The 230,686-nt window shown below is 56.8% G+C and carries 171 protein-coding genes, 1 pseudogene and 1 riboswitch (1 of these 173 cut by a window edge); of the genes and pseudogenes, 76 read left to right on the top strand and 96 right to left on the bottom strand.

Features of this window, described 5'->3' with window-relative positions:
• Positions 1-230 precede the first annotated feature (230 nt).
• Positions 231-1,307, top strand: a complete 1,077-nt coding sequence (gene hppD / locus RHM56_RS12545) for a 4-hydroxyphenylpyruvate dioxygenase (protein ID WP_322241557.1) — start codon at positions 231-233, stop codon at positions 1,305-1,307.
• A gap of 126 nt (positions 1,308-1,433) precedes the next feature.
• On the opposite strand, the gene RHM56_RS12540 is transcribed toward hppD, so the two are convergent.
• From RHM56_RS12540 to RHM56_RS12525, 4 genes are all read right to left on the bottom strand, one after another.
• Positions 1,434-2,366, bottom strand: a complete 933-nt coding sequence (locus RHM56_RS12540; protein ID WP_322238760.1) for a transposase — start codon at positions 2,364-2,366, stop codon at positions 1,434-1,436.
• A gap of 312 nt (positions 2,367-2,678) precedes the next feature.
• On the bottom strand, positions 2,679-3,317 hold the full coding sequence (locus RHM56_RS12535) for a DUF1345 domain-containing protein (protein ID WP_322241555.1): 639 nt from the start codon (positions 3,315-3,317) through the stop codon (positions 2,679-2,681).
• A 56-nt stretch (positions 3,318-3,373) separates the two neighbouring features.
• Complete coding sequence (locus RHM56_RS12530; protein WP_322241552.1) at positions 3,374-6,475, bottom strand: efflux RND transporter permease subunit; 3,102 nt, start codon at positions 6,473-6,475, stop codon at positions 3,374-3,376.
• Positions 6,476-6,477: 2 nt separating this feature from the next.
• On the bottom strand, positions 6,478-7,683 hold the full coding sequence (locus tag RHM56_RS12525) for an efflux RND transporter periplasmic adaptor subunit (RefSeq protein WP_322241551.1): 1,206 nt from the start codon (positions 7,681-7,683) through the stop codon (positions 6,478-6,480).
• A 127-nt stretch (positions 7,684-7,810) separates the two neighbouring features.
• Here RHM56_RS12525 and RHM56_RS12520 point away from each other — a divergent pair, with 127 nt between their 5' ends.
• Together RHM56_RS12520 and RHM56_RS12515 are read left to right on the top strand one after the other, a co-directional pair.
• Complete coding sequence (locus RHM56_RS12520) at positions 7,811-8,512, top strand: response regulator transcription factor (protein WP_322241549.1); 702 nt, start codon at positions 7,811-7,813, stop codon at positions 8,510-8,512.
• A gap of 3 nt (positions 8,513-8,515) precedes the next feature.
• On the top strand, positions 8,516-9,811 hold the full coding sequence (locus tag RHM56_RS12515) for an ATP-binding protein (protein WP_322241547.1): 1,296 nt from the start codon (positions 8,516-8,518) through the stop codon (positions 9,809-9,811).
• 33 nt (positions 9,812-9,844) lie between these two features.
• Here RHM56_RS12515 and rarD (RHM56_RS12510) read toward each other — a convergent pair whose 3' ends face one another.
• Positions 9,845-10,726 (bottom strand): EamA family transporter RarD, encoded by an 882-nt coding sequence (gene rarD / locus RHM56_RS12510; protein ID WP_322241545.1) that lies wholly within the window; start codon positions 10,724-10,726, stop codon positions 9,845-9,847.
• A gap of 228 nt (positions 10,727-10,954) precedes the next feature.
• On the bottom strand, positions 10,955-11,839 hold the full coding sequence (gene rarD, locus RHM56_RS12505) for an EamA family transporter RarD (RefSeq protein ID WP_322241544.1): 885 nt from the start codon (positions 11,837-11,839) through the stop codon (positions 10,955-10,957).
• Positions 11,840-12,100: 261 nt separating this feature from the next.
• On the opposite strand from rarD (RHM56_RS12505), the gene RHM56_RS12500 reads away from it, so the two are divergent.
• The 3 genes from RHM56_RS12500 to pssA all read left to right on the top strand — a co-directional run bounded on the left by RHM56_RS12500 (position 12,101) and on the right by pssA (position 16,032).
• A complete protein-coding gene (locus RHM56_RS12500) occupies positions 12,101-13,198 on the top strand; it encodes a sugar diacid recognition domain-containing protein (protein ID WP_322241542.1) in 1,098 nt (365 codons plus the stop codon).
• 115 nt (positions 13,199-13,313) lie between these two features.
• A complete protein-coding gene (locus RHM56_RS12495) occupies positions 13,314-14,453 on the top strand; it encodes a glycerate kinase (RefSeq protein WP_322241541.1) in 1,140 nt (379 codons plus the stop codon).
• Positions 14,454-14,688: 235 nt separating this feature from the next.
• The gene (gene pssA / locus RHM56_RS12490; protein ID WP_322241540.1) at positions 14,689-16,032 is read left to right on the top strand and encodes a CDP-diacylglycerol--serine O-phosphatidyltransferase; all 1,344 of its coding nucleotides are present in this window, start codon (positions 14,689-14,691) and stop codon (positions 16,030-16,032) included.
• 62 nt (positions 16,033-16,094) lie between these two features.
• Here the strand turns inward: pssA and RHM56_RS12485 are convergent, their stop codons facing one another.
• The 3 genes from RHM56_RS12485 to RHM56_RS12475 form a co-directional block, all read right to left on the bottom strand.
• Complete coding sequence (locus RHM56_RS12485) at positions 16,095-17,627, bottom strand: ArnT family glycosyltransferase (RefSeq protein ID WP_322241539.1); 1,533 nt, start codon at positions 17,625-17,627, stop codon at positions 16,095-16,097.
• The gene (gene arnT, locus RHM56_RS12480) at positions 17,624-19,315 is read right to left on the bottom strand and encodes a lipid IV(A) 4-amino-4-deoxy-L-arabinosyltransferase (RefSeq protein ID WP_322241538.1); all 1,692 of its coding nucleotides are present in this window, start codon (positions 19,313-19,315) and stop codon (positions 17,624-17,626) included. The genes RHM56_RS12485 and arnT overlap by 4 nt, the downstream gene beginning before the upstream one ends.
• Positions 19,316-19,464: 149 nt before the next feature.
• A complete protein-coding gene (locus RHM56_RS12475; RefSeq protein ID WP_416194900.1) occupies positions 19,465-21,654 on the bottom strand; it encodes a TonB-dependent receptor in 2,190 nt (729 codons plus the stop codon).
• 429 nt (positions 21,655-22,083) lie between these two features.
• On the opposite strand from RHM56_RS12475, the gene RHM56_RS12470 reads away from it, so the two are divergent.
• Together RHM56_RS12470 and RHM56_RS12465 are read left to right on the top strand one after the other, a co-directional pair.
• Positions 22,084-22,689 (top strand): SCO family protein, encoded by a 606-nt coding sequence (locus RHM56_RS12470; RefSeq protein WP_322241536.1) that lies wholly within the window; start codon positions 22,084-22,086, stop codon positions 22,687-22,689.
• A 172-nt stretch (positions 22,690-22,861) separates the two neighbouring features.
• Positions 22,862-23,338 (top strand): copper chaperone PCu(A)C, encoded by a 477-nt coding sequence (locus RHM56_RS12465; protein WP_322241535.1) that lies wholly within the window; start codon positions 22,862-22,864, stop codon positions 23,336-23,338.
• Here RHM56_RS12465 and RHM56_RS12460 read toward each other — a convergent pair whose 3' ends face one another.
• The 5 genes from RHM56_RS12460 to RHM56_RS12440 form a co-directional block, all read right to left on the bottom strand.
• The gene (locus RHM56_RS12460) at positions 23,339-24,682 is read right to left on the bottom strand and encodes an OprD family porin (protein WP_322241534.1); all 1,344 of its coding nucleotides are present in this window, start codon (positions 24,680-24,682) and stop codon (positions 23,339-23,341) included.
• The gene (locus RHM56_RS12455) at positions 24,679-25,119 is read right to left on the bottom strand and encodes a pseudoazurin (protein ID WP_322241533.1); all 441 of its coding nucleotides are present in this window, start codon (positions 25,117-25,119) and stop codon (positions 24,679-24,681) included. The genes RHM56_RS12460 and RHM56_RS12455 overlap by 4 nt, the downstream gene beginning before the upstream one ends.
• Before the next feature lie 96 nt (positions 25,120-25,215).
• Positions 25,216-26,379 (bottom strand): DUF1624 domain-containing protein, encoded by a 1,164-nt coding sequence (locus RHM56_RS12450; protein WP_322241532.1) that lies wholly within the window; start codon positions 26,377-26,379, stop codon positions 25,216-25,218.
• Between the two features lie 182 nt (positions 26,380-26,561).
• Positions 26,562-27,860, bottom strand: a complete 1,299-nt coding sequence (locus tag RHM56_RS12445) for an MFS transporter (RefSeq protein WP_322241531.1) — start codon at positions 27,858-27,860, stop codon at positions 26,562-26,564.
• Between the two features lie 35 nt (positions 27,861-27,895).
• On the bottom strand, positions 27,896-28,669 hold the full coding sequence (locus tag RHM56_RS12440; protein WP_322241529.1) for an SDR family NAD(P)-dependent oxidoreductase: 774 nt from the start codon (positions 28,667-28,669) through the stop codon (positions 27,896-27,898).
• Between the two features lie 193 nt (positions 28,670-28,862).
• On the opposite strand from RHM56_RS12440, the gene RHM56_RS12435 reads away from it, so the two are divergent.
• Entirely contained in the window at positions 28,863-29,744 is an 882-nt protein-coding gene (locus RHM56_RS12435) for a LysR family transcriptional regulator (protein ID WP_322241528.1), read from the top strand.
• Between the two features lie 157 nt (positions 29,745-29,901).
• On the opposite strand, the gene RHM56_RS12430 is transcribed toward RHM56_RS12435, so the two are convergent.
• The 8 genes from RHM56_RS12430 to RHM56_RS12395 all read right to left on the bottom strand — a co-directional run bounded on the left by RHM56_RS12430 (position 29,902) and on the right by RHM56_RS12395 (position 40,429).
• Positions 29,902-30,657, bottom strand: a complete 756-nt coding sequence (locus tag RHM56_RS12430; protein ID WP_322241527.1) for an ABC transporter ATP-binding protein — start codon at positions 30,655-30,657, stop codon at positions 29,902-29,904.
• Positions 30,654-31,649 (bottom strand): iron ABC transporter permease, encoded by a 996-nt coding sequence (locus tag RHM56_RS12425; RefSeq protein WP_322241526.1) that lies wholly within the window; start codon positions 31,647-31,649, stop codon positions 30,654-30,656. The genes RHM56_RS12430 and RHM56_RS12425 overlap by 4 nt, the downstream gene beginning before the upstream one ends.
• Positions 31,646-32,545 (bottom strand): ABC transporter substrate-binding protein, encoded by a 900-nt coding sequence (locus RHM56_RS12420; protein ID WP_322241525.1) that lies wholly within the window; start codon positions 32,543-32,545, stop codon positions 31,646-31,648. The genes RHM56_RS12425 and RHM56_RS12420 overlap by 4 nt, the downstream gene beginning before the upstream one ends.
• Positions 32,546-32,550: 5 nt before the next feature.
• Positions 32,551-34,689, bottom strand: coding sequence for a TonB-dependent receptor (locus RHM56_RS12415; RefSeq protein ID WP_322241524.1), 2,139 nt, complete (start codon positions 34,687-34,689; stop codon positions 32,551-32,553).
• Positions 34,690-34,722: 33 nt separating this feature from the next.
• The gene (locus RHM56_RS12410; protein WP_322241523.1) at positions 34,723-35,499 is read right to left on the bottom strand and encodes a class I SAM-dependent methyltransferase; all 777 of its coding nucleotides are present in this window, start codon (positions 35,497-35,499) and stop codon (positions 34,723-34,725) included.
• 109 nt (positions 35,500-35,608) lie between these two features.
• Positions 35,609-35,812: riboswitch (cobalamin riboswitch) on the bottom strand.
• 219 nt (positions 35,813-36,031) lie between these two features.
• Complete coding sequence (locus RHM56_RS12405) at positions 36,032-38,161, bottom strand: FAD-dependent oxidoreductase (RefSeq protein ID WP_322241522.1); 2,130 nt, start codon at positions 38,159-38,161, stop codon at positions 36,032-36,034.
• Between the two features lie 91 nt (positions 38,162-38,252).
• Positions 38,253-39,080 carry an alpha/beta hydrolase gene (locus RHM56_RS12400; protein WP_322241521.1) on the bottom strand — a complete coding sequence of 276 codons (828 nt, stop codon included), beginning with the start codon at positions 39,078-39,080 and terminating at the stop codon, positions 38,253-38,255.
• 17 nt (positions 39,081-39,097) lie between these two features.
• Entirely contained in the window at positions 39,098-40,429 is a 1,332-nt protein-coding gene (locus RHM56_RS12395; protein WP_322241519.1) for an MFS transporter, read from the bottom strand.
• A 427-nt stretch (positions 40,430-40,856) separates the two neighbouring features.
• Here RHM56_RS12395 and RHM56_RS12390 point away from each other — a divergent pair, with 427 nt between their 5' ends.
• The 16 genes from RHM56_RS12390 to RHM56_RS12315 all read left to right on the top strand — a co-directional run bounded on the left by RHM56_RS12390 (position 40,857) and on the right by RHM56_RS12315 (position 60,486).
• The gene (locus RHM56_RS12390; RefSeq protein WP_322241518.1) at positions 40,857-42,191 is read left to right on the top strand and encodes a DUF4329 domain-containing protein; all 1,335 of its coding nucleotides are present in this window, start codon (positions 40,857-40,859) and stop codon (positions 42,189-42,191) included.
• Positions 42,192-42,423: 232 nt separating this feature from the next.
• Positions 42,424-43,158, top strand: coding sequence for a 3-oxoacyl-ACP reductase family protein (locus RHM56_RS12385; protein WP_322241517.1), 735 nt, complete (start codon positions 42,424-42,426; stop codon positions 43,156-43,158).
• A 29-nt stretch (positions 43,159-43,187) separates the two neighbouring features.
• Positions 43,188-43,958: an SDR family NAD(P)-dependent oxidoreductase gene (locus tag RHM56_RS12380; RefSeq protein WP_322241516.1), complete on the top strand. Its 771-nt coding sequence runs from the start codon at positions 43,188-43,190 to the stop codon at positions 43,956-43,958.
• A gap of 10 nt (positions 43,959-43,968) precedes the next feature.
• Positions 43,969-44,598, top strand: a complete 630-nt coding sequence (locus tag RHM56_RS12375) for a nuclear transport factor 2 family protein (RefSeq protein ID WP_322241515.1) — start codon at positions 43,969-43,971, stop codon at positions 44,596-44,598.
• Positions 44,599-44,607: 9 nt separating this feature from the next.
• Positions 44,608-45,681, top strand: coding sequence for an alkene reductase (locus RHM56_RS12370; RefSeq protein ID WP_322241514.1), 1,074 nt, complete (start codon positions 44,608-44,610; stop codon positions 45,679-45,681).
• Positions 45,678-47,540 carry a long-chain-acyl-CoA synthetase gene (locus tag RHM56_RS12365; RefSeq protein ID WP_322241513.1) on the top strand — a complete coding sequence of 621 codons (1,863 nt, stop codon included), beginning with the start codon at positions 45,678-45,680 and terminating at the stop codon, positions 47,538-47,540. Before RHM56_RS12370 ends, RHM56_RS12365 begins: the two co-directional genes overlap by 4 nt.
• Positions 47,533-48,618: an MBL fold metallo-hydrolase gene (locus tag RHM56_RS12360; RefSeq protein ID WP_322241512.1), complete on the top strand. Its 1,086-nt coding sequence runs from the start codon at positions 47,533-47,535 to the stop codon at positions 48,616-48,618. The genes RHM56_RS12365 and RHM56_RS12360 overlap by 8 nt, the downstream gene beginning before the upstream one ends.
• Positions 48,619-48,699: 81 nt before the next feature.
• Positions 48,700-50,361, top strand: coding sequence for a DUF1302 domain-containing protein (locus RHM56_RS12355; protein ID WP_322241511.1), 1,662 nt, complete (start codon positions 48,700-48,702; stop codon positions 50,359-50,361).
• A gap of 138 nt (positions 50,362-50,499) precedes the next feature.
• Entirely contained in the window at positions 50,500-51,711 is a 1,212-nt protein-coding gene (locus RHM56_RS12350; RefSeq protein ID WP_322241510.1) for a thiolase family protein, read from the top strand.
• A gap of 5 nt (positions 51,712-51,716) precedes the next feature.
• Complete coding sequence (locus RHM56_RS12345) at positions 51,717-52,652, top strand: OB-fold domain-containing protein (RefSeq protein ID WP_322241509.1); 936 nt, start codon at positions 51,717-51,719, stop codon at positions 52,650-52,652.
• Between the two features lie 186 nt (positions 52,653-52,838).
• Positions 52,839-53,729, top strand: a complete 891-nt coding sequence (locus tag RHM56_RS12340; RefSeq protein ID WP_322241508.1) for a VOC family protein — start codon at positions 52,839-52,841, stop codon at positions 53,727-53,729.
• 10 nt (positions 53,730-53,739) lie between these two features.
• Positions 53,740-54,615 (top strand): CoA transferase subunit A, encoded by an 876-nt coding sequence (locus tag RHM56_RS12335; RefSeq protein ID WP_322241507.1) that lies wholly within the window; start codon positions 53,740-53,742, stop codon positions 54,613-54,615.
• Positions 54,616-54,626: 11 nt separating this feature from the next.
• Positions 54,627-55,424, top strand: coding sequence for a ketoacid CoA transferase (locus RHM56_RS12330; protein ID WP_322241506.1), 798 nt, complete (start codon positions 54,627-54,629; stop codon positions 55,422-55,424).
• A 15-nt stretch (positions 55,425-55,439) separates the two neighbouring features.
• Positions 55,440-56,345 carry an enoyl-CoA hydratase gene (locus RHM56_RS12325; RefSeq protein ID WP_322241504.1) on the top strand — a complete coding sequence of 302 codons (906 nt, stop codon included), beginning with the start codon at positions 55,440-55,442 and terminating at the stop codon, positions 56,343-56,345.
• On the top strand, positions 56,342-57,448 hold the full coding sequence (locus RHM56_RS12320; RefSeq protein WP_322241503.1) for a nitronate monooxygenase: 1,107 nt from the start codon (positions 56,342-56,344) through the stop codon (positions 57,446-57,448). The genes RHM56_RS12325 and RHM56_RS12320 overlap by 4 nt, the downstream gene beginning before the upstream one ends.
• Positions 57,449-57,567: 119 nt before the next feature.
• Complete coding sequence (locus tag RHM56_RS12315; protein WP_322241502.1) at positions 57,568-60,486, top strand: RHS repeat-associated core domain-containing protein; 2,919 nt, start codon at positions 57,568-57,570, stop codon at positions 60,484-60,486.
• 86 nt (positions 60,487-60,572) lie between these two features.
• Here the strand turns inward: RHM56_RS12315 and RHM56_RS12310 are convergent, their stop codons facing one another.
• The 4 genes from RHM56_RS12310 to RHM56_RS12295 all read right to left on the bottom strand — a co-directional run bounded on the left by RHM56_RS12310 (position 60,573) and on the right by RHM56_RS12295 (position 63,702).
• Positions 60,573-61,340 carry an SDR family oxidoreductase gene (locus tag RHM56_RS12310; RefSeq protein ID WP_322241501.1) on the bottom strand — a complete coding sequence of 256 codons (768 nt, stop codon included), beginning with the start codon at positions 61,338-61,340 and terminating at the stop codon, positions 60,573-60,575.
• A 24-nt stretch (positions 61,341-61,364) separates the two neighbouring features.
• The gene (locus RHM56_RS12305; protein ID WP_322241500.1) at positions 61,365-62,432 is read right to left on the bottom strand and encodes a phosphotransferase family protein; all 1,068 of its coding nucleotides are present in this window, start codon (positions 62,430-62,432) and stop codon (positions 61,365-61,367) included.
• Between the two features lie 189 nt (positions 62,433-62,621).
• A complete protein-coding gene (locus RHM56_RS12300; RefSeq protein ID WP_019409572.1) occupies positions 62,622-62,936 on the bottom strand; it encodes an SCP2 sterol-binding domain-containing protein in 315 nt (104 codons plus the stop codon).
• A gap of 55 nt (positions 62,937-62,991) precedes the next feature.
• Positions 62,992-63,702 carry a histidine phosphatase family protein gene (locus RHM56_RS12295; protein ID WP_322241499.1) on the bottom strand — a complete coding sequence of 237 codons (711 nt, stop codon included), beginning with the start codon at positions 63,700-63,702 and terminating at the stop codon, positions 62,992-62,994.
• Between the two features lie 204 nt (positions 63,703-63,906).
• Between RHM56_RS12295 and sohB the strand changes: the two genes are divergently transcribed.
• On the top strand, positions 63,907-64,926 hold the full coding sequence (sohB, locus tag RHM56_RS12290) for a protease SohB (RefSeq protein ID WP_322241498.1): 1,020 nt from the start codon (positions 63,907-63,909) through the stop codon (positions 64,924-64,926).
• Between the two features lie 205 nt (positions 64,927-65,131).
• On the top strand, positions 65,132-70,243 hold the full coding sequence (locus RHM56_RS12285; protein ID WP_322241496.1) for a dermonecrotic toxin domain-containing protein: 5,112 nt from the start codon (positions 65,132-65,134) through the stop codon (positions 70,241-70,243).
• Positions 70,244-70,291: 48 nt separating this feature from the next.
• Here the strand turns inward: RHM56_RS12285 and RHM56_RS12280 are convergent, their stop codons facing one another.
• From RHM56_RS12280 to bcsE, 10 genes are all read right to left on the bottom strand, one after another.
• Positions 70,292-70,786, bottom strand: coding sequence for a DUF934 domain-containing protein (locus RHM56_RS12280; protein WP_322241495.1), 495 nt, complete (start codon positions 70,784-70,786; stop codon positions 70,292-70,294).
• Positions 70,770-72,428: a nitrite/sulfite reductase gene (locus tag RHM56_RS12275; protein ID WP_322241493.1), complete on the bottom strand. Its 1,659-nt coding sequence runs from the start codon at positions 72,426-72,428 to the stop codon at positions 70,770-70,772. The genes RHM56_RS12280 and RHM56_RS12275 overlap by 17 nt, the downstream gene beginning before the upstream one ends.
• A gap of 782 nt (positions 72,429-73,210) precedes the next feature.
• Positions 73,211-76,741 (bottom strand): cellulose synthase complex outer membrane protein BcsC, encoded by a 3,531-nt coding sequence (bcsC, locus tag RHM56_RS12270; protein WP_322241492.1) that lies wholly within the window; start codon positions 76,739-76,741, stop codon positions 73,211-73,213.
• A 41-nt stretch (positions 76,742-76,782) separates the two neighbouring features.
• Positions 76,783-79,104, bottom strand: coding sequence for a cellulose biosynthesis cyclic di-GMP-binding regulatory protein BcsB (gene bcsB, locus RHM56_RS12265; protein ID WP_322241490.1), 2,322 nt, complete (start codon positions 79,102-79,104; stop codon positions 76,783-76,785).
• Positions 79,101-81,704: a UDP-forming cellulose synthase catalytic subunit gene (gene bcsA, locus RHM56_RS12260; RefSeq protein WP_322241489.1), complete on the bottom strand. Its 2,604-nt coding sequence runs from the start codon at positions 81,702-81,704 to the stop codon at positions 79,101-79,103. The genes bcsB and bcsA overlap by 4 nt, the downstream gene beginning before the upstream one ends.
• A complete protein-coding gene (gene bcsQ / locus RHM56_RS12255) occupies positions 81,701-82,423 on the bottom strand; it encodes a cellulose biosynthesis protein BcsQ (RefSeq protein ID WP_322241488.1) in 723 nt (240 codons plus the stop codon). The genes bcsA and bcsQ overlap by 4 nt, the downstream gene beginning before the upstream one ends.
• Complete coding sequence (gene bcsR / locus RHM56_RS12250; protein ID WP_322241486.1) at positions 82,420-82,662, bottom strand: cellulose biosynthesis protein BcsR; 243 nt, start codon at positions 82,660-82,662, stop codon at positions 82,420-82,422. Before bcsR ends, bcsQ begins: the two co-directional genes overlap by 4 nt.
• The gene (gene bcsG / locus RHM56_RS12245; RefSeq protein WP_322241485.1) at positions 82,632-84,278 is read right to left on the bottom strand and encodes a cellulose biosynthesis protein BcsG; all 1,647 of its coding nucleotides are present in this window, start codon (positions 84,276-84,278) and stop codon (positions 82,632-82,634) included. The genes bcsR and bcsG overlap by 31 nt, the downstream gene beginning before the upstream one ends.
• A complete protein-coding gene (bcsF, locus tag RHM56_RS12240) occupies positions 84,265-84,465 on the bottom strand; it encodes a cellulose biosynthesis protein BcsF (protein WP_322241483.1) in 201 nt (66 codons plus the stop codon). Before bcsF ends, bcsG begins: the two co-directional genes overlap by 14 nt.
• A complete protein-coding gene (gene bcsE / locus RHM56_RS12235) occupies positions 84,462-86,006 on the bottom strand; it encodes a cellulose biosynthesis protein BcsE (RefSeq protein WP_322241481.1) in 1,545 nt (514 codons plus the stop codon). The genes bcsF and bcsE overlap by 4 nt, the downstream gene beginning before the upstream one ends.
• A gap of 568 nt (positions 86,007-86,574) precedes the next feature.
• Between bcsE and RHM56_RS12230 the strand changes: the two genes are divergently transcribed.
• From RHM56_RS12230 to RHM56_RS12220, 3 genes are all read left to right on the top strand, one after another.
• Positions 86,575-86,829, top strand: a complete 255-nt coding sequence (locus tag RHM56_RS12230; protein ID WP_322241480.1) for a YdcH family protein — start codon at positions 86,575-86,577, stop codon at positions 86,827-86,829.
• Positions 86,830-86,972: 143 nt separating this feature from the next.
• Positions 86,973-89,720 (top strand): RHS repeat-associated core domain-containing protein, encoded by a 2,748-nt coding sequence (locus tag RHM56_RS12225; RefSeq protein ID WP_322241479.1) that lies wholly within the window; start codon positions 86,973-86,975, stop codon positions 89,718-89,720.
• A gap of 71 nt (positions 89,721-89,791) precedes the next feature.
• Entirely contained in the window at positions 89,792-90,085 is a 294-nt protein-coding gene (locus RHM56_RS12220; RefSeq protein WP_322241478.1) for a putative quinol monooxygenase, read from the top strand.
• 55 nt (positions 90,086-90,140) lie between these two features.
• On the opposite strand, the gene RHM56_RS12215 is transcribed toward RHM56_RS12220, so the two are convergent.
• Entirely contained in the window at positions 90,141-91,913 is a 1,773-nt protein-coding gene (locus RHM56_RS12215) for an acyl-CoA dehydrogenase C-terminal domain-containing protein (protein WP_322241477.1), read from the bottom strand.
• A gap of 44 nt (positions 91,914-91,957) precedes the next feature.
• Complete coding sequence (locus RHM56_RS12210; RefSeq protein WP_322241476.1) at positions 91,958-93,580, bottom strand: acyl-CoA synthetase; 1,623 nt, start codon at positions 93,578-93,580, stop codon at positions 91,958-91,960.
• 178 nt (positions 93,581-93,758) lie between these two features.
• Here RHM56_RS12210 and RHM56_RS12205 point away from each other — a divergent pair, with 178 nt between their 5' ends.
• Together RHM56_RS12205 and RHM56_RS12200 are read left to right on the top strand one after the other, a co-directional pair.
• Positions 93,759-95,573 (top strand): PAS domain S-box protein, encoded by a 1,815-nt coding sequence (locus RHM56_RS12205; protein ID WP_322241475.1) that lies wholly within the window; start codon positions 93,759-93,761, stop codon positions 95,571-95,573.
• A 3-nt stretch (positions 95,574-95,576) separates the two neighbouring features.
• Entirely contained in the window at positions 95,577-96,212 is a 636-nt protein-coding gene (locus RHM56_RS12200; protein WP_322241474.1) for a response regulator transcription factor, read from the top strand.
• 46 nt (positions 96,213-96,258) lie between these two features.
• Here RHM56_RS12200 and RHM56_RS12195 read toward each other — a convergent pair whose 3' ends face one another.
• On the bottom strand, positions 96,259-97,881 hold the full coding sequence (locus RHM56_RS12195; RefSeq protein ID WP_322241473.1) for a Na/Pi cotransporter family protein: 1,623 nt from the start codon (positions 97,879-97,881) through the stop codon (positions 96,259-96,261).
• 92 nt (positions 97,882-97,973) lie between these two features.
• A complete protein-coding gene (gene mgtA, locus RHM56_RS12190) occupies positions 97,974-100,688 on the bottom strand; it encodes a magnesium-translocating P-type ATPase (protein ID WP_322241471.1) in 2,715 nt (904 codons plus the stop codon).
• Positions 100,689-101,723: 1,035 nt separating this feature from the next.
• On the opposite strand from mgtA, the gene RHM56_RS12185 reads away from it, so the two are divergent.
• From RHM56_RS12185 to RHM56_RS12175, 3 genes are all read left to right on the top strand, one after another.
• Positions 101,724-102,671 carry a site-specific integrase gene (locus RHM56_RS12185; protein WP_322241763.1) on the top strand — a complete coding sequence of 316 codons (948 nt, stop codon included), beginning with the start codon at positions 101,724-101,726 and terminating at the stop codon, positions 102,669-102,671.
• Between the two features lie 88 nt (positions 102,672-102,759).
• Positions 102,760-102,960, top strand: a complete 201-nt coding sequence (locus RHM56_RS12180) for a PLD nuclease N-terminal domain-containing protein (RefSeq protein ID WP_322241470.1) — start codon at positions 102,760-102,762, stop codon at positions 102,958-102,960.
• A gap of 331 nt (positions 102,961-103,291) precedes the next feature.
• Positions 103,292-104,848 carry a TerC family protein gene (locus tag RHM56_RS12175; RefSeq protein ID WP_322241469.1) on the top strand — a complete coding sequence of 519 codons (1,557 nt, stop codon included), beginning with the start codon at positions 103,292-103,294 and terminating at the stop codon, positions 104,846-104,848.
• 164 nt (positions 104,849-105,012) lie between these two features.
• Here RHM56_RS12175 and RHM56_RS12170 read toward each other — a convergent pair whose 3' ends face one another.
• The 3 genes from RHM56_RS12170 to RHM56_RS12160 all read right to left on the bottom strand — a co-directional run bounded on the left by RHM56_RS12170 (position 105,013) and on the right by RHM56_RS12160 (position 108,463).
• Positions 105,013-107,433 (bottom strand): glucose/quinate/shikimate family membrane-bound PQQ-dependent dehydrogenase, encoded by a 2,421-nt coding sequence (locus RHM56_RS12170; RefSeq protein WP_322241467.1) that lies wholly within the window; start codon positions 107,431-107,433, stop codon positions 105,013-105,015.
• Positions 107,434-107,874: 441 nt separating this feature from the next.
• Positions 107,875-108,216 (bottom strand): hypothetical protein, encoded by a 342-nt coding sequence (locus tag RHM56_RS12165; protein WP_322241466.1) that lies wholly within the window; start codon positions 108,214-108,216, stop codon positions 107,875-107,877.
• Positions 108,217-108,232: 16 nt separating this feature from the next.
• Positions 108,233-108,463 (bottom strand): AbrB/MazE/SpoVT family DNA-binding domain-containing protein, encoded by a 231-nt coding sequence (locus RHM56_RS12160; RefSeq protein ID WP_322241465.1) that lies wholly within the window; start codon positions 108,461-108,463, stop codon positions 108,233-108,235.
• A 369-nt stretch (positions 108,464-108,832) separates the two neighbouring features.
• On the opposite strand from RHM56_RS12160, the gene RHM56_RS12155 reads away from it, so the two are divergent.
• Complete coding sequence (locus tag RHM56_RS12155; protein WP_322241464.1) at positions 108,833-109,450, top strand: hypothetical protein; 618 nt, start codon at positions 108,833-108,835, stop codon at positions 109,448-109,450.
• Between the two features lie 159 nt (positions 109,451-109,609).
• Here RHM56_RS12155 and RHM56_RS12150 read toward each other — a convergent pair whose 3' ends face one another.
• Positions 109,610-110,236, bottom strand: coding sequence for an SDR family oxidoreductase (locus tag RHM56_RS12150; protein WP_322241463.1), 627 nt, complete (start codon positions 110,234-110,236; stop codon positions 109,610-109,612).
• Here RHM56_RS12150 and RHM56_RS12145 point away from each other — a divergent pair.
• A complete protein-coding gene (locus RHM56_RS12145) occupies positions 110,219-111,088 on the top strand; it encodes a LysR family transcriptional regulator (protein ID WP_322241462.1) in 870 nt (289 codons plus the stop codon). The genes RHM56_RS12150 and RHM56_RS12145 overlap by 18 nt on opposite strands.
• Before the next feature lie 586 nt (positions 111,089-111,674).
• Here RHM56_RS12145 and RHM56_RS12140 read toward each other — a convergent pair.
• Entirely contained in the window at positions 111,675-112,682 is a 1,008-nt protein-coding gene (locus tag RHM56_RS12140; protein ID WP_322241461.1) for a hypothetical protein, read from the bottom strand.
• Positions 112,683-113,605: 923 nt separating this feature from the next.
• Between RHM56_RS12140 and RHM56_RS12135 the strand changes: the two genes are divergently transcribed.
• From RHM56_RS12135 to RHM56_RS12110, 6 genes are all read left to right on the top strand, one after another.
• Positions 113,606-115,579, top strand: a complete 1,974-nt coding sequence (locus RHM56_RS12135; RefSeq protein ID WP_322241460.1) for an ABC-three component system protein — start codon at positions 113,606-113,608, stop codon at positions 115,577-115,579.
• Position 115,580: 1 nt separating this feature from the next.
• The gene (locus RHM56_RS12130) at positions 115,581-116,180 is read left to right on the top strand and encodes an ABC-three component system middle component 1 (protein WP_322241459.1); all 600 of its coding nucleotides are present in this window, start codon (positions 115,581-115,583) and stop codon (positions 116,178-116,180) included.
• On the top strand, positions 116,177-119,212 hold the full coding sequence (locus tag RHM56_RS12125) for an AAA family ATPase (RefSeq protein WP_322241457.1): 3,036 nt from the start codon (positions 116,177-116,179) through the stop codon (positions 119,210-119,212). The genes RHM56_RS12130 and RHM56_RS12125 overlap by 4 nt, the downstream gene beginning before the upstream one ends.
• 241 nt (positions 119,213-119,453) lie before the next feature.
• Positions 119,454-119,759, top strand: a complete 306-nt coding sequence (locus tag RHM56_RS12120) for a hypothetical protein (RefSeq protein ID WP_322241456.1) — start codon at positions 119,454-119,456, stop codon at positions 119,757-119,759.
• A gap of 224 nt (positions 119,760-119,983) precedes the next feature.
• Positions 119,984-120,487 carry a hypothetical protein gene (locus tag RHM56_RS12115; RefSeq protein WP_322241454.1) on the top strand — a complete coding sequence of 168 codons (504 nt, stop codon included), beginning with the start codon at positions 119,984-119,986 and terminating at the stop codon, positions 120,485-120,487.
• A 304-nt stretch (positions 120,488-120,791) separates the two neighbouring features.
• On the top strand, positions 120,792-121,484 hold the full coding sequence (locus RHM56_RS12110; RefSeq protein ID WP_322241453.1) for a GntR family transcriptional regulator: 693 nt from the start codon (positions 120,792-120,794) through the stop codon (positions 121,482-121,484).
• A 50-nt stretch (positions 121,485-121,534) separates the two neighbouring features.
• Here the strand turns inward: RHM56_RS12110 and RHM56_RS12105 are convergent, their stop codons facing one another.
• Positions 121,535-122,476, bottom strand: a complete 942-nt coding sequence (locus RHM56_RS12105) for a sugar kinase (RefSeq protein ID WP_322241452.1) — start codon at positions 122,474-122,476, stop codon at positions 121,535-121,537.
• 9 nt (positions 122,477-122,485) lie between these two features.
• On the bottom strand, positions 122,486-123,619 hold the full coding sequence (locus RHM56_RS12100) for a hypothetical protein (protein WP_322241451.1): 1,134 nt from the start codon (positions 123,617-123,619) through the stop codon (positions 122,486-122,488).
• A 192-nt stretch (positions 123,620-123,811) separates the two neighbouring features.
• Between RHM56_RS12100 and RHM56_RS12095 the strand changes: the two genes are divergently transcribed.
• The 3 genes from RHM56_RS12095 (at position 123,812) to RHM56_RS12085 (ending at position 127,307) form a co-directional block, all read left to right on the top strand.
• Entirely contained in the window at positions 123,812-125,020 is a 1,209-nt protein-coding gene (locus RHM56_RS12095) for a CaiB/BaiF CoA-transferase family protein (protein ID WP_322241450.1), read from the top strand.
• A complete protein-coding gene (locus tag RHM56_RS12090) occupies positions 125,020-125,814 on the top strand; it encodes an enoyl-CoA hydratase/isomerase family protein (protein WP_322241448.1) in 795 nt (264 codons plus the stop codon). The genes RHM56_RS12095 and RHM56_RS12090 overlap by 1 nt, the downstream gene beginning before the upstream one ends.
• A 101-nt stretch (positions 125,815-125,915) precedes the next feature.
• Positions 125,916-127,307 carry an MFS transporter gene (locus RHM56_RS12085; protein WP_322241447.1) on the top strand — a complete coding sequence of 464 codons (1,392 nt, stop codon included), beginning with the start codon at positions 125,916-125,918 and terminating at the stop codon, positions 127,305-127,307.
• A 171-nt stretch (positions 127,308-127,478) separates the two neighbouring features.
• On the opposite strand, the gene RHM56_RS12080 is transcribed toward RHM56_RS12085, so the two are convergent.
• Positions 127,479-128,114, bottom strand: a complete 636-nt coding sequence (locus RHM56_RS12080; RefSeq protein ID WP_322241446.1) for a 3'-5' exonuclease — start codon at positions 128,112-128,114, stop codon at positions 127,479-127,481.
• Positions 128,111-130,021 carry a UvrD-helicase domain-containing protein gene (locus RHM56_RS12075; RefSeq protein ID WP_322241445.1) on the bottom strand — a complete coding sequence of 637 codons (1,911 nt, stop codon included), beginning with the start codon at positions 130,019-130,021 and terminating at the stop codon, positions 128,111-128,113. Before RHM56_RS12075 ends, RHM56_RS12080 begins: the two co-directional genes overlap by 4 nt.
• A gap of 202 nt (positions 130,022-130,223) precedes the next feature.
• Between RHM56_RS12075 and RHM56_RS12070 the strand changes: the two genes are divergently transcribed.
• A complete protein-coding gene (locus tag RHM56_RS12070) occupies positions 130,224-131,504 on the top strand; it encodes a hypothetical protein (RefSeq protein ID WP_322241444.1) in 1,281 nt (426 codons plus the stop codon).
• A 232-nt stretch (positions 131,505-131,736) separates the two neighbouring features.
• Here RHM56_RS12070 and RHM56_RS12065 read toward each other — a convergent pair whose 3' ends face one another.
• From RHM56_RS12065 to RHM56_RS12050, 4 genes and pseudogenes are all read right to left on the bottom strand, one after another.
• Positions 131,737-132,048, bottom strand: coding sequence for a putative quinol monooxygenase (locus RHM56_RS12065; RefSeq protein WP_322241443.1), 312 nt, complete (start codon positions 132,046-132,048; stop codon positions 131,737-131,739).
• Between the two features lie 274 nt (positions 132,049-132,322).
• Positions 132,323-133,072, bottom strand: a pseudogene (locus RHM56_RS12060) (zinc-binding dehydrogenase); the annotation flags it as partial.
• 111 nt (positions 133,073-133,183) lie between these two features.
• Entirely contained in the window at positions 133,184-133,522 is a 339-nt protein-coding gene (locus RHM56_RS12055) for a hypothetical protein (protein ID WP_322241442.1), read from the bottom strand.
• A 213-nt stretch (positions 133,523-133,735) separates the two neighbouring features.
• A complete protein-coding gene (locus tag RHM56_RS12050; protein WP_322241441.1) occupies positions 133,736-134,815 on the bottom strand; it encodes a DNA-binding protein in 1,080 nt (359 codons plus the stop codon).
• Positions 134,816-135,011: 196 nt separating this feature from the next.
• Here RHM56_RS12050 and RHM56_RS12045 point away from each other — a divergent pair, with 196 nt between their 5' ends.
• The 12 genes from RHM56_RS12045 to avs3b all read left to right on the top strand — a co-directional run bounded on the left by RHM56_RS12045 (position 135,012) and on the right by avs3b (position 152,288).
• Positions 135,012-135,959, top strand: coding sequence for a tyrosine-type recombinase/integrase (locus RHM56_RS12045; RefSeq protein WP_322241439.1), 948 nt, complete (start codon positions 135,012-135,014; stop codon positions 135,957-135,959).
• A 103-nt stretch (positions 135,960-136,062) separates the two neighbouring features.
• Positions 136,063-136,293 carry a hypothetical protein gene (locus tag RHM56_RS12040; RefSeq protein ID WP_322241438.1) on the top strand — a complete coding sequence of 77 codons (231 nt, stop codon included), beginning with the start codon at positions 136,063-136,065 and terminating at the stop codon, positions 136,291-136,293.
• 259 nt (positions 136,294-136,552) lie between these two features.
• On the top strand, positions 136,553-136,885 hold the full coding sequence (locus tag RHM56_RS12035; RefSeq protein ID WP_322241436.1) for a hypothetical protein: 333 nt from the start codon (positions 136,553-136,555) through the stop codon (positions 136,883-136,885).
• Positions 136,854-139,445: an ATP-binding protein gene (locus RHM56_RS12030; RefSeq protein ID WP_322241435.1), complete on the top strand. Its 2,592-nt coding sequence runs from the start codon at positions 136,854-136,856 to the stop codon at positions 139,443-139,445. The genes RHM56_RS12035 and RHM56_RS12030 overlap by 32 nt, the downstream gene beginning before the upstream one ends.
• Positions 139,445-140,086: a condensin complex protein MksE gene (locus tag RHM56_RS12025; protein ID WP_322241434.1), complete on the top strand. Its 642-nt coding sequence runs from the start codon at positions 139,445-139,447 to the stop codon at positions 140,084-140,086. The genes RHM56_RS12030 and RHM56_RS12025 overlap by 1 nt, the downstream gene beginning before the upstream one ends.
• Positions 140,083-141,321, top strand: a complete 1,239-nt coding sequence (locus RHM56_RS12020) for a hypothetical protein (RefSeq protein ID WP_322241433.1) — start codon at positions 140,083-140,085, stop codon at positions 141,319-141,321. The genes RHM56_RS12025 and RHM56_RS12020 overlap by 4 nt, the downstream gene beginning before the upstream one ends.
• Entirely contained in the window at positions 141,309-142,160 is an 852-nt protein-coding gene (locus RHM56_RS12015) for a hypothetical protein (RefSeq protein ID WP_322241432.1), read from the top strand. The genes RHM56_RS12020 and RHM56_RS12015 overlap by 13 nt, the downstream gene beginning before the upstream one ends.
• A 143-nt stretch (positions 142,161-142,303) precedes the next feature.
• Positions 142,304-142,756 carry a hypothetical protein gene (locus RHM56_RS12010; protein ID WP_322241431.1) on the top strand — a complete coding sequence of 151 codons (453 nt, stop codon included), beginning with the start codon at positions 142,304-142,306 and terminating at the stop codon, positions 142,754-142,756.
• Between the two features lie 46 nt (positions 142,757-142,802).
• Positions 142,803-144,395 carry a hypothetical protein gene (locus RHM56_RS12005; RefSeq protein WP_322241430.1) on the top strand — a complete coding sequence of 531 codons (1,593 nt, stop codon included), beginning with the start codon at positions 142,803-142,805 and terminating at the stop codon, positions 144,393-144,395.
• 60 nt (positions 144,396-144,455) lie between these two features.
• The gene (locus tag RHM56_RS12000; RefSeq protein WP_322241429.1) at positions 144,456-145,211 is read left to right on the top strand and encodes a hypothetical protein; all 756 of its coding nucleotides are present in this window, start codon (positions 144,456-144,458) and stop codon (positions 145,209-145,211) included.
• Between the two features lie 92 nt (positions 145,212-145,303).
• The gene (gene avs3a / locus RHM56_RS11995) at positions 145,304-151,573 is read left to right on the top strand and encodes an AVAST type 3 anti-phage nuclease/ATPase Avs3a (RefSeq protein WP_322241428.1); all 6,270 of its coding nucleotides are present in this window, start codon (positions 145,304-145,306) and stop codon (positions 151,571-151,573) included.
• Complete coding sequence (gene avs3b, locus RHM56_RS11990; RefSeq protein ID WP_322241427.1) at positions 151,551-152,288, top strand: AVAST type 3 anti-phage proein Avs3b; 738 nt, start codon at positions 151,551-151,553, stop codon at positions 152,286-152,288. The genes avs3a and avs3b overlap by 23 nt, the downstream gene beginning before the upstream one ends.
• Before the next feature lie 181 nt (positions 152,289-152,469).
• Here avs3b and RHM56_RS11985 read toward each other — a convergent pair whose 3' ends face one another.
• From RHM56_RS11985 to tnpA, 4 genes are all read right to left on the bottom strand, one after another.
• On the bottom strand, positions 152,470-154,053 hold the full coding sequence (locus RHM56_RS11985; protein ID WP_322241426.1) for a caspase family protein: 1,584 nt from the start codon (positions 154,051-154,053) through the stop codon (positions 152,470-152,472).
• A 607-nt stretch (positions 154,054-154,660) separates the two neighbouring features.
• A complete protein-coding gene (gene tnpC, locus RHM56_RS11980) occupies positions 154,661-156,187 on the bottom strand; it encodes an IS66 family transposase (protein ID WP_322241425.1) in 1,527 nt (508 codons plus the stop codon).
• Positions 156,188-156,236: 49 nt separating this feature from the next.
• Positions 156,237-156,572 (bottom strand): IS66 family insertion sequence element accessory protein TnpB, encoded by a 336-nt coding sequence (gene tnpB / locus RHM56_RS11975; RefSeq protein WP_322241423.1) that lies wholly within the window; start codon positions 156,570-156,572, stop codon positions 156,237-156,239.
• Entirely contained in the window at positions 156,569-156,892 is a 324-nt protein-coding gene (tnpA, locus tag RHM56_RS11970) for an IS66-like element accessory protein TnpA (RefSeq protein WP_322241421.1), read from the bottom strand. Before tnpA ends, tnpB begins: the two co-directional genes overlap by 4 nt.
• A 451-nt stretch (positions 156,893-157,343) precedes the next feature.
• Here tnpA and RHM56_RS11965 point away from each other — a divergent pair, with 451 nt between their 5' ends.
• From RHM56_RS11965 to RHM56_RS11955, 3 genes are all read left to right on the top strand, one after another.
• Complete coding sequence (locus tag RHM56_RS11965; protein WP_322241420.1) at positions 157,344-158,138, top strand: Hachiman antiphage defense system protein HamA; 795 nt, start codon at positions 157,344-157,346, stop codon at positions 158,136-158,138.
• A 41-nt stretch (positions 158,139-158,179) separates the two neighbouring features.
• Positions 158,180-161,125, top strand: coding sequence for a DEAD/DEAH box helicase (locus RHM56_RS11960; RefSeq protein ID WP_322241418.1), 2,946 nt, complete (start codon positions 158,180-158,182; stop codon positions 161,123-161,125).
• Positions 161,126-161,246: 121 nt separating this feature from the next.
• Positions 161,247-162,617: a hypothetical protein gene (locus tag RHM56_RS11955; RefSeq protein WP_322241417.1), complete on the top strand. Its 1,371-nt coding sequence runs from the start codon at positions 161,247-161,249 to the stop codon at positions 162,615-162,617.
• A 278-nt stretch (positions 162,618-162,895) separates the two neighbouring features.
• Here the strand turns inward: RHM56_RS11955 and RHM56_RS11950 are convergent, their stop codons facing one another.
• Positions 162,896-164,272: a hypothetical protein gene (locus tag RHM56_RS11950; RefSeq protein WP_322241415.1), complete on the bottom strand. Its 1,377-nt coding sequence runs from the start codon at positions 164,270-164,272 to the stop codon at positions 162,896-162,898.
• A 256-nt stretch (positions 164,273-164,528) separates the two neighbouring features.
• Between RHM56_RS11950 and RHM56_RS11945 the strand changes: the two genes are divergently transcribed.
• On the top strand, positions 164,529-165,524 hold the full coding sequence (locus RHM56_RS11945; RefSeq protein WP_322241414.1) for an aldo/keto reductase: 996 nt from the start codon (positions 164,529-164,531) through the stop codon (positions 165,522-165,524).
• A 164-nt stretch (positions 165,525-165,688) separates the two neighbouring features.
• Here the strand turns inward: RHM56_RS11945 and RHM56_RS11940 are convergent, their stop codons facing one another.
• Complete coding sequence (locus RHM56_RS11940) at positions 165,689-166,165, bottom strand: hypothetical protein (protein WP_322241413.1); 477 nt, start codon at positions 166,163-166,165, stop codon at positions 165,689-165,691.
• Positions 166,166-166,782: 617 nt separating this feature from the next.
• Between RHM56_RS11940 and RHM56_RS11935 the strand changes: the two genes are divergently transcribed.
• Positions 166,783-168,321 carry an RNA-directed DNA polymerase gene (locus tag RHM56_RS11935; RefSeq protein ID WP_322241412.1) on the top strand — a complete coding sequence of 513 codons (1,539 nt, stop codon included), beginning with the start codon at positions 166,783-166,785 and terminating at the stop codon, positions 168,319-168,321.
• Between the two features lie 131 nt (positions 168,322-168,452).
• On the opposite strand, the gene RHM56_RS11930 is transcribed toward RHM56_RS11935, so the two are convergent.
• The 8 genes from RHM56_RS11930 to RHM56_RS11895 form a co-directional block, all read right to left on the bottom strand.
• Complete coding sequence (locus tag RHM56_RS11930) at positions 168,453-169,490, bottom strand: hypothetical protein (RefSeq protein WP_322241410.1); 1,038 nt, start codon at positions 169,488-169,490, stop codon at positions 168,453-168,455.
• Positions 169,491-169,766: 276 nt separating this feature from the next.
• The gene (locus RHM56_RS11925; RefSeq protein WP_322241409.1) at positions 169,767-171,131 is read right to left on the bottom strand and encodes an SEC-C metal-binding domain-containing protein; all 1,365 of its coding nucleotides are present in this window, start codon (positions 171,129-171,131) and stop codon (positions 169,767-169,769) included.
• Between the two features lie 384 nt (positions 171,132-171,515).
• Complete coding sequence (locus RHM56_RS11920; RefSeq protein WP_322241408.1) at positions 171,516-172,913, bottom strand: hypothetical protein; 1,398 nt, start codon at positions 172,911-172,913, stop codon at positions 171,516-171,518.
• A gap of 67 nt (positions 172,914-172,980) precedes the next feature.
• Positions 172,981-173,910, bottom strand: coding sequence for an OST-HTH/LOTUS domain-containing protein (locus RHM56_RS11915; protein WP_322241406.1), 930 nt, complete (start codon positions 173,908-173,910; stop codon positions 172,981-172,983).
• Positions 173,911-174,059: 149 nt separating this feature from the next.
• Positions 174,060-175,210 (bottom strand): IS3 family transposase gene (locus tag RHM56_RS11910; protein ID WP_322238188.1). Its coding sequence is split into 2 segments (ribosomal slippage): positions 174,060-174,967 and positions 174,967-175,210, totalling 1,152 coding nucleotides; the frame shifts between segments, so codons are not numbered across the junction.
• Between the two features lie 40 nt (positions 175,211-175,250).
• Positions 175,251-176,288, bottom strand: coding sequence for a hypothetical protein (locus RHM56_RS11905; protein ID WP_322241405.1), 1,038 nt, complete (start codon positions 176,286-176,288; stop codon positions 175,251-175,253).
• 72 nt (positions 176,289-176,360) lie between these two features.
• On the bottom strand, positions 176,361-177,011 hold the full coding sequence (locus tag RHM56_RS11900; protein ID WP_322241404.1) for a dTMP kinase: 651 nt from the start codon (positions 177,009-177,011) through the stop codon (positions 176,361-176,363).
• Between the two features lie 21 nt (positions 177,012-177,032).
• Complete coding sequence (locus RHM56_RS11895) at positions 177,033-177,806, bottom strand: ABC transporter ATP-binding protein (RefSeq protein WP_322241403.1); 774 nt, start codon at positions 177,804-177,806, stop codon at positions 177,033-177,035.
• Between the two features lie 280 nt (positions 177,807-178,086).
• Between RHM56_RS11895 and RHM56_RS11890 the strand changes: the two genes are divergently transcribed.
• The 4 genes from RHM56_RS11890 (at position 178,087) to RHM56_RS11875 (ending at position 183,055) form a co-directional block, all read left to right on the top strand.
• Positions 178,087-178,611 (top strand): RNA polymerase sigma factor, encoded by a 525-nt coding sequence (locus tag RHM56_RS11890; RefSeq protein WP_322241402.1) that lies wholly within the window; start codon positions 178,087-178,089, stop codon positions 178,609-178,611.
• Positions 178,608-179,447, top strand: a complete 840-nt coding sequence (locus tag RHM56_RS11885; RefSeq protein ID WP_322241401.1) for a FecR family protein — start codon at positions 178,608-178,610, stop codon at positions 179,445-179,447. The genes RHM56_RS11890 and RHM56_RS11885 overlap by 4 nt, the downstream gene beginning before the upstream one ends.
• Positions 179,448-179,524: 77 nt before the next feature.
• Entirely contained in the window at positions 179,525-181,870 is a 2,346-nt protein-coding gene (locus tag RHM56_RS11880; RefSeq protein ID WP_322241399.1) for a TonB-dependent siderophore receptor, read from the top strand.
• Between the two features lie 315 nt (positions 181,871-182,185).
• Positions 182,186-183,055, top strand: a complete 870-nt coding sequence (locus RHM56_RS11875; RefSeq protein WP_322241398.1) for an oxaloacetate decarboxylase — start codon at positions 182,186-182,188, stop codon at positions 183,053-183,055.
• Between the two features lie 85 nt (positions 183,056-183,140).
• Here the strand turns inward: RHM56_RS11875 and RHM56_RS11870 are convergent, their stop codons facing one another.
• Entirely contained in the window at positions 183,141-183,935 is a 795-nt protein-coding gene (locus RHM56_RS11870) for an SDR family oxidoreductase (protein WP_322241397.1), read from the bottom strand.
• A gap of 342 nt (positions 183,936-184,277) precedes the next feature.
• On the opposite strand from RHM56_RS11870, the gene RHM56_RS11865 reads away from it, so the two are divergent.
• Genes RHM56_RS11865 through RHM56_RS11850 form a run of 4 tightly spaced genes read left to right on the top strand, consistent with a single transcriptional unit; the run spans position 184,278 to position 188,490 of the window.
• Positions 184,278-185,300 carry a zinc-dependent alcohol dehydrogenase gene (locus RHM56_RS11865; protein ID WP_322241396.1) on the top strand — a complete coding sequence of 341 codons (1,023 nt, stop codon included), beginning with the start codon at positions 184,278-184,280 and terminating at the stop codon, positions 185,298-185,300.
• Positions 185,301-185,336: 36 nt separating this feature from the next.
• Positions 185,337-186,011, top strand: a complete 675-nt coding sequence (locus tag RHM56_RS11860; protein WP_322241395.1) for a dihydrofolate reductase family protein — start codon at positions 185,337-185,339, stop codon at positions 186,009-186,011.
• Positions 186,011-186,673 carry an HAD family phosphatase gene (locus RHM56_RS11855; RefSeq protein ID WP_322241394.1) on the top strand — a complete coding sequence of 221 codons (663 nt, stop codon included), beginning with the start codon at positions 186,011-186,013 and terminating at the stop codon, positions 186,671-186,673. Before RHM56_RS11860 ends, RHM56_RS11855 begins: the two co-directional genes overlap by 1 nt.
• Positions 186,646-188,490 carry an MFS transporter gene (locus tag RHM56_RS11850; RefSeq protein ID WP_322241393.1) on the top strand — a complete coding sequence of 615 codons (1,845 nt, stop codon included), beginning with the start codon at positions 186,646-186,648 and terminating at the stop codon, positions 188,488-188,490. The genes RHM56_RS11855 and RHM56_RS11850 overlap by 28 nt, the downstream gene beginning before the upstream one ends.
• Here the strand turns inward: RHM56_RS11850 and RHM56_RS11845 are convergent.
• The 10 genes from RHM56_RS11845 to RHM56_RS11800 all read right to left on the bottom strand — a co-directional run bounded on the left by RHM56_RS11845 (position 188,476) and on the right by RHM56_RS11800 (position 201,443).
• The gene (locus RHM56_RS11845; RefSeq protein ID WP_322241392.1) at positions 188,476-189,627 is read right to left on the bottom strand and encodes an MFS transporter; all 1,152 of its coding nucleotides are present in this window, start codon (positions 189,625-189,627) and stop codon (positions 188,476-188,478) included. The two genes, RHM56_RS11850 and RHM56_RS11845, sit on opposite strands and share 15 nt — an antisense overlap.
• Before the next feature lie 56 nt (positions 189,628-189,683).
• Positions 189,684-190,565 carry a sugar phosphate isomerase/epimerase family protein gene (locus RHM56_RS11840; protein ID WP_322241391.1) on the bottom strand — a complete coding sequence of 294 codons (882 nt, stop codon included), beginning with the start codon at positions 190,563-190,565 and terminating at the stop codon, positions 189,684-189,686.
• A 17-nt stretch (positions 190,566-190,582) separates the two neighbouring features.
• Positions 190,583-191,284, bottom strand: coding sequence for a hypothetical protein (locus RHM56_RS11835; protein ID WP_322241390.1), 702 nt, complete (start codon positions 191,282-191,284; stop codon positions 190,583-190,585).
• A 76-nt stretch (positions 191,285-191,360) separates the two neighbouring features.
• Positions 191,361-193,166, bottom strand: a complete 1,806-nt coding sequence (locus RHM56_RS11830) for a thiamine pyrophosphate-binding protein (protein ID WP_322241389.1) — start codon at positions 193,164-193,166, stop codon at positions 191,361-191,363.
• Between the two features lie 18 nt (positions 193,167-193,184).
• Positions 193,185-194,714 carry a GMC family oxidoreductase gene (locus RHM56_RS11825; protein WP_322241388.1) on the bottom strand — a complete coding sequence of 510 codons (1,530 nt, stop codon included), beginning with the start codon at positions 194,712-194,714 and terminating at the stop codon, positions 193,185-193,187.
• A 406-nt stretch (positions 194,715-195,120) separates the two neighbouring features.
• Positions 195,121-196,290, bottom strand: coding sequence for a Gfo/Idh/MocA family oxidoreductase (locus RHM56_RS11820; RefSeq protein ID WP_322241387.1), 1,170 nt, complete (start codon positions 196,288-196,290; stop codon positions 195,121-195,123).
• A gap of 27 nt (positions 196,291-196,317) precedes the next feature.
• Positions 196,318-197,577 (bottom strand): MFS transporter, encoded by a 1,260-nt coding sequence (locus RHM56_RS11815; RefSeq protein ID WP_322241386.1) that lies wholly within the window; start codon positions 197,575-197,577, stop codon positions 196,318-196,320.
• Positions 197,578-197,819: 242 nt separating this feature from the next.
• Positions 197,820-199,316, bottom strand: a complete 1,497-nt coding sequence (locus RHM56_RS11810; RefSeq protein ID WP_322241385.1) for a CoA-acylating methylmalonate-semialdehyde dehydrogenase — start codon at positions 199,314-199,316, stop codon at positions 197,820-197,822.
• 41 nt (positions 199,317-199,357) lie between these two features.
• Positions 199,358-200,518 carry an iron-containing alcohol dehydrogenase gene (locus RHM56_RS11805; RefSeq protein ID WP_322241384.1) on the bottom strand — a complete coding sequence of 387 codons (1,161 nt, stop codon included), beginning with the start codon at positions 200,516-200,518 and terminating at the stop codon, positions 199,358-199,360.
• A gap of 139 nt (positions 200,519-200,657) precedes the next feature.
• On the bottom strand, positions 200,658-201,443 hold the full coding sequence (locus RHM56_RS11800; protein WP_322241761.1) for an IclR family transcriptional regulator: 786 nt from the start codon (positions 201,441-201,443) through the stop codon (positions 200,658-200,660).
• A gap of 298 nt (positions 201,444-201,741) precedes the next feature.
• Between RHM56_RS11800 and RHM56_RS11795 the strand changes: the two genes are divergently transcribed.
• Positions 201,742-202,566, top strand: a complete 825-nt coding sequence (locus RHM56_RS11795) for a helix-turn-helix transcriptional regulator (RefSeq protein WP_322241383.1) — start codon at positions 201,742-201,744, stop codon at positions 202,564-202,566.
• Positions 202,567-202,599: 33 nt separating this feature from the next.
• On the opposite strand, the gene RHM56_RS11790 is transcribed toward RHM56_RS11795, so the two are convergent.
• The 4 genes from RHM56_RS11790 to RHM56_RS11775 form a co-directional block, all read right to left on the bottom strand.
• Positions 202,600-204,852 carry an ATP-dependent DNA helicase gene (locus RHM56_RS11790; RefSeq protein ID WP_322241382.1) on the bottom strand — a complete coding sequence of 751 codons (2,253 nt, stop codon included), beginning with the start codon at positions 204,850-204,852 and terminating at the stop codon, positions 202,600-202,602.
• Positions 204,849-206,498 carry a VRR-NUC domain-containing protein gene (locus RHM56_RS11785; protein ID WP_322241381.1) on the bottom strand — a complete coding sequence of 550 codons (1,650 nt, stop codon included), beginning with the start codon at positions 206,496-206,498 and terminating at the stop codon, positions 204,849-204,851. Before RHM56_RS11785 ends, RHM56_RS11790 begins: the two co-directional genes overlap by 4 nt.
• 141 nt (positions 206,499-206,639) lie before the next feature.
• Positions 206,640-208,079 carry a hypothetical protein gene (locus RHM56_RS11780; protein ID WP_322241380.1) on the bottom strand — a complete coding sequence of 480 codons (1,440 nt, stop codon included), beginning with the start codon at positions 208,077-208,079 and terminating at the stop codon, positions 206,640-206,642.
• A gap of 328 nt (positions 208,080-208,407) precedes the next feature.
• A complete protein-coding gene (locus tag RHM56_RS11775) occupies positions 208,408-209,430 on the bottom strand; it encodes a zinc-dependent alcohol dehydrogenase family protein (protein ID WP_322241379.1) in 1,023 nt (340 codons plus the stop codon).
• A 288-nt stretch (positions 209,431-209,718) separates the two neighbouring features.
• On the opposite strand from RHM56_RS11775, the gene RHM56_RS11770 reads away from it, so the two are divergent.
• The gene (locus RHM56_RS11770) at positions 209,719-210,633 is read left to right on the top strand and encodes a LysR family transcriptional regulator (RefSeq protein WP_322241378.1); all 915 of its coding nucleotides are present in this window, start codon (positions 209,719-209,721) and stop codon (positions 210,631-210,633) included.
• 278 nt (positions 210,634-210,911) lie between these two features.
• Entirely contained in the window at positions 210,912-212,435 is a 1,524-nt protein-coding gene (locus tag RHM56_RS11765; RefSeq protein ID WP_322241376.1) for a Fic family protein, read from the top strand.
• Positions 212,436-212,574: 139 nt separating this feature from the next.
• On the opposite strand, the gene RHM56_RS11760 is transcribed toward RHM56_RS11765, so the two are convergent.
• From RHM56_RS11760 to RHM56_RS11750, 3 genes are read right to left on the bottom strand one after another with little or no spacing between them, the layout of a single operon-like run.
• Positions 212,575-214,248 carry a N,N-dimethylformamidase beta subunit family domain-containing protein gene (locus tag RHM56_RS11760; RefSeq protein WP_322241375.1) on the bottom strand — a complete coding sequence of 558 codons (1,674 nt, stop codon included), beginning with the start codon at positions 214,246-214,248 and terminating at the stop codon, positions 212,575-212,577.
• A 14-nt stretch (positions 214,249-214,262) separates the two neighbouring features.
• Positions 214,263-215,594, bottom strand: a complete 1,332-nt coding sequence (locus tag RHM56_RS11755; RefSeq protein ID WP_322241373.1) for an MFS transporter — start codon at positions 215,592-215,594, stop codon at positions 214,263-214,265.
• 47 nt (positions 215,595-215,641) lie between these two features.
• Positions 215,642-216,892 carry an MFS transporter gene (locus RHM56_RS11750; protein WP_322241372.1) on the bottom strand — a complete coding sequence of 417 codons (1,251 nt, stop codon included), beginning with the start codon at positions 216,890-216,892 and terminating at the stop codon, positions 215,642-215,644.
• Between the two features lie 102 nt (positions 216,893-216,994).
• On the opposite strand from RHM56_RS11750, the gene RHM56_RS11745 reads away from it, so the two are divergent.
• Entirely contained in the window at positions 216,995-217,951 is a 957-nt protein-coding gene (locus RHM56_RS11745; RefSeq protein ID WP_322241371.1) for an AraC family transcriptional regulator, read from the top strand.
• Between the two features lie 234 nt (positions 217,952-218,185).
• On the opposite strand, the gene RHM56_RS11740 is transcribed toward RHM56_RS11745, so the two are convergent.
• The 11 genes from RHM56_RS11740 to RHM56_RS11690 all read right to left on the bottom strand — a co-directional run.
• On the bottom strand, positions 218,186-219,790 hold the full coding sequence (locus RHM56_RS11740) for a tannase/feruloyl esterase family alpha/beta hydrolase (RefSeq protein ID WP_322241370.1): 1,605 nt from the start codon (positions 219,788-219,790) through the stop codon (positions 218,186-218,188).
• Positions 219,791-219,903: 113 nt separating this feature from the next.
• On the bottom strand, positions 219,904-220,203 hold the full coding sequence (locus RHM56_RS11735) for a Dabb family protein (protein WP_322241369.1): 300 nt from the start codon (positions 220,201-220,203) through the stop codon (positions 219,904-219,906).
• Between the two features lie 36 nt (positions 220,204-220,239).
• On the bottom strand, positions 220,240-221,430 hold the full coding sequence (gene mmsB, locus RHM56_RS11730) for a multiple monosaccharide ABC transporter permease (protein WP_322241368.1): 1,191 nt from the start codon (positions 221,428-221,430) through the stop codon (positions 220,240-220,242).
• Positions 221,427-222,962 (bottom strand): multiple monosaccharide ABC transporter ATP-binding protein, encoded by a 1,536-nt coding sequence (gene mmsA, locus RHM56_RS11725; protein WP_322241367.1) that lies wholly within the window; start codon positions 222,960-222,962, stop codon positions 221,427-221,429. Before mmsA ends, mmsB begins: the two co-directional genes overlap by 4 nt.
• A gap of 53 nt (positions 222,963-223,015) precedes the next feature.
• Entirely contained in the window at positions 223,016-224,086 is a 1,071-nt protein-coding gene (chvE, locus tag RHM56_RS11720) for a multiple monosaccharide ABC transporter substrate-binding protein (RefSeq protein WP_322241366.1), read from the bottom strand.
• Between the two features lie 107 nt (positions 224,087-224,193).
• Positions 224,194-225,285 carry a Gfo/Idh/MocA family oxidoreductase gene (locus RHM56_RS11715; protein ID WP_322241365.1) on the bottom strand — a complete coding sequence of 364 codons (1,092 nt, stop codon included), beginning with the start codon at positions 225,283-225,285 and terminating at the stop codon, positions 224,194-224,196.
• 50 nt (positions 225,286-225,335) lie between these two features.
• The gene (gene iolG, locus RHM56_RS11710; RefSeq protein ID WP_322241363.1) at positions 225,336-226,331 is read right to left on the bottom strand and encodes an inositol 2-dehydrogenase; all 996 of its coding nucleotides are present in this window, start codon (positions 226,329-226,331) and stop codon (positions 225,336-225,338) included.
• Between the two features lie 69 nt (positions 226,332-226,400).
• The gene (locus RHM56_RS11705) at positions 226,401-227,273 is read right to left on the bottom strand and encodes a sugar phosphate isomerase/epimerase family protein (RefSeq protein WP_322241361.1); all 873 of its coding nucleotides are present in this window, start codon (positions 227,271-227,273) and stop codon (positions 226,401-226,403) included.
• A gap of 43 nt (positions 227,274-227,316) precedes the next feature.
• Complete coding sequence (locus RHM56_RS11700) at positions 227,317-228,213, bottom strand: intradiol ring-cleavage dioxygenase (RefSeq protein WP_322241359.1); 897 nt, start codon at positions 228,211-228,213, stop codon at positions 227,317-227,319.
• A 56-nt stretch (positions 228,214-228,269) separates the two neighbouring features.
• A complete protein-coding gene (locus RHM56_RS11695; protein ID WP_322241358.1) occupies positions 228,270-229,709 on the bottom strand; it encodes a sugar porter family MFS transporter in 1,440 nt (479 codons plus the stop codon).
• A gap of 167 nt (positions 229,710-229,876) precedes the next feature.
• Positions 229,877-230,686 carry the 3' portion of a carbohydrate porin gene (locus RHM56_RS11690; RefSeq protein ID WP_416194899.1) on the bottom strand. It continues 528 nt past the right edge of the window, so 810 of the gene's 1,338 nt are visible here — the last part of the coding sequence; the start codon falls outside the window, past its right edge; it ends in the stop codon at positions 229,877-229,879.

Below are 230,686 nucleotides of genomic sequence, written 5' to 3'. Positions count from 1 at the left end.
TTACGCCATGTAGAATCGGCTTACGCATACAAGAATAATGTCTTCTGCCAGCAGGAGTCCCTACCGCGTAAGAGATGGGTCGAAATGAAGATATTCGGGTTCCAACTGATCTACGGAGATTTCCTGGCGCGCAGTGTGCGCGGGATCTCTTGTGCGCCGCCTGCGTGCCTCAGCATTCTTAGCAAATAACCCACTGTTAATTCTAAAAATGACTCTGATGAGGCGCCAACATGGCCGATCTATACGAAAATCCAATGGGCCTGATGGGCTTTGAATTCATTGAATTCGCAGCCCCTGTTCCTAATACCCTCGAACCGATTTTTGAAATCATGGGCTTCACCAAGGTGGCGACCCATCGTTCTAAAGACGTGCACCTGTATCGTCAGGGCCAGATCAACCTGATCCTCAATAACGAACCGCACAGCGTAGCCTCTTATTTTGCCGCTGAGCACGGGCCGTCGGTATGCGGCATGGCGTTCCGCGTGCGCAATGCACAGAAAGCCTACTCGCGCGCACTGGAACTGGGCGCTCAACCCATCGAAATTCCGACCGGCCCGATGGAGTTGAACCTGCCTGCCATCAAAGGCATTGGCGGTGCGCCACTGTACTTGATTGACCGCTATGGCGAGGGCAGCTCGATTTACGACATCGACTTTGTGTTTATCGAAGGCGTTGATCGCAATCCTGTCGGCACAGGGCTAAAAATCATCGACCACCTGACGCACAACGTCTATCGCGGTCGTATGGCTTACTGGGCCAACTTCTACGAAAAACTGTTCAACTTCCGTGAAATTCGTTACTTCGACATTAAAGGTGAATACACCGGTCTCACGTCCAAAGCGATGACCGCACCCGATGGCATGATCCGCATCCCGTTGAACGAAGAGTCGTCCAAAGGCGCTGGCCAGATCGAAGAGTTCCTGATGAAGTTCAACGGTGAAGGCATCCAGCACGTGGCCTTCCTCACGGATGATTTGATCAAAACGTGGGACGCGCTGAAAAAAATCGGCATGCGCTTCATGACCGCTCCACCAGACACTTACTACGAAATGCTTGAAGGCCGTTTGCCAAACCATGGTGAGTCGGTTGAAGCGTTGCAGTCACGTGGCATTCTGCTGGATGGTTCTTCGGTCGAAGGTGACAAGCGTTTGCTGCTGCAAATTTTCTCTGAAAACCTGATGGGGCCGGTGTTCTTCGAGTTTATCCAGCGCAAGGGCGATGATGGTTTTGGCGAAGGCAACTTCAAGGCACTGTTCGAATCGATCGAGCGCGACCAGATCCGTCGTGGCGTGCTTGAAACTGAATAAATAGCACTCCATTAATGGTGGGAGCAACTGTCTTGGCGACTTTTATTGAGTCGCCCAACTCAGAGGCAGCAAAGCTCCCACAGTATCTAACCGTGCAGCTGTCTGAAGAAGGTATTGCCGTCCCGTTCAGACGACGTGTTCCTTCCATTCAGATCCATCACGGATCATCGCGTTTAGACGTATCAGCAAGACCCGCATACAGGCGATGAGCGCGACTTTGGCGCATTTGCCTTTCTCGCGCAGCGCCTTGTATCGGGCGCTGAACTCAGGCTGATACCGAATCACGGACCAACAACTCATATACAACGACCTGCGTACTGCGAACCTGCCGCCGCTGATATGACGCTTACCTTGGTGTCTACCACTGTCGTCGTTGTAAGGGGCGATGCCCGCCAACGCAGCAATCTGACGCCTGCCAACTTCGCCCAGCTCCGGTAGATAGGACATTAAACTAGCCGCTGTAATCAGCCCTATACCTTTCACTGAGCGCAAACGAGCGGTTTTTTCACTGTCCAGGCTTTCGGCGCACTCACTAATGAGTACTTCTATCGCTTTAATGGCCTTGCACAGGTAGTCGATATGACTTTGCAGCGCTGGTTTGACGACGTCGGATGAGGCCGTTTTGAGCCTGCGCTTATCGTCATCCATTTGCTGAACAAAGTGTTCCCGCTGCTGGACCAGCGCACGCAAGTTATCTTGCTCGGAACTTGTGATTCGGGCGCCAGGGGCTTTGATGACGGCTGCAAACTGCGCAAGAAAACGTGCATCTATCGGATCGGTTTTGGCTTGTTGCCCCATGGCCTTGGCAAAGCTTTTGGCACGGCACGGGTTGATCCGTATGACTTCAAGTCCTGCGGTCTGAAGCGCCTTCATCACATTGCGCTCATAACCGCCGGTAGCTTCAAGCAAAACGCGGCCGACTTGGTGAAGTAACAACCACCCAATCAACCCGGGGAAATCACTTTCGGCATTGGGGCAACTCACCCCGACCTCTAGCAGATTAACCCGAACTTCAAGGCTGTCTTTGGAAACATCAATCCCTGCAGGATAGGAAAACATGGCCAAACCCTCTTACACTCAAGATGAGAGCGCTCTGGTTTGGCCCGCGCTTGTAACTGTTCGAGGTGGGCTCGTTCAACTGTTCGGGCTCAATAACCAGAGTGGAGAGGTGAGTGGCAGCGTTGGCTCCCACACGTGCTTTAAGCACTCCAGGCATTCAGCTTGCCACTCACCGCTCTCATCCTCAGTCTAATCCCGACGTAAGACACAAGCTGGCTTGTCAGCGATGCAGGCGATACGGTTTTAACCGTTGACCGTGCAGATCCAATCGCTGGCAAGCCAGATTCCCACACGTTTTGACGGACACTACAGTCAAAACAATCCTGCCGCGATGTTGATCGAAAAACCCAATACCGCCGTATTGAACAAAAAACCCAACAGCGAGTGGCCAAGCACAGCTTTGCGCATTTCGCGGGTGGCGATACACACGTCGGACGTCTGTACCGCAACGCTCAGGGTGAAAGAGAAGTACATGAAGTCCCAGTAATCCGGGTTCAACTCACCTTCGGGGAAGCGCAATGCTGGCTCCGTTCCTTCGTTGTTATAAAACAGTCGCGCATAGTGCAGGCCGAAAATAACCCCAATCATCAGCCACGAGCCCACCACGGTCATCCCGGTGAAGGCGTAGTGAATCAGTTGATCGGCATGGCTGAGTTTGCTGTTGCCGGAGAGTTCCAGGGTGATGGCTGCCAGGCTGGCAACGGCAGCAATGCTCACTGTGAACAACACCATGCTGGCATTTTCGTCTTCGACTTCTGCCGTACGCTTAACGTCGGCAACCTTGGAACGCAGCATCAGCCACAGGGTCAGCAGCAAATACAGCCAGACGCCGGTGTTCCAGCCCAATAGAACCTTGGTGGTCAGTGTGGCGGCTGGAGCAAAGATGCCGACCGCTACCCCCAGTACGGTGGCAGCGGTCAAACGGGGATGGGTCCGTGCTAGGTGCGGCATTGGCAATACAATCCCTGTTACTGAGTGTTGCCGAACCTTAGCACGCGCAGCAGCACTTAGCCTTGACGTGGCTTGCTGCGAGTCAGCTTCATGACCACTACAAAAAACACCGGGACAAAGACCACCGCCAAGGTGGCAACGATCATGCCGCCGATGACGCCGGTGCCAATGGCTTGCTGGCTGGCTGAACTGGCCCCGGTCGCAATCGCCAGCGGCACCACACCCAGGATGAATGCCAGCGAGGTCATGACAATCGGGCGTAAGCGCAAGCGCGCCGCCTGTACGGTCGCGTCCACCAGATCATGGCCTTCGTCGTACAAGGTCTTGGCGAACTCGATGATCAAAATCGCGTTCTTGGCCGACAGGCCGATGATGGTGATCAAGCCCACTTTGAAGAACACGTCATTCGGCATGCCGCGCAACGTGACCGCCAATACTGCACCGAGAATGCCCAATGGCACGACCAGCAATACAGCGGTCGGGATCGACCAGCTTTCATACAGCGCCGCCAGGCACAAGAACACCACCAGTAACGACAGCCCGAGCAACATCGGCGCCAGCGTCCCGGAGAGTTTTTCCTGGAGCGATAACCCCGTCCACTCAAGACCCATGCCCGCGGGCAGTCGATCAACCAGGCGTTGCATTTCTAGCATCGCTTCGCCGGTACTGTGGCCGGGGGCTGCTTCACCATCAATGCTCACCGCCGGGTAACCGTTGTAACGCGATAACTGGGACGGACCCTGAATCCAGCGTGCCTGGACAAATGCCGACAGCGGGACCATTTTGCCCAGGTTGTTGCGCACATTGATCTTGAGCAGGTCTTCGACCTGACTGCGCTGGTCACCCTCAGCCTGAACCACAACTCGCTGCATGCGTCCCTGATTCGGGAAATCGTTGACGTAGGCCGAGCCCACGGCGGTCGACAGTACGTTACCAATGTCAGCAAACGAGATGCCGAGTGCATTCGCCCGCTTGCGGTCGACTTCCAGTTGTACCTGCGGACTCTCTGCCAAGGCGCTTTCACGCACATTAGCCAGCGCCGGGCTTTTCTCGGCCAGCGCCAACAACTCGGTGCGGGCTTGCATCAGCACGTCATAACCGACGCCGCCTCGGTCTTGCAAACGCAACTCAAAACCGCTGGAGGTGCCCAGACCGCTGACCGCAGGCGGCAAGATGGCGTACGCCACGGCATCTTTGAGTTCGCTGAAGGCACCGTTGGCCCGATCTGCGATGGCCGAGGCGGAATCCTTGACGCCACGCGTCGACCAGTCTTTGAAAGTGGTAAAGGCCAACGCCGCGTTTTGCCCGCTGCCCGAGAAGCTGAAACCCAGAATCATCGTGGTATTGCCCACGCCTGGCTCTGTCGCGTAGTGCGCCTCGATCTGCTCGGCCACTTTAATGGTGCGGTTCTGGCTGGCTCCCGGTGGCAACTGGATGTCCGTAATGATGAACCCCTGATCTTCGACCGGCAGAAAGGAGGAGGGCAGGCGCGCAAAACACACCACCAGCACCACCACTAACGCGCCGTACAGCAGCAGATAACGCCCGCTGCGCTTGATCAGATGCACCACCCAGTGCTCGTAGCCTTCGGACATGCGCTCAAACGTGCGGTTGAACCAGCCGAAAAAGCCGCCCTTGGCATGATGCTCGCCCTTGGCGATGGGTTTTAGCAAGGTCGCGCACAGCGCCGGGGTCAGCGACAGGGCCAAAAACGCCGAGAACAGAATCGAGGTGGCCATTGCCACCGAGAACTGCTGGTAGATCACCCCGACCGAACCCGGCATAAACGCCATGGGAATAAATACGGCAACCAGTACCAGAGTGATGCCGATGATGGCGCCGCTGATTTGGGTCATCGCCTTGCGCGTGGCCTCGCGGGGTGACAACCCTTCGCTGACCATGATCCGCTCGACGTTTTCAACCACCACAATCGCATCGTCCACCAGAATACCGATGGCCAGCACCATGCCGAACATGGTCAGCACGTTGATCGAGAACCCCATGACCAGCATGGTGGCAAACGTGCCAATCAGTGCAACCGGCACCACCAGCGTTGGAATCAGGGTGTAACGGATGTTCTGCAAGAACAGGAACATCACTGTAAACACCAGCACCATGGCTTCGACCAGGGTGTAGATCACCTTGGTGATCGAGACTTTGACGAAAGGCGTGGTGTCATAAGGAATCTTGTATTCAACGCCTTTCGGGAAGTAGCGACTCAGATCGTCCATCTTGGCGCGGATCAGATTGCCCGTGCTCAAGGCGTTCGCCTCGGGGGCCAGCTTCACGCTGAAAGCGCTGGAAGACTTGCCATTCAGCCGCGTGCCGTACTGGTATTCCTGGCTGCCGATTTCAACCCGCGCCACATCACTGATGCGCACCGCAGAGCCATCAGGATTCGCCCGCAACACAATATCGCCGAACTCTTGCGGGCTCGACAATTGGCCTTTGACCAATACCGTGGCGGTTATTTCCTGAGTCGAGCGACCTGGCAAATCGCCGATGCTGCCGGCAGATACCTGGGCGTTTTGACTGGCAATGGCTTGGTTGACGTCAGCAGGCGTGAGGTTGAAGGCAATCAGCTTTTGCGGGCTGATCCAGATTCGCATCGCGCGCTCAGAACCATACTGCTGGGCCTTGCCGACACCTTCGACGCGCTTGACCTCGTTCATGACGTTACGCGCCAGATAATCGCTGAGCGCAATTTCATCCAGCCCGCTGGTCTCATCGGCGGTGAGCGTCACCAGCATCAAAAAGCCCGAAGAAATCTTCTCGACCTGCAAGCCTTGTTGAATCACCGCCTGCGGCAGACGTGACTCCACTGCTTTAAGGCGGTTTTGCACGTTGACCTGTGCCAGCTCCGGATCGGTGCCGGGTTTGAAGGTCGCGGTAATGCTGGCACTGCCGAGGCTGCTCTGGGACTCAAAATACAGCAGGCCGTCGGTGCCATTGAGCTCTTGCTCAATCAGGCTGACCACGCTTTCGTCCAGGGTTTGTGCCGAGGCACCGGGGTACACCGCATACACTTCAACTTGCGGCGGCGCTACGTTCGGGTATTTGGCCACTGGCAACTGCGGGATTGCCAATGCCCCGGCCAGCACAATAAACAACGCCACGACCCATGCAAAGATCGGCCGATCGATAAAGAACTGCGGCATGCTCACTGATCCGTGGAGTGTGCGAGAGGAAGTTTGGGGTCATCAATTTGCACCTGTTCGCCGGGGCGAGCATGTTGCAAACCTTCGATCACAATGCGGTCGCCAGCCTTGAGGCCGTCGTTGACGATCCAGCGATCATTCAACACGCCGCCCAATTGCACAGGCTGCTGCTTGACCCGATTCTCGGTGTCAATCAGTAGCACTTGGGCGACACCGGCGCTGTCACGCACAATGGCGCGCTGTGGCACGCTGATCCCTTGTTTGTTGACCGCTTGTTCCAGGCGCACCCTGACAAAGCTGCCCGGCAACAGATCGTGGTCCGGATTGGCGAACTCGCTGCGCAGAATGATTTGCCCGGTGCTCGGGTCAACACTCAGGTCCGTGAACAACAGTTTGCCGGGCAGCGGGTAAGGGCTGCCGTTATCGCGGATCAAGGTGACGGCCGCCTGATTCTTGCCTACCTGTTGCAACTCGCCTGCGCGGAATGAATCACGCAAGTTGTCGAGGTCGCGGGTCGATTGCAGCAGATCAACCTGAATCGGGTCCAGTTGCTGAATGCGCGCCAACGGTGTGACTTCACCTTGGCCAACCAATGCGCCCTCAGTGACCAGTGCACGCCCGATACGCCCGGAAATCGGGGCGGTGACGGTGGCATAGCCCAAGTTTAGCTTGGCGCGCTGAACCGCAGCCTTGTTGGCGGCCACATCGGCTTGAGCCTGCTGGGTTTGCGCACGGGCGTTGTCGTAGTCCTGGCGGCTGACGGCGTTGCTGTCAACCAAGGCACTGTAGCGCTGGTCTTGCAGTTTTGCCTGCATTGCCAGTGCCTCGGATTTGCGCAACGCTGCCTGAGCACTGTCCAGTTCAGCCTTCAAGGGCGCCGGATCAATCACAAACAACACGTCGCCTTGTTTGACTTCGCTGCCTTCCTCGAAAGCGCGTTTCAATACCACGCCGGCGACTCGGGCGCTGACTTGAGCAACACGCGGAGCAACCACGCGGCCACTCAGTTCATTACTGATCGACAGGGTTTGCGGGACGATGACTTCAGTGCTGACCTTGACCAAAGGTGTCTTTTCTTCAGTGGCGGGGCTTTTGCCGCAGGCACTGAGGGCCAGAGCCAGTGCCGAAAGACATAGCGGGACGAAGAGCTTTTTCAACGTTCGTGCCTTCTTATAAATGCAGGATATGTCTGTAAAAGACCTTGGCATGCTAAGCGCAGCACGCAAAAGGCGTTGTGAAGCTGTGTAGGTGGTGTGTGAAAAAATGTGAAGGTTCTGCTCCTATCCCTTTGAGGTTGTATATCCTTCGGGCTTTCCCCGTTTGTAAGCATTTATTATGCCCACTATTCTGCTGGTCGAAGACGACGCCGCACTTTCGGAGCTGATCGCCAGCTACCTGGAGCGCAACGGCTATCAAGTCAGCGTGCTTGCACGCGGTGACCAAGTCCGTGACCTGGCGCGAAGAAACCCTCCGGACCTGGTTATTCTCGACCTGATGTTGCCGGGCCTTGATGGTTTGCAAGTCTGTCGCTTATTACGAGCCGACTCCGCGAGCCTGCCGATCCTGATGTTGACTGCGCGCGACGACAGCCATGATCAGGTGTTGGGGCTTGAGATGGGCGCCGATGATTATGTGACAAAACCTTGCGATCCCCGGGTACTGTTGGCGCGCGTACGCACTTTATTGCGGCGCAGCAGCCTGACAGAGCCGCAAGTGGCCAGCGACCGGATTTTGATGGGCAATTTGTGCATCGACCTGTCGGAGCGCACTGTGACATGGCGCGGTGACATCATCGAGCTCTCGAGCGGCGAATACAACCTCTTGGTGGTATTGGCCCGGCATGCCGGTGAAGTGCTGAGCCGGGACCAGATCCTGCAACGCCTGCGCGGCATTGAGTTTAACGGCACCGATCGCTCGGTAGACGTGGCCATCTCCAAGTTGCGGCGCAAGTTCGACGACGCCGCCGGTGAGGCACGCAAGATTAAAACCGTGTGGGGTAAGGGGTACTTGTTCAGCCGTTCGGAATGGGAATGCTGATTCGTGTTCAAAATCCTCATACGGTTGTATCTGGTAACGATTGTGACCTTTGCGGCAGCCATTTACCTGGTACCCGCACTCATCGTCACGGTGTTCCATGATCGCTTCATGAACTACAACGTCGACATGTCGCGTGGTATGCAAACCCTGCTGGTCAAACAATTTCACCAACTGCCTGCTGAACAGTGGCCTGCGCTAGCTCAGCAACTGGATGCACAATTCGATCCGCTGCGCGTCAACCTGTTACCGATTACCGACCCTCAGTTCACGGCCAAAGAGCAGCATCAGTTGCATCAGGGCCAGGGTGTTCTGCGCATTGGTGAGTGGGGCTGGCGTACGCGCGTGGTATCGCCACTGGATCAGCAACAAGCCATTGAGCTGGTGATGCCGCCTGACCCGTTCGACATGAACGTACTGTACTGGAGCATCAACGTACTGATCGGAGCCGCCTTGCTGGGAGGGTTGTTGCTGTGGCTGCGCCCGCACTGGCGCGACCTTGAGCAGCTTAAACGCACGGCAGCACGCATTGGTCAGGGCCAATTGAGTGAGCGCACACAGATTTCAGCGCGTTCCAACATTCATGGTCTGGCCAGCGCTTTTGACACCATGGCCCAAGACGTTGAAGACCTGCTCAACCAGCAGCGTGATTTGCTCAACGCGGTCTCACATGAGTTGCGTACCCCATTGACCCGGCTCGATTTTGGTCTGGCGCTGGTCTTGTGTGACGATCTGCCCGAGGTGAGTCGTGAGCGCTTGCACCTGCTGGTCGGGCACATACGCGAACTGGATGAATTGGTCCTGGAACTGTTGTCGTTCAGCCGCCTGCAAAACCCTGCGCTGGTGCCTGAGCGGGTCGAGGTGTCGCTGGCTGAGTTTATCGACAGCATTCTCGGCAGTTTTGACGAAGAGCTGGAAGCGCCTGAAATCGTTCTGGATGTACTGTTGCAGGGCGTCGAGGAGCGTTTTGCGCTGGACCCGCGCCTGACGGCTCGCGCCCTGCAAAACCTGGTGCGCAACGCCATGCGCTATTGCGACAGGCGGATTCAGATAGGGGTGAGTCTGGGTTCGCAAGGCTGCGAATTGTGGGTGGATGACGACGGCATCGGCATCCCCGAGCAGGAGCGCGAGCGCATTTTCGAGCCGTTTTATCGGCTGGATCGCAGCCGTGATCGGGCGACCGGAGGCTTCGGGTTGGGGCTGGCGATCAGTCGGCGCGCCCTGGAGGCCCAAGGCGGCACGTTAAGCGTTGAGCAATCACCCTTGGGTGGTGCCCGTTTCAGGCTGTGGTTGCCAGCGTGAAACCAAGAGGCGCGGGCAGATCCGCGCCTCACTTCAGATTGAGCGGCGCTGCCGGCTCACGTGTTTCAAACCTTCGATGACCAATACGCCCACCGCCAGCCAGATCGGGCCGTAGGTCAGCCACTGACCGTCTTCCAGGCTGTCACCCAGCAGCAACGCAACGGCCACCAACAGCACGGGTTCAACGTAGCTAAGCAGGCCAAACAAGCTGAACGGCAGCAGACGGCTGGCCAGAATGTAGGCAAAACCTGCGGCAGCACTGATGATTCCCATCAATGGCACCAGCGCGTACAAAGCTTCTCGCTGTGCGCCAAGGTCGACGTGCGGGCCTGCTAGCACGAACCACAAGGCAACCGGGACCATCAACAGCATGTCCAGCCACAGTCCGCCGAGGTTATCGATGCCGATCTTTTTGCGCAGCACGAAGTACATCGGGTAACCGATGGCTACGACCAGCGTGGTCCACGAAAAACCGCCGGTGCGATACAGCTCATTCGCCACGCCAATCACCGCCAGCGCAGTGGCTATCTTCTGCAAGTGCGACAGGTGCTCGCCGTAGACGATGCGCCCGGTGAGAATCATCGTCAGCGGCAACAGGAAATAGCCCAGCGATACATCCAGGCCATGCCCGTTCAAAGGCCCCCACATAAACATCCAGAGCTGTAGCCCTACCAGAAAGCTGGTAATCAACACGCACGGAATCAGTAGAGGTTTATCTCGTAAGCGATTGAAAATTATGGGAACCCATTTCCAGTCGCCAGAGAGGCAGATAAATAGAGTCATGAAGGGCAGCGAGATAAGTATTCGCCAGCCAAAGATTTCCTGGCCATCAAGGGGCCGAAGAAGAGAAGTGAAGTAGTACAGGACGCCGAACAAGCAGGAAGCCAAAATCGATAAAACAATGCCTTTAGACACAACAACCTCAATGGATCTACAACGTTACTCATTAGAGTGGGCACGTAGCTTGAGGTTGTTGGGGGTCGTTGGCAAATCTCTTTTAAACCAATTAGTTGGTGCAAACTCTTGTTAAAAACGGTGAAACTTTGAAACAACCAAGCAAATACTGGGCCAATGACGTTTTAAACGAGCGTTCGTGTTTCTGAAAAAAGTGATTAACGGTAGCCTTCGGCCAGCAACAAGGCGCTAAACCGACCGCCGTTGGCGGACCAGATGCTTGAAACCTTCAAATATCAGCACCATTACGGCCAGCCATATCGGCAGGTACGTGAGCCATTGACCGGCGCTGATGCTCTCGCCCAGCAACAGGGCAACAAACACCAGCAGTACCGGTTCGACATAGCTGAGCAGGCCGAACAGGCTAAAAGGCAGCATCCGGCTGGCGATGATGTAGCTGATCAAGGCCAGTGCGCTGATGCCGCCCAGTACCGGGATCAAGAAGTACAGCGCCGGACGCAGGCTGGCCACGTCGAAGCCGTGCTCACCGCTTTGCACAAACCACCACGCCACCGGGATCAACAGCAGCATGTCAAACCACAGGCCGCCGAGGTTGTCGGTGCCTGCGCGTTTGCGCAGCACGAAATACATCGGGTAGCCGATGGCAACCACCAGCGTGGTCCACGAGAAACCGCCCACGCGGTACACCTCATTGGCAACCCCAATGGCGGCCAGCGCAGCGGCGATTTTTTGCAGGTGTGACAGGTGCTCGCCAAACACCATGCGAGCGGTCAGAAGCATCGTCAGCGGCAGCAGGAAATAACCCAGCGAGACGTCCAGGCTGTGCCCATTGAGCGGCGCCCACAGGAACAACCAGAGTTGCACGCCAACCAAAGCGCTGGAAGCGACCACAACGGCCCACATTCGAGGTTGCTGACGCAGCCGGGAAATGATCACGGGAACACGCCGCCAATCGCCAGAAAAGCACATGAACAGCGTCATGCACGGAAGCGTCAGCAGCATGCGCCAGCCGAAGATCTCGGCGCCGCTCAAGGGCCAGAGCAGGGATGTGTAGTAATACATGACACCGAACAGGCTCGATGCCAGAACCGATAAAACAATACCTTTAGACACAACAGCCTCGTTGGAACGCACTTTATGATTTTTAGGAGTGTGTAGCTTGAGGCCTGAGGGTGTTGTAGGGCAAATCGCAGGTTATGCAACGACCTGCGGGAGCTATTTGATGTCGCACTTTATTATGATTTTTCACGATCCGAGGTTAACGTTGTTCGCTGCATGAGTCTCGGTCACCTAAGCGCGCTGCCTTTGTGCCACCCCAGCCGCTCGCTTAGCCATCGGTGTTCATGAACAAATGTTTCCAAGGATTGTCACCCTATGTTTGAACTGGATCATGAGTTGGCGCAGGACATCGTTGATCGGGCGATGGCCATTTTGCCTTACAACGTAAACGTCATGGACAGCCAGGGCCTGATTTTAGGCAGTGGCGAGCCCGAGCGTATCAATACGCGACACGAAGGCGCGCAACTGGTGCTGGCCAATGGTCGCGTCGTGGAAATCGACGCGCAAACCGCCAAGCACCTCAAGGGCGTGCAGCCCGGCATTAACCTCCCATTGCTGCTCGACCAGCGCCTGATCGGCGTGCTGGGCCTCACAGGCGAGCCCCAATTGCTGCGCACGTATGCCGAGCTGGTGCGCATGACCGCCGAAATGCTGGTGGGCCAGCGCCATCAGCAGGCGGAGCAACAATGGCGGCGTCAACGCTGTGATGACCTGGTGGCCTTGTTGCTCAGCGACACGGGCGATTCGCCGCGCCTTATCGACGAAGCCCGGCAGTTGGGGCTCAAGCCGCAGTTGTCGCGCATTCCGTACCTGTTTGAGCTCGACAAGGGCCACAGCGCTGAAGCGCTCAGCGCCTGGTTGCAGTCGCGCTACCCGGACAGTTGGTGCGTGACCCCGGCCACGGGCTCGTTGTTGTGGTGCCGCCCGGCCACGATTGTGTTGGATGATCTGCGCTTGCTTGAGAAGCTTGAGGGCCAAGGCTGGAACGTCGTGCGCGTGGCAGCAGGCGATCAAGCGGATGCGCTAAAAGCGTTGCGCCGTTGTTATCGACGGGTTGCAGACTTGCTGGCTTACGGTCGTGATGTGTTGCCACACATGCGCTTGCTGGCACTCCATCGTTATCGACTGCCCGTCATGCTGTGGCGTCATCGCAACGACGACGCTCTTGAAGAGCTTTTAGGTCCGCTGCACAAAGTGGTGGCCAAAGACAGCAATGGCCAGCTGATTGCCACCCTGCGCAGTTGGTGTGAGCACGACGGCCAAAGCCAACCCTGCGCCGATGCCTTGGGCATCCACCGCAACAGTCTGCGCTACCGCATGGAGCGCATCGCTGAATTAAGCGGCATTGATCCGCTGAGCCTCAATGGCATGCTGGCGTTGTATCTGGGTGTGCAACTGCTGCCTCAGAGCTAAACCCTGCGTCTTGTGAAAATGAACAACAAACCCCGTGATTGCTTGTGCACCAGACTGGCGTGTTTCCCCCCGGTTACTGGCAGCATGAAGGGCATAAGAACTGGAGATACGCCCCATGAAAATCGTGATTGCCCCTGACTCGTTCAAAGACAGCCTGAGCGCCGAAAAGGTCGCCGATGCCATTGCCGCCGGTTTGAGCGATGTGTTGCCTGATGCGCAACTGATCACGTGCCCCATGGCCGATGGCGGCGAAGGCACCGTAGACGCGATTGTGGCTGCGGGGAATGGCCAGTTGCGCCGACATAGCGTGCAAGGTCCATTGGGCGCTCCGGTCGAGGCTCATTGGGGCTGGTTGCCGGACAGTCGCACGGCCATTATTGAAATGGCCGAAGCCAGTGGTTTGCAGCTGGTTGCCCGCAGCGAGCGCGACGCGTGCATCAGCAGCACCTTCGGTACTGGCCAATTGATCAAGGCGGCACTCGATGCCGGGGCCCGGCGGATCATCCTGGCCATTGGCGGCAGCGCCACCAACGACGCGGGCGCCGGGGCTTTGCAGGCGTTGGGGCTGGGCTTGTTCGATGAGCAGGGCGCAAGCCTGGCACCGGGTGGACTGGCGCTGGCGAAGGTGGCGCGCATTGATCTGACAGGGCTTGACCCGCGCTTGACCGAAGTGCGCTTCGAAATAGCTGCCGACGTTAATAATCCGCTGTGTGGCGAACACGGCGCTTCGGCCATTTTCGGCCCGCAAAAAGGCGCCTCGCCCGAGCAGGTGCGTTTGCTCGATAACGCCTTGGGCCATTTTGCCGATCACTGCGCCAACATTTTACCCAGAGATGTGCGTGATGAGCCTGGTTCGGGCGCAGCCGGTGGGCTCGGGTTTGCCGCCAAAGCGTTTTTGGGGGCGCAATTTCGCGCAGGGGTTGAAGTGGTTGCGGAGCTGGTGGGCCTTGCTGAAGCCGTCAAAGGCGCCGATTTGGTGATTACCGGCGAAGGGCGCTTTGATGCACAAACCCTGCGCGGCAAAACCCCGTTTGGGGTCGCGCGTATCGCCCAGGCCCAAGGCGTACCGGTGGTGGTACTGGCGGGCACCTTGGGCGAGGGCTATCAAGCGTTATACGCGCACGGGATCAACGCCGCCTTCGCCTTGACCAACGGCCCGATGAGCCTCGAAGACGCCTGCACACAGGCAGCCCAACTGCTCACCGACCGTGCGCGCGACATTGCACGATTGCTGAGCCTTGCTCATAACGCGTAGCAGTTGCCGAGCGTGCGAGGCTACGTCCGATTGCGTAGCGATCGTAAATCCTGAGAACCAGATTTAACTGAAAAACCGCGTTAGCCCATTTGCGACGGCTGCGCCGCCGGACGTAGCCTCGCACGCTCGGCAACTGCTACGAGGTGGGGCGCGACAGTAAATGCTGGCGACTACAGCTTCAAAGCCCAATCGTGTAAGCTTCGCGGTCATTTGCATTCGACCCATAGCGAGCCCTATGCCGTTGCTCTTCAAACGCTCTTTGCTACCTAAGCTGCGCAGCTTCCCGCTGTCTGCCGATGCGTTCAGCACCTTGCCCAGCGCCGCCGAGTTTCGACGCTGCCTGCTGGAGCACATTGCCGGCGCTCGACAGCGCATCACGCTGGTGGCTTTGTACCTGCAACAGGACGAAGCCGGACAGGAAATTCTCGACGCCTTGCACGCCGCCAAAGCCGCACGGCCCGAGCTTGAAATTGCCGTCGTGGTTGATTGGCTGCGCGCCCAGCGCGGCTTGATCGGGGCGGGCAAGCAACCCGGCAATGCGGCCTGGTACCAAGCGCAAACCCAGGCCCACGCCACTGAGGTGCCGATTTATGGCGTGCCGGTGCAAACCCGCGAGCTGTTCGGGGTGCTGCACCTCAAGGGTTTTATTGTTGACGATTGCGTGATCTACAGCGGCGCCAGTCTGAATAATGTGTACCTGCACAAGTTCGACAAGTACCGCTTCGACCGTTATCACGTGCTGCACAACAAGCCACTGGCTGACTCGATGCAGCGTTTTATCCAGGAAGACCTGATCGAGACCAAGGCGGTGCATCGCCTTGATTTGCCTTCATTGCCGTCAACCCGCAGTTTGCGCAGTGCCATCGGTGACTTGCGCAGCCGCCTGAAAAAAGCCAGTTACGACACCTACTTAGGCACCACCGGACATTTTGGCTTATCGGTCAGCCCGCTGTTAGGCGTGGGTAAAAACAACCCGCTGAGCCGGGTGATTTGCGAACTGATCGCCAGCAGCCAGCAGCAACTGACCATTTGCACGCCGTACTTCAACCTGCCATTACCCGTAACCCGTGAAATCAATCGCGCACTGGAACGTGGGGTGAAGATTGACATCGTGGTCGGTGACAAGACCGCCAACGACTTCTACATCCCGCCGAGCGAACCATTTCGAGTGATCGCGGCGCTGCCGTATCTGTATGAGCTGAGCCTGCGCCGGTTTGCCAAAAGCCATCAGCGCATGATCGACAGCGGTTTGCTCAACCTGCACCTGTGGCGTGACGGCGACAACACCTACCATCTCAAAGGCATGTGGGTCGACGACCGTTACACGTTGCTCACCGGCAACAACCTCAATCCGCGGGCGTTCCGCCTGGATCTGGAAAACGGTTTGCTGATCGACGACCCGCGCCGCGAACTGCTGGAGCAGCGTGGCAAAGAGCTGGACACGATCTTCGCCCACACCCAACGCATCAACCACTTTAAAAACCTGGAAACCCTGAAGGATTACCCGCCAGCAGTGGCCAAGTTCTTGCGACGCGTGAGCAGGGTGCGAATCGAGCGGTTGTTGTACCGCATTCTTTGAATGCAGACTTGCGACGGCTTCGCCGCCGTTCGCAGCCTCGTACCTCGACAGCGGCTACAGGTTTAGTGCGGTTCCTCGGGGATATACCCCACGCTCGCGCCTTGACGGTTGTGCAACAGGCGGTCGCCGTTATCGGCCTGACTGATCACCACGTGATGATCCACGCTCAGGTAGCCCAGCGGTAACGGATCGCCCGTGCGGTACTGGGCGAAGATCAGCGTGCGTTGCGGGTTGAAGTGTTGGCCGCTGGTTTTATCCAGCCATGCCATCAGTTCTGCACTGCTGCCTTCACGCGGGAAGCCCTGATCCTGGCTGACGTAATAAAACGCTTGCCCCTGGTTCTGAACATACAGGGGCAATTTGTTATCAGCGTCGATCATGACCATGCGCCATTGCTCCCAAGGCGCTTGCTCACTGGCTTGGGCTTTGACGTTCTGGCCGAACTGGATCACGCCACCGCCGCCGTTGGACCATGGATAAAACACCCCAAGCACCAACAGCAGCAAGCCTGCACTCGTCCCGAAGCCAATCTTCCAACTCAGGCCGAGGTGTTTTTTGCGCTGTTGCAGCCGCCGAGACACCCACCAGGCCGCCAACAGTTGGGCAAAAGGTACGAGGGGCAGCACGTAGTAACTGCGTCGGCTGCCACTGGCGGTAAAGAACATAAACAACAGCGCCAGCCCCCAGACCAGCCACCGAGCATTCGGCTCGATGTGCCGCCAGTTGCGCACGGCTACCCACAGGCCGATGATCCACAGCGGCGCCCACGGCAGGGTGTAAACCGGCAGGTAGATCAGGTAGGTGTATATCGGCCCCATATGGTCAAAAGGCTGAAAGAAGCGCACCACGTTTTCACGCAATACCAGCCCCAATCCGCTTTCACCATAAGTGGGCGCGCCATACAGGTGCGAGAGCACAAACGGGAGCATATACACCATCAGGGCGATGGCCAGCGCCAGTACCAGCTTGATGTTCAGATGGCGCTTCCAGCGTTGTTCGCCGAGCACATGGGGCAACAGCACCAACCCTGGTAACACAAAGCCGATCAGCCCTTTGGTTAAAGAGGTCAAGGCCAGTAGCAGGAAGAACACGCAATAGCGGCTGAAGCGCGTGTCTTCCGGGCCTCGGAAATACCACCAGACCGCTGCGAGCAGGCCGCACAGGGTCAATATGTCCGCGGTGGCCACACGCCCCCAAAACACGAAGTAGAAGGTGGTGGCGAGCATCCAGCCCGCGATCACGCCAGTGCTTTTGCTGAACAGTCGCTCGCCGACCAGGTAGATCAGCCACACGCTCAGCCACGCCGCGATGACCGAAGGCAGGCGCAGTGACCAATGATTCAACTCACCGAACACGCCCGCCGTCGCGGTAATCAACCAATAGGACGGCAAGGGTTTGTCGTAATAGGCGCTCCCCATCAGATACGGGTCCAGGTAATCCCCCTTTTGCAGCATCTGCAGGGCGATGTTGGCCCAACGGGTTTCCGGCCCCCACAACTCCCGTGAACCGAGCCCCAGCAACAGCAGCAAGGCGGACACAGCCAGTAGAATCAGCAGCGACCGACGTGCTGAAACCCAATCTTTGAGATCCATCATTCAGACTTAGCCTGAGGGAAGATGAAAATGGCCAGGTTGCCGCGCTCATAGCGCTTGCCACCCTGAGGTAACCGTTCGACTTCGTGGACTTCCTGCGCTGAATTAACCCGCATCACCACGCCAACAGAACCGCGCGACTGCGCGTCTTTCAGCCACCCGCTGATGGTATCGACATCGACCTGGCGCTTAGCTGAATCGGGGTAACCGAGACCGTATTTGAGTTCGCCCACGGTGTCGTAAAGGGTGACTTCAGGACGACCCAATCGCCAGGAAAGTGCCGAGGCCGCGCCCAGGTCATTACTCAGCAGGGTGCTGGTCTGGCTCAATTCCTGGGTATGTTCGGCAATAAACTGGTCGGGCATTTTGCTGTTGACCACAGTGGCCGGCATCGCGGCAGGCAGCAAAGCCACCAACACACCCATGCCCAATGCCGGCGCGGCCCACAAGGTCAACGGGCGCATGGCTTGCAGAGCGTTGGTCAGCAGCCAGACCATCAGCACGATAAAGCCCAGAGACAGGCTGAACATCTCGGTGTTGGCGTAGACCGGGCGGGCGACTTGCAGGTAAACCAACCCTGCCAGCCCGGCCACGGCCAGCAGCGTATTCAACAGACCATTGACCCGTATGCAGCGGCCACGGGCCTGATTAACCCACGCAATCAACGCATGCCCCATCAACAGTGCCAAAGGCAGCAGGCACGGCAGGATGTAGGTCGGCAGCTTGCCCTTGCTCAGGCTGAACATGCCCAGTGGCAACAATAGCCAAAGCAGCAGGTAGCCGATGGCGGGCTGGCTTTTTTGCTTCCAGGCCTCAACCAGTGCCGAGGGCAGCAATGCCGCCCACGGCAGGCTGGCAGCGAGCAGTAACGGCAGGTAGAACCACCACGGCTGGGTGTGTTGCGCGTCACTCGCGCTAAAACGGCGAATGTGTTCGTTCCAGAAGAAAAACTGCCAGAAGTCAGGTTCTTGATGCTGGATAGCCAGCGCCCATGGTGCGCACACGGCAGCCGCGACCAGCACCGCCAGCGGGCCGTAGAGCAACAAGTCTTTAAAGCGTCGCTGCCACAGGGCATACGGCACGCCGATCAACACGGGCAGCAGCCAAGCCAGGAAGCCCTTGGTCAAGAACCCCATGCCGCAAGCCGCGCCCAAGACCACCCAGGCCGACAGCCGTGCCCGGCGATTTTTAGCGTCAAGGGCAAACCACAGGGCGACCAGGCTCAGGTTGACCCACAGCGTGAACTGCGGATCGAGGTTGGCGTAACCCGCCTCACCGGCCACCAGACCAAAACTCATGTACAGCAGGGCGCTCGCGAATGATTTGCGCGGATCATTCCACAGTCGGCTGGCAATCAGCCATGCCAGCCAGACGCTCAGCCCCGTGCTCAGTGCCGAAGCAATCCTTACCCCGAACAGATTGTCACCGAATACGGCTTGGCCGATGGCGATCATCCAGTAGCCCGCAATCGGCTTTTCGAAGTAGCGCAACCCCATAAAGTGCGGAGCAACCCAATTACCGCTCTGGAGCATTTCCTGACTGATCTGGGCGTAACGGGTTTCATCAGGGATCCACAGCCCGTGGGTCATTAATGGCATTAGATAAAACAGTACAAACGCCAAGAGCAGGCTGGGTATTGCCCAGCGCTCAAGACGGTTGGTCGGGATTTTTCGAGAGGCAACAGCCGCCATGCTTTCCACCTGCGAGCCCTTACTGGACGTGATTTAGGGGGGCACGGTAAAGGGCGGCGGGTAGAGGCGAGGTGAAGCTGATGTGAAAAAAATGCAGGCCTGATACGTCGCCGGACGTTGCCTCGCAACGCTCGGCAACTGCTACGAGGTTAGAAGTCGACTGTGGCGGATACCTTTAGCGAGCGTGGCTCACCCTGGCTCAGGTAGCCACCATTGGACGACGCCCAGTAGCCTGTGTTTGCGACGTTCTCTAGATTGGCCCGCAGGGTCACGGCGCGTTGTTCAACGTCGAAGCTGTAACGTGCGCCGAGGTCGAATCGGTTCCAGGCCGGGATGCTCAAGGTATTGCTCGGGTTAACGAACTGGCCGCCAGTGCGCAGCATCCGTGCATTAAGCGCTACGCCTTCCAGCCCTGGCACATCCCAATCCGCGCCCAGGTTGAACTGAAAGGTTGGTACGCCAGGCGCACGATTGCCGTCGTTGGCACCGCCTTTGGTGCCGCTGAGTTTGGTGTCCATCAGTGTGGCGCCGGCCAGTACGCGCAAGCCGTCCAGCGGCTCACCGAAGAGGTTGAGTTCAACCCCGCGATTGCGCTGCATGCCTTCGCGCACATAGGTATTTTGCGCGTTGACGTAGCCGTCGCTCGGCTGTTCGATGCGGTACACACCCAAACTGGCGCCAAAGGTGCCTTTGTCGTACTTGATCCCCGCTTCGATCTGCTTGGAGCGTGCCGGGGCGAAAGTTTGACCGGGGTTTGTAACCTCAGTGCCACCCGCCGTTGCCGGGGCTGTAGGACCTTTTGCCAGACCTTCAATGCGGTTGGCGTACAGCGAAATGTTGTCCCACGGTTTGAGCACAATGCCGTAGACCGGTGTGGTGATCGAGTCATCGTAGGTGGCCGTACGGTTGCCTGCATAGTTCCAGCCATCCACCTTCAAGGTTTGGCGACGCAGACCATAGGTCAACAGGACGCGGTCATCGACAAAACCCAACGTGTCGGAAATCGCCAGGCTGCGGTTGATGGTTTTGCCGACGATGCCGGGGTCATTGATATCGCCACCCACGAACGGGTAAACAGCAGGCTTGGCCACGTCAACGGGGTTGTACAGGTCATTGGCGAAACTGCCACTCAACTGATAGGCCGAGCGTTGTTCAGTCCAGATGCCGGTCAGGCCGAGGTTGATCTGATGGCTCACCGGGCCGGTCTGCAACGTGCCACGCAGCCCCGCCATCGCGCTGCGGTTGTCCTCATCGTGGGCGACAAACATGCTGGAGGCGGTGGTCGCACCCGCGGTGCTGCGCAGGGTAGGGGTGGAGTAATTGCCCACCTCACGGGTGTGTTTGGCCCCGGCGGCGGCATATAGGGTCCATTGATCTGTGAGGTCGTATTCGCCGCGCGCCATGCCGTAAGTGTCTTCCAGCTCGGTGAAGGTCCATTTCTGGCTGTAATTGGTGTCGGCATCCGGCGCATGGGGAATGTCGGTCAACGTTGCGGGGATATAGACCGTGTTGCGATTGCCGTTGATGCGCTGCTTTTGATAACCGAAATCGGTGGACACCCGCAGGCGATCTCCCCTGTAGTCCAGCCCCAGAGCAAACAGCTTGGTGCGCTGGTTTTCGTCGTCGATAGCGGTATCGCCTTCGCGCTGGGCGATGTTCATGCGAATGCCAAATTGATTGTTTTCGCCAAAGCGCTGGCCCAGGTCCAGGTGTTCGCCGATCCGTCCGCTGCTGGAAATATCGGTGGTGAAGCGCCGGGTCGGGGTGTCTTGTGCCCGTTTGGGTTGCAGGTTGATACCGCCACCCACACCGGAGCCGGTCGGGGTCACGCCGTTGATAAAGGCATTGGGCCCTTTGAAGACTTCAACCCGCTCAAGGCTGTCAGTGCTGATCACCTGACGGGGCAAGACGCCATACAAGCCGTTGTAGGAAATATCATCGCTGTTCAGTGGCAAGCCACGAATCACAAAGATCTGCGCCGCGTTGCCATAACCAAACGACTGACGCACGGACGAATCGTTAAGCAGCACATCACCGATGCTTTCGGCTTGCTGGTCTTCTATCAGTTGTGAGGTGTAACTCGACATCGTAAAGGGCACATCCATGATGTCTTGATTGCCCAGTACCCCCAACTCGCCACCACGTGCCACCTGACCACCGCTGTACACCGCTGGCAGCGTGCTGGAAGGCAGTTCGTCGGCAGAAATAGCGGTGCTGCCCAGAGTCAGTACCGATCCGGGGGCTTGCTCGGCAGCAGCGCTGCACAGTGATGTACCTAAAAGGCCAAGCAAGGCGGCAGCCAGTGAAGTTAAACGGAACGGGGCGAGGTCAGGCAGCATCAGGGTATCCGCATAGCGTGAGAGAAATATCAGCGTCCATGCAGATACAAAAGCAAATGATATAGATTCTCTCCTACAGCAAAAAGAGAAACTTCACGAAACCTTACTTAAATTGACTTCTTCCTGAGATTGCCAACCTCGATGCTCCGGGTTTTCGCGGTCAGGCCTGAGTCGATTTGTCGCAGGCTGTCCGTGTCGCCCGGTTTTACTGGCGTCGGGCGCAAAGGCGCACCACAACAGGGCGCAGTCGCTGTGCGAGGTGATCGCGACAGTGGTAAATTCGGCGCCCATGAAACGCGTTTACCCCACAGCAATCGTGTGCAAACGGGTAATGGCCGGTCCATTAGTCGAGCAGCGCGCACACCTGTCGCATACTGCGCAGGGCAAAGGTTTGGCTTTCAAGAGCCGGGCCGCTTAAAGGAACCTGACATGAATGCATTACTGACTCGCCGCCATGTGGTTGCCGGTCTTGGCTTGCTCAGTCTCGGCCTGTTGGCCGGTTGTGACCCGGGCAGTGGTTTGTCGTACAAGTACGGTAAAGACCTGAGCAATGAAATTCTGGGGCGCAAGTTCAAGCTTCGGGACGCCCAAGGCAACGAAATGATGCTCGGCAGCTTTCGCGGCATGATGCCGATGATCTTCTTCGGCTTTACCCAATGCCCGGCCGTGTGCCCCACCGCCTTGGCCCGCGCCGCGCAAATCAAGAAGATGATGGGCCCGGACGGTGATCGCCTGCAGGTGGTCTTTATTACGTTGGACCCGGAGCGTGACAAACCGGCGATGCTGGATGCGTACGTCAAAGCCTTCGACCCAAGCTTTATGGCGCTGTCCGGCACCCTTGAAGAAACCGCGGCCACGGCCAAGGAGTTCAAGGTGTTTTACGAAAAGATCCCGACCGGCTCGTCGTACACCTTGTCGCACACCGCCACCAGCTTTGTGTTTGACACCCGTGGCGTGCTGCGCCTGGGCCTGTCGCCTTCGCTGTCGGCCAAACAGTGCACCGAAGATCTGCTGACAGTGATGTCGGTCTGCTAGGGTCTGTACGAAATGTTTTCGAGCGAAGGTTAGGCAAGGCGAAAACAGGCGAGGAAGCGGAGTTTACGGGTTGTAAATGAGCATTCCGAGCCTGTTTTCAACGCCGCATAACCGAGCGTAGATACATTTCGAACAGAGCCTAATCAATGTTCCTTTTGAAAGAGCACGTGTCATGAAACCTGTGAATCGCTTGTTGTTGCTGTCGCTACTGGGCCTGAGCCTGCACGTTTCTGCGCAAACCAAAGTCGACGATGCTTGGGTTCGCGCCACCGTTGCAGGCCAGCCTACGACCGGTGCTTTCATGCACATCACGTCGAGCACCGACAGCAAGCTGGTCGAAGTCAAATCCAAGGTGGCCGAGACCGTGCAGATTCACGAATCGACGATGAAAAACGACGTGATGAGCATGCAAGCGGTGCCGTTTGTGGCGTTGCCTGCTGGCAAAACCGTGAACATTGAGCCCGAGGGGTATCACGTGATGCTGATTGACCTGGTGGCCCAGGTTAAAGACGGCGACACAGTGCCGCTGACCTTGATCGTTGAAGATGCCAAAGGCGTCAAAGAATCGATTGAAGTCAACGCCCAGGCCCGTGCGTTGAACAGCATGCCAATGGACATGAACATGCATGACCACGGCGCTGCGCACTGATTAAAATCGCCCGGTTAACGGGTATTCAATCGCCAGGCGGATCTGGTCTGTGTCCAGTTCGGCCTGCGCGGTGTTGCCGCGATGCACGTTATGACGCAGCGACATGATGGTGCCCTTGGCAGCACCGCTCTGCACCACATAGCGCGCCTCCAGATCGCGCTCCCAGTGTTTACCGCCTTCGCCATATCCCAGATAGGCGTAACCCCCGCTCGGATCCACATGACTGCCGTTGATATCACTGCCGCGCACATAAGCGGCACTGAGCACCAACCCCGGCAGGTTCCATGACGACAGGTCGAGATCGTAGCGGGCTTGCCACGATTGCTCGTTGGGCGCGTTGAAGTCAGACAATTGCACCGCGTTGGTGATGAAAATGGCGCCACGGGTCACGTAATCAAACGGCGTATCGCCGTGCACTTTCTGATAACCCAGGCTGAAGCTGTGCGGACCTTGAGCGTAGGTGCTCATCAGGCTCCAAGTGGTGTTGTCGATAGTGCCCGACAGCGCCCGGCCTTCATCGGTGGTGCGGTACAGGTTGAAGTTGAACGTCAGCGAGCGATGTTCATCAATCGGCTGGCTAAACAGAGCGCCCACATACTGCTGGTTCCAGGTGTCTTCGTAACGTGAGGTGTAAAGGCTCGCGCTGAGTTGCTTGCTCGGGGTATAGACCGCACCGGCCAGGTCGAAGGCATCGCCTTTGGGGCCGTTCGAGTAGTTCACCACAAAGCCTTGGTTGTGACTGCTGGCGTTGCGGTCGGTGCTTTCGGTGAAGTGCCCGCCCACCATTTTCAAGGCATTGAACTCGTTACTGGTGACAAACACCCCGGTGGCGGTCTCTGGCAGCAGACGACTGTCGGACGAGCTGAATACTGGGGTCTTGACCCGCTGTTCGCCATAGGAGAGCACGGTATTGGACAGCCGCAGCTTGATGGCCGCGCCACCCCGGCCATAGTTATCCTTGGGGTAGCCGTCGTTATCCAGTCCCAGCAAACGCGCTTTTCCTGCACGGCCGCCGCCACTGTCCAGCTTGACCCCAAGGTAAGCGTGCGCATCGACGCCCACACCGATCAATCCCTGGGTGAAACCGGATTGCAACGTGCCCATCAAGCCGTAGGCCCATTCTTCTGCATAACCGTTACGTTCGGTCTTGGGCTTGTAGGCATTGCGCGAGCCGCTGTTACTGGCGCCGTGCCGGTAGTCGCGATGGTCGTAGACCGTGCGGTTGATCACAGCCCACGTGCTGTCTTCGATAAAACCATTGGTCTGGGACTGGGCAGAGTCGGCCAGGGCCATGGGGCTGGCGAGGGCCATCAGGATGGCCGAGCGCGTGCGAACAATCGTCATTGTGCGGCCTGCTGTTTTTGCAGTGCGGCGTTCATTCGATCCAATGCGCGCTTGGGCAGTTTCGAGGGCAGTTGCGGTGCCTGAGCAGCGGGCTCACCGACCTGAATCAGCATCACCATGCCCATCCCCAGGTGCGGGGTGCATTGGATGCCGTACAGCCCTGGAATGGAGAAGTTCTGTTCGATTGGCTGATCGATCTTGCCTTGAAAGGCTTGCGCGCCCTCTGGCAACAGTTCTGGCAACGTCGCCGCATTGTGGCCACTGTGCGTTGGCACGAATTTGACCGTATCGCCGGGGGCTATTTGCAGGTAGTCCGGTTCAAACACCATGCCAGCGGTTGCCGTTCGAGTGAGCATCTTCACTTCATGAGTCTGGGCCAACGCGGATGAGCCGAGCAGGGCAATAACCAGCAAGAGGGTCAGGGATGAAATACGCATGTCTGGCTGTCCATAAAATCAAAAAAGCCGCCGCAGGCATGAGCTGCCTACAGCGTTAAGCGAGCAACAATGCACTCAAAGGAGCCAATGTCCGAATCAGAAGTATTTCAGCCATGAAATATCTCGGCGACGCGCCTTCAACGCAGCAAACCAGCGCACCGGCAGATAAAGCGCTGTTGCCAGCAAAATGGCCGAAAGCCACACCGCACCGATGCCGTCAAAACCGAAGTAGCTGCCCTGATTCAGGCCAAACAGGCCGACACACACCAGATAGAGCACTTTAAGGACGTACAAGTGCAGCAGGTAGAAGAACATCGGCGCCGCGCCAAATACCGCCAGGGTGCGAATCCAGCGGCGTTGCCCGGCGCGCTCAAAGCCCAGCAACAGCAACAGGCCAACACCCAGGGTCAAGGTCAAAAACAGCAGCGAAGGCGGGTACTTGGTGATGTTGAAAAAGCTCATCAAGGTTTGCGTCACGGTGCTGTAGCCACTCCATTGCGCCTCGCCATAACCATTGAGCAGGCGTAGCGCGACAAAACCGAGCAGGGCACCCGTCCCGGCCAGCAACAGATAACGCTGACGCAGGGCTGCCGAGGCGGATCGTGCAAACCATGGGCCGATGCAATAGCCCAGCGCGATGACCCCGATCCACGGCAGTACCGGGTAGGAAGTACGCAGGCGCAAGCTGTCCGAAAACTCGATCCAGCCACGATCATGCAAAATTGCCCACGGCACATGCAGCGCCGAACCGGCAGCGAAGTGCAGGCTGTCGAGCAGGTTATGCCCGGCGATGATCACGATGGCGAGCAACAAAAGCACAGGGCGTGGCAGCCAGACCAGCGCCGCAAGGGCAATCATGCTGACGCCGATGGCCCAGATCACTTGCAGGTAAATCACCGTGGGCGGGAACTGGAACGTCCAGGCAAAGTTCACCAACGTGAACTCCAGCACCACCAGAAACAGTCCGCGCTTGAACAGAAATGCCGAAACGTCGCGCGTGCCCTGATATTTTTCGCCGTACAGATACGCCGACAACCCCGTCAGCAACACAAACACCGGGGCACACAAATGAGCCAGCGTCCGGCTGAAAAACAGCGCGGGCTCGGTGGCATCAATACTCATCGGATCGGCCACTTGGCGATGCAAAAAGAACGTCTCGCGCACGTGGTCCAGCAGCATAAAAATAATCACCAAGCCCCGCAGGGCATCGATGGACAGCAGGCGTTGGCTTGGAGGAGGGGCTTGTTGAGCAGTCGGCATTGAGGATTCACACGCAAGGAGAGCTATAAGAAGTTGTTACCTTATAACGTCCAAACGAGGTTTTGTCATCCCTTTGAGAAAGATTCCCAATAAAGCAGGTCGCTCGATTGGCGGGTAAAGGGGCTGAGTGTGGTGCGGCGCCCGGTCATGACCAAGGCGCCGACTGCTTAACAGCGTCAGGGTTATCGACGCACCTTGACCCAGGCCATCAACAATGCGGAAGACAGCACGCCGACCGTCATGAAGATATAAGCCGCCCCCGGATTGCCCGTGAGGCCGATCAGGTAGCCGACGATCCACGAGCCAACAAAGGCGCCCAGCGCCCCGCACGCATTGATCAGGCCAATCGCGCCGCCGAATACGTTGGCCGGAAGGATCTCCGGGATCAGCGCAAAAAACGGTCCGTAAGGTGCATAAAGCGCCGCACCTGCGACGGTCAACAAGGCAAACGACAGCCAGAAGTGCTCAGAACCCAGCAGGTACGAGCAGAAGAAGGCCAGCGCGCCGAGTGCCAGCAACGGCCAGACGAAGTGTTTGCGCTGCTGCGACTTGTCCGAAGCCCACGACACTGCCAGCATCGCTGCCACGGCGGCCACATACGGCACGGCACTCAGCCAGCCGACAGTGACAATGTCGGCCGCTGCGGCCTGTTTGATGATGCTCGGCAACCACATGATGAAACCATACACGCCGATGCTCCACAGCGCGTGCACGCAGCACAGTTGAATCACTATCGGGCTGGTGAAGGCCTGACGGTAATTGCGCACCTGCTTCATGCCTTTCTGTTCTTCGGCGAGGGTCGCGGCCAACTGGGTCTTTTCCTGTTGGGTCAGCCAGTCAACCTGCTCAGGCTTGTCCCGCGCCATGCGCCACCAGACGAAGGCCCACAACACCGCAGGTGCACCTTCGATCACAAACATTTCACGCCAGCCCCAGGCCTGAATCAGATAACCCGAGACCACCGACATCCACAGCACGGTGACCGGGTTACCCAGCACCAGAAAGGTGTTGGCCCGCGAACGCTCTTTGCGGGTGAACCAGTTGCTGATAAAAATCAGCATCGCTGGCATCACGGCCGCTTCGACAATCCCCAGCGACACCCGAATGAACATCAGCATCGGGATATTGGTCACCAGCCCCGTGGCCATGGCGCAAAAGCCCCACAGGATCAGGCTCCAGAACACCAGTTTGCGCACGCTGTACTTCTGCGCGTAGATCGCCCCCGGTACCTGGAAGAAAAAGTACCCCAGAAAAAACAGGGCACCGATCAGCGAGGACATGCCTTTGGTGATGCCTAGGTCGTGCTCGATCCCGGCGGCACTGGCAAAGCCATAGTTGGCGCGGTCCAGATAGGCGAGGCTGTACGTGATAAAAATCAGCGGAATGAGGTACAGCCAGCGTTTGGGCGCAAAGCCTTTGGCCTTGACCTGCTGGCTGCCAACGTCCGTTAACGGCAGTGCATGTTCTTTGAGCGTGCTCATGGGGATCCCCCTGTTATTGTTGTTTTGTGCTTTTTTCAAACGACGCTGGTCAGGCCTCCATCCACGAACAGGGTTTGGCCATTGATGAAATCCGAAGCCGGGGAGGCGAGGAACACCGCAGCACCGCACAACTCTTCGACGCGGCCCCAACGACCGGCAGGTGTGCGCTTGCACAGCCATTCAGAAAATTCTTGGTTATCAACCAGTGCGCGGTTCATCTCGGTTGCAAAGTAGCCCGGCGCCAGGCCGTTGGCCTGAATCCCATGGCGAGCCCATTCGGCGCACATGCCTTTGGTCAGCATCTTCACGGCCCCTTTGGACGCGGCATACGGCGCGATAGTGGGGCGTGCCAGCTCGCTCTGGACCGAGCAGATATTGATGATTTTGCCCCGGCCACGGGCAATCATGTGCCGAGCTACCGCCTGGGAGACATGGAACACGCCGTCCAGATTGACCCGCATCAGATCGTGCCAGTCGTTGGCGTCGTAGTCCTCCAACGGCGCGCGGCGTTGAATGCCCGCGTTGTTAATCAAAATATCGATGGCCCCGGTATCCGCCTCAAAGGCATTGATTGCCGCGAAAAGCTGTTCACGGTCGGTAACATCAAACGCGGCGTACTCGGCCTTGATCCCGTCGTCGCGCAATTGGCTGGCAATGACACGGGCTTTTTCGATATTGCGATCGTTGATCACCACAATAGCGCCGGCAGCGCCCAGACCACGGGCCAACTCAAGCCCGATGCCTTTACCTGAACCGGTGATCAAGGCACGGCGGCCATCAAGCTGAAAGTTACTGATATTGAATGACATGCAGTTCTCCACAAACGGCCATTTATTATTTAGGCTGTGCTAGCTCGCATCTCTAACGGGATAGTCACGTTTTTACCTGGCCTTGAAGCTACTTCACCCTAGGCCACTGGCAGCGTCCAATCGTCATTGATGATCTTGTGATCAACTATTTTGATCACCCTGTTTTTATGTGTTTATAACGCGAGACAATCTATTGGAAATCAAACACTTAAGGTCGTTTGTGACATTGGCGGAAGAGCTGCACTTCGGTCGAGCCGCGCAACGCCTGTCCATTGTCCAGCCAGCCTTGAGTATGCAAATCAAGATGCTTGAAGAGGAGTTGGGCGTGCGCCTGTTCGAGCGCAATCGGCATTCGGTGATGCTCACGCAAATCGGTGCAGTCTTTTTGCCCGAAGCGCGGGCCACCTTGCATCAAGCCGCCCATGCAGCCGACGTTGCCAAAGCGAGCGGGCGTGGGGAAATAGGCCGCGTGCGCTTCGGCTTTGTCTCATCGGTGCTGCCTGAACTGCTGCCCACACTGATTCGCACGTTGCACGCGCGCTTTCCACGTATTGAGTTAGAGCTCAAGGACATGCCGGGCCCGGATCAGGCCAGCGCTTTGAAAAATGGTCAGCTCGACTTTGGCCTCATGCGTTTACCGGCAGTGATTCCCGGCATCCAGACCCGCGAAGTGCTGCAGGAGACCTTTGTGGTGGCGCTGCCCAGCGATCATCCTTTGGCGCTGTGTGACAGCGTGCCCGCGACAGCGCTGGTCCAAGTGCCGGTGTTTATCCTCGCCAGACGCTACGCCCCCGGTTTCTACGACGAACTGATGCAATCGCTGCGCAGCCACGGCGTGCAACTGCAAATCGGCTCGGAACTGGGAGAATTCACCACCATGCTGGCACTGGTTTCAGCCGGGCTTGGTATCGGTTTATTACCGGCCAACGCAGGCCGGGCATTGCCCGCCAATGTGGTCTCCAAACCGTTGGCGTTGGGCGACTACAGAGCTACCACCGGACTGGCATGGGTGGATCTGGACAGCGCGGTCAAACTCACGGTGTTCAACGTAATCTGCGACATTTTATCTGCGTAGCAGTTGCCGAGTTCCGCGAGGCTACGTCCGGCGGTGAAGCCGTCGTAAATAGGCCACCGCGGTCCTTCAATTTGATCAAGTTCTCAGGGTTTACGATCGCTTCGCAATCGGACGTAGCCTCGCGGAACTCGGCAACTGCTACGGGCCCTCCATACGTTCAGAGCACGGGAATCGGGTACAACCCGTGTGCGCTGTCGTGCCAGGCAAATTCCAGCTTGAAGGCCTGTTCCAGCCAGCCAGAATCACGCACCGTCTGTGGACTGCCGTGTCCCAGCAGTCGCCCCTCGGCTAAAACGGCGATCCGATCAGCAAAGCGCATGGCCAACCCGAGGTCATGCAGCACCAGCAATTGCGCGCAGTGCGTCAGGCGACTGCGCAGGTAACTCAACAAATTGAGTTGATGGGTAATATCCAGTGCTGCCGTGGGTTCATCGGCCAGCAAAATTGGCGAATCAGCGGCCAAGGCCCAGCCAATACCGGCTCTGGCGCGTTCACCCCCCGACAGCTGCGACAGGCGACGTTGCAGTAAATGGCCAATGTCCAGCGACTCAATCAGTGCTGTTGACAAGGGTTGACCAAGGCGGGCGGCATTGCGCCGGGCGCCGAGTTCGAGCAACTCCACCACCTGTAAATCCCATTGGCTGCGAAAGTCTTGCGGCAGGTAAGCCAAGGCTTGTGCGCGCTGCGCGGCTGGCCAGTGGTGGAAGGCGCGTTGTTGCAGTTGCACCTGCCCCGCACTTAACGCCTGCACCCCGGCCAAGGCGCGCAAGGCGCTGCTTTTACCCGAGCCATTGGGGCCGACCAAGACCAGCAGTTCGCCGGAGCCAAGGTCGAGGCTGAAGTCATGCAGCACGGGCTTGCCAGCGTGATGCACCGACAAGCCCTGAGCCTGTAACACGGGGTTGGTGTTCATGATGCAGGCCTCGCACGGGTGAGCAGCAGAAGAAAGAACGGTGCACCGAGCAATGCCGTCAGCAGCCCCAGCGGAATTTCAGCCGGCGGCAAAATGCTTCGCGCCAAGCCGTCGAGCAATGCCAGCAAGGCGCCGCTGGTGAGTGCACTGGCCACAATCAGACGTTTGTGTGTCGGCCCGATCAACCAGCGCACGGCATGCGGTGCAACCAACCCGACAAACCCCACCAGCCCGCCCCAAGACACGGCCAGCGCGGTAATCGCGGCGGCCAGCAACAGCGCCAGGTTGATAAAGCGTTGTGGCCTTAAACCCATGCTGTACGCCACATGATCGCCCAGCCCCAACAGGTCGAGACCATGGGCCATGCGCTGTGTACAGAGCAAGGCCAGCCCCGTCAACAACGCCAGTAACCCCAGCGCGAGGAAGTCAGGGGTATGAATGCCGCCCAGGGTCCAGCTCAACACCACCTGCAAGTTCACCGTTTCATCCGACAAGGCGAGCAGCAACAGGCTGCGCAATGCACCGAGCAACGCGGCCACCGCAATCCCGGCCAGCAGCAAGCCACTGGTGTCGTTGATCCGGGTGAGGCGGGTGATCAGCAGCACCAGCAAGGTTGCGCCCCACGCGCCAATAAATGCCAGCAGCGGCAAGCTGACAGCCATCGCCACGGGCAACGGCACCAGCAAGGCAATGGCGGCGCCCACCGCGGCACCTGGGGCGCTGCCCAACAAGTACGGCTCGGCCAGCGGGTTACGAAACACACCCTGGAAAATCACCCCGGCCAGGCCCAGGCATGCCCCCACACAAAAGGCCGCCAGCACTCTGGGCAAGCGCCAGGTCATCAGTAACTGGGCAAACGGCGTGTCATCGCCTCGCCACAATGCCCACCAGTCATTCCAATGCGCCAGTTCGGCACCCAGCCAAAGGCCGATAAAAATCGCGGGCAAAGGCATCAGGCACAGCAGGCGATAGCGTCTGTCGACGGCGCTCATGGCGGGGTCTCGGCAAGAGGGGGAAACAACTCAGGGTGCAACAGCGCTGCCAATTGCTCGACACCGTCAACCACCCGTGGCCCGGGGATCAGCAGCAACGCACTGGGGAGGCTGTCGATGCGGTCTGCGGCAACGGCAGGAATGCTTTGCCATCCGGGTCGTTGGGCCAGCCTGAGCGCCTGTAGGGCGGAGCCTGCCACGATAATACGTGCCGGATTAGCGTGAAAAACCGACTCACCGCCCACCTGACTTAAACGGCTGTCGGCGAACAGATTGACACCGCCTGCCAGACGCAAAATGTCGCTGGTGTAATTGTGCCCGCGCAGGGTCAGGTAACTGCCACGATCATTGCTGCCCGTCTCCAGATACACCGGCACTGGCGGCTGCCCAGCCAAACGCGCTTGCACGGCATCGAGCCGAACCTGCATCCGGCCGATCAATTGCTCGGCGCCTGCCTCATGGCCGGTGGCCAGCCCCAGTAGCCGGATATTGGCCAGTACCGACTCAAGATCGCGATGGTTGAGCACCAGCGTCGCAATACCAATGCGCTGCAACGGATCAACCAGGGTTGCTGCTTGCCTGGCAGGGGTCATGACCACCAGATCGGCGCGCAGGCGGGCGATGGCTTCAACCGAAAACCCCAGACGTCCGCCAACCTTGGCCCGTTCTGCAATGTCGGCGGGGTAGCGGGTAAAGGCCTCGACGCCGACGATGGCATCTGCGGCACCGATGGCCGCCAACATTTCTACGTTGCTGGCGAAAATCGCGACGATTCGCTGCGGCGCTCGCTCGATAGTCACTTCACGCCCAAGCGCATCGACCACGGTTCGCGGAAACCCGGTATCAGCCCTGACGTCCAGGCTGATCAGCAGGCACAGCCACACAAGCCAGCGCATCCGGCTCAGAACCGGTAGTTCGCGCCGAGGTACAACTCACGCCCCGGATTGCTGTTGCCCAGTCCACCATTGGACGCCCGTGGATCTGCCAGGGATGAATCATTGCCGGTGGCGATAAACAGCGTGCTGCGCTCAATATCGAACAGGTTATTGACCCCGCCAAACAGGCTCAGTTGTTCGCTCAGGTGGTAATTGCCGCGCAGGTTGAAGACCCAGAACGGCGATTTGCGGTACACGAAATTTGTGTCCGGGTTCAGCAGTTTTTCTTCGGTGCGGTAGTACACCGGCCCGCGCAGAATCCCATTCATACTGACATCCCAATCGCGCTCGCGGCCGTAGGTCAGGGCGATACTCGCCTGGTACTGATACATGCGCTGGATCTTGTCGCGGTACGGGCCGGTCAAGGTCGCCGCTGCCCCCTTGTCGTCCATGTCGAAGTTCCACACGGCGTTGGTGTTCAACCGCAGGATGCGTTCATCACCCAAGGCCAGGGCGCTGGCCAGGTCGTACTGCCATTGCGCTTCAAGACCCCGAATCACCGCGTCGCCATCACCGTTGACGTACTGGCTGATGCTCTGGGTCAGCGGTTGGGTGGTGATCCGGTCCTGAATCCGGTTCTGGAACAACGCCAGGTCGAAGAACTGGTTGTTGTTGGTCAGGGTAATCCCTGTTTCAAATTGCAGGCTGGTTTCCGGCTTGAGATTGGCGTTGCCCAGCGTCTGCGTGCCGCTGGTGGTGGTGAAGTCCGCCGCCAGTTCGCCTGCCAGTGGCGCGCGGAACCCGGTCGAAACCCCTGCGCGCAATTTCACGCCGTGCATGGCTTCGAAGGCTGCGCCAAGGCTGTAGGTGACTTTGTCGAAGTCGCGGGTTTTCTCGTCCAGCAGCGGCATGTAATCGGTCTTGACTGTGCTCGACTGGCCATAGCTGTAGCGCGATCCGGCGCGCAGGGTCAGGCGATCGTCCATCAAGCGCTGGATCACTTCGGCGTACAGCGCCGCGCTGAGGTCATCGGAGTTGATGTCGTAAGGTGCGGCCTGGCTGCTGGTCGAACCATTCACGGCAACACGGAAACGGTCGTTGCGCAGTTTGCTTTTTTCCAGGTCCACGCCGACCAGCAGGTCAGTGCTTGGGGTCAGCAGAAACTGCGGCGTCACTTTCAGGCCATACGCTTCAAGGCGCCGTTCGATATGGTCCTTGCTGAAGCCCGGGCTGCCATTCCCCTGGACTTCCGAACCCCAGTGCAAATCATCGACATCGCGAAAGGCATACACCTGCGAAGACCAGTTCAGCCACTCTGTGGGCTTGGCAGTCCAGTTGGCTTCCACGGACTGGTTATAGCGATTGTCGTAGTTGTTGTAGTCCCACTGTGAACCCCGGAAACCGGCGTCGTAGATGCCGTCAGAACGCACGGTCAAGTCGACCCGCTGATCATCGGACAGCTCGTAGTCCAAGGCCAACAGACCGCCCCGGCGTTTCCACGAGGTGTTTTTTTGCGTGCCGCTCGCGCTGTGATAGTCACTGCGACGGCCGTCATCCAGGCCGAAGTAGTAATCCAACGGTCCGGATGTGCCGCTCTGGTAAACGCTCCCCTGAGCCAAACCCCACGAACCGCCTTGCAAGGTGGCGCCACCGCCCTCGGTGTTACGGCCATTGCGGGTGATGATATTGATCACCCCGCCGATGGCCTGGCTGCCATAGATCACCGACGCTGGGCCACGGATCACTTCAATGCGCGCCACCTGCGCCGGTGACAGCTTGGAAATATTCGCTGTCCCGGCACGACGCCCGTTCACCAGCACCGTGACCTGGCTGCGGTAATCGCGGCCCTGACCATCGGTATTGCCGCCACGGATGTTGATCGAGGTCTGGCCCGGGGTCCATTCACTGAAAAAACCCACGGCGTTCTCGGCCAGCAAATCGGTCAGGTTGCGCGCTGATGAACGTTCGATCTGATCACTGTCGATGACCTGCACGGTGCTGGTCACATCTTTGAGCGACTCACCGGCGCGCGGAGCGCTGACCAGGGTTGAATCCATGTGCAGGATCGACGGGTTTTCAGCGGCGAAAGCCACCAGGCTGCTGCCCAACCACAACGGCAGGGCGCACAAGGAACTGGACAGGGGAAGGTTGCGCAGGTTGGGCATGGAGACGTCCGAAGGCATTTTTATAGGCATTGTTTACGACTGCCAGATCAGGCTGGCGGCGCGTTTCGGGGCACTGGCAAGCCAGCCTCCCGGCACCTTTTGCAGATGATCCTGCAAGTGGCGTTCAAGCAGCCCCTGTGCCGCGCCATCCAGGGCGCCGAGTTTTTCCATAAAGTGCATCAATGCGGCCTCCGGTGAGGCAAACAGCGTGCTGAATGCCCAATCGGTGAAGTGAATCTGGTCGGGTTGCCAGCGGTCCGCAAGTTCGGCCAAGGTCAGTTGGTAGCCGGGGGTCATGTCACTGCGGTGCAGTTGCGGCGGCAAGAAACCGGACAGGCAATAGGTGCGTGGACCTTCCTGAGCAGGCAGGTTCCAGATCAGCGTTTGCGTCGCCAGCGGGCGTACCTGCTGAAGAAATGCTTGAGCCTGGCCATCGTCAACCGGAATGTTGGCGCACAGCACAGTAGCGGCAGGTGCGAGCGCCAAGGCGCCAAGCTCTTGCCAGAGACCATCGTGCAGGCTCAGCCCGACACGCGGTGTTTGCGCAGCCAGTCGCTGGATACTGCCGCGCATGAAGGCGTTGGGCTCAACCACCGTCCATTGGCCACCGGGTGCCAGTAAATGGCGGCCGAGAATTCCCGAACCGGCGCCAATATCCAGCAGTTGCTGTTGCGGGCCTAACAGCTCCAGCAGGCGCCCGCCAACGCGTTCAACATAATTGGAGGCGGCCAAATGCTCGGCATAAAACGCAGCCTCGCGGTCCGGCCAGACAAAAGGTGCACATGAAAGCTGCTGCGTTGGAGGTGTCATGGGGAGCCGTCGGGTTGAGCCTGATCGGACACCCACGGGAGCTAACGCAGAAAAATGACGGGCAGGGGGGATTTTGCGCACGCCAAGGCCTGCATCCGCCCACCGCGGAGTGCCATATGTTGGATCAGGCCGGTCTCCGGGCTCACGAGGGTCATGAAACACTCGCCTTCCCATGCCGAAGCACAGTGGCTATATGAGTGTTTCGCTCGCATACCGTTGCGGGGGCAGCGCCGGATTGGCCCGAAAGGACGTACCGGCTTCCCGTTTCACCCCCAGCGCGATGGCTGAGGACACCTGAAACAGGGGCGCATCTGACCATTCGTCGTCAGATGCGTCAACCTTACGTGTAAAATTTTTCACATTTGGGTTAAGAGGGCAATGTTGTTCACATAAGTGAAAGCGGCCCCTGTAGGAGCGAGCTTGTATCGCGATCTTTTGATCTTTTTAAAAGCTCGCGAGACAAGCTCGCTCCTACAGTTAGTCGTGCGCATCTCTTAAGTGAACAGCATTTGGGGTTAGAAGGGGCTTTTTATCAGGCTTCGCGCCCGGCCTTGTGCCCAGCGCTGAGCGCGCCTTCGATGTAACCGATGCTGTGGCAGTCGCCAATGCTGCTGGCTGACAAGCCCGCCGCTGTCAGTTCATCCAGCAGCGCGGTATCCGGTTGCGCGCCAATGGCCAATACCACCGAGTCAGCCAGGCTGTCGCCCAGTGTCCCGTCAGCCAGTTGGTAGCGCACCCGATTGCCCTCAATGGCTGTCACGCTTGCTCCGGTAATCAACTCGCCCCCGTGCACGCGGATTTCATGCAGCACGCGCCAACGCCGGACGATGGCCAGCTCGCGGCCTAAATGTGTGCCACTTTCAAGCACACAGACCTGACGCCCGCGAGCGATCAGAAACTCTGCCAATTCCAGACCCACCAGACCGCCACCGATGATGGTCACGCGCTTGCCCAGCGGCATCCACACCCGTGACAACTTTTGCATGGCCTCACTGCTGTCGGTGATGCCCGCCAGGCTCCCGGCTTTCATCAGGGTGCGTTGGGTAAAGGACAATTTGCGCTTGGCAATTTCGTCAGCGCGATCACCGGTCATCAAGCGCCGCAGTTCATCGCCGCTCCACACGTGGTCCTGATCGGCACCGGGGATCGCCGGAGCCGCACGTTGCGCACCAACCGCGACCAGCACTTGATCGGCTCCCAGATCGCGCAGCAACGCCGGGCTGGCTTCGGTATTCAGGCGAATGTCGATGGCTGACTGCTGCACTTGCACCCGCAGGTTTTCCAGCAATCGGGCGTTTTCGGCGTAGGCCAGGCCAGCAAAAAACAACGTGCCTCCCAATCGGTCACTGCGCTCCAGCAAGGTCACACGATGCCCGCGCAAGGCCGCTACACGTGCGGCTTCCATGCCCGCAGGCCCGGCACCGATCACCGCGATGTGTTTGGGGGCAGCGGCCGGGCTGATGACGTATTCAAACTCATGCCCGGTCATGGGGTTGACCGCACACTTGACCCGCTCGTTAACAAAGATCTGGCTCACGCACACATAGCAGTAAATGCACGGACGAACAGTGTTTTCCTGATTGGCGAGCAGTTTGTTTGGCAGCTCAGGGTCAGCCAGCAGCTTGCGCGCCATGGCAATGTAGTCGCAGTCACCTCGCTTCAAGGCGGCTTCACCGGTCTCAGGTTCAATGCGCCCGACAGCAATCACCGGTACGTTTACGCTGCGTTTAAAGGCCGCCGTCCACTCCAGAAAACCATCGGGTTTATGCACCAGGGGGGCTTCGGTAAATACCACGCCACTGGTGATGCGCGCCGTGGCGGACACGCTGACAGCGTCCACACCGGCTGCTTCAGCCATGCGCGCTACGGCGATGGCGTCTTGCAGATTGATGCCGCCGGGGGTGTGCAGTTCTTCAGCATCCAGACGCAGCCATACGCCGAACTCACGACCCACTTTGGCCCGAACGGCGGCAATGATTTCCAGCAACAGTCGGGCGCGGTTTTCCAGTGAGCCGCCGTAGTGGTCGTCGCGCTGGTTGTAATAACCGGACAGGAAGCCCGCGATGATGTAGCCGTGTGCGGCATGTAGTTCCACACCATCGAAACCCGCACGTTGGGCGCGGTCAGCCGCGCAGGCGAACCAGTCGATCATTTGCGCAATGTCGGCGTTGTCCATCACCCGGATCGGCGAGCCTTCGGCCCGGCGTCTCATCGAGCTGATGAAGTTAGCCAGTTCTTCGGGGGTCAGGGCGGCCATCATGTCGTTTTGCAGCGCGGGCGGCACCGAGGGCACCCACAGTTGTCGACCTTCGGCCATGTCACGTACAGCGGTCTTGCCCGCGTGCTGCAACTGCATGGCGATTTTCGCGCCGTGCTGATGCACGCGTTCGGCCAGACGACTCAAGCCAGGGATAAAGTCATCGCTGGACACACCGACCTGAAAGGGTTCGGCGGTACCGGCCGGAAAAGCCACCGAACACACGCCCATGATCAGCAGCCCGGCACCGCCACGGGCGCGGGCTTCGTAATAGGCTTGGATGCGTTCGCCGCAGTGACCATCGGCTTCAGCAAAGTTGGAGCCCATGGGCGCCATGATGATCCGGTTGCGCAACTCGATTGAGCCGATGCGTCCGGGTGCCAGCAACTGAGGGAATGTTGTCATTGTTATTTCAGCCCGAGCGGGTTTGAGAGGAGGCGCTACACCATCTCGGTGAGCGCTGCCGCAGCCTGCGACAGCGCCCACGTGAGGGGTGTCAGCTTTTCAGAAACTCAAGGCACGCCTTGTTGAACAGCTCGCGGTGTTCAACCTGCACCCAATGGCCGCAGCGATTGAGCATGATGAAGCGCGCATCGGGCGCGTGCGTCAGTACCTTGAGCGCGCCGCTGGCTGGGTTGAAGTTATCGTCGGTGCCCCAGAACCCGAGGATCGGCACCTGGATTTCTTCAAGACGCTCGGTCATGTTCGGCACCATCATGGTGTTGAACAGGTTGCGCGGCTGATGCACGGCCACCGCCACTCGCTCGGCCAGCAGGCCGTCATCCAGCTGGGAGATGTCGAACAGTTGCAGGCTCATGATCCGGCGCATTTCTTCGATGCCCAGCGGGCCTTCATTGAACAACTCAACCATGCGCTGAATGCCGATCATCTTGAAGTAGGTCTCACGCTCTTCAACGCCACCCGGCGCCATCAAAATCAGCTTCTCCACACGCTCAGGCTCGGCCAGCGCCAGGCCCAGGGCAATTGCACCGCCCAGCGAGTTGCCGAGCAGGGTGGCACGCTTGACACCGACGGCCTTGAGAAACCCGGACATGGCGCTGACAAAGAAGTCGAGGTTGTACTGCACGTCTTCAGGTTTGTCGGAACGGCCAAAACCGGGCAAGTCCACCACCAGATTGCGAAAGCCAGCGGCGACAAATTGCGGGTAGTTGCCTTTGAAGTTGCTGTAGCCACTGGCACCCGGGCCGCTGCCGTGCAGCCACAGCACCACCGGACCGCTGCCTTCATCCAGAAAGTGCAGGCGCAGGCCGTTGTCCAGTGTCACAAAATGGCCGATAGGCAGTGGCAGGTCTTGTTCACTCATCACTTAATCTCCAAATATCAGGCAGTAACGGCTTTCGTCACGGGCGCCGGGGCAGGGGTCAGGTTGTTCAAATGGTTGCGGTAGCGCGGCAGTGCCATGGCCAGAAATACCGCGGCCAGCACCAGCAGCGAGATGCAGGAGGCCAAGGCATAGCGCAGGCCTTCGGCGCCCAGGCTGTGGGCGAAACCGTCACTGAGCATGCCGATCAATAGCGGGCCGACGCCCACGCCGAGCAAGGTCATGGACATCACGAAAATAGCCGTGGCCTGTGCCAGTCGGGTAGCCGGAAAAAGGTGCGAAATGGCACCCAGGCACGGTGTCGCCCACCAGGTACCAAAGAAGCTGAAGCCGACATAAAACAGGAAGGCGGTTGGCACGGGAGTGCTGCCAGCATTGAACGCGATGCCGGTTGGCCACAGAAAGTAAGCCAGGCCAAACGGAATGCTGATCAAGGTGCCGAGCAACGGCACGCCGATTTGCCAGCCTTTGTCACGACGCGCCAGACGGTCACACAAAATGCCGCAGGTGAGGGTGCCGAAGGTGGCACCGAGCCCGCCTGCCACACCGGCCAGCAATCCGGCGTCTTGCAGGCTCAGGCCGTGGGAGCGGATTAAAAAGCTCGGGCTCCAGGTGCCGATGGCATAACCGGCGATGGCTGCGGAACCGCCGGTGAGCACAAGCCACAGAAATGAAGGGGTCTGGAACAGTTCGCGCACGGTTACCGCCCAATGCACTTGCGCCACGTCACTGGATTTAACCAGCGCAGCGGGTTTGGACACGCGTACGGTGAACATCAACAGCAGGCCGAGGAAGATCCCCGGTGCGCCGATGACCAAAAACGCGAACCGCCAACCGTAATGCTGGCCGATCCAGCCGCCGAGCCCCAGGCCAAAGATCGCCCCCAGGCTTGAACCCAGCATCAGCACCGACAAGGCCGTGGAGCGGCGTTCTGGCGGATACAGATCAGAAACCATCGCCATGGACGGTGCCGTGCCGCCCGCTTCGCCAATGGCCACCCCGATACGCGCGATCACCAGCATCGTAAAACTGGCGGCAAGCCCGCAGAACATGGTCATCACACTCCAGGCGATGCAGCTTAATGCAATCACCGGCTTGCGCCCGATACGGTCGGAGAGGCGTCCCAGCGGGAAACCAAACACCGTATAGAACACGGCAAACGTCACCCCTGACAGCAGGCCAATACCGGTGTCGGAAATCCCGAATTCAGCCTTGACCGGCTCAATCAGAATCGCCATCAACAGGCGGTCGATGTAGTTGAAGACGTAGATGGCGACCAGTACGGCTAATGCGTAATGGGTTCGCCAGGTGGGGCGCACAGGTATGGACACGACGGGTTCTCCCGATTTTGTTCTAGTGAACGTGATACTCCATAGCTTGAGAGAGGGTGGCATCGTCCGTTTAGACCAGCCGGTCGTTTGTCGCGCCATCCCCCGTAGCCGTTGCCGAGTTCCGCGAGGCTACGTCCGATTGCGAAGCGATCGAAAACCCTGAGAGTCGGGTCTAAATGAACGACCGCGCAGGCCTGTACACGACGGCTTTGCGATGCCAGCCGCCATCTGAGAAGGAACGTGTCATTCAATCAGGACCAAAATTGTAGAGGCAGGCACTAACACTTAATGCGTATTTATGTAGTGCCCACGGACTCAGTATCTTGTTGAAAATCCGTGCTCCAGTTTTATTTGAGGAGTCCTGATATGGGCCATAAACCGAGATATTTTTTCACCACATTGCGTATGTGTCGTGTCGGGAGGTTCTATGAACAACAGAGCTGATCCATCCGAGGCGCAGGCGTTGTCGAGACCAAGCCCCGCGTTAAGTCCTGCCTTCATCACATCGGATGACGCTGCCGTCTATGCCCATGACCTTATCGGAAGCCGCCGGAACAAGGAGTACGGTGGATTTATCCTGAGTAAGGATCACCACTACTACGCGACACTACCTGTCTCCAGCGGGGGGAGCTTGTTTCGCCCCTCTGATGTTCTTGCGAGATCGCCAGAGGGTGACATGCTGCCACCCGAAGGTTATGTGATTGAGGGTTTGTATCACTCTCACACCGCGTTCAAGCGCACAACCCTGGTGGGGGATCCTGAGAGTGACCTGCAAGATAATTTCTTCTCATTGATGGACTTGCGCACTGCCATTACGTTTCGCCACAACTACGCACGCTTTTATTTATCTAACCCAGATAAAAGTCTGATTTGTTATGTTGCCAGCGGCTCACCCGCCGAGCAGGCTTTGGAACCTTTGTTGATGCTGGTTCATCCGGGCACACCGGATCATCTTGAACAATCTTTTGCACCCAGTATTTTTCTGCCTAGTCACTTACTGTCGATGGTCTACGGTGCCGGGGAGCTAACTATCATTCAGTCGGGAACATTCTGGGGCAGACGCGGCAGAATCGGATCCGGATGGCGAGAATGGCAAGCAGAAATTTTTCGGGAGGCCAGAGTGCCACCCATTTGCGGCCCGGTATTGTTGTCTGCCGATGACGCGGCATTGTTTGCACATAAAGAAATAGGGCAACGTCCTTATGTTCAGCAAGCGGGTTTTATTCTTAAACACTTACAAGCGGATTTGTATATTTGCACCAAGCCACAACCAACGGTTTACCTGACGTTCGATCGTCCCGATGTATTCCCCAGAAATAGTACTGGCCTGCCGCAGTTGCCTGAAGGGTATCGAATGTTTGCGGTGTATCACTCAGCCGATAGCCATCGCGCAGCTGCGCTGGGGGCACCGTTTAGAGTGTTGAAGGATTTCATGTCCCCAGACAACGTCTGGATAGACTATTTGATGATGCAAGCGTCTCCAGGCAGTCGCGCCTACTTTTCTGCGCCCGAAGGGGCATTGTTGTCGTATGTACGGTTTTCCTTGGACGCTGAAACTGAATTGATTGCCAGCGTGGCGCACCCCAACGAACTCACCAGCCAACTGGACAGGCAGTTGACTGCTGGTAGTTTGACTGCAACCGAGTTTGTTCGGCGTGTAGCAGCGGCATTTGTCCTTAACGTTGTGAAGACCGACGAAGTCTGGACTCAGACAGGTCGGGTTTCTGATGATTGGGGGCCTTTCGCACCTGTACCAACGTGAAAGGGGCACACCAACACGCGCGTCACGAGCCACACCATTTGGGTATGTCTACGCCACACACCCGATCCTGATCCATCTGCGCTCAGCCAACACTGAGCGCAGCCTTGTGAGCGCCGCTTAGTCTCATCGGACGATGTTCAGCTTTTTCCCGCAGTCAATGATTGCTTCCGTATACCGCCGTCAGCCGCCTTGTGCTGCGTTCGGGCGGCAATCAGGCAGACGGGAGAGCTCTATGAAGTTGCTGAATAAAGTGGCGTTTGTGACCGGTGCAGGCCAAGGCATGGGACGCGCCATCGTGCGTCACTTTGCCGAGCAGGGCGCGTGGGTGGTCGCGGCAGACATCAACCTGCAAGCAGCCCGCGAAACAGTTGAAGGCCTGGGCGACAAGTCGCTGGCCGTGACCTGTAACGTGGCCGACAGCGACTCGGTCGCCACGGCGATGGCAGCGGTACAAGCCCGTTTCGGGCGCTTCGACATTCTGGTCAACAACGCAGGCATCGGCTCCATCGACGCCTTTGCCGACACCCCGGATGCCCATTGGCAGCGGGTGATCGGGGTCAACCTGACAGGCCCGTTTTATTGCAGCCGCGAAGCCGTGAAGCTGATGCTCAAGGCCGCAACGCCTGGCGTGATTATCAACATCTCCAGCACCTCGGCCCTGACCGGCGAAGGCCCAAGCCATTACTGCGCAGCCAAGGCCGGAGTGATGGGGCTGACCCGCAGCATGGCCCGCGAACTGGCGGTTAATGGCATTCGCGTCAACACCCTCGTTCCCGGCCCGACCAACACCCCGATGATGGCCGACATCCCCGATGACTGGATGCAAAGCATGCTCAAGGCCATCCCGCTGGGTCGCATGGGTGAGGCCGATGAAATCGCCCGCGTCGCGGCCTTCTTGGCCAGTGATGACGCGGCGTTTATCACCGGGCAAAACCTCGCGGTCAATGGCGGCATGGCATTTATCTAATCGTTGGGCATTCGCTACGGGAGCACGTCATGGGGATTCGTTTACAAGGCAAAGTGGCCTTTATCAGCGGCGCCGGCTCGGGGATTGGCGCGGCCACAGCGCTGCGATTTGCCGAGGAGGGCGCACTGGTGGTGCTCTGCGGTCGACGCATTGAGCCGCTGGAAGCCGTCGCCGCGAAGATTCGTGATGCCGGCGGCCGCGCTGAGTGCGCGGTGGCAGATGTCAGCAACGAAGCGGCCTATGTCGGTGCGATCAGCGCGGCCGCAGAGCGCAACGGACGGCTGGATATTCTGGTCAATAACGCCATGGCCTACAGCTGGGGAGCGATTGATAGCACGTCGACCGCCGACTGGCATTCCAACTTCACGACCACCGTGGATGGCACCTTCTGGGGCACACGCACGGCCATGGGCCTGATGCGCGCTCAGGGCGGCTCGATCATCAATATCGCCTCTATTTGCGGGCTATTCGGCACGCCGTGGATGGCCGGATATTCCGCCGCCAAAGCGGCTGTCATCAACTTCAGCCGCGCGGCGGCCAGTGAAGGCGCGAGCCACAACATTCGCTGCAACGTGGTGATTCCGGGCGTGGTCGAGACCCCGGCCACAGCAGGCATGCTGACCGATGACAAGACCCGCACAAATACCGAAAAACTGATCCCGCTCAAACGCGTTGGCCAACCGCTGGAAGTGGCCAACGCCATCCTGTTTCTGGCCAGCGATGAAGCCTCGTACATCACCGGCGCCAGCTTGCCGGTCGATGGCGGGCGCAGCAGTGAGCTGTACACGGTTTTGGAATAAGGATCCTTTTATGGAACAGAACGCTTTGCTTGCCCGTCTTGATCGACTGGAGTCGATTGAAGAAATCCGTCAGTTGGCGGGCAAATACTCGCTGTCGCTGGACATGCGCGACCTCGATGCCCACGTCAATCTGTTTGCCGAAGACATTCGTGTCGGCCGCGAAAAAACCGGGCGAGCCCACCTCAAAGCCTGGGTCGATGACACCTTGCGCGACCAGTTCCACGGCACCTCGCACCATCTGGGTCAGCACCTGATCGAATTCACTGATCCGGACCATGCGGTGGGCGTGGTGTATTCCAAGAACGAGCACGAGACCGGCCCCGAGTGGGTGACCATGCAAATGCTCTATTGGGATGATTACGAGCGCATGCAGGGTCGCTGGTATTTCCGGCGCCGCCTGCCGTGCTACTGGTACGCCAGTGACCTCAACAAACCGCCGATCGGCACGCAAAAAATGCGTTGGCCGGGGCGCGAACCCTATGCCGGTACCTTTCACGACCTGTTCCCGTCCTGGACCGAATTCTGGGCCAAGCGCCCGGACAAGGACCAGTTGCCGCACGTGGCGGCAGCCGCCCCGGTTGAACACTTTCTGGCCACCCTGCGCCGCGGCGCCGGTGCGCCCAAGATCCGCGTGCGCTGAGGAGCCACTATGAGCATTTTGTTTGAACCCGTGCGCCTGGGTGAGCTGCAACTGGCCAATCGGATTGTCATGGCCCCGATGACCCGCAGCCGTGCCGATCAACACGGCGTACCCACCCCGCACATGGTCGAGTATTACCGCCAGCGTGCCTCGGCAGGTCTGATCGTCGCCGAAGGCACCGCGCCCTCCGCCAGCGGTCTGGGCTATTGCCGCACTCCGGCGATTTATAACGCCGAACAGATAGCTGCCTGGAAAACCGTGACCGAAGCGGTACACGCCGAGGGCGGGCTGATCGTGCTGCAACTGATGCACGTAGGCCGTGCGGCCAGCGTGTACAACAAACCGGCAGGCGCCGCGACTGTTGCCCCGTCGGCGCTGCGGGCATGCACCCAGCTGTACACCGATGCCGCAGGCATGGTCGATACCGACGAACCGCAAGCACTGTCGTTGCAAGACATTGCCTTGGTGATTGAGGACTATCGACAAGCCGCATTGAACGCCCGCGAAGCAGGCTTTGACGGGGTTGAGCTGCACTGCACCAGCGGCTATCTGCCGATGCAATTCATGGCATCGGGCAGCAACCTGCGCGACGACGCTTACGGTGGCAGCGTTGAAAACCGCGTGCGCTTCCCGGCGCACGTGCTGGCCGCCATGGCTGCCGCCATTGGTGCCGGGCGGGTTGGCCTGCGCCTGTGTCCGGGCAACCCGTTCAATGACATCAGCGACGCTGACCCGCTGGCCACCGCCGAGGCGTTGTGCCGGGCTGCCGAGCCACTGAACCTGGCCTACGTCCACATCATGCGCTCGCCTTTGGCCGAGCTGGACGCCTTCGCCCTGGCGCAGCGCCATTGCAGCAGCGGGCTGATTTTGAATGACGGCTTTGACGGCGCCAGTGCCGAGGCGGCGTTGCAAGCCGGGCAGGGCGACGCGGTGTCATTTGCGCGGCACTTTATTGCCAACCCGGACCTGGTCGAGCGCTTGCGCCACGGCCTGCCGCTGGACCGATTCGACCGTAAAACCCTGTACTCCCCAGGCCCTGAAGGCTACAGCGATTACCCGCTGTGCGAGGCGGTGAACGCATGAACGATATGTCGCAAATAACCCCCGATACGCTCGGCAAACAACAACCAGTGCCGCGTGAGCACACCCAGGCGCTGCTCAACCTGCGTTCGGTCGCCAGTGCACAGATCAAACCTGGCGATCTGTACACCTTGGCCGATCGGCTTGAAGCACAGGCGATGACGTATCCCGAGCGCAGCTTTTTGATCTATGGCGGTCAGTCTTTCAGTTACGCCCACGTCGATGCCCAGGCCAATCGCATGGCCCAGGTGTTTTACGACAAAGGCCTGCGCCCCGGCGATGTGTGTGCAATTGCCATGGAAAACCGACCGCAGTTTTTCTTCACTTGGTTTGGTCTGGTCAAACTCGGCGCCGTGGTGGCGTTCATCAATACCCAGGTCAGTGGCAAGCCGCTGACCCATGCGCTCGTTTCTACCGCCGCCAAGGCGATTGTGCTGGGCGAGGAGTGCCTGAGCAATGTGCTTGCCACTGAAGGCCTGCCGGATGTGCCGCTGTGGCTGATCGAAGACCCGGAAAATCGGTTTTCCGGAACGCTCCCGGCGAGCGTCGACCAGACCCTCGGCGCGCACATGGCCCGCGTACCGGACACCGCGTTCCCACGGGAAGTGCGGGCCGCAATTACTGCCGAAACCACCACGCTGCTGATCTTTACCTCGGGCACCACTGGCCTGCCAAAAGCGGCGCGCTACAGCCATATGCGCTGGATGTCGTCGGGGGATGTGATGGAAGTCACCTTGGGCGCCACCTGCGATGACGTGTTTTATTGCTGCCTGCCGCTGTACCACGGCGCGGCCGCTACCTCGGTAACGTCCACGGCCTTGCGCGTCGGCGCCAGTATTGTGGTGCGCCGCAAGTTCAGCGTGCGCGAGTTCTGGCCGGACATACGCCGCTATAACATCACGGCGTTTCAGTACATCGGCGAAATCTGCCGTTACCTGCTCAACCAGCCAGTGGTGGCCGGTGAGCGCGAGCACAGCTTGCGCTACATGCTCGGCGCGGGCCTGACGCCGGAATCGTGGCAGCGCTGGCTGGATCGTTTTGGCCCGGTGCGCGTGTTTGAGGGCTGGGGCTCTACAGAGTCCAATGCCAACCTGATCAACGTCGACAACTACATCGGCTCGTGTGGCCGGGTGCCGGACTGGAATCGGACCAACCTGCGACTGGTGCGTTACGACGTTGAAACGGACAGCCATCCGAGGGATGAAAACGGCTTCTATCAGCGCTGCGAGCCAGGCGAAGTGGGCGAAGCGATGGGTTTCATCATCAATCACCCGCAGATTGGCGGCGGGCGTTTTGAGGGTTACACCAGCGCCGAGGCCACGCAAAGCAAGATCCGCCGCAATGTCTTTGAACAGGGCGACGCCTATTGGAGTTCGGGCGATCTGCTGCGCTATGACGACGACGGCTACTTCTATTTTGTCGACCGAATTGGCGACACCTTTCGCTGGAAGAGTGAAAACGTCTCGACCCTGGAAGTGGCCGATACCCTGAGTGACCTGCCGGGGCTTGAACTGATCAACGTGTATGGCGTGCAAGTGCCGGAGCACGAAGGCCGGATCGGGATGGCAGCGGTGCTGATGCAGGCCGGGCAGGTGTTTGACCCGCAGGCCTTTTATGAACTGACCGAAGCGCGCTTGCCGCGTTACGCCGCACCGATGTTTGTGCGGGTGTCGGCGGCCGCCGACCTGACCAGCACCTTCAAACTGCGCAAGGTCGATTTGCAGCGTCAGGGTTACGCGCCGCAGTTGTTTGATGACCCGCTGTTTGTGCGCGATGAAAGCACCCGTACCTACCAGCCGTATTCCTTGCAGGTGCTGGCCCGTACCGGGCTGCCACCGTTTGCGAGCAATGGCCATGAGTGACCTCGACGCTCAAGGGCATGAATGGCGCGACGGCCTGCGTTACCCCTGGCCGCAAGCACCGGCCAACGGGCAGGTGCAAGAGGTGGCCGAGGGCGTGCTGTGGCTGCGCATGCCACTGCCGTTCGGGCTGGACCATATCAATCTGTATTTGCTGCGTCATGGCGACGGCTGGGTGGCGGTGGACACCGGCCTCAACAGCGATCAGTGCCGGGCGGTCTGGGAACAGGTCTTTGTCGACGTGTTCGCCGGTTTGCCGCTCAAAGCGGTGATTTGCACGCACTTTCACAGCGATCACGCTGGCGTCAGCGGGTGGCTGACGGAGCGCTTTCGTTGCCCGCTGCTGATGACCTTGGGCGAGTTTGACGCGCTGCACCACGGCCCGCCGATGGCGGCGACGCCGGACTGGGCGTTTCTCGATTTTTACCTGAAGGCCGGGTTCACTGCCGAGCGCGCAACCTCGCTGCTGCCACTGATTCAGGGCGAACACTTCAGGCCGCAGTCGCCTGCCGGGTTTGTCCGTTTGCGCCATGGCAGCGAACTGATCATTGGCGGTCGGCGCTGGCAGGTGGTGATGGGTAACGGTCACTCGCCGGAGCACGCGTGCCTGTACGCGGCGGATGACGGCTTGCTGATTTCGGGCGACCAGGTGTTGCCACGCATTACCTCAACCATTGCGGTGTACGTGACCGAACCCGCGGCGAATCCGCTGCACGACTGGCTGGACTCTATCGAACGGCTGCGGGTGATCCCCGACACCGTGCTGGTGCTGCCTGCCCATGAACGACCGTTCTTCAATTTGCACCTGCGCCTGGATCAACTGCGAGACCACCATCGTGCTCATTTGCAGCAGTTGCTCGATGCCTGCGCAGAGCCGCGCACGGCGCTGGAGATGATGGCGGTGCTGTTTAAAAAGCTGTCAGGGCGTTTTGACGAACTGATGGCCGTTGGCGAAACGTTGGCCCATGCCAACTACCTCATGGCCGAGGGGGCGCTCGTTCGTGAGGAGCAAGGAGGGCTGCACCGCTATCGGACAGCCCCGACAGGAGTCGCGAAGTTCAACCCGCTTGAGTTGATTTGAGTCGGGCTGCATGCGCCACACAACGCAATGACGCTTGAACCCATCGAGGCGGCCACCGGGTCGCACATCAGGAGAGGCAGAGTGATCAATAAAAACAACAATAAATGTCCTGCGCACACCTTCCAGGCCACGGGTCTGGCAGTCGCTGTGGCACTGGTATCCAGCCCGTTGTGGGCAGGCGATACCATCGAGTTCTCTGACGGCACCACCATTGACTGGTCGGTTACCACCAGTTACGGGATCGGCATGCGCCTGGGTAAACCCAGCGACCGGCTGATGGGCATCAACGTCGATGACCCGAATCGCAACTTTGACCAGCACAGCCTGACCACCAACCGGGTGGGCGCGCTGGGCGAGATGATCCTGCGCAAGGACAACTATGGCGCAGTGGTACGGGCCAGTACCTTCTACGACGACGTGTACCACCGCGGCAACGACAACGATTCGCCCTCGACCGTCAACAAATACGGGAGTAACGACGAATTCAGCAGCGACACGCGCTACTTCAGTGGTGGCCGTACCCGTTTGCTCGACGCTTACGTGTTTGGCGGCTGGCGTTTTGACAACGACACGATGCTCGACGTGAAAGCCGGTCGGCACATCGAGTCGTGGGGCGAAAGCCTGTACTACCCGGGCGTCAACGGCGTGCAAAACCCATCCGATGCAGTCAAAGCAGCGCAGCCGGGGGTTGAGGTCAAGGAAGTGCTGCTGCCGGTCGGGCAGTTCTCGGCGTCTTACCGGATCAACCCGCAAATCACCCTCGGCGGATATGTGCAGTACGAGTGGAAGGGGACCGAACTGCCGCCAGTGGGCAGTTACTTGTCGACGTCTGACGTGATTGGGCCGGGGCGTGAGTTCATTCTCGGCGCCAATGGCTCGAAGATTCTCTACCAAGGCACTGACGAGCCGCGCAACAGTGGCCAGTGGGGTGCGCAAATCCGCTTCCGTCCGATCACCGACATTGAGCTGTCGCTGTTCCATGTGGTGTACCACGACAAAAACCCGGCCACCGCGCTGGTTGGCTACACGCCGCTGTCTTTGGGTAACGGCCAGTACGCGTACACCACCAACGGCTACAAGGTTAAGTACTTTGAAGACATCAAACTGACGGGGATCAGTGCCACCACCAAACTGGGCGAATACCAGCTCGGGGGTGAGTGGTCGTACCGCGATGGTGCACCAGTGATGGTCAACACCGGCTTGGGCCCGGTGCCGACGCGTGGCAAGGGCCAGCAATTGCAGTTCTCGGCCATGCGCATTCTTGGCGACCGCCCATGGGCCAGTCAGACCACCCTGACCGGCGAGATTGTCACCGTCCGTGTGGACGATGTGGATGACGTCTCGGGCGCACCAAACTTGCTCGGGTTGCCCATCGCCCCGCCGTACGCGGGTGCGATTCAGCCGTCGAATGACTACACCTACAAAACCTCGACGGCCTGGAAAACCCGTTCAGCCAGCGCCTATACCGTGGGCGCCTCGTTCAGTTATCCGGGGGTGTTTACCGGCTGGGACCTTGAGGTTCCATTCACCTTTTCCAACGTGTTCAGCGGTGCGGCGCCGATGTCCGGGACCATTGCCGGGGTTGCCGGGGACCGCCGTCTGAGCGCGGGCACCACATTCAAGTACCTGAGCAACCTGGAGATGTCGTTCAAATACATCGCGTACCTGGGCTCGCCGGACCCGATCTACCGCCCGCTGGCAGATCGTGACTACGCCACGTTCTCGATGAAATACACCTTCTAGCCTTGCACAAACCACGTGGGAGCTGGCTTGCCAGCGATACAGGCGACGCGATGTGTCAGCAATCAGGCGCCAATGCCATCGCAGGCAAGCCAGCTCCCACAGGAGATTGGGTTCACATTTTTAGAGAGAGAAAACCACATGGGTCTTAAAGGTCACGCGGCCATTGTCGGCAGCGCACAGTACACACCTGAAAAATATGCCACGGCCCCCCGTATGTTCCATCTGGAACAGGTGGCAGACCTGGCCGCGCAGGCGTTGCGTGATGCAGGCCTGCAAGCGTCTGATCTCGACGGGCTGGTCATCAACGGTCCGCACTTTCATGAAGCCTCGGTATTCGTGCCCGCTATGGCGGCTGAATACCTGGGCTTGCGCCTTAACTTTGCCGAGGTCGTCGACCTTGGCGGTTGTACCTCGGTGGGAATGGTCTGGCGCGCTGCGGCGGCCATTGAGCTGGGCTTGTGCCAGGCCGTACTCTGCGTTTTGCCAGCGCGCATGGCGCCCATGGGGCCGGACGAAGACCCGAGCTGGATGGCCCGGGCCATGCGCTTTGGCGGTCACAGCACTGCGTTTGGCGCCCCCGAGGCCGAGTTCGACTTGCCCTACGGCCACATGGGCCAGAACACCGGTTACGCCATGATCGCTCAGCGTTACGCCGCGCAATTTGGCTACGACCCGCGGGCGCTGGCGAAAATCGCCGTCGATCAGCGCACCAATGCCCAGTACAACCCGCAAGCCATGTTCTATGGCCAGCCGTTGACCATCGAGCAAGTACTGGCCAGCAAAAAAGTGGCTGACCCGCTGCATGTCCTGGAAATCGTCATGCCGGTGGCCGGTGGCGCGGCACTGATTATCGCCTCCAAAGAAGTCGCCGCCCGTGCGCGCAAGCGTCCGTCCTACATCACCGGCTTTGGCGAGCACCTGGCCTTCAAATCACCGTCGTATGCTGCCGACATGGTGCACACGCCGATTGGTCCTGCGTCGCAACGGGCATTCAACATGGCCGGGCTCAAGCCCAGCGATGTGGATGCCGCACAGATCTACGACTGCTACACCATCACTGCCTTGCTGACCCTGGAAGACGCCGGTTTCTGTGGCAAGGGTGAAGGCATGAGCTTTGTGCGCGAGCACGACCTGACCTGGCGTGGCGACTTCCCGATGAACACCCACGGTGGCCAACTGAGCTTTGGTCAGGCGGGCGCGGCGGGCGGCATGTCACAAGTCATCGAAGCCGTGACCCAAATCGCCGGAGCCGCGGGTGAGCGACAGCTTTCGCGTTGCGACACGGTGTACGTCTCAGGCACCGGTGGGGTGATGAGTGAGCAGGGCGCGTTGATACTTCAGGGAGCATAAATCCAATGTCGAATAACAAACCAATGCCGGTCCCGACCGAGATTTCTGCACCGTTCTGGGAAGGCTTGAAAGCGGAACGCCTGCTGATTCAGCAATGCAACCAGTGCAGTGACTGGGTGTTTTACCCGCGTCGGCATTGCCCGCAGTGTTTTGCCCACGCGCTGACCTGGCGTGAAGTCAGCGGCGGGGCGAGTCTGTACAGCTTCACCGTGACGCGCATCCCGACCTTGCCGGACTTTGCCGATGAAATGCCGCAACTACTGGCGGTGATCGAACTGGATCAAGGGGTACGCATCAATAGCAACCTGGTGGGCCTTGACGAATCTGAAGTAAAAATTGGCATGCGCTTGCAGCCGGTCTTTGCCGAGGTCGATGCCAAGGGCACGCGCCTGCTGCGCTTTACCGGGCTGGACAAAGACCCTGCGCAGTTGAAAAAGCTAATGGTTGAGCAGCCACCCGTGATCGAAGCCGTGCCGGTGCGGCAGATTTCATTGGATGACGAGGCGGCCTTACAGTCGCTGGTGAGCGACACATTCAGCCCGTGGAGCAATCAAGTGGTGGTCGATCAGGCGTTGATTGACGCATTCGCTCACTTGTCGGGGGACGATTACTGGATTCACACCGACCCTGAGCGAGCGCGCAAGCAAAGCCCGTTTGGCGGCACCATTGCCCACGGCGCGCTGGTGCAGATTCTGCAATCGCGCATGCAGCTGCAACTGGGTTATGAAATCACCGGATTCAGCAACATGGTCAATTACGGTTCGGATCGATTGCGCTTCCCGGCGCCGGTACCGGCCGGGTCGACGATTCATGCGCGGGCACGGGTCAAGCGTGTGGAACGGGTCAAAAGCGGCACCCAACTGACCCTGGAGCTCAACACCCACGTACTGGGCAATGAGCGCCCGTCCGTGATCAATGAGCTGGTGATTTTGTATATGTAACTCACACCACGGACCTGTAGGAGCGAGCTTGCCTCGCGATCTTTTGATCTTTAAAAGATCGCGAGGCAGCTCGCTCCTACTGCTTTTTATTTAAGCTTCGCCCTTTAGTCTCAACGGACGATGAGTCCCGCCTCCTGACTTCCCATACTGCCCTCAGCCAATAAATACAGGCATTGAGGAGCAGGCATGATCGACATTCGTGGTTTGAGCTACTTCGTTGCAGAGTCCAGCGACCCGGTCCAGTGGCAGCGTTATGCCGAAGACGTACTCGGGATGATGGTCGCTACAGCCCCCTCTGGCGGGTTGTACGTGAAGATGGACGAGCGCCCGTTTCGCATGCTGGTGGTCCCCGGCGGCGAGTCGCGTTACCTGGCCTCCGGCTGGGAACTGGCCAACGAAAAGGCCTTTGATGCCGCTATCGAAACCCTCGATCAAGCCGATGTGAACTGGCACCTCGGCACCCCCGAGCAATGCGATCAGCGTGGAGTGCAAGCCCTGCTGCATGTCACTGATCCGTCGGGTAACCACCACGAGCTGAGCTGGGGCCATCGCTCCGATTGCCAGCCTTTCGTTTCGCCGCAGGGCGTGCCGGGTTTTGTCACCGGCGACATGGGCCTGGGCCACACCGTGCTGCCTGCGCCACATTTCGATGCCACCCTGGCGTTTGCCAAAGATGTACTGGGCTTTGAACTGTCGGACATCTTCAACTTCCGTCCGGACCCGTCAGCGCCACCGATTCGTATCCACTTTTTGCACTGCAAAAACAGCCGCCACCACAGCCTGGCACTGGCCGAATACCCGGTGCCGTCAGGCTGTGTGCACGTGATGGTCGAAGTCGAGTCGATGACCGAAGTCGGACGCGCCCACGACCGGCGCATCGCACACAACGTGCCGCTGTCCGCCACGCTGGGCCAGCATCTGAACGACCAGATGACCTCGTTCTACATGAAAACCCCTTCAGGTTTTGACCTGGAGTACGGCTACGGCGGCTTGCTGGTGGATTGGCAAGACCACAGCGCTTTTGAATTCACCCGAGTCAGTCTGTGGGGCCACGACTTCTCGGTCGGTCAGCAGTAAGGAGCACTTAATGAACAAGCAAATGACAACGGCGGACGTGGTCGGCCAATTGCGTGATGGCATGACCATCGGCTTCGGCGGCTGGGGGCCACGGCGCAAGCCAATGGCGATCGTGCGCGAGATCCTGCGCTCGGACGTCAAGGACCTGACGGTGGTTGCTTACGGCGGCCCGGAAGTCGGCATGCTGTGCGCCGCAGGCAAGGTCAAAAAGCTGGTGTTTGGCTTTGCGACCCTCGATGCCATCCCGCTCGAAGCCTATTTCCGCAAGGCCCGCGAGGCCGGTGAGCTGGAACTGATGGAACTGGACGAAGGGATGCTGCAATGGGGCCTGCGCGCCGCCGGTATGCGCCTGCCGTTTTTGCCGACCCGTTGCGGGTTGGCCACCGATGTCAGCCGTCTGAACCCGGCCATCAAAACCGTGCAGTCGCCGTATGACGACGGTGAAGTGTTGCTGGCCATGCCCGCGCTGAACCTTGATGTCGCGTTCTTGCACGTCAACGTGGCTGATCGTTTGGGCAACACGCTGGTGACAGGCCCCGATCCCTATTTCGATCATTTGTACGCCCGTGCCGCGCAGCAATGCTTTGTGTCGTGTGAGCGCATCGAAGATCGCCTGAGCCTGGATGCCGAACAAGCCCGCTTCAACACCTTTGAGCGTTACTTGGTCAGCGGTGTGGTGCATGCACCGTTTGGCGCCCACCCGACGTCGTGCCCATCCGACTACGGCTGGGACATGAGCCACCTCAAACGCTACAGCGCAAGCGCCGCTGAAGAAGGCGGCTGGCAAGGCTATATGGCCGAATTCGTAACCCCGGGCGAAAGCGCCTACGTGGCCAGTAATGGCGGTGCCGAACGGCTGGGCGCTCTGCCGCTGCCTGTGTTTTAAGGAGTATGAACATGACTGCTACGTGCGAATTTACCTTGGCTGAACTGTTGATCGTGGCCGCCTGCGAGGCCTGGCGCGATAACGGCGAAGTGGTTGCTTCAGGCCTGGGCGTGATCCCGCGCCTGGGTGCCAGCCTGGCCAAATTGAGCCACAGCCCTGAGCTGTTGATGACCGACAGCGAAGCGTTTTTGGTCGAAGAACCGATTCCGTTGGGCCCGCGCGGCGATTACGTGCCGCGCTATGCCGGTTATTTGTCATTCGAGCGGGTGTTTGAGTGCGTGTGGGGCGGTCGTCGTCACGCCATGATCGGCCCGACCCAGATTGACCGCTGGGGCCAGACCAACCTGTCGTGCATTGGTGATTATCAAAAGCCCAAAGTGGCGATGCTCGGGGTGCGTGGTTTGCCGGGTAACAGCATCAACCACATCAACTCGTTTTTTGTCCCGAACCACAACACCCGAGCGTTTGTTTCGGGCGAAGTGGACATGGTCTCGGGCGTGGGTTTCAAACCTGAGCGCTGGGAAGAGGGCATGCGCCGCGACCTGATGGACATTCGGCTGATCGTCACCGACCTGTGCGTGATGGACTTCGGCGGGCCGGATCGCGCGGTGCAGGTGCGTTCGCTGCACCCCGGCGTGAGCTTCGAAGAAGTGCAAGAAAAAACCGGCTTCCCGTTGCTCAAAGCCGCCGACCTCAAGCAAACCGTAGCCCCGACCCAGGAGCAACTGGCGGTGATCCGTCGCCTTGATCCGCATGATTATCGCGCCACTGCACTCAAGGGCAACCCGCCCGGCATTCGTCAAGCCTGAAGGCAAGGAACTCACATGAGCAGCGACAGCGAATTTGTGCAGCGGGTTGATGCCGCTGTGTATGAGACCGAAGAACCGGTGCTGTACACCGTGGCCGAGGGTATTGCCACCGTGACCATGAACCGGCCCACGGTGAACAACGCGCAGAACTCGCAGATGACCTATGCCCTGGACGACGCGTTGCGTCGCGCGGTGAATGACGATGCGGTCAAAGTCATCGTGCTGTGCGGCAACGGCAAGCACTTCTCGGCCGGGCATGACATTGGCACACCGGGGCGCGACATCAACAAGTCGTTCGACCGAGCGAGTCTGTGGTGGGATCACACCAACAAGCCGGGCGGTGAATACCTGTACGCCCGCGAGCAAGAAGTGTATCTGGGCATGTGTCGGCGTTGGCGCGAACTGCCCAAGCCGACCATTGCCATGGTGCAGGGCGCGTGCATTGCCGGTGGCTTGATGCTGGCCTGGGTCTGCGATTTGATCGTGGCCAGCGACGATGCGTTCTTTCAAGATCCGGTAGTGCGCATGGGCATTCCGGGGGTGGAATACTTTGCCCACCCTTACGAGCTGAACCCGCGAATCGCCAAGGAATTCCTGTTTACCGGCGACCGCATGAACGCCGAGCGGGCGTATCAAATGGGCATGGTCAATCGCCTGTTTGCGCGAGAGGAACTACAAGCCGGCACTTACGCACTGGCAGCGGCCATCGCCAAGCAGCCGCGCATGGGACTGGCGTTGACCAAGCAGGCAATCAATCACGTCGAGGATTTACAGGGCAAACGCAGTGCCATGGACGCGGTATTTGCCTGGCATCACTTTGCCCATAGCCATAACGAGTTGCTGTCCGACGATAAGCTCGGCGGCTACGACGCCAAGGCGATGATCGAGGCCAATAAAACGGCTGCGGGAGAACGCGGATGAGTGGCCATTTGCAAACCGCGCTGACCGATGCGCTGGGCTGCCGCTATCCCATCGTGCAAACCGCGATGGGTTGGGTGGCGGATGCCAATCTGGTGATTGCCAGCACCCGGGCGGGCGCTTTCGGCTTTCTGGCCGGGGCAACCATTGCTGCCGATCAGCTGGAAGCCGAGATTCTGCGGGTGATTGAAGCCACCGGTGGCAGCAACTTCGGGCTCAACTTCCATATGTTCCAGGAGAACGCCGCACAGTGCGTGGACCTGGCCATTGAGTACCGCCTGCGGGCCGTCAGTTATGGACGCGGCCCGGATCGCCAGACCATTGAGCGCTTCAAGAAGGCCGGGGTGCTGTGCATCCCGACCGTGGGCGCGGTCAAGCATGCGATCAAGGCGGTTGAGCTGGGCGCCGACATGATCACCGTGCAGGGCGGTGAGGGCGGTGGTCATACCGGTGGCGTGCCGAGCACGATTCTCTTGCCGCAAGTGCTGGATGCGGTGCAGGTGCCAGTGATAGCCGCTGGTGGTTATTCCACCGGACGCGGCCTGGCCGGGGCGCTGGCCACGGGCGCCGCCGGGATTGCCATGGGAACGCGGTTTCTGATGAGTCGGGAGTCGCCAACGCCGCTCGCCACCTTGAAACACTACGTCAAGGTCAGCGACCCACAGCAAATCCGGGTCACCACAGCGGTGGATGGCATGCGTCACCGCATGATCGAAAACCCCTTTATCAATCGCCTGGAAAAGGCCAGCGCCTTTGGGCGTCTGCGCATTGCCCTGGGCAGCGCCTGGCACTGGAAGCAGCACACCGGAATGAGCCTTGGGCATATGCTCAGCGTGTTTGCGCAATCGGTGAAGGAAGACCCCGGCGCCTTGTCACAAACCGTGATGGCGGCCAATCAGCCGGTGCTGTTGCAGCGCTCGATGGTCGATGGCGTCCCCGATGAAGGCATCTTGCCCAGCGGCCAAGTGGCAGCGGCCATTGGTGAGATCAAGAGCTGCCAGCAGTTGATCGATGAGATCGTGCAAGAGGCCGAGCGCTGTTTGCTTGCAGTGAGTGCACGCTACGGCGCCACGCGCTGCCAGACCGAGCCGGCAGCGAGCCTGTGAAAATGCTTTAAATGTTGTAACCACTCTTATCTGGATACAAAACGTGTCCTGTTAAATCCGTTGGCATGAAGCCTGGTCACTACACTTTTTAATCATTGTGCAGTTCAGGACACCACTTCATGCCTGCGTCATTACATCGCCACACGCCATCACTGATAGCACTCGATCCGCGCGGATCAACCGTGCGCAGTGTGGCTTATCACCGTCAATCCGCGCAGGACGTGCCCCAGGCCCGTATCAGTCGCCAGGTATTCGGCAGCCGCGGCGTGCTCCAGGAACACTGGGACCCGCGTTTGAGTGCATTGTACGAAACCGATGCGCGTGTGCGTCCCAATCAGCGCCTGCATTATTCGCTGTCGGGGCAATTGTTGTTGAGCGACAACATCGACCAAGGGCGTCGCCTGACGTGGTTGGGCGCTGCCGGGCAGGTCATCAACAGTTGGGATGCACGAGGGGCTTGCCAATCGTTTGAGTACGATCAATTACTGCGCGTCACCCGGATCTTTGAGCAAGCCAGCGATGACCCTGGCCGAACCCGGGTCGAGCAGTTGACCTACGCGGCAGCCTCGTCGCATGACGCTGCACGCAATGGTTGCGGTCGGCTGATCAACCATGAGGATCCGGCGGGCAACCTGTTGTTCGGCGCCTACGACGTACTCGGGCAACTCTCGAGTCAGACCCGGCGATTCAGCGACGAGGCATCAACCCATGCAGGGCACACCACCACATGGCGCTATCAGGCGCTGGGGCAGCTCACTGAGCAGACCGATGCTCAGGGCAACATTCAGCATTGGCGCTACGCACTGGACGGCTTGTTAGCGAGTGCCGGTGTCACGCTCAAAGGCCGCGCTTTCCAGGCATTGATCCAGCAGCGGGTGTACAGCGCCTCTGGCCAGGTGCAAAGCGAGCGGGCGGGCAATGGCGTGGTCAGCGAGCTTGAGTACAGCCCGTGGAATGAGCGCCTGCAACGTTTGCGCAGCCTTCGTTCAGGCAGCGCTGACGACGCCTTGCAAGACCTGACCTACACCTATGACCGGGTGGGCAATGTCGTGAGTATTCGTGATGCGGCGCAGCCTGTGCAGTGGCATGCCAACGCGCAGACCGAGGCGCGCGCTACCTATCGCTATGACAGCCTCTCCCAACTGATCGAAGCCACGGGCCGTGAAAGTGCGCAGCCATCGAGCGGACCGGGGTTGCCGCAGCCGCTGTTATTCGGCTCAACCCAGCCGCACCTGAGCCGTCAGTACCGCCAGCGCTATAGCTACGATGCGGCGGGCAACTTGCTGTCGCTGCAACACATGCCCGTCAATGCGACGGGGTATACCCGGCACATGACGGTGGCGCATCAGAGCAATCACAGCCTGCAACAGACCACCGAGCCAGAGTCTGGCCGTGGATTTGATCAAAACGGTAATCAGCAGGCTCTGGAACCGGGTCAGGCGCTGGTCTGGAACGCGCGTAATCAGTTGCAGCGTGTCACTCAAGTGGTGCGCCCGGATGGCATCAACGATGACGAAACGTATTGCTATGACAGCAACGGGCAGCGGGCCTTGAAAATCCGCCGCAGCAGCGCGAAAAGTCAGACTCATCACAGCGAAGTGCGCTACCTGCCTGGCCTAGAAGTCCGTCGAAACAGCGCCACCGGTGAGTGGCTCAATTGTGTGACGGTGGCCGGTGAACTGAACAGCGTGCGGATCTTGCAGTGGATACAAGGGCGCCCCGACTCGATTGATGACGCCCAGATTCGCTACAGTCTGGCGGACCATTTGGGCAGCAGCACCCTGGAACTGGATGCCAGCGCGCGGGTACTCAGCCAGGAAAGCTATTACCCCTATGGCGGCACCGCGTGGTGGGCGATGAAAAGCGCAATTGAAGCGGCCTATAAGGCCGTGCGTTATTCGGGCAAGGAACGCGATGCCAGCGGTCTGTATTACTACGGCTACCGCTACTACGCGCCTTGGTTATGCCGCTGGATCAGTGCCGACCCGGCAGGGGACATAGACGGTTTGAATCTGTACGCCATGGCGCACGGCAACCCGGTCAGCCAGGCTGACAGTCAAGGGCTGGCGGCGCCCGACAAGGTGTCACGGGTGGGCTGGTTCAGTGTTTTGCGCAATAGCCTGGGGCTGATGATCAACCGTGTCCGCCCTGTGTTTCAAGCGGCCAGTTCGGCAGGTATTCGCGATGCATTGAGCACCTATGCGAGCAATGCCGCTGGGGCGGCGGTTGACTACTTTCTGTTTGAAGGCCGCCAGCCGACCCGGGCATTGAACAATGCATTGCGCAACACCGTGGCAGTTCTTGATGCAGCCGTCGTGCTGTACATGAGCAGCGGTTTTGCGGGCAATTGGACGCGTTTGAGCCCGCTGGTTGGATTAGCCGCGATGTCAGCGGCGGAGCAAGGCTTTGCCGTACGTGCAGGCAGTGAAGCCGGTGATAGTGAGCAACAGTGGGACCCCGTGGCGCGAATGCGTTTATTCGGACATGTGCGAGCGTTCACCCGCGAGATTGCGCAGCAGGTAGTGCGCGGTCTGGGGACCAGTATCACGTGGGGGCAAACGCCTTTGGGCAACAGGCTTCCAAGGACACTGCTGGCGGCAGGAGCCTATAGCCTGGCGACCGTCCCGAACGCGATGTTTGAGCGCTCAATACCGGGGCCGCTGGCACCTAATGTTGGCCCGCTCATCGAAGCGTTTGATGCTGGCGCGGCGACGCTGATTCGTGCTGGGCACTCGGGGGCGGTGCATGAGCCGCACGTTGACGCGGTGCAACTGCCTCAGATTTCGAACACCGTGCATGGCGGGCTGAGTCGAATGTTCAATCAGGTGTGGGGATACTGGGCCGGTGTCGGCATTGAGTCGGTCGCAGCGCTCGTCACCGGCTCACCCAGTGCCGCCCAAAGCTCCCGGGCGAGGCTATGGGTCGGCGTGGCGCGGGGCGTCGCATCGGCATTGACCGAACTGCGTGGGCTGGTGGTACTGACGGTCAGACGTGGCCTTGTGAGTCTGCGCCGGGCGTGGACCTGGAACAGAACATAAGCGCTAAAACAGCCCCCTGAGTTGCCGGTGTACGGCCACTCAGGGGGGCGTCAGCGAGTGCGTCGTGCTGAGGGCTGGCGCAGTAATCAGGACAAAAAACCGCCATCCACATTCAGCGACACGCCAGTGGTGTAGCTGGAAGCATCGCTGGCCAAGTACAGCACCGCACCGGCCATTTCACTGGGCGCAGCCACGCGTTTAAGCGGAATCTGTTGCAGTGCGCCTTTGAGGATCGCGTCGTTCTTGACCAGCGCCGAGGCGAATTGGGTGTCGGTCAAGCCTGGTAGCAAGGCGTTGCAGCGAATGCCAAAAGGCGCGCACTCCTTGGCAAAGACTTTGGTCATGTTGATCACAGCGGCCTTGGTCATCGAGTACACGCCCTGGAACACCCCGGGCGAGACGCCGTTGATCGAGGCCACGTTGATGATGCTGCCGCCGCCGTGTTCTCGCATCAGCTTGCCGGCTTCGACCGACATGAAGAAATAACCACGAATATTCACATCAACGGTTTTCTGGAAAGCGCCGAGATCGGTGTCGAGCACGTTGCAGAACTGCGGGTTGGTCGCTGCGTTGTTCACCAGAATATCGAGGTGGCCGAACGTTTCACGAATACGGGCGAAGGCTTGAGTGATTTGCGCCATCTCGCCAATGTGGCAAGCCATGGCGGTGGCTTTGCCACCCTGCGCGATGATTGCGTCAGCAACTTGCTGGCAGCCTTCCAGCTTGCGGCTCGACACAATCACGTGGGCGCCTTGCTGGGCCAGCAGTTTGGCGATGGCCTCACCAATGCCGCGACTGGCACCGGAAACAAAGGCAATTTTGCCGTCAAGGTCGAACAGTTGGGTCTTGGACATGCTGATTCCTTGTTTATCGCGGGCTTAGAGGCTGGACTGGCGGATGACCTTGAGGCTCATCTGTTCAAGCAGCGCGTTCATGTGGACGAACGGTGCAAAACGTTTGTCCTGAGTCTGGCCGTGGTAGTAACGGTAGTAAATTTGCTGAACGATACCCGCCAGGCGGAACAATCCATAGGTGTAGTAGAAGTCGACATTATCGATCTCAATACCTGAACGTTTGGCGTAGTAATCAACAAATTCGCGGCGCGTGAGCATGCCGGGGGCATTGCTGGGTTGGCGCCGCATCAGTTGGACCGGTGCCGGGTCATCCGCTTCAATCCAGTAGGCGAGGGTATTGCCCAAATCCATCAGCGGATCGCCAAGGGTGGTCAGTTCCCAGTCCAGCACGCCGATGATCTGCATCGGGTTGTGCGGATCAAGAATCACGTTATCAAAGCGATAGTCGTTGTGAACAATGGCAGGTGTCGGGTGGTCGTCGGGCATTTTGGCATTAAGCCATTGCATGACCTCTTCCCAGCGCGGTGCGTCCGGGGTCAGGGCTTTTTCATAGCGCTCGCTCCAGCCCGAAATCTGGCGTTGCACATAACCTTCGGGCTTGCCCAGATCACCCAGCCCGCAAGCGTTGTAATCCACCTGATGCAACTCCACCAAGGTGTCGATAAAGCGCTGGCACACACTGCGGGTGTCATCAGTGCTTAATGCAAGTTCGGACGGCAGGTCAGAGCGCAGAATGATGCCCTTGAGCCGTTCCATCACATAGAACTCGGAGCCGATCAGTTGGCTGTCGGTGCAATGTGCGTAGGCTTTGGGGCAGTACGGGAAGGCATCCTTGAGTTGGTTGAGAATACGGAACTCGCGGCCCATGTCGTGCGCCGATTTGGCTTTCTGACCGAATGGCGGGCGGCGCAACACCAACTCAACGCCAGGGTATTCGATCAGATACGTCAGGTTCGAGGCGCCACCGGGAAATTGGCTGATTGCGGGCTGCCCCAACAGCCCCGGAATATGAGCCTTGAGGTAGGGATCAATCTGGCTGACGTCGAGTTCTTCGCCGGAACGGATGCGGGTAGATGAGTCGGTAAGCGTCATGTTTATCTCTTCTGCTTATTTTCGTGACCTGAAAACATTCGCTAATCTAATGCGCGGGCAAGGCAAGTGCAGCCTTAATAGGTGTGGGTGTTAGTGAATAATCAGTGGCTTTAATAGCCCGTGAGTGAAGCACAAGGCAAAAAAAACCGAAGCGCGATGGCTTCGGTTTTTTTGGGTGTTACGTGTGGCTTACGAAGGGAACAGCTCGCTCAGCTTCATGGCCAGCATCATGTCGCCTTCAGCGCGCAGTTTGCCGCCCATGAACGCTTGCATGCCATCGGTCTCGCCGCTGACGATGCCTTCCAGGGTTTCGCCGTCCATCACCAGGGTCACTTGAGCGTCCGGGTTCTCGCCTTCCAGCAGTTCGCAGGTACTGTCTTTAACAACGAGAGAGAAATTCTTGGTGTCATCAATGCGAAAACCGAATACCAGGTCCAGGCCGGCAGCAGCGGCCGGGTTGAATTTGGCTTTCATTGCTTGAACAGCATCAGCTACAGAAGTCATGGTTCGATCCTTTCAGGGTGGGTTACGGCGACCCGCAGGTCACGGTTGCCAGCGCTCATCGGTAAGTGATCAGCGACGGCGTCTTTAACAGTTGTAAATGCACATGACTGTTAAAGGAAGCCAGGGTGACCTCGCGGCCACGAAATTTGAGTTGGCTGAGCGAGGTATTAACAATTTGCCAGGTCAGCTTGAAGGCTTCGCTGGCAGGAATTTGGGTCAGCAGGTGGAGCAGGGCAGTGATGCTGCCGCCGGAAGTGAACACGGCAATGTTCTGTTGATGCCTGGCCAGGTCGAGGACACGGTTCAGGCCACCTTGCACACGCTCGACAAAGGCCAGCCAGCTTTCGATCTGTGGGGTGTCGTAAGTGCCGCTGAGCCAGCGCGCAACAATCAGATCAAAGATGCGCTGAAATTCTTCAGGCTGTTCAGCGGCATTTTTCAGCGTGTGCAGGGCGTGCGGCTCTTGCGCCAGGATGCCTGGCAGCAAAGCCTCCAGAACGCCGAAGGCATCGAACTCATTGAAGGCCGGGTCAATTTCCAGTGCTGGCGCGCTTAAACCCGCGGCACTGAATTGGGCGAGGGCATGCTGAGCGGTGTCTTGCTGACGGCGTAAATCACCCGACAGACAGCGATCGAAGCGCACGCCCAGGTCAACCAGATGCTGACCCGTGATTTGCGCCTGACGCACACCCAGAGGCGACAGAACGTCGTAGTCGTCTGCACCGAATGAGGCTTGTCCATGTCGAATCAAGTAAATGAAGCCCACGTCCGCTTCCCGGCACGTTGAAAGTCTGGCGAGGTTAGGAGGATGCCGGGAGCCTGTCAATAAAAAAACATACGCTTGTTTGAATTGTCTGCAAGCACCGTCAACAAGGTGTTTCACGGCTGGCAGCCCCTCAATCACGCCGGTATGCTGGGCAGCAATACGCGGTCCTGTCCCGAGGGCTGCATGCGTTTGTAAGGAGAGGCTGTGGAATTTCTTGCCGAGTACGCCAGTTTTTTGGCTAAAACCGTGACCTTGGTGGTCGCCATTCTGGTGGTTCTGGTAGCGCTCGCTGCGTTGCGCGGTAAAGGGCGTCGTCGCTCTGCCGGGCAGTTGCAAGTCAGCAAGATGAACGATTTCTATAAAGGTCTGCGTGACAAGCTTGAGCAATCATTGCTGTCCAAAGATCAGCTCAAGTCGTTGCGCAAGCAGCAGGCCAAGACGGATAAAAAGCTGAAAAAACAACCTGAAGAAAAACCTCGGGTGTTTGTGCTGGATTTTGACGGTGATATCAAGGCCTCGGCTACCGAAAGCTTGCGCCACGAAATTACCGCGTTGCTGACGCTGGCCACCCCGGCTGACGAAGTGGTGTTACGGCTAGAGAGTGGCGGGGGCATGGTGCACAGTTACGGCTTGGCTTCATCGCAATTGGCGCGCATCCGTCAGGCCGGCATTCCGCTGACCATTTGCATCGACAAAGTGGCTGCTAGCGGCGGCTACATGATGGCGTGCATCGGGCAGAAAATTATCAGCTCACCCTTCGCCATTTTGGGCTCGATCGGGGTGGTGGCACAGTTGCCCAACGTCAACCGCTTGCTCAAAAAACACGATATCGATTACGAAGTACTGACCGCCGGTGAATACAAGCGCACGCTGACCGTGTTTGGCGAAAACACTGAAAAAGGCCGTGAGAAGTTTCAGCAGGATCTGGACATCACCCATCAATTGTTCAAGAACTTTGTAGCGCAATACCGGCCGCAACTGGCGATTGATGATGTCGCCACCGGGGAAGTCTGGTTGGGCGTGGCGGCGGTTGAAAAACAATTGGTTGATGAGCTGAAAACCAGCGATGAATACCTGTCTGAGCGTGCGAAAGACACTCATCTTTATCACTTGCACTATGCGCAGCGTAAAAGTCTGCAAGAGCGTGTAGGGCTGGCAGCGAGCGTGTCGGCTGAGCACGTGGTTGATTCGGTATGGCGTCGTCTGACACAGCGCATTTTCTGATGAACCCAGCCTCTGGCGCGATAGCTGTCGTTCGCCAGAGGCCTTCAAGTTGATGTTTTATCGATCTGTTCTTAGTGCGGTATTTGTTTGTTTTTTAATGGCCTATATCTGTTGTTTGAGTAGGTTTTATCATCGGTTAATTGACTGAATCAATCTGAGTTATACGTATAAGCTAAGGCTTCGACGATTAATTCAAGGTTGATATATGAACTCTCCAGCAGGGTCGCCCGCAACGGGCGCAAGTACATCTTCCATAGAGGAAGCTGAAGAACTGGCCAATACCGTAGTAGTCAATCAGCATGAATTGCTGATTCCAGAATTATTGCCCTCATGGTTTAAAGAGGCACCTTCGTTTGTTCGTGAAGCACTGCGTGAAAGTATCAGACAGGGACACGTGACGCAGCAGGCTGTCGCGCAAGTGCTGGCGCAAGTAAAGTCAGTGGAGCAGTTTGCTGAGCCCTTGCTGAAAGCCGCATTGGCTGCACAAGGGTGGTGGGATATAAACCCTCGTACTCACGGCATTAAAGAAGTCCACTTGTTAAATAATCTGCTGATCTTTTTGAGCCAGCAACAGTTCAAATTGGCTGACACCCTGATCCAACTTTTGCTTCCCGACTTATTGGTACCCCAAAGTCTGGAAATCAATATTGTATCGAGCATTACTCATCAAAGCCTGCTTCAGGCCGCCATGCAAAACTTTGAGGCTGATCTGACTAAAGCAGATGGCTTTGCTCCCGGCACGCAGATTTATCAAGTGGAGGGCAGCTCTGCACGCGTGTCGGCAGCCTTTAAGCCAGAAGCTTTTGCCGCGATTTGCCGCAACCTGGATTTGGGACAACAGTACCAGACACACCTGAGTCAGATATTTGATCCCCCGGATGACCCATGGCCAACGGATGATCCCAGGTCTACACGCTATAAACTGAACACACTCTTCAGTCTGAATATGCAGCATGCGTTTTCGTCGGCGTTGCACCTTACGTATATGAAGGGGCATATAAGTCCGACGCACTATATGTTTATGGTTGACTTACTGTCTCTTTCGAAAGCTTCCGCTGCGCAAGCGCCCCCCAGGCATAGCACTTTAAAAATAATGGGCTTTGAAGTACCCGGCATTGTTCTGATGTGGCCGGATCAAAAAACCGTCGGACAGACACAACGCTGCCTGCTGTATTTGCCTCAGGCACCTGACCAGTCATTTCACTTGTTTCAAACGTTCAATGCCTTCAAGGAACAGTTACGAGAGTGGCTGAAGGAACCCGAATTCTCTCGTTATTTTGCAACGCTTCTGCCTTTGCGCCATCGTGCCGAATTCATGCGCAGAATTGACACTAAAAACGTAACGCTGGATTCACTGTTGATTCGACGTCCGCCGATTATCAATGAACCAGCGTTGTTTTTAGAAACCCAACACATTCCTCAGTCACAGCCACTGTTTGAAGTCGCCTGGCGGTTGACACTTGAGCAGATAAAAGATGATGCACGGGTATTAATTGTTCCCACGGGCGATGAAGACACTAAAAGCCGTGTGACGCGTTTGGCGTCCTATTTAAATTGGGGTGTCAGTTTGTTCGGTATCGCTCTGGGTTTTGTACCCATACTGGGGGACGTGTTATTGGCGGTCAGTGTGGTCCAACTGGGAAGCGAAGTGTACGAGGGCATAAAAGCATGGCGGCGGGGTGATCGCGTTCAGGCACTTGAATACATGTTTGATATCGCCCAGAACCTGACCTTGATCGCGGGGACGGCAGGTGCGGCCAAAGCGTTGAGGCCTTCACCGGTTGTGGATGAGTTGATGCCAGTGACTACCGTGCAAGGGCAAAAGCGCTTATGGGTGCCGGACTTGAGGCCCTATGAAATCAACGCATCACTTGCCAGCCTCAAGCCCGATGCTCAAGGGGTGTATACCTTCAGAGAGCGGTCATTCATCAAGCTGGAGGGCAAGATTTTTAGCATCAAGACCGATCCTGTCAGTGGGCAGGGCTATATCCAGCATCCTACTGACCCGCTGGCCTATACCCCAAAGTTGCAACATAACAGCCACGGCGCCTGGACCCACGAACTTGAAAAGCCTCAACTGTGGCGCCGCGAGCAATTGTTCCGGCGTTTGGGGCCTGATGCCGAGTTCCTCTCCGGCAACGCCATGGACGCTGTCTTGCAGGTGTCAAACACGACGGATGATGGGTTGCGCGCATTGTTCATGGATAACTTACCGCGGCCTCCGGCACTTGCGGACAGCATAAAGCGTGCAAACCTGTGCGAGCGGGTCGAGCGTTTTACTCTGCAGATGAAGCAAGGCATGAATAACGTGGCTGATAACGCAGACTTGCAACTGGCGCTTTTGACGGAGTTGCCAGGGTGGCCAGCCAATCAAGTGTTGCGTGTTTTGGATGTAAAAGGAGGAGTAGTTAAAGAATATGGCCGCGACCTTGCTCCCATACATCCACGGATGCAGATTACCGAGGTGCAGATCGAGAACGGGGATTTGCTCAAGACCACACTGGAATGCCTCTCTTCAGGTCAAAGAGCGGTATTGCTCGGAGAGGATTTAGTGGCGGCCGACCAACAGATTCAACGTCTGGCACGCAAACTTGGGGACCATGCCGAATCGGTCAAACAATCGCTGGTGACCCGCTTGTACAACGCCAGCGAGCCAGTCCCCCCCGAACTGAACACGCTCAACAGTCAGTTTTCCGGATTGCCGGTGACTGTCATGACGGAATTGATGAGTCATTTGACCCCCAATGAATTACTCGCTTTTAAAACAACCGATCGCCTGCCGCTGCATGTTTTGGAAGAGGCGCGAAGCTTTGTTCAGACCGTACGTTTGAATCGCGCGCTGGAAGGGCTTTATTTTGAAGGTTTAAGTAATGCGGATACTCAAACACTGGCATGGGAAACCGTGTCTCGTCTGCCTGGCTGGCCAGAGAACTTGAGTCTTGTCTTGCGTGACAAAACCACTGGCCAGGATTTGCAACGATTGGGTAATGCATCCGCCACAAACAGGATGGAAATATTCAAAAACGCCGACAACTACGAATTTTTCAGCACGGTCTCTGAAGACCTATACAGCAGCCCCCAACTCTTGAAATGCGTGGTGAAAGCGCTTACGCCGTCAGCGCGGACAGCCATGGGCCTGCCTGAGGCTAACGCCGAGCAGGCGCTTGCTCTCAAAGTTGCCAGCCTGGCCGCACACGAGCGCACCAACAGCGCTCAAAAGCTCGGGTTGCAGACGATCAAGCCCTGGTTGAAATCACCCATGCGTCTGGCTGATGGTCGTATTGGTTACACCTTGGGCGGACGTTCGGGGCATTTGCGCGATGAAAACAAATCACTGTTACTCAAAAACCTTGTGCTAGAGCTTTACCCCTTGATGACTGAGGTTCAGGCGGGGCAGTTTCTGTACCACTTGCGGCTCAGCCCGGCCTTGGCAACCCGAGCACTGGTAGCCCTTAAGGCGCAATTGCAGACACTGCGCTCTGACTTGGCGCAGTGGGAGGCTAACCCTGTTTGGAGCCAGCCCCGAACAGGGCCGCAGGTGCTGTTGTCCGCCGCTGAGAAGCGCGCAATCAGCCAGCGACTGATACTCGCCTGGAGACGGCAAACCCCGAGTATCAACATCGGTGACCACACAGGCTACGTATTGGATCTCAATAGCTGGTCTGTCGATAACTTGCCTGTGCTGTCTGCTGACTTCAGTCACATCAGCGCGCTGCGCCTGACTGACTCGCCGAGTGGTCAACTGCCTTTTCATTTTCTGCAACGGTTTCCCAATTTACGGGTGCTATCGCTCGAAAATAATCATTTGCCCGAATTGCCAGCCTCGTTAGCCTCCTTATCAAACCTCACAGATTTGAACCTGCAAGGTAATCAAGTGGTGCTGACGTCTGGCGCTGTAGAGCTGTTGTCAGGCTTGAGGAAGCTCAAGTCGCTGAACCTCACGGGTAATCCATTGGCGCGGCGAATTTCAGTGAGACAACTGCCGGATCTGGAGTACTTGCGACTGCGGCATACCCAGATCAGTGAGTGGCCAGAAGGAGTGGAAACCCTTACCCACTTACACACGCTTGATTTACGCGATAACGCAATTATTCATATACCCAGCGAAATATTGACGGCGGAAAGAGCGGCAATCAATCGCGTAACAAACCTGCATGACAACCCGTTGAATGCCGATTCGATTCGCCGTCTTGATATTTATCGGCGTGAACAGGGCATCAATTTAGGGGTTGAAGTGCAGCACATGCATGCGAGGTCGGCCAGGGGCATATTGCACTGGGCTCGCGAACCGACACTGGTGCAAACGCGTGTCTGGAATGATTTATCGAGCCTGAGGCAATCAAGATCGTTTTTCCGGGTGCTTGAGGATATGAGTGAGTCTGAACAGTTTTTCCGAACCCAGGACGATCTGACCGAGCGTGTCTGGGCCATGCTCACTGCCATCCATGAAAACAGCGAATTACGGCGCCTTACATTCGACATTGCAGCCAACCCGCGAACCTGCCGGGATGGGAGCGCGATGACGTTCGCCAGCCTGGAGTTGCAAGGGCACGTCTCCACCGCACTGCGCAAGCCCGTGACAGAAGAGGAACTCTTGAAGCTGTCGCGCGGGCTGTACCGACTGGAGTTGCTCGACAAACATGTCACTGAGGTGGTCAGTACCCGTCATGCCGCAATTATTGCTGAGCAACAAGCGCATATCGGGCAATTGCAGACGCTGATTGATGCCGTGAGCCCCGACTATGCGCCCAGCCCTTTGGTCGAGATGAGTCCTGAAGAGCAGCAGGGGGTCGCGTATCGATTGGGTACACCCGAGGCACTGAGGTTGGCGCCGTTATTGAGCCCGGAAGCCTTGCGTCGCCAGCTTGCCCGGCACGATCCGCTGGAGGTTCAAATGTACTACCACATCGAGCTGGCCAATCGTCTGGACTTGCCTGCGCGGCCAACCAGTATGCGTTTTGCGCAAATCGCCCAAGTAACGCCGGGAGAGGTAGAAGTCGCACGTGAATTTGTCATCAACCAAGAAACAGCTTCGGCTTTGAGCGCTTCAATAGAAACGAGAGATTTCTGGATCGCTTTTTTGGAGAAAAAATATTCGGAGGCGTTCAGGGTGTCAGATGAACCCTACCAGATGCGTCTGGATGTTCTGTTTTCAGGACGGGAAAGCGAATCCAGCGGCAACTATCTTGCAAGCCTGGAAGCGATTAAAGAGGAACGGAATCTGGCCCGCAAGGCACTGGTTGCCAGACTGACCGCCCAAGAACTGCAAGAACACCCATTGTCGGGGCCTTTAGCTTCGCCTGAGTCTCACGTTTAGAACTGATTGAAAGGTTCTGGATCAGATGACCCAGAACCTTTCTGCGGATCAACGACGCCGGAACAGCGGCATCGGTTCATCCGTCGACGACTGGTAAGTCACCGAAAAGTCTTTAAGGCCTTGCAGCGCTTCATACGGATCTTTGTCGGCGCGAATAGCAAACGCGTCGAACCCGCAGCGGTGCAGATAGAACAACTGGTCGCGCAATACATCACCAATCGCTCGCAATTCACCCTTGAAACCATAACGGTCACGCAGCAGACGGGCGTTGGAGTAGCTGCGTCCATCGGTGAAGGCGGGGAAGTTCAAGGCAATCACCTGGAAGTTCGCCACGTCTTGGCCAATTTCTTCGGCTTCTTCATCGCTGTCCAGCCACACACCCAAGCCGCCATCGCGGGCCTTGAGTGCATGAGCATGCTCGCGCCACAAAGCCAACGGAACGATCAGGTCGTCGCAGTTGGAAATACCATCGAAGCTCGCGTCTTTGGGCAGCAAGTGCCAGGTTTCGTCGATGACTTCGTTGTTCTTAATGATTCGCTGCATAGACGCGCTCCTTGAAAGGGTCGATGCCGATACGTTGATACGTGTCGATGAAACGCTCGTCTTCGTTGCGTTTTTCAACATACACGTCGATCAGCTTTTCAATCACATCCGGCATGTCTTCTTGCGCGAACGATGGGCCGAGGATCTTGCCCAGGCTGGCGTCACGGCTGGCGCTGCCGCCCAGGGAAACCTGGTAGAACTCGGCGCCTTTTTTGTCCACGCCCAAGATCCCGATGTGACCGACGTGGTGGTGACCACAGGCGTTCATGCAACCGGAGATGTTGAGATCCAGCTCGCCGATGTCGAACAGATAGTCCAGGTCTTCAAAGCGACGCTGGATCGACTCGGCAATCGGGATCGACTTGGCGTTGGCCAGCGAGCAGAAATCGCCGCCAGGGCAGCAGATCATGTCGGTCAGCAAACCAATGTTCGGCGTGGCGAAACCTTGCTCGCGCAACTCGCCCCACATGGCGAACAGTTGGTTCTCTTCAACATCGGCCAAGATGATGTTTTGCTCGTGAGAGGTGCGCAACTGGCCGAAGCTGTAACGGTCGGCCATATCGGCGATGCCGTCCCACTGCTTGTCGGTCACGTCGCCCGGCGCTACGCCAGTCGGCTTGAGCGACAGGGTAACGGCCACATAGCCCGGCTTTTTATGCGCCAGGGTATTGCGGCTCCGCCAGCGAGCAAAGCCTGGGTGCTGCGTGTCGAGTTCAGCCAGTTCAGCGCCGAAGTCTGGCAGGGCTTTGTAGTCCGGGTCCACGAAGTGCTTGGCAATACGCTGAACTTCAGCTTCGGTCAGGGTATTGGAGCCGCCGCGCAGGTGAACCATTTCGGATTCGACACGCTCAGCGAACACTTCAGGGGTCAGGGCTTTTACCAGGATCTTGATGCGGGCCTTGTACTTGTTGTCACGACGGCCATAGCGGTTATAAACCCGCAGGATGGCTTCGAGGTAACTCAACAAGTCCGGCCACGGCAGGAACTCATTAATGAATGCGCCAACCACCGGAGTACGGCCCAGGCCGCCACCGACCAGTACGCGGAAGCCCAACTCACCGGCTTCGTTGAACACTGGTTCCAGGCCAATGTCGTGCACTTCGATCGCTGCACGGTCAGACGCCGAGCCATTGATCGCAATCTTGAACTTGCGCGGCAGGTAGGCGAATTCCGGGTGGAAAGTCGTCCATTGACGAACGATCTCGCACCATGGGCGCGAGTCAATCAACTCGTCAGCCGCAACACCGGCAAACTGGTCAGTAGTGACGTTACGCAGGCAGTTACCGCTGGTCTGGATGGCGTGCATTTGCACGGTGGCCAGCTCTTCCAGAATGTCCGGAATGTCTTCCAGTGCCGGCCAGTTGAACTGCACGTTCTGGCGGGTACTGATATGGGCATAACCCTTGTCATAGTCGCGGGCAATCTTTGCCATCATTCGCGCTTGACGCGACGTCAACTGGCCATACGGCACAGCGACCCGCAGCATTGGGGCAAAACGTTGAACATAAAGGCCATTTTGCAGGCGCAGAGGGCGGAACTCTTCTTCGCTCAGCTCCCCTGCCAGATAGCGTCGGGTCTGATCTCGGAACTGCTTTACGCGGTCCTCGATGATCCGCTGATCGTACTCGTCATATACGTACATATAGGTCCTGTTCTCAGGCTGCTAACAGCTTATCTGCGCGCACGGCCGCGCACTCCCCACGGAGCGGTGGCACGATACCAGTTTGTAGTTATGCGCAAAAGTGATGTTTAAGCATATGCAAAGAACCAAAACAACTATAAGAGGTTGATTCTCAATCACTTACTTGTTGAAAGGGCATTGTTGGGCTTAACTCAAAGGCAGTTATCTAAGCATTCACCCATAAAACCGAAAAAAGGCGATGCGATGAATACTCCCGTCAAAGTGCGTAAAACTGCGAGCAAGGTCGATGCATGGGCCATTCTGTTTCTAATCATCCTGGTCGCGGCTGCCGCCGTGTTTTGGAGCAGCCATTCGTAAACGGATGAGCGCGATCGCAGCCTCGCTGCGCTCCTCAGCGACTACAAATTCTGTGTTCCCCGCGGACCCTGTTTTTGATCTGGCTTGTGATCTTGATCTACCCGCGACTTCGGGAGGCCGAGTGTAGGTTCTGCGTAGTGGGTCGACCGGCATGGATGCCGGGAGAGCCGTGTTGGGTTGTGGCTGTTTGGCAAAAGTGCCTCGCCGTAAGGGCGAAACCCGTAAAAGCCTCAACAAATCAAATGGATATGTACATGAAACCTTAGAGGCGCTGCCGCTGCGTCGCAGTGGCGCACCAGCCAGATCGCAGCCTCGCTGCGCTCCTCAGCGGCTACAAAGTCCGCGTTCCCACATCCGCAATCACAAAATGGTCGATACCATCGCGGGCAAGCCCGCTCCCACAGGGGCGCTGCGTCACTGAACGGCTACCTGAAATCCGCATAAGGAATCAACGGCTGTACCGGCAAAGGCAGATTGCCTTGCCAGGTATCAAAGGTGTAACGCAGGTAAAGCATGGCCCGGCTCGGGGCATAGCCTTCACTGTGCTGATATAGCAACCCACCGCCCAATACGAGGTTATCCGACAGCCTACGCTCAACCAGCCCTTGCAGGCGTATGCCAATCCCGTTACTGCTCCCACCCGAGGTTTGCCCCAGGGGTTCGGCCAGTTTGAAACCTTCCTCATCAACGACATTCAAAATCTTGTCGTTGAGCCCACTCAGCGGGTAAAGATCGTTGGATTGGGTCTTTGCAAACGACCAACCCACCGAGCTTTCCAGTGACACCGACCAGTTAGAGGTGCGCCACGCGTAGTTGAGCGGCACGCCGACCGAGAAGTATTGCTGCGGGCTGTAATACCCACCCTGACCCAGGGTGTACTCACTCAGGTCTTTGTCATAACTCCAGTACATCACCGTCAAACCGGTGCGCATGCGCTCATCGGCACGTTCGACCAGCCGATAGTAGTAACCGGCCATAGCGGTGTTTTTGTGGTTGTCTTCGACGTTTTTACCGCGCAACCAGTGTTGGCCAAAACTCGCCCATACGCCGTCAACTCCGCCCTCATCATGGCTCAGGCTCAAGGTCAGGCCGTTGGAGGTGACACCGCCCCACGTCACCCCGGTATTGGGGTCTGTCGCACCGGCATACGACAGGATCGAGTTGCTCATCGGGTGCCGCGAGCCGGTCAAGGTCCAGCCCACGGAGCCTATTTTGCTGCTGTACGCCACCCCCCCGAGCCAATTGGGCACTTTGAAGGTGTCAGGAGTGCGGCCGATGTCGACATTCCAGGTTTGGTTTTTCCAACCGGCCGCCAGGGTGGTGCCTCGGGCTGACTGTGAACGGTCATCACAGCCGGAAAAATTCGGCCCATCAGTGCCTTTGCGGTTGATTGCCACGGCGCAGGTGCCGTAGTTCTCGCGCACATAGCCGTCTTCGTCAGCGTCGAATTTGCCCGCATCCATGTCGATCTGCTCAGCCCGCACAAAACCGCTGCCATCGGCGATCGGTACGTCCAATTGCAGGATGGTGGTCCGGGTATCGGTATCGGAGGTGCCCGGCGAAGCATCGTCCGCCCGCCAGCCGTAGTCGGTGTACAGGTGCAGGGTCGGATTTTGCCGCTGATACAGTTCATCCACGTCGCTGCGCAGGCTGCGGGCCAACCATGGGTCGTCGTCTTTTTCACGGCTGGCCAGGGTCATGGCGCGATTGTCACGGGGGTTGGCCTGTGCCGGGGTCAGCAGTCCGGCGCTGGCCATGCCTTTGGCGTAGTTGTCCAACGCGGGTTGCGGCTGTTTGGCGGACATCAGGCGTGCCGCATCGCGGTACATCAGCGGGTCGACTTGCGGGCTTTTCAGCAGCTCGGCATACAGGGCCTGCGCTTTGTCAGGTTCGCCAACGGCGGCCCAGGCATTGGCCACTTGCCGTTGCTGCGCAGGCGTCAATGGCGTACCTGGTGCAGGTTTGAACGGTTCAAGCTGGCGCCGGGCAGCGTCCAGTTGCTGGCTGTCAATCAGGGTCTCGATTTGCCCCAGGCGTGCGTCGGTGTTGCCCGGGTCCTGGCGCAGTACCTGAGCATAGAGTTTTTGCGCTTGGGGGAAGTCCTTGCGCTCTTGCGCCCAGCCAGCGAGCGTCAGAAGGTCGTCGTTGTCAGGCTTTTGCATCAGCAAGGCAATCGCTTGCGCCTCTTGACCAGCTTTGCGCAGGCTGTCGGCGCGTGCCAGCAGCACGTTGCGTTGCAGGCGGGCATCCAGTTCACGCATCGAATCGGTCCACTGCGCTTTGGGCAGTTGTTCCAGCACGCTCAAGGCGCTGGCATCGCGGTCGGAGTTGGACAGGTAAAGCGCGTAGGCGTATAGCGCTTCAGGGTTTTTGCCCTGACGCTGCATCAACTGCTTGAAGCTGTCGTCGGCCGCGCCAGGTTGATTGATCGAGCGCTGAGCATTGGCCAGTCGATAGGTCAGCCACGGCTCATCAGGGGTCAGGTTGCGGATTTTGCTGAGCAGCGCGACCACGCGCGGCCAGTCTTGACGCTCGCTGGCCGCATCGGCCTGCCGGTTCAGTTCGTCCAGTTCCAGGCTTTGCCGAGCAGCGGCAAATTCTTTCTGCCGGGCAGGTGGCAAGCTATCCAGAAACTGCTTGGCCTTGTCCGGCGACTGCGCTGCGTACAGCCGCACCAGTCCGCGCACGGCACTGCCATTGCCGGGCTCCAGGCGTCGGGCCTGGAGCAATAAGGTTTCGGCCTGAACGGTGTCGTGCTGAGCCAGGGCCACGTCGGCCAGTCCGATCAGCGGGTCAGCATCCCGGGGTTTGGCCCGGCGTGCCTGTTGGTAGGCGTTGCGCGCGGCGTTGAAGTCGTTTCGCTGCAAAGCTTTCTCACCTTGAGTCAGCAGCATCCGATAGCGGCTGGCGTCCATAAGGTCTTGCCATTTGCTGATGTTGGAGGTGTCTTGCTCTTTGCTGCGCGCCGTGGTGAACGCGGCGTTGGCGGTGTCATACCGGCTTTGCCGAAACAAGGCCATGCCCAACGCGCCGTACAGGGTAGGGTCATCGGGGTACTGCTTGAGTGCCCGGCGCAACAGGCCTTCGGCGGCAGCCGGATTGCGCGACTGCTCAATCATCTGCTTGCCTTGAGCCCCCGCAACCCAGGCCGGGTCGCTGAGCAAGCGCTGCTGGTCCTGAAGTTTTTGAGTGGCGTCGGTCAGTACTGGGGAGCGTGGATAGCGCTGTAGATACGCTTGCCAGGCCAGCGTGGTGGAACGGTCGACCGGCAACGTGCTCAGGTACTCATATTCACGTTGTGCAGCGGCGCTGCTGGCAATGGGGTTGGTTGACAATTGGTGCAAGACCACCAGCGCCTCGGCTTCGCGTTTTTCGCGAAACAGCAAATCCGCCAAGGTTTGGCGCAGTCCGATATTGCCCGGGTACTGCACGTCCAGCGCTTTAAGTTGGTCAATCACCCGCGGACGTTGCCCGACAATGTTGCTGCGAATGCGCAGGTATTCCAAGGTGGTGGTGAAGTCCGGCGGGTCATTGCCGAACAGTTGCTCAAAGATCGCAGCGGCTTCCTCGGGGCGGCCAGCAGCGGCAAACAGGCGCGCCTGCTGCAATTGTTTCTGGCTTTGCGGGTCTTGCAGCTTCATCAGGTTTTGGGCCTGACGCAGCGCCGCCGAGTCAGGCGCCAACTGTTGCAGCCGGTCAAGGCGTTGTTTGGCCAATGCCGGGTTCTTGTCCAGCAAGGCCTGACGTACTGACGCCGCCAACGCTTGGGGGTTGTCGGGGGCAATCAGCCAGAGTCGCGCCAGCGAGTCACGCACCAGGTCTTCCTGATACAAGGCCTCGCCAATGCGTACTTGCTCCAGCAGCCACTGTTGCTGGTCTTGCACGTTGACCGGTTGCGCCATGGCTACAGTGGACAGGCCACCGAGCAAAAATGCCCATGTCATTAGTCTTTGCATGTGTTAACTCTTGTCGTTGTCCCACGCAGGCCATTCACCGGTCAGTCGTCCTTATGCAGGCGGCGGTTCGCGGCCCAGCTCAGGGCACGCCACAGCAGAAAGGCGCTCAGCAATACGCTGATAACGGCGAGCACGGCCAGCAACACTGGGTGCTCGGACAGCTGATACCACAGCAGCAGGTACCACGGCAGATTGCCGACGTAGTACTGATCACCGACCAGTTGGCTGTAAATGCCGCTGCTGCGAATCAACGCCACTGAACCCGCCACCGCGTCCATTTTTCCGCTGTCGCTGAGCGCATCGCGCAGCAGGCTGTAGTCGGCATCGTCATTGCCCAGTAACGCCACAATGCTGCGCTGCTCATGGGTCGGCGACTGCATGCCGACCATGGCCGCGATAGGGGCGTGGGCGGTGACTTGAATGCGGTTGGCTGGCTGGTTGCGCCCATCGATTGAAGGGCCACGGCGGTTGGTGGCGTCGAGGGTGCTGTTGCCGTAAGGCTGAACCAGCATGTCGTGCTGGCGTTGCAACAACAGGCTCAGGTCCGGGTTATCACGCATTTCGGGGGCCATTTCGCCCAGTAGCAGCAGGTCGACATCTTCCTTGGAGGCCGATTGCCAATCATCGCTCAAGCGCACGCCAAAGGCCGGATAGCCAGAACGGGCCGAAATACTCGCGATAGCTTCTAGCAAGGTGCTGATTTGCGTGGCGGTGCCTGTGCTCGGCACCACCACGATCGATTCCGACAGATCGGCCATACGGCTGAACGGGAAACCGCTGCGCGCAAATGCCTTGAGGTCCGGCATGCTGATGTAGTGGTGATACCCGGACAGGTCGATGGTGGAGTCTTCGTCGATGATCGCCTGGGTGTTGGCCGGCAGAATAGTCTGGCAACGATCACGCTGGGCGCTGCCCACGGTACTGGCGAAGTTGAAGTCGAAACGCAGGCGGTTGCGGTCGCCAATTTTCAGCGACGGCACAATCAGTTTGTCGTTGACGTTGGCCGAGTCATTGGACAACACCGACAACCGCAGCTCTTCAAAGCTGCTGGTGTCTTTGCGCAACAACGGCAGGCTGGTGATGAACTGATCATTGAGGCTGATGTTCAAGCGCGAATCATCATTGGCCGATGGCGCGGTGTACCGGTATTGGGTGCGCAGCGGAATCCCCTGGTTGCGCCACACAAACAGGTCTGGTGGCAGGTTCACGTCCAGCGTAATGGGGCGTGGCTGTAATCCGCTGACTTGCAGTTGTTGTGGGTAGGTAATCAGCTCGGCAAAACGCACCGGGCGATCAGTGCGCATCCAGGCCGGGGCGTCGTAAGGCTTGCGCGGCTGCAACGCCTGAACGTTGTCGATGGTGACGCGTGAGCCGCGCAACAAGTTACCACCCAAGGCCAGGGCCTTTGCCGCCGTGGTCAGGTCTTCTTCGTTGCGGCCCATCACCAGCAATACTTTGCTGTAGGGCGCGTCCGGGTGGTCAATTAACGCCACCACGGGTGCATCAACGGCCGGAAATTTCTCCCGATCACTCATGAACGCCGGGCGGTGGTCGTTGGTGGCAAACACCACCGAAGGCTGGGTGGCCTCTTTGCTTTGCACGCTGGGCAGTGCGTCAAACGCCACCGGGAATGTCGAGCCGCGCCAGTTGGCCTGGCTGCCGAAGTAGGAGGCCAAAATGGCGGCGGCGCGTTGTTCGCCCAGGGTCGGGTTGGCAGCAAACACGAACGGCAACTCCAGTTTGCCGCTGTTGCGCGGGTCAAAGAATGGCAGCGGGAAATACGCCAGGTCATTGGTCAGGCTCAACGCCTGCTCTTGCAGGGTGATGCTGCTGCCTCGGCTGATATTGACCCACAAGGTGTTGTTGGCCGGGTCTTCGCAGATGTCGGTGTAATGCCCGATGAACTCCAGGCGAATGCGGTTGAAGTCCGAGATCAGTCGCGGGTCGAGGGCCATTTTCTGACGGGTCTGACGCCCCAATTGCTCTTTTTCGATAGGCAGCACGCCCATCAGCACGTCATTCAAGTAGACCCGGATATGCGACAGCGTCGGGATCAGTGAAGGCGAGGGCGTGTAGTCCAGTTGCAGGCTGGCATCGCTGGCGATCCGGTCGCGGCGCAGGGTGAACTCCACTTGTTCGGCACTGTTGATGCCCAGCAGCAACGTGTCGGCCGGGCGCCCCAATTGTTCGAAGGTGCGGGTCACTGTCCAGCTCGGCAGCGGATCAGTGCTTTCCAGCGCCGGGGGTTTGGGCAGCGGCGCAGGCCCGACAGTCGGTAAAGGCAAAGGGGCAGCCATCAGCTCTGAAACAAAAGCTATTAGCGCGAGGCCGGTGAAGCATGTTTTTTTTAAGAATCGACTCATGATCTGCTCACTGGCCGGGAAATAAGGGGGGTGGATGCTTTGGGCATGCGCGGAAAGAAGCTGCCCAGCCACTGCAGCACTCGCACAAAGGGCCGTGCCAGATGGCGCAACCACGCAGGCAGGTATTCGTAAAGGCGGTAGTAGCCTTTGGCACCCAGGGCGAGGATTTCCCTGAGGCTCTGAATCGGCTTGTCGGCTTCAAATCCACTGTTGTGATCGAGCCAGGCATCTGCCCGGCCAAACGTGCACTGCACGAATTCGATCTTTTGCTCGGCCGGCAACTGGGCGAAGTTCAACCCCATAAACAAGTCATGGGAGCGCGTCAGACTGCCGGTAAACACAAACTCGCGGTTGCCGCGCTGAAGGATCAGCGACACCTGCGAGCCGATGGGTAGCGCAATCGGTTGGTTGAGCAACAAGCCGACACCACCATCGGAGTAGTCCACCAGTTCGCAGGGGTAGCGGTGGCCGTCGGCCAGTTTGATCGCGCCCGGCAAGCGGGTTTGCACACGGTGGGTATGCCGAACCTGGCGCACTTCAGCCGCTACGGCTACGGCAGCGCCAATGATCAGCAGGTTATAAATGACCCACAACACACTGACGATAATGGTGATGATTTCATCTGTCGGCCCAGTAAACAGCCGCCATACAGCAAACCCGAGGCCGAGCACATTGAGCACGGACAGCACCAGATACGGCTTGGCGGTCTGCCAGTCGAACTGGTTTTCTTCCATCATCCCGCCCTTGGCCGTCACGTTGAACTTGCCACGCGAGGGGCTGAACATGGCTACCGTGGTAGGCCGGGCGATGTACCAGGCCAGGACTGTTTCGTAGACCTCCCCCCAGAATGTCTGGCGATAAGCGCCTTGCATGCGCGAGTTGGTCAGGCTGGCATGAATCATGTGCGGCAATACGTAGAGCAGAATCATCAAGGCCGGGGCGTAGATGATGTAGGCGTGCAGCAACAGGAACGCCAAGGGAGCTGTCAGGAACACCAACCGCGGCAGCCCCACCAGAAAGTGCAGCATGGCGTTGGCGTAGCACACCCGCTGGAACACCGTCAGGCCTTTGCCCAGCAACGGGTTGTCAGTGCGGAATATCTGCACCATGCCCCGCGCCCAGCGAATGCGCTGGCCGATATGCGCTGAGAGGCTTTCGGTGGCCAGCCCGGCCGCTTGGGGAATGCGCAGATAGGCCGAGTTCCAACCGTTGCGGTGCAAACGCAAGGCGGTGTGGGCGTCTTCGGTGACGGTTTCGACAGCAAAGCCACCAATCGAATCAATCGCCGTGCGCCGCACGATGGCGCACGAGCCGCAGAAAAACGCCGCGTTCCACATGTCGTTGCCGTCCTGCACCAAGCCATAAAACAGCTCGCCTTCGTTGGGGCGATTGCGAAAGGTGCCGAGGTTGCGTTCAAACGGATCCGGCGACAGGAAGTGGTGCGGGGTTTGCACCAGCGCCAGTTTGGGATCGCGTAAAAACCAGCCCGTGGTCAATTGCAAAAAGGAGCGGGCGGGCATGTGGTCACAGTCAAAAATGGCCACCAGTTCACCGTCGATCTGGGTCAGCGCATGGTTGAGGTTGCCAGCCTTGGCGTGGCGGTTGTCGGTACGGGCGATGTAGTTGATGCCCACTTCCTCGGCAAACGTCTTGAAGCTGGCGCGGTTGCCGTCATCCAGCAAATGAATGCGCAGCTTGTCCTTGGGCCAGTCAATGCCCAGTGCGGCGTACACCGTGCCTCGGGTCACCGACAGCTCTTCGTTATAGGTGGGGATCAACAGATCGACCGTCGGCCACAGGTTTGGGTCAGGCGGCAGTTGCGCGGGCTTGCGGTTTAGCGGCCACGAGGTCTGCACATACCCCAAAATCAGGACCATCCAGGAATACGTCTCGGCCAGCAGCAAAATCAGGCCGCAGGCCAGATCCAGGTTGTCGCTCCAGTTCAGGGTCGAGGTGTAGCGCCACCATAAATAGCGGCACGAGATGATCACCGACAGCGCGATCAGCAACAGCGTCGGAAAACGCCCCGGCATTCGCCGCACCAGCATCGCAATGGCCCACAACAGCACCACAAACACCAGTTGCGCCAGGTAACCGAAGGGTTCGGTCACACAGATAAAAATCAGCACCGCTACCAGCGCCCCGATGGCGATATACAGCAGTTTGCGCATTGGCCAGTGCATGGCGGCCCACCAGCGCGAACCTTTGCGCACTTGCGGGCTGATCGCCGTTGGCAACTGTTCAAAAGCATCCGACAGCAGGTTCCAGGGCCGCTGCACAATACCGAGCACAGCCTTCAGGTAACCCTTGAGACGCCGCCGTGTACGTTGGCGCTGAGGCAGGGTTTGTGCAGCCGGACGCACCAGCAACAGCCACACGGTCTGGATCACGTAACGCAGCGGATCGCCAATGGTTGCGCGTTTGTCTGCCAGATGCGGGTACAGCTGTCGATGTTGTGCGCGCAATGCCTGCCACGCGGGTGATTCAAGGCGCAGAAAAATCCAGCCACAGGCCTGAATCAGCGCCAGGATGAAGGCGGTGAAGCGGGTGCAGTTTTGATCACGGCGCAAGCGCGCATAGGGAAACAGGCGGGCTCTCATTCAAGCCTCCCGCCACGCAACAGGCACCAACTGGCCAGGCTAATGAGGTCTTGGGCGATCAGGCTGCCGGGCGCATAGCGGCCAGCGGGCTCGCGCCTGGCTAAGGCTTCGGCCATGGCTTCGTCAGCGTGCAAATGGATCGGCAGCAAGGTCTGCGCATAGTGACGCTGCCAAAGCAGCAACAAATCGCGCTGTAACTGGCTGGCAGGATCATAACGATTGACCAGCAAACGCTGCGGGCTGTTGCGTCGAGGCTGTAACAGCACATGGCTCGCCGCGTCCAGGTTCAGCACGTTGAGCGCAATCTCACAGCGCGGGCTGGCAGCATGGCCCGGCAAGCGTTGCGGCAAGTCAAAGAGCACCCAATCAACACTGTCGGCCAGGCTGGCCTGATGCTTGGCCCACAATTGCGGGTGATCACGCAGCAAGATGTCGAGTTGCAACTGTTCGACATCGGCCAGGGTGCCGTAGGGCAGCACGTCCAGACCGGGTTCGATGTTCCAGGCGTGCTCATACCAAGGCGTTTGATCCACTGTCGCGCGGGCCCAGCCTTCGGCGGGCGCGTAATCAAGGTTGAAGTGCAGGCCAAGGGCGTTTTCCGGGCACATGTCGACCACCAGCACTTTTTGCCCCAGTGCACTCAGCGCAAAGCCCAGCGCGGCCAGCGTGGTGCTGGTGCCCACGCCGCCGCGAATGCCTTGAAGGCTCATGGCAATCATGGCGTGTCGTCCATGGTTTTTTGCAGCTCGGTAGGCTCAGGCAGGCGATTGCGCGCTTCAAGGTGTGCCAGCAATGGCCAGCGTTCAAGCGCCTGTAACAGCTCCATCTGCGCCGAGATGTCGACGTAGGCCAGTGTCGGTAAATCCATCATCGACTTAAGCCGTTCAATGTCATCGGCGCGCTCATTGCGCGACAGAATATCGGCGCTTACTTGAGTTGCTGTGGGTAGGGTAGCCATCCGCCGTTCTCCTTGATTCGCACATAGGGCTTGCCGTTGTAATCGAGCACGACGGTGCCTGAGTTCTCCGATACTTTTGCGGTTTGCGGCAGGTCAGTCAGCAAGGCCGACCAGTCCACCGCCTGACCATTGCTCAGCGCCGGGTCGGCATACAGGCGCGCAATGATTTCAGCGATGGCCAGGTAGCTGCTTGGCTGAGCAACATGCACCGGCGCCGTCTGGCCGTTGTCACCCATGTTGATCAGCTTGAGGCCCACAGGCACATGGGTGATGGCGTCACTGGGGATTTCACGCATGCCGGAAATCTGCATCCGGTCGCCATGTAATGCGGCGCCATGTTCAGGGACGATGGCGACCACCACCCGGCGCCCGCTTTTTTGCAGTTCCTTAAGGAACACATTCAGGTCGTCAAGCAGCACCTGAGCCCGGCTGCTGTAGTCCGCCGGTTGAGTACCTCCATCGGCTGTCACCTGTCGATTACCGTCATGCAGGCTGGTGGTGTTGTAGAACAGCGCCATGTTGGGCTGGTCTGTGGCCAGGCGGTGCTGCCACCATTTGCTCAGCACGTCGCGGTCACGCCAGATCGGTGATCCATCAAAGCCGACGTAGGTACGCGGTAAACCGGTCGGAATCACGCCCAGCGCAGGCGGCGGCAATTGCCCCTGATCGCGCACTTCTTGCAGAAAGCCATCGAACTCGCCGGTGTGGTTGAGCATCAACTCATCTGAGAAACCGAGCTTGCGCAAGTCGTCGAACAACAGGCACTGATCGGCTGGAGGCTTGTACAACTGAGCGTGTGAGGTTTGCCCGCAACTGGCGCGTAACAGGCGAATGGCGGCCGGACCGCTGTAGGCGGTGGCTGAGTTGAAGTTGTCAAAAATCACGTCCATCTGACTGAACAGTGTGTTGTTGCGCAAGCCCACCGTGTCGAGGTCGTCCCAGGCCAATGAACAAATGTTGATGACCAGCAAGTCAAACGGCGGGGGTTTAACGGTCGGCTCCTTGAACTCGACCTTACGTTGGGCTTCGGTCTGGTAGAACGTGTCCAGGTAGCGGTTAAGTGTTGCATCGTCCGGTTCACCCACGCTGTTGGCAGGTGTGGCGCTGCCGGGCTGGGTGCTGGCCATAGGCTGCACGGTTGCGGGAGGCAGCAACCACTGCAAGCTGCCCAGGCTCAGCCAAGCAAAGCCCGCCAGGGTCAGGGTGGTCAGGCGCAGCCAGGGACTGAGGAACACATAGCCCACCCCTAGCAGCAACAACATGGCCGTCACTTGCCAGTCGATGAAACGGCCCAGCAGTTCGACGATGTAATCAAATGAGAAATTCAGTACGCCGGGTTGTGCCAGCAAACGGCTGAAGGGCGGGAACCAGGTGTCCTGATACAGCAGCGCGACAGCCACCGGGATGGCCACCAAGGTACGGGCGCGGCGCAGCATCGGGTGAGCGATGGGGATGAGCAACACCAGTGCAAAGATCAGGTTGGGCAGTACCTGAAAATTCAGGTGGCCAGTCCAGGTCAATAAGAACTTGGCCAGGAAATACAGGTTCCACGCCCCCAGACCGCGCCAAGTACCGGGCATTCGCTGCGCGGGTTCAGCAGGTTTAGAGGGGTTCATCAGGCACCCTCATCGAAGGGCTGGCGGGCGCACGACGCCTGACACCGCGTGATTTCAGGAAACGGGGCGGCAGGTACTGTTCAAAATGCGCTTTGAGGTAGTGCCGAATACGCTGCGAGAACAGGGTCAGCAGCACGCTCACTGCGCAGGTCAAACCGATGAGTTGAACAAGCTCCATAAAGGTCATGGCTGTGGCTCGCTGACAGACAACGTGATGCGTTGCGGTTTTAACGGGGCGTGGCTGCCGGCAGCCGGTTGCGCCATGACCAGGGTTTCGACGGGAATACTCAGGTGCTCAGGCACTGATACCTCTTGCATAAAGGCCGCCTCATCCAGATCAGCCGGGCTGCTCAGCACTTGGCGCTGTAAAAACAGATCACGCCAGGGCAAGCGACAGATATTGCCCAGCGCGGGGTCCAGGCCATCGGCGCGGCAGGCAAACAGAAACAGGTACACGTCATCGTTGAACAAACAGGCGAAGTCGCCGTATCGACGCAGGCACATCTGATTCAAGAACAGCGCTGGCTTGAGCCCGGGCACCGGCTGGAACTTGACCAGTTGATGGGTCACTTCTCCCGAGCTGTCCTGATAAATGCGCTTTATCTCGGTGAAAAACTCATTCGGGCTCACCAGGCCACGGATACCTGGCGGGCGCTGGCGCTCAAGCAACGTGGCAAAGTCAGTGCCCTGGGCGTATTGCCAGTGCTGGCCCTGAACGCTTTCGATCATGCTCAAAAACCGCGAGAGCAAGGTGCCGTCCGGCACGATCAAGTTGACCCCGCACGCCAGCAGCAGGCGCTCGTCGCGATAACGCACCGCGGGTTCAAGTTCGCGAACCACTATCTTCAGCGCGGGGCCGCAGTGTTCGCGCAGGTCGTGCAGTTGCTGCGCGAGATCCAGTAACTGATGGCTGCTGTCGATGCCCACGATGACTGTCGCGGCGCTGGCGGAGGCTGCGTGTTCGAGCAACGCCTGGCGATCATTGAACAGGTACCAGTGTTTGGACAGCGGCGGGGTGCCTTCAAGCACTTCGCGTTCGGCGAGGTATACGTGCTGATCATCGGCCACGCGAGGCGGTGTCAGGGCAACGGGTTCGGGGATCAGGGCCAAGGCGTTGTCTGCTATCTGGAGCTTGAACTCCTGACCGGCGCTGACGCCCATGTCGTTATACCAAAAGTGCACGTGGTAACGAATTTCGCCGCTGTGCCGGTACAACTGGCTCAGGCCAGACAAGTGCTCATTGAGTTGCAAAAGCTGGGCATGTAGCCGCGTGGCCTCACCCTGGGTGATCACCAGCAAAGTGACTTGGCGGTCTCGCAGCCAAGAGCGCAGGTTTTCACACCAGCGCTGCAAGTGTTTTGCCGTGGTGGTGTCAGCCCAACTGCTGGCAGGGGCAACCAGTAAAATCTGACTGTTGGGGGGGATGCCTGAGCGGCTCAGATCCCGGGTCAGCGTGTTCAGCCCGCGCTCAACCACATTGGGCGCGAGTTCAAACAGCTTGAGTTTGTCAGGGCCGCGGTCCGGGGCAAGGTCACTGATAACGTGTTGCACGGAATCGGCGCAGACGATCAGCGAGGCGGGCACGGCAGGGGGGATGCACTCAAGAAACTGGCGAACCAGCCGTTTGGCATCCGTTGGCTGATCGACCGTAACCCAGTACAAGCCGCCAGTACGTAAAGCGATGTGTTGATCGAGTAATCCGTGGATACCCAGGCTGATGTAAAGCAATCGCTACGTCCCCCATCCTAGAGGTTCACGAACGAATGGCTGTGAGCGTGTTTACAGCCTTTCGTTCGCTGCTAGCAGGGCGATCATCTGTCGCCTCGAAGCTTTTATTTTTTTTATTGGCGTCAATCAAATGGTGATTGGTTTTACGCCGACGTGATCCTTGTGGCGAAATCCTGTGACACGGGCACACCCCTTGAAACTCCTCGGCTTCCAACGTTGCTCGCACGTTACAGGCGTGTTTCAAGCGGACATATTCCTACACAAAAGTGAGCATAGTCCATGATTTAAAACGCGAATCGTCAAAAAAACATCATCTTGTTGTTTTGAGTCATTAAATTGACTTTCTGAAAGTCGACTGCAAAAACCCGCACACACGCCAAGATGTGCGGGCTTGCAGGTGTAAACGCGATGAGACAGGTGAGGGGCTTTGCGACGAAAGCAGGCGGGCGACTTTCTCAGTGCCCGGTTGCGTGCTATTGCTTAAGGGGGTTCAGCAAGGATGGAACCTTTTTCGCAGACTCATCCTCAGAGTTTGCAGTCGTCACCGAAATATCTATGAGGTGCAGATATGCCCGTTAAACATGATTTGTATCAGGACTTGAATATCTCCAAAGACGCAGCCGCAAAGCTTGAGGGTCAAAACGGCCACTTTTTGGGGCTGGTCAATAAATACAAGGCCGCCGATGATGCCGTCGTTGAGGCTGAAGCCAAGAATGCGATTGGCGTATCGGACGATACATTGCTCGACCTCAAGGCCAAGCGGCTGAAAATCAAGGATCAAATCGCTGACTACGTGCAGGCCGAAAAAGGCCATAACGACTGACCGCAGCGTGAGTGATCCAAGTGCAAGGGTTCGCGGCACGTTATCTGGGTCACTCACTTATCGACACAACACATAAACACCGCACCTCGGGCTGATCCGGGCACTAGGATTTTTGATCCTTTGTGTCAATCAGGCCTTCCTTCATGTCTTCCTTGCACCCACACACGCCGTTATTGACCGCGCTCGACCCCAGAGGACTGAGTGTTCGTTCGGTGACTTACCATCGAATCCGCTGGCAGGACGAACCCCAGGCACGCTTTCATCGACATGTATTGAGCAGCAGCAGCTTTTTGCTCCAGCAATGGGACCCGCGTTTACATGCCTTGCACGAAACAGATGCCGATGTGCAGCCCAATACCGCCTATCGTTACAGCCTGAGCGGGCGAGTGGTGCACACCCGCAGTGTGGATGCCGGTTGGCAACGGCTATTGCTGGGCGGTAATGGCCAGATGCTAAGGGCATGGGATGGGCGAGGCTCACAGCAGCGTTATGAATATGATCATTTACTCAGGTCAACGGCGATGTTTGAACAAGCCGCCGATGAGCCCGGCGAACGCTGTGTTGAACGCTTGTATTACGCAGCGATGACGCCTGAGCACGCCAGGCTCAATGGCTGCGGCCGACTCATCCGTCATGACGACCCTTGCGGAACACTGTTCTTCGGGCATTACACGCTGCTGGGCGAGGTCGGGGCGCAGACCCGCAGATTTGTACAGCACCCTCAAGCCATTGACTGGGCAGAGCCGCAACACGTGCGCGACGCACAACTGGAGGCTGAGGGCTACACCAGCAAGTGGCATTACGATGCGCTTGGCGGGCTGCTGGAGCAGATCGATGCCAAGGGCAATCGTCAGCACTCTCAATACACCATTGGCGCAGAGCTACTGTCGGTTGCCCTGGTGTTTAAAAGCGGAAAACGCCATGGATTGCTGACACAACGCCGATACAACGCCAAAGGCCAGGTCGTGTTCGAACAACTGGGCAACGGTGTCGTGACGCAAGCCACCTACGCCCCGGCAACAGATCGTTTACAGCGGCTGACAACCCATCGCCCCGGGCACGCTGGCGCGCCTCTGCAAGACCTTGCCTATACCTATGACCGGGTCGGCAATGTCTTGAGTATCCACGACGCCGCGCAGCCGACAACGTGGGCAAACAACGCTCAGCTCGAAGCGACAAATACGTATGCCTACGACACGTTGTATCAACTCATTGAAGCCCGCGGACGAGAAAATGCGCATATGGGCCGGGCCGCTGCGGCGGCATTGGTGCTGTCGGGTGCCACAGATGGCAACGTGATGCGCAACTACACCCGGTTTTATCACTACGATGCTGGCGCCAATCTCACGCACATGCAGCATGTCCCTTCAAGTGGGCAAGGCTATACGCAACCTATGCAGGTGGCTGCGCAAAGCAATCAGAGCTTGCAGGCCGGTGTAGGTGCTGGCTTCGACCAGAATGGCAATCAACTTTCGCTCGTGCGTGGGCAAGTGATGAGCTGGAATGTGCGTAACCAGCTCACATCTGTCACCCAGGTGATGCGTGAGGAGGGTAACCACGACGTCGAGACCTATGGTTATGACGCTGCAGGGCAGCGGGTTATCAAGCGCCGTTTGAGCCAAGGTCAGCGCCTGACTCAAATCGATGAAGTGCGCTACTTGCCAGGGCTTGAGCTACACCGTCATCAGGCTGGCGACGAAGTCTTGCAGGTACTCAGTATTGCGCTCGGGCTCACACAGATCAGAGCGTTGAAGTGGGAGCAGGGCTTGCCGACGGGCATCGCCGATGAACAACTGCGTTTCGGCCTGTCAAACCATGTGGGCAGTACCACGCTGGAGCTTGACCAACAGGCAGAGCTGCTTAGCCAGGAGGGTTATTACCCGTATGGCGCGACAGCCTGGTGGTCGGCAAAAAGTGTCGTTCATGCTACGTACAAAACGCTGCGTTTTTCAGGCAAGGAACGTGACGCGACCGGGTTGTACTACTACGGATTCCGGTACTACGCGCCATGGCTCAGGCGCTGGATCAGCGCGGACAGAGCTGGCGATGTCGACGGCTTGAATCTGTATGCCATGGTTAAAAACAATCCCGTCCGGTTTCGCGACAGCGATGGCCGCGTGGTTGAAGAGTTTGAGGATTATTCAGCGAACAGCCCCAGTGCACGCGTTGCAGGATACCCGGCAACCGGATCAATGCTTGACCGAATGAGTGGGGATGACGAGGCGGCGAGGCGACAGCAGGCCGTTATGCAAGCACTCACGCATAACTTGTCTGGCGAACACACCATCCATTCGACGTACATCGCTCCCGGCATCCCCAACAGATTTCGATTCAAAAATGAATACTTGCCAGGGCGCTGGAAGTTCATGGAAAACTTCCGGGCCCCAGGCAGCTCTTTTTACGCAACCGACGTGACACGGCATCAATATGAGAGGGTTTCAAAAAAGAACCTGTTTTTCGGCGTCTTGCCCAAGCTGATCGTGCGCTGGGACGTGATCAATCCGCATGCATTACGGGCCACGGATCAGCTGCCAAGCGGCTCAGACGCCATGCGCGACAGTTTTTTGGCCAGTGAAGGGACCGGGCGCTCAACTCAACGGATACTCGACGCGTTCGGGCTGCGTGCGACCCGCGTTGAGCGAAGAGAAGTACGCGATCTCAGGATTGGTTTTGATATTGACGTGATCACGATTGCGGTCGAGCCATTGCCCGCAAGCCAGAGCTATGAACGTCTTTATCAGGAAGTCGAGCGAGACCAGCGCCGTGCGACTCGCCCCCTGTTATCGCGGGCCATGCACAGTGTTTTTCGAGCGTTCAATCGCGCTGTTTCAGCCGTAGCTCGCCGTCTTCAGGCGCAACGCGCGTGGCGAGCGAATGCTGCAACCCGCTGAATGTCAGGTAGTATCGCTGGCGCTGTGCGAGTGTGTATTGAGAACGCTGACCCCTTTTTCTGGAAGCCGATATGTCTACTACCATCAAGATTGTTGCAATCCTGCGTGCCAAACCCGGTCACGAACATACCGTCAAAGAGGCACTGCTGGCGTGCGTCACAGGCTCACGTGCTGAAGCAGGCTGCGAGTTCTACGATCTGCATCTGGATCGTGCCGACCCGCAGCGTTTTGTGTTTATCGAGGGCTGGAAGGACATGGCGGCCATTGACCACCACAAAACCACGCCGCACTACCTGGCGATGGGCAAGGCCGTTGGGGATCTGCTGGAGCACCGTGAAGTGCTGCTGCTTGATACATTGAGTTGAGTCCTGGGTGTGCGAGCGGCGGCCCTTTTACGGGCCGCCGTCTTTATCGACGGGCCTAAAAACCTGCCGCGTCCAGTTCAAACAAAGACTCACTGCCCGCCCGGATCGACTGTTCCAGGCTCAATGTGCGGGGCAGCAGGCGGCTGAAGTAGAACGTGGCCGTGGCCAGTTTTGCAGCATAAAACTCCGGGTCTGCCTGCAATGAACGCTGCGCCACATCAGCCATCCTTGCCCAGAGCCAGGCATACGCCACGTAGCCAAATAGCTGTAGGTATTCAACCGACGCCGCCCCGATTTCATTGGGGTTGATCTTGGCCCGTGCTTGTAGCCAGACACTAAGGTCTTCAAGTTTTTGTACTGCCTGCAGCAGTTCGCGGGCGTAAGGTTTGCCAGGCTGGCTGGCAAAATCGCGGATGTGCGCAGTAAACAGGCGCAGGGCCACGCCGCCATTGGCGATAACTTTTCGCCCCAGCAAATCCAGGGCCTGAATGCCGTTGGTGCCTTCGTAAATTTGCGCGATGCGTACATCGCGCACCAGTTGCTCTTGCCCCCATTCCCGAATGTAACCATGGCCACCGAACACTTGCTGGCCCAATACGCAGCTGTCGAGCCCGGTATCGGTAAAAAAGGCTTTGGCCACCGGCGTGAGCAAGGCCACCAGCGCGCTGGCGTCCTGCTGTTCTTGCGGGTCGGTCGAGAACTTGCTCAGGTCCAGTTGCTGGCCCACATAGCTGGCGAACGCGCGGCCTCCCTCGGTCATGGCTTTCATGCTCAGCAGCATGCGCCGCACATCGGGGTGAACGATGATCGGGTCGGCCATTTTTTCGGGCGCAACCGCGCCAGTCGGGGCCCGGCTTTGCAGGCGTTCGCGGGCGTAGGTGCGGGCATTCTGATAAGAAGTTTCGGCGCAACCGATGCCCTGAATTCCGATCGATAGCCGTTCGTAGTTCATCATGGTGAACATCGCCGCCAGGCCTTTATTGGCCTCACCGATCAGCCAGCCTTGGGCACCGTCGAAGTTGATCACGCAGGTGGCCGATGCCTTGATGCCCATTTTGTGTTCGATAGAGCCGCAACTCACGGCATTGGCTTGCCCCAGTGTGCCGTCGACATTGACCAGCACCTTGGGGACCAGAAACAGGGAGATGCCCCGTGGCCCGGCAGGCGCGTCCGGCAATTTGGCGAGTACCAGGTGGACGATATTCTCGGTCAGGTCCTGATCGCCGCCGGTAATGAACATCTTGCTGCCACTGATGTAAAAGCTGCCATCGGCGCGGGGTTCGGCGCGGGTGCGGATGAGCCCCAGATCAGTGCCGGAATGGGCTTCAGTCAGGCACATGGAACCGGCCCAGCGACCTTCATACATCGGCGGCAAGTAGGTGGTTTTTAATGCTTGGCTGGCGTGCGCATCAATCGCCAGGCAGGCGCCCGAGGTCAGTGCCGAGTACAGGGCGAAGCTTGAGTTGGCGGCGTAGAGCATTTCTTCAAATTGCACCGCGAGCATTTTCGGCATCCCCAGCCCGCCAAACGCCGGGTTGCCCGACAGACCGACCCAGCCGCCTTCGATGTAGGTGGCATAGGCGGCCTTGAAACCGCTTGGTGTACTGACCTTGCCGTCTTGCCACTTCGCACCTTCTTCATCACCGCTGCGATTGAGGGGCGCAATCAACTGCTGGGTGACCTTGGCAGCTTCTTCAAGAATCGCGTCAGCGGTGTCGGCATCAACGTGCTCGGCCAAGGCGGGCAGACGCGCCCAGAGTGCGGGGGCGTCAAATACTTCGTGCAGCACAAAGCGCATGTCACGCAGCGGTGCATTGAATTCTGGCATCACAAAACCTCGTGAACGTTTCTAAACACAGGAACGGGGATGGGTTACAGGGCTTTGGCCATGTCGCGCAGCACGTATTTCTGGACTTTGCCCGTGGAGGTCTTGGGCAATAAGGTGAACACCACGCTGCGTGGCACTTTGAATCCGGCCAGATGCTCGCGGCAAAACACGATGATGTCGACCTCGCGCACGTGCTGGTGATCGGCCTTGAGGGTGATGAAGGCGCACGGGGTTTCGCCCCATTTTTCATCCGGGCGAGCCACCACGGCCGCTTCCATCACCCCGGGATGGCGATACAGCACGCCTTCGACCTCAATGGTCGAGATGTTCTCGCCGCCGGAAATGATGATGTCTTTGAGGCGGTCACGGATTTCGACATAACCGTCCGGGTGGCACACAGCCAGATCACCGGTATGGAACCAGCCGCCTTCAAATGCCTCGGCAGTGGCGCTGGGGTTTTTCAGGTAGCCCTTCATCACGGTGTTGCCGCGCATGAAGATCTCACCCATGGTTTCACCGTCACGGGGCGTCGGCTGCATGGTTTTCGGGTCGGCCACCATGACGCCTTCCAGCGTGGGGTAGCGCACACCTTGACGGGATTTGATCTGAGCCCGCTCAGCGAGGGGGTGTTCGTCCCATTTGTCATGCCAGGCGCAGATAGTCACCGGGCCGTAGACTTCAGTCAGGCCATAGACGTGGGTCACGTTGATGCCCATTTCTTCGACTGCACCGATCACTTTGGCGGGCGGCGCGGCACCTGCAACCATGGCATTTACCGGATGGTCGATGGCGGCCTTGGCCGAGTCGGGCATGTTGACCAGTGCATTAAGCACAATCGGCGCGCCACACAAGTGAGTGACCTGGTGTTCACGGATCAGGTTGAGGATTTTTTGCGGGTCGACCCGTCGCAGAAATACATGCACGCCAGCCAGCGCGGTGATGATCCACGGGTAGCACCAGCCGTTGCAGTGGAACATCGGCAGGGTCCACAGATACACGGGATGGTTGCCGATGGCCCAGACCATCTGATTGCCCAGCGAGTTGAGATACGCCCCACGATGGTGGTACACCACGCCCTTGGGATTGCCGGTGGTGCCCGAGGTGTAGTTCAGGGCGATGGCTTGCCACTCATCCGTAGGCCATTGCCAGTCGTACTCGGGGTCACCTTCGGCCAGAAACGCTTCGTAATCCAGTGCACTGACTGGCTGGCCTTCGCCGTATTCCGGGTCATCAACGTCGATGATCAGCGGCGGATGGTCGAGCATGGCCACGGCGGCGTGAATCACGTCATGGAATTCGCGATCGGCAATCAGTACCTTGGCTTCGCCGTGAGCAAGCATGAAAGCAATGGCTTCGGCGTCCAGGCGCACGTTGAGCGCATTGAGGACAGCGCCAACCATCGGCACGCCAAAATGGACTTCCAGCATGGCCGGAATGTTGGGCAACATCACGGCCACAGTATCGTTTTTGCCAATTCCGCGTCCGGCCAGCGCGCAAGCCAAGCGCCGGCAACGGCTGTAGGTCTGCGCCCAGGTGCGGCGAATGGAGCCGTGGATCACGGCAGGGTAGTCGGGGTAGACGCTGGCGGTGCGCTCGATAAAGCTCAAAGGCGACAGGGCAATATGGTTGACAGCACGGGGCTCTAGGCCCTGCTCAAAAATCGACATGATGGTCATTCCGGTGGCTGATTGTTAGCTCTATGGCTGCCCGCTCTGCCGGTGGCGAACGGGTCAGTTTTATGTCCGGCCTGATTTATAGCCCAGTTTGCATTTGATATGGAAGTAATACCTAAGCAATATAGTAATTGTTCTATATCCAGCATGTTCCCCCACACATGGATGCCCAATGCCTGTTTCGCTGCTTACCTATGACCCGCAACCTTCGGTGGTGCTAGACGCCCAAGGCTTGCCCCTGGCGGCTAACCCGGCGTTGTTGCGGCTACTGGCAGGCAAACCGCTGAGCCATGTGCGCACATGGTTGCCGGGCAATCTGAATGAATTGATCAACGCGTGCCTGCATCAGGCGCGCGCGATTGAGCAGGTCGAAGCACACAGCCATGCACAGATCTGGCTCTGGACCCTGATTCCCGACCCGCAAAACCGCTGTGTTGTTGCCCGTGGGCGTGAAGCGAGCAGCGAACTGCTGGCGGAGCGTGAAGCCGCCAAGGCCCGGCGTCTGTATCGATTGATTACTGAAAACACCACCGATCTGATCTCGCGCCACACCCCCGACGGGCGCTTTCTGGATGCTTCCCCGGCGTCCTGGACCTTGCTCGGCTATTGGCCCGAACGTTTGCGGGGGCGTTTGGCACAGCGTCTATTTCATCCCCACCACTTGGCGCAAGTGTTGCGCCAGGCTCGCGATGCGCTGGAGCTCGATGGCTATCACACCATGACCTATCGCATTCGGCATCAGGCCGGGCATTACCTGTGGTTCGAAACGGCCAGTCGGGCAATCCGCGAAACCTACACCGGCGCGGTGGTTGAAGTGGTCAGCGTGTCACGCGACATTACTGCGCGGATTCAGGCCGAGGAAAACAAGCGGCGTCTGGCTGATGTGGTGGAAGCCAATCCAGACCCTGTGCTGTTTATTGATCCGGTGGGCAGCGTGTCATACCTCAATCCGGCGGCTCGTCGAATTCTCGGCTTGGAAAGTGGGAAAAGTCTTCTTTCACTCGCTGACTTTTTAAGCCCGCAAGACCTCGCGCAACTGAAATCGGTGGGCTGGCGCAATGCCGAACAACAGGGTTTGTGGAGCAGCGAAACCCGCTTGCAGCCGTTGAATGGCGAGCCATCTGTGCCCGTGTCACTGTTGTTGCTGGCCCATCGTTCGACCGCCGGTGAGCGGTTTTTCTCGCTGGTGGCCCGTGACATGCGCGAGCGTGAATTGCGAGAAGCCCAGCAACGTCATCATCAGGACGAAATGGCCCACACCGCGCGGCTGATAACCTTGGGAGAGCTGGCGTCCGGGATTGCCCACGAGATCAACCAGCCGCTGGCCGCCGTGGTCAATTATGCGAATGCCAGCCAGCGCTACCTGCAACACCTTGAGCACAATCCCGAGGCAATTGCCCGCGTGACGCAAGGGCTGGAACGGATCACCCTGCACGCCAACCATGCTTCGCAGGTGATCAAGCGTCTTCGAGGGTTTCTGCGCAAGGGACGCCGCACCTTGCAGGCGCTGGATGTGAGCGATGTGGTACGTCAGGCGGTCAGCTTGTGCGCCTGGGAAGCCCGCGAGCGGCAGGTGAACATTGAGCAGCAATTACCGGAAATACTGCCGTTGGTGTACGCCGATAGAGTGCTGCTGGAGCAGGTGTTGCTCAATCTGCTGCGCAATGCGATTGATGCCAACAGCGAGCAACAACCGGGGCAAGCCTCACGCATTACCTTGCAGGCGCAGGTAATGGCCAGTGGCTGGTTACACGTCAGTGTGCAGGATCAAGGGCCAGGGGTGACGGGCGAGCAATTCGAGCAACTGTTCACCCCGTTTTACACCAGCAAGGCCGAAGGGCTCGGGCTGGGTCTGTCGATGAGTCGCAGTATCATCGAAGGCTTTGGCGGCGAACTGAACGCCGAGCCACAGCCCGATGGGCTGCGGATGTGTTGCAGCCTGCCGTTGATGGCCGCGATCAAACAACAAGAAGAAGAGGGCAATTAACCCATGACAACCCCCGAGCAACAGGTGGTGTACGTGGTCGATGACGATCAGGGCATGCTTGATTCGACGGTCTGGTTATTGGAGTCGGTGGGCCTGAATGCGCTGCCATTCACCAGTGGCCAGGCTTTTTTAGACGCCTGTGACCCGCTGCGCAGCGCCTGCGTGCTGCTTGATGTGCGAATGCCCGCCATGGGCGGCCTGAATGTGCAACAAGCGCTGCAGGAGCGCGGGATCACAATGCCGGTTATTTTTGTCAGCGGGCACGCCGATGTTCCGATTGTGGTGCGTGCCTTCAAGGCGGGCGCCCATGACTTTATCGAAAAGCCTTACAACCAGCAGTTGCTGCTGGACAGTGTGCAACACGCCTTGAGCGGCGGTAATGCCCGACAATCTGCCAGCCAGGAACAGACCGAGCTTGAGACGCGCCTGCAAAGCCTCACACCGCGTGAGCGCGATGTGTTCTTGCCGCTGGTCAAGGGCTACACCACCCGCGAAATTTCCGAACAACTGGCGGTGAGCCCGAAAACCATCGACCTGTACCGTTCACGGGTCATGAAGCGCATGCAGGCTGAGCGTTTGCCGGATCTGGTGGGCATGGCGATTGCTGCCGGGCTGGTTGATCCGACCAGGTTGCGCTAGACCCACTCCTGCATCGCTGGCAAGCCAGCTCCCACAGGGTTCTGGCTTAATCCATGCGTTGCGCGCAACGCTCCAGCACCGGGTAGCCCAACGCGGCGATGTGGTGATGCACGCGGCGGTAGTCGCGCAGTACACGCTGGAAGATGTCGCCCGACTCGGCCCAGGTGGTTTTGTCGTTTTGCAGTTTCCGAAAGTGTTCTCGGCTGGCGCTGGCTTCGAGCTGGCGCACGATTTCTTTGTGGCTGACCAAGGCGTTGGCCGCTGTGATGTCTTCACGCAAGAAGGCCGTGATCGCCAGGTTGAGGCTGTCCAGCAACGCCAGGTGCAAGGCCTGGATGTGGCGCAGTTCAAACGCCGAGAAGTGTTCGCCACGACGCGCCCGGCGAATCGCCAGTTGCGCCAGGTTGCTGAGGATGTCGCCGGCATGTTCAAGGTTGATGACGAACATGAGGATTTCCTGAGCGCGATCAGCGTCATCGTCGCTCAAACCGTCCTGGCCTATGTCGGCCAGATAGGCGCGAATCGCTGCGCTCAGCAAGTCTACGGAATGGTCCAGCTGGCGAACTTTATCGAAGGTGCCTTGCTCAGGCTTTTCGAACAGTTGCAGCACGTGGTTGAGCATCAATGAAGCCATGTCTGCCAGACGCAAAGCTTCACGCACGGCGTTGGAAAGACCGATGTTGGCCACTTCCAGCCCGGCTTCATCCAGGTATTGCGGCATGCCCGGATCTGCTGGACGTTCTTGCTGGGGAAAGACGTGGGTGAGTGCGTTGGCCAGTGGTTCGATCAGGCCAATAAAGATGACGGCCAACACCAGGTTGAACGCGGTATGCAGGTACACCACCATGTGCGCCGGGCCAATGTCGGTCTGGCCCAGGTAGTTAGCCAGCCACGGCAGGCACGGCAGCAACAGCAGCGTGCCGAACAGGCGAATCAGCAGGTTGCCCACGGGCAGACGCCGCGCTACGGTCGATCCAGCACTCATCACTGACGGCAAAGCGCCGCCTACGTTAGCGCCGAGCATCAAGGCCATTGCCGTTACCGGGGTCATCATGCCGGCACCGGCCAGTGAGGCGATCAACAGCACCACGGCCACGCTGGAATGGCAAAGCCAGGTCAGCAGCACGGCGGCAACCACGGCAATGATCAGGTCACCGTCCAGACTCTGCATGACGGCACGAAAGACTGAGGTGGCCTCCATGTGGCCCAGGGTGGCACTGAGCAAGCTCAGGGCCGAGAGCATCAGGCCCAGGCCAATCAGCGCGCAGCCGATGCTTTCGTAGCGTGAGTCGTCGCGCAGGCGGAACACGATAAAGCCCGCCAGCAACATGATGGGCGTGGCCAGCGAGGTGTCAAAACTCAACAGTTGCACCACCAGCGTCGAGCCGATATTGGCCCCCAGCATCACGGCCAAGGCCGGTGCCAGACTCAGAGTGCCAGCAGCCGTAAATGAGGTGGCCATCAGGCTGACGGCGGTACTGCTTTGCAGCACGCCGGTGATACCGACTCCGGAGATCAGCGCCATCCAGCGATTATTCAGGTTGCGCCCCATCCAGTTGCGCAGTTGGGTACCGAAGCCGCGCAGCAGCGCGGTTGAAATCATGTGCGTGCCCCACAGCAGCAGTGCAATGGCACCGGCGAGGTTCAGCAAGAGAGTGGTTCCTGACATGAGGAATCTCCACAGAACAAACATTCATGTTTTACGAGACCGTAATACGGGGGCCTGACTGACGCGGGTTCGCGTCAGCCCGGTGTTTCAGATCAGAACCACTGTTTGAAGCGGCGGATGTAAAGGGTTTTCATCAGTTGTGCGACGCAGCAGTAACTGACGAGCGTGGCGACCAGCCAAGGGAAGTACGCCAGTGGCAGCGGCTCCAGCCCGACCAGAGTCCCCAGCGGCGAGAAGGGGACGTAGATACCCAGGACGATGACGACGAGGGTCATCATCATGACCGGCCAGGCCGCAGTGCTCTGAAAGAACGGGATTTTGCGCGTGCGCAGCATGTGCACCACCAAGGTTTGCGACAGCAGCCCTTCGATGAACCAGCCAGACTGAAACAAGGTCTGCATTTCGATGCTGTTGGCCGAGAACACGTACCACATCAGGGCAAAGGTGGTGATGTCGAAGATCGACGAGGTCGGCCCGATCCAGATCATGAAGCGGCCAATGTTTTTGGCGTCCCATTTACGCGGCTTTTGCAGGTACTCCTTGTCCATCTTGTCCCATGGCAATGCCAACTGGGAGATGTCGTACATCAGGTTTTGCAGCAGCAGGTGAATCGAGAGCATTGGCAGGAACGGGATAAAGGCGCTGGCCACCAGCACCGAGAACACGTTGCCGAAGTTGGAACTGGCGGTCATGTTCAGGTACTTCATGATGTTGCCGAAGGTTTCACGACCTTTGAGCACGCCTTCTTCGAGCACCATCAGGCTTTTTTCGAGCAGGATGATGTCTGCCGACTCCTTGGCAATGTCGGTGCCGCTGTCTACTGATATACCCACGTCGGCATCGCGCAAGGCTGGAGCATCGTTGATGCCGTCGCCGAGAAAACCCACCGTGTGGCCGTTGGCTTGCAGCGCCTTGAGCACGCGGGATTTTTGCAACGGGGTGAGCTTGGCGAAGACTGTGCGTTGCTCAACTTCTTGCCTCAGGGTCACATCGGCCATCAGCTCGATTTCTGGGCCCAGCAGCGGTGTCCCCGGATCCAGGCCTACCTGACGGCAGATCTTGCTGGTGACCACGGCGTTGTCGCCAGTCAGCACTTTGACGGCCACGCCAATAGTTTGCAGCGCTGCAATCGCGGGGCCTGCGGTTTCTTTGGGCGGATCAAGGAAGGTCAGGAAGCCACGGATTACCAAGTCCCGCTCATCGCGGGTGGTGTATTGCTTTTGCGATTGCACCTTGGGAATGTCGCGAGCGGCGACGACCAGCACACGGAAACCGTCTTCGTTGTACTCGGTCGCCCGTGCCAGCAATTGCTCGCGACGTGCCGAATCGAGTGCGACGCTGATGCCGTCTTCCATGACATGGGTCGAAATGCTCAGCATTTCTTCGACAGCGCCTTTGCACACCAGCAAATGATCGCCACGGCTGTCCTTGACCACGATTGACAGGCGGCGACGTACGAAGTCAAAAGGCAACTCATCGACTTTGTTATAGGCGAGCGGCAGTTTGAACTTGGGATCTTGCCGGGAGAACTGCACCACCGCCTGATCCATCAGGTTGCGAATGCCGCTTTGGTGATGGCTGTTGAGCCAAGCCAGGGACAGCACCGACTCATCACGCTGGCCGTCCGGGTCGACATGGTGTTCAAGGATAATCTGGTCTTGGGTCAGGGTGCCGGTCTTGTCGGTGCACAGCACGTCCATCGAGCCCAGGTTCTGGATCGCATTAAGACGCTTGACCACCACTTTGCGCTTGGCCATGGCCGTGGCGCCTTTGGCCAGGTTGGCACTGACAATCATGGGCAGCATTTCTGGGGTCAGGCCAACCGCCACCGCCAGTGCAAACAGGAAGGCATCGCCCCAATCGCCCTTGGAGAAGCCGTTAAGGAAAAACACGATCGGCACCATGACCAGCATGAAGCGGATCATCAGCCAACTGACGCTGTTAACCCCGCGATCAAACGCGGTTTGCGAGCGCGAGCCGACAATGGCCTTGGCCAACGAACCAAAGTAGGTGCGCGGGCCGGTGGCGACCACGACAGCACGGGCAGTGCCGCTGACCACGTTGGTGCCCATGAAGCAGATGTTGGGCAAGTCCAGCAGGTTGCTCTGGTCTGCGGCCGTTCCGTTAGCCGACTTTTGTGTCACGTCGCCCAAGGTGTCGTATTTCTCCACGGGCAACGCTTCGCCGGTGAGCACGGCCTGGCTGATAAACAGGTCTCGCGACTCAATCAGGCGTATGTCCGCGGGGATCATGTCACCGGCCGACAGTTGCACGATGTCTCCGGCGACCAGTTCGCGCATAGGGATTTCAAACAGCTTGGCCGGGTTACCGACGCGTTCGCGGCGCACAACCGTTGCCGTGGTGCGGACCATGGCTTTGAGGGCTTCAGCGGACTTGGCCGAGCGATGCTCCTGCCAAAAACGCAGCAGGCTGCTGAGGCCAACCATCACGCCGATGATGATGACCTTGGTCAGATCGGCTTCTTCGCCTTCTTGCTTCGGGAGCCAGTAGTCCGTGAAGAAACTGATAATGCCCAGGGTTAGCAGGACATAGATGAAGGGGTTGTGCAGGGCCAGCAGGAACTGCACGAGGGCATGAGGCGGCTTGTCATGCGCCACTTCGTTGTAGCCTTCATGTTCCAGGCGTTCGGCGGCATCCAGTACGGTCAGGCCATCGACGGTACCCCGGACATTGGCCAGCGTGGCCGATAGACCGTTTTGAGCTTCTCGGGCAGCACGCATCGACAATTTGCTGTTTTCGCCCGCGTTGTTCTTGTCTCGAACTTTGCTGTTTTTTACGGCGCTCATTATGAGTACTCCTGTCGCCAACTCTCGACCAAACATACCTTGGCTTGCCTTGTTCAAGACGAGCCAAGGTATGCCGAGCCGCAAACTTTGCGATCGGTTTATATAAGTATTTAAATGCGCTTTAAATCCCCGCGACTGCACACTTTTTATTGTGTACGCAGCGGGCAGCTACTGGCTTCGTCCATAGGGAACTCCAGTTAATAAACGGTGATTTATAGCCCGATAACCGTCAGTGCCAGACGCGTCTCTGAGGTTCCTGAGCGTCGTCCATGCCCCAGCGCTGCTCCAGTAGGCCTGTGGCAGGGCTGACGCGCCAATGCACCGAATGATGCGCAGGTTTTACGCTGGGAACGGGGGCAGAGAAGGGTGCAGGATTGGGGCGAGCAGCAGTGAGCTCACGCGACAATTTCACCCGCATGCTTGAGGTAAAGGCGCGAACGCCTGGTAGAACATAGGCTTTAAAGGTCATAACACACCTCGCGACCGGACGGATGCCGGGGAGGTCGTTACGTTGGAGCATCACGCTCTGGCGCAGTTGACCTCGCCCGGCAGGCGAGTCCCATCAATGTCTGGATTGGGCGCCCGGACCTCCGCTTTTACGGTGACCGGGCAGCGACTAGATACTGTGTCCATTAGCTTCTTTTGTGAGTTGATAAAGTGCCGACTGAGTCGGCCCATGCAATCTACTTAGGGGGGTATATCAAGTCAACGTTAAAACCCAGTAAGTGCAGGCGGTACAGCGAGCGTTCAGATACGCGTTAATGAACTTTAAGTTACCGCCAACAAGGCAGTTATATGGCATATAAAAGTTAATAGTTAAAAGCCAGCTAAGTTTCACTCTATGGGAGCTGGCTTGCCAGCGATGCAGGCAACTGAATTTGTCTTTAATTGCGCGTCGAGACTATCGCGGGCAAGCCCATTTCCACAAAGACCAAATCCAGTGTGAATTGAAAGGCTATAAGTGCGCATAAAGTCTATGGGTTTGGGTTATATTACGGCCTGTTTCAACCCGTATTGAGAGTGGTTGTGTCGATTATTGACCCCGCAGCAGTTCAGCTTCACGCGAATCAGTTAAATCAGGTTCAAGCGCCCGTCGCGCTTTACCTGCAACGCTTGGCGCCGTCCAGCCGTCAGACCATGCGCTATGTCTTGCAGGACGCAGCGGATCGTTTGGGCGTCGATGACGTCGCGATTGATGAATTCCCCTGGCACCAATTGCAGCCGGGGCATATCACCGCCTTGGTTGCGGCTTTGCGGGCAGATGGTTATGCGCCGAACACCTCGTCGCTGTACGTGAACGCCATTCGCGGGGTGATGAATCAAGCTTGGCAACAGAGTCTGATCACCCAGGATCAGTTACTGAAAATTCGAGCGGTGAAGGCTGGCGGCGGTTCGCGCCTGAGCAAGGGCCGTAATCTGCGCCGCACATTGATTCGCGAGTTGATGGATGTGTGTGAAGCAGACCCGCGCCCACAGGGGCTGAGGGATGCTGCGATCATTGCGATTCTGTATGGTTCGGGCATGCGCAAATCCGAATCGGTGAACATGGACCTGCGTCAGGTCAATGTGGCAGAGCGCAGCTTGCAAGTGATGGGCAAGGGCAACAAGGAGTTGATCAAGTTTGCCCCGGCCTGGGCCTTTGAGAAACTCGAAGCATGGCTGGCATTTCGGCGAGAAAACTTGCCGGAAGGTGTAAGCGATGATGACTTTCTATTCAACCGGATTCGCCGTGGTCACCACATCACGCGTGAGCGCATCACCAAGCATGCGATCTACTACATCGCCAAACAGCGCGGCAAACAGGTGGGTGTGGACATCATGCCGCATGACTTCCGGCGTTCATTTATTACCCGTGTGATCGAAGAATACGACGTGTCGATTGCGCAAAAACTGGCGCATCACGCGAACATCGCGACCACGGTCAGTTATGACATGCGCAATGACAATGAACGGCGCAATGCCACAGACCGTTTTTTACTGTGATCGGTGACAATCTCAGACTCATTTTGAAAAATTAATGAACCCTCGCGTCATCAGCCGACCTAAAGTTTTACAACTTGTGAGGTGATGTATGCAAATTCCTACGTTTTGGGCTGTTCTAGCCGTCATTCTTTTGCTGTTGGAGCTATGGACCATCCGCGGCGTGCTGAAAAGCAATGCACCTGTGAATAGCCGGTGCATGTGGGTGGCAGTGGTGATTTTTGTACCTCTGTTCGGCATGTTGGCGTGGCTGTTGGTCGGTGCCAAGCAGCACGCTCTCCCTAAAAACTAAGTGTTGGTTTTATTGGCCGTGGCTCGCAGATCGAGCCGGGCAGGGGGCAGGGGGTAGGGGGGCAGGTAAGATTTTGTAATAACTATCTACAGCGAGTGGATCGGGAGTCGCTGTAGGATTGCCTCCCGAATTTAACCAAGGTTTATATGAACACCCTCCTGGAGCCTCCCAGTCGCTCGTTATACCCCGCATCAGGCTTGCGCTCAGTCGCCACTCTTGAATCTACCCCGCATTCCCCACACTTATTGAAGCCCGGCATCACGTCGGTTGCTTTGCATGTCCGTGCGCGTCATTCGCTCACCCCGATTTATCGAGAGACTGAGTAACCCTTATGGAATGGATTGCAGATCCCACGGCCTGGCTTGGCCTGTTGACGTTGATCGTGCTGGAGCTGGTACTCGGCATCGACAACCTGGTGTTTATTGCCATTCTCGCGGACAAGTTGCCGCCCGAGCAGCGCGACCGTGCGCGAATTATTGGCCTGTCGCTGGCATTGCTGATGCGTCTGGGCTTGCTGGCCAGCATCTCGTGGATGGTCACGCTGACTGAGCCGTTGTTTGAAGTATTTGAAAAGTCCTTCTCTGGCCGCGACTTGATCATGCTGTTTGGTGGCCTGTTTCTGTTGTTCAAAGCGACCATGGAGTTGCATGAGCGACTTGAAGGGCATGTGGCTGAGCGTGCGTCGAATGCGGTCTACGCCATGTTCTGGCCCATCGTCGCGCAAATTGTGGTGCTCGATGCGGTGTTCTCGCTGGACGCGGTGATTACCGCAGTCGGCATGGTTGAGCATCTGTCGGTGATGATGATCGCGGTAGTGATCTCGATCGGCCTGATGATCATTGCCAGCAAGCCGCTGACCCGTTTCGTCAACAGCCACCCGACTGTGATCATGCTCTGTCTGGGCTTTTTGATGATGATCGGCTTTAGCCTGACCGCTGAAGGTTTGGGCTTCCACATCCCGAAAGGCTACTTGTATGCGGCGATTGGTTTCTCGATTCTGATCGAGCTGTTTAACCAGATTGCCCGTTCACGCCGTAAACGCAGCCTGCAAGGCATGCGTCCGATGCGCGAACGTACGGCCCATGCGGTGATGCGTCTGCTGGGTGGTCGCAAACTGAGCGAAGATGAAGTGGGCGAGGAGATCGCTGACATGCTCGAAGGTGGTGACGCAGAAGAAGTCTTCCATCGTCGTGAACGAATCATGATCAGGGGTGTGCTGCAATTGGCGGAGCGGCCGATCCGTACCGTGATGACCCCACGTGCCGAGATCGATCATATTGATCTGACAGACTCGCAGGAAAGTATCCGAACCACGTTAATGCACTCGTCCTACTCGCGATTACCGTTGATCAGGGCAGGGCGCATTGATGAACCGTTGGGCTTTGTGCACAAGAAGGAACTGCTGAAAGAACTGCTGGCGGGCCATCAACCTGACCTTGAGGCGATGGCTCGTAAAGCGATCAACCTGCTCGACAGCTTCACCATTCTTAATGCTCTGGAGCAGATGCGCAAAGAGTCGACCCACATTGCCTTTGTGATTAACGAGTTCGGCGACTTTATCGGCCTCTTGACCATGACTGACATTCTGGAGTCGATTGCCGGTGAACTGCCGGATGCGAGCGAGATCGAAGGCCCGAATATCATCGCGCAAGACAACGGTTACCTGGTCAGCGGCGCCTTGAACCTGAGCCAGATTCGTCAACACACGGGTTTTGCGGGTAAAGCAACGGATGACTATCAAACACTGGCCGGAATGGTCATGAGCTTGCTGGATCGCTTGCCAATGATAGGCGACACGCTTTCCTGGGAAGGTTGGACATTGACCGTGGTTGAGGTCGAAGAGCGGCGGGTGACGCGGGTGTTGTTGGCAAAGGCGTTAAATCTGTAGTCTCTGCCGTAGGCTGTGATAAGGGCCGAAGGACCTTCGCTTCTATTTAGAAAACAGGGCCGCTGCGCAGCCCATCGCAACCTGCGGCAGCGACTACAAAAACAGGATGTTCAGGACAAAAAAGACCCGCATAACAATGCGGGTCTTTTTTTTTCAGGGCTTACTTACTGGCTGTCAGGCAATGCGTAAGCAATCACGTAGTCGCCGCGATCTGCGGACTGGCGTGCGCCACCCGCAGTGATGACCACGTATTGCTTGCCGGTTTTAGGCGACACAAAGGTCATAGGGCCACCTTGACTGCCTACTGGCAAGCGGGCTTTCCAGGCTTCTTCACCATTGGCCGAGTTGTAGGCGCGCAGGTAGTAATCCTGAGTACCGGCAATAAACACCAGGCCGCCTTGAGTGGAGAGGGTGCCGCCCAGTGTCGGCATGCCGATAGGCAGTTGCAGCTTCATTTTGATGCCCAATGGACCGGTGTCTTGCACAGTGCCGACCGGAACCTGCCAGGCAATTTTCTGAGTCTTCATATCGATAGCTGTCAGGGTGCCGAAAGGCGGCGCCTGGCATGGAATGCCGGCCACGGACAGGAAGCGGTTTTTGTTCACAGCATACGGCGTGCCTTTAAGCGGCACAGCGCCCATACCGGTGTTCAGTGCTTCGCCACCCGAGGATGCCTTGGCGTCTTTTTGCTGTGGCACCATCTGGCTCCAAAGGCCCAGGCGCATGTCATTGACGAAGATGAAACCGTGCACCGGGTCAGTCGACAGGCTGCCCCAGTTCATGCCGCCGAGCGACCCAGGGAAGCTCAGCGAAACATCGGTACCGGGTGCGGTGTACAGACCGTCATAGCGCATTTTCTTGAACGCGATACGGCACAGCATCTGGTCAAACGGGGTAGCGCCCCACATGTCCGACTCAGTCAGCGTTTGAGCGCCAATCTGCGGCATACCCACCGATTTTGGCTGGGTCAGGGAGTAAGGTTCGTTCGGGATGTTGGAAGCTTTGACGGGAACCTCTTTCACTTCAGTCAGCGGTTGACCGGTGTGACGATCCAGTACAAAGATCTGACCGGCCTTGGTGCCAATCACCACGGCCGGCACTTTAGTCCCGTCGGCCTTGGCGAAGTCGATCAGGCTTGGCTGCATCGGCAGGTCAAAGTCCCACAAGTCGTTGTGGACGGTCTGATAAACCCACTTCTCATCACCGGTAGTGGCGTTCAAAGCCAATACCGAAGCGCCGTATTTGTGGTTCAACGCGGTACGTTCAACGCCGTAAATATCCGTGGACGAACTGCCCATCGGCAAGAACACAGTGTTCATCAGCGGGTCATAAGACATTGGCGCCCAACTGTTCGGCGTGCTGCGAACATAGCTCTGGCCGTCTGACGGTGCCTGTTTGTCTTGCGGATTACCTGGGTCAAACGCCCAGCGCATAGCACCTGTTACCACGTCGAAACCACGGATCACGCCGCCTGGCATGTCGGTCTGAACGTTGTCGGCCACACGCCCACCGACCACTACAGTGGTACCGGCCATCAACGGAGCGGACGATAGTTGGTAATAAGAATCGGGCACATCGCCCAAGCCTGCTTTGAGATCAACCTGGCCATGGGTGCCGAAGTCCTGGCAGAACTTGCCGGTGTCAGCGTCGACCGCAATCAGGCGGGCGTCGATGGTGTTGGTCAACAGACGACGCTGGCATGCAGCACCGGGGGTAACTGTTACAGCGGCGGCCGGGGTGCTGCCATCAGTCGGTGCAGCCACAGGCGCAGTGGCGTCGAAGTAGGCCAGGCCACGGCAACGCTGCCAGACCGCCGATTTAGCGTTGATTTCGTTCTTCCACAGCTCTTTACCTGTGTCGGCGTCCAGAGCAATGAGGTTGTTGTGCGGGGTGCAGATAAACACCTTGTCACCCACTTGCAGCGGGGTCATCTGGTCTTCTGCGCCGTTACCATCGCTGATCGCGACGTCACCGGTGTGGTAAGTCCAGGCCGGTACCAACTTGGAAACGTTGCTGCGGTTAATCTGATCCAGCGCAGCAAAGCGGCTACCACCTTCGTCGTTACCGTAGTGTTCCCAATTTTTCTGCGCCTTGGCCGGATCAACCTTGGTCAAGCCAGGACCGTCACCGGTTGGCGAAACTGAAGCGTGGGGCTGAAACATCCCCCAGAAACCAACAACGATGGCCAGAGCCAGCACCATACTCAACGCGTAGCCGCCATTACCACTCAAGCCATTGGCCTTGCGCAGCGTCGGGTACACCAACGCCACTACCAAGCTCAATACGGCCAGAGCAAACAAGCGGGACACCAGCGGCCAGAACACCAGCCCGGCATCAAACAGCGACCAGATAATGGACGCCACCATCACGGCAGCAAACACCCAGGCGCCCAGCACACGGTGTTTAAACAACAACACAGAGGCGATGAGCATGCCGATACCGGCAAGCAGGAAGTACAGACTGCCACCGAGTGTGGCGAGGTAACCGCCACCGGCGATAAAGAGCAAACCGAAGACCAGCACGCCCAAGGCGGCAACCCAAATGGGCCAACGGCTCGCAGAGACCGAAGGTTGAGACTTATTCATGGTGCATGACCCTATTGATGCATGAAAGTGGCGGGGAGATTTCAGGGTGACCAGCGTTAACACTAGCGCTGATTCCCGTAAACAGGACTCAAAGTGACAACGCGCTGTCCGTGATAGGGCAGCCACGAGCACGTTTTGAACCAAACGGTTAATTTTTGACACAATATCAAAAAAATCGCCCCTGCGACAAATTGTCAGTCTCTGCGAGCAAGAAACACTGTTGTGGGGAACGCAATAATCAGGAGGGGAAGTCAGGCAGCAGAGGGTCCGGGGAGCGTTATTTCCCAGCTATTGGCCTGGAAGCCAGCTTGGCTAGACACGCCAAGGGGCGAGCATTAGTGAGCTATTGTTTGTTTACTCAACTAAACAGACATTTAGTTGAGTTATAAGTTTTGGTTATTAGTCTGAATACCAAGAGGGCTAACTGCTTTTGTATGACAACTACCAGTTGCGCCTGGTGATCCTTGCTTCTATGGATGAAAAGTACTTTCCGGATTCGTTAACCGTGACTTTCCCGTCAATATTCAGGTTGGCCGTATTTTGCCAAACATCCCATACCGGCGTTTCTTGCCCCCATAGTTGGATAGTATTGCCACTGTGCGAGTCAGCTTTGATGAGGAATTTATCATCTGTGGCCTGGTAGCCAGCGTAAGTTCTGGCTGTCCCACCACCAAAATCATTGAGGCTTTGAGGTGCCGATTGAGCATCAACTTCCAGTGTGTAGGAGTCAAATTCTTGTGAATCACGTGCATTGGGATGAATGAATGTCAGGCTGTATTTCATGAGCGGCTCGTCAGGGTTATTGATCGATTCGGACGTCCAAGCTCGAGACTGGGCGCCCGAAGCTTGAAAGCGTCTCATGGTCGGTCGAAAGCTTGAAGCACTGAATAGTCAGCGTGTCACCAATGACAAGGCCCATTTCGCTTAGCAGCTCATCGGGCAACGGCACGATCATGTCGCCAGTGCCATCGGCAGCGTCTTGGCAGGTCACAGTCCAGCGTTGGTTTTCAGTACCTGGTACATGGTTCATGGTTTTGATCCCAAGATGGTCAGAGGTCGATAATGCCTGTCTGCCTGTTGAAAAGCAGCCTCCACTGGCCCTGACGTCCCAATACGAAGGTTCGCATAATGTATATTATGTTAAATCACGTATTAGACCAGTCATGTGCATGACTGGTGTCCAATGTCACTAACCCCCGTTCACGTTTGCACAAAAACCCGTTTCTCGAAAAATCAGCAATTTGAAAGCTCATCCTCATCCCCTGTCTCATGTTCGCTTCTCGCTGCTGTTTCACTAATCGCCGGTTAGCATCGCGTGTCACGATCAGACTGGCCGTACCTCAATCTCTCTGCTACACGTATACGTACCACCCAAAGATTCTAGCTTGCTGGTTCCACTATGACGCGGCCGTTCATCCCATTTCCGATTTTCCCATCGTACGACCATTGGCAGCCCAACCAAGTAAAACGGTTCCCGGTCAACGCTCACGTCTCAGCTCGCCTGAACGAAGTTGACGAGTCCTGCCTTCCGTTCATGAGCGCCTGGTACGCCGATCGGTACTTGAACTGGATTGCTCATAGTTGGAGTCCACAGACGCCACACCTCCAGTACTACAAGACCATCAACGGTCTGGAAAAGATGCTCAACTGGAGTTTCGCAAACAACCTCTCGTTGCTGGACTGGACGGACGCCGACTTCAAAGACTATGTGGCCTTTGTCCAAACCCCTCACAGTGACTGGGCCAGTCCTAGCATTCAGCCGCGGTTCCTGGTTAGCCCCGGCAAGGACTACCGTGATTACCCGATAAATCCGGAGTGGAAACTATTTCATACCGCTCGCACCGCGAACTCGAGCGACGGCATAGATAAGAATGTCTGGAAGCGTGAGATCCGGAGCGTCACGCAGTTTATGGATTTCTACTTGAAGGACGTGTCTGCCACTAGGCCAAATGCTGCCTTCTGGGATTATGGGCGTGGCTCTCCGAGCTCGGCTGTCGTAAACCAAGCCGCCCGCTAAGCGAGCGTCTCGGCCCTGCGGGCGTCCATCCTCACGCCTGCGCGCTCCGCTTGCTTGGACGCGCAGGGTGCTGGATCAACTGGGGGACTTCAAAAGGGGGCGCGGATACATCACTGCCCTCCCCCAATGCCTTGATTCCAGCTCAGCCATGCAAGTCACTCAGGCGGAGTAATTGGCTTCCGCCTCCCATGCACCGACGGGTTGGCTATGAAGCTTCCAGAAATGCTCCGCGACCGCGTCAGCCTCTTTAGAATAGGGTGCAACGTTCGCGGCAACGGTCACCGTCCCGATGTGGACGCCTTTAGCTTTTGCCGATTCAAACAAGCCTAACACCAGTGCTCGGATGCCCGCCTTACCGATGCTCAACGACAGAAAGTCAGGGCTTGGGTATAGCGCGAAACCGCCACCTGTATGAAGAATGGTGCCTGCGGCTCGCTTGGCCATTGCTGGCAAGATTACTTGAGTCGCCGCCAGCGCGCCGCCGATGTTCACTGCGAGGTCTGGCACGAAGGTATCGGTTGGCTGTGCTGCGATGTCTGACTTGCGTAGGTTAGCAGCGTTGTAATGCAGCACATCGATAGGGCCGTAATGCTCCTCAACCTCGGCAACTAGTTTCGCCACTGCGGCGGTATTGCTAGCGTCTACGACTAATGCTTCAACATCAAACCCTTCGGCCTTCAGGCCATCGGCTAACGCTTGGACGCGGCCTTCATTGCGGGCGGATAGGATCACCCGAAAGGTTTTAACCTTGAGGACTTGGTGACCTTCGTGGCGGTCGCCGAACATTCATCGTTCAGCGATGCGGCAAACGCCATAGGTCGAGACCCCACCATCGTGTCGCGACGCGTGAGCCGACTGGAGAAAAACCTTGGCGTGCGATTGCTCTCGCGTACGACGCGCAAAGTCGCATTGACTGAGGTTGGGTCACAATACTACCGACGTGTGCGTGGAGTGCTGGACGAATTGGATAATGCCGGCACCGAGGCCAGCAACCTGGCGACAACTCCACAAGGGCTGCTTCGGGTGTCTCTGCCCATTACATTCGGCAGGCAGTGGATAGCCCCCCTACTCCCTGCGTTTCTTTCCCAACACCCACAGATCCGAATCGATGCGGTCTTCAGTGACCGTTACGTGGATTTGGTGGCGGAGGGCTTTGATGTGGCAATCAGAGTCGGGCCACAGCGTGACAGTACGCTCACCGCTAAATACATCGCCCCTTTCAAAAGCGCGCTCTTCGCGTCGCCTGGCTACCTTGCAAATCACGGACTCCCGCAAACCCCGTCTGACCTTGTTGACCACTCCTGCCTGGGCTTCACAAGCCATAAGAGCTGGCCAGAGTGGGTACTGACAAAAGATGGGGAGCGTGCAGCCTTGAAGCCGTCCGGGCCGCTTATCACTGATAATTCTGAGGCGTTGTTGTTCGCGGCTACTCAGGGGCTTGGAATCATAATGAGCCCTGACTGGTTAGCCGGGCCGGACGTCAAGGCGGGTAACCTGGTCGAAGTTTTACCAGGATGGGAGGGATCGGGTACCGGAGGGGTTTACGCGATCATGCCGCCGGGCCGGCTTGTGCCGGCCAAAACGCGCATTTTTGTGGACGAGGTCAACACCCAGATCCGGGCTGCCTGGGCCTACTAGGGACGACCGGCGACAGCCCTTCAAGGGAGTATGGAGTGTTGCCATCAGATCATTGTTCTTGGCGTTCCGGGCTCGTCTTCACGACGACAAACTCTGAACCAAGATCATGATTCATTTTTTCAGCTCTATCATAGGGCGAGAGTTTGACCTTGATGCGGCTCTCACCCCGTATTACCACAAGATAGTCCGGGGCTGAAGGATCGAACTCAACCTGCACACACTCGCCTCTAGGTGGTATAAGTACACTGGAATAATACAGCCTGTTTTTTTGAACATTACTCCTTGCGCACGAACCCTGACCATACGGCTTTCTCTGTGAGTACACATTGAATTCGTCCTATTGATGTCGCTGCGCGAAAACACGGTACCAGCTAGCCATAGGGCTCACCCCGTTACGCCCACACGTTTTGTGGTGGCGCGTTATCTCGTCTCATGGTAGCGCTTTAACTCTAAAGTAATTAGTAGAGTAAGATCTTCCAACGTGTACACCGCGCTTGGCATACGTCGGCCAGGACTTGGTCGGATCATGGGTGCATATTCGTTGAGCCGGCGGAACATTCGTTCAGCCATGCCGCCTACATATCTCTTAGATTTGCTCAGCGATTTGTACGATGCCCAAGTTACCCACGAGTTCCTGAATCCGGGAGCTATCGAACTTGTGATCTACTTCGAGCACATATCGTCTCGAATTAGCATGCCGGATCATATCCAAAGATTTTGAAGTTCCAGCCTCGATGAGCGCTTCTTTTATAGCCTTCTCCATTACTTCGCTACAGTCATCAGAAACAGATATTGCGCTTGCGAGTACAGCGTTGCTATTGAGATCAAAAATCACGGCCACAATCGGGCGCTTCTGCGACCAATCTTTTGTGTCCACTACAAAAACGTCAGGCTTGAATGTCGTGAGGAGTGCCCCTTGCTTCGCGGTACTCTGGAAGTCTGATTGGAAGCCCTCGAATACCAAGCCTGCCCGCCCTGCTTTCCTGTACGTCAGAACGCCTTTAACTGCGCAAGGGGGGTGATCATGTCGAACCCAGCTGCCATTGCCGCAGATCGTCCAGCGAGCGCGATCAGACCATAGGGTTTCCTCCGATTCAGGGTCGATCGTTTGATCAAGCTCAGGGAATCCATCGCTCGTCCATTCAGCCTTACCCTCATCCACAAGGCGTTGCAGAATGACTTCCCTGGCATGACGTGCATAGAAATCCTGTACGCCCCGAAACACGCTTATCCTCGAGCCCTCGGTCAGTCCTGCCTTACAATCAAAAGGCACGGATGCCGAACTATCTTCCCGTAAGCCCGATCTGCGCCACTCATGCTCAATGCCATCCAAGCATGCCGTCAAATGGGGTTCGGCAGCACCCAGACACTGAACTGCTCGGGCGGCACCCAAATGCAGATTCAATACAAGCACCTGAGCATCCTTCAGATGGAGTGAGGTGTCTGTACTTCCCTCCTCCCTCAGCGACTCAAAAGACTCGTGGCCTAAGCAGCCAGCGACGACTTCCAGCAATTTGGGGTGCGGAACACTTACACCTTGTAGCGCCAAGAGCGTGGCTGCGTAATCGGTTGCATCATTGATTAATTCAGTCATGTTGTCTCCGTGCTTAATCTCAGGATCGCCTACGCCCCCTATTTAACTCCGCTAAAGCTAAAGACTATACGAGGGGGTATGGAGTATCGCTGCTGTGTTAAGTTTGAGGAGGAACGGAGGCAGGTTCAGGTCGGGATTGTTTTTGTTGTTTGGTGTGGATTTAGGAAGCATTACCCTGAGCTGTATAATGCAGCCGGTGATGCGGTCGACAATGTAGGTCAGGTGTGGCTGAACTATTAAGGGATTCTCAGTGTAGATTACCTCGACAGCAGAATCATGTGACCCATCTTGCTTATCCATGTATGTCTCCCTATTGCACTGGGTTTGATATAGCCTGGTGATGTATGGCTTTAGTAAGGTAAGTCATAAGCGTAGATCTAGGTTCTCATCTGTCAAGGGCGGATTCTGATGGGCGCAACAACTCAGCGGATACCAATGGCCAGCCGCCACTGGTTCCATCAATGATCGGAACAGCCATCTTCAATTCCGAACCGGATAAAACTTTATAAGTACACTTGGCGTACTATTATCGCACTTCTACAAAAGATGTCGGACAATCAGCTAGTTACGATTTTGTTGTTCGATACTGATTAAGTACACTAAGTGTACTAATCAAAGAGAAAAGTTACACGGACTCCGATTTTCCCCCGACGCGGCAATCCAAACCAGTTACCTCTCTGAAGCACCTGAGATTTGCCCGATGCTTTCCACCAAGCGCCCTCGCTGAACGTCAAAAAAGCGTATGCGAACGCTCCGACGGCGTAGGCCGACGTCAAGAGGGTAGAGATCGCGTTCCTCTGCTCGGGCCGCAATGCCATGAATCCCTGAATTGATGATGAACCCTTACACTTTGCCCGATGGTAGGATGTGGCACACTGCCAGCGGAGCTGGTCGGGACAATAATGAAGTGAAGGGATGTCGGTATGATCAGAAGGTTCCGGCTGGATCAAAAGTCTCATTATGAGAGGCTGGTGATTGCTCAGCGCCTGTCGGAAATGCTCACGAAGTTCCTGGATGGCCAGCTAGCTCCGCTGGCTATCGGTGCCGAGCAAGGCAGTATTGAGGAATGGGATGATGTGGTCATCTACCACAAAAAAGATGTGCTCGAGCATTTACAGGTCAAACGCCAGGCCAGTGATTTCTGTACGAAAGACCCTGACAAGGCGAAATTCCTAGCAAAACAAGCGAAGAACGTATCATCCAAAGGACAGGTGCAGCCGATACCAGGCCCCAACCCGCCTCCTTCGAATGTGCCTTTCAAAGCAAAAAAACCACCGCAGATAAACTCTGTCCTAGATTCAGCATTCGCGAGCCTTGCGAAGCATGCCGGCAAAGGGACTTTTGATACCTTGCCCGAACGTCAGTTTCAGTTGACCTTGGTAGGCGCCTCTCTGAAGGTGAAAGCCGACCTGACCGTCGACCATGTCGATGCGCTGTGCAAGCTGTGTCGCAAGGAAGGGCTGGATCTAACTGAGCTGGCCAACAGCACTGACGGGCCGACACAAAGGGCATACACGTGGCTCACCACCTGGTGTGGCTTTCAGGATTGGGCCCAGATCAGAGACACACTTCGCCGAGTCACCATAGTGTGCGTGGGTAATGACGCCTATCTTGAACAGCGCTGCGTCGCAGCACTAGCCAGGCATTTCACCGACCCACTGCGCGCCCTTCACCAACTGGTGATGTACATCACTTGGGAGACATCCCACGTTTCAACGCTTGGATGTCATGCAGTCCTGCGGGCGCTTCGGGCGGAGCTTCGCCCTGACATCGAAACATGGGCTCAGTATGAGCTGGCCGATACTGTCCTACCTGCCGGGCAATCTTGGTCATTAGCAGGCACCCACGACCTTGGTGCCTTGGTACCCAGGTCTGCCCAGGGCGTTGTTGAGCATATATGGAGCAACGCGCCGGGAATCCGAAAGCTGCGGATATATGCTCAATACAAGGCCCCCATCGGAGCAAATCTGACTCTCCCTGCAGCGTTGTTGCGAATGGCTTTGCATCTGCCCGCTGGTACTCACGGTTTGATGCGGGACGAGCCGGTATGGCGAGGCAGCGTTGGCCATGAGGTCGGGCACACGCTGGGTGTCGGTGAGAGCGATCTGAATCACCTTGCGTGGGTAGGTAACAGCGAGCGGCTCGCATGCTCGACCGATCATGTATTTACATCACGAAGCGACATCCACTCCGAGGCACAAGCACTCGCTGACGCCATGGACGAACTGGTCTGGCAGCGTGTCAGCCAAGGCATCTTTGAGAAGATCACGCTCATTTCCGATCCGGCCCTCGCCGACGCGATGGAAGCGATGTGGATCGAATGGTTGGCAGGCTTTGCTGCAAATCCAGGTAGCCGTCGAGAATTTCTGGAACAACTTCTGTACCCAGAAACTGAAGGGAAGAATGCTAAGCACGCGCTGCGGCTTGGCCCTCGCACCCATGACTTGCTGGTGGCTGCAATTCAGACACTTCTGCTCGTTGCAGTAGGAGTCGGCGGCACTGGTAACGAGTGGGGATACTTTCCACAGTGCGGCAAGGTATTGAGCATCGCCCTTCAATACTGGTCTGGCCCGGCCGGCCCCGCTCCTGAGGTTCGAGAGCTATCTGAGGGCCCTTTGATCGACGTCATTGGCCCATCACCCGCCCCGGTCGTCATCCTGGCCGGAGTTAGCTCCTCCCCCACAGAATTGTTGAATATCGGTATGGCTGACGACGCAGAGACCGCCACAAGCATGGCGGCCGAGCGGCGGCCGCACCTTCTCGTCACTCGTTCTGGTTTGCGTCAACACCTGCGCAACGGAACGCTGATAACGGTGCGGCAACACTTCAACAATCAATTGAAAGATCGCCTGCTCGCCCGCGAGTCTGCCATCAAGACGAATGTGAAAGGATTCTGACATGCTAACAATCGACGAGGTGGTCGCTGCCATCTTGAGCCGTGCCGAAGACCGCTACGAGGTCTATTTTCCTAACGCGGCAGAAGTGGCCGCGCCTTGGACTGACATCAACTCAATTGCGATACAGCTCAAACGGGTCAATCGGGAAGGTGCCGGGTGGCGAACTGTTTTGATCACCGCGTTCTCTTACGACGTGGCCAAAGTCCAGGGGGCTTTTCGTTGGGCGGCGGATGTTCGGGACAACCTGGCGGAACCGCAAACAGCTGACCTGTATATGTTCATGCTGATCGAGGGCGTCACGTCCGAAGATGCCGCACGCCTGGAAACCGATGACCGCTTTTGCCGGAAGGTGGTGGTCAGAGAGGGAGAAATTGCGGGCTCCTTCCTCGACCGTAGTTTTCTGGCGACCCTATCCCCCTCTGGTAGCTTGGAAAGCATTAGCGACCCACTGCTCGCGTCCATGGGCACGTTGGGCCTGACACATTCATGGGTGCTACCTCACCTCGAAGCGTGGCGGGAATTGTTGCTGTCGGGGCAATCTGGGAGTGATGTTGCGGATGCCTTGAAGGCTGTTGCGTTCGGCGAAGAGGACTCACAATGAAACAGTTGAAGTCCATCACCCTTTCCAACATCCGCAGGTTTAGCGCTGACACAACGATTGAGCTTAGCCAGGGCGCAACAATCTTGCTGGCCCCCAACGGCACCGGAAAGACGGCATTTTTCGAGGCCATTGAGCTCGGCCTCACCGGGAAGATCCTACGTCTGGGCGATAATCTTTTGCCCATCATCCGGGACACTCAGAGCACGGCTCGCGTGGGCCTGGATTTCGGTGATGTGCAAGCCGCTGTGGAGGTGAACAGTATTGGCGACGTTGAAAGAACGGGCGACCTAAGCCCGCTGTTTCCGGACACCAATCCTGACGACATTCCGTTTCTGCTGAGGCTCACTCACCTGCTGGATCAGCGTGAAGGAGAATGGCTGGTACAAGCAGACCCAAAGGTCGCGGGCTCCCAGTTGGCTCGCTTGCCAATCGGCAAGGATGGCACGCAGGTCAGCTCTGCCCTAGGCAGTATTCGCCGCGCGCTCACTGACAAACTGAAACAAGCCAAGAGCTCACTTGAAGTTCTTGAAACAGAGTTTAATGAATGGCAAAGCCTCGCCTTGGAGCGAGACCTTGCAGCTTCTCAGTCTCAAGGCGCGCTGCGCAGCAGAGAAAACATTGCTGAATCCATTTCAGACATTGCGCGCCAAGCGAATAGCTACGATCAACTGCCCGCAGGTCTACTTGTGCCTCCGCTGGGTCAAGATGGTTTGGAGACGGTGCATGATGCGCTGGAGCAATTGGTACAAACCAAACTGGATCGTCTTCGCGATCAGATCACGGCTTTAACTGAAGTTGATGGGCTCATCAGTCGGTTCGTTTCTGAGCAAGCACGTTCAGAGCAGCTCGGTAGCGATCTGGTTGTGGCAAAGCAGGCACTTTCACAGAGAGTACAAGATCGCACGGCGGTTGCTACTCGTCATGAGCAGTTTCAGCAGGAGTTGGTCACAGCACAAGATGAGCGTGATGCCATTGTTCAGCAATTGAACCGGCACGTGAATGAGAGCAAAGCCAAAGAAACCGTAGAGCAGCGCAAGCAAGTACTGGAAACTGCCGATAAGACTCTGGCCACTGCAGAGACTCTGGCCTCTACATTGCGCACTGAGCATGAAAGCAATCAACAGCTTGGCGTCCAGCATGATCTGATCAATAGGCAACGCGCTGCGTTGCTGCAGATTGATGCAGACCTCTTGGCTGCCCGTGAGCTTGTTGTTCGGTGGGAGCAAGCGATTGAGCACGTGGCGCAGGTCGCGGGTGCCATCAGTGATCAGGAGGTAGAGGAGGATCGCCTTCAAGAACAACTCCGCACCGCCGTTTCATCAAGAACAGCCGCTGAAACTGAGGAGCTGGCAGCAAGGAGTCAGCACGAGACTTTGACGTCGGCCGCCGACTCTATCCGGCAAGCCGTTGCGTCCATCGCCGCTCATTTGCCTGCCGATCGTGGCGACTGCCCGCTTTGTGGCGAAGAGCATGGGGCCGAAACTCTTCATAGGCGTGTCGCCAAGGCTTTGGAAGCAATTGATCCCAATGTCGTGGACGCCGAACGACGGGTCAAGAAATCTGCTGATGCGCTCCGTGAATGTACCGACGCGGTTGCTCTCGCCGAGGCCGAGCTGAAAGCTTGTAAAGGCAGAATCATTGAGCTGGAACACCAGCAAGCAGGTCTGCTGGCCGACATCGAGGATCTCAAATCCAGCGTTTTGCTCGGCGGAGATACGGTAAAGCTTGCCAAAGAATCGATTCGGCTTCGGGAAGATGCAAATGCTTCCGCCAAGCTCCTGCTCGACGAGAAACAGAGCAATCTTGCTCCTGCGCTCGAAGCTCATGTCATTGATAAGGCAAAAGATGCCTACGACTCAGCGGCTCGCGCATTGGACACGGCCCGGCAGGAGCGATCGGAGGCCAGTAGCAGGCTTGAGCAAGCAACTGCTGCTTTAGCGGCAATAACTGCTGACGCGCCCCCCGCTCAAACGTTGGAAGAGTTGTCATTGGCGCAAAACCAAAACACCAACCAGATTGTTGATCTCAGCGCCAAGGTGGCGGCCGAAAAGTTAGCGCTGGATCGGCATCAAGCACAACTCAGTGACCTGACAAGCAGCGTATCCGGGCTAGAAACTCAGCTCTCAGATACCCAGGCTCGCCTCGCTACCGTCCGAGCAGCCTGGCGCCTGCTATCGCTTGCAGGTGATCCCACTGCAGAAGTTGCGAGCGGTCATGAGGCCCGGCTGCAATCATCCGCCGCCGAGCTGGATCGTCACTCAGAAACGCTGCAAACGATCAAAATAGAGATCGGTGCATGGAGCAAGCTGGAACAGGCGCGTCTGACTCAAGGGCTTTTGGATCGTCGCCGCGGCGAGCTTTCAGAAGATGCGTTTACTGCGGATCTCCGTCAGCGAGTGGAAAATGAGCAGTTGGAGCACAAGCGGCTGTCGCAGCTATCTGATGCCATGGACACACTCAACCAGCACCTCTCGACCGAAATCGCTAATGTTCAAAAACACGTGCTTGCTGTCGTACCGCGGTGGCAGGCGCTTTTGAAGCGCGTGGTTAGGGAGCAGAGGTTTACCGGGACGAACCTCGATTTCCGCAGCCTCTACAGAAAAGAGCGAGCTGAAGTATCGGTGCAGGTTAATGGCGAACAGTTTCCGGTGCCAGTGATAGCGAGCGAAGCGCAGCTGACTGATTTACAGCTGACTTTCCTGCTATCGATGGCGTTGGATCATCAGTGGTCTTCCTGGCGCGGGCTGCTTTTAGACGACCCGACCCAGCACCATGACCTGGTGCATGCTGCATCTGTATTCGATGTGCTTCGTGATTACATCGTTGATCATGGTTTTCAGGTGGTGATTGCAACGCACGACGCTCTACAGGCGCGTTACTTTATGCGAAAGCTGCAGAACGACGGTATCGAAGCACGCATATGGTCACTCGCCCCTACGCCTGATGGGGTTACAGCGTTGGAAACCCCTTGGCCCGCGGCGAACCATTTCACGGTTATCGACCAGCCAAACCCAAGCTCCGAGAATGAGTAGTTCTTGGTGACGTAGCTGATCTGATCGTGCCAGGTTTTTGACCTGGCGCGATCGGATACTGCGTGCGCTGGCGGAAACATTCAGTTCGGCGTGAAATTCCCATGAGTGCGCTCTCAACTCAGCAGCGTTCTAGGAGCTTACGCTCGCTAGCCCCGCCCTGCCACATCACCCGCTTTGAAGCTTGCACTGCTTTTTGCTCCATAGGCATCATGGAATAAAACAACAATAAAGAGAAAGCCCCATGTCCCAGCCGATGGTCACACTTCTAATATTCCCAACGCCGGATTCTGGTCTTGCTGTGCAATTGAATCAGAAGCAGGACAGCCAGATGCTATCAGTTTTCCAGGCTGTAGGAATGTCCTATCAGGTGCTGGATGCGATGATCGAGCGTGATAATCGGCTTGCCGATTTCGCTAAAGAATACTTTGTGAAAAACTTGATTGCGGATGGATGGGAGAAATACATCGCGACTCAACTGGTAATGGAAAAATGCTGGCAGCGCCGCATCAATGACTGCCGAAGAAAAGACGTCTGCTGTTGCGATTGATTACGAAATCTACCAGAACTATTGGCCTAATCTAGATTTTATGGAGCCAGGTTTTGGCGCTGACGTATAGCGCAGGCATCGTGATACCAGATTCTAGTATGACTTCCCAATGACGCATCACAGTCCGATGCATTCGGGACTGAGAGGCAGCATTTCAATGCTTGTGTTGCCTATGCTCCATAGGCAATCTGTAGAACCAATAACAATAATAAGGATCGCACTTCATGTCTCAGGTAATATCCACCGCTCGCAGAACTAAATCACACCAAGGGGACTGTGAGGTCGCCAGCCCCATCGAAAAAAGGGAAAGTAGGCTTCTCAGTAAATTTCAGTCGCTTGGCTATCTCTTGTCTTGGGTAGATGACATGGCCAAGGATGAGTCTGACATCGGAGGATCAATCACTGCCCTGTTTTCCTTCGATGCTGAGGTCGCTGCATTAGGTTTTGACCGGTACGACCCGGTGCACATATTGACGGCTCCCAGCTGGAAGATACGTATGTACGCAGCCTGGTGTGTGCTCGGTGGCGTAGAACGCACCATTGCTGCGCAACTCGATTACACGGAGGTTCACAACTACTGGCCTAATGCTGATTTCTGTGACCCTGCGTGGGATGAGGAAGTGAGGCAGTGGGCGGCCACCGTCACGAGCTACGATGAGCCTTCTGAATTCAAAATCGGTGGGATAGCCGGATACCCTCCCCGACCGAAACTGGTATTCAAGGTCTGAGAAAGACCAGCGGCGGCTGATTCAGCCGCAACTGGCTACGGTTAGCAGCCCCCAGGCGCGACAGGCAATCCATCGTCCAGACTGCTCAGCCTATTCGTTAACAGCTCCCAAATGTGTATTGTAGATACCGTTGGGAAAGGCTCTTGATGCGGCGTGTGGGTGGGTGTGACAGCTTTCCGCCTACCCGTCATGATTGCTCAGCGGACAGTGCGGTCATGAGGCTCTGCATAGAAAAGGTTGCCATTGCGCTCGTCGACGTATGGTATTTTATAGGGGCTATGGTTCACCATCGGACACGTCTGTCATGCTGCAAAATGAAAGCATCAGCAATAAAATCTACGACATCCTGAAGCAGGACATAGTGACAAACCAGCTTGCCCCTGATGCAAGATTGGTGATCAGTTCTTTGAGCCAGAGATTCGGTATCTCAGCCATTCCAGTGAGGGAGGCCTTGTTCCGCCTTGCAGCGGAGAAGCTGATCGTCCTGGAGCATAACAAAGGGTTTAAAGTTGCGAGCAAACCCAATGTTGACGACATCCAGCAATGGCGGCAGGCTCGACTTTTGATTGAGCCCTGCATCGCTGAATCTGTCATTGCCAATATTACAGACGCTCAGATTGATGAGCTCAAGCAACTAAATCGTGAGATGCGCCAGCACGCCTACGGCCCCAAGTACGAGCAGTATAGTTTTTTCATCAACGCGAACTCGGACTTTCATAAGCTCATAGTAGGCTCGTGTGGCAACCGACTCGTTGTTGAAATGTATAACGCGCTCAATTATGGGCCCCAAGTAGGGCGACTCCATAATGAGCGGGGAGTGCCCGACATCACGTTGTTGTGTGATGAGCATGACATGATTATCTCAGCTATCGAAAACCGGAACGTGGAAGCTTATCGCTCCAGAACCACGGATCACATTACCCTAGGCTTTGATCGCCAGCTCGATTTGAGCCGTATCGGCTCACTGCCGGACACGCAAGCTGAACCTTCCAAATAAAGCAGCGAGCCGGTTTGCCCGGCTCACTGATCACATCAGCTTGAACCGGTTTATTGATCTTTCAGCAACCGCGGTGTGACCCCAATAGGAATTATCGCGCCCCTGTGCTGGATTACGGCGCTTGCCAGGCGATGGGCATTCTCAGCGCTCTCGACAATCGAAGCCCCTTGCATACGCGCTGCCAAGTAACCTGCGCTGAATGAATCTCCGGCTGCGGTAGTATCGACTACCTGTGAGTCGGCGAGCTTGATGCTATCTACCTCCGTGGCATCTCCATGATTAATCACGATGCACGACTGGCTACCTCTTTTGATAACGCATTCGCCGCGCCCTTCCCGACCGACCTGCGCGATTACATCCTCTACACCCTTGTAGCCCCAGAGAAGAATCTCGTCATCGAGTGTAAGGAACGTGATGTCTGCGATCCCCATAACCCGGGAGTGTGCAAGCCGAGCGTCCTCGATACAGCCCCATAGTCGAGGCCTGAAATTGTTATCGAAGTATATTTTTCCGCCTTTGCTTTGGCAGGCCTCGAGCGCGGTGAACAACGTGTCCCTGGAACTGGAATCGAGTATGGCGAGGCTGATACCGCTCAGGTAGATCGCATCAAATCCTGTAAGTGCGTTGCACGTCCTTTCCCCTTCGGCAGACGATACGCAGTGTCTTGCGGCCGAGATCTCTCGCCAGTAGTGAAACGTGCGCTCCCCCTTGTCATCAGTATCAATCCAGTACAACCCAGGAAGCCTGCCCGGCAAGCGCTGAACGAATGAGGTGTTAATGCCCTCCTTAGTCCATGCATTGATCATTTGATCGCTGAAGCGATCAACCCCAAGGGCGGTGATATAGAACACGTCAATGTTTGCTTCAACGGTCTGGCGCGCAAGGTAGACAGCAGTATTCAAGGTGTCACCGCCGAAGCCCTGCTTGAGGTTTTGCTGACCTGACACTTCAATCATGCATTCACCGATGACAGCAATTTTGCTGCGGTTCATAAGCGCCTCCTACCTCGTGCCGTGCTTTGCGGTGCCGCCCGGCGTGAAGGCGTTGTTGAGCTCCGCATAGATGTTGCGGATGTCACGCCGTCCGATGAGCCCCTCTCGAATCTTGGCTGAGGCGGCGTTCTGTTGATCGATATACCCCGCGTATTTAGGTCGTACAAAGGCACTGGATACGGTGCCGAATGTGTTCCGGAAGAAGCCGTGGGTCAGGACATTCGCCTCGGTATCTAGCCAGGCATTCGAGTTGGAAGGCTGTCCTCCAGACGTAACCACAAGGCTTCTCTGAACGGACTCGGACACATAGTCCATCAGGTGTGCAATGAGCTCGGGAGAGGGGTCACAGTTGGTCGATAACGCGATCCCCGTCCCACCCAGCACAGCCCCCCTTAGCTCGGGATCTCCGGCATGAGCTATATCAACAAAGCTCACACGCTGCGCGGCAACGGCGCTGGAGTAGTTCACATAGCCAAAAATCGCGGGGCACAGCGCGAAGGTTCTCTGCGACATCTCGTTCAAGAGCGCAATCGGATTCAGGTCAGTGAGCTGGCGATTCTGATGGCCGTATACCGTCTGCATGATGTTCAGCGCTTCTAAACCAGCGCCGGGCTCGACCACACTATCGGGAGCTGAAAATAGCTTTGCGCCCAGGGACAGGCAGATCGAGTAGAAGGTCAACAACGCATGGGGGCCGCCGAGGGACAGCGCTACGCTTCCCGGCGCCGAAGACGCCAGATGCATCACGTCATCCCACGTATCAGGAATCCTTGGCACCGCGTGTTCGACGACCGCACAAACCTGGGATGCTGCATCGATCGGAATTGCCCACGTTTTGCCTTTGTATTGGTAGCTGCTATAGGAGTTGCCGATCGTGCTGCCCTGCAGGAAAGCAAGCTCGCCAGGCGATAAGAAATTTTCCAGGGCTCGGATGCAGCCCTTCTCCACCGCTTCACCAATGCCTGGATTGTCTACAACGAGTAGGTCATAGCGAGCAGCGAGTTCGTCGATTGGGTGTGACTCAAAGCCCTCAAGCTTTTGCACCGACCACTCAATCGAAATTCGCTCGTCCTCTTTCGCCCACGCTTTGAGCGGGAGGGTTCCTCGGGGATGATCCCACGTCAGTCCTGTAATCACCTTCATTGCCAACCTCTTGTTTTTGTTGAATTCGCACAATGCCCCTGCCCGTTTCCAACGCCCGTACGATCAAAAAGGGCCGAAATAAGGGCTAGCTATGGCGGATTAAATATCATATATAATATCGAAAACCTAGCCCGGTAGCGTTCATCACTCGGGCTGGGGGGCACGATTTCAACCAAAAATAAGAGGTAAGGTATGTCGATTCTCAAGGGTTACCGCGTCTTGGATTGCTCCATCGCAATGGCCGGCCCATTTGCAGCACAGCGCTTGGGAGACATGGGTGCTGACGTCATCAAGGTCGAGCCAACCACCGGGGAATGGCAGCGTCATACCTCTGCAGGCGCGGCATACGGCAACGTCATCAACACTTCGTTTCTTTCGCTTAATCGCAACAAGCGCAGCTTGGCGGTCAACCTCAAGGACGAAGAGGGCAAAGCGCTTCTGTACAAGCTCGTGGCGACTGCCGACGTATTCCTTCAGAACTACCGCCCTGGCGTCGCTGAGCGTCTGGGGGTTGATTACGAGACGCTGAAGCGAATCAAACCAGACCTGGTGTACGTCTCGATGTCGGGGTTCGGTGAGACTGGCCCCTACGCCAAGCGCCCTGGTCAGGATCTGTTGCTGCAATCAATGAGCGGGGCAATGCGCAGTACCGGCATTGCAGGCACCCCTCCTCAACCTGCGGGCCAGTACCTGGTCGACGCGATCACGGCTTACACCGCTTTCGAGGGCGCGTTGGCCGCTTTGCTCCACCGCGAGCGCACAGGTGAAGGTCAACTCGTTCAGATCAACATGCTTGATGCGATCGTAGCCAATCAGATGCAGGAAATGACGGTCTACACCCAAGGTCTCAAGCCACAGCGTCGCAGCGAAGAGCCCCATGGCCATTGCTACATCCGTGCGCCTTACGGCGTGTTCCAGACGTCAGATAGTTTCATCACCCTGGTAACCCCTCACCTCCCCACATTGGGCCAAGTGCTTGGCGTCCCTGAGTTTGAGTCCATGGTTGATGAGGTCGACGGTCACACGCTTCCCCAGCGCGATTTCATTTTTCGGGTTACCCGGGAGAAGCTCCTGGAAAAGACGACCAGTGAATGGCGGCAGATCTTCGATGAGGTCGGCTTCTGGAACAGCGAGGTCTATGGCTACGAGGACGTAGTCAACGACCCGCAGATCGTGCATAACGAGACCTTCGTGGAATATGAGCATCCCTCCGAAGGGACAGTGAAAACCCCCGGATTCCCAATTAAGTTTTCAAAGACGCCGTGCGAGATCACGCGCCATACCCCATTTATCGGTCAGCATACCGATGAGATTTTGGCCGAGATTGGTTTCAGCCCGCTTGAGATCGCCTCGCTCAAAGAAACGGGCACGGTGGCAGCAACAACAGGGGAGAAGAAGTGATGTCTACCCTTCCCTTCGAGCTTGATCCGAATGTTTCCTTCGAGATTCAAGGCATGACCGCGGTTATCTGCCTTGCTCGTCCCGAAAAGCTGAATGCCATTACGCCCTCGATGTCCGTGACGATTAGCAACCTGGCCAAGTTTTGCTCAGAATCTCCTGAGATTCGTGTGGTGGTGCTGACCGCCTTGGGGCCGAAGGCGTTTTGCTGCGGCAGTGACATCAAGGAGCTCGATACCTACGAGTCGCCCTGGGCGCATCGAATGAAGCATGACCATTGTGATGCGATCGCAGAGATTACAAAGCCTACGATCTGTGCGATCAACGGGTATGCGATGGGTGGTGGACTTGAATTGGCGCTCTGCTGTGACATCCGTGCAGCAACGAAAAACGCCCTTTTTGGCGCTCCTGAAATCAAGCTCGGATGGGTGGGTGGTGGAGGAATGGCTGTTTACCTCAACAAGACCATTGGCGCCTCCAAAGCTTCGCGAATGCTCTTCACCGGTGACCCCGTCGACTCCGCAACGGGCCTGGCGTGGGGAATCGTGGATGAGCTCTTTGACACCCGGGATGAGATGCTTGCATCCGTCATAAAGCTCGCTGAAACCATCGGCTCCAGGCCGCCCATTGCGGCGCAGACAGCGAAGCTGAATATGCGGGCGGCTGTAAACATGCCCTTGGATCAGGCCGTGAAATACGAGCGCGATCTGCGCACGATCTGTTTTTACACGCAGGATGCGGCGGAAGGAAAGTTGGCGTTCAAGGAGAAGCGAACGCCCATGTTCAAGGGCCAATGACGCAGCGTCGTTTTAGGTTCCGAAGGTTGAATAAGAATAATAGTCGCCCCCACCTCGCGAAGCGCGGGGCGACAATACCGTAAATCGCAAGAGGAAATTCCATGACTGACATTCATAACAATACGGTCAGGCCTCAGAAACGATCCATGAAGGGTGTTGCAGCCGCGTCCCTGGTCGGGTCGGCCCTCGAATGGTTTGACTATTTTCTGTACGGCACCGCAGCAGCGTTGGTCTTTAGCGAGATCATGTTCCCCAAAGACAATCCCACCGTCGCGATGCTACTTGCCTTCTCCACGCTTGCTCTAGGCTTCCTGGTCAGACCTTTTGGGGCTGTATACTTCGGGCAGTTGGGCGACAAGATTGGCAGGAAAAAAGTGCTCGTGATAACCCTGGTGCTCATGGGGGTGGCGACTACGCTGATAGGTTTCGTACCTTCCTATGAGACTGCGGGTATCTGGGCACCGATCATGCTGGTCATCCTACGGCTTGTCCAAGGGTTTGGTGCTGGCGCGGAATTTGGAGGTGCCGCGATCCTGACGGCTGAAAACGCTCCTGTTAACCGCCGCGGGTTCTACTCATCGTTTCCCGGGGTTGGGGTGTACATCGGATTGCTGATGGCCGCGGCGACATTTGCAATCCTGACTCGGCTACCTAGGGAAGTTTTCCTGGATTGGGCGTGGCGCATCCCCTTCTTGTTCAGCTCAGTGCTCGTTCTCGTCGCGCTGGTGATCCGCCTGAAGCTCTCGGAGACTCATGCCTTTGAGGAGCTTGCGAAGGCAGCTGAAGTGAGCAAAAGCCCGCTTCGAGATTTGATCCGAACCGAGCGCAAAGGCTTGCTGATCGTGGCAGGATCCCAGGTCGCCCAGAGCGGCGTGAGCTACGTGTATCAGACCTTCGTGGTGGCCTACATAGTATCGACCCTGCACATGGCATCCACTGTCGGGCCAACGGCTGTAGCGGTCGCAGCAAGTGTCGCGATCTTCACCACTCCGCTCTTTGGAGCGCTGTCAGACGTGTTTGGGCGCCGGGCCATTTACATGTTCGGAGCAGGGTTCTCGGCGCTGTTCGCCTTCCCATTTTTCTGGCTCGTCAATACAGGTACCACGTGGGGTGTGATCGTTGCCATGACCCTTGGCATCGGTGTCGGGGTGGCTGCCATGCTCGGGGCGCAAGGAGCGTTTTTCTCCGAAGTGTTTCCTTCCAAGGTGCGCTTTAGCGGCCTGGCTTTGGGACGAGAAATCAGTGCTGCTCTGGCCGGCGGACTTGCTCCACTGACTGCGGTGAGTCTGTCAATGTGGGCGGGCGGAGCATCGTGGCCTGTATCTTGTCTTGCGATTGGTATGAGCCTGATAACCTTTATCGCCGTCTATTGCGCTCCGGAAACAAGCAAGCGCGACTTGGGAGAATTTCGATCCGCTGCTGACGAGGCGGCAGTGGAAAACGTCCACACGGCCCGCCGTGAAGTGCCCTCAGGTACTGCGGCTCAAAACTAAGCCTGGATAGAGCCCCATGAGACATTGCGATTCCAGCCTCTAAGCACGTAACTGGAGTCGCTACCGCCACCACCTGTCATGTAAGTGAGTTACGGGGGCGGGGCTCAACTGCCTTGATAGGGTGGCCGCGCCCTACCCCTAGCCGGTTTCCGAGTTGGTAACTGATGGTCGTCAGGAAAGTTTGATTGGCGTCCTAAGGTCTTCAAAAAATGGTTTCTTGAACTGCACCTCTGCTAGCGCGCTGACCAATCCACCCTTGGTGGGTTTGGCAGGCTCAACAAACCAATAGCAATGTTGTTTGGCGCGTGTGATGGCCACATAGGCCAAACGCAATGTCTCTTGACCTTGGGCCGTGTCGTAAGGCGCAGGGTCACCCGGATCACCCAGACTTGCTTGCTCATACGCCATGTTCCGATGAGGCGATGTGGACATCTGAGCACAGTCCCCGACGAGGAATACTGCGTCCGCCTCCAAACCCTTGGAGCCATGGTAGGTCAGCAGCTTGATGCTGCTCGCTCGCTTGAGCTTCTTCGCCCTTGCCAGAATCGACTTGAGCTTGATACGAACCTCCTTTTTGGTGTCATTTTTGCGGTACAACACCAGTACTGTCTGCCCCCTGTCGAAATGCTGCTCAACGAAGTCTGCAAGCACACTGTCATCTCGATCCAGAACCTGGACAGGAAAAGCAAGATCCTTGACCTTGGGATGTGCTGCAATTCCGTGCTTGTCTTTGTTGGTGGTGATCTTTTGCACCAGGCTTTCTGCAGCGTCGATCACCATTTGCTGGGAGCGGTAGTTTTCCTTCATGAGCACGTGAGTCGTGCTTGGTGATGGAAAGTAAGACTCGAATTCGTCAAAGAATTTTGGCGAGCTCCCCCCCAGCCATAGATGCTCTGCCAATCATCCCCCACCGCCATAAGGGATGCAGGGTAAACCGCGCTATCGGTGGTAACGCTGAGCCCCCTCACCCGTGCTTCACGGAACACCGCGCGCAGCCATGAGATGGTATTGGCGCCACAGTCCTGAAACTCGTCTACCAGAAGGTGCAGCATGGGCATGAAAACATCGTCGGGGAGCTGCTCGAGGTTGGCCGCCCCTCGCTCACCAAACATTTCGAACATTTTGTTGAAGGTGAAAATTGGTGGCGACTGGTTGGCCAAGTAGTCATTGAAGGCCGGCCAGAAAATGGCGAGCGCATGGAAGAAAAATGCATCTTTGTTGTTGGGCGCGAAGCTCATATTTTGTACGGCTTCGGTCACGTCGAGCCCGAGGTTTTCCAGGAATGAAGCAGCCGAATGGAACGCTACCATTACCGGAGCCTCACCTAGCTCACCCTCGATCTCATACTCAAATTTCGGGGACTTTCTGACGTACCCTCGAAGCACGTCAAGCGTCGCCAGTCCTTCAGCGTAGTTATCTAAAAACAAGATGCCCTTGTCGCAATAGACCTGAAACAAGGTTTTTTTCATAGTCGTAGCCCCCGTCAGCTTCATCGAGGGCATAGATTGCAAACACAGCTTTCGATCGTTGCTACCCACTCCAAGAATGACGTAGGCCTTGAGCTCCTCACAGTAGCCATTGGCGAAGAACGGCAACCCCTTCAGCGTTACTGAAAAAGGGCCGGCTTCGATCCCTTCTATCGGCCATGCTCCTTCTGCACGCCATAGGCGCTCTACAGCGTCGGTCAGCTCTTCATCACGTTTGGAACAATCAACTATGCGGCAGATGCGCCTTCTTGCCTCGGTGGAGTTAGCACTCAAGGGCAGTAGCTTAGCTGACGAGCGTACCAGTTCGGCTATGAGGCCCTGAAATGTCTCGTTGGTCTCATATACGTGTTGATACGCCGCATTCATCAGGTCTAGCTGTTCATTGGTGAGACGGATATCAAGTGCGTTTTCGACGTCTTCGCCCTCTTCGTCTTCGGCGTCGTTGAGCGAGAAAAACTCGAACGCTTTAACTTTCGCATGGGGTTGGCTCCAGCGTATGAAGTCGAGGATCCGAGAGTGGAACGTTCGCACGATTCGGCCTGTGACCTCCTCAGTCAGCGTGACGCCCCAAAGCGCGAAGACCTCAGCCAACTTGCGCCTGAAGTCTTTCCGGGATTCGCGGGTGAAGGTGACTACTGCGATTTTCTCTTTGGGAATGCCCAGGTACTTATGCAATACCAGAAGACGCAGCACCATCGTGGTGGATTTTCCACTGCCAGCCCCGGCCACGATGCAGGTTGAAGGATCCTTGGAGAAGATCATTTCCCACTGATCATCCGTAGGTTCCTGTCCTTTCAGGTGCTCGGCGACTTTATCTCTGACCTCCTGTTCAACCTCAGAGGTGATGCGGAATCGCCATTTCGCGAAGAGGTTGTGATCAACCTGGGGGCCTAGAGCTTGTACAGCGCGGCCTGGACGCAGCTCGATGATGCGCCTTCCAGCTTCAATACCTTCGGCCAACCCTAGCTGGTGGCCCACTAGCGCGCCGGCTTCTTGCCCTTGCTCGAGGCCCTTCTCAAGGCCGAGGGAATAACCGGAATGCTTGCCTTTCTTCCACCCATCCTCGTAGCCACGCCGGGAACCATGCTGCCACGAGTCCTTGTCATGGGCGCGCTGAGAGCGAAGGACAGCAGATGCCAATGCCGACAAAATACGGGCTCTAATTCCCTTCGGTAACAATATGTCACCCGCCCGTTCCTCTTCCCGTCCATGTTCTGCAGATCCCACACTACGCCCCTTCACATGATCGATATTCCGGCGAAGACCGAGGCGACCATTGCTGGCCACAACCGCTCTAAACCGGTGGTTGAGGGGATGGTAATCGCGGAAACAAAATTTTACGAACGCGGAGTCCTCAATCTGCTGAACAAAGTAGGTTTCGGTTAGAGTATCGGCCCTTCTCCTCTGCATTGGCTCATGGAATCGTCAAATGCCCGGCATCAAGCTCAACAACAGCGCCCTTGCGTATTATGAACATTTCACCCAGGTCATCACGCTGAAGAGAGCCGAAAGGCCCGACCTCGTTAATCTTGCGAATGCGGTCTTCAACCCTGATTGGAACGCTGGACTGTTGCTGGTCGATGGAGCCGAGAAAGTGCTTACTCCGCTGGCGCACGAGATGCGGCACTGGGTAGACATGAATTGCTCCATAAGAGGTCTGAAAACCCTACAGGACATCTTTCGGTTGATTGCAGATCCTAGCGAAACAAATACCGCCATCAAACCCTTGAAGCGGGACTTGACGCTGGATCACTTTATTGAGCCGTATGAGCACGCTGATCCTACGGTGCAGTACCCCTGGCAGGTGGGTTTCCACCTTAGCCAGCCAAGATTCCACGAGCCTATTGAGCACATCTCGCTATGTTTCTTTGATAGTCGGGATCTCCAGCGCAGGCGCGTGCTATTCAAATCGCCTGTTTACCTAGGCAGCATGCTCGAAACCTGCGCGACCTACCAGGAACAACGGGACGTCATGCCCCTCTTCCTAGACGAAAGATTGCCCAAGAACGCACGTCGCGACGCTGAACAGGCCGCTATGAGGTTTCTTCAGGATTCGACAGCCCCGGAGTACCATTCCATCATCCACGCGATCTCGATCGGTGCGAAGCAGCGCGAGGCCGCTCACGGAGTATCGCTCGCAGCTGGTCTCTGCACCCTGCTACTCAATATGCCGCCGCAGATGCTCAAAGAAAGTTGCCGGCGAGTCGAAGATGCTTTGAAGAACCGTAGGTACGGTGACGGGGCAGTTTTGGCTGCAGACCAAATGCGCGCGATGGCCGCAATCAGCCCCGAGGCTGCTTTGATTCATAATGCTGTGACAGAGCTTGCCCGCCGGTCGAAATCCGGTTCCTTACCCTACAGCGATGACTTGATATTTGACCTCGTACCGTTTTGGAGAAAGCGGCAGGCCGAGTTCTTCGAACGCAGCCATGAGCATTTTGTTGCCCAGATCAATGCCATCCACGGGCCGGAGTATTTCCGCACCTCCATCCCTGCATTGATCGAAAACAACAAATGGATCATGGAGCAAAAGACCTTGGCTGTGACGCTCAATCGACTGCCGAAACGTCCACCGATAGTGTTTGGTGATGACTTCGTCCTAGAGGGTGCGCCCGAATTTTGCGGAGTAGTCCCTCACTATCAAAATGCCGATTTCTCGCTGGCTGAATCAATGCTAACGATCCGCGAGCGTCCTGCAGACATTAGATAGATCTGCGCTAAATCCCGCCTCCGCAAGGTGCCTCAGACCCGGTAAGCGTTGATCTGGTATCGGGGATGTCGATTTTTGGGGAGGTGTGCAGGCCATAGCTCACAACTGTTGAGCAACGGCCTGCGTGAAGAGCTGGGTAGATCGAATAACTCCTCGTGCTAGTCCTAGGGAAGGCTAGGATCTTAGTTACCCTGTGAATAGTGGGAAGCAATCAAAATCCCAGTCTTCTGCATCAGATCCGATTCAGAAAGCGGATCGCTGGTGGCTCAGCCAGGAGTTCCTTGGCGGCCGCGCCGAACTCGACTGAATGCGGAAGCTCAAAGTGAGCATCGAAGTCAGCCTTGCTGGCCCAAACTTCATACAGAACGAACGTCGTAGCGTCAGCTACGTCTGTGTGCAGCACGTACTGAACGCAACCTGCTTCCGCTTGGCTCGCAGGCACCAGCTTACTGAACGCATGTTTCAAAGCCGCCTCGGAGCCTTCTTTGGTCTTTAGGGTCGCGACAACATGAACGAGTGTGTTGGTGGTTTCGGTAGCGCTCATAAAATATATCCCAAGTATGTGATAGTCGGTTGGATCGATATTTCTAGGTTGTTAACCAATTGCCCCGCTCCTCGTGGTGACCGCAAGGAGCGGGCAGCCGCTCGCAGCGCTCTTGAACACCGAAATGGCGTGAGCGTCAGATTCTGTTGTTCAGTCAGTAGCATTCGCAGATATGGCCTGAGTAGCCCACAGGCGGAGCACCGAAGCGGATTGTTACCGCGTCGCTTCAAGTTACCGCTCTGTGTGTACGTCGACAGGTTTACCTGCAAGGGGGTTAAGCGATGTCGATGACGATCTTGGTCAACGCTTTACCCGACTCCTGGAGTTCGTGAGCTGCTTGTGCATCAGCAAGCTTGAAGGTGTGGCTGTCGAGCAAAGGTTTGAACTGGCCCGCTTCAACCAGCTTGGTTGCCTCACGAAGAATGTCGCCGTGGTGGGCGCGCCCTTCCCCGCTCAACATGGGCAAAAGCACAAACACGCCAGAAAGCGTGACACACCGTAACGAACCTGAGGCCAAGGAATGGGTTCCGAACGCGGCGCAACTCACCACGTGACCGTATGGGCGTGTAGCTACGAGGGAATCATCGAGGCTCTTGCCGCCGACCGTGTCGTAAACGATGTCGAACCCCGCGCTCGCTGTGTGCTCGGCAACGTACTGATCGACGGAAGAGGTGTTGTAGTCAATGGCAGTTGCGCCATAGGACTCCACGATCGCAGCCTTACTTTTCGAAGCAGTAGCAAAAACTTTAGCGCCCCGGGCAACTGCGATCTGGACAGCCGCGTGACCCACACCACCCGCACCACCTTGCACCAGTACACTTTGCCCGGCGCTAACGTTGGCGCGGTCAACCAAGCCCTCCCATGCTGTCAGAAAGACCAGCGGGATGGCAGCGGCTTCGCGCATAGATACGTTTTTTGGTTTGATAGCCAGAAGGTTTACATCGACGGCAGAGTACTCAGCCAGCGAGCCTTGAAGACGTCTTGCATCGCCTACATCTCCAGCTATGTGGGCAGTGACCGAATAGATTAGCCTCGGATGAGATGTTTCGTGCCCTTCTCTAAACCGTGAAGCAATCAATGGAGATCGGCTCCGATCATCGGCTCAGTAAATTCGAAGTGGCCGCGGCAGATGGCATCATTTCGAGATGGACTCGACTGAGACGAGCTCCAGATATTTGTATTTTTTCTTCTTCGCCGCGGCCTTGGCCTCTTGCTCAGCGACCAGCTTGCTGAGGCTACTAGAGTCGTGCACAAACACATCAATATCGCCCTCGTACACCTTGGACACGTGTAAGGTCACCCGCAGCTTCGACGTATGGTAACCACTCGCTTTCTTCGCTTGAGGCGTCGGGTTTGCAGCTGGCTGGGATCTGGGTACCGCAGGCGCCGACGATGGCGCGGGAGGTGGCACGGAATCCGCAGTTGCTCCGAAGAGTGCTTTACGCATTTCCTCTTCACTTAATTCAATTGCCATAGATCTACCTTCAGGCGGTCAGAATTGCACAGTTGTGCCGGTATAACGGGTTTGCCTATTGAGCTGCAGGCATGCCGGCGAGGCTATCCGTATGGTTTCGAGGGAGCAGCATATCCAGAAGACCTGCGACGACCAATTGATTGATCCGTTCGTGCGCCCGCTGGAGTTGATGATTTTTATTGAGCGGACGTGGCGCAGTGCTAGGTACAGGTGTCATGACTGTCTCCCTTTTGGCTTTGAATGAGTTCCTTTTAGCGCCGGCGTATCCTGGGGCTCAGATGCCGGGTGCTCAATCTGAGGCGATGACTCTTTATCCAGTTCGGGCTGGATGTCCGCGTGTTGCTCATGTTGAATTTTTAGATCCTCTACAAGCTTAGCCAAGTCTGCCTCACGAGCGGCAGCCTGCGCCGCAGAGGTGCGGAGGGCTTTGAGCTCATCGTTCAACTCACTGGCGGTGCTTTTTTGAAGCTCTATGATCGCCCCTGCCCTAGCTTCCGCTAGCACCAGCGCCTGTACCTGGGCAGTAAGGGCCTGTATCTGATCGCCCTGGGAATTCAAGGTCTTCAACTGTTGGCGTGACTCTCCCAGTAGACGCTCGTTGTCGCGGTTGAGACGTGTGGACTCATCCTGTTTGACCGCTAGCGATTCCCGCAGCTTTCGCTGCTCGACCTGCGATTCATGAAGCTGGGATTCATGCCTACGTTGATCCTGTTCGCGCTGTTCCTTCACCGACTCCCGGTAGTGTTCAAGCGCCCCGCGCGCGTGAACGTGCTTTTCCTCAAGGGATTGGATCTGTTTATTCCTATCACCGACCTGGGCATCCAGATCACTACAGCGTTGGCTTAGCCCGGCATTACGTGTCAGCTCTGCCTGGAGAGAAGACTGCGTGGTTTGGAGGTCAGTAGTTTGAGCTTCAATGGCCGCTTGCTGGGCGTCTAACTGCCTCCGTGCAGAGGTCAGTTCCGACTGTAGATTGGCGATTTGAGACTCGAGCGCCACGCGCTGTAAATCGAAGGCTGATCGAGCCTGTTCTATCGGTTCATTACCCTCCTCCATCAACCGATCCAGAAGGCTTGCGACCATTGCGGATAGCTCTTCCCCCAGGCTGTCTCGCGAGGATGGCGAGCGTGGATCAAAGGATTTAATCTCCTTTAGGTATCGGGCAATCGTAGTTTTCGAGCCCGTATTACCCAGCTCCACACGTACGGCGTCAATGCTTGGATACGTGCCTTTGGACAGCAAGGCTTGCCTCGCTTTTTGTACTAAAGCCTTGTTTACACCGCCGCGGGCCATAAGACCTCCTACGATTTCGTGTCGTGATACATGTCATGTAATTACGTGTCACGTTACCATCAAATTCAAATGATTGAAATGGGCCTTCTACAAAGCCATAATAGTAAGTTATAGCTTCTTCACTGTCGAAATAGCTTTTAGCTGTCGCCGAAAGTGTGGAATGCTGGAATCACACAGATTTTGAAGGCAATGGACGATGGACAAGGCTGATCGGTACCTCAAGGCAGGCACTAGGGAGAACACCCGCAAGAGCTACCGGGCAGCGATCGAGCACTTCGAAGTGACCTGGGGCGGCTACCTGCCTACAACCGGGGACGGGATTGTTCGCTACTTGGCCGAGTACGCTGACACGCATGCGATCAGCACGCTCAAGCAGCGGTTGGCTGCGCTGGCGCAGTGGCACATCACGCAGGGATTCCCAGACCCAACCAAGACGCCCAATGTACGCCAGATGATCAAGGGCATCCGTGTCGTGCACCCTGCCCAGGTGAAGCAAGCCGCGCCGCTGCTACTGAAGCATCTTGAACAGGTAGTTAAGTGGCTGGAGACTGAAGCGGCGGCTGCACTTGATCGCGGTGATTACAAAACGCTAATGCGTCATCGCCGCTCGGTAGCGATGGTGTTGATCGGATTCTGGCGTGGGTTTCGCGGGGATGAGCTGGCCAGGCTCACGGTGCAGAACACAAAAGCCTATAGCGGTGAAGGCATTACTTTCTTTTTGGCTCACACCAAGGGTGACCGCCAGCACGAAGGGACAACCTTTCAGGCGCCGGCGCTAACGATGCTTTGTCCGGTCGAGGCCTATATCAATTGGATTACCGTTGCAGGCCTCGCGAAAGGCCCTGTCTTCCGCCGCCTGGATCGCTGGGGAAATTTGGGGGACAACGCCATCCAACCTCACAGCCTGATTCCGATGCTGCGTCGCATCTTCAAGGAAGCCGGGTTGCCTGAGGAGCTCTACAGCGCCCACTCGATGCGACGAGGCTTTGCTACCTGGGCGTCGTCCAATGGGTGGGACATAAAAGGTCTGATGAGCTATGTAGGCTGGAAAGACATGAAGTCAGCTCTGCGATACGTAGACTCAAATGTATCTTTCGGGGGGCTGGCAGTACGAGCAGACACGCTCGGAATTGATAAAACGTGATGTGTGCGCTGCCTCAGTCAGGTGTGGATATGAACCACGCCCATGCATAGCGGATCATCCTGCTTTGCCTGTAAACACAGTTCGACGCTGAGGACACCTACTGATGGACAAGCATGGAGGCTCGAAAATGCCAGAAACAGTCGTGCCGACGAAAGTGCCTCGTCGATTGCTATTTGCCATCCCCCCCTTCAAAATGACCGAGTTTGAGCGTTCAAGGACGACAAAGCCCAAGAATGTGAAAGGTTTAGGGTTAGCTTTGCTGCGCAACTGGTACCACGCAGAACTGAACGATGACACGCCGCGAGGCATTCCCTCGGCCGTCCTTGAGCTCTAACCCTCTCCGATCTCTCCGTCTATCCCTGGGCACAATGCCGTAAACGCTGCAACACCACTTTATGCCAAGTTCATGTGTGAAAAGATTTGTGGTCTTTAGCCGCTAACGATCATCACATTCACCCGGCAAGGTTCAGGAATACAGCCCCGGCGCAGTTGCATATGCAGCGCAGCCGCAGATCACCTACCTCGTTGCTAACACCAGAGGTCGGTGTGCAGCCGCAGCCAGGAGGGCTTTTTGCAGGCTATAGGGACATCGCATGCCAACTGATCAGCACACTCAAAGCCTGTTCCTTCTCCAGGACGAATCAGCATCGACCGATGAGCCGGACGTCGCAACACCAGGCGAACCTGACGAGCGTCTGCCTGAAGCGCTCTACAGACTGCTAAACATCCACCTTGTCGACTCATTATCCAAAGGCCGCGTCCAGACAATGGCCGTCGATGGTGGCGTGGCATTGACTGGACGCAATGGCCAAGGGAAAACATCGTTGCTTGCCCTGGCACTGATGTTTTCTGGCGTCGAGCCAACGGACGAGAAGCCGTGCTGCTCAACGGGAGTTGCTCATCGACGAGGCCCGGCGCATCGATGAGCAGTACAGGCTTGCTCTAGGTGCGGCTTCTGATATCCAGACCCAGTATGACGCGGCGATTAACGAGGAAGGTCGTCGGCACCAGATTTACCATGCGGCCGCCCTCACAAAGATTACCGAGCTCAACAGTGCACATCGGGTAGAACTCGATGCAGCTGCCGAGTGCGCGGATAAAGATAGACGTCTTTACGATTCGTCCTGCGAAGCTGAACGTAACCGCATTCAGGAACAGATTGATGTTTTGAGGGGCCAGGTTGGCCGGGATGAGGAGCGGGTTAACAATCCCCCAACAGATCCGTTGCTGGTCAATGCTATAGAACGGAAGCAGGACTCCCTGCAGCAGGCTGCAGCGGTGCTCCGAGCCGCGGAGAAAACCGTCAGCGCCAAAGACCAGGCTGTCGACAGGCTCCAGGCTGAATCAGCAACGCTCGACCTCCAGATTCAACTACATACCAAAGGCCTGTCGACCCAGTCTGACAAAATTCAAGGAATCCAGCGCTCTCACGCCCCCGATCCGGACAGCTTGCTGCACTTCCTCAGATCCACGCGCTCCGACTGGGGTGTGCACATTGCCAAGGTGATCAATCCCGAACTGCTTCACCGAACCGATTTGCACCCGCAGACAGTGGACACTAGTCAAAGCTTGTATGGGATCACACTCGAGTTGGATTTTGTCGCTCCAGTTGATGAAGCGGACGATACGTTGCTCCAGGAGATGCTAGCTGAAGCCATCGCTGAGCGAGAGGGGTTGCAAAGTCAGCTGGATTCGGCCGTTGCTCAGCAAAGAGCGTTGCGCGAGGCGATAAAAGCTGCAGTTACCGAGTTGACTCTTGCGCGTGCAGCCTTGGGTCGTGCCCAAAACGATCATGCTGCCCTAGATACGGAAATCCGTGACGTCCGCAAGGAGCTCCAGCGCAAGCGGGATGCTGCAGTCTCGGATGCTGTGACTGCACTCAGCGCAAGGCGAGCGCAGCTTGAGTCTGCAATAGGCGTGCAAAGGGAATTCAATGATCGCCATCAGCAAAGGCATATTGAATTGGCTAGCTTGGCTACCGCTAAGCGTGAGGCGATCGACAAACGCTTCGGGCTTTCTGCCGGGCAGATCAACACCGCGATCGCTGACCACGAAACCTCTACGCAAAACACGATCAATACCCTGAGAAAACAGCAGGATGCTGCTTTGTCCGAACGAGGGGCAGATGTCGAGATTTTGAATGGGCTGAATAATCACAGCCAGAAGCTCAGAGATGATCTGGAAGAAATTAATGGTTGGACTGACCTCCTTAATCAGTGGCACCACTGGCTGACTGTCGTCGAGCCAGAAATTCCGGCAATTCAGGAGAAACATGATCAGCAGCAGGCTTTACATGGGCAATTGACATTCCAGCTCAGTGCGGTTGAAGAGACGTGGACTCGCACGAAGCGGGAGGTCGAGAGGCAGATCAGCGAATGCAACACTGCTGCCTCTAGCTTCTACAAGGACTTCTTAGCCGTAGAGTCCACGTTGAGGGATCAGCTACCGGAATACACGCCGACCGACCGTCATGAAAAGTATGATGTGGCTTGGCAAGCGACCGCGCTGCGCACAGCGCTAGGGGCCTGTTTCCAGGAATTGCATGACGCGGACGGTGCCTTGCGAGCGAAGATCAAGGGAATGCGCCTGGCATTCTCTGCCATTGCACTCTCTCCGCCCGCCACCTATTTCAGCGACCGTTTGAGCAACCTCAAAGACGAGCTGCCGCGTGAAATCACTCCAAGCGATGTGCTTGGCGTTGTGGAAGATTGGTTCACCCACCAGCACGAGCAAAGCCGTCGGCTGCTGATCGCGGATGCTCGTACGATTTTTGGAGAGATCCAGGGGCTGCACCGAGAGCTTAAAAAGTTTAGCGATCGACTGGCACGCTTCAATACGGCGATGCAGAGTCATCTTTCCCGCAGCTCGAAGGTGTTCGACAGCCTGACTGACCTGCAGATATCGATCGTTTCAGCTGTCGAAGATTTAAATTACTGGTCAATCATCAAGAAAATCACCGACGACCGTGATCAGTGGATCAAGGATGGCGATCTTCCAGACGAATACGCTGTCGACCACCTGCGTGCCCTCCTCAACCTGTGGGACATCAAGAACGGTATCAATGCCAATTTCAAATCACTGGTTAGCATCCGCGGCGCTGTCAGGGAGAACGGAAACCTGAGGCAATTCCGCAACCGTGCCGAACTGGAAAATATCTCTTCCAATGGCTTGAGCTATTTGGTGATGATCATCCTGTTTCTTGGGTTCATCTCTAAGGTTCGAGGAAACGCGCCGGTGCAACTGACTTGGTGCGTAGATGAGCTCAGGGCTATCGACGCGCAAAACGTTGTGTCGCTGTGCAACTACCTTGGGGAAAATCAAATCACGCTATGTACCGCATTCCCTGACCCAGACGCAGAAACGCTCATACTGTTTGCCAACAAATACAAACTCGATTCAGAACGCCGGCTGGTGCATTGCGAGCTAGCCCTCGAGGGTGATCCTGAACTGGATGAACCTCTGGAAATCGAAGTGGAGGACGTCTAATGAGCCCTTTCGCCCGCATTGTGACCGACCTTCTCAAGGGCGGGTTCATCTGCCAAGTAACTGACTATGAAGGCTATCAATTCCTCAGCAGCCCGCAAGCGTCAGGTAGCCGTACTAACCAGGATGACGTTGATGACTACCTGCGCCGTATCAACATCCGACTGACGCAGACCCGCAGTGGCAGCGCCTTCTTCGCTGCAGCATCAGAGATTGACAGCGAAGGCAAAAAGATTGCGAGAAGGCGCTTTGGGGAGCTTAAGAACACGCTCCGGCCAATGGTTTCCTTCTTGGAAATGGTAATGCGGCTGGAAGGTGATGACGACGCAGTATCTCCTGGCCAAAAGCTCGACCTCAATCGCACCATGGCCAAAATTGCAGCGAACGCCGGCATCGGTGAGCAGTTGAGGCAAATCGCATCAGATACCAATATCTCGACCCGCGATGGTTCAGACAGAGAGCGCCTAAACAAGATCGTGAAGAGATTTCGCGACGATGGTTACCTGCAGTTGGTTAACCCGGAGTCAGAGATCTACGTGTTCACTGGTCGGATTGAGTGGTTGATGGAGGCTATCGAGTATCTGATGCTCCACGACCAGATCTCAGACGATGACAAGGAATTCGATAAGAGAACGGCCTCATGAGCACCCTGGTAGATGCAGTGGTCGGTCATTTGGAACTCTTGCACTCTCAGCGCAAGCTGATCGCACAGATGTACGTAAGTGGTCACGTTGTACGGGACGAACAAAATGCTAAAGCGCTGAGCCAGCTTCAGCAGATCCGTGCCATCCGTTTGAACGAAACACTCAAAGACTCCTATAGACTTTCTCCTACCGTGAGCCGGCTGCTCAACGAGGCGAGTTACCGATCTCGAAACTATGGGGTTTCTGCAGATTTTGGGAAACAGCTAAGTCGGCTGGATAAGCTACTGGAGGACTTTTCCGAAGCATATTTCGACGGTCGTGGGGAGGACGTCATGCTATTGCAGGACGAGATCGACCTCACCCTCTTCGAAATTTCCGAAGAGATGAAAGACTTCCTACTCCACGTCCGAGCCGCAGCCGAAAACAATTTTGGCAACGTGCGCACTTATCGGGAGAAAGAAAAACAGAATTTGCATTACCTGGAACAGCTCGAGCGAATAGTCGAGGCATTGTCGCAATTCGATGACGCTGCCTTGCTCGAAAGCCTTGGTTCAAGTGAGCGCGAGGCTTTGGAAGCCCTGTATCAAGGCTATATTCTGGACAGATTGTCGAGCTGGCGATCCACGACGGCGGATATTACCCGGGTGTTGAAGCTGTATCTTCATAAGCTTCGGGTGGTCGAGCCTCGAGCAAGGAGATTGCGAGCTTTGCAAATGTACCTGCTCCGACATCCTGAGTATGAGGTACGTGATCCTGATGAGTATCCGGAAATCCCGGATTGGGCCTATCAGTACGAGCCAATGAAGCTACGATTGGATCTCGACTTCGGCAGGCAAGAAATCAGGGACAGCCTGGCCGATGTTGCTAAAAACATCGACCGCTCAGTGGCTGTACCCACCAAAGAACGACGACCAGGAACGCCCGTCACGGAAGCGCCACCCAAGGCTGCATTGATCAAAGGCTCTCCCCTGGTGGTCGTGAGCCAACGCCTGCTCAACGAAGCCGCCCACAGCGCCGCCCCAATGTCTGCTGCTCGATATTTCGCCCTCGCTCCTGAGACCCAAGTCCTGGATCAGGAATCTTGCATGATGTGCTTTCTAGCCTTGCTTGATAAGCAGGTGAAGGCAAATGCGCAAATCGTACGACGCTTACAAATCGAGCTCGTCTCCATCAACGATGACGATAGGCTCAGTGGAAACGTCATTATTGCGGATGTCACCGTATGCAAGCGTTAGGAAGTCTGAAAAAACTGCTGGCTATCTACCAGTCGGAAAAAGAGCTTTTCAAACGTTCCCGTCAGTTGGACGGTTTGTGCGACGAGTACGGAATCGGTCAAGCAGTAGGAGCAATGTGGCAATTCACCCCGGCCGACAGACTACAAATCGCCGTGATCATTCAGAGCAACTGGAACGTCGACCCCACGATGTCACTCGACGGGTGGAACGAGCTTTCTCGCAACGAGGCGGTTCAGTTGGGTGGTGACGAGAAATTCACCAAAAAACGGCTAAGAGGTCAGCGGGTTGCCATTAAGTCCCTACCTGATCGACCTCTAATGCTTGGGAGCGCGCCTTACACCCTTCCGCCGGGGATCAATCTGGATGTTGATCGCCAGTGGGTTGTCGAGCGCTGCCAGCATGATGCAGTACTACTGATTGAAAATTGGGAGAACTTCGAACTGACCGATCGGACACCGATACTTAAATCAGTACCAGGCAATCCGCTTGTGGTTTTTCGTGGGGCGCCGGGCAGCTACAAGGTCGACAGTGCTTACCGCTTGCTTGACGATTTGGGTCTGCCAGTGATTGCGTTTACAGACTACGACCCTGAAGGGCTTGCGATCGCAGCCACGCTGCCATATTTCAGTCGGTACCTCGCTCCAGGGGCCGGATGCCTGGAGAAACTCTGCAGTAAGCTGAGCACCCAGCGCAGATACCGCGAGCAGATCGTTCAAAAGCGCTCGATGCTTGAGGCGCTCCATGATCCCGAGCTAGTGCGCGTATTCGAAATCATTAAAGCTGCGGGCAAAGCGTTACCTCAGGAAAGGCTAATCGGATTGGTGAATTGGCAAGATTAGGCCTCAAGATCACCTTCGCCGCAGGAAGCCTTTCGAACATCACCCCTGACATGTCTACATGCCGGACTTAGCGCCTCCTCAGTGCAGTGCCACGGAGGCCATGCAGACAGTTTCAAACATAGATCCCTGACTGACTCATTGAGATGACAGAACATTCCGATTCGGCCTCTTCAGAAAAGCTGAAAAGCAAAAAAACTGGAGGAGGTTCAGCCTTTGGTGGCGGTGCCAGTTTTCAATCCTCGCTGACAGCCATTGTCGCGGCTCGGCGACGGCTGACTGGTAAATCAACGGGTGACTTGAGTGCCGCCTTTCATGTCTTGCGATCCAGAAATGTGGAACCTTGCCCTGAGGTGATTGAGATCGCGCTGGGCCTCCTCTGCTCAGAATGTAAAAACACAAGCGCTTCAGCGGCCGAACTGTTGAGCTGCTGGCTGAATCAGGCCGTTGTGATTGATGCAGATAAGGTCGACAAGGCCATCGAGCACTGGGGCTGCTCCCAAACAGCCAAGTCTCTCAGGCGTCTCCACACCCCGCTTCACTCAATTATCGAATTGTCGGATAAAATTCGCGCTACCACCATGGCCGCCGAGAAATAGAGGGCGTCCTCCCAGGTGGTCACCGCATCGGTGGCTGGTCAATTCATTGCTAGATGGTTTGAGCGTCAACATTACTGAGGAACGTATGGGGGATATTGGTACTGGCGGTGAGCTTCACTTTATGTCGTTTTGCACAGATGGCGGGGTCACAGCGAACAAAAGCCAGACCGATAGGCATGGGTGGGATGTACTGATCGAGCTCGAGCAAGATGCAGCGTATTTCAGCCAGTCGACGCTTCATGAGCCAATCATCACCGGCACAGTGCAGGTCAAGTCAACTCGATCTAAGAAGCTGACGGTCGACGTCACTTTGTCCAACCTCAGGAAAATGGCGACGAGCCCGTTGCCTGCTTTCTATGTCCTTGTCGACTACTCGAGTGGCCCACTGCCTCATAGAGCCTTTATCCGCCATGTTGACGAGATGCTCATTGGGCAGATCTTAGAACGGGTCAATGCGCACATCGTTGCGGGTAACGGCAATCTTCTGCATAGAAAGAAACTACGTATCGATTTTGGCTCAGGCATGGAGATCAGTCTGGTAGAGCCGGCTTCATTCAAATCGGCCCTCGTGAAATTTGTAGGTCGTTCGCCATCACGGTATACCGAGCGCAAGCTGCGGTTTCTGCAAACCGTCGGCTACGACAGCCATAGCCAGACGATGACATTAGAGCTTACAGGCCTCGAGAATTTGGTTGCCCTGGCTGATGCGACGATGGGGGTGGGAGGGATTGTCGAGCTTGCGAAATTAGACTTCCATCCCAAACGCTTTGGCCTGGCCGACCCGTTGCACCTGCATAAGGGTTTGACGGGGACTCTGGAGGTGCATCCATCCGGGCCTGCGGCCGAAGGGACAGTGACGTTCCGCGACGGATCCAGTGGGGTGCGTGCAGAGATGCCAGCATCCTTGTACGTCAGTGCAATGCACAATTCGCTTCCCCCGCATTTAAGGAAAATTCGCGTCGACGCAGGAAACTTCGAGCTGCTCATGAGCGAAGATGGATCGAACACCAATTTTAAAGTGACGATTGATGATGACACACCCGTCGAGCTTGAACAGCTCTGCGCCCTCTTCCAGATCATTTGCATGCTTCATGACCCAAAGGCAGTTTCAGTTGAGCTCAAATTCAACGGAAAGCTCGCGGTAACGCCCCTAATAGCCGCGACGAGCCTCAGAGATTACAGCGGGCCACTGCGTCTTGCAGAAACCTTGCTTGAGCTGAAGGCACTCTTCAGAGATCGAGGAAGCCTGTGTGTTTCTCCGACTGACCTCGTAACACATCTCCAAGCGATCGGGGGCACCGCATCGTTTTTGCGCGGTGATATAGATGCTACCGTTACACTGAGTCTTTCAGGCATCTTGGAGCCGTTCGAAGCCGTGTGCTTGGTTCCACTGAGCCTCGTCATCGGAGGTAAAGCATACGTAGCTGTTGTCGCCGTTACGGGAGCGATGACCCCGACACGTGAGGGTAAATTTGCCTTGCGCTCCAAAATGGTGGAGTCGCTGTACAAGACAGTAATCCGTGAGGACGATTTGGATGAAGAGCGCATCCTGGCCGAGATAGAGCCTGTGCTCGACAGGTACACCAACAATCTGCCTGTTCTTAACCTCGTCCCCGCGATGCTCCGCTTTGGTTCATAGCCGATCATGTTATAGATTCCGAAGCTTCACGCGCCGGCATCATCACCTGGAGAAAATTACTTGAGCAGTGTGGCGTTGTTGGAGTGGAGTTACCTTCCGACCAACCTGATCGGCAGCGTGCAACAATTCGAAGCGCTAGGCGCCTCATTCGTTATTCAGAATGGGAGTGCGCGGGCTCAGATGGATGAGTCTACCTTTCGGTCGGTGCCAGATATAACGCAGAAGCTGCTGGCAGTGATCAAAGCACGAGTAGCACCTTTCGAGCATTTGGCATCAGCGTCTCTTGATTTTAGAGGTCAGCCTGCACTGACGATTACTCATGAAGATGGACGACCGACCGAGATTCATTTGGAAGCCCATGCCGGGATACGTATAGCCGACCATTTGCATTTCCAAGTCATCGACAAGAATGGGGTCGTGACCTTCGACTCAGAGCTTGACCAGCTCGCAAGTGCAAATGCAAACGCTGAGCTCCTCGCGAGGCATGCGGCGGATGATGTCCTCTCTCGTCTACTTCTCAGCCTTGCTCAGTCCAGAAAAGATCGAGACAACGAGTTCACGCACCTCTATGAAATTCTGGAAGCCCTAGCCACCCGGTTTGGGAGCAATCAGAACATTTGCGGGGCGCTTGGCATTAAGCTACCTCACGTCAGGGATTTCCATCGGATCTGCAACACCCCGTCAACCGTAAGCCGGCATCGCGGATTGGCAAAATCCCCCTTGGCGGAGCCTGATCCAGCACATTATTCATTCGCTCGATCCTTTGCTTGGGAACTTATTATGGCCTATGGGAATTGGCTGGATGGCCCGAGGTAGGCTGGTCTCACAAGACAAGGGCTCAAATTGTTTTCTTGCAGGGTTCCTCGTCCATAGCGTTATGCTTCGTATTGAATCAGGGAAGTGTCTAAATGTCCGAAAGCATGCTCGTACGTGCCAGCCGAGACGGCGATCAGTTTCACTACCTTTGGGCCGCGCGCCGTGCGCTGCAGCTTCTGAGGCCTCAATCTGGCCTAGTCGCGGTCACGATTGAAGGAGCCGCAACCAGCGAGTTTCCCGGCGCAGAGCAGGTTGAGGTCGGTGATCAACTCATCGATATCGCTGAATACTACGGCGACACTGATCTAGAACGCGCAACGCTGGTTCGCTACATGCAACTCAAGCACTCTACGCTACGGGTAGATGAGGTGTGGCAACCGAGCGGTCTGGAAAAGACAATCCATGGGTTTGCTGAACGGTATGCGGAGCTTCAACGAAGGCTGCCTGGCGTCCCTCTATGTGACACGCTTGAGTTTTGGTTCGTCACGAACCGCACTATCAGCGCCGAGTTTCTTGAGGCGATTGAGGATGCGGCTGCGCAAAGGAATGCTCGGCATCCGGGCAACTTAAGGAAGCTTGAAGCATTCACATCGCTAAGCGGTGACGGGCTAGCAGCATTTTGTAAAATGCTCCGATTGGACGGGTCGCACGATAATTACTGGACTCAAAGGAACATCCTTTTCCAAGATGTCAGTGGCTACTTACCAGATATGGATGTTGACGCCCCTATTCGTCTCAAGGAGCTGGTCAACCGTAAGGCGTTGTCTGAAAGCGCGGATAATCCATCTATCACCAAAATGGACATGCTCCGGGAGCTGCGCACGGATGAGGCTCAGCTGTTCCCAGCCCCATGCCTGATCAACAAACTCGACCAAGCGATCCCTCGCCAACATGAAGATGTGATCATCAGATCCATCATCGATGCAGTTGGTGTACCTGTGGTCGTACATGCTGATGCTGGTGTCGGCAAGTCAGTCTTCGCAGCAAATATTGGCAGTAACCTACCTGAAGGCTCGGTTAGCTTACTATACGATTGCTTCGGCAATGGTCAGTACCGCAGCGTAACAGGCTACCGTCACGGCCATCGGATAGCCTTGGTTCAACTCGCTAATGAGCTCTCTGCACTCGGTCTCTGTCACCTCCTGATTCCAACGGTAAATGCAGATCTTTCCTCCTACATGCGCGCTTTTATGCACCGTGTGAGACAGGCTGTGTCAATGCTCAGGGCAAAGAATGCAGACGCACTGCTTTGCATCATCGTAGACGCTGCGGATAACGCGCAGATGGCTGCTGAAGAAATTGGCGAGCCCCGATCGTTTGTTCGCGATCTATTACGCGAACCTCTACCTGAAGGTGTTCGACTAGTCGCCTTGTGCCGGCCTCACCGGGAGTCTCTGCTCGACCCTCCTCCCCATACACTGTCGCTTGGTCTAAGTGCATTTACTGTGGGTGAAACGGCTGCACATTTGCATCAGAAATTCCCGGATGCTTCCGAACACGATGTCGAAGAATTTCACCGGTTAAGCTCACACAACCCACGAGTCCAGGCACTGACGCTCTCTCGCGAGCTAACACTTCCAGAAATGCTACGCCTGCTTGGGCCGAATCCGACGACCGTGGACAGTGTCATTGATACGATTCTCGAAGCGTCCATCGCTAAGCTACGCGACACCGCCGGTACCCTCGAGCGAACCCAGATCGATTTGATTTGTGCCGGACTTGCATCTTTACGTCCGTTGGTACCGATAACTGTTCTAGCCGAAATATCAGGTGTGCAGCCCGCGTTGGTCAGGAGCTTTGCTCTCGATCTTGGCCGGCCGCTCATCGTCAATGGAAATACAATCCAATTTTTTGATGAGCCTGCAGAAACCTGGTTCCGTGAACGATTCCGGCCCGGCGCATCTCAGCTGAAGGAGTTCATTAATGATCTGGCTAAGCTGAGCTCAACCAGCACATATGTCGCGGGTGTAATGCCGCAGTTGATGCTTGAAGCTGGTCAATTCTCTGAGCTTGTAGATCTGGCACTGACGTCTAACGGACTTCCCGACTCTGGCCCGGTGGAGCGTCGTGACATCGAACTCCAGCGCCTCCAATTTGCGTTGAAGGCAAGTTTGCGTATCCAGCGGTATCCTGAGGCGGCCAAGCTAGCTCTGAAGGCTGGAGGCGAAAGTGCTGGCGATGAAAGACAACGCGCGCTCTTGCAGGAGAATACAGACCTTGTCTCTGCCTTTATGGAAAGTAACAGCGTGCAGGAGATTGTTTCGCGCCGTACCTTCGGATCCGGATGGGTTGGCTCTCATCACGTGTACGAGGCGGCAATTCTTTCCGGCTATGAGGAACTGAGGGGAGAAGCTCGTAGCCGCCTTCGTATGGCTGAGGAGTGGCTGACTAACTGGGCCAGACTATCCCCCGAAGCACGGAAAAGTGAGCCCGTGACGGACGAGGATCGAGCCATGATGGCAATTGCTCAACTCAATATCAACGGTGCAGACCAAGCCGCTTTGAACCTGCGGAGATGGAGCCCGCGCTCGATATCCTATACCGCAGGACGCGTTGTAGCGCAGCGTCTACTAGATCATGGACGATATCTACAGCTTGATGAGCTTGCGGTTGCGGCTGGTAATGATATGCCGCTAGTGCTCGCACTGGCGGAGGAAACCAGGAAGCAAAACCGTTTGCTATCCGTTGAGCCGACTGAGCGGATGTACAAGCTTTTGGCCCGTCAGCAGATCCGAGCTGATAACAGTGACTCGGATCGTGCACCTCCGTTGCAAGCGATCGTGGCACTGGTTGAGACTGCGTATTGCCACAAGATTTGCGATTCCCTTGAGGCTCGCGACCTACTAAAGCGTTATCTGCCACTGCAGCCGCCAACTCATCTCTCATCGCGCTTGGGCGACAGTCCGACTCCCTATCTACGCGCCTGTGCCTTACACGCAGCTCTATCGGAAAAGCCTCTAGAGTTGATCGAGGTGGCGTCGCCTGAGCTTAGAAAGGAGATGCAAGCTGTCAAATCTCACAGCAAATCGCAGGAGCTTCGGGAATTTGAAGCAGACATTGGCCCACTGCTTCTGTGGGTTAATTTATGGGCGCATTCGTTTACACACCCTGTAGACGAGTCACAGCTTAACGAGGCCATCGTCCAAGCCAAATCGACATCTGCCCAGTTGCAGGTCAATCGATATCGCGAATACCCGCATACAGCTAACGACATCGTGATCTTATGGTTAGACATCCTTCTCACCTCTGGCCTGGCTCGGCAGGAAACCATAGCCGAGCTGGTTGCCTGGACGACGACCCTAAGCCGTCCGCTGTTCACTCCGACCCTCAACCGACTCACGCGTCTATTCGCTACTGTTGCTGGCGCTGAAAACCTCGCATTTGAAATGGCTGAGAAGGCAGCGTCAATTCATCGTACTGAGCGTTCTGATGCACGACACCTGGTCGAAGGGCTTGTTGACGTTGCCCGCTCACTGCTCCCAATCAGTACTGTCGATGCCGAGGCTTATTTCAACGAGGCCGTCGAGGTCGCAAGCAAAATTGGTGACGAAAATTTCGCTCGCTGGGAGGCTCTGATTCAGCTGGCTGAACGCGCGGCAAATGGGGCGCGCCCGGCACCAGAAGTAGCTTACAACTTCTCTCGTTGCGCGGAAGTGACTAGAGATTACGTAGACAGAGATAAACATTTCGCGTGGAACGCCACGATAGAAGCTCTGACAGGCTTATGCCCCTCTTCTACATTGGCCATCGCGAGTCGTTGGCGTGACCGTAGGTTTGGGGATGAAAGCAGAATTTTGGAGGTTGCAACCCGCAGGCTCTTGGCTAATAAGCAAATTGAGCATTTGGACGCCCTCCCCCTGACTGTCTTTCGGGCGGATTGGGACGAAATCGCAATTCTCTCATCGGCACTTGAGGGGGGCGCTGATAGCCAGGTCAAGGAAATAGCTGTTGAGCGTGCTTATCGCTATATGACGCTGAAAACACAGACCGCAGCGAAATGGCAGGCGTTAGAGTCCATCTCCCAATCTCTGAGCGTGACACTCCCGGATTTAAGCCAGCGTCTCACCAGGGCAACCCAGGCTGAGGCATCTGGTGTCCACAGCCAGTCCAGCAGTGTTGCCACTCAAACGGAGCGTTCTCGGGATCAAAATGGATGGGACGCTGTATTTGTAGGTTGTGACCTATCGACAACAACCGGGATATCGGCCGCTCATCAAACATACAGAGCGGGTGAGCCGCCGTTTCACATGGAGGTTTTTTTCAGCGAATGCGTTCAACGCATCTCGGTCGGGCAGCAGCCGTCCTTCATTGAGGCCTTCGCGCATGTAGCGGAATTTCGATTGTGGGATTTACGCAGTTTCCTGGAAACGCTTCCAACCCAATGGACGGCGCGTCCGGCGATTCGCAACGCGCTGGTCAGGATGCTGAAGACTGTGTGCCGACGTCTCTGCATGGAAATCAGGCGTGACCGGTATTACCAGGTTATGCCGTTCGATCTCGCGTATCAGAAATCCGGTATCAGCGAGTTTGAGTTACTGGACGTGATCTTAAGCGCAATCGCTGAGTCGACCGAGCTCGCTGGTTCGGAACGCCTCTTCAGCCTCGTAGGCCTGCTCGCTCCCAAGCTATCCAATGACGAGGCATTGGACGCCTTATCCTACGGCCTCAAATTGTTTGACGCAGTTCTGGAGGAAAGCGATGGAGACGGGCCTTGGAATCAGCAACTGTTTCCACCCGCTTCAATTGAGGGGGCACTGGCTGGCTACATTTGGGCGGGACTGGCCTCGCCGGTAGCAGTCACGCGGTGGGAAGCCGCTCACGCGGTGGTTGGGGTTTGTGCGTTGAACCGACATCAGATCCTTAGCGAGCTGTTCGCTCATGCGGCCAGTGACACAAAGATGCCGTACGGAGACGCTCGATTCGAGTTCTACAGTCTTCATGCTCAACAGTGGTTGCTGGTAGCTGCTTCACGGGCTGCGCTGGAATACCCGGCTGCATTCATCCCGCATCTAGACTATTTACTGGTACAGGCTGATCCAAACCAGCAACACGTGCTAATTCGACTGTTTGCCGCCCGCTCAGTCATGGCTTTGATCGAGCACAAACTCGTCACTCTCCCCTCGGAACTTGAGCAGCAGTTGGTGAAGATATGCGCCGGCGAAAGCGCCAGCCATGGCGCTGCTCAGACGCAAAACTCCCTCTCGCAAAGCAATGCTTCCATTAATGACGATCGCAATTTCTCGGGGAGGGATTTTGATCAGTATTGGCTAGCGCCACTTGGTCGCTGCTTTGGCCTGAAACAATCTCAGGTGAGTCGCGAGACGCAGAAGAGTTTGCGCAGCGAATTAGGTTACACAGGCGCACATCGCTGGGATGCCGACCTTAGAAACAAAGCAGAGCTATACCGCTATGAGGATACAAATAGCCGTCACGGTACCTACCCGCGCGTGGATGACCTGAGTTTCTACCACTCCTATCACGCGATGATGATCACTGCCGGCCGTCTATTGTCGACACAGCCAGTGGTCGGAGGTCGTGATGAGTCGAATGAAAATAAGTTTGTAGAATGGCTTTCTCGACACGATATTGCACGCACAGATGGAAGATGGCTTGCCGATAGACGAGACCCGGAACCTGCTATCCGATATGACTGGCCGCAGCGGGATGAGGCTGATGCTTGGCTAAAATCCATATCAGCCCAGGACTTTGAGCGTGGCCTCTATCCAACCCTAGGGATGCTCACGATTTGGGGCCAGTGGTCTGGGGCCGACGTCAATCATTCGGAAGCAATCTCGGTGCATTCAGCACTGGTATCACCAAGCACATCAGCGTCTCTGCTGCGTGCGATTCAAACCGTTGAACACCCGCACGACTTTCGAATCCCCGGCGTCGACGACGAATTGGAGTTCGCCACTCCACCCTATGTGCTGAAAGGGTGGATACAGAGTCCGCACCATGAATCGGGGCTGGACAGAAGCGATCCTTGGGCCGGCAATGTTGGCTTTCCAGCTCCCGAACCGGCGGCGTATGTTGTTGAACTCATGAACATGTCGACTGACCTTGATCGCAGGATATGGTTGACGCCCTCATCCTCAGTGCCTGTCATGCGCTCTCAGACTTGGGGGTATTCCCCAGACGATGAAGGTTCTGATCAAGCACAAGGTGTTCGGCTAGAGGCGTCCATGTCCTATGTCATTGAATTTTTAACAGCAGTTGGCAAAGACTTGGTCGTAGAGGTTGAAGTCGAAAGAACTGCTCGCCACCAAAATTACCGAGATCCAGTCGCAGATGAACTCCAATACATCTTACCCAGCAACCGAATTTACATCTTCAGAAGTGATGGAACTGTCCGAACGCTCTAGGGCTAACTTGGCGCTCGGAAAAAAACTGGTGTCAGAGCAAGGACTTGAGGACTCTGTTGACACGCTAGGTCGCTGGATGGCCCACCACATTGCCGAGCTCATTCAAGAGGCCGAATCAGCCTGCGATGACCACCGCCCCACCAAAATGGCGAACGCGCGTGAAGCCGTATTAGCATTTTGGGCTCACCGGCACGCGCTACCATCGGGACGCAGCCCTTTTGCAGGGGTGGAGCCGATCCTTGAGGTTTTAGAAGGCCTAGATCCTGACGGGTCGAACTATCGATATTTCTCCCCATCCCATGCTCCGAGCGAGAGTGACAAAGAGTCGGAGGAAGTTTATGCCAACGTGGCAATGGCGAAGATCGTTGACCGGGCATCAAAAATAGTCATCGACTTTTATCTAGCCGAGGCGGCGCGAGGGGCTCTCGACACATCAAAGGAGTGGGTTCAGTTGGCGACCGAGGCGGGAGCGGACGACGGGCTGGATATCACTTTAATAAGAATGCTCACTGACAGAGAAGATTTGACCAATGGATCGAATCCCAATGGTGAGCGCCGGCGTCTGCTCAATGACCGAAAACTCAACATGGAGGCCTTGCTCGCTGGAGCTTCAGATGCTCTGGCCGGCATCAAAGCACAACTTGCAGAGTTGCCCGCTGATGTTCAAGACGCTCAAGATGACTCCGAAATCAGCCTGCCAACAGGCGGAGATTGACGTCAGCATCTGGCGACCTCAATCCTGTACTCGCGGTCAAAACCGACGCTGGACGCTAACGAATTACGTTAGAAAGCATAACGTCTGTAGCGCTAGCTGAGGCAAATCGCGTGCATTAAACGTAAGCGTCCAGCCAACACACCTTCCGAACTTTCGCATTACCCTGGATCAGCTCAACTGATCACCGTTTGGGAGCCGCTAGCATAGGGCTCGCTCGGTGGATGCCCAATTGGAACTGTCTAGCTGCATCCAAAATCTCTAGTGTTTCCGTCCCTGCGAATGCTATTTCCAGTCTTTGATTACATAGGTCGAATGTGAACTCGACGCCGTCCCGCGAGTAAGTTACGCGCTCAGAGCGGTCATCATCATCGACGTCTCCACCATGAAGCTCCTGGATGTCCTCAAGCTGATCTACCAAAGTGTCAAATGAGCTTTCCATTTTTTTAAACTCAATCACCAGGTATTCGAATTGATCATCAAAGACTTCTGCAATCGCCTCTCTTTTGGCTTCCCAGCCCGAGCGAAGCTCCAGTTGTCGGCATATCAGGTACTCAGCGGGATCGTCTGGGTTCTGACCGCTGCTGATGGAGTAGCGGAAAAACTCAGTGTCAATGTCACCGTTACCTACGTCGCTCCCCTTCTGAACTTCTTTACGGCGGGCCTTGAACGCGGAGAGTACAGCCTGATAAATGTCCTGTATCTCTTCGGCGATCTGATCAGCTAGTAGACGTCGACACCACTGATCTGCTGAGTCACTTAGTCTATCAGGCACCCTATTTTTCGAAGTGAATCCTTCCTGCGAACGAATTTTGCCCGTTTCGATCCCCTCTAGGAACTCGCTTTGATTTTTCAAGGCGATTCCCGCTAAAGCCGCATCTGCAGGCACGCTGACGGAAGGGACCTCCTGCACGTAACGAATTCGGAAGCTATTACTGCTAGACAAAATCGCCTGAGGCGTTTGGCTGCCTTTTATGTTCGTGTCCCGAGTGATGTATTGCGGAACTCTCCGACGCAGGTAGTCGCGTAAGCTGGTATCGGTCAGCCACCGATCACGCAGGGCTTCTGGGGCGCGGCCCTCGATCGCTTCTAAGAGGAAATGCGTCCAGATTCCATGCTTCAACGGTGTTGCAGGGTATGATTTTTCGCTGGGAGAACAAGACAGGAAGACGCCGCAGTACCAACCACTATCCAAAAAATCTTCCACTTCGCTGGCTTGTAAGTTGGAGATGACGTCGCGAGATTTCACTACACCAGCGAATTTTTCAGCGCACGCATCCACAAAAACGAGCGCCTTGCGGCATTGACTGTCCTCCAGATGTTCTAGAAGGTCGGCCTGCAGCTGTAGTGTTGTGTCTGCGATGTTCAATTGGTTGGTGTCGTATGCGCTGAGACGATTGCCCCCAGCGCCATGAAAGCCATGTCCAGCGTAGTAAAAGATAAACAGCTCGTCCTCATCTAGATTTCGTATCGTGTACTTCAGCTCATCTCGAAGCGCAGTGCAACTCGCCTCAGTATCTTTTAGAAGCACAACATTGAGCATGTCTTCTGGTAAATCCGCATAGATTCGACGTAAGGCTTTTTCGAAGGCCTCGCCATCGGCATGAGCATAATCCACGGACGCCAGCTTCTGTCCATCGCGGGCGTCGCGGTAGTTTTCCAACGCGACAATGATCGCCGTCACTCGTGTTGGGCTACCGCCCTCACTTGGGCTCGCCAAAGCATGCGCCTCGGCTTCCACTCCTTTGATCTTATTAATCTTGCTCATCCTTGCTCCATACAGGTCAAAAAAACAGGGTAAGCGGCTGCCCAACACACCTTTCAAATCCGATTGCAACAATGGCCTAGCCAGCATGCTCGCCGCAGTTCGGTCTATCAAGCGCTGCCGCCAAGCGCTGGTCACTTTGCCAAATGGCATCAGTAACAGCAAACGCCTCTGTCGCTTTAGCGGAGTTCATGGCTTGCTCTCTACTCAGCATCCTTCCAAGGAGGTCAGTACCGTGCCATCGAGAGTCAGAAGCATCTATTACTCGACAGCCTGGCCCGGTTTCACTCTGACGCCACTCCAGAGCAACACACTGTTTGAGCGAGGGTTCATTGCCCACTCCCCAGCCTCCCATGCTTATGGCCATGTCAACACCTAACTCGGGATGAGACGCTGTATACGTGCAAAGGTAAACTGCGTACGCACCGTCTTGGTCATTAACGAACCCGCGAAAGGTTCTGGTTTCATGACCACATCCGTCGCAATGCCCGATGATTTTCTCAGCGCCCGGCTCTACCTCTGAAGCATTATCCATGGGTATCCTTTCTTTGAATGTCATCTTGAATGCACACGGCCTGCCTCAACCGAAAAACAAGTTGCCTTGCGCACATTAAGCGCGCATCCACTGATGCGGCAACAGTTGGTCGATCTCACTGGCCTGCTGCGTTGGCAACCGCATCAGCACATCCTTGAGATAAGCATATGGATCATGCCCGTTCATGCGTACCGACTGGATGAGGCTCATGATTGCTGCCGCCCGTTTGCCGCCGCGCAGAGATCCGGCGAACAGCCAATTGGAACGCCCAAGCGCCCATGGCCTGATCGTGTTTTCGACCGGGTTATTGTCGATGGGCACAGCACCATCATCTAGGTAACGCGTCAGCGCTACCCAGCGTTTCAGGCTGTAATCTAAGGCCTTGGCCGTCGCCGAGCCTTCTGGTACAAGCTCACGCTGAGCCAGCATCCACTCATGCAACTTTCCTGCAATGGGCACCGCTATTTCCTGACGTAATCGCCTGCGGTCTTCATCGTTCATGTCTTTGGCTTGCCGCTCGATCTCGTACAGGCCGCCGATTGAGTGAAGTGCCTGTTCAGCCAGTTGGCTTTTGTTTGCCACATGCAGGTCAAAGAACTTGCGCCGGGCGTGTGCCATGCAGCCAATTTCGGTGGTGCCCAGCTCGAAGCTGGCCTTGTAACCCGCGAAGTCATCGCAGACCAGCTTGCCGTTCCATGTGCCAAGGAAGTTGCGTGCATGTTCGCCAGCACGGCTGGGGCTGAAGTCGTAGACCACGGCTTTCAGTGTCGAGAACGGCGTGGTGCAGTAAGCCCAGACATACGCTCGGTGCGTTTTCTTCTCGCCGGGCGCCAGCATCTGCACGGGCGTTTCATCGGAATGCACGACTCGCTGGGCGAGTACGACCTCCCGCAGTGCATCCACCAGCGGCTGGAGTTGCACGCCGGTTTGGCCCACCCACTGAGCCAGTGTTGAGCGTGGGATCGCCAGGCCTGCACGGCCAAAAATCTTTTCCTGCCGATACAGAGGCAGATGGTCGGCAAACTTGGCCACCATTACATGAGCCAATAGACCGGCAGTGGGGATGCCCTTGTCGATGACCTGGGCGGGCACCGACGCCTGGATCAGTGTTTCGCACTGACGGCAGGCCCACTTGCCACGTACATGCTGCTCAACGGTGAACACGCCCGGTGTGTAATCCAGCTTCTCGCTGACGTCTTCGCCGATGCGCTGAAGCTGGCAGCCGCAAGCGCACCAGGTGCTCTCTGGCTCGTGACGAATGACAGTACGAGGAAACTGCGGTGGCAGTGGCGTGCGTTTGGGCTTTTGGCGGGTTTCGTTTGACGCCGTAGCAGGACGAAGCGCGTTCAGTTCTGCCTCGATAGCTTCAAGGTCGGTGTTGAGCAAGTCATTCAGCAAGCTGCCTTGTGCCGGGCTGATCTGTTCGCTGCGCTTGGCGAACTTGTGGCGTTTGAGGATGGCGATTTCGTGAGAGAGCTGTTCGATGATTGTCTCGTCACGATGAATCTTTCGGCCCATGGAGTCGACCTTCGACAGCAACTGCGCCGCGAGTGCGCGCAGTTGGTCGGGTGTCATTTGCTCGAGATTGGGCGACGAAGTCATGCCGTGGATTTTACCAAAGCAACTCATCCGCCACAGCTGAAAGGCATGGCTAAATCACTGTAATGACGCCGTTCGCACCAACACGCTGCCATCGTAAACCGAGCACCAGCGCTTGCAGTTGTTCAGCGTCGAGTTCAACTTCCTGGCCGCGATGAGTGCCAGGCCAGTGAAACTTGCCTTGGTTCAAGCGCCTTGCGGCAAGCCAAATGCCCACGCCATCGTGCACCAGCACCTTCATCCGGTTGGCTCGGCGATTGGCGAACAGATAAGCGCAGTGCGGCTTCGCCGCACCGAACACCGCCACCACGCGGGACAGCGCAGTTTCGGTGCCAGCGCGCATGTCCATGGGCTCGGTGGCGAGCCAGATGGCGTCGATGCGTATCATTGCGAGAGGCTGCGAATGAAACGTGCGCAGCCTTCTGGGTCGCAGATCGGCCACTTCACAGTGAGTGTTTGTTGTCCGGAGGGAATATCGATGCGGGCTACAGCCTGTCGAACCGGTATCGCTGCGGCCTCAAGCTTCAACGGTATAAATGCAGGTAAGACAGACGCTTGTTGGTCGCGATAGATGGGAATCCACTTTCGAACCAGATTGGCGTTGATGCCGTGTCGCAGAGCTACGCTGGCAATTGATACGTCAGGGTTCAAGCATTCTTGGACAACCTGGGCCTTGAAGGGTTTGGGATAAGAAGTGCGCTGTCGCATGGTATTCCTTGAATTGAGGACGATGGTGTCCACGTATTTTTAGGTGGACACCATCGCCCTTAATCTGGGGATTCTGAAGGTGTGTTTGGCAGACGCTTACCATTAAACGACCAATCATCGCGTTTGCTGGCGGTGAGCGAAAATCCCTGCGATCCTGGCAGCTTTGCGCGGTCGCTGGATTTCCGGGCTTGTTACTGACCAACAAACGGCAATGCAGCTGGCCACCTTGTAACCGAGGCTTCTCTGCTAGATGTTACGGGAGGCCATTGACCATTTCGTCTGATGTTTTAGGTGGCTCTGATCCTCCCTCATACAGAGCAGCAAATAGTTCTCGAAACGCTGGGAGGTCACTGGTGATCTATAGATCCAGCATGGCAAGATGGCGGTCAGCTACCGCCGTTCAGTTCCGAGCACGCCATACCGGCATCAGCGGTAAATATGGATCGCAATCATGGATGATCTCCTGTTCGACTTTGGCAATGCCGTGCCTTGGTTTCCGCACAGCCAAGAAGATCCCTACGTTCTAGTTCGGATGAGTGCCGCGCATGTCGCGCTCCTGCAAGCGACGCTTGCCGAGCCATTGCGTCGTTGCTACATCACTGATGACCTACTCCACCGTTCCGCCGCGCGCACCGGACTGTCGCTTGCTGAAGTTCTCTCCAGCAAGCTTCCGGACGCAGGATCAACCATGGCTGGCGATTTTGGTGAGGTGCTAGGTTATTTCTATCAGTCAGCCAAGGAGCATCCGGCCGAAGCGATAGGCCCCAAGAAATGGCGGCTCAAACAGGATAGGACTAAACCGGCCCCCAAATCGGATGTCATCCATTTCCTGATGCCCGATCACCCCAATGCGAGCGCGAACGATGTCATCCTGTGCTCCGAGGTTAAGCTCAAATCCACTTCTGCTCTGTCAAATCCCATAGCCACCGCAATCAAGGACTGTGAAACGGATCGGGTAAGCCGGCTTGCCAAGACCTTGGTTTGGCTGCGCGAACGATCCATTACTGAAGATCTTGGTGATGTGAATATTCCGCTGTTGAACCGCTTTATAAATGCGGTTGACGCTCCATCTGCGACCAAGCGCTACCGCGCCGTTGCCGTCATCTGTGAAAGCTTGCTCACCGCAGAACTCGCGACTGCACCCACTACAGCAAGTGACGATTTCACCCTAGTCGTTATCTCCGTTCCAGACCTACACGCCACCTATAACGCCGCGTTCCAAGCTGCACGCGCTTCGGTGATTTGACTATGCGAGCGGCACTTCAAACGTGGATCAATAACGCAGACATGGCTCGTCATCTTGGTCATTTCTCGATAACACAGATGCCGATGGAGCTCGCACGCATCAGCAATCGGCTTGAGGATTACTACATATCTCTGGTTGGTGAACTTTTCGAGGCGGCTCGCGGAACAGACACTTCTAGCGCTGACTGGGCTCAGCTAGGAAATGCTTTCCTTCAGTTCTCAAAAGAATTGCCATCGGTGCAATTGGTACAGCTGGGAATCGCCCAAGACGAGGCAGCCCTGTTCGCAGCTGCAGCATTCTATTTCGGAGATTTCCCGGCTTCCGCCTGCCTCGCAATGCGCCAATCGGCCATCCCTGACTCGCCTCAGAGCTTGAGAGCTGCTTGCTACGACTTTTTGGCACGTCCACTGCAGCTGCGATCTGCGGCAGCACATGCACTGCAGGAACACTTAAGAACCGGTAATTTGGTGGCCCTTGCCAGTGATGTCGAGGCGGCCGTTCAGGTCGAAAAAGATGCTCTGCTGGAAGGGCCAGACGCTTGGGTTGCCGCTGCATTGCTCAGTAAACTCCTTACTCGATTCCATGCATCAAATGTCCGTGCGGTGTTACCCCAAGGCGCGAATCCATTCTGGACACCACTGGTCAACTCCTTCCTTGATCGCAAGCCATCGACTTGGGAGTTTTTCCCGTCGCAGATACAAGCCATCCAGGGTGGATTGCTCGAAAACAACCAAAGCTATGCTTTGCAGATGCCCACCGGCGCGGGCAAAACAACGCTGTGCGAAACCTTGCTTTACTGGCACCTCAACTTGAATCCGCAACATGTCGCAATCATGGTTGTGCCTTATCGCTCGCTGGCATCTGAGCTAAGAAGCTCACTTGTCCGCAGACTCAACGCAATGGGTTTACCGTCTCGCTGCGCTTATGGTGGCACCGTCCCTTCGCGGGACGAGATGCACGGGTTGGATCAAATACGCGCATTGGTCGCCACTCCCGAATCATTGTCCGGAGTTCTCAGCGCTGACCCATCGTTCGCCCAACGTGTATCGCTGGTGATCTGTGATGAAGGGCATCTTCTGGATAGCTCAGGTCGTGGCATTGGGCTCGAATTACTTCTCGCACGAATGAAAGCACGCGTCATCAATCCGATCCGCTTCGTGTTCATGTCAGCGATCGTTCCCAACATCGAAGAAATTAACGCGTGGCTGGGGGGGAACGAACAGACGGTTATCAGAAGCACCTATCGACCCGCGATTGCCGAATTTGCAGTGTTGCGCTCTCAGGGGGCAGGCGCGTCAAAATCAGTTCGTCTCGACATGCACCCTCATGAGCCCGATCAGCGCCAATATGGTATTTACGGTTTTCTGGATCGAAGCCATTTTCAGTACATAAACCCCGCCACAGGCCGGAACAAAACCTACACGTTCAACTCAGTTAAGACGCTTGCGATTGCAGCGGCCCGCAAGGTCTTAACGATGGGAACCACTGCGGTTTTTGCAGCGAATAAAAGAGGGAGTCAAGGGGCGATAGGATTAGCTGAGGAGCTAATCGCCCAGTTATCTTTTCCGCTTTCACTGCCCAATCCGATCGCTTTTGCAAACCTGGAAAAACTGGAAAGTCGAATCAATTATCTAGAGACTGAATTTGGCTCGTCTTGGATCGGGGCACGCTCTGTAAGAAATGGAGCAGTCCTTCACCATGGCGACATTCCCCAAGAGACCCGCGAGGTACTCGAGGAGTTGCTGCGCGAGCGCCATATCCACCTTGTTGTTTGCACAAGTACACTTGCTGAAGGTGTAAACCTACCTATCCGATCCTTGGTGCTGTATTCGGTGCAGCGGCGTCAAGGCAAGGGCAAGCCGGTAGATATGCTCGCAAGGGATATCAAAAACCTTGTAGGTCGCGCTGGACGCGCAGGTGCCAACACCAAAGGGCTGGTCATCTGCGCCAATGCAGACCAATGGGGCTTAGTTGAGCCCGTGGCGACAGCTGGCCCAGGCGAGACTCTGAGGGGCGCATTGCGCACACTGATCCGGAATCTGGAAAATCACTTATCAATCCACAATATTGTCCTTACCAATGAGTTCTTAGAGGCCAATGCCGTTATTCATCCTCTTGTGGACGGAGTGGATTCGACGCTGTTGGAGCTTATTGGGGAAGAGCTTGGGGACAACGATTTCGTCAGGCTGGCCACGGATCTGGCCTCACACACATTCGCGGCGCATCAGCAGCCACCCGGATCTGCCGGCACCTTGAGATCTGTGTTCGAACTCCGAGCTGTACGTCTGCTGTCTTTACGTGCGCAGGGCAAGCTCGCGTGGATCAAAGAGACGGGTACCAAGGTTCGGCTGCTCGCATCTGTAGAACAACTATTGCTTCCAGCCCTGGCGGATTGGTCAGCGCCAATGGATCCCTCCTCAGATGATCTTCGAACCACGATTCTTGAATGGGCATGGCAGGATCAAGAGCTGCAGAGTGATGTGAAGTCCGCGTTCCGGCTTGATGAAAATCAGCACCCCGTGACGGTAAAACCTAAGTTTTTTGAAATCGTGCGTCTGTGGATGGCGGGGGCATCGTTTTACGGAATCGCTGAATCAACGCAGTTGAAAGTCGATGACCTGTTGGCGGTTCACTCGCGCGCGACATCATATTCGCTGGAGAGCATCGTAGAACAAGGCATCACCCTCCTCTCTCGTATTTTGCTGGAGCGTGGAATCGTCATTCATGAAGGGGTGACGGCATTTACCGAACACCTTAAGTTTGGTGTGCCTTCCCGTGAGGGGAAGCTTTTCGCGACCGCGGGTGTAAGACACCGCAGAGCCTACGTCATGTTAGGTGATGTCCATAAGCGTGATGGCACCGTCGTTAATCCGTCAAACGCCAAAGCAACAGCCCTCAGAGCCATGAACGCTTTTCCAGAGCAGTGGCATGCCGTGTTGGGCGACCTGGTCTACAACAACACACTCGTCGACCTCGGCAATCTGTGAGCGTTTGGCCCTGATATGTGATGGACCATTTTTTGTAATTGCTAACGCTACTCGAGTCTGACGAGCTCAGGCCAAGAGCACAGCTATCAACCATCATCTCAATGGCAGGACATAGATATTTATGGACATTGGCTTCGTCGATTTGGACATCTTAGTAACCCAAATTCGCAATTCAGCTTCAAAACGGTACTTCCTAGATGCCGTAAAAGCCTACAAGGCCGGCGCACTTCGAGGGTCTCTCACCTCGTTATGGGTGGCACTTGCCTACGATCTGATAGCTAAATATCGCGAAATCAGTGCTGAAGGCGACGCAGCGGCTACCGAGTTCATCAGGCAATGGGATGCCGCGACGGTGGCAGACAATATCCCAAAGTTGCTCAGCCTAGAGGCTGAAATACTTGATCACGCCGCGGATACGACCCAGGTCATTGATGGGATTGCCAAGCGGCATCTGGGGCGTCTACGGCAAGATCGACACCTGTGCGCACATCCGGCGTTCTCGGCCGAGGCAGCGCTTTTTGAGCCATCACCAGAACTGGTTAGACTTCACCTGGTAAACGTCATTGATTGCGTTCTGTCTCGTGAGCCTCGCCAAGGCAAAGCGATTTACGAAATCTTCAGCCTGGATGTCCAGTCCGCAGGATTTCCGGCAGACCCAGACCGTGTCCACAACTACGTAGATCAGCGCTATTTGAAGCGAATCAAGATACAGAATGTGCAGAACTTCGGCACGGTATTAGCCAAATCACTATTGAAGGGCGTCCCACCAGAATGGGAGGCTCACCAGGCAAAGATTTGCCATTCCTTGATAGCCTTACGTGACCGAGCGCCTGATGCATGGCCTGATCTGTCTACGACGATTTCACGGTTGATTGATAACTCCGAGCCGCTGACTCGCCCGCGGTCAATAGCATTTCTAGCAGCGTTACCTGCTTTCTGGAATCAATTGCAGCCGGCCACACAAACCGCACTGCAAGAAACCGCGGCAAATTTTGATCCGGCCAATGCGCCTGATTTTCGAATATTGGCCGGCGTTTCAGTCCCCGCCTTTCGGCAGGCGCTGCTGGACGCAATCGAAAATATGGATGAAGACCAACTGGTGCTAGCGATCGCTATATCGCCAGTATCTGAACTATGGGTTCCGGCCGTCAAATCCTATGGAGAATCGGGTAGCTTTCGTGGGTCAGAAGGAAGGTTCAGAAGGCTGCTAGCTCCATTTTCTGGACACCTAAGTAGCGGGCAGCTCGATATGCTGCTGGATAAGCTCATGACCAACTCCCAATGCTGGGATGCTGGCGCGACACCCGGATTTTTGCTCGGTTTGCTCCGGGATGCAGGGGTTCGGAATCTTCCCACTGACGATGCGAAAAATCGCTTCTACCAGCAAGTTCGTCGTAGAAGGGCGGAAGCCCAGTATGTTGATGTTTTAGAGCTTTTCGCTACCCACGGGTGGGTGCGCCCTGCCCCAGAAAACGTAGATGAAGACGATTGAGGCAATTGGACTGATGAATCGACCGATATCGATCGGTTCAGCTCCTAAAGAGACGCCTACTTAGGGCAAGCGCTTTGATAGCAGAGTGGTCTTCGACCTCCTGCTGTCAAACATCGACACCTGCAATGTGCTCGTCCGGCAAAGTCATCTCTTCGACATTGGAGGTTAAGTACAAGGTAGGCACCAGTCAGGAACTTTCCCGGCGAGGCAATGCAAAAGAATAGCTAGCGTCAGCGCCAGACCGCAGCTCGGTGGCACGGTTACCCCCACCCTCCGTGTCATCCAAGCAGCGAGTAACGCCTGAATAGCGCGCGGTAGAAATCGATGAGCATCTTGTCGGCATCAGGCCGTCCGAGCTCCTCCGCACCAAAACGATAAACCTCGCAACCAACCAGTCTGAGTGCTCGATCCGCTGCCATCATTTCTGCATAGAGCTTTGGACTCGCCTTACCGTTGTCCGAATAGTGGTGCTGGCCATCGACCTCTATGACTATTCGCACGCCACCTGGAAGCAGGATGAGGAAATCCATCCGGCATCTGAGCAGCGCCTCTTTCCCGCGGTATTTAAGTGTCTGCGGATCCCAGTGAAACCAGACCTCAGGGACAAGCGCAGGCAAATTCGGGACATCTTTCTGAAAGGCACGGAAAAAACATGTGAACGCTAGGGCTTGCGGCGGTGAGTTTTCGGGCAAGCTAGCCTCTAGCCGGCGGTATAGCGCTACTTTAGCATCCTCTACGGCGAGCCCACGGGTGTGCGCATACCAAGCTTGCAGATCCCTCCAAAGAAGCCCCTCCGATCCGATAGGGCGATCGTACATGAGGACATCTTCTGCTCCTTGAACGATCTCGATGTCGTTGTCCAGCGCATTTCCTAAGCGCAAGTCTGGCTTTTTTCGGGAACCGAAAATAAGGTTTTTCGGGGAGGCCTGTGTTGCTCCACCGATAGCGACCAAAGTAGATGTGAGGTAGCCGTCCGCGCCATTGGACGTATAGAAATGAATGCCGCACGGCTTCAAGGCGGCGTCCACAGCTCCAATGAAAACCCGCTGCTGAGACTCATCGGGCCTGACCGTCGAGGAAGCAAGTGCCTCCACGAATCGACAGAATCGAGCATCAGTGCATTTGTATGCACCGAGCCTGTCGAAAAGGGCCACAGCGTCCCAGTCTGGGTTGTCGATGTAATGACGAATAATCTCGTCACGCAGGGTTGGCGTCTTGTTCGCGAAGTCTAGAAAAGGCCGGTCATCAATCTGCCAAAATGTACCCAGCACCTCCTCAAACCCTGCCCGATCCAAAGCCAAGTCAACTTGCTCGAGGCTTTTTGCCAGATCTCGTCGGTATCGCGCAGGGATGGTTGGGCTAGTCCCGTCATCCCACAACAGTTCTTGAAGGACGTCCCGTTCACGTTCGGGTAATCCAATGCTCTGCAAAACACGTTGCACGGCTTCGATCCGCTGATCGTCGGTGGCTTTTAACACCGCACCTGCTAAATGCTGGCGCTTGCTGGGACTGCCGGGGTTATCTGGCAGGCCCAGTTTGGCCAGCAGATCCGGGATCTTGGCATCACTCTGATCATCTTTCCTATCACCTAGGATAGCGGCGAAAGACGTGCGAAGGGTTGCGAGATTTTGCTGCGTCCGAGCCATAGTCAGCATTTCGAAAGATGTGGGATGAGGATGCTACCACTGGGGAGAAATGGTTGAGTATCGCCATTGAAAGGCCCACCTGAGCAGGCTATGGGCCCTCCTCCAAAACAGCTCTCGATCCATCCGCCGTGTTTGATCGATACGTGAACAGATATACCCTTGGGGCACCGAAGTGTTCGTGACAGTTACTATAGGGCACGTGAACTGCCACAACGCCTACCAGTGAGTAGGTCGAACCTAATCCAGATCAAGGGGAAGAGCGCTGATGAAGTACATCAAACTGGGCACAACTGGACTGGACGTTTCGAACCTGTGTCTCGGGTGTATGACTTTTGGCGATCCGGATGCTGGTACTCATCCATGGACGCTTGGAGAAGACCAGAGCCGGCCCATCATCAAGCACGCGGTTGAGCAAGGCATCAATTTCTTCGACACCGCCAACAGCTATTCCGCTGGCACCTCAGAGACCATTGTAGGCAAGCTTCTCAAAGAGTTTACCCGCCGGGACGAAGTCGTCATCGCAACGAAAGTCTTCTACCCAGCAAACATGTGGGAAGGCTCTACAAGGCCCAACGAGAAGGGGTTGTCCCGAAAAGCCATCATGGCCAATATCGACGCCAGCCTGACACGACTAGGGACAGATTACGTAGACCTTTACCAGATCCACCGATGGGATTACGACACTCCGATCGAGGAAACCATGGAGGCCCTGCACGACATCGTGAGGGCCGGTAAAGCTCGTTACATTGGCGCGTCATCCATGTACGCCTGGCAGTTCTCCAAAGCCCAACACACCGCTCAAGTGCACGGCTGGAGCAAGTTCGTGTCGATGCAAAACTTCGTCAATCTGCTCTACCGCGAAGAAGAGCGAGAGATGATTCCGCTGTGCCTTGATCAAGGGGTAGGCCTGATGCCTTGGAGCCCACTGGCGCGAGGCCGCCTTACGCGACCTCATGGTCAGCAAACCGAACGCACTAAAACCGACATTTCCGGCCAGTCATTCTTCCAAGCAACCGAGATTGAGGACGGTCGGGTTATCTCAGTTGTTGAGCAGATCGCTAAAGAGAGAGGCGTGCCCATGGCTCAGGTAGCGCTGGCCTGGGTGCTCGGGAAGAAAGGAGTATCGGCACCCATCGTTGGCGCGTCGAAGCCTGCGCAACTGGACGATGCCATTGCGGCACTCGATCTCGTGCTAAGCGAGGAAGAGATCGCCCGCTTGGAGCAGCCCTACGTCCCTCACGCAGTAACTGGGTTTTCCTGAGCACACTTGCCCCATTCATCACGGTCTTACCTACCCTGATGAATGGGCTCATTTGCACCACCAATCAGGCGAAGCTTGCAGGTTCAAGTGAGTTGATCCAGTGGATCGCAGCCCGCTTGGATAATCAGTTCGAATAACACCCATAGGAAGCCGCCCTTCGATCGTCAATCGGCTCCGGGTTTACCCTTCACGCGCTTTGATGAGATAAGCGCGTCGAAGGCTTCTTGAGTCGAATATCCCTCACGCAGTTTCCCCGCCAAAAACTCCGCATCCAGCCCTGCTGGGTCAAAAGCTTCGCGAGCATGCCTGACCAAGGCCAACCATAGTTCCCAAGGAAGGGCTGTTTGTTGAGCATTACGGCAGCGATAGCTCGGTCGCGTCGACAACGCCGGCTCACGCTCAACAAGCGTATCGCACAGGCGTCGTAGCACCTGGAACACTGAGTCGCTCATGCCGATAATGCTGGGATGAACCTGGACAGAGATTGCCTGAATCGTTGCTTCAGGGTTGAGAGCATGAAGCCCCGCCAAGCGAAGAACCTCAGCTTCAAACGCCTCAATACCGACAGAGCCGGCTAACCGCTCTACGACCTCAAGCTCCGCCAGATTTTGGCGCTCCAGTCCTATGACGTGCTTTTCCATAATCGACCTACGTCCTCGCAGCTGATTCATCATTCACCCCCCTGCCCGGTCGAACTCCTCCATCATCTCAGAGAATTCGGCGTCGGTCAGTGGTACCAGCGGCTCTATGTTGCCGGACATCATGTCCCTCTAAGTGACTGAACCTTTGAACGCTTACGGTCGAAAGACCTCATCGGCTACACCGTGATTCAGTCCATGGTGCATTTCCAAATCATGATTGTTTTGGCAACGCTGCTGATGAAGACATTCAGTTACGTCCCACCGGTCATTCCTGGGCACTAGCTGTGGTGTTGATGGGCCCTTGGCAACTCTTGGGGCCATCATCGAATACCGTAGCACCAAGCAAGTAACGTCGGCGTCAGACGGTCACGATGGCAGGTATCCATTCGCCAACTCAGTTTTGCTCCTGTTCTGTGGCCCGAAACTACGCTTGTGATTGAGACTACCGGCGGTGGGCAGATTGGATGTTTACACCAAGACTACGGGAATGTGGGCAAATCCAGCGCCTCGCATGGCTAGTTCGGTGATGCATTTGGCCGGATGGGTGACCAGTGACGAAATCCCGAATATGCTCGGCAGAAGGTCACCTCCTCCCAGCGAAGCTCAAGGTCAATAAAATGCTGCTCACGGAAGACGCGCTTGAATTCGCCCGCCGGCACATCGGTGCCTACTACGACACCGACTTCTTCCCGAAGCCCTTCGAGTTTCTGGCTGTCTGGCACTGTTGGGATGAGGTCAAAGCCTACCTGCTCGCAACGCCTCTGAAAGATGTTTTGAGCAGTCAGCCCCGCGTCTTGCCGTGGCACAAGGCCCGGGGAGGCTGCCGAGTCGTCCATCAACTTGAGCCACTCGACGCGTTGATCTACACCGCCCTGGTTTCCCTGGTGGCCGAAAAGGTCGAGCGGGCGCGCATGGGGCCGGAGGTGTCCTGCGCCTACCGTATCGAGGTCAGTTCCAACAGTTTCTTCTCTCGAGGTTCGGGCTTTGACACCTATCGTGAAAACTGTGAGCGGCTCGCCAGCCAACATAGCTATGTGCTGTCCACGGACATCAGCGATTTTTACAACCAGATTTACCTGCACCGCATCCGCAATGGACTGGAGGAAATCGGCGCCGGCCCTGCCCTGGCCAAGGAAATCGAGTCGTTCCTGATGCGGCTCAATATCAAGTCCTCCCAAGGTCTGCCTGTTGGCCCTGCGGCCTCGATCATCCTGGCAGAGGCGGCGTTGATAGACGTCGATCAGTTCATTGCACACAGGGGACTGGAGCATGTTCGTTACGTGGATGATTACCGGATATTCAGCGACGACGAGGCTGAGCTGAAGGCCATCCTGGAAGACCTGGTGGTGTACCTGCACCAGCAGCACAGGCTTGGCTTGGTCTCAGAAAAGACCAAGATTCAGGACTCAGCGACCTTTCTCCATGTGGAGCTGAGAAACGCCTACCAGCTGGAAAAGCTTGACCTGATGCGCAGCATTGAGGCCGGCAATCAGTACGGTGAGTACCATGACGAAGAGGCAGAACAAGATGAGGATGAGGGCGATGATCAGGATGACGACGATGGCTCCAGCCTTGGGGAACGCCTCTCTGAAGCCCTCATGCGTGCTAAAGAATCAGGTGCGATCGACCTGGGAGTGATGCGAGCCATCATCAGACGGGCGAAGAATGCCCGGGACTATACGATTGCCCCTCTCCTGACTGAAGATCTCGAGTTCTACCTGCCGGTGATCAATGACGTAGCGCTCTATTTCGATGTCTTATCCCCTGCTGATCATTTTGTGCTGGCGCCAGCTCTTACCCATGCCTGTCGTCAGGGCCATCTGGAGAGTCAAAGCGCGAAGGTTTGGATGGGCTGGTACCTTGCAAGGCATGTAAGGGCGAACACGCCAGTGTTGAAGCAGTACGTCCAACGGTGCGGCACCGCCATCGCAACTGCGGCCGAGCTTTCCAGAGGAAACCGTGCGTGGTCAAAGGAGGCAAAGCAGCGGGTATCGGGTACAGCTTCGTGGGATCGTCGGGCCCTGATTCTAGCGCTCAGAGGACTGTCTGACGATGAGCGCAAGGTGAGCCTGCAGTTGCTGAAGAACAGTGTGTCCTTGACCAAGCTGGATGGCTGGGTCTGCAAATGGGTTCAAGACGGCGCACCGGGGTTCTGAGATTCGGCAATGGCTTCGGCCTTGATGGTGATGTTCAACGCGACATCACCACAGGCACTGAGTCAAGGAACGGTTGATGGCAGGCGAGTCAGCTTGGCGTCAACCACGTCCTAGTCCGGATTACCAGGCCCTCAGGTTTCGGCTTGCACCGCTTCCTCATCTGACTCGAGCTTTCTGGGTTTACCCGGTTGGAAGAGGTAACGCCCTTTGGCCAGCAATACCTTACCCACGAAATGCGGTATTGCCAGGCTCTGCAGATCGCGCTCGGGGGCGTCACCCTCCATCCGGTACTGCACCAGATCGTTGTTGTAGAAATGCAGGGTTTTGGCGAAGGCCTGCGCCATCGAATCTGGTTTGGTCGAACGAGGATTTTTATACAACAGCGAAAATGACTCGCCAAACCACCAATGAGCGGTCAATTTGTCCTTCTTCTCCACTGCCTTATGGCGGTGGTACAGGTTGGTCAGGACGACCATGTCGACGTTGGAGTACTCATCCGCTGGGGCGTAGGATTGTTCGGTGAACAGCCCTTGGGAGCCGGTCAGATACCCCTCCCATTGCATGATGTCGAGCGGATCATCGCAGCCAACGACCAGTACGTTGTAATCACCCTCACGTGATGCATCCGGGAACTTGCCATGGGCGTCCATTAGATAGTCTTTCAGCTTATTGTCCATGTGCAGGCCCTTTATGAGCTGATTACCACCGCTCGCAAAGACTTCCTGCAACATGGTGGCCGCATCGCCATAGTCATCCATCCGTCCCACCGCTCGCATGATGAAGGCGCCGCTCTCGTCAATCTTCTGCTTTGCTGTGTAGTCGGCGCACTTCACTTCGACGTTGAACTTGTACCCTTGACTCTTGAAGGAGCAATCCACGTCCCGCGGCGGCATAACCTTGTCTTCGTACACAAACCCTTCTGGGAAGAAGCGTGCGTAGTGGGTGCAAACTGTGAGCTCAACCGCAGCCTGCAGATACTGCTTTTCGGAAGGTTCGGGATCTTCTAGCCGGAGTTTTTTTAGCACCATGGCTTCAAAATCCGACTTGCTAAGAAATGGCCCGATGCACCTCAAGGCCTCCACGACGCCTTGGCGATACTCGTTCGGCGGGATGTAGGGATTGCAGACCGTCACCGATAATGGCTCCCGAACCTCTGGTGTTTTTTGCATGTGTCGCGTGTCCTGAAATTGAGTGGTTCGTGTTGCCCAGCCCTTCCCCGGCTGGAGCTATGGGCAGATCGGTGTAATCAAGCTCGCGTGGTCATCATTTCGAAGCCATGCAGCTCTACCGAAGGGGGCCAGGGAGGGTGTTTGGCACGACCTACCTGGCGTTGGCCTTCGGAGCTATGAAAGCACATGACCACCGCGGGGGACTAACGTATGTAGCCTTAGTTTCAGTGGCAAAACACGGTGTAATAGCGGCAGCAACCCGGGGTGCGCCATAGCTCAAACGCCATGGCATTTTTTGTACTTTTTCCCCGACGAACATGGACACGGATCGTTACGACCAATATCCAACGACTTGTACTGTTCACGTTCCGCATTCAGATCCGCCAACATACTGAGCCCAATCATCTGGAAGTGCTTCTGGAAGCTGTCGTCGACCACCAAGTTGAGATACACACTTGCTCTCCTGATCCCCTGCTGCGCTGCGGCAGTCAGCAGTTGGCGCGCTCGTTTTTTATCCTGATCAAAGAGCTCCCCTTCGTTAAGCACCACCCCGAGCTGAAACTTACAGTCAGCATCGTCTCGCGATACACCCTGTTCAAGGATTGCCACAGCACGCTCAGGGGAATAGCAGGGAGACTGTTGTGTGCTGTAGAGAAAAAAGAGACCAAGGTAGGCTTTCGACTGCTCTGAGGTCGCGGCGAAGGTCAGCATTTCTTCAGCTTGGCCAAACTCCCCGATCTGCCGTAGATGGTCTCCGTAGTAGACACTCGCTTGTGGATGTTGACGCGTGGCGGCTTCTTTGAGCGCGTTCGTTGCGAGCCGCTCCATATTCGTGGCCGGCTCGGTGGTGTAGGCCAGACTCCCGAAGCGATAAAGGGCCTCTGTATCTGCACGCTGCATCCACAAGGTCTCAGAGCCACCGTGGATCTGAATGTACGCCATGGACAATACGTCCAAACGTGCACTGATCTCGCATGCGCACCGATACATTTCAACAGCCATGGTTTTGAGCGATGTCGCATGTTCTGCGCTGACTCGGGTGGAAACCAGACCACCACGGCCGCAAGCGCTTAGCCATTCAGCTTCGAGGACGAGCCCGGCTTGCATCTTTGCGTCAAAGGAATCCTCACTCGCAATGGCCTTGCCTATTACTTGCCCAGGTACGAGATCAGGTACCTCGGCAGGGACGATTGTCAGCTTGGGCGCGTTGCCGATCAGCAGCCCGTGAAATTCGTAGAGCGCCGACATGAAAAGCTCTCGAGCCTTTCTAGCTTGCTCAATGTCGCCTGTTTGCGATGAGGGTTGCTCATTCTCCTGCAGCGTTGTCAGCGCCTGAGGTGACGCATGCACGGCCTGGTTCCCCCACAAACGAACGCTGTGACAATCGCGTTTGGTGGCGTGGCTTATCAGCTGACATTCGTGAAGGTGGTTGATCCGCCAGCAAAGGTCTTGATTCCCGAAAGGCAGGTGTAGCTTGTCGCCCACCAGTGAAACCATTAGCTCAAGAAGCTCACGAAACGTGGTCAACGCGTAATCTGGGTAAAGCGTCAGAACTTCGAGCGCAGTGCGGTAGGTACCGCTGCTTTGCGCGGAAATCTTTGCCATCACTTCGAGGTCTGTGATGTGTTTGGTTACATCCATGTCAAACTCCTTGGCAGCACACGAGCAGCGCCAAGCTGCCAGTTAATCAGCAATCAACAGCGAGATCAGTGGAGAGATTCAAGCGAGTCAAAAGCACCATTCTCCTGTTGCCGGTGCGCGATTACGTAAACCCCATCCATCGTAATGACCAACTCGTACTCCTCAACCCAAGCTCTATCCTGAACAGGAGACGTACTGATCGCTACCCCGTCAGGTAGGCCTTGATCCTCACCGCAGAACAGCAAGCCGGTCACACCAATTCGCTGCTCCCTGGCGCACAGCAAATACCCTGTGATCCCCTCTGGGGATACAGCCGATCGCGCCCGCTCGATAGCCTTCGGTAATCTATAAATCCGCAAGTTGCCCACTGCGGCAGTCATCGGTTTATTGTCCATCACCACCGGCAAGCCGTACCCCCTTATCAAGCAGTTCAGCTAGCACCACTTCGCGCGATCGACCGGATTCTCCCCCCAGCCTGACCAGAGCTGCAGCAGCCTTAGCTGCAAGCCTTCTTGCTTGGACACGTTGGTTGGTCGAGATCTTCTCCAGACCTCCGCGGCCATGAATAAATGCGCTTCTGAGTTCAAACAGCTCTTCATAGACTTCTGCTGCACCTGGATCATCTAGGGCCGCAGCCAAGCGAAGCGCCACCCTTTCGGTAGGCCCCTTATCAACGTGGTTTCCACGCTCTCGGCGTCTGTAGTCCGCTTGGAGTCCAAGGGCTGCCTCCACGACGGTGAGGTGAGCCATGAACTCATCGATACCGTTCGCCAAAAATGCACGCACCAGGAAATGAATCACCGGTGTATCGAACAGGCTGGTGTCGGAGGCATATCTGAACTCCGACCAGTGCTCCTGGTTTCGACTCAACAATTGTTCACTCGCCTCATCTGTAAGCGTCAGCAACACAGGGCCCTCTGTTTCTTCGACCTCGCCCCATTCGTCGTGGCGAAACTTAGGCTCCCACGAGAGGGAGTCGGGGTTACGAGGCTCTGAGGGCGCAACAAACAAGTCATCATCGAGCTGGTAAATCCACGGAATCCGAAAGCCCCGCCAGTCCACCTCAGTCATGGATGACCAGTCCTCCCAAGGAGCCAAGAGCAGGAAGAACAAAGCATGCTCGACCGCCGGAGGGAAACGGCTTTCATGGGGATCGATCTCGCCTAGATCACGACTCATCATCATCGAAAAACCCGGGGTAGAGCGGGCCCCCACGCTCTCCGCTACCGGGACGTCCTCCTCCACCACCAGCCAGTTAAATTGTGAGAAGCGGCTTGAGTCGAATGAAAGGTTTGGGTAGTACCTGGTGAGCCGTGGCTTATCGAACAACTCATCCAATTGCGCAGCCGTGAAGTAACCGGTTCTCGCGGCACCAAAATTTAACGTCGGAATGTCTTCGGCCAGATCAAGAGGGCAAATGTATCTGCGCCGCGTGGTCGTTCGGGTGAAGGCCTCGTCCAGCAACGTGTAGGCCTGTTTCGGATTGATGGAGATGGTCTGAGAGCTACCTGAGGACAGACAAGGGAGTCCCAGCGATTTGAGCGCATGATCCAGCGCAAACGTAAGTCCAAACGTGACCCTGCCCTCTTGATACCTTGCGGCGCAGGCCTTTTGTAGCTCGTCGAATTCAGGAGCTTTCCAAAGCCCTCCCACTGGCGTTGTGCCTACGGCCCAGATGGCGTCCATAGCCTTGCTAACTCTAGCATCCACATCCATGTCCAAATCATTGTCCCCATCTGTGCCGGGCAGCGCCTCCGCGGCTTGGCTTACAAATTGACTCACGGGCAATTACGCATGGTTATGTCGCACCAGACCTCGGTCGCACATGAGAGTCAGTTGGGATCTTAACTCAATCGGGGATCCGCTTTGTCGTCCGCACTGCAGGCTCTGGCCCAAGACATTTCCTGCTTGGCACAACGACTTCGAGGGCCCCGCGATACCAGACGACTGCAGGCTCACGTCCCGCTCGGTCTATACGTGTCTCGAATTGCTTTGACTCGTGGAGGATCTGTCGCCAACTGCTATAGCCATACCGTTTCGGAGTTTGTTGCGGGTAGCAACTGGCGATCCAGCGAATGGCACAACCCAGGTGAGTCCAACCGCCCTCGGCAAACTTCGCCTCAGCCTCTTTCAAGCAGGCGTATATGCCGTGATCTGGGCCATCCACCGACCCATGGATTGAGCCGACATCGAATATCGCCTCAGCGGCTGGGCTTTGGAGCCACAAGGCCAAGGTCTCTTGAGCCTCATTCATGCCCTTGGCCCAGTCACGTAGGTTCAGGTAGTGCTGGTGAATGGTCTTATAGCTTTCCTCTAAGAACTCATCCGCTGTCGAGCAGCCATCCACTGACCAGAGATCGAACCGGTCGATAAAGTGATGAACCAGCTGATTGCGCAGACCTACCAGCTCCCGCAGGGCAACCTTCGTCATCTCATAGTTTTGAGATGGCATCTGAAGCTCGTGCCGATAGCTGAACCAGGTCTGGTCGTCTGTTTCGACTTGCGCTGACTGCGGTCGATCACCAACCACAGGCGAGGTCATATAGGTATCGGTCAGCATCCCCATCAGTGTGCCCAGGGTCTTCTGCTGAACAGCATTCGCCATCTTCTCTCGGATAGCTTCCAGTTGATCTATAGGGCCATTCAACTCGTGACGGGAGACCATGGCTTTCAGCAGCTTTTCGTACTGCTGCAATTGCAGGAGGCAGCGCCCAAGTTTGCGCTGCACCTTCCTTTGGAGACGGGGCAAAGCATCTGAAGGGGTAGCGGCGTCATCCATGAACAGCGACTCGGTTATTAGGAGTTGGGAACTGGTTCGGCGAGTCTGAATCATATTGGGGTGTTCATAAAGCTTGGAACAGCGTCATAGCGCATGCCCTTTCCAGCGATGGAGATCTCAATCCTTCCCGGTGAATCGCCCCGGATTATCTAGACACCCTGCAAGCTCATTGCGTAACGCTTTTCAAACTCTACCGGCGACAGCTGATTGTTGAAACCATGACGGCGTTTTGCGTTGTAGAACATCTCGATGTAATCGAACACATCACTACGAGCATCTTCCCGTGTGGTGTAGATTTTCCGCTTGATCCGTTCCCGTTTCAGAAGCTGAAAAAAGCTCTCGGCCACGGCATTGTCATGACAGTTGCCTCGGCGACTCATGCTGGCAACCAAATTGTTCGCTTTCAAAAAACTGCGCCAATCTGAACTGCTGTACTGGCTGCCCTGGTCGCTGTGAACCATCACCTCCTGCTTCGGTTTTCGCCTCCAAACCGCCATCAATAATGCATCAATGGCCAAATCACTGGTCATCTGCGACTTCATTGACCAGCCAACGATCTGACGAGAAAACAGATCCAGCACCACTGCCAAATACAGCCAGCCTTCATACGTGCGAATGTAGGTGATGTCGGTGACCCAAACCTTGTTGGGTTCTACGACATCGAACTGGCGCCTCAGCAAATTGGGTGCGGCGACAGCTGGTTTACCGCCGTACTTTCCAGGGCGACGTCGATACCCTGTCTGAGAGCGCAGCCCTTCAAGACGCATCAGCCTCGCCACACGATGGCGACCACAGTCTTCACCGACCTCGCGCAGATCGTCATGGATTTTGCGATAGCCATAAACGCCGCCGCTCTCCAGCCAGGAATGCTTGATCAAACCCAGCAGTCGCTGGTCGTCTTTGGCGCGTACCGATTGCGGCTCAGACAGCCAGGCGTAATAACCGCTGGGATGGACTTTCAGCGTCAGGCAAAGCCGTCGAATCGAATAGTCGCCCGCATGCTGCTTGATAAAGGCGTACTTCAACCGCACTCCTTGGCAAAGTACGCGGCGGCCTTTTTTAATATGTCTCGCTCTTCAGTGACGCGCTTGAGTTCCGCCCGCAGACGACGCAGCTCAGCGTGCTGATCGTAATCCTGCTGCCGTTCTTCTTGAGGTTTGCTGTAGCGCTTTATCCAGGCATATAGGCTATGCGTCGACACGCCGAGACGGGCCGCTACATCAGCGACAGGCAGCCGCTTTTCGGTCACTTGATTGACCGCTTGGATTTTGAATTCTTCGGGATAACGTGGGTTGCTCATGGCACCTCCTAATTGGCCTCAGTTTAAGGCAAAGAGGTGTCTACGAAACCCGGGGCGACTCACACCGGTGTTGATTTCGGTTGGCCTCTGCTTTGTTAAACGTCTCGTCAATATCGGACTTACTGACTGTAACGACCTTGCCGGTTTTCTTGATGGTGACGTCAATCAGGTCTGGATCATCGGCTCGCGGCGTACCGTTTTGTTCGAGGTACTTATAGATATTCTTGTCCTGGAGCGAGCGGTTTAGCGAGTCATCAGCAAACACCAAGTTCTCCTTAGAGTTGATGATGCTGAAGAACTGATCATCCGTAGTGCCTGCACGCAGCAATAGATCTTCGTAGTAGTCTTTGCGGGCAATTACATGCTCGATATCTGCGCCTCTAGAGTCCAGTTTCTGGCTCTTGTTATACCCATTATCAAGCTGGGCGAAGCCACCGGGCGTCCATGTGTTTCGGGCTTCGTAACGCTCATCCTTCATTGCTGCAAAGTTCGGATCATCGAACATCGCTGCACCGGTACGCTCTGAGAACTCTTTATAGGAGTCCGACAGATTTTCGTATTTTGCCGCGCTATGGTCGTCTATGTCGCGCATCACATCACTTAAAGCAAACGACGCGACAGCTCGGCGAATGGCTTCACGCTTGCATTGGTCAAAAATATCGTCAATGGATTTGGCGGGCACGGGCAGACCTTTACGGACTCCCTCTACCATCTCCAGTGTTGTTTTCTCAATCTCGAAAGTTGCGCGAAAGGATGCGGCCACTTTAGCCGTGCTCAGGTCCTTGTATTGGGTGAATGTGTCTTTGTAGAACTCGGCTCGCCGCAGTTCTTCATAGTCGATGTTACGAACACTCTGCGTAACGGCAACGTAAGCGCCGGCCGTTTTTTCTTTGGTATAGCTGTATGCGCTAACCGAAGAGTCTTTAGTTTTTCCAGCCGCGGTTACCACTGTATCTTTCACACTCTGCGCAGCATCCTGGATATCAAAGGACGCGACAGACTCGCTGACCCGGTTAGTCGCTTCGGATAACGCATCTTTCATAGACGAGAGAGAGGCTTTGGTGGGTAACCAGGCCATAGGATATTCCTTGATGTCAAATAGACATCATCCTATCCACTTAGCACGCGCTCTAAAAGCTAAATTAGTGGCCTATAGCCATAAATTCTGTGCAGAGCGTTTCGTCGACGTGTCACCGAGAACTCCGTGTATCTGCGACACAATCTGCATCACCGCATCTTCGATCGCTCCTTCATTACGGCATAAGACCCAACCGTGATCGTCGATTGCTTGCTCGAATGCCTGAGTACAAGCGATCTGTTCTTCAAGCTTATGGATCACCGTACTGCTCAGCCCGCGTCGTCGTGCCGCTGCTCTTGCCCATGACACTTCAGGGGATGTCACAACTCCGACATGCAAGTCTGGCACTTGCACGTTTCGTTCAATATTTAACTGAAGAATCTCTGCAAACGGGACTATCCGTCGAAACGCAGCATCAGATGGGTACCAGCGATCGATCAAGATGATGCTGTCTGATGGCTGTTCAGTCAGTACGTGTTGCGAAATCCAGGCGCGGCTATCAGCAAGGCGCTCACACACTCGCAACTCCAAATCCCGGGTGGGGTTTCTGACGAGGGTGTTAACGAGGGTCATTGTTTCACTTCTATAGGGATCGCTTTTTTTCTCGCACAGTCGAATCACCTTTTTGTTGTCAGCCCTCAGTGCTTTCGTCACGGCCTCCAGCAGTGTGGTTTTGCCGGTGCCTTTGGGCCCATCTAGAGACACAAACAGCGGACGATTCATTTTTGTGCTCCGCCCTGCCCTTTACCCATGCCAGCAGCGATACCAGCCATTGTTCTCTGACACCTGCAGTTCAGTTTGATAAAGAGCCGACAGATTCTCGCTGGTCAGTATTTCGCGCTTTGGACCATCGGCAATCAACTGACCTTGGCTGATAAGAATCACGCGATCGATCTCTGGGATGATTTCGTCAATGTGGTGGGTCGTTATGATCATCGCGCGGCCGTCACCACAGAAGCTGCGCATAAGTGACAACAATCCCAGGCTCGCCCCCATGTCAAGACCGCTGGTGGGCTCATCAAGGATTAACGCTTGAGGATGATGAACCAATGCGCGAGCCAGCAGCAATCGACGTTTCTGCCCAGTGGATAAACGCTGAAACATGCGTTGCTCGTCGATATCGATACTCAACTCTTTCATCAGCCTGCGCGCCAACGCGACTTGCTCTTCATTCGGCTGTAAGTGCGCGTGTGCGCCCATGGCCCCAAAAAAGCCGGACAGTACGACATCCAGTGCAGAGGTATATGGGGTGTAGTCTTCTTGCATGTCCTGTGACACGAAACCGATCTTGCTGCGCAAGGCCCAAAGGTTCACCGTTTCATCGCCGAACAGCTTCAGGTAGCTGCCCTCTCGCTCAACCGGGTAAATCTCACGATTGATGAGCTTCAATAGGGTGCTTTTGCCTGCGCCATTGGGCCCCAAAATGGCGACGCGTTCGTTATAGCCAATCTTCAGCGAGACTCGGTCGAACACTTGCGTCTGTTGTTGAAAAGCAGAGACTTGGTTCAAATCAATCATTGATATGCCTTGGTTGACGGTGGGCCGCGAGGTAGGAGTTATCCGTTCCTGCGCACGATTGGGATTTTCAACGCGCGAGACTCTACGACGCATTTTGAGGTTATGAAAGCGTTTCGAAACACGCGCCCAACGCACGTCACATTAAAACCTGAATCAGCTTCCAGTGGTGCTGGACGTGGTGCCACTGAGCACCTCGGCAAAAACCCGTAGTCGCTACCACTATGAATGGAAACATTTCTCATTTATATTTGCTGCCGTTCTGCTTCTCCTCAGGCTGATCATGCCCTTCGACCCTGCCAAACCATCGCTGCTCAGCACCCTGGTACGTCACTACGACGAACTGGTGGATCACGTGCGTCGGCGTTTTGGCGATCGTGGCTTCGCCCGTGAAGTGGTGCATGACGTGTGTGTGCAATTGCTGGAAAAACGCGACAAGGATAACGTCCACACGCCTTTGGCTTTACTGCGTAAAATTTCCCACGATCAAGCGATCAACCGTTATCGCAGCGAGCGGCGTAGCCAGTCCTGGATCGTCGGGATGTCAGAGCCGCTGGAAGCTGAATGCACCGCGCCGACGCCACCCCGTCAGTATGAAGCCGCGCGGGAGCTGGAATTGCTGACACAAGCCATCGAGCAATTGCCGGAGCGCTGCCAAATGGTATTTATCATGCACAAGATTCACGAATTGCCTCAGGCTGAAGTCGCCGTCCGCATGGGTATTTCGCTGAAAACCGTTGAAAAACACCTGCGTCTTGGCCTCGCGGCCTGCCGTGTGTACTTGGACCGTCCGCCAACCACGCTATGAGCACACCCTCTTCACCTGAGCAACCGCTGTCCGCCGAGGACGAAACCCTGGCCCGCCATCGCGAGGCGCTGCGCAAGCGTTTCCCGATGCCAACCCCCAAGCCGCGCAAGTCACGCGCGCCATTGGCCATCAGTACGCTGCTGATCATTATCGGCGCGGGTCTGGTGTGGACAGACCCAAGCTACCGCACCGAGCACTACAGCAGCACTGTCGGCGAGCGGCGGGAGCTGGACTTGGTAGATGGCAGCAAACTGGTGCTCGACAGTAGCACTCGGGTTGAAGTCAGTTGGCACCTGCGCTCACGCCGCGTGGAACTGAGTACCGGCCAGGCGCTTTTCGATGTCAGCAAGACCGTGTTCAGGCCATTCGAAGTGGACGCGGGTGCCGCACGCGTGACGGTTTTGGGCACTCGGTTCAACGTCTCCCGCGAGCAAGATGCCGTCAACGTGGCGCTGATGCGCGGCAGTGTCAGCGTGCAGTCTACGGTCGATCCGGCCCAGCAGCAGCGCTTGGCACCGGGCCAGCAACTGGCGGTCCTCAACGGTCAATTGCAGCCGACTGAAAACGCCGATTTATCCAAGATTCTGGCCTGGCAGGAACGCAAACTGGTGTTCTCGCACACGCCGTTGTCGCAGGCGATTGAGCAGATCCAGCGTTATCGTCAGGCGCCGATCCGTCTGGATGATCAAAGCCTGGCCAATCTGCCAATCAGCGGGGTGTTCAATACCGACAAGGTAGATGACCTGCTCGACCTGTTGCCGCATATCCTGCCCCTCAACATCACCCGCGACACCGACGGCACGTTGCACATCACGCACAGGGCTGCGAAAAAATAATTGTGCAGGCGAGGTAGGGTTTTGCCGCGCTCATAACGGCAATGAAGAAAACCCTAACTTTCCAAGGAGCCCCGTCCATGAAACAACGCTTGCCGGCGAGCCTGTCACTGTCTGTTCTCGCCACCAGCCTTCTGTTTGCCCTCTCGGCCCATGCCCAGGACAAATACGACCTCGACTTGCCGAGCAGCAATCTGGAACACGCGCTCAATACGCTGGCCCAACAGTCCCGTGTACAGATCATTTTTGCCAGTGACGTGGTCGGCAACAGCACCTCGCCCGCGCTCAAAGGCCGCTACACCGCCGAAGAAGCCTTGCACCGCCTACTCGACAAGCATGGCCTGCACGTGCAAATGCGTGATGAGCAGACCTTTTTCATCGTCGCGCAAGACACTCCACCCCAAACTGTCGTCCAGCAGCCACCCGCAGAATCTCTGGCCCTCGGCCCGATGGTCATCAAAGGAGATGTGCTTGGCAGCGCCACCGATCCCGAAGTCCGTACTTACGTGGGCAGCCGTACGGTCATCGGCAACGAACAATTGCAAAAGACCAGCGTACGCGGGGTCGACGAAGCTTTGCAGCGCGTCCCTGGGGTAAAAGTCTTTGATGAAACCGGCACTGGCGCTCTGCCTCAGATAGCCGTGCGCGGTCTGTATGAAAGCCGCAGCGGTCGGGTGCAAGCCTTGTCTGATGGCATCCCGTTGGCCCTGGCGCCTTATGGCCAGACAGGTCTGTCGCTGTTTCCAGTAACCCTCGCGACCATCGACCGGATCGACATTGTGCGCGGCGGTGCTGCCGTTCAGTACGGCCCAAACAACGTCGGCGGCGTGATCAACTTCATCAGCAAACCGATCCCCCGCGAGTGGCAAACCACTGTTCAGGAACGCACCACGTTCAATCCGGGTGGCCGCCAGCTGTGGGACACCTACGTGGGAACCGGTGGCTACTTGACCGACAATTTCGGCTTGCAACTGGACCTCAACACCATCGATGGAGACACCGGGCGTCAGCACTCCGATACCGATATCCAGAACTACCGCCTGCGCGGCCAATGGAACATTGACGACACCCGCGACTTGAGCTTTGGGATTCAACACTACAAAGCCGACATGGACCTGCCTGGCGCCCTCAGCGTGCGTGACTACAAGGACAACCCGCGTCAGTCGACCCGCCCGCTGGACCGTTTTGAAGGCAATACAGATCGCGTCTGGGGCACCTATACCCAGCAGTTGGGGGCACTCGGCCCGTTTGATGCTGTGGAGTTCAGTTGGACCAACTTTGCCCACAAGAGCTATCGCAACTTTGTGGTGGGCCTGCCCTTCACCCCCGATGGCACCGCTGTCACCAAACAGGACGGGCCGCGTGACTTCAAGGTCTGGGGCAGCGAACCACGCCTGAGCATGAGCATCGACGGCGATCAACTCAGCCAGACCTGGTTGGTTGGCGCGCGTTACGTGAAAGAGGACATCGACTATAAAGTTGATCGACAAAGCGTGGCCACTGGCCTGAACACGCCGTTCCGCGACTGGCAGTTCGACGACTCGGCCAAGGCCTTTTACGTGAGCAACGCCATCAGCTTGTTCGACAAGCGCCTGACCATCACGCCCGGAGCACGCTATGAAAATGCACGCATGGACTACGACGATGGCATTACTGGTTTCAGCAATCAGAACAAAGTTCAGGAATGGCTGCCCGGTCTGACGGTCGGTTTCCAGGCGAGCGACGACTGGTATGTCTATGCCAACGCACAGAAATCGCTGCGACCCCCGCAAGTGACGCAGATCGTCAAAGAAGGCCAGGTCGGCTCCGAACTGGCGTGGAACTACGAGACCGGTGTTCGCTACACGCCATGGGATGGCCTGCGGGTCGACATGGGTCTGTACCGCATCGACTTTGATGATCAGATTGCCTACAACGCCACCACGGATCGCTTCGTCAACTTGGGCAGCACACGTCACCAAGGCATAGAAAGCGAAGTTTTCTGGACCCCGCAAGCACTGCCAACGCTCGACCTGCACGCCAGCTACGCGTACCTGGATGCCAAGCAGCGCAATGGCGTCTATAAAGGCAACGATGTGCCCTACGCGTCACGCAATCAGTTCAGTGTCGACGGCCGCTATCACTTTGCCGAGCACTGGACCTACAACCTGGACGGCCTCTATGTCAGCAGTGCCTACACCGACGCCGCCAACAGCGGTGACGAAGACGCCATTGCCTCTGTTGGCAAACTGCCTGCGTACTGGCTGTGGAACACCGCGATCGAGCGCCAATTCAAGTTACAGGATCACAGCGTGTTGACCGCCTCTGCGGGGATCAGCAACCTGTTTAACCGCGAGTATTATTTCCGAGGCATCGACACCAGCCCGTGGGGTCGTCAGCCAGCGCCTCAGCGCTCATTGACGTTAGGCCTTAATTATCAGTTCTGAGGCAGCCACCGCACGAAGCTCTTGAATCAAATCAAGCTGGGACTAAATGACGCTTAAGCCCCGAAATGTGCTCAGGCCCATTAGCACCATTGCTGGACCATTAACACCCCGCGTGGGAGCGGCCGCAGGCTGCGATCTGTAAAAAAATCAAGAGATCGCAGCCTGCGGCCGCTCCCACAGCGGCTCCAAGCGTATGCCTAATCTGCATGACCCATTCTGAAACGTCATAATTCTCTGATTTGCTGCGTGGTAGTCTCGCTCGACCATGAACAGGCATAGATCGTATTTCGATGATGGCCAGAACCAGGAAAGATCATGCCCAAAAAGTCCCACTCAGCTCTGCGTAATGATTTTCGTCAATTGCTTGCCACGCCTGCGTGCGTTGAAACCGCTTCAGTGTTTGACCCCATGTCGGCACGTATTGCCGCAGACCTGGGCTTCGAGGTCGGTATCCTCGGTGGCTCAGTCGCCTCATTGCAAGTCTTGGCAGCACCCGATTTTGCCCTTATCACCCTGAGTGAGTTTGTCGAGCAGGCCACTCGTATCGGCCGTGTCGCTCAACTGCCTTTCATTGCAGACGCTGACCACGGCTATGGCAATGCCCTCAATGTAATGCGCACGGTTGAAGAACTGGAACGTGCCGGTGTCGCCGCGCTGACCATTGAAGACACCCTTCTGCCCGCACAATTCGCCCGAAAATCAACCGATCTGATTTCTATCGAAGAAGGCATCGGTAAGGTCAAGGCAGCCCTTGAAGCCCGTGTCGACCCTCTGCTGTCAATCATTGCCCGGACCAACGCGGGCGTATTGCCGGTTGAGGCGGTCATTGAACGTACTCAGGCGTACGAAAAAGCAGGCGCCGACGGGATCTGCATCGTCGGCATCAGCGATTTCGAACACCTTGAAAAGATCTCGGAAAAACTCACCGTCCCGCTGATGCTGGTGACCTACGGCAATCCGAAACTCAATGACAGCCAGCGTCTGGCCAGTCTGGGCGTACGTATCGTGGTTGCAGGCCATGCCGCCTACTTCGCCGCGATCAAGGCCACTTACGACAGCCTGCGCGCTCAGCGCCATCTGACCAACAGCACCAGCAACCTCAGTGCCACCGAGCTGACCCACACTTACACGCAGCCAGAAGACTACGTGGCCTGGGCCAAAGAGTTCATGGATGTCAAAGAGTGATCCTGAGCGGATTGAATAATACGGCCGTTACCTCACCACGCTGATACACCTGTGGTTGGTTAACGACCGCATCAATAGCATTACCTCAAACGATGTCATCCACCACGCCGCCGTCTACCCTGAGTGCTGCCCCTGTCGTCGCTGACGCTTGAGGTGAACACACATAGACGACCATGTTGGCGACTTCTTCTACCGTTGCCGCTCGCTGAATGATCGAGCTGGGCCGATGCTGTGTAACAAACTCAGTCGCGACTGACTCGAGGGTTTTACCGGTGCGCTCAACCTCGGCTTTCAGCATGTTTGCAACACCATCAGACAGTGTCGGGCCTGGCAACACGCTGTTGACCGTAACCCCGCTCCCTGCAACCCGCTTGGCCAGACCACGGGCCAACGCCAGTTGTGCTGTTTTGGAAACACCGTAATGGATCATGTCCGCCGGAATATTGCGCGCAGACTCCGAAGACATAAACACCACACGCCCCCAGCCCTTTGCGACCATTGCCGGCAGCAACGCACGGCTTAAACGTACCCCGGACATGACATTGGTTTGCCAGTAGCTGTCCCAGACCTCATCCGCTGTTTCGTAAAAATCCTGCGGGCCGTAAATACCGGCATTGTTCACCAGAATATCGACCCCACCCGCCTCCTTGACCAACGCCGAAACGCCATCAGCCGTGCTCAAGTCAGCGGCAATCCCCTGAATCGACGCACCGCTGACCACAGCCAACAGCCGGGAAATGGCATCCGCGACGGACGCATCGCTGCGACCATTAAGGATGACGTGAGCGCCCGCTTCAGCCAGCCCTTGGGCAATCGCAAAACCGATCCCTCCGGTCGAAGCGGTTACCAGAGCGCGCTTGCCATTGAATTGAATGTTCATCTCTTCTCCCATTGAAATCTTCAGATTGCACCCCGCTACCCAGTAAAGACCATCAGGCTTAAGCGCGTTGATTTTCCGTTAAAAGGCGTCGGAATTTGACGTTCCTCAAACTGATAACAAACGCCACAAAGTCAGATTAATCGTTAGAGCACATATGAAAACTTGAACATTAAACTCGGAATAAAACTTCAGCTCACAACTATCTACTTGCTGAAACAATAGTCAGAAACAAAACGCATCACCATGAATTTATCGGTAACTCTTTATCGGCTGAAACAATCCAAATGGTCACGGCATAATCATCCCCTTCTCAGCAATACAGTTTGGAGCCATAGCGTGTCCATGAGTGCGATCAGCTTAATCGGCAAACAGAAACTTGGCCTAATAGACCATCACTGCATCGATACACTTTCTGCGAACAGTGTAGAAATCGATATTGTGCTATCCGGTATTTGCGGCACAGACTTGGCTGTGTTATCGGGCCGCGAAGAAGGGCATATAGGCATCATTCGCGGGCACGAGGCCGTCGGAGTCATTGTCAAGGTGGGCGCAGCTGTAAAAAACCTGCGAGTCGGTATGCGGGTGGTGATTGACCCTAACGAGTATTGCGGTTCATGCGAACCCTGCCGCTCAGCCCAGACACATCTATGTCAGGGTGGCGCCCACTTCGCACTCGATATAGCCGGCGTCAACAAACACGGTACTTTCGCTCAGCGCTTTATCACTCGTGAATGCTTTGTACATGCTCTTCCAGACGATATGAGTTGGGAAACAGGCGTACTGATAGAACCCGTCGCCTGCATATTGAACACTATTGACCGTGCATCCATAAAGCCGGGCGAGCGGGTATTACTGCTGGGCTCCGGCCCGATGAGTCTGGTCGCACAATTACTGCTACAGGCCATGGGCGTCACTACGCTGGCCACCGATTTAAACAGCAATCGAATCAACTTCGCTCGCTCGCTTGGCCTGGACATCGTGCATCCTGATGAACTTGAATCAAGATTAAAAACTCAAGGCAACGTTGATGCAGTCATAGACACCGTTGGCAACCAACTCGACACAGCAGCGCAGTTTGTTCGCCAGGGCGGCCGAATCATTCTATTTGGGTTTAACGGCAACTACCTCTACCCGCTACCGGTAAAACATTTTCTCGTCAATGCCATCAGCATCATTGCCGCCGGGGAATATAACCAGCACTTTCCTCGTGCGTTAGCCATGGCACGCCGACTCCCTAAACTTGGAAAACTGGTCACTCATCGTTATGCCCTTGAAGCATTTTCAGAAGCATTTGACAGCTTATTAAACAACCCTTCCTCCCCCGCCATTAAAAGTGTCTTCACGCCTAATCCAACGTATTTATAAATCCCAACCGTTGGCCAACAATAAAAAGGATGCATTGTGAAAGTAACTGTATTTAGCCAGATATCGATAGATGGCAAATTAACCTTGGGCGATGGTGGGTCCAGCAAGGGACTGTTCCAGCGTTTCAACGATGAAGACATGCGCTTCATCCATAAATTTCGTGGTGAGGTTGATGCCATCATGGTGGGGCGCAACACAATTATTACCGACGACCCGCAATTGACCAATCGCTATGAGGGCGGGCGCAACCCTATTCGCATTATTCCAACCACGTCATTGGACTTCCCTGCTTCGGCCAAAATTTTAAACTCTCCAGGGCAAACCATCATCGCGACCACAGAACTGGCACGTGATAACAGCAGGGTTGAGCAGATCCGTGCCCAAGGAAAAGAAGTACTGTTTGCAGGCGCGACGAGTGTGGACTTCAAATTGCTCTTCCCGATCCTGGAAGCGCGAGGAATAAACCACATCATGGTTGAGGGCGGAGGCCAGTTAAATTGGCAAATATTCAATCTTGACCTGGTGGATGAAATCATTCTCATGCAATTGCCCATCATTATCGGCGGATCGAAAACAACCACACTCACTGATGGCGAAGGCTATCAGGACATTGCAATGACCAAATCTTTCAAATTGCATACCTTTGAAGAACGGTCCAATTACAACCTGTTGCATTTCACCCGCGAACTTGAGCTTCAGGGGGCGCACTGATGCAACGTATTCAGGCTGTTATTTTTGACATGGACGGGGTTCTGGTCGACAGCGAACCGTTCTATATGGCACAGGAACTGATTTCTTATGCGCGCTATGGTATTGCCCTTGAAAAATCAGCTTTATCACGCTTTGTGGGCACCACCCAAGGTTCCATGTGGAGCACCATTAAAGATGAGTTCGGGCTCACCGAACCGCTGGACTTTCTTATGGCACAGCATCATCGGCAACTGATTCAAGCCATTGGCCTCGATCCACTAGAGAGCATGCCGGGAGCGCAAACCTTCCTCGCGGCATTAAATGCAGCAGGAACAGCCTGTGCCGTGGGGTCATCCTCTGCCGGTGAACTGGTTGAAGTCATTTTGCGCGACTCTCAATTACGCCCCCATTTTCAGCACGTTGTATGTGGCACGGATGTCAAACAAGGCAAGCCTGCGCCCGATATTTTCTTGCTGACTGCCGAGCGACTGGGCGTGACTCCCGATGTGTGCCTGGTAATAGAAGACTCACACCATGGTGTGGCCGCAGCAAAAGCGGCCGGTATGTTTTGCATCGGCCTGTCAAACCCAAACTCCGGGCAGCAGGATCTGAGCGCAGCCGATATGTGCGTACAAAACCATGATGAAATCAGGCAATGGTTTATCGAGCACAAACACCTATGAATGCATTCAATACGTCAGCATTGAGTTGGATTAATGCACCTGAACACTCATCCATCACTGACAGCGAAATTGTCATTCATACCTCACCGGACACCGACTTCTGGCGAGGCACTTATTACGGTCTTGAATACAACAACGCCCCTGGCATTGTTCTCACCAGTGATGAGCAATTCTGGACACTCAAAGCCAAGGCGGCTTTTAGCTCAGATACCTATTTCGATCAGTGCGGGCTCTTTATTTATCAAGACGAGAATAACTGGCTGAAAAGTGGAATCGAATACCAAAGCAATGGCTATCAGCAACTGTTCTCGGTCGTGACCAATAATGGTTTTTCTGATTGGTCCATGACCAACCTCGATCGGGTGACGCAAACCATGTATTACCGCTTGAGCCGTAGAGGCAGTGACTTTTTGCTCGAGAACTCGGCTGACGGCCTGCATTTTTCCATGATGCGCATGTTTCATCTGTTTCATGCACAACACAGCGTCCGCTTCGGCTTCTTTGCCAGTAGCCCTGGAGACTCTTCCTTTGCCGCGCATTTCTCTGAGATCGAATGGACACAATGCCTTTGGAAAGAGCACAACAGCCCGCGTTTTTTAATCTCCAGAGTCTCGCAAGCCATGATGATTTCACCCAATCAGAACCGCCATGCGCTTTATGCGTGTTATGCCGCCATGATGTGCCTGGCCATGGCTCTGAACTTCCTACCGGTGTACCTGACCACCTTCAGTCACACGTTTGGTGCCGGCTCAGTGCTCACCACCGAGCAATTGGGCCGAATCCCGGCCATCATGTTTCTCAGTTTCATCATTGCCATTTTGCTCACCGGGCCGTTGGCAGACCGCTACAACGCCAGGCTTATCTCTCTGTTTGGGCTGATAATCACAACGCTGGGATTAGCTGCGGTTGCTGCTGCTCCGTCCTACACCTTGCTGCTGTTTGCTGTCGCCCTCATGGGGTTTGGCGCGGGGGTGCTGGACATGATTCTCAGCCCCCTCGTCGCGGCCCTGCAGCCGGACCGTCGCAGTGCAGCAATGAACTGGCTGCACGCATTTTTCTGCGTTGGGGCTGTCGGGGCGGTGCTGATCGCCAGCCTGGCGCTGAAATGGAATGTCTCATGGCGAATGGTGGCACTGGTTCTGATGCTTGCACCGCTTGCAACCTTGCTGGCGTTTGTACGTTTACCACTGCCGCCCTTGATACAGGAACACGTGCAGCGTGAGTCCATACCAACGCTCATCAAACAACCCTATTTCATCGCCTGCCTGATCGCCATCTTCCTGGGCGGAGCAACGGAAATGGGGCTGTCACAATGGCTGCCGACTTATGCCGAACAGACACTCGGCTATTCGAAAGAATTCGCCGGGCTAACGCTGGCCGGTTTTTCCATCGGCATGGCGCTCGGGCGGATTGGCGCTGCGATGCTGCATGAACGGATACCCGCGATCCCCCTGATGCTAGGGTGCTGCGCCGTCACCGTGGTGCTGTTTATCGTCATAAGTGTCGCCACGAACCCTGCACTTGCGATTGCCGCCGCAATAGCTGCGGGTTTCAGCGGCAGTTGTCTGTGGCCAACCATGCTCGCCATCACGGCGGATGCCTACCCTCAAGGCGGAGCCAGCATGTTTGGGTTGCTGACAGCCTTCGGCAATGCCGGGTGCAGTCTGATCCCGTGGCTGGTGGGAATCATTTCGGAGTATTCAGACCTGCGCATGGGGCTGTTGGCGGTCACGCTTTGTCCGGCCGGCATGCTGGTGCTGCTTGTAGGGATGTCACGATCACCAAGACATACCAGACGTGTGTCAGGTCCGAATTGATTTAGCGGTCGCCGCCACCACCAGCAGCGCAATCGCCACCAGCCCCAGGGCGATTTGCAAGCTGCTGGCATGGGCGACAAAACCAATGAGCGCGGGCCCCATCAGGACCCCGGCATATCCCAGTGTGGTCATGGCCGGTACAGCCGAGCCCTGGGGCATGTCGGTCTGACGGGCCACGGCTGTGAACAGGATCGGAACAATGTTGGCACACCCTGCCCCCACCAGCGCATAGCCCACCAAGGCCAGTGACCAATGGCTGTTCAACAGCGAGAAGACGATCCCCAGTGACGCGCACAGACTGCCGAAAACCATGACCCGAGTCGACTTGAAGCGGCTGACCATCCGATCCCCGACCAGCCGGGAAGCCGTCATTGCACAGGCAAAAGCCGCATACCCGAGCCCGCCATACGCTGGATCCATGCCACGCAGCGAGATCAGAAACACCCCGCTCCAATCGAGCATCGCGCCTTCGGTAATAAAGACGATAAAGCACAGTGCACCGAGGAACAGCACCTTGCCTCTGGGAATGACAAACATCGGTGCGCCGCCTTCGCCCCCAGTGGGCAATAAATGCCGCGTGGCCTTGATGATCGTGAATAACGTGAGCCCGACGATACACAGCACGGCGATCAGCGGCGAGAAACCCACCGCCAGCATGGCAGTCATGCCAATGGCGCCAAGAATGCCACCCAAACTATAGAGCCCATGAAAACTCGACATGATCGGCTGTCGGCTCGAATCATTGACGATCACCGCCTGAATGTTCATGGCGCAATCGAACATGCCCAACCCCGCACCGAACAGCACAACCGCGGCGACCAGCGCGGGCAAGCTTGAAAGGCTCGCCAATAACGGCAGCGCCAGACACATGATCAATGCCGCGGCCACGATCACGCGCCGACACCCGGAACGCCCCACCAAAAAACCGGTAATCGGCATTGCACTGATCGAGCCCAGCCCCAAGCACAGCAAAAGTAACCCCAGCACGCCTTCGTCGATGTCTGCCCGGGCTTTAACCAATGGCACCAAGGGCGCCCATGACGCCGTGCACAAGCCTGCAATAAAAAAAGCCTGGCGAGTTGAACGCTGCGCGGCCTCTTGAGGCACCGCCCGCTGTGTACGTAGGCTAGATAACATTTAAAAACCTGAATAAATATGCGCCACAGATCCTGTAGCAAGTTCGCTCTGACGGTTCAGCCATTGACCAGCGTGTCCAGATGGCGATGCAGCTGTTTGGCCACGTCATAGCCATTGCTTTGCTGCTGGGCTCGGCAAAACGTTTCGCTGCACCACCAGCCCTCGTACCCGGTTGCCTTTACGGCTTGGGTCCACGCATCGAGATCCAGTACGCCTTGCCCTGTCGGCACATTTCTCAGCACCGTTTCATCCGGCACGCCCCCTGAAAAATGCAGCGAGTCGCAGACATGGACCCCGTAAATGTGGCGCTTATCGAGCGTGGCCAGCTCGTCCGGGCGAGCACCGCTGGTGTAGCAATGCCAGTAATCAATCACCATCTTCAGGTTGTCGCGGTCTGCACGTTCCAGAATCTCAACCTGTTGGCCAAGCTTGGCCACCGGCGTCCAAGACAACGCCTCCACATACACCACAAGGCCGACTTCGTGCGCGCGGTCTGCCAGACACTGTAAATTGGCCGCCGTGCGAGCGATTTTTTCTTCCTCGCTACACCCAAGAAGGCCGCTATAGCGTGAAGTTCTGCCCTCACGCTCATACTCAACCACCGCCCGATAATCCAGCGGCCCAGTCACCAGTTGCACACCCTTGGCACCCACTGTGTTCGCCAGCGCATACAACGCTTCGGCTTGCGCCATCAGCACCTTGCCTGAAGCCCCCGTGCGCTCAATGTCCAGCAGCGCGCCGATGCCTTGAACCTGCAAGCCTGCCAACACGTCTTGAAGTTCCTGTTGACTGTGCCCCGCCTCCAGATAAGCCCGTACCGGATCACCGGTCAGCTCGATGGACTGAAAGCCGGCACTGCGCGCGATGTCCATTTGCATGACGAAGTTGCAGTGTCTGGCGGCGGTCGTATTGAAGGTCAACGTGTTCGTTTGCAGCATCGCGGTCGTCATCCTGATCAGTGGGCGGGATGGAACTCAATCGCTAGCCAGATCGCATCCGAGTCTGACCAATAGCGGTGCCACGGGTAGGTCGGGTTGCCATCGCCGTCGACATGGGTAAACGGATCATGGGTATAGCCGGGTGACATATGGATTTGTTTGTAGAGCGTGGCTTCATCGCGCTCAAGAAACTTCTGGATGCGGCCCGAGCCGTAAATCTGCGTGTGAATTTCCAGAAATGGGTGCTCGTTATGCAGGTAGCAATCGGTGTTGGCCGGCGCCCACCACAGGTTGAGTCGGATGCCATAGTCGCGCAGGTCCGTCACCTCTGCTCGCTGATTGGCAAAGGCGAACGGATCCAGCGCTACGCCGCCGATTTCGTCATAACGGGAGATATACAGGGGGGTGGTTCGCGGGAATTTAGCGAACCGATTGCCAAACCAGTCCCACTCACCGAACACCAGTCCACCCAGGTTCACTTCGCTGCGCACGCGGAACACGGCAATCCGCGGGGCCTTGACGACGACCGCGTCGAACAGTTCGGTCGATTTCCAGCCCGGTACTACGCTGGGGATTGGTCCGCCAATCTGCATAGGCGAATGGTCGAGGTTGAGCACCACACCCCCCGCCACTTTGAAATTCTCAACGTTTAAAACCAGATAACACTCAACGAACTGATCCGAAAAACTCAGTTCCCGCTTCTGATTAATCTGCGTCATGGTCATGCCTCACAGGTTGTCCTCATCAATACACAACACCCCGCCACATCTGGCAGGGTGTTGTGTATGCGCCCGCTTAGAAGCCGCGGTTTTTCACGTACTCGTCGCGCAGGTCGCCCAAGTAGGCCGGAACCGTGATGTCCCACCAGCCTGTCGGGTGCATGTTGCTCCATGGGCGATCAAGCGAAGTGATGGCTTCGATGACGTATGGACGGCCCGAGGCCAGTGCACGCTCTACGGCAGCGCCAATTTGCAGCGGGTCGGTGACACGCTCCGAAGCGGCTCCCAGCGATTTGGCGAAATCAGCAATGTTGGCCTCCCATGACGCGCCATCCGGGGTGCGGAAGTCGGTAATCATTTCGCGGTCTTCACCAAAGATGTTCAGTTGCAGGTTGCGAATGGCAGCCCAGCCACCGTTATTCATGATCAGGAAGATCGCCGGAACGCCCATCATCACAGCAGTGGCAAGCTCCTGGCCGGTTTGCAAGAATGCGCCGTCGCCACAAATGGCAACAACTGCCTGGTCCGGAGCCCCCATTTTGGCGCCAATGGCTGCCGGTACAGCAAAGCCAATACCCGAGAAGCCGCCCGGCGTGATGTGCTGTTTAGGGCCATACACCGGGAACTCGTTGAACACCTGGTTTTGCGGGTTGCTGGAGTCAGTCACCACGATGGTGTCACGCGGCAGCACCTTACGGGCCTCTGCCAGCACCTGAGAAATGGTCATGGGTGACTCGTTGCAGGTACGCAGCGGACGCAAATGCTCTTCCCATTTGCCTTTCAGGGCCTGCAAGCGCAAGAACATCGGCGACTCGCTGTAATCCTTGGCCGGTGCGGCAGCGCGCAGCTGTTCCAGCAATGCCGCGAGGATCGGGCCTGCATCGCCAACAATGCCCACTTCTGCCGGGTAATTCTTGCCGATTTCGAAGCCGTCGATATCGATCTGGATCAGCTTGGTTTTAGGAATGTCGAACGTCACACCCGGACGGTACGACGAAGTGATCCGGTCGCTGAAACGGCAGCCGATGGCCAGAATCACGTCCGCTTCACGGGTCATCGCGTTACCCGGAATGGAGCCCAAGTCACCGCATGGCCAAGCGTACAGCGGGTGATCTTCAGAGATAGAGCCCTTGCCCATGAAGGAGGTGGTCACGGCGGCACCAATGTGCTCGGCAATACCGACCAGGTCTGCGCTGGCGTTGGCCGCGATCACACCGCCACCGGCCATGATGACCGGGCGCTCGGCCGACAGCAGCAGCTCAACGGCGCGCGCGATGTCGGCTGGGTCGCCGTGCAAGCGGCCATGGCTGCGATGGGTTTGCGGGGCAGGCAGTGCCACGTCGGCATACTCGGCCTGCAAGTCTTGTGGCAGGTTAATCAGCGCCGGGCCGCGACGGCCTTCAAGCATCACATTGAACGCCTGAGTCATCACCCCCGGGATTTGCTCAACATGGCTCGGCTGCCACCAGCGCTTTACGACAGGCTCGGCCATACGCGGAAAGTTATCGCCGTGCGGACGGTCGAGTTCTTGCAGAACGCCTTTGCCCAGCATGTAGGTGTGCACGCCGCCACAGATCACCAGTTGCGGGATCGAGTCAGCAAACGCGGTCGCCAGACCGGTCAGCGTGTTGGTTGCCCCTGGGCCGATGGAGGCACACACCGCAGCAATTTGACCGCTGGCACGATAAAAGCCATCCGCCATGTGCGAAGCGCCCTGCTCGTGCATGGCGGGCACCAAGGTGATTTCATCCTTGCGGTCTACGAAAGCATCCAGCAACGCAGTGTTCCCATGGCCCGGAATACCGAAAACATAAGGCACTTTTTCACGGATCAGATACTCGACAACGATCTGCCCGCCGGTTAGTTTTTTTGTATCGCTCATGTCCTGCTCCTGCTGTGCTTAAAGGTTTGCGTTATCAACGGCGATAGAAAAATCGCGCGTAAAGATGTGGTCTGCGGCACGCAACGCTTGGGCCGCGATAGTCAATGCCGGGTTTACGGCTGCCGAGGACGGCATGAATGAAGCATCAATCACGAACAGGTTGCTGTGATCGTGGCTGCGGCAGAACGAATCCAGGGCGGAAGTCTTGGGGTCATTGCCAAAACGAACGGTCCCGCATTGGTGTGAAGTCGAGTGTTTGATTAATGGCTTGGTCAGCACAATCGGGTAGCCCGACGCCCGCAACAGGGTGGCCAGGAGCTTGACCAACTGCTTGTGCGGCGCCAGGTTGTTACGACGAATATCCAGCTGGATCTTGCCGTCCTTGATCCGCACCCGGTTTTTCGGGTCGGGCAAGTCTTCTGAAAACACAATCCAGTCCATGCTGTGCCGGGCCATGCTGACCCCTACGGCCTTGGGCAAGAACGGCACGTTCGCCGACAGCATCCCGCCCTGCAATTTGCCGAGCATCTGCGCATGCCCCAGCGGGTACGGGTAATCCGGTGCGCCGAAGTAGAACTCGTTCATCGCCAGGGTTTTCTGGAACGTCGTCGTGTTTTCGCGAAACGAGAGGCCCATCAGGGCCGTCTGGTTGTGCGCCATATAGTGCCGACCCACGACATCAGAACTGTTGGCCACACCGTTGGGAGCCTGCGGGCAGGCCGAGCGCAGCAGCAGAGCCGAGCTGTTGACGGCGCCGCACGCGACCACCACCACCTTCGCCGTCAGTGTCTGCAACGCGCCATCGAACTCGACTTCAACCCCGGCAACACGTGAACCGTCGGGGCTCAGCACCAGACGCTTGACCAGCGCATGGGTCTGCAAACTGACACGGCCGGTGGCAAGACCCGGCAGTACCAGGGCCGTCTCGGCTTCGAGTTTGGCGCCCAGCTTGCACGGGAAACCATCGCAGGTTTTGCACAAAATGCAGGTGCCCAACGGCGCGTAATCCACGGCCAAGGGCAAGGCGCTCGTGCGTACACCCTCTTCGCGCATGGCCGCTGCCATCTGCGCAACTATGGGCTCATGCTTGATGCCCGCATACGGATAAGGGCGGCTGCGCCATGGCGCGCTCGGATCATCGGTATCGTCGCCGTGCACCTTGAACATCTGCTCGGCCTGATCGTAGTAAGGCTCAAGCTCGGCATAGCTGATGGGCCATGCAGGCGCTACACCTTCTTCATGTTCCAGCGCTTCAAAATCGCGCTCGCGAAAGCGGATCATCGAACCGCCGTAAAACTTGGTGCAGCCGCCGACGTTGTAATAAATCCCCGGGCGGAACTCAGCGCCGCTGGCGTCCAGCCACGTGTCGTGAGCGGTATAACGTTTTTCGAAGAAGACCGATGGCACGCTCCAGTTCTGATCCTCACGCGTCACCCAGTCACCGCGCTCAAGCATCAGTACGTTAACTCCGTGCTCGGCAAGACGTCGGGCAGTGGTTGCACCGCCGACTCCGCTGCCAATCACAATGACGTCGGGTTGTACGTTCATCTAAGGCTTCGCCCCTATGTTCTTCGAATTGTTTTCTGTGCTTTCACGGTTGCGTTTAAACGCAAGTGGAGTATTTGCCGAGGCGTGTTTTCACTCAATTTCGCAATGACAAATAAGCTGACGCACACTGACGCACCTTGCGTAGAAGCCCAGCATCGAGCAGCGTTTCAGCGCCCCGAGACATCCTGCAAGAGAACGTTTAAAAGATCGCGAGCACGCTCGGCTCTACAGGTTTGATGTGGGTGTAAGGCGTGGATTAATGCGAGTAGACGTACAGAGAGGAGCCCTAGAGCGAAGGCAAAGTGAGACGTTCGTCATGTTGCGAACGTGCAGGTCGAAACGGGGCCTGAGCCAGTGTTTGCACATCCTGGCGCTGCTATTGCTGTCAGCGCCAGTACGTAGCAGCTCAAACGACGGGAAAGTCGACCCACCCTCTACGTTGGTGAGACGCCACGCTCAGTTGTGACAAGTGCACGCCCCGCACGCCCTGGGTGATGTCCGGGATAGGCACAGCCGTGGCTTCACGCCATTTTTCGCCTGCATCCAGCGCCTGGGCAAAATCGGCGTACAACACGGCCAGTGCTTCCAGATAGCCTTCGCTATTGCCTGCCGGCAGGCTGGAGTCGATCAAGGTTTGCGGCATGTTGTCGGACTGACCGCGACGATAAATACGATCCGCCTCATTGGTCGGGGTGAACAGCAACGTCTCAGGCGCCTCCTGACGCCATTCAATCGACGCCTTGCTGCCGATGATCTTGAAGCGCAAGCCATTGCGGTGGCCTGGCGCGGCAAGGCTGGTCCACAACAAGCCATCCACGCCCCCTGCAAATTCCAGTTGCAGCACGTTGGTGTCGTCCATCTGCCAGCCGGGTACAGTCGATGTCAGCTTGGCGCTCAGTGCAGTGCACTGCAGGCCGCTCAAAAACTCCAGCATATTGAAGGCATGGGTGCCGATGTCACCCAGCGCAGCGGTTGGGCCAACTTTCGCCGGATCGCCCCGCCAGGCCAGACTTTTACTGAGTTGCTCGGCGCCAGGTGCCAGCCACTCCAGCAGGTATTCGACATACATGAAGCGAATATCGCCCAACTCACCGGCCTGAATACGCGCGCGTGCATCGCGCACCATCGGGTAGCCCTGATAGGTGTAGGTCAACGCCAAAAAGGTGTCGTGCTGCGCAGCGATTCGCTGCAACTCACGGGCTTGTGCCTCGGTGTTCACCAGAGGCTTGTCGCAGATCACTGGGATCCCGGCTTCGAGGAACAACTTGCACGGCAAAAAGTGCAGATGATTCGGGGTCACGACGATGACCGCCTCAAGACGATCTTCACGCGCAGCCTCAATGCGGGCCATTTCTTCGAAGCTGGCATACACCCGATCCGGCGCAACGCCCAAGGCATCGCCCGCTTCACGTGCAGTCTCAAGGTTTGATGAGAATGCGCCCGCGACAATCTCGTAGCGTTCACACAGGCGCATCGCGGCGCGGTGATAGCTGGCAAAAAAAGCGCCTCGCCCTCCTCCTACCATGCCGACCTTGATCTTGCGCTTGCCCGGAATATCACCGGTGAGTCTGGACATGCTGAATGCCTCCTGGGCTTGAAAGGGTTAGGAAACCTTGAGGTTGCGGCTTGCCTGTTGCGGCTTGAGTACGGGCTTGGGCTCGCGGCCGCCCATCAATGCCGGACCCAACACTGTGAGCAAGACAGTCAATACGAGCGGGACATAAAACAACGAGCCGATACCAAACGTGGTGACAACATAGGAGTAGGCAGCAGGCCCGCCCAACAGACCGGCAAAACCGACGCCATTGACGATGCCGACGTTACGCCCCGAGTTCGCAGGGTCGCGGCTGCCCGCAGCCGAAACAATCAAAGGTGCAACGCATGCCAAGCCCAAGCCTAACAAGGCAAATCCGGCCATGGCCAAATGCCCTTCATGACTCAAGGTCGACAGGCCGATGCCTGCGATCGACACCGCGCCACACGCGAACAGCATGGCAGCACGGCCAATGCGTTCTGCCAGCCAGTCCCCAGTCAAACGACCAATAAACCCGGCGCCAGTAAACAGGCTGATGCCCAGTCCGGCGGTAGAAATCCCCAGACCCGTTTCACGCATCAAAAACTCTTGGCCCCAATCGCTGACCGCGCTTTCACTAATCATCCCGGCAATCATCAAGGCGCCAAGGCCCACCATCAGCGCGGTCATCCAGATATCGGTGGGCGCGGTGTTCTTTTTTACCTCGTGTTCGACGGGCAACAACTCATCTTTGGCCAGCAACAAATGGCTCATCAACAGGCTCAACAGGGCCAGGGTTATTCCGGCAACAGTGAAAGGAATCACCGCACTTTCTTCGGACAAACCTGCCAGGTAACTGGCGAGGATGCCGAACACGAAGCCGCCCAGAGAAAAGAACGCATGGAACGAGGACATGATCGGGCGCTGGTAAAAGCGTTCTATTTGCACACCGTGAGCATTCAGCGCGGTGTCTGCCGCCCCGCGCAGGGCGCCCAGTGCGATGCCGAAAGCCATCGCAAACCAGTATTGGTCAGCCAGCCCGATCCCTATCAGCGATAACGGGTAAGCCAACAGTGTGTAGCGGATCACGGTGCGTGGGCCGAACATGTCGACCAGCTTGCCAACAACAAAGGCGCCAACCGTTGCGCCAACGGCGATCCCCAGGGCAACCATCCCAAAATCCAGGTCGCCAAGAGCGCCTTGCATGCCCAACTTGTTGCGAAACGCGCTAACCCCCACGGACCACGTATAAAAAAGCGCACCAATAATCATGAAGCCCAAAAAGTTGGCCAGCCGGGCGTTACGGATGCGCGGCGTGACGAGCGCGTTATTTCGTTTGTTGGTTAACATCGTTCACCTGTCATGGGCGTTGAACATCGCCCTTTTGTTGTTGTATGAGCGGCTTGATGCTGTAGACCGCTAAGCTGCAAAACGCCGGGGGATCCGTCCCGTAGAGCTTGAGTATCCTCAGTGTTCGACGACGACTCAATTTCGCAACTGACGTGCAGCTGACGCAACCTGAAGCACTCGAGCCTTGCGCGCGCCATAAAGACCAAGCCGCCCGTGCAAAGGCGTGGGCGGCTTGGTGGGCATTACTTCATGGTTGGCATCGAAAACTCGGCGCCTTCACGAAGGTTGGCGGATGGCCAACGCTGGGTAATGGTTTTACGGCGGGTGTAGAAACGAACACCATCGGGGCCGTAGGCATGCAGGTCGCCAAACAGCGAGCGCTTCCAGCCGCCGAAGCTGTGGGACGCCACGGGAACCGGCAACGGAATGTTGATACCGACCATGCCGACTTGAATGCGGTCGCTGAAGTAGCGTGCGGCTTCACCGTCACGGGTGTAAATGCAGGTGCCATTGCCGTATTCGTGGTCATTGATCAGTTGCATGGCTTCATCCATGGTATTGACCCGAATGACCTGCAATACCGGGCCGAAAATTTCGGCGCGATAACTTTCCATGTTCGCCGTCACCCCATCAATGAGTGTGGCACCGACGAAGAAGCCATTCTCATGACCGGCAACCTGAACATTGCGGCCATCGACCACAATCTTCGCGCCTTGCAGTTCAGCACTGTCAATGTAGCCGACGATCTTGTCCCGGTGCTGGGCGGTGATCACCGGCCCGAAGTCATTGCTGGCATCGTCAAAAGCACCAAACTTGAGACCTTGCATGGCCTCAGCCAATTTACCAACCAGCGCATCGGCGACCGCATCACCCACTGCGACCGCGACCGACAACGCCATGCAGCGCTCGCCCGAGGAGCCGAAGGCGGCTCCCAGTAACGAATTCACCGCATTGTCCAGATCGGCATCCGGCATCACGATCGCGTGGTTCTTGGCGCCGCCCAGCGCCTGACAGCGTTTGCCTTGGGCGCTGGCGGTGCGGTAGATGTATTCGGCAATCGGTGTCGAACCCACAAAGCTCATGGCCTGGACTCGCGGATCAAACAACAGCGCATCGACGGCTTCCTTGTCGCCATTGATCACACTCAACACACCCGGTGGCAGCCCGGCCTCGTGCAACAGTTGCGCGAGGTACAAGGTAGCGCTCGGGTCGCGTTCTGAGGGCTTGAGGATAAAGCAGTTGCCGCACACCAGCGCCATCGGCACCATCCACAACGGCACCATCACCGGGAAGTTGAACGGCGTCACGCCCGCCACAATGCCCAGCGATTGAAACTCGCTCCATGAGTCGATATTCGGGCCAACATTACGGCTGTGCTCGCCCTTGAGCAGTTCCGGCGCACCACAGGCGTATTCCACGTTTTCGATCCCGCGCAGCAACTCGCCTGCAGCGTCGTGGCTGATCTTGCCGTGCTCTTCGCCAATCAATGTGCAGATGTGCTGGGCGTTACTTTCCAGCAGTTCCTTGAAGCGGAACATGATGCGCGCCCGCTTGGCTGGCGGCGTGTCGCGCCATGCCGGGAATGCGGCTTCGGCCGCATCGATCGCCCTCTTCACGGTGGCCGTTGACGCCAGTGCAACATGGCGCTGAACGGCTCCGGTGGCCGGGTTGAATACCGGCGCCGTCGGGCCATCCGGGGTGACGATTTCGCCGTTGATCAAGTGTCCGATGATGCTCATAGGTGTCTCCAAAAAAATAAGGGGGCGTTGACGGGTAAGGGTTAAACCCAGAGGGATCGATACAGCGCGATCATCTCTTCAACACTCGGCATACGCGGGTTGTTGCCCGGCGAGCCCGACGCCAGCGCTTGCTCTGCCATGGTGCTGACGACCTGTTCAAAGCGCTGAAAGTCGACACCGAACTCGGCCAGGGTCGGCACCGACAGCTCGGTATTAATGGCCTCAAGGAACGACACCAGTTTTCTGCCCGCCAGCTCATCGCTGTCGCGGGCCAGTGCGGCACCTATTGCGCGAGCACATTGGGCGTAGCGCTCAGGGGCCGAGGGCAGCGACCAGGCGGTAATCGCAGGCAGCAACATGGCGTTTGAAAGCCCGTGCGGCACATGAAAGAACGCACCAATCGGGCGACTCATGCCATGCACCAGCGCAACCGAAGCGCATGAAAACGCGATGCCAGCCAGCGTTGCGCCGATCATCATGGCTTCGCGGGCCGACTCGTCCTTGCCATCGTGATAGGCCTTGCGCAAATTCGGCCCCAGGTAGGCCATGGCCGCCAATGCCTGGCTGTCGCTGTAAGGGCTGGCCTTGCGGCTGACATACGCCTCGATGGCATGGGTCAACGCATCAATACCGGTGTCGGCAGTGGCACGTGCTGGCAGGCTCAAGGTGAGCCTGTAGTCGATAAGGGCCGCGATCGGCATAAAGCCAATACCTGCACAGAGCAGTTTTTCGTCGGTGGTTTCGTCGGTAATGATTGTGAAACGTGTCACCTCCGACCCCGTACCGGCCGTGGTCGGGATGGCAATCAGAGGCAATCCGGCCTCGTTCACCTGACGCGGAAAACGGTAATCGCGAATGTGCCCGCCGTAGCGAGCCAGAATCGCCATCGCCTTGGCGCTATCGATGGGACTGCCGCCGCCGAGCGCCACAATGGCATCGAAGTCGCCCTCGCGCAGCCGCGCTACACCCGCCTCAATGGAAGCCGCTGTCGGCTCCGGGACCGTGTCGTCAAACACTTCGCCAACAATGCCGCGCGCCACAAGGATGTCGTGCAGGCGCTGGGCCTGGCCAAGTTTGACCATCATCTTGTCGGTGACGATCAAAGGCCGGCTGCACCCGAGTGCAGTCAGCACGTCGGGGAGCCGCTGGCTCGCATCGGCGCCCACTTCCAGGATGCGAGGCAAAATGACAGGTACTGACATGAAGCCACCTCATAATATTATTTATTGTTGTAAAACGAGACGAAATGTATCGTTATAAGAATATTATGTCGATAACAAAACAAAAAAAAGGAGCACCTCAGCGAGGTGCTCCTTTTCAGAAGAAGGTGAAATCAGATGTTTAATCGAGCGCTGCGGGCGCCTGCATCAGTTCGCGAAGCTGTTCTGCCGCCTCGCGCAGCGCGGGTTCAAAAGCCATGAGTTCCTTGAGGCTCTTGCGGATAGTCGGCGCGTGGGCATACAAGCAGGCGACCAGACGTCCCTCACGGTCCTTGACCGGCACCGAGCACGCCACCATGCCGTCGACAAACTCTTCATTGTCCACGCCCATCTCCTGTTGGCGTATGTGCTTGAGTTCTTCTTCAAGCAACTGCGCGTCAGTGATGGTGTTGCGGGCCATGCGTTTAAGCGCCAGGTTGTCGATGATCTGCAAGCGTCGGGTTTTAGCGAAACTACTGAGATAGAGCTTGCCGCTGGCGGTGCACCAGATTGGAACGTGCGCCCCGACCGGCAAGTGCAACTGCAATGGCCAACTGCTTTGGACGCGGTCGTAGTACACCATGTCGATGCCATCGGGCATGGCAATGCCACAGGTTTCATCGAGTGTTTCAGACAACTTGCGCAAAATCGCCTGCCGCTGGGCCTTGTGCCGCGCCGCGTGAATCACCCCCAGCGCGATGTGGTGCAGTCGCTCACTGGGCACAATGCCGCCGCGCAAGTTGGTTTGCAGGTAACCCTCTGCCTGAATCTGCTGCAACAAACGGTGGACACTGGGCTTGGGGATGTCCAGCAGATAGGCCAGGTCCGCCGGAGACAGCGCATGATCGGCCTGCACTACAGCTTCGATGATGTCCAAAGCGCGAGTAATGGAAGAACCTTTGTTACGGGAGTTCGGGCTATCGGTCATCTGGCAGCGGCCTGGCTTGAGAAGACAGCGATTTTTGCGCAACCCGGCAAAGATGTCTAACCACATGGATAAATCGTCAGCGCCCGTGCTTGACCCTCTGCCATGTTGATCTATCTGAAACAAATTTAAACAGGTGCGCTTACAGACGGTGCTTTACCCCGAAACAAAAGAAGTAGATCGTCATTCAAAACGCCCCCGCCTTACGATAATGACGTTTTGATAACTATAAGAAACCTGCCGAGGAGACCTGTTGATCATGGCTGTAACGACCGCCCTCTCACATGGAGAGCGACACCAAATGCGCAACGACCTTCAGGGTAATGTGCAAAAAAACCTCGCGACACTCGTCGAATCATGCCGTTCAGTGGCAGACATGTGCCGAAAGGTCGACATCAACCGCCAACAATTCAATAAGTACCTGGCGGGCCAGCATGTGCCGTCGCAGAAGATCCTGCAGAAAATTTCACGCTATTTCATGATGGAGGCCGAAGATCTTTTCCGCGAGCCGCCGGATTTCAAGAAATTCTACGAAGGCTTCGAAAACGAACTGCCCATCGGATTGCGCGCCTCGGCGCAGTTCAATCATTTCCTGCCACTGGCCAAGCAATCGGTCGGTTTGCTTGATGACTACCTGGGTGTTTATTACCGTTACCACAACTCGTCCATCTACAAAGGCCGAATCCTGCGCTCAGTGACCTGCTTGTACCAAGCGGAGTCCATGGTGCAGTACGTCACGATAGAGCGCTTTCCCCTGCTCGATGGCAGCGGCAAGATCGGCTACTCATTCACCTATCACGGTTTTTGCCTGTTACTGGGGGATCGTATTTTTCTGGTGGATTTCGAAGGCAAGCAGCGCAACGAAATCACCTTCTCGATCCTGACACCGCAACATCGCCGGCCTATTCGCTTTCTCTATGGCCTGGTCACGGGCGTGGCTTCCAGCTCGTTTCGCCAGCCATTTTCGACCCGCATGATGCTGGGCTATGCCGGTAAAGGCCTGATTCGTCGGCAACACCTGCGCAATGCCACGGTATTGTTGCCTAGCGATTTGTCGCTGCCCCTGGAAGTGCGCGAGTACATGACCGGTGACAACGCAACCATCATTTGGGGCGGACAGGACTGACCCTTGGGCTGACCGGAACTCGATTAACTGTGGTCAGCCCAATTGCCACCAACTTGGCAGCAACTGCTGCACCTTGGGCTCGGCAAAGCGGTCGTCGATTAAGAACAAAGTACCTTGGTCGCTCTGCGTGCGAATCACTCGCCCGGCGGCCTGTACCACTTTTTGTACCCCCGGATAGAGGTAGGTGTAGTCATAACCGGCGCCAAATAGCCCGGTCATACGCTTTTTGATCTGCTCGTTGACCGGATTCAGTTGTGCCAGGCCCAAGGTGGCGACAAACGCGCCAATCAACCGCGCGCCGGGCAAGTCGATGCCTTCGCCAAAGGCGCCGCCCAGCACCGCAAAACCAACACCTTGGCTCGACAAGGTGAATTGATCGAGAAACCCCTGACGCGCCACTTCATCCATGCCCCGCGATTGCAGCCACTGCGGCACATGCGGATAGCGCTCGGCGAGTAATTCAGCAATTTGTTGCAGGTAGTCAAAGCTGCTGAAAAACGCCAGATAGTTGCCGGGGCGCTGTTCAAACTGGCGAGCGATCAACTCTGCAATCGGCGCCAGCGACGCCTGGCGGTGCGCATAGCGGGTTGAGATCTGGCTGACCACCCGCACCGTCAGTTGCTCGGCACTAAACGGCGACTCGACGTCGATCCAGACCGTGTCAGCGGGCAGCCCCAGCAGATTGGAGTAATAGGTGCGCGGACTGAGCGTGGCCGAAAACAGCACATTACTCTGTGCGCTGGCCAGTCGCGGGCCGATAAACCCGGCCGGCACGATGTTGCGCAGATTGAGCTGCGACCAACGCTTTTGGGCACCGTCGCGCACGCTGACGTCGAATAAAAAATGGGGATCAAACAGCTCTGCAACCCGATTGAATTGCAGGGCTTCGAAGTAGAACGCTTGCAGGTTGCCCGAGAGTCCTTGCGGGTGATCATTGAGGTAGTCACCGATGGCTGTGATGCAGCCTGACAACGCGCTCAGCCATTTAGCCGGGAGTTGCGGGTGCACGTGGTAAGGTCCGACTTGGTCCTTGTGCAAAGCATTCCATTCCCGATTCAGGCGCTTGAAAGGCTTGTCGAGTGGCGCCGGGGCGTTTTGGCGCACGTTGTTGAGGGTTTGCTGATCAAGGCTGGCGCTGTACATCTGCCGTGCCCGTTCCACCAGATTGTGCGCTTCGTCCACCAGCGTTGCGACCCGCCACTGGTTGGCCTGACCCAAGCCATAAAGCAAGGCCGTAAAGTCGAAATAGTAGTTGTAGTCGGCGATCACCAGATCCGCCCAACGGGCCATTTCCTGACTCAGGTAGTACGGGCACACCTGATGCGCCAGGGCTACGCTGCGCAGTGTTTGCTGGTCCAGCGGTGATTGGCCAACCGCTGCTGCACGCGCAGCAGGCAAGCGATCATAGAAGCCCTTGGCCAACGGGCAGGCGTCGCCATTGCAGGCGTTCTGCGGGTATTCGCAGGCCTTGTCCCGTGCAACCAGCTCCAACACCCGCAGAGTAACGTCAGTGCCAGCAGGAAACAGGATCTGCGCCGCATCCAGGGCCAGCTTGCGGCCGGGGGTCTTGGCAGTCAGAAACAGCAGCTTGTCGAGTTGCTGCTTGGGCATGGCCTTGATCAAGGGGAACAAGGTGCCGATGGTTTTGCCAATTCCGGTGGGCGCTTGCGCCATCAGGCAGCGGCCACCGCTGGCGGTTTTGTATACCGCCTCGGCCAAGGCACGTTGCCCGGTACGAAACTGCGCATGAGGGAACGCCAACTGCTGCGCCGCGTCATCACGGGCCTGACGATGGCGCATCTCCTGTTCTGCCCACTCCAAAAACAGCGCGCATTGCTGATTGAAGAACTGCTCCAGATCGCCCGCGCTCCAGCGTTCCTGAATCCGGGTTTCCTTCTCGCTGACGATATCGAAATACACCAGCGCCAGATTGACCTCAGGCAATTGCAGGTTTTGGCACAGCAACCAGCCATAAATCCGGGCCTGAGCCCAGTGCAACTGGCGATGATTGGCCGGGATGGAGGCGAAGTCACCGCGAAAAGTTTTGACCTCTTCGAGCACGTTGCCCTGCGGGTCATATCCGTCGGCGCGACCGCGTACACTAAGGCTTTGGTACTGCCCTTCCAGACTCACCTCAGCCTGATAGCCGGCGCTGCGTCGCGAGGCCACAGTGCGATGCCCGGCGATGCCTTGCTGCGCGGTGGGCGACGGAGTAAATCGAAGGTCAAGGTCGCCGACCTTGGCCGTGAATTCACACAAGGCCCGCACGGCTACGCGATAGCTCAAGCGCCAGGTTCCTGCCATTGCACATAACACACGGTCACCGGCATTTGGTGCTGCTCGCACAGCGCCAGCCAGCGCAGTTGGTTGTCTTGCAGGCGGTCACCAGGTCCTTTGACTTCAATCATGCGGTAGGTTTTTTGCGCGGGCCAAAACTGAATCAGGTCGGGCATACCTGCGCGGTTGGTTTTAATGTCCTGCAGCAAACGTTGGAACCAGACTTTCAGGTGTTCCGGCGGCAGGCACAACAAGGCGTCTTCAAGCAGGCGCTCGCTCACGTAATCCCAGGCCACAAAAGGCGATTGCACACCAAATTTGGCGGCATAAGTGGCGCGGATGGTGTCCAGGTAATCGCCGCTATCCAACTGCGCCAGACAGGCGTCGAACAAAGCCGCCCGCCTTGGGTAGAAATCGTGCTCCAGCAAGTCGGCCGGGCCGCTTTGATAAGGGTGGAAAAAAGCGCCCGGTAAAGGCGCGAAAATGGCGGGCCAGCACAGCAGGCCGAATAAACCGTTTATCAGGGTGTTTTCTACGTAATACACCGGCGCCTCGGGAGCTTGCAGATGGCTCACCACTTTGAACTCAACTGACAGCGCTTCATTGTGCTCAAGGCTCAGGTCCAAACGCTCGATCGGCATGGCCTTGGGACGCGCACGTGCTGCCAGCCCCAGCTTGCGCCGCAGCCGAGGGAGCATACGCAGCAGTTGCTGCTCTTCGGCATCGCTGAAAGGCGCGTCTTCAGTGGGTTCCGTCAGGGCCATGGCCTGCGCGTACTCACCCAGCAGTTCAAGCACCCGAACTTTGCGTAGCCGCGCTTCTGAGTAGTCACTGTGTTGGTAAACCTGCAACGCCAGAACCAACGCCCCTGCCCGCTCGTGGTACTGCCCCAACTGGAACAACAAGCGTGCACGACGCCGTTGCAGCCAGCGATTGTCGGTGTGGTAGTCCAGAACGTGCGCCAACACCTCGTTAGCATCACCCCCCGCTTCAAACTGTTCGCGGCAGGCATAAAGGTGCAAGTAGCCGTCAATATCGGCCCGCGAGCGCAAGGCACGGGATTCGGGGCTGAAATCGACCTTCTCATAGTTAAACAACCCCAGATCGGCCAATACCAGGTCTGACCAGCCTTGGCTCAGGTTGCCAAAAAACATCAATCGCAAGCGATCACACAACGCACGATGGTTGAGGGTGTAAAGGTGCTCATCCAACGCCGGGTGCCATTCAGCCAGGCTCAGCGGCTGAGTGAAGTCGACGGCCAATTCCTCTAGCCATTCGCTCTTTTTACCTTTGGGTTTAGCGAGGTGTGGACCAAAACGGACAAGAATTTCGGGCTTGGTCAACACATCAAACACCTCGGCCAAGGCCAACGCTGCGTGATCATTCACCCAACCATGCGCTATAAGGGCTTTCGCAGCGCAACGCGTATCGCCGATCTCAGGGTAGTTCAGCTTACTGGCCCGAAAGTGCGTGCCTTTGCGCATTGCCATCCGGACCCACAAGGCTTGTGAAGCGCCCGGCAACTGTGCGAAACCGGCAATGAACTGTTGCTCGTCGGCATTCAAAACGTCCACGTACCGTCCGGCAACCCAATCGAGCACGTGCTGAAAGTTTTTAAGGTAATAAAGCGGGTCTTCGAGGGGATCGGAAATCACAGGCAGAACAAACCACTGGTTTTGGTTACTGGTTATGCATACAGATAGCAGTTAGCCCAGCGCTGTGGCAAATCCTATTGGATGAGCGGCCTCCTTTCACTGTGCCCGTCAGCCGAGCTGGCGGGCAGTGGATAGAGCCATTCAGGTTTGATTGTTCGGATCATGTACCCACAGCGCGGCAATCAGGGAGTTGCCGGACGTGAAATTTGTCTTTTGCATATTGAACAACACGCGAAGCGATGACAAAGGCAAGCCGCTCACCGATTCAAGCCACAGGGCGTCAGGGGTTGATACGCCGCTTGAGCTCATCAGGATCCGTCGAAGCTCATCGAGTGATTGCAGTTTTTCGGGGTAGCGGTGCTCTAGAAAAGCCTCGAGGCCATGCGCTTGCTCGACAAAAGGAGAGTACATGAAACACCCCAACTGCTCGTCGCTGACACCGTGTAACTCCCCCAGGTATTGCGTAACAGTCTTGCGCAATTTATCTATGCGCTTAGCCGTATTAAAGGTCCCCCCCAAGTGTTGTATCAGCTGACCTTTAAAGCACGCGCTAGTTTTATTTTCAATGGCGATGTAGCGCAAGTAAGCTTCCACCCCCACACGGTATTCAAGACCCTCCTGATAGATGCCGCGCAAGCCTTGCAAGTGCGCCGCCAATAACACAACTGCGGCTTGCGGCTCATCAATATCCAGTACCTTTATATTCCATGCGCCCTCAAAAAATATCAGCACCTTAGAATGAAAAATATCTATCTCGTAGGAGAGACAATCAAACACATTGATTACATTCACTTTATTAACAGCTTCTACTGCGTCGGACCTTATCGGTGCAGACAAGCACAATAAATGTTTATAGTCGTCGTCCAGTTTTGAACATAACTTCACGGCCCCCTCAAAGCCTTGAAAGTGCTGACCATTCAGTTCATGCCCCTGCTGTTTTGCGACCCGTTGTACCCACGCCATGTATTCGCTCAAGTGCTTGGGCGGCCGTCGGTCGATTAAAGCATCGACCTCCCCACCCCATTCGCAGGCACGGTGATAGAGCTTGGCGCGTGACAAAAAATCCGTGTAAAAGAACGTCGCGCGGACATCGCCCTGAGTGAGGTGCCCTGACATCAGCACTTGCGTTCGGTCTATCACCGGCTGGAGGTGCTCAAAGGCCGTCGGCCTGTGTTTATCCAAACGGTTTACCTGAGTCTCATCCACGAGCACTAACTCTACGCGCGGGTCGTCATACATAAACAACTCACTGCATTGGGTGTGTATCCGCTCCAAAACCTTGGCGGTCACTCGGGGTTGGCGCAATACGGCAATACGCAACACAAATGTCTCAGGCGTTCGGCCCGCAATACTGAGTTGAGCAGCCCGCAAAAAAGCCAACGTGTAGGCGCATTCTTTGCCGCCTTCATGCACCACCATGACCCGATAATTTCCAATACGCTCAACGCCCCCCGCTGCAACTAACAAGCGTTGTATAAGTAACTGCAAGGCAACACGCTCAGAGCGACTAAAGAAACCCAATAGCCGGTGCAGAACTTGCTGATAAACAAAACGCATGGCTTGTTCATGATAATTATTCATGGGCTATCCCTCCAATTAGAGCGCTGTATTATCAGCAGCCCTTCGGGGCACGCCCACACTTACCTCATCGGCACAGCCCATAACAGACGAGGATTACATACGCACAGGAATAGACCTACACAAAAGGCACACTCAATTGGATATTTATGTAATCAATGAACATCCAAACAAATCTGCCAGGGAGATCAAACATGCATCTGCCGCACTCGAATAAACGCAATCGAATAAATACGTTTAATGCTGCCCATACAAATACGCCCCTGAACCAGTCGTTCAAGGGCGGCATCATCATTCTTAGTGTGTTGAGTCTTGCAGGCTGCGTCAGCCCTCAAGCCGTGGTCAATTGCAACGCGACTCGGCCTCGGCATGGACAGGCGTCCATAAAGCGATGGGCTTCAACGAAGTTTTCAAACGGGAAGACTTTTACCTCCAGGGGCAGCAACAGACGGTCGGCAGTCAACTGATTGATCTCACACAAGGCCCGTTGTATAGCCACTTCGTCCTGAGCAATACCCAACTCCGGCTTGCCGGTGAAGTTGCCAATGCAGTGAACATAAAACTGAATATTTTTCTGAAAGCATTTCAGGGCGGGCAGTTGGGTTTGATTGCCACCTTGCAGGCCATACAAAACCAGGCTGCCGCGAGGTGCCAGTACATCACCCAGCACCGACATTTGGGGGCCCCCAAGACCGTCAAAAACCGCGTCCACACCTCTGCTATCGGTGATCTTGTTAATTTGCCTCTCCAAGTCTTGCTCTTCGGTCACGATCACGTGGTCGGCACCCAGGTTCAACAGGCAATCACGCTCTTCGCTTTCTTTAGTTGCCGCAATCACCTTGACGCCCAAGGCCTTGCCCAACTGCACAAACGAGGGGCCGGCACAGTGGCTGGCATCGGTAATAAGCACCGTTTGCCCAGGCTCGACCTTCGCCAGATCTTTGTACGCGAAATACGCGATCAGCACTGGCGTGTAATGAGTGCTGGCCTGAACCGGGGTCAAAATGTCCGGATAGCGCGTAAGGGCTGAGCGCGGCATCACAATCAGCTCGCCATACACAGGGTAGTCGTTGGCACTTTGAGCCGGAAAGCTGGCCACTTTGTCGCCTACCGACAAATCATCAACCCCCGCACCGACAGCGGTGACAACACCCGCCATTTCATGGCCGATACCCGCTGGCAAACGGGCCGGGCTAGGAGCCAGATTCTGCCGCCAGAGCACGTCATACCAGCTTATGCCGATCGCCTCGACACGCACCTGAACTTCGCCAGGCGCAGGCGCAGAGACGTGCTGCTCTTCAAGCGTGAGCACCTCAGCTGGGCCAAACTTGTGAAAACGGATCGTGCGCGACATCGCAAACCTCGCCTTGTTAATCGCTAATACCACGGGACTTTATCCGGGCTTTGTGCGCAAGACTAACAGACAGCATTAATAGTCGACATGCCTGTCATTGATCCGCAGACATTTTCTCGCCATGAAAAGGTGCTACGTGTACCTGTAAAAAAGAGGAAGTCCGCTTTTTTACGAGGCGACATCGTCAGCAGCAAACCAAGAAAGCCAATCTACCGAGTGACGATTTATCATCTTTGCCAGTAAGATCCCTTACCTGACTCCCCGTTGACCCTCCAGTGAAACCGCCAGATGAACCGTAACGACTTACGTCGCGTCGATCTGAACTTGCTGATCGTCTTCGAAACCTTGATGCATGAACGCAGCGTGACCCGTGCAGCCGAAAAACTTTTTCTGGGGCAGCCGGCGATCAGCGCTGCGTTGTCACGTCTGCGCAATCTGTTCGATGACCCTTTGTTCGTCCGCACAGGGCGCAGCATGGAGCCGACAGCGCGGGCGATTGAGATCTTCGCCTTGCTGTCACCGGCGCTGGACTCCATCTCCACCGCCGTCAGCCGTGCATCAGAGTTCAACCCCGCCACCAGTACGTCAGTGTTTCGCATTGGCTTATCTGATGACGTTGAGTTTGCGCTGCTGCCCCTGCTGCTCAAACGCTTGCGCGCAGAAGCGCCCGGCATCGTTTTAGTGGTTCGACGGGTCAACTACATCCTGATGCCACCGCTGTTGGCGTCGGGCGAAATATCGGTGGGCGTCAGCTACACCAACGACCTGCCCGCCAATGCCAAGCGCAAAGTGCTGCGACGCAGTAAATCCAAGCTATTGCGGGCTGACACCATGCCTGGCGCACTGAGCCTGGATGACTTCTGCGAGCGCCCGCATGCCTTGGTCTCATTCGCCGGTGACTTAAGCGGCTTTATCGACACCGAACTGGAAAAAATGGGCCGCAAACGTCACGTCGTGCTGGCCGTTCCACAGTTCAACGGCCTTAGCACCTTGCTGGCCGGCACCGACATTATTGCCACCGTCCCTGACTACACCGCCGAAGCGCTGACGGCCGCAGGCGGCGTACGCGCAGAAGACCCTCCACTGGACACCCAGGCCTTTGAGCTGCACATGGCCTGGCGCGGAGCTCAGGACAACGATCCGGGTGAGCGCTGGTTGCGGTCGCGGATTCAGATGTTTTTTGGGGATCCGGACAGTCTTTGACAGAAGCGTCTTGAACCGCTCTGGAATGCCTGTTTCAGACGGTTTTCAAGGTCCTTTTTGATCCGCTGCCATCCGTCGAATCCTGCTGAAACCCACTCACTCTGGGGGCATATTTGGGGGCACATCTGCCACTAACACTTTTATCATTTTCAACAAGAACACCTCGTTCGTTATCAAATTTAAGTGAGCATTAGCGTTTTCGCACTCACCGGTTTACTTTTTTCACGTACCATCCCCTTCTCGTTATCATTTTTAAGCTCTCGTTAGGGGATTCGACCATGCAAGTAGGCTTCAAGGCACTTGCCGATCGCTACGGCATCGCGCTTGCACAACCCCTGCGCGTCGAATCGGTGATTGGTACGACACGCAAGAGCCGCGAGAGCAATGGGCATGTCGAAAACACGTATCCCGCCAGTTACCAGCCAGAGGACGACTTCGCGGGACATTTCGGATTTGGTCTCAAGTACGAAGAAATTCACCTCGAGTTTTTCGCCCGTCTGTTTACAGTTGTTGGCCCAGAGCACATCGAAGCCTGGTGCCGGCAAGCGCCCTTTGGCCAATATGCCCGCCGCACTGGGTTCCTCTACGAGTGGCTGACCGGACAGCATCTGGATGTGCCAGATGTCACCAATGGCGGCTATGTCGATGCCGTTTCATCGCAGCAGTATCTGACCCGCGTTGAGCCACTGCGTATACGCCGCTGGCGCATCAACGATAACCTGCCCGGCGTGTCGGCGTTCTGCCCCTTGGTTCGTCGTACCGAGACGGTACAGCAAGCACTGCAATTTGACCTGGATGCGGCACTGCGCGAGCTGAACCAAACCTTTGGCGCCGACATCCTGATGCGCACAGCCAGTTGGCTGACGCTCAAGGAGTCACGTGCGAGTTTTTTGATCGAGAAGGAGTCAGACAAGGGCGACAGGATCCAGCGGTTTGCCCAGGTGATCGCCAAGTACTGTGGCCATATCGAGGATCCGTTGAGCAACGACAGTCTGCACACGTTGCAAGCCGGTATTTTGGGTCATGAGGCCGTCGGGCTGGGCCTGCGACGCTCGCCGGTATTCGTGGGACAGGCGACCATGCGCGAGGACATCGTGCACTACATTGCGCCGCCATTCGAGGCGCTGGCGCAACTGCTCGATGGCCTTAAAGCATTCGAGCTGGCCACGCGGGGCGCCGAGCCGCTGGCCCGGGCAGCGGCACTCGCCTTCGCCTTTGTGTACATCCACCCCATGCGGGACGGCAATGGTCGGATCCACCGCTTCCTGATCAACGACACCCTGATCCGCGATAAAGCAGTGCCTGATGGCGTGATCCTGCCGGTGTCGGCCACCATCACGAGTTCGATCGATTTTCGGGCGCGCTACGATCGTACGCTGGAGGTGTTTTCGCGGCCATTCATGCAACGCTACGCAGCGTCCTATCGGTTTGGCGAACTCGTCGTCTATGAGGACGGCACCTCGAGCAACCTGGTCTTCGATGACTATGACGACGCGCAATTTGCATGGCGCTATCCCGATTTGACCGAACACGTCCTGTACACGGCACAGGTCGTGGCGCATACGGTCCGTACCGAGATGGCCGATGAGGCTCGCGTGCTGGTGATTTTCCAGCGCGCTCAAGAGCGACTCAAAGAGATGATGGAAATGCCGGATCAGGACGCAACCCGCATCATTCGCTCTCTCAAGGAAAACGGCTGGCAGGTATCTGGCAAATTGAAGAAAGCGTATCCGCAGCTGGAGGACACTCACCGGGCGGAACGTGTTGTGGAAGCCGTGCGCTGCGCATTCGAAGAACGATAAGTGGGGAGCGGTGAAAAGCGGCATCCGCTTGATGTGATACCGCTTACTAAAGGTTCGCTTTGAATCGAGGATGCCGAACCTGGCAAGCACTGCGTACCGACCAGTTTCGATTGGAGATCCATCCACTTCCAGTGAATTGCTACATTGGGGGCCTATCTGAGGGGATGTTGCGCAAGAAACGCTCAAGTACATTTTTTGTGATCATTACTGTGTAAATGTCTGCCTGCATGAGCCCATGCACCCATTCGCACGTGGCAGCGGTAAAGACCTCACCTCGACCTTTGTGGAAGTGCACCACCATGCCGGCTCCACGGCTGTGCAAAGCAATGCTGGCGTCGCTAAGGTCGGGCGCCAGGATGGAAGCACGAAACCGGGCATCGCCGTCGCCGAGCATGAATGAATAGACATCCTCGGACCGGCCATGCTCGGCATTGGTCGCCCAGCCCATTGCGAGAATCTGCAATCCGCTGGGCGCTCCGTCTGTGCCGAGCGGTTCTGGAAGGCCGTCGACGAACGTGTATTCGAGGCCATCCACTTCATAGCCAAAGATGTTGGCTTCGTCTGCGAACATGTCCGCGTAGCCGAGGCCCGTCCCCATAAACGCCCAGTGCTCTGGCCTGAAGACTGTGTATCCGCGCGGGTTGCGCGGTGCCATTCCCCCAAAGCTTGCGTATATCCCGCGCAGAGCATTCACCCCGAACGTCGATGCCCCAGGGTAATTCACCCTCGGATCTTCCCAGGCCCCCGTTAGCCGATGAGGCTCGGTAGCCGCCACAGGATCAAGAGCGCCGGCATCGTACTTGTAGGCCACCTGCCGCCGACCCTCATCCTCCAGACGAATCTGCCACATAAAATTGCCGGCGAATCGCGCGACCTTGCCGCCCCCCTCGACAAAGGCGTCGACATGGTCGCGCATCTCCCGCGTCCAGTACTCGTCGTGCCCAACGAAGACGGCGCAGGCGTAGTCCTCCAGCGCGTGCGGGTCGTGATGCAAATCGTCCTGGGTCAGGATATGCACCGTATAACCCTGCTGTTCGGCCCAGACCACAAAAGGTCTCTCGAAAGAAGCCCAGCCCGCCAGCGCGTAGTACTTGGCGTAACCGTTAAGGCCAGCCCATTCGATGAACTCATAGCGCGCTGGCCCTGGCTTGCGGGGCCGGGTCGCGTTGACGCAGCGTGGCGCATCGTCCGGTAGCCACACCTGCCCTCGCGCCCAGGGGCGCTGTGCCGACAGCAACGGTGAGCGGCCACGCGGCGTGCCGGAGTGAAGGCCAAAGTAATGATTGGCACCGCCCCAGTCGTTGTAAGCGGCCCACGTTGATGTGGCCGCGACGAGTACCAAGGCATCGGCACGCTTGCGCAACGCCTTGACGATAAACAGATGATGCCCGAGGACGCTGCCAGCACCGTCCCGTACTTCTACGATATAGCCACCCTGCTCGGCATCAGCCGGGATCGACCATTGCATGAAGACTGGCCAGTGGCAGCCATGCTCATAGGCGCGTTCGGGTATGGGGTGGAATCGAGCATCAAGACTGCCGGTGGTATGCAGCGTGTGGGCAATGGCGCCGTCGCGATAGATCCTGAGCCGCACGTGTGGGCAGTTCGACGACAGATAAAGACAAACCGAATCACCTGGGCTATAGGCGCGACGATCCGAATAGCACCAGGCCGCCGCCGGGCCTGATTCTGAAGGCACTTCAACCCAGGTCTCGCGTGCGGCCTGACGTGGCCCTGAAGTCTGGCTGACGGTCACATTCGCGCCGGGTCGTTCACCTCGTACAGCGGGGGTTTTGAGGTCTGTGGAATTCATTGATTCGTACTCCTTTATTCGGCTGATTCGGCGGATCGACCCGCCAAGGTATTGACCCCGACTCGAGCGCCAGGCGCCTCGATATGCGCAAGGTCGATGCCCGCCGTTTCGTCGATCAGAAACCCTGCCAGGACGGTGACCACGCCCAACCCGATGACATAGCTGACGTACAGATAGCCAAGGTCGGCGCCGCTCAGATAGTTGTGCAGATAGGGCGCAGTGCCGCCAAAGATCGCCACGGACACCGACGAGACCAAGCCGACGCCTTGGGCCCGTGCCTGGGTGGGTACCTGCTCGGAGAGCACCGCGGGGAAAATCGCCGCGATCAACGACCAGGCGCCGAGCCCCAGCACCTGGGCCAGGAACAGCGTGTAGGGTTCAGTGGTCACCATTATCGAGATGGGATAGGTGAGTACGATCACGCCCAGGCCCCAGGCGATGACCATGGGTCGGCGGCCTACCCGATCGGACAACATCCCGCAGACCGGCAACCAGCACACACAGAGGATCTGCGCGAGAAGACTGGCCACATAAGCACCCGTGGCGTCCATGCCTTGGGCAATCGCCGTCGAAGCACCGAACGTGACCCAGGCGTAGTAAGTGACATTGGCGGCCGCAGCCAGCATGACGATGTTACGCGCAACGCGCAGCATCTCCCCCGTGGACAGCTTGCGCGGCGGCCGCGCTTGCCCCTGCTGCGCTACAAACACATGGGACTCCTGCGCACCGCGGCGCAAGAACAGTGCGTAAATACCGAGCACTCCACCCATGGCGAAGCCTATCCTCCAGCCGTAGTCACCCATGGCCTGCGCGCCCAGCAGCCAGGTAAGCGTCGCCGCCACGGCCGTCGCCGCCATCACCCCTAGCGTCACCCCCACATAGACCGAACTCGACCATAAGCCACGGTGTTTGCTTGGGGCGATCTCGGCGACATAGGTGTAGGAAACCCCTGTCTCTCCACCATGGGCGAGCCCCTGCATGAGCCGGAAAAACAACAGCGCGCCCGAGGCATACAGGCCGATGCTCTGGTAGTCAGGAATAAGCGCGATGCCCAGGCTGCTGATCGCAAGCAGCAGCATGGTGAGTACCATGATGGTCCGACGCCCCAGCCGGTCGCTCAGTCGGCCAAACAACCACCCGCCGATAGGCCGTGCGACAAATCCACCCGCAAACACAGCCAGGGTTGCGAGCATCGCCGAGCGCGCATCGGTCTTGTCGAACAGATTGCTGGCCAAGTACACCGAAAAGGTTGCGTACAGGGTCCAGTCAAACCATTCGAGCGCATTGCCGATACCTGCCGCGCGCAACGATTTGAGGCGTCCTTGGTGAGACGTCGTATTGTTCATGGGTTACTTCCTGATTGGATGGGATCGAAGCGATTTGGCAAATCGGATCAAAGGTGCAGCGCGGGATTGGGCTGGCTAACGCCATGGGCAGAAGGGACGCGGACCCGCAGCGCAATCAGCAGCGCGGCCAGCAACATCAGCACGGCCGCCGCGATGAATACGCCTGCGCTGCCACCGAAGCTGAACACTGCACCGCCAGCGGCGGCGCCCGTTGCGATGGCGGACTGCACAGAGGCCACCACCATGCCTCCGGCGCTTTCCGCCTGATCAGGTACCGCACCGGCAACCCAGTTCGACCACGCCACCGGCACCCCACCAAAGGCCAAGCCCCAGATCGCCAGGAGTATCGCCTGCCCCGGCAACGATGCCGGCAACAGCACCAACGCCAGAGCTGCAACGCCGACCAGTGCGGGCATCAACACCAGAGTGGCCAGCGGGTGGTGCTCCAGCAGCCTCCCGGCCAACAGCGTGCCGACGAAGTTGGCCACACCGAACCCCAGCAACATCAGTGACAGCCCTTGCGCGCCAATGCCGGTCGTCCCTTCAAGGAATGGCCGAACATAGGTGAACATCGCAAAGTGCCCGCTGTGCACCAGCACACAACCGAACATCCCCATGGCGATGCCTGGGCGCTGCAACACCTCTAAAACAGTGCGCAGCCTTGCCGGCCGACGCGGCGCGAGGCGCGGCAGCGTGAACGACTGAAACGCCAGGGTCACCATGCCAACTGCCGCCGCGGCAAAGAACGCGCTGCGCCAGCCATACAGCCCGCCCAGATAGCTGCCCAGCGGCACTGCAACGACCGTCCCGATGGCAATGCCGCTGAAAATGATCGATAGCGCCCGGGGCAATAGAGCACTCGGCACCAACCGCATCGCGACCGCCGCAGCCATGCTCCAGAACCCGCCAAGGGCAATACCCAGCAAGATGCGCATCAACAACAGCACCGCAAAGCTGGAAGAAACGGCGACCAATAAATTGGAAGCGACCATCAACGTGGAAAACCCCAGCAACACCCAACGCCGATCGATGCTGCGGGTCAGGCCTGGCACCAACAAGCCGGCGAACAGCGCGACGACGGCTGTCACCGTTACCGCCTGGCCAGCCAGCGCTTCGGACACTCCCAGGTCGGTCGCCATCAGCGTCAACAAACTGGCCGGTAGGTACTCAGCGGTCAGTAACCCAAACACCCCCATTGCCAACGAAAAGACGGCCATCCACGCGGGCGTTGCAGGCTCTACATCCAAGCCGACGCCAGGATCGCGTTCGGGTACGGCATTACAGATACAGTCATTCATTGCACGGATCTCCAAATCTTTATGGCGAGCCGCAGTCTAGGCGCCGGAATCCGGATGATCTATGATCCAAAGTCTCCACTTTTTGACTAAAACTCCTGAACGATGCCTGAAGATCAGTTTGCTCTCTCCTCGGACCTCATTAACGAACTGTTGCGCGGCATGCGCCTGCGCGGTGTCGAATACCGGCGTATCCAGGCAGGCCCTAGCTTCGGTTTGGGCTTCACGGAAAAACCTGGGCACGCCTGGTTCCACTTCATCGCCGTCGGCAATGCGGTGCTGCGAATGGAGGATGGCACCACCTACGCGTTGTCTGCCGGCAACGCCGTATTCATCTCCCATGGCGCGGCCCATCAACTGCTTTCACATCCAGACGCGCCTGTTCTAGACATCGACCGTCTGGACGGCGCCCCGCTCGGTGACACCGTCAGCGCAGTGGCTACCGGAGCCGATGCCAACCTCATGCCGAGCACTATTTTGTTCAGTGGTTGTATGGAGTTTGAACTGGGCAGTATCCATGGCCTTGGCAGGCTGATGCCGGGCCTGATGCTGATTGATGCCGGCGGCCAGCGTTATCCCGGTCTGGTACCGATCCTGACCACCATGGAACGCGAGGTTAGCGCCGCACGTATCGGCTTCGCCGGTATCCTCGCGCGTTTAGCCGATGTGGTAGCGGCCATGGTCGTTCGCGGCTGGGTAGAGTGCGCCTGCGGCAATGCCTCAGGCCTGGTCGCCGCCTTGCGCGATCCACGCTTGGCTGGTGCACTGTTAGCGCTCCATCAGCAACCGGGCCGCGACTGGACCGTTGCGCAGTTGGCAGAGCACTGCAATACCTCTCGCTCGGTCTTCGCGGACCGCTTCCAGGTAACGATTGGCATGGCCCCGCTGCGCTATGTCACCGAACTGCGAATGCGGCTTGCGAGCCAGTGGCTGACCCTCGAAAGGCTGCCGATTGAAGAGGTAGCGCAGCGTTTGGGCTACACATCGCAGGCCGCTTTCAGTCGCGCTTTCAAGCGTATTACGGGTAAGACACCTGGATTAAGTCGCAAGGTGAGGCAGTAGGTAACGCCAACGCAGATACCTGCGCTGCAACGTAATTCCCTTATTTTGTGTCTTATCGCTTTATTTCTGACTTTTTACACAACTTATTGGATTTATCCATCATCAAGCCCATCAATTGAGGATTGGGAAAAAATGGGGGTAAGCCAAAACTTTCTCGACCTGAAACTACCGCCCTGGAGCCCAGTCAACATATTTTTGGGGGCTCCGGACAGCCTCTGACAGCCGCCCGGCACCTTATTGCTTGCTCGTCGCAGGATCGAGGCAGGCATAACTGTCGGCATTATCGATGTCGCCCTTGCCCACATAACGTGCAACCTGCGGATAGGCACACAGTGGTCGTGTGCGCACGACTTTGCCATCTTCGATTTTTGAGGCAACGATGCGCTGTGGCGCCACGCCGTGCTCGACCCAGCTGTCGATATAGCCCAGCTTGTTGAAGGTGTCGCAACCCGCGCCGCCATAACAATGGCCCATGCCGGGGATCAGAAACAGGCGAGCCGAGGAACGCGCTGCATCGCCTGAATCACGCAGCAGTGATTGGTAATAGTCGATCAGTTCTTGTCCGTTATGAAAGTCGTTCCAGCCCACATAAAGCAGCAGCTTTGCACCCCGGTCGAAGAAGGGTGCGAGGTCAGTATCAACATGCAACAACGGACCGAGCTTGCTGACGGCCTCATTCACGGTTTTGTCCCAGTCAATGGTTGTCCAGTCCCAGTCGGGATCCTGGAAGGCGGCGTACTTGAACAGATCCAGCGCTACCGGGAACGGTTTGCCATCAACAAACTCGCCAAGCACGCTTTCATTCCCTTTAGCCGGGCCTGGAAAAATGACCTCTTGGGTACGCGGGTTGATCGGCCCCTGATAGATCTGCTTCATTAACTTGACCTGCGCTGCCGTCAGACAATCGGGCGTCTCGGCGCCCTTGCACAGCAATTGCTCAGGTTCAAAATTGCAATGCTCAGGGTCGTCGATAAACCCCTGTTTGAGGCCTATCGGTGAGGCGCACGCCTTGAGCGCGGCCTGGCTGATCATGTCGAATTTGGCCTGGGTCATGTGCGCATCGGGACTGCGGCTGATCAACCAACTGGGCCAGAGCTGGGCTGCGTTGAACTTGACCAATGGGTTGGGCGGCGCGCCCGCCACAATGCCATCGTAATCATCGGGAAAGCGCTTGGCTTCGATCAAACCTTCCAGGCCGCCCAGCGAGCAGCCGATCCAGTACGAACGACGGGCCGACTCACCGTAATAGGCCTTGATCAAAGCCTTGGCATGGACCGTCATCAAGTGATCGGCGCGCCACGCATAGTCGATCAATTTTTCCGGGTGGCCCAAAGCGAACTGCCCACCCTTGCCCTCTTCAGTGCTGCTGTCGTGACCGGTATCCGTCGCGGCTGTGGCGTAGCCCTGCTCAATGCCGGTAATGAGGGTCGGAAACATCATGGCCCCGCCCCAGCCAAAACTGCCGACGCCGAGAAACTTGCCATTCCAACCTGTAAGCGGTAGCCACACTTCTATCTTGATGTCTGAATCGCTGCTGGGTTTAAGCGTTGCGGCAATTCTGCAAAAAGCCGGATTGGGCCCGTTTTCTGCGGCTCCTGCCACGTTCATGCCGGAAAAGCTCGCCAGTCGCGTCAGCGGGTTTTCCGGCATTTTGTACTGCCCGCCAGCAACGGTCTCGGCGACCGTAATGGTCGCATCAGGCAAGGCCAATGCCGCCAACGCGCTGCAAGCATCCATCGCCTGGGCACCCGCTGCCATCGATAACGCCAGCAAGCCGATGACGGCCGCACTACCCCGGCATACCAGACGCTGAACAGAACGCTGATGATTCATATCCATATCCCTGCCTTTCGATCACGTTAAAGGACCCGCACTGCGCGCATTCAGCTCGGTGGGTACGCTAGCACGACCTTAGTTGCATCAAGAGAAAGTTCAAGCCACACCCCACAGAATTACAGTACGTAGTCCACCTGATGCCGGGCAATCCGTAAATCGCCCAACTCTTGACGCACCCGCAGGTGCTCTGGGTGCGTGGCATAGGCGGTCAACGCCTCATGAGAATCGAACTCGCTGTAGAGCACGACATCACACGCGTAATCTATCCGGCTGATATCAACCCCGATCTCAATTTTCAGTAACCCGGGTATCAATCCGGCGAGCCCTTCAAAACGCTCTTTGACAAACAAGCACGCCTGACGATTCCTTTCCGGGGTGTCCCCCGCAAGGTTCCACATCACAATATGTTTGATCATGGCTGCCTCTCTGCGGTGCCTTCCATACGCGTCATATCAACCCTTGTTTTTCTGGTAAACATCCACGAACACCGCCGCCAGCAACACCGCGCCCTTGATCATTTGCTGGTAATCGATGCCAATGCCCATGATCGACATGCCGTTGTTCAGCACCCCCATGATGAAGGCGCCGATGACCACACCCACCACTTTGCCCACCCCTCCGGATGCCGAAGCACCTCCGATGAACACCGCGGCGATCACATCCAGTTCAAAACCTGTACCACCGCGCGGTGTCGCGCTGTTGAGGCGAGCAACAAAAATAAGACCCGCCACTGCGGCCAGAACCCCCATGTTGACGAAGGCAAAGAAGGTCACCCGCGAGGTGTTGATCCCCGACAGTTTGGCGGCCTTGAGGTTGCCGCCGACTGCGTAGATCCAGCGACCGATTACGGTGCGATTCATGATGAAGGTGTACACCGCGATCAGCACGCTCATGATCACCAGCACCGTGGGGATGCCGCGGTAGGTGGAGAGCAAGTAGCAGAAGTAAACGAGGAGCCCTGCTACCACACCGTTTTTCAGTGCAAACAAGGCTAGCGGCGCAACACGGCCACCGCTTTTTTGGGTGCGAGCACGGGCGCGGTATTCGATCACCCAAAAGATCACCGCCACAGCAATGCCCAGCAGCAATGAGGTGATGCGTACACTCTCATGGGCAAAAACATCGGGAATGAAGCCCGAACTGATGGCTGAAAACTCCGGGGGAAACGGTCCGATTGACTGCCCTTGGGAGATGGCAATCGTGGCGCCACGAAAAATCAGCATGCCCGCGAGGGTCACGATGAACGATGGCATGCCCCAGACTGCCACCCAATAGCCTTGCGCCGCCCCAATCAAGGCGCCGGTCAACAGGCAAATCACCGTTACGGTGAAGAAGTCCAGGCGGTACTGCACCATCAGGACGGCGGCAATAGAACCAATCACCCCGACGACCGAACCGACCGACAGGTCGATATGACCGCAGACAATGACCATCAACATACCGAGCGCCATGACGACGATGTAACTGTTTTGCAGCAGCAGATTGGTCAAGTTGAGCGGCTGCATCAGCGCTCCACCCGTGGCCACCTGAAAGAACACCATGATCACAATCAGCGACAGCAGCAGACCGTATTCACGAGCGCCGCGCTTGAACGATGTCAAGGCATTGGGTTTGGATGAGAGAGGCAGACTGACTTCGCTCACTGGATCACCTCATTTTTCATGATTGCGTGCATGATTTTTTCCTGCGATGCCTCGGCGATCGGAAACTCGCCCACAAAACGGCCTTCGTTCATCACATAGATACGGTCACAGGTACCGAGTAATTCGGGCATTTCCGAAGAAATCATCACCACCCCTCGCCCCTCGCTGACCACTTGATTGACCACCCCGTAGATCTCGTATTTGGCGCCCACGTCGATACCGCGGGTAGGCTCATCGAGGATCAGTACTTTGGGGTCAGAAAAAAGCCATTTGCCCAACACGACTTTTTGCTGGTTGCCGCCCGAGAGTTTTTCCACCGACTGGGCAACGTCCGCGCTGCGAATCCGCAAGCGAGACCGGTAGTCGACAGCCACCGCCGTCTCTGAAAGCTCATTCATCACCCAGCGTTTGGACACTGCGCTCAAATTGGCCATGGAAGTGTTGCGCGTGATGCTCTCCCCCAGCACCAATCCGGCACCCTTGCGGTCTTCGGTGGCATACGCAAGACCTTGATCGATGGCTTTGCGTACGGAGCCCAGGTCAACCTCTCGTCCTTCCAAGTGCGCTTTACCGCGAATATTCACGCCGTAGGATCGACCGAAAACGCTCATGGCAAACTCGGTACGGCCAGCCCCCATCAGGCCGGCGATCCCGACCACCTCGCCACGTCGAACATGGAAGTTGATGTTGCGGATTCGGTCACGCTCGGGACGCTCCGGATCGCCCACAGACCAGTTCTGAACCTCGAACAAGGTTTCGCCAATATCAGGCACCCGTGTGGGGTAGCGATCCGACAACTCCCGACCGACCATGGAACGCACGACCCGCCCCTCATCGATGCCTGCGGTACGGCAATCAATGACATCGACAGTAGCGCCGTCACGGATCACGGTGATTTCGTCGGCGACCCGGCCAATTTCGTTGAGTTTGTGAGAAATGATGATCGATGTAATGCCTCGACTCTTCAGCTCCAGCATCAGATTGAGCAACGTATCGCTGTCCTTTTCGTTCAGACTGGCCGTCGGTTCATCAAGGATCAGCATGCGCACGTCCTTGGCCAGCGCCTTGGCAATCTCCACTAATTGCTGCTGGCCAATGCCGAGCTTGCCCACCAGCGTTTGCGGTTGAACATTGAGGCCAACCCGGGCCAGCAACTCACGCGCCCGCCGGTGAGCCTGATTCCAGTCGATAACCCCGAAACGAGAGATCTCATTGCCCAGAAAAAGGTTCTCGGTGATCGACAGCATCGGCACCAGCGCCAGTTCCTGGTGAATGATGCAGATCCCCAGCGCCTCGCTGTCGCGCAAGCCCTGAAATGTTCGGGGCGATCCATCGAAGTGGATTTCGCCGTCGAAACTGCCATCGGGATAAACCCCGCTGAGGATTTTCATCAGCGTTGATTTCCCGGCACCGTTTTCGCCACAAATGGCGTGGATCTCCCCATCCCCCACTTTCAAGTGGACCCCGCTCAGGGCCTTGACCGGGCCGAAGCACTTGCGGATGTTGCGCATGTCGAGAATCGTTTTGCTCATTTTCTCTCTCCTGCCAGACGGACTTCCACACTCACCGCCGACGGCTCAATCAACTAGCGCAACTGCTCAAGGGTGTAGAAGCCTGTCTCGTCAACCAGGACTTTCTGCCAGTTTTTGCTATCAACCAGTTGCGGGGTCAGTAACTGGGTGGGCACGATCATCGATCCGTTGTCATAGGACGTGGTGTCGTTGACGGTCACCGGTTTGGCGCTCAGTTCGGCGTCCATCATGTGTGCCGCCGCTTCAGCCAGCGCGCGGGTATCCTTGAAGATTGTCGAGGTTTGATCCCCCCGGATGATCGACTTGATGCTGGAGATCTCCGCATCCTGACCGGTGACGATTGGCATCGCTGACTTGCCACTGCCATAGCCCACGCCACGCAGGGATGACACCACACCATTGGCAATCTGGTCGTTCATGGCCAGCACTGCATCCAGGTGAGCGGTGCTGTAGAAGGCACTCAGCAAGTTGTCCATGCGCGACTGGGCCAAGGCACCGTCCCAATTAGGGGTGGCCACCTTGTCCATGGCTTGCTGGCCGCTGCGCACCACCAACTTGCCGCTGTCGATGTAAGGCTTGATTTGCGACATCACGCCGGCGTACACCACATGAGCGTTGTTGTCATCGGTCGAACCGGCAAAGATTTCCAGGTTGTACGGACCTTTGCCTTGCTTGAGTTCCAGCGACTCGACGATCGACTCACCCTGCAATACCCCGGTGCGGTAATTGTCGAACGTGACGTAATAATCGAAGTCCTTGGAGTTGCGAATCAGACGGTCATAGGAGATGACCTTGATCCCCTTCTCCCGAGCCTGCTTGAGCACGTCGGCCATCGTGGTGCCGTCAATCGGCGCTACGATCAGGCCCTTGATGCCCTTGACCATCATGTTTTCGATTTGTGAAAGCTGAGTCGGAGCCTCGTACTGGGCATATTGCAGGTCAGTGTCATAACCCAGTTTTTTCAGCGAGTCGACGATACTCTTGCCATCGGACACCCAGCGCGCCTCGGTTTTGGAGGGCATAGCGATACCAATGGTGCCTTTGTCACTGGCCTCGTTCTTGGAGCAGGCACTGACGGCCAAACCCAGTACCACGGCTGCAGCAAGCTTGATGATCGTGTGCATAACGTCCTCTCATTTATTGTTGTTGTCTTTTTTCAGAGACGCAGCATCCCTCTCGGCTCCGTTAACTGAGCCGATCGGGGCACTTCGCGTACCAGAACTGCGGGTGTCTACAACGCCAGGAGTACTTCCTGGCCATTCGCATCAGCGGACTCGAACAGGGCTTCGAGGATCACGTTGATGTCATGCGCCTGTGTGGCAGGCACTGTGGAGGCGCTACCGGTGCGCAGCGACTGGGTGAACACTGCGGCCTCACGGTCAAAGTACACAGGGTTGCCGATTTCGGCGATTTCCGGGGAGTACACCGTTTTGCGTACAGCCCAGATTTCCGGAAAGCTGTTCTCGTTCCAGTGAGTCCAACCTTGCTGGTGACCATTTTTGCCATCGTGGTAGAGCTTGTACGATGCGGGCATCGGCGTGGAATGCATCACGCCATGCGTGCCGTAGGCCGTGATGTCCCAGCTCTCGGTCCAGGGCATTGGATCCCAGGACATGAAGTCGATGGTGATCAACTTGTCGTCGTAGTTGAGTACCGCACCCACTGCGTCTTCACGGGCCGACTCGCTCATCTGCCCCGCGAACTTGCTGATCCGTGCATTGACTGAACGCGGTTTGCCAAAATGCAGCAGGATCCGGTCAATGGTGTGGCAGCCGATCACGTAGAAAGCGCCACCACGGTCACCCGGCTGTTTCATGTGGTTAGTATCGGCTTCATCGTGGGAACAACCGGCGTGGGCGCGAACTTGCAGCACTTTGCCGATTTCACCGCTTTGCAGCACTTGCTGCATTTTTTCTACCGACGGGGCATAGCGCCAGCAGTAGCCGACCTGAAACAGACCTCCGGTGCGCTCGACCGCGTCGACAATTCGCTGGGTGTCCTGAGTACCACGACCTGCTGGCTTCTCGCAGAGCACCGCCTTGCCGGCCTCAAGTGCTGCAATCGTCCACTCGGCCATCAGGTAGCTTTTGGGGTGCACCAGCACCACATGCACCTTAGGGTCTGCCAGTATTTCTTCCATGCTACGGGCCTGCAGGCCCAACGCATCACAGAACGGCTCGAGTAAAGGACTGTCATCGTAGGCGCCCAAAAACTGCACATCGGCCATGCGCTTGAACGCTTTTACCCGACCCGACGTGTGCGGGTGAGTGATACCCAGGCAAGCCACGCCAATGGTGGTGCCACTCTCAAGTGTGTAGGACATAACGGTTCTCCTGGTGTTCTGGGCCAGACTTGCGAATCAACGAGGCAGCGTCAGAGCCTGACAGCACGTCCGGTCTTGACCGACTCTACGGCGGCATCGGCCAACTGCAACGCCTTGAGCCCGTCCTGTACGGTGGTCGGCATCGGCTTTTTGTGCACCAGTGCATCGATATAAGCGTCCAGTTCCGACTTGTAAGCTTGCTGGTAGCGCTCGAGGAAGAAGTTCAGCAGCGGCTCGCGCGCATCAGTCACATCCTGATTCCAGCGACGGATCGTGGTGGGTCGCAGGTTGTCCATTTGCAGCATGCCGGTAGAGCCGAACACTTCAATACGCTGGTCATAGCCGTAGACCGCCTGACGGCAATTGTTGATGTGGCACTGTTTGCCGGAGGCTGTTTGCATCTGCACCATCGCGGTGTCGTAATCGTCGTACTTTTCCATCAACGCCGGATCGATCAGGCGGCTGCCAATGGCCGTCAGTTCGACCGGTTCTTCGCCCAGCAACCAGCGACCGATATCCAGGTCATGAATGGTCATGTCGCGGAAAATCCCCCCCGAATGCTCGATGTAGTCTTCCGGCGCCAGCCCGGGATCGCGGCTGGTGATAATCACTTGGCGAACTTCACCGATATCGCCCGCCTCGATGGCGGCACGCATTTGGGCAAAGGTGGTTTCGAAGCGACGGTTAAAGGCCAACATGACGCGACCGTTCAGGCGCTCAACTTCTTCCACTGCGGCCAGACTCTTGACCATGTCCAGGTCAATCGGCTTTTCGCACAACACGGCCTTGCCCTGACGCACGGCCCGCAACATGAGGTTGATGTGGGTGTGAGTCGGGGTGCCAATCACGATGGCGTCGACATCGGCACGGTCAATCGCGGCTTCGCAGTCGGTCATGGCTTCAGCGCTGAGTTCGTCGGCCAGCCTTGCAGCGGCATCAGCGAATGGGTCGGCGACAACCACCAGGGTGGCGAACTTGCTGGCTGCCACGTTGGCAGCGTGAATTTTGCCGATTCGACCGGCGCCAAGAACTGCGATACCTACCATTTTTATCTCTCCTGAAAACGCTATTGTTCGTTGTTGTAGCCAAGGAATTTGTTAGGTGAAAGCCGTGTATCAAGCCGGAAATTTGATGTTTTCAAATTGCGCCATGGTCGTTTCGAAGGCTCTTTTGGCAGCGACATCCAACGGCAGCTTGCGCAGTTCGGCGCTGATCAGCTCCACGCCCCACGGCCCGCGATAACCCACATTGACAACGTGCTGGATGAACGCAGGCACATCCAGATCGCCTTCGCCGCATAACTTGCGATGATGGGTCGAGTCGTTCAGCAACGACCCGACAATGGTGGAGCTGGCATCGTCCAGCTCAATGGACTTGATCAGCTCCAGCGGGAGCTTGGCGATTTCGTCGAAGCTCATGCCGCCGCGCGCCACATGCCAGGTGTCCACGAGCAGGCCGCCGTTGGGGCGCACGCCATCGGCAACAGCAATGGCCCGATCAATGGTGTTTACGCTGGAAAACGGCAAGAACTCAATGACCACGTTGACACCGCTGGGCTTTGCCCGGTCGCACAGGACTGCAAAAGCCTCACGCATGCGCGGTACATCGGGAGGGCCTTGTTCAAACAATCCACCCGCGACCTTGAGGCTGCGAGCGCCCAGTTCGGCGGCAATATCCAGTAACTCGTCGCGCACCTTGTCCGAAGCCGCACGCAGCGGGCCATCCAGGTGCCAGTCGGTCAGAAACTCGACTTCCAGGTGTTTGATGCCGTTGTCCTGAAAAATACTGCGCACCGTGGAGAGGCCCAACTTGGCGACGTTGTGAACCAGATCGGCATGTACCAGGCCCATACCGCGCCAGCCGGCCCTGGCTGCCGCTTCAGCTCGCGATTGCAGCGAAAATGGGCTGATCTCGCAAGGCGCACCCGGGTAGGTATCACCCGCAAGGGTCCAGTAAGCAGCCAGTAATTCAACAGATTTGTCAGGCATGACGATCACTTTTGTGGAGAGTTGAATACGAAGGTTCGATGCATCAGTTCGGGTTCAGGACAAAGTCCCAATTAACGGCCAAAAACGGTACTTGCAAGTCATAACGCTGGGCGGTGACCACGTCAGTTTGTGTGGTGAACTCAGCGATCAGCTCCTTCTTGACGCCGAACACGGTGTCTTCGTGCAAGTACGGGCAATCCGGGGTAAAGATGTGGGTGATGACTTGATCGAAACCCGGGGCCGTCACGATAAAGTGCAAATGCGCAGCGCGATGAGGGTGGCGTCCCAGCTCGCCCAGCAGCTTGCCCACCGGGCCATCGGCCGGGATCGGGTAATGCCGAGGTTTGACCGTACGAAAGGCGTAGTAGCCGTCAGCATCCGAGGTAAACAACCCGCGCAGGTTGTAGTCTGGCTGCAGGCCTTTTTGCTGCACGTCGTAGAAGCCGTCATCGTTGGTTTGCCAGATGTCTAGCGTCGCTCCGGCGATGGGATTTCCGGCGATATCAAGTACCCGACCGCTGACCAGGGTCGGCTCGCCCTTGCCGTCCAGGCAGATGTTGGCGCCGCTCTCGTAACGTGGCGCATCGGCCACGTAGAACGGGCCAAGGATGGTGTTGGGGGTAGCGCCCTTGGGGCGACGGTGATTGATTGCATCCACCAGCATGGTGGCCCCTACCACGTCCGACAGCAGGATGTACTCCTGACGCCAGTCCGTGCACATTTGCCCGGTCTGGGTCAAAAATTCGATGGCCGTAAACCATTCATCGTGGCTGGGCTCGATTTCTTTGATCGCCGCATGCAAGTGCCGGGTCAGTACCGCCATCACCTCACGCAAACGCGGGTTGGCCTGGTCGCTGATACGGGCATTGACGATTTCAGCAGAGCGTTCTTCTTCGAAGAGCCCGCCAACCGGGATCTCGGTATCCAAGTGCGCAGTCATGGCGTGATGTCCTTGAACAATTTTATTAAGTCGGGTGTACGTAGCTTGCCGTCTGTTCAGTAAGCGTTGGCGCTGAGCTCACCTGCTCGCCATTTACGCCCGCTGAGACGCTGTTCCATGAACTGTTCAATCTGCTCCAGGGTCATGCCCTTAGTCTCTGGCAGCCACAGGGTGCAAAAGATAATCGAGCCGATATTGATCACCGCGAAGAGGAAGAACGTCATGCCCCCCAGCTCGCTCAGCAACACCGGAAACAGGAAGGCGACGATCGCGTTGAACACCCAGAACACACCGACCGCAATCCCGTTCATCAGACCCCGCACGTGGTTGGGGAACAGTTCAGACATCAGCAACCAGTACACCGGGCCGATACACATCTGCATGAAGAACAAGAACACCAGCACACCGGTCAACGCCATGTAGCTTTGCAGCAGCGAGTGCGGCATGAAGTTGATCACCACGCCGAGGAAAATCTGCGCCAGCACCACCACAACCAAACCCATGAGCAGCATCGAACGACGGCCCATGCGATTGATCAGCCACATGCCGATCAAGGCAGCAATGACCGAGACCACGCCGTTGCCGATGGTCGCAACCAACGCGGCATTGGTGCCCATGCCTGTTTCCTTGAGGATCATCGGCGTGAAATAAATGAAGGCATTAACCCCGGTGAATTGCAGGACGAAGCCCAAAGCGATACCGATGCCCAGCAACTTCAGCAACCACGGTTCCTTTAAAGCCCTGAGGCCACCGCCATGACGTTGCTCCTTGGCACATTGCTCGACGATTTCTTTCAGCTCACCGTCCACTTCGGCCTGCGTATCGCGGATGCCTGCCAGAATGACTTTTGCCTCATCAACCCGACCTTTACCCACTAGCCAGCGCGGCGATGCCGGTACGAATCGCATACCGACATAGAGCAATACGGCCGGGATCAGCGAAATAGCCAACATAAAACGCCACGTTAGCGGGCTGTCGAACAAGTGCGCCAGACTCGCACTGGCGATGTAAGCCAGGCATTGGCCGGAAACAATCATGACTTCGCTCTGACACACTAGCCGCCCACGATGACGCGGCGCCGCCAGCTCGGCGATCAAAACCGGAACCGTAGAGGATGCACCGCCGACAGCGATGCCCAGAATGAAGCGAGTGGCAACCATCACCCACAGTGTCGGCGCGACAGCTGTACCTATCGCACCCAGTGCAAACAATATTGCCAGCGCCTTAAGCACGCCCAAGCGGCCATAGCGGTCGGACAAATGCCCCGCAAACAAGGCACCAAATGCACCGCCAAAAATCAGCGCCGAGGCCACCAGACCTTCGGATACAGGATTCAATCCCAAGCCACCCTGGCTGGCATCGAGCGCCATGAAAGGCAAGGCTCCGGAGATGACTCCGGTGTCATAACCGAACGCCAACGAGCCCATAGTAGTGATGGCCGCGATACGCCAAAGTATTTTCGACGACGCACTCGCCGCGGTTGGGTGATTGGACATGAGGTCAACCTTTATTAAATTTATGTGTTCGCTCAGTGGAGGTGAGACTACTGCGATTGAATCGGAAAACAAATGCCTGATTGGCAAATGTGTTTTCCTCCTGGTGGAAAACTGAAAGGGGTGGTGACGAGCCTTGCCGGGCCCGCCACTCAACTGGGTGCAAAGCTCTAGAACTTGGCCTGCACTTTCAGGCCTGCGATCACTGCGGCATCGATTTCACGCACGCCACCGGGGTATTTCACGTATTGCACGTTCGGGCGCACCGTCAGCCAGTGGGTAACGTGAAAACCGTAGTAAATCTCGCTGCTTATTTCGTTGTACTGCAACGGTAGATAAGCCGGATTGTCGTAGTCACTGATGCCGTTTTGCTCATTCTGCAAGCGCGCACGCTCACGGTAAGCCGGGTTGGTGTGAACCTCGGCAACGCCAAAGCCCAGGTCATCCAGCGGTCGGCTGTCGAACGGACCTTTATAGACGAGACCTGCCTGGATGAAATGATCGACTCGACTGGTCGCCTTGTCGTGAGAGGTAAAGTTGGCAAATACCGAAAGGCCTCGACGGCTATCACTATCGCGCGCGGTCAATTGCTGCTGTGCCACCAACCAGTAGCCATGGCGACTGGAGTGTTGTTTGAACGCGTCACCGGAGAGCGGTTGCGCAATGCCGTTGATGTCATCGCGAACATCGTCGGCCTTGGCGGTGCTCTTGTAATAACCGAGGCGATACTCACCTGCCAGCCCATTTATTTTCGGGCGCCAGACCAATTCGACAGGGATCACCGCACCTTGAGTACCACTGCCGCTGAGCTTGAAGCCATTACCCGTTTCCAGATACGAGGGGTTCTGCTCAAACACCCCAATCTGCGCATACCACTCGGGAGCAAACTGGTAACGCGTGCGCACGGCCCACTGGCTGACGGGCCAGTTGTACCAAATATCGCCAATCCAGTTTGCTGCCTGCGCACCGCAGAACGGCGT

The organism is Pseudomonas sp. CCC3.1, assembly GCF_034347405.1.
Lineage (GTDB): Bacteria > Pseudomonadota > Gammaproteobacteria > Pseudomonadales > Pseudomonadaceae > Aquipseudomonas.
This window is presented reverse-complemented; position numbering and strand designations above follow the sequence as displayed.

Excerpts from the sequence above, each read along its gene's own strand:
- hppD (WP_322241557.1), top strand. The coding sequence starts at position 231 with ATGGCCGATCTATACGAAAATCCAATGGGCCTGATGGGCTTTGAATTC.
- RHM56_RS12540 (WP_322238760.1), bottom strand. The coding sequence starts at position 2,366 with ATGTTTTCCTATCCTGCAGGGATTGATGTTTCCAAAGACAGCCTTGAA.
- RHM56_RS12535 (WP_322241555.1), bottom strand. The coding sequence starts at position 3,317 with ATGCCGCACCTAGCACGGACCCATCCCCGTTTGACCGCTGCCACCGTA.
- RHM56_RS12530 (WP_322241552.1), bottom strand. The coding sequence starts at position 6,475 with ATGCCGCAGTTCTTTATCGATCGGCCGATCTTTGCATGGGTCGTGGCG.
- RHM56_RS12525 (WP_322241551.1), bottom strand. The coding sequence starts at position 7,683 with ATGCCAAGGTCTTTTACAGACATATCCTGCATTTATAAGAAGGCACGA.
- RHM56_RS12520 (WP_322241549.1), top strand. The coding sequence starts at position 7,811 with ATGCCCACTATTCTGCTGGTCGAAGACGACGCCGCACTTTCGGAGCTG.
- RHM56_RS12500 (WP_322241542.1), top strand. The coding sequence starts at position 12,101 with ATGTTTGAACTGGATCATGAGTTGGCGCAGGACATCGTTGATCGGGCG.
- RHM56_RS12495 (WP_322241541.1), top strand. The coding sequence starts at position 13,314 with ATGAAAATCGTGATTGCCCCTGACTCGTTCAAAGACAGCCTGAGCGCC.
- pssA (WP_322241540.1), top strand. The coding sequence starts at position 14,689 with ATGCCGTTGCTCTTCAAACGCTCTTTGCTACCTAAGCTGCGCAGCTTC.
- RHM56_RS12485 (WP_322241539.1), bottom strand. The coding sequence starts at position 17,627 with ATGATGGATCTCAAAGATTGGGTTTCAGCACGTCGGTCGCTGCTGATT.
- arnT (WP_322241538.1), bottom strand. The coding sequence starts at position 19,315 with ATGGCGGCTGTTGCCTCTCGAAAAATCCCGACCAACCGTCTTGAGCGC.
- RHM56_RS12475 (WP_416194900.1), bottom strand. The coding sequence starts at position 21,654 with ATGCTGCCTGACCTCGCCCCGTTCCGTTTAACTTCACTGGCTGCCGCC.
- RHM56_RS12470 (WP_322241536.1), top strand. The coding sequence starts at position 22,084 with ATGAATGCATTACTGACTCGCCGCCATGTGGTTGCCGGTCTTGGCTTG.
- RHM56_RS12465 (WP_322241535.1), top strand. The coding sequence starts at position 22,862 with ATGAAACCTGTGAATCGCTTGTTGTTGCTGTCGCTACTGGGCCTGAGC.
- RHM56_RS12460 (WP_322241534.1), bottom strand. The coding sequence starts at position 24,682 with ATGACGATTGTTCGCACGCGCTCGGCCATCCTGATGGCCCTCGCCAGC.
- RHM56_RS12455 (WP_322241533.1), bottom strand. The coding sequence starts at position 25,119 with ATGCGTATTTCATCCCTGACCCTCTTGCTGGTTATTGCCCTGCTCGGC.
- RHM56_RS12450 (WP_322241532.1), bottom strand. The coding sequence starts at position 26,379 with ATGCCGACTGCTCAACAAGCCCCTCCTCCAAGCCAACGCCTGCTGTCC.
- RHM56_RS12445 (WP_322241531.1), bottom strand. The coding sequence starts at position 27,860 with ATGAGCACGCTCAAAGAACATGCACTGCCGTTAACGGACGTTGGCAGC.
- RHM56_RS12440 (WP_322241529.1), bottom strand. The coding sequence starts at position 28,669 with ATGTCATTCAATATCAGTAACTTTCAGCTTGATGGCCGCCGTGCCTTG.
- RHM56_RS12430 (WP_322241527.1), bottom strand. The coding sequence starts at position 30,657 with ATGAACACCAACCCCGTGTTACAGGCTCAGGGCTTGTCGGTGCATCAC.
- RHM56_RS12425 (WP_322241526.1), bottom strand. The coding sequence starts at position 31,649 with ATGAGCGCCGTCGACAGACGCTATCGCCTGCTGTGCCTGATGCCTTTG.
- RHM56_RS12420 (WP_322241525.1), bottom strand. The coding sequence starts at position 32,545 with ATGCGCTGGCTTGTGTGGCTGTGCCTGCTGATCAGCCTGGACGTCAGG.
- RHM56_RS12415 (WP_322241524.1), bottom strand. The coding sequence starts at position 34,689 with ATGCCCAACCTGCGCAACCTTCCCCTGTCCAGTTCCTTGTGCGCCCTG.
- RHM56_RS12410 (WP_322241523.1), bottom strand. The coding sequence starts at position 35,499 with ATGACACCTCCAACGCAGCAGCTTTCATGTGCACCTTTTGTCTGGCCG.
- RHM56_RS12405 (WP_322241522.1), bottom strand. The coding sequence starts at position 38,161 with ATGACAACATTCCCTCAGTTGCTGGCACCCGGACGCATCGGCTCAATC.
- RHM56_RS12400 (WP_322241521.1), bottom strand. The coding sequence starts at position 39,080 with ATGAGTGAACAAGACCTGCCACTGCCTATCGGCCATTTTGTGACACTG.
- RHM56_RS12390 (WP_322241518.1), top strand. The coding sequence starts at position 40,857 with ATGAACAACAGAGCTGATCCATCCGAGGCGCAGGCGTTGTCGAGACCA.
- RHM56_RS12385 (WP_322241517.1), top strand. The coding sequence starts at position 42,424 with ATGAAGTTGCTGAATAAAGTGGCGTTTGTGACCGGTGCAGGCCAAGGC.
- RHM56_RS12380 (WP_322241516.1), top strand. The coding sequence starts at position 43,188 with ATGGGGATTCGTTTACAAGGCAAAGTGGCCTTTATCAGCGGCGCCGGC.
- RHM56_RS12375 (WP_322241515.1), top strand. The coding sequence starts at position 43,969 with ATGGAACAGAACGCTTTGCTTGCCCGTCTTGATCGACTGGAGTCGATT.
- RHM56_RS12370 (WP_322241514.1), top strand. The coding sequence starts at position 44,608 with ATGAGCATTTTGTTTGAACCCGTGCGCCTGGGTGAGCTGCAACTGGCC.
- RHM56_RS12365 (WP_322241513.1), top strand. The coding sequence starts at position 45,678 with ATGAACGATATGTCGCAAATAACCCCCGATACGCTCGGCAAACAACAA.
- RHM56_RS12360 (WP_322241512.1), top strand. The coding sequence starts at position 47,533 with ATGAGTGACCTCGACGCTCAAGGGCATGAATGGCGCGACGGCCTGCGT.
- RHM56_RS12350 (WP_322241510.1), top strand. The coding sequence starts at position 50,500 with ATGGGTCTTAAAGGTCACGCGGCCATTGTCGGCAGCGCACAGTACACA.
- RHM56_RS12345 (WP_322241509.1), top strand. The coding sequence starts at position 51,717 with ATGTCGAATAACAAACCAATGCCGGTCCCGACCGAGATTTCTGCACCG.
- RHM56_RS12340 (WP_322241508.1), top strand. The coding sequence starts at position 52,839 with ATGATCGACATTCGTGGTTTGAGCTACTTCGTTGCAGAGTCCAGCGAC.
- RHM56_RS12335 (WP_322241507.1), top strand. The coding sequence starts at position 53,740 with ATGAACAAGCAAATGACAACGGCGGACGTGGTCGGCCAATTGCGTGAT.
- RHM56_RS12330 (WP_322241506.1), top strand. The coding sequence starts at position 54,627 with ATGACTGCTACGTGCGAATTTACCTTGGCTGAACTGTTGATCGTGGCC.
- RHM56_RS12325 (WP_322241504.1), top strand. The coding sequence starts at position 55,440 with ATGAGCAGCGACAGCGAATTTGTGCAGCGGGTTGATGCCGCTGTGTAT.
- RHM56_RS12320 (WP_322241503.1), top strand. The coding sequence starts at position 56,342 with ATGAGTGGCCATTTGCAAACCGCGCTGACCGATGCGCTGGGCTGCCGC.
- RHM56_RS12315 (WP_322241502.1), top strand. The coding sequence starts at position 57,568 with ATGCCTGCGTCATTACATCGCCACACGCCATCACTGATAGCACTCGAT.
- RHM56_RS12310 (WP_322241501.1), bottom strand. The coding sequence starts at position 61,340 with ATGTCCAAGACCCAACTGTTCGACCTTGACGGCAAAATTGCCTTTGTT.
- RHM56_RS12305 (WP_322241500.1), bottom strand. The coding sequence starts at position 62,432 with ATGACGCTTACCGACTCATCTACCCGCATCCGTTCCGGCGAAGAACTC.
- RHM56_RS12300 (WP_019409572.1), bottom strand. The coding sequence starts at position 62,936 with ATGACTTCTGTAGCTGATGCTGTTCAAGCAATGAAAGCCAAATTCAAC.
- RHM56_RS12285 (WP_322241496.1), top strand. The coding sequence starts at position 65,132 with ATGAACTCTCCAGCAGGGTCGCCCGCAACGGGCGCAAGTACATCTTCC.
- RHM56_RS12280 (WP_322241495.1), bottom strand. The coding sequence starts at position 70,786 with ATGCAGCGAATCATTAAGAACAACGAAGTCATCGACGAAACCTGGCAC.
- RHM56_RS12275 (WP_322241493.1), bottom strand. The coding sequence starts at position 72,428 with ATGTACGTATATGACGAGTACGATCAGCGGATCATCGAGGACCGCGTA.
- bcsC (WP_322241492.1), bottom strand. The coding sequence starts at position 76,741 with ATGCAAAGACTAATGACATGGGCATTTTTGCTCGGTGGCCTGTCCACT.
- bcsB (WP_322241490.1), bottom strand. The coding sequence starts at position 79,104 with ATGAGTCGATTCTTAAAAAAAACATGCTTCACCGGCCTCGCGCTAATA.
- bcsA (WP_322241489.1), bottom strand. The coding sequence starts at position 81,704 with ATGAGAGCCCGCCTGTTTCCCTATGCGCGCTTGCGCCGTGATCAAAAC.
- bcsQ (WP_322241488.1), bottom strand. The coding sequence starts at position 82,423 with ATGATTGCCATGAGCCTTCAAGGCATTCGCGGCGGCGTGGGCACCAGC.
- bcsR (WP_322241486.1), bottom strand. The coding sequence starts at position 82,662 with ATGGCTACCCTACCCACAGCAACTCAAGTAAGCGCCGATATTCTGTCG.
- bcsG (WP_322241485.1), bottom strand. The coding sequence starts at position 84,278 with ATGAACCCCTCTAAACCTGCTGAACCCGCGCAGCGAATGCCCGGTACT.
- bcsF (WP_322241483.1), bottom strand. The coding sequence starts at position 84,465 with ATGACCTTTATGGAGCTTGTTCAACTCATCGGTTTGACCTGCGCAGTG.
- RHM56_RS12230 (WP_322241480.1), top strand. The coding sequence starts at position 86,575 with ATGCCCGTTAAACATGATTTGTATCAGGACTTGAATATCTCCAAAGAC.
- RHM56_RS12225 (WP_322241479.1), top strand. The coding sequence starts at position 86,973 with ATGTCTTCCTTGCACCCACACACGCCGTTATTGACCGCGCTCGACCCC.
- RHM56_RS12220 (WP_322241478.1), top strand. The coding sequence starts at position 89,792 with ATGTCTACTACCATCAAGATTGTTGCAATCCTGCGTGCCAAACCCGGT.
- RHM56_RS12215 (WP_322241477.1), bottom strand. The coding sequence starts at position 91,913 with ATGCCAGAATTCAATGCACCGCTGCGTGACATGCGCTTTGTGCTGCAC.
- RHM56_RS12210 (WP_322241476.1), bottom strand. The coding sequence starts at position 93,580 with ATGTCGATTTTTGAGCAGGGCCTAGAGCCCCGTGCTGTCAACCATATT.
- RHM56_RS12205 (WP_322241475.1), top strand. The coding sequence starts at position 93,759 with ATGCCTGTTTCGCTGCTTACCTATGACCCGCAACCTTCGGTGGTGCTA.
- RHM56_RS12200 (WP_322241474.1), top strand. The coding sequence starts at position 95,577 with ATGACAACCCCCGAGCAACAGGTGGTGTACGTGGTCGATGACGATCAG.
- RHM56_RS12195 (WP_322241473.1), bottom strand. The coding sequence starts at position 97,881 with ATGTCAGGAACCACTCTCTTGCTGAACCTCGCCGGTGCCATTGCACTG.
- mgtA (WP_322241471.1), bottom strand. The coding sequence starts at position 100,688 with ATGAGCGCCGTAAAAAACAGCAAAGTTCGAGACAAGAACAACGCGGGC.
- RHM56_RS12180 (WP_322241470.1), top strand. The coding sequence starts at position 102,760 with ATGCAAATTCCTACGTTTTGGGCTGTTCTAGCCGTCATTCTTTTGCTG.
- RHM56_RS12175 (WP_322241469.1), top strand. The coding sequence starts at position 103,292 with ATGGAATGGATTGCAGATCCCACGGCCTGGCTTGGCCTGTTGACGTTG.
- RHM56_RS12170 (WP_322241467.1), bottom strand. The coding sequence starts at position 107,433 with ATGAATAAGTCTCAACCTTCGGTCTCTGCGAGCCGTTGGCCCATTTGG.
- RHM56_RS12165 (WP_322241466.1), bottom strand. The coding sequence starts at position 108,216 with ATGAAATACAGCCTGACATTCATTCATCCCAATGCACGTGATTCACAA.
- RHM56_RS12160 (WP_322241465.1), bottom strand. The coding sequence starts at position 108,463 with ATGAACCATGTACCAGGTACTGAAAACCAACGCTGGACTGTGACCTGC.
- RHM56_RS12155 (WP_322241464.1), top strand. The coding sequence starts at position 108,833 with ATGACGCGGCCGTTCATCCCATTTCCGATTTTCCCATCGTACGACCAT.
- RHM56_RS12150 (WP_322241463.1), bottom strand. The coding sequence starts at position 110,236 with ATGTTCGGCGACCGCCACGAAGGTCACCAAGTCCTCAAGGTTAAAACC.
- RHM56_RS12140 (WP_322241461.1), bottom strand. The coding sequence starts at position 112,682 with ATGACTGAATTAATCAATGATGCAACCGATTACGCAGCCACGCTCTTG.
- RHM56_RS12135 (WP_322241460.1), top strand. The coding sequence starts at position 113,606 with ATGATCAGAAGGTTCCGGCTGGATCAAAAGTCTCATTATGAGAGGCTG.
- RHM56_RS12130 (WP_322241459.1), top strand. The coding sequence starts at position 115,581 with ATGCTAACAATCGACGAGGTGGTCGCTGCCATCTTGAGCCGTGCCGAA.
- RHM56_RS12125 (WP_322241457.1), top strand. The coding sequence starts at position 116,177 with ATGAAACAGTTGAAGTCCATCACCCTTTCCAACATCCGCAGGTTTAGC.
- RHM56_RS12120 (WP_322241456.1), top strand. The coding sequence starts at position 119,454 with ATGTCCCAGCCGATGGTCACACTTCTAATATTCCCAACGCCGGATTCT.
- RHM56_RS12115 (WP_322241454.1), top strand. The coding sequence starts at position 119,984 with ATGTCTCAGGTAATATCCACCGCTCGCAGAACTAAATCACACCAAGGG.
- RHM56_RS12110 (WP_322241453.1), top strand. The coding sequence starts at position 120,792 with ATGCTGCAAAATGAAAGCATCAGCAATAAAATCTACGACATCCTGAAG.
- RHM56_RS12105 (WP_322241452.1), bottom strand. The coding sequence starts at position 122,476 with ATGAACCGCAGCAAAATTGCTGTCATCGGTGAATGCATGATTGAAGTG.
- RHM56_RS12100 (WP_322241451.1), bottom strand. The coding sequence starts at position 123,619 with ATGAAGGTGATTACAGGACTGACGTGGGATCATCCCCGAGGAACCCTC.
- RHM56_RS12095 (WP_322241450.1), top strand. The coding sequence starts at position 123,812 with ATGTCGATTCTCAAGGGTTACCGCGTCTTGGATTGCTCCATCGCAATG.
- RHM56_RS12090 (WP_322241448.1), top strand. The coding sequence starts at position 125,020 with ATGTCTACCCTTCCCTTCGAGCTTGATCCGAATGTTTCCTTCGAGATT.
- RHM56_RS12085 (WP_322241447.1), top strand. The coding sequence starts at position 125,916 with ATGACTGACATTCATAACAATACGGTCAGGCCTCAGAAACGATCCATG.
- RHM56_RS12080 (WP_322241446.1), bottom strand. The coding sequence starts at position 128,114 with ATGAAGGAAAACTACCGCTCCCAGCAAATGGTGATCGACGCTGCAGAA.
- RHM56_RS12070 (WP_322241444.1), top strand. The coding sequence starts at position 130,224 with ATGCCCGGCATCAAGCTCAACAACAGCGCCCTTGCGTATTATGAACAT.
- RHM56_RS12065 (WP_322241443.1), bottom strand. The coding sequence starts at position 132,048 with ATGAGCGCTACCGAAACCACCAACACACTCGTTCATGTTGTCGCGACC.
- RHM56_RS12055 (WP_322241442.1), bottom strand. The coding sequence starts at position 133,522 with ATGGCAATTGAATTAAGTGAAGAGGAAATGCGTAAAGCACTCTTCGGA.
- RHM56_RS12050 (WP_322241441.1), bottom strand. The coding sequence starts at position 134,815 with ATGGCCCGCGGCGGTGTAAACAAGGCTTTAGTACAAAAAGCGAGGCAA.
- RHM56_RS12045 (WP_322241439.1), top strand. The coding sequence starts at position 135,012 with ATGGACAAGGCTGATCGGTACCTCAAGGCAGGCACTAGGGAGAACACC.
- RHM56_RS12040 (WP_322241438.1), top strand. The coding sequence starts at position 136,063 with ATGGACAAGCATGGAGGCTCGAAAATGCCAGAAACAGTCGTGCCGACG.
- RHM56_RS12035 (WP_322241436.1), top strand. The coding sequence starts at position 136,553 with ATGCCAACTGATCAGCACACTCAAAGCCTGTTCCTTCTCCAGGACGAA.
- RHM56_RS12025 (WP_322241434.1), top strand. The coding sequence starts at position 139,445 with ATGAGCCCTTTCGCCCGCATTGTGACCGACCTTCTCAAGGGCGGGTTC.
- RHM56_RS12020 (WP_322241433.1), top strand. The coding sequence starts at position 140,083 with ATGAGCACCCTGGTAGATGCAGTGGTCGGTCATTTGGAACTCTTGCAC.
- RHM56_RS12015 (WP_322241432.1), top strand. The coding sequence starts at position 141,309 with ATGCAAGCGTTAGGAAGTCTGAAAAAACTGCTGGCTATCTACCAGTCG.
- RHM56_RS12010 (WP_322241431.1), top strand. The coding sequence starts at position 142,304 with ATGACAGAACATTCCGATTCGGCCTCTTCAGAAAAGCTGAAAAGCAAA.
- avs3a (WP_322241428.1), top strand. The coding sequence starts at position 145,304 with ATGTCCGAAAGCATGCTCGTACGTGCCAGCCGAGACGGCGATCAGTTT.
- avs3b (WP_322241427.1), top strand. The coding sequence starts at position 151,551 with ATGGAACTGTCCGAACGCTCTAGGGCTAACTTGGCGCTCGGAAAAAAA.
- RHM56_RS11985 (WP_322241426.1), bottom strand. The coding sequence starts at position 154,053 with ATGAGCAAGATTAATAAGATCAAAGGAGTGGAAGCCGAGGCGCATGCT.
- tnpC (WP_322241425.1), bottom strand. The coding sequence starts at position 156,187 with ATGACTTCGTCGCCCAATCTCGAGCAAATGACACCCGACCAACTGCGC.
- tnpB (WP_322241423.1), bottom strand. The coding sequence starts at position 156,572 with ATGATACGCATCGACGCCATCTGGCTCGCCACCGAGCCCATGGACATG.
- tnpA (WP_322241421.1), bottom strand. The coding sequence starts at position 156,892 with ATGCGACAGCGCACTTCTTATCCCAAACCCTTCAAGGCCCAGGTTGTC.
- RHM56_RS11965 (WP_322241420.1), top strand. The coding sequence starts at position 157,344 with ATGGATGATCTCCTGTTCGACTTTGGCAATGCCGTGCCTTGGTTTCCG.
- RHM56_RS11960 (WP_322241418.1), top strand. The coding sequence starts at position 158,180 with ATGGCTCGTCATCTTGGTCATTTCTCGATAACACAGATGCCGATGGAG.
- RHM56_RS11955 (WP_322241417.1), top strand. The coding sequence starts at position 161,247 with ATGGACATTGGCTTCGTCGATTTGGACATCTTAGTAACCCAAATTCGC.
- RHM56_RS11950 (WP_322241415.1), bottom strand. The coding sequence starts at position 164,272 with ATGCTGACTATGGCTCGGACGCAGCAAAATCTCGCAACCCTTCGCACG.
- RHM56_RS11945 (WP_322241414.1), top strand. The coding sequence starts at position 164,529 with ATGAAGTACATCAAACTGGGCACAACTGGACTGGACGTTTCGAACCTG.
- RHM56_RS11940 (WP_322241413.1), bottom strand. The coding sequence starts at position 166,165 with ATGGAAAAGCACGTCATAGGACTGGAGCGCCAAAATCTGGCGGAGCTT.
- RHM56_RS11935 (WP_322241412.1), top strand. The coding sequence starts at position 166,783 with ATGCTGCTCACGGAAGACGCGCTTGAATTCGCCCGCCGGCACATCGGT.
- RHM56_RS11930 (WP_322241410.1), bottom strand. The coding sequence starts at position 169,490 with ATGCAAAAAACACCAGAGGTTCGGGAGCCATTATCGGTGACGGTCTGC.
- RHM56_RS11925 (WP_322241409.1), bottom strand. The coding sequence starts at position 171,131 with ATGGATGTAACCAAACACATCACAGACCTCGAAGTGATGGCAAAGATT.
- RHM56_RS11915 (WP_322241406.1), bottom strand. The coding sequence starts at position 173,910 with ATGGATGACGCCGCTACCCCTTCAGATGCTTTGCCCCGTCTCCAAAGG.
- RHM56_RS11905 (WP_322241405.1), bottom strand. The coding sequence starts at position 176,288 with ATGGCCTGGTTACCCACCAAAGCCTCTCTCTCGTCTATGAAAGATGCG.
- RHM56_RS11900 (WP_322241404.1), bottom strand. The coding sequence starts at position 177,011 with ATGAATCGTCCGCTGTTTGTGTCTCTAGATGGGCCCAAAGGCACCGGC.
- RHM56_RS11895 (WP_322241403.1), bottom strand. The coding sequence starts at position 177,806 with ATGATTGATTTGAACCAAGTCTCTGCTTTTCAACAACAGACGCAAGTG.
- RHM56_RS11890 (WP_322241402.1), top strand. The coding sequence starts at position 178,087 with ATGCCCTTCGACCCTGCCAAACCATCGCTGCTCAGCACCCTGGTACGT.
- RHM56_RS11885 (WP_322241401.1), top strand. The coding sequence starts at position 178,608 with ATGAGCACACCCTCTTCACCTGAGCAACCGCTGTCCGCCGAGGACGAA.
- RHM56_RS11880 (WP_322241399.1), top strand. The coding sequence starts at position 179,525 with ATGAAACAACGCTTGCCGGCGAGCCTGTCACTGTCTGTTCTCGCCACC.
- RHM56_RS11875 (WP_322241398.1), top strand. The coding sequence starts at position 182,186 with ATGCCCAAAAAGTCCCACTCAGCTCTGCGTAATGATTTTCGTCAATTG.
- RHM56_RS11870 (WP_322241397.1), bottom strand. The coding sequence starts at position 183,935 with ATGAACATTCAATTCAATGGCAAGCGCGCTCTGGTAACCGCTTCGACC.
- RHM56_RS11865 (WP_322241396.1), top strand. The coding sequence starts at position 184,278 with ATGAGTGCGATCAGCTTAATCGGCAAACAGAAACTTGGCCTAATAGAC.
- RHM56_RS11855 (WP_322241394.1), top strand. The coding sequence starts at position 186,011 with ATGCAACGTATTCAGGCTGTTATTTTTGACATGGACGGGGTTCTGGTC.
- RHM56_RS11850 (WP_322241393.1), top strand. The coding sequence starts at position 186,646 with ATGGTTTATCGAGCACAAACACCTATGAATGCATTCAATACGTCAGCA.
- RHM56_RS11845 (WP_322241392.1), bottom strand. The coding sequence starts at position 189,627 with ATGTTATCTAGCCTACGTACACAGCGGGCGGTGCCTCAAGAGGCCGCG.
- RHM56_RS11840 (WP_322241391.1), bottom strand. The coding sequence starts at position 190,565 with ATGCTGCAAACGAACACGTTGACCTTCAATACGACCGCCGCCAGACAC.
- RHM56_RS11835 (WP_322241390.1), bottom strand. The coding sequence starts at position 191,284 with ATGACGCAGATTAATCAGAAGCGGGAACTGAGTTTTTCGGATCAGTTC.
- RHM56_RS11830 (WP_322241389.1), bottom strand. The coding sequence starts at position 193,166 with ATGAGCGATACAAAAAAACTAACCGGCGGGCAGATCGTTGTCGAGTAT.
- RHM56_RS11825 (WP_322241388.1), bottom strand. The coding sequence starts at position 194,714 with ATGAACGTACAACCCGACGTCATTGTGATTGGCAGCGGAGTCGGCGGT.
- RHM56_RS11820 (WP_322241387.1), bottom strand. The coding sequence starts at position 196,290 with ATGTCCAGACTCACCGGTGATATTCCGGGCAAGCGCAAGATCAAGGTC.
- RHM56_RS11815 (WP_322241386.1), bottom strand. The coding sequence starts at position 197,577 with ATGTTAACCAACAAACGAAATAACGCGCTCGTCACGCCGCGCATCCGT.
- RHM56_RS11810 (WP_322241385.1), bottom strand. The coding sequence starts at position 199,316 with ATGAGCATCATCGGACACTTGATCAACGGCGAAATCGTCACCCCGGAT.
- RHM56_RS11805 (WP_322241384.1), bottom strand. The coding sequence starts at position 200,518 with ATGTCAGTACCTGTCATTTTGCCTCGCATCCTGGAAGTGGGCGCCGAT.
- RHM56_RS11800 (WP_322241761.1), bottom strand. The coding sequence starts at position 201,443 with ATGACCGATAGCCCGAACTCCCGTAACAAAGGTTCTTCCATTACTCGC.
- RHM56_RS11795 (WP_322241383.1), top strand. The coding sequence starts at position 201,742 with ATGCGCAACGACCTTCAGGGTAATGTGCAAAAAAACCTCGCGACACTC.
- RHM56_RS11780 (WP_322241380.1), bottom strand. The coding sequence starts at position 208,079 with ATGAATAATTATCATGAACAAGCCATGCGTTTTGTTTATCAGCAAGTT.
- RHM56_RS11775 (WP_322241379.1), bottom strand. The coding sequence starts at position 209,430 with ATGTCGCGCACGATCCGTTTTCACAAGTTTGGCCCAGCTGAGGTGCTC.
- RHM56_RS11770 (WP_322241378.1), top strand. The coding sequence starts at position 209,719 with ATGAACCGTAACGACTTACGTCGCGTCGATCTGAACTTGCTGATCGTC.
- RHM56_RS11765 (WP_322241376.1), top strand. The coding sequence starts at position 210,912 with ATGCAAGTAGGCTTCAAGGCACTTGCCGATCGCTACGGCATCGCGCTT.
- RHM56_RS11760 (WP_322241375.1), bottom strand. The coding sequence starts at position 214,248 with ATGAATTCCACAGACCTCAAAACCCCCGCTGTACGAGGTGAACGACCC.
- RHM56_RS11755 (WP_322241373.1), bottom strand. The coding sequence starts at position 215,594 with ATGAACAATACGACGTCTCACCAAGGACGCCTCAAATCGTTGCGCGCG.
- RHM56_RS11750 (WP_322241372.1), bottom strand. The coding sequence starts at position 216,892 with ATGAATGACTGTATCTGTAATGCCGTACCCGAACGCGATCCTGGCGTC.
- RHM56_RS11745 (WP_322241371.1), top strand. The coding sequence starts at position 216,995 with ATGCCTGAAGATCAGTTTGCTCTCTCCTCGGACCTCATTAACGAACTG.
- RHM56_RS11740 (WP_322241370.1), bottom strand. The coding sequence starts at position 219,790 with ATGGATATGAATCATCAGCGTTCTGTTCAGCGTCTGGTATGCCGGGGT.
- RHM56_RS11735 (WP_322241369.1), bottom strand. The coding sequence starts at position 220,203 with ATGATCAAACATATTGTGATGTGGAACCTTGCGGGGGACACCCCGGAA.
- mmsA (WP_322241367.1), bottom strand. The coding sequence starts at position 222,962 with ATGAGCAAAACGATTCTCGACATGCGCAACATCCGCAAGTGCTTCGGC.
- chvE (WP_322241366.1), bottom strand. The coding sequence starts at position 224,086 with ATGCACACGATCATCAAGCTTGCTGCAGCCGTGGTACTGGGTTTGGCC.
- RHM56_RS11715 (WP_322241365.1), bottom strand. The coding sequence starts at position 225,285 with ATGTCCTACACACTTGAGAGTGGCACCACCATTGGCGTGGCTTGCCTG.
- iolG (WP_322241363.1), bottom strand. The coding sequence starts at position 226,331 with ATGGTAGGTATCGCAGTTCTTGGCGCCGGTCGAATCGGCAAAATTCAC.
- RHM56_RS11705 (WP_322241361.1), bottom strand. The coding sequence starts at position 227,273 with ATGCCTGACAAATCTGTTGAATTACTGGCTGCTTACTGGACCCTTGCG.
- RHM56_RS11700 (WP_322241359.1), bottom strand. The coding sequence starts at position 228,213 with ATGACTGCGCACTTGGATACCGAGATCCCGGTTGGCGGGCTCTTCGAA.
- RHM56_RS11695 (WP_322241358.1), bottom strand. The coding sequence starts at position 229,709 with ATGTCCAATCACCCAACCGCGGCGAGTGCGTCGTCGAAAATACTTTGG.